The 228,718-nt window shown below is 67.3% G+C and carries 196 protein-coding genes, 1 tRNA gene and 5 pseudogenes (1 of these 202 cut by a window edge); 109 read left to right on the top strand and 93 right to left on the bottom strand.

Going from position 1 to position 228,718, the window contains the following annotated elements:
- The 3 genes from hemE to AC731_RS14825 form a co-directional block, all read left to right on the top strand.
- Positions 1 to 202, top strand: the final stretch of a protein-coding gene (hemE, locus tag AC731_RS14815) for a uroporphyrinogen decarboxylase (RefSeq protein WP_004257537.1). Its footprint begins 869 nt before the window's first position; the window shows 202 of its 1,071 coding nt (coding positions 870–1,071); the start codon falls outside the window, past its left edge; the stop codon is at positions 200 to 202.
- 387 nt (positions 203 to 589) lie between these two features.
- Positions 590 to 2,767, top strand: a complete 2,178-nt coding sequence (locus AC731_RS14820) for a primosomal protein N' (protein WP_004257542.1) — start codon at positions 590 to 592, stop codon at positions 2,765 to 2,767.
- Between the two features lie 173 nt (positions 2,768 to 2,940).
- Entirely contained in the window at positions 2,941 to 5,949 is a 3,009-nt protein-coding gene (locus tag AC731_RS14825; protein WP_048707199.1) for an HD domain-containing phosphohydrolase, read from the top strand.
- Here the strand turns inward: AC731_RS14825 and AC731_RS14830 are convergent.
- The 6 genes from AC731_RS14830 to AC731_RS14855 all read right to left on the bottom strand — a co-directional run bounded on the left by AC731_RS14830 (position 5,946) and on the right by AC731_RS14855 (position 10,988).
- Positions 5,946 to 6,869, bottom strand: a complete 924-nt coding sequence (locus AC731_RS14830; RefSeq protein WP_048707200.1) for an ROK family protein — start codon at positions 6,867 to 6,869, stop codon at positions 5,946 to 5,948. The two genes, AC731_RS14825 and AC731_RS14830, sit on opposite strands and share 4 nt — an antisense overlap.
- A gap of 20 nt (positions 6,870 to 6,889) precedes the next feature.
- The gene (gene can, locus AC731_RS14835) at positions 6,890 to 7,537 is read right to left on the bottom strand and encodes a carbonate dehydratase (protein ID WP_048707202.1); all 648 of its coding nucleotides are present in this window, start codon (positions 7,535 to 7,537) and stop codon (positions 6,890 to 6,892) included.
- A gap of 98 nt (positions 7,538 to 7,635) precedes the next feature.
- The gene (locus tag AC731_RS14840; RefSeq protein WP_048707203.1) at positions 7,636 to 8,388 is read right to left on the bottom strand and encodes a uracil-DNA glycosylase family protein; all 753 of its coding nucleotides are present in this window, start codon (positions 8,386 to 8,388) and stop codon (positions 7,636 to 7,638) included.
- A gap of 22 nt (positions 8,389 to 8,410) precedes the next feature.
- A complete protein-coding gene (locus AC731_RS14845; RefSeq protein WP_048707204.1) occupies positions 8,411 to 8,734 on the bottom strand; it encodes an AzlD domain-containing protein in 324 nt (107 codons plus the stop codon).
- Complete coding sequence (locus AC731_RS14850; RefSeq protein ID WP_156480726.1) at positions 8,731 to 9,459, bottom strand: AzlC family ABC transporter permease; 729 nt, start codon at positions 9,457 to 9,459, stop codon at positions 8,731 to 8,733. The genes AC731_RS14845 and AC731_RS14850 overlap by 4 nt, the downstream gene beginning before the upstream one ends.
- Entirely contained in the window at positions 9,459 to 10,988 is a 1,530-nt protein-coding gene (locus AC731_RS14855) for an AmpG family muropeptide MFS transporter (RefSeq protein ID WP_004257567.1), read from the bottom strand. Before AC731_RS14855 ends, AC731_RS14850 begins: the two co-directional genes overlap by 1 nt.
- A 167-nt stretch (positions 10,989 to 11,155) precedes the next feature.
- Between AC731_RS14855 and AC731_RS14860 the strand changes: the two genes are divergently transcribed.
- Positions 11,156 to 11,473, top strand: a complete 318-nt coding sequence (locus AC731_RS14860; RefSeq protein ID WP_048707206.1) for a hypothetical protein — start codon at positions 11,156 to 11,158, stop codon at positions 11,471 to 11,473.
- Positions 11,474 to 11,528: 55 nt separating this feature from the next.
- Here AC731_RS14860 and metW read toward each other — a convergent pair whose 3' ends face one another.
- Entirely contained in the window at positions 11,529 to 12,116 is a 588-nt protein-coding gene (gene metW / locus AC731_RS14865; protein ID WP_004257573.1) for a methionine biosynthesis protein MetW, read from the bottom strand.
- 82 nt (positions 12,117 to 12,198) lie between these two features.
- Complete coding sequence (gene metX, locus AC731_RS14870; protein WP_004257576.1) at positions 12,199 to 13,326, bottom strand: homoserine O-succinyltransferase MetX; 1,128 nt, start codon at positions 13,324 to 13,326, stop codon at positions 12,199 to 12,201.
- A gap of 198 nt (positions 13,327 to 13,524) precedes the next feature.
- On the opposite strand from metX, the gene thiS reads away from it, so the two are divergent.
- The 5 genes from thiS to AC731_RS14895 all read left to right on the top strand — a co-directional run bounded on the left by thiS (position 13,525) and on the right by AC731_RS14895 (position 17,898).
- The gene (gene thiS / locus AC731_RS14875; protein ID WP_004257580.1) at positions 13,525 to 13,728 is read left to right on the top strand and encodes a sulfur carrier protein ThiS; all 204 of its coding nucleotides are present in this window, start codon (positions 13,525 to 13,527) and stop codon (positions 13,726 to 13,728) included.
- A 101-nt stretch (positions 13,729 to 13,829) separates the two neighbouring features.
- On the top strand, positions 13,830 to 14,615 hold the full coding sequence (locus AC731_RS14880; protein ID WP_048707208.1) for a thiazole synthase: 786 nt from the start codon (positions 13,830 to 13,832) through the stop codon (positions 14,613 to 14,615).
- Positions 14,612 to 15,370, top strand: a complete 759-nt coding sequence (gene trmB / locus AC731_RS14885; RefSeq protein ID WP_048707209.1) for a tRNA (guanosine(46)-N7)-methyltransferase TrmB — start codon at positions 14,612 to 14,614, stop codon at positions 15,368 to 15,370. Before AC731_RS14880 ends, trmB begins: the two co-directional genes overlap by 4 nt.
- Before the next feature lie 13 nt (positions 15,371 to 15,383).
- A complete protein-coding gene (gene sppA, locus AC731_RS14890) occupies positions 15,384 to 17,222 on the top strand; it encodes a signal peptide peptidase SppA (RefSeq protein ID WP_048707211.1) in 1,839 nt (612 codons plus the stop codon).
- A gap of 49 nt (positions 17,223 to 17,271) precedes the next feature.
- Positions 17,272 to 17,898, top strand: a complete 627-nt coding sequence (locus tag AC731_RS14895) for a YbhB/YbcL family Raf kinase inhibitor-like protein (protein WP_048707213.1) — start codon at positions 17,272 to 17,274, stop codon at positions 17,896 to 17,898.
- A 62-nt stretch (positions 17,899 to 17,960) separates the two neighbouring features.
- Here the strand turns inward: AC731_RS14895 and hemW are convergent, their stop codons facing one another.
- The 5 genes from hemW to AC731_RS14920 form a co-directional block, all read right to left on the bottom strand.
- Positions 17,961 to 19,181, bottom strand: a complete 1,221-nt coding sequence (gene hemW, locus AC731_RS14900) for a radical SAM family heme chaperone HemW (protein ID WP_048707214.1) — start codon at positions 19,179 to 19,181, stop codon at positions 17,961 to 17,963.
- A 71-nt stretch (positions 19,182 to 19,252) separates the two neighbouring features.
- Positions 19,253 to 19,858, bottom strand: a complete 606-nt coding sequence (gene rdgB, locus AC731_RS14905; protein ID WP_048707216.1) for an RdgB/HAM1 family non-canonical purine NTP pyrophosphatase — start codon at positions 19,856 to 19,858, stop codon at positions 19,253 to 19,255.
- Between the two features lie 2 nt (positions 19,859 to 19,860).
- The gene (rph, locus tag AC731_RS14910) at positions 19,861 to 20,580 is read right to left on the bottom strand and encodes a ribonuclease PH (RefSeq protein ID WP_048707219.1); all 720 of its coding nucleotides are present in this window, start codon (positions 20,578 to 20,580) and stop codon (positions 19,861 to 19,863) included.
- Between the two features lie 9 nt (positions 20,581 to 20,589).
- Positions 20,590 to 21,504 carry a PP2C family protein-serine/threonine phosphatase gene (locus AC731_RS14915; RefSeq protein ID WP_048707221.1) on the bottom strand — a complete coding sequence of 305 codons (915 nt, stop codon included), beginning with the start codon at positions 21,502 to 21,504 and terminating at the stop codon, positions 20,590 to 20,592.
- Between the two features lie 11 nt (positions 21,505 to 21,515).
- A complete protein-coding gene (locus AC731_RS14920) occupies positions 21,516 to 22,466 on the bottom strand; it encodes a serine/threonine protein kinase (protein WP_004257624.1) in 951 nt (316 codons plus the stop codon).
- Between the two features lie 91 nt (positions 22,467 to 22,557).
- Between AC731_RS14920 and AC731_RS14925 the strand changes: the two genes are divergently transcribed.
- Genes AC731_RS14925 through AC731_RS14940 form a run of 4 tightly spaced genes read left to right on the top strand, consistent with a single transcriptional unit; the run spans position 22,558 to position 26,499 of the window.
- Positions 22,558 to 23,424: a YicC/YloC family endoribonuclease gene (locus AC731_RS14925; protein WP_048707223.1), complete on the top strand. Its 867-nt coding sequence runs from the start codon at positions 22,558 to 22,560 to the stop codon at positions 23,422 to 23,424.
- Positions 23,425 to 23,436: 12 nt separating this feature from the next.
- Positions 23,437 to 24,051: a guanylate kinase gene (gene gmk / locus AC731_RS14930; protein ID WP_048707225.1), complete on the top strand. Its 615-nt coding sequence runs from the start codon at positions 23,437 to 23,439 to the stop codon at positions 24,049 to 24,051.
- Positions 24,052 to 24,053: 2 nt separating this feature from the next.
- On the top strand, positions 24,054 to 24,269 hold the full coding sequence (gene rpoZ / locus AC731_RS14935) for a DNA-directed RNA polymerase subunit omega (RefSeq protein WP_004257633.1): 216 nt from the start codon (positions 24,054 to 24,056) through the stop codon (positions 24,267 to 24,269).
- Positions 24,270 to 24,291: 22 nt separating this feature from the next.
- On the top strand, positions 24,292 to 26,499 hold the full coding sequence (locus AC731_RS14940) for a RelA/SpoT family protein (protein ID WP_004257637.1): 2,208 nt from the start codon (positions 24,292 to 24,294) through the stop codon (positions 26,497 to 26,499).
- 19 nt (positions 26,500 to 26,518) lie between these two features.
- Here AC731_RS14940 and AC731_RS14945 read toward each other — a convergent pair whose 3' ends face one another.
- Positions 26,519 to 28,210 carry a sensor domain-containing diguanylate cyclase gene (locus tag AC731_RS14945; protein WP_048707229.1) on the bottom strand — a complete coding sequence of 564 codons (1,692 nt, stop codon included), beginning with the start codon at positions 28,208 to 28,210 and terminating at the stop codon, positions 26,519 to 26,521.
- Between the two features lie 178 nt (positions 28,211 to 28,388).
- Between AC731_RS14945 and AC731_RS14950 the strand changes: the two genes are divergently transcribed.
- Both AC731_RS14950 and AC731_RS14955 read left to right on the top strand, forming a co-directional pair.
- Entirely contained in the window at positions 28,389 to 28,577 is a 189-nt protein-coding gene (locus AC731_RS14950; RefSeq protein ID WP_004257645.1) for a DUF3460 family protein, read from the top strand.
- Positions 28,578 to 28,620: 43 nt separating this feature from the next.
- A complete protein-coding gene (locus AC731_RS14955; protein ID WP_048707230.1) occupies positions 28,621 to 30,042 on the top strand; it encodes an exonuclease domain-containing protein in 1,422 nt (473 codons plus the stop codon).
- 27 nt (positions 30,043 to 30,069) lie between these two features.
- Here the strand turns inward: AC731_RS14955 and AC731_RS14960 are convergent, their stop codons facing one another.
- Positions 30,070 to 30,762, bottom strand: a complete 693-nt coding sequence (locus AC731_RS14960; protein ID WP_048707232.1) for a Crp/Fnr family transcriptional regulator — start codon at positions 30,760 to 30,762, stop codon at positions 30,070 to 30,072.
- 245 nt (positions 30,763 to 31,007) lie between these two features.
- On the opposite strand from AC731_RS14960, the gene AC731_RS14965 reads away from it, so the two are divergent.
- From AC731_RS14965 to ccmI, 18 genes are all read left to right on the top strand, one after another.
- Positions 31,008 to 32,918: an ATP-binding protein gene (locus AC731_RS14965; RefSeq protein WP_048707234.1), complete on the top strand. Its 1,911-nt coding sequence runs from the start codon at positions 31,008 to 31,010 to the stop codon at positions 32,916 to 32,918.
- Positions 32,918 to 33,568 carry a two-component system response regulator NarL gene (narL, locus tag AC731_RS14970; protein ID WP_048707236.1) on the top strand — a complete coding sequence of 217 codons (651 nt, stop codon included), beginning with the start codon at positions 32,918 to 32,920 and terminating at the stop codon, positions 33,566 to 33,568. Before AC731_RS14965 ends, narL begins: the two co-directional genes overlap by 1 nt.
- A gap of 138 nt (positions 33,569 to 33,706) precedes the next feature.
- On the top strand, positions 33,707 to 34,252 hold the full coding sequence (gene napF, locus AC731_RS14975; RefSeq protein WP_169800066.1) for a ferredoxin-type protein NapF: 546 nt from the start codon (positions 33,707 to 33,709) through the stop codon (positions 34,250 to 34,252).
- A complete protein-coding gene (locus AC731_RS14980) occupies positions 34,249 to 34,503 on the top strand; it encodes a chaperone NapD (protein ID WP_004257677.1) in 255 nt (84 codons plus the stop codon). The genes napF and AC731_RS14980 overlap by 4 nt, the downstream gene beginning before the upstream one ends.
- A 1-nt stretch (position 34,504) precedes the next feature.
- Entirely contained in the window at positions 34,505 to 37,057 is a 2,553-nt protein-coding gene (gene napA / locus AC731_RS14985) for a nitrate reductase catalytic subunit NapA (protein WP_048707238.1), read from the top strand.
- Between the two features lie 70 nt (positions 37,058 to 37,127).
- Positions 37,128 to 38,006, top strand: a complete 879-nt coding sequence (napG, locus tag AC731_RS14990; RefSeq protein ID WP_048707240.1) for a ferredoxin-type protein NapG — start codon at positions 37,128 to 37,130, stop codon at positions 38,004 to 38,006.
- Positions 38,003 to 38,941, top strand: a complete 939-nt coding sequence (gene napH / locus AC731_RS14995) for a quinol dehydrogenase ferredoxin subunit NapH (RefSeq protein WP_048707243.1) — start codon at positions 38,003 to 38,005, stop codon at positions 38,939 to 38,941. The genes napG and napH overlap by 4 nt, the downstream gene beginning before the upstream one ends.
- Positions 38,938 to 39,390 (top strand): nitrate reductase cytochrome c-type subunit, encoded by a 453-nt coding sequence (locus AC731_RS15000; RefSeq protein ID WP_048707244.1) that lies wholly within the window; start codon positions 38,938 to 38,940, stop codon positions 39,388 to 39,390. Before napH ends, AC731_RS15000 begins: the two co-directional genes overlap by 4 nt.
- 23 nt (positions 39,391 to 39,413) lie before the next feature.
- The gene (locus AC731_RS15005; protein WP_004257698.1) at positions 39,414 to 40,034 is read left to right on the top strand and encodes a NapC/NirT family cytochrome c; all 621 of its coding nucleotides are present in this window, start codon (positions 39,414 to 39,416) and stop codon (positions 40,032 to 40,034) included.
- 134 nt (positions 40,035 to 40,168) lie between these two features.
- Positions 40,169 to 40,795, top strand: coding sequence for a cytochrome c biogenesis heme-transporting ATPase CcmA (gene ccmA, locus AC731_RS15010; RefSeq protein ID WP_004257702.1), 627 nt, complete (start codon positions 40,169 to 40,171; stop codon positions 40,793 to 40,795).
- The gene (gene ccmB, locus AC731_RS15015) at positions 40,789 to 41,457 is read left to right on the top strand and encodes a heme exporter protein CcmB (protein ID WP_004257705.1); all 669 of its coding nucleotides are present in this window, start codon (positions 40,789 to 40,791) and stop codon (positions 41,455 to 41,457) included. Before ccmA ends, ccmB begins: the two co-directional genes overlap by 7 nt.
- A gap of 64 nt (positions 41,458 to 41,521) precedes the next feature.
- Positions 41,522 to 42,298 (top strand): heme ABC transporter permease CcmC, encoded by a 777-nt coding sequence (gene ccmC, locus AC731_RS15020; RefSeq protein ID WP_004257709.1) that lies wholly within the window; start codon positions 41,522 to 41,524, stop codon positions 42,296 to 42,298.
- A complete protein-coding gene (gene ccmD / locus AC731_RS15025; protein WP_004257713.1) occupies positions 42,298 to 42,525 on the top strand; it encodes a heme exporter protein CcmD in 228 nt (75 codons plus the stop codon). Before ccmC ends, ccmD begins: the two co-directional genes overlap by 1 nt.
- A complete protein-coding gene (gene ccmE, locus AC731_RS15030; protein ID WP_048707246.1) occupies positions 42,522 to 42,968 on the top strand; it encodes a cytochrome c maturation protein CcmE in 447 nt (148 codons plus the stop codon). Before ccmD ends, ccmE begins: the two co-directional genes overlap by 4 nt.
- 1 nt (position 42,969) lies before the next feature.
- Positions 42,970 to 44,943, top strand: a complete 1,974-nt coding sequence (locus tag AC731_RS15035) for a heme lyase CcmF/NrfE family subunit (protein ID WP_048707247.1) — start codon at positions 42,970 to 42,972, stop codon at positions 44,941 to 44,943.
- A gap of 18 nt (positions 44,944 to 44,961) precedes the next feature.
- Positions 44,962 to 45,555, top strand: a complete 594-nt coding sequence (locus AC731_RS15040) for a DsbE family thiol:disulfide interchange protein (RefSeq protein WP_004257726.1) — start codon at positions 44,962 to 44,964, stop codon at positions 45,553 to 45,555.
- Entirely contained in the window at positions 45,545 to 46,084 is a 540-nt protein-coding gene (locus AC731_RS15045) for a cytochrome c-type biogenesis protein (protein WP_004257728.1), read from the top strand. The genes AC731_RS15040 and AC731_RS15045 overlap by 11 nt, the downstream gene beginning before the upstream one ends.
- Positions 46,081 to 47,301, top strand: coding sequence for a c-type cytochrome biogenesis protein CcmI (gene ccmI / locus AC731_RS15050; protein WP_004257731.1), 1,221 nt, complete (start codon positions 46,081 to 46,083; stop codon positions 47,299 to 47,301). Before AC731_RS15045 ends, ccmI begins: the two co-directional genes overlap by 4 nt.
- A gap of 51 nt (positions 47,302 to 47,352) precedes the next feature.
- Here the strand turns inward: ccmI and alr are convergent, their stop codons facing one another.
- Positions 47,353 to 48,414 (bottom strand): alanine racemase, encoded by a 1,062-nt coding sequence (gene alr, locus AC731_RS15055; protein WP_004257734.1) that lies wholly within the window; start codon positions 48,412 to 48,414, stop codon positions 47,353 to 47,355.
- A gap of 126 nt (positions 48,415 to 48,540) precedes the next feature.
- Entirely contained in the window at positions 48,541 to 49,851 is a 1,311-nt protein-coding gene (locus AC731_RS15060) for a D-amino acid dehydrogenase (RefSeq protein ID WP_048707249.1), read from the bottom strand.
- A gap of 132 nt (positions 49,852 to 49,983) precedes the next feature.
- Between AC731_RS15060 and AC731_RS15065 the strand changes: the two genes are divergently transcribed.
- Complete coding sequence (locus AC731_RS15065) at positions 49,984 to 50,451, top strand: winged helix-turn-helix transcriptional regulator (RefSeq protein ID WP_004257739.1); 468 nt, start codon at positions 49,984 to 49,986, stop codon at positions 50,449 to 50,451.
- Between the two features lie 195 nt (positions 50,452 to 50,646).
- On the opposite strand, the gene ltrA is transcribed toward AC731_RS15065, so the two are convergent.
- The 5 genes from ltrA to AC731_RS15090 form a co-directional block, all read right to left on the bottom strand.
- Positions 50,647 to 52,317: a group II intron reverse transcriptase/maturase gene (gene ltrA / locus AC731_RS15070; RefSeq protein ID WP_048707250.1), complete on the bottom strand. Its 1,671-nt coding sequence runs from the start codon at positions 52,315 to 52,317 to the stop codon at positions 50,647 to 50,649.
- A gap of 18 nt (positions 52,318 to 52,335) precedes the next feature.
- Positions 52,336 to 52,410, bottom strand: a tRNA-Gly gene (locus AC731_RS15075).
- 944 nt (positions 52,411 to 53,354) lie between these two features.
- On the bottom strand, positions 53,355 to 55,085 hold the full coding sequence (ptsP, locus tag AC731_RS15080) for a phosphoenolpyruvate--protein phosphotransferase (protein ID WP_004257830.1): 1,731 nt from the start codon (positions 55,083 to 55,085) through the stop codon (positions 53,355 to 53,357).
- Positions 55,086 to 55,087: 2 nt separating this feature from the next.
- Positions 55,088 to 55,357 carry an HPr family phosphocarrier protein gene (locus AC731_RS15085; protein ID WP_004257833.1) on the bottom strand — a complete coding sequence of 90 codons (270 nt, stop codon included), beginning with the start codon at positions 55,355 to 55,357 and terminating at the stop codon, positions 55,088 to 55,090.
- A gap of 42 nt (positions 55,358 to 55,399) precedes the next feature.
- A complete protein-coding gene (locus AC731_RS15090) occupies positions 55,400 to 55,789 on the bottom strand; it encodes a PTS sugar transporter subunit IIA (protein WP_048707251.1) in 390 nt (129 codons plus the stop codon).
- A gap of 245 nt (positions 55,790 to 56,034) precedes the next feature.
- On the opposite strand from AC731_RS15090, the gene AC731_RS15095 reads away from it, so the two are divergent.
- From AC731_RS15095 to AC731_RS15115, 4 genes and pseudogenes are all read left to right on the top strand, one after another.
- Positions 56,035 to 57,666, top strand: coding sequence for a BCCT family transporter (locus AC731_RS15095; protein WP_048707252.1), 1,632 nt, complete (start codon positions 56,035 to 56,037; stop codon positions 57,664 to 57,666).
- 109 nt (positions 57,667 to 57,775) lie between these two features.
- Positions 57,776 to 59,653, top strand: a complete 1,878-nt coding sequence (locus AC731_RS15100) for a DUF294 nucleotidyltransferase-like domain-containing protein (RefSeq protein ID WP_004257849.1) — start codon at positions 57,776 to 57,778, stop codon at positions 59,651 to 59,653.
- 10 nt (positions 59,654 to 59,663) lie between these two features.
- Positions 59,664 to 60,431, top strand: coding sequence for a 3'-5' exonuclease (locus tag AC731_RS15105; RefSeq protein WP_004257853.1), 768 nt, complete (start codon positions 59,664 to 59,666; stop codon positions 60,429 to 60,431).
- A 303-nt stretch (positions 60,432 to 60,734) separates the two neighbouring features.
- Positions 60,735 to 61,968, top strand: a pseudogene (locus tag AC731_RS15115) (IS3 family transposase).
- Between the two features lie 35 nt (positions 61,969 to 62,003).
- Here AC731_RS15115 and AC731_RS19945 read toward each other — a convergent pair.
- The 5 genes from AC731_RS19945 to AC731_RS20445 form a co-directional block, all read right to left on the bottom strand.
- Positions 62,004 to 62,300 carry a hypothetical protein gene (locus AC731_RS19945; RefSeq protein WP_156480727.1) on the bottom strand — a complete coding sequence of 99 codons (297 nt, stop codon included), beginning with the start codon at positions 62,298 to 62,300 and terminating at the stop codon, positions 62,004 to 62,006.
- Positions 62,301 to 62,385: 85 nt separating this feature from the next.
- The gene (locus tag AC731_RS19950; protein ID WP_156480728.1) at positions 62,386 to 63,573 is read right to left on the bottom strand and encodes a site-specific integrase; all 1,188 of its coding nucleotides are present in this window, start codon (positions 63,571 to 63,573) and stop codon (positions 62,386 to 62,388) included.
- An 859-nt stretch (positions 63,574 to 64,432) separates the two neighbouring features.
- Positions 64,433 to 66,160, bottom strand: a complete 1,728-nt coding sequence (locus AC731_RS19955) for a site-specific integrase (protein WP_156480729.1) — start codon at positions 66,158 to 66,160, stop codon at positions 64,433 to 64,435.
- A gap of 1 nt (position 66,161) precedes the next feature.
- On the bottom strand, positions 66,162 to 67,415 hold the full coding sequence (locus AC731_RS19655) for a tyrosine-type recombinase/integrase (protein ID WP_082794343.1): 1,254 nt from the start codon (positions 67,413 to 67,415) through the stop codon (positions 66,162 to 66,164).
- Between the two features lie 30 nt (positions 67,416 to 67,445).
- A complete protein-coding gene (locus AC731_RS20445) occupies positions 67,446 to 67,673 on the bottom strand; it encodes a helix-turn-helix domain-containing protein (RefSeq protein WP_082794344.1) in 228 nt (75 codons plus the stop codon).
- 30 nt (positions 67,674 to 67,703) lie between these two features.
- On the opposite strand from AC731_RS20445, the gene AC731_RS15120 reads away from it, so the two are divergent.
- The 3 genes from AC731_RS15120 to AC731_RS15130 all read left to right on the top strand — a co-directional run bounded on the left by AC731_RS15120 (position 67,704) and on the right by AC731_RS15130 (position 69,309).
- A complete protein-coding gene (locus tag AC731_RS15120) occupies positions 67,704 to 68,135 on the top strand; it encodes a helix-turn-helix domain-containing protein (RefSeq protein ID WP_053085830.1) in 432 nt (143 codons plus the stop codon).
- A gap of 16 nt (positions 68,136 to 68,151) precedes the next feature.
- Complete coding sequence (locus tag AC731_RS15125) at positions 68,152 to 68,469, top strand: hypothetical protein (protein ID WP_156480730.1); 318 nt, start codon at positions 68,152 to 68,154, stop codon at positions 68,467 to 68,469.
- A gap of 165 nt (positions 68,470 to 68,634) precedes the next feature.
- Complete coding sequence (locus AC731_RS15130; protein WP_237266542.1) at positions 68,635 to 69,309, top strand: tetratricopeptide repeat protein; 675 nt, start codon at positions 68,635 to 68,637, stop codon at positions 69,307 to 69,309.
- A gap of 17 nt (positions 69,310 to 69,326) precedes the next feature.
- Here AC731_RS15130 and AC731_RS15135 read toward each other — a convergent pair whose 3' ends face one another.
- Positions 69,327 to 69,632, bottom strand: coding sequence for an ATP-binding protein (locus AC731_RS15135; RefSeq protein WP_269465505.1), 306 nt, complete (start codon positions 69,630 to 69,632; stop codon positions 69,327 to 69,329).
- Between the two features lie 83 nt (positions 69,633 to 69,715).
- On the opposite strand from AC731_RS15135, the gene AC731_RS15140 reads away from it, so the two are divergent.
- The 3 genes from AC731_RS15140 (at position 69,716) to AC731_RS15150 (ending at position 70,885) form a co-directional block, all read left to right on the top strand.
- Positions 69,716 to 69,991: a hypothetical protein gene (locus AC731_RS15140; protein WP_205626694.1), complete on the top strand. Its 276-nt coding sequence runs from the start codon at positions 69,716 to 69,718 to the stop codon at positions 69,989 to 69,991.
- Positions 69,988 to 70,317, top strand: coding sequence for an IS66 family insertion sequence element accessory protein TnpB (tnpB, locus tag AC731_RS15145; protein WP_048707257.1), 330 nt, complete (start codon positions 69,988 to 69,990; stop codon positions 70,315 to 70,317). Before AC731_RS15140 ends, tnpB begins: the two co-directional genes overlap by 4 nt.
- A 61-nt stretch (positions 70,318 to 70,378) precedes the next feature.
- Positions 70,379 to 70,885: an IS66 family transposase gene (locus tag AC731_RS15150; protein WP_053085832.1), complete on the top strand. Its 507-nt coding sequence runs from the start codon at positions 70,379 to 70,381 to the stop codon at positions 70,883 to 70,885.
- 907 nt (positions 70,886 to 71,792) lie between these two features.
- Here AC731_RS15150 and AC731_RS15155 read toward each other — a convergent pair.
- The gene (locus AC731_RS15155; protein WP_156480731.1) at positions 71,793 to 72,506 is read right to left on the bottom strand and encodes a DUF2726 domain-containing protein; all 714 of its coding nucleotides are present in this window, start codon (positions 72,504 to 72,506) and stop codon (positions 71,793 to 71,795) included.
- Between the two features lie 326 nt (positions 72,507 to 72,832).
- On the opposite strand from AC731_RS15155, the gene AC731_RS15160 reads away from it, so the two are divergent.
- Positions 72,833 to 73,072, top strand: coding sequence for a helix-turn-helix domain-containing protein (locus AC731_RS15160; protein WP_048707261.1), 240 nt, complete (start codon positions 72,833 to 72,835; stop codon positions 73,070 to 73,072).
- Between the two features lie 531 nt (positions 73,073 to 73,603).
- Here the strand turns inward: AC731_RS15160 and AC731_RS19960 are convergent.
- The 3 genes and pseudogenes from AC731_RS19960 to AC731_RS15175 form a co-directional block, all read right to left on the bottom strand.
- Positions 73,604 to 75,235: a hypothetical protein gene (locus AC731_RS19960; protein WP_156480732.1), complete on the bottom strand. Its 1,632-nt coding sequence runs from the start codon at positions 75,233 to 75,235 to the stop codon at positions 73,604 to 73,606.
- A 215-nt stretch (positions 75,236 to 75,450) separates the two neighbouring features.
- Positions 75,451 to 76,230, bottom strand: a complete 780-nt coding sequence (locus tag AC731_RS15170; RefSeq protein ID WP_156480733.1) for a hypothetical protein — start codon at positions 76,228 to 76,230, stop codon at positions 75,451 to 75,453.
- A gap of 671 nt (positions 76,231 to 76,901) precedes the next feature.
- Positions 76,902 to 77,573: pseudogene (locus tag AC731_RS15175) on the bottom strand (SOS response-associated peptidase).
- A gap of 94 nt (positions 77,574 to 77,667) precedes the next feature.
- Here AC731_RS15175 and AC731_RS15180 point away from each other — a divergent pair.
- Genes AC731_RS15180 through AC731_RS15190 form a run of 3 tightly spaced genes read left to right on the top strand, consistent with a single transcriptional unit; the run spans position 77,668 to position 78,707 of the window.
- Entirely contained in the window at positions 77,668 to 77,988 is a 321-nt protein-coding gene (locus tag AC731_RS15180; protein WP_048707270.1) for a hypothetical protein, read from the top strand.
- A gap of 30 nt (positions 77,989 to 78,018) precedes the next feature.
- Positions 78,019 to 78,285, top strand: coding sequence for a helix-turn-helix domain-containing protein (locus tag AC731_RS15185; protein WP_048707272.1), 267 nt, complete (start codon positions 78,019 to 78,021; stop codon positions 78,283 to 78,285).
- A complete protein-coding gene (locus tag AC731_RS15190; protein ID WP_048707274.1) occupies positions 78,285 to 78,707 on the top strand; it encodes a thermonuclease family protein in 423 nt (140 codons plus the stop codon). Before AC731_RS15185 ends, AC731_RS15190 begins: the two co-directional genes overlap by 1 nt.
- Positions 78,708 to 78,827: 120 nt before the next feature.
- Here the strand turns inward: AC731_RS15190 and AC731_RS19665 are convergent.
- Positions 78,828 to 79,147: pseudogene (locus tag AC731_RS19665) on the bottom strand (ISAs1 family transposase); the annotation flags it as partial.
- Positions 79,148 to 79,609: 462 nt separating this feature from the next.
- Here AC731_RS19665 and AC731_RS15195 point away from each other — a divergent pair.
- From AC731_RS15195 to AC731_RS15205, 3 genes are all read left to right on the top strand, one after another.
- Positions 79,610 to 79,864, top strand: a complete 255-nt coding sequence (locus AC731_RS15195) for a hypothetical protein (protein WP_048707276.1) — start codon at positions 79,610 to 79,612, stop codon at positions 79,862 to 79,864.
- Positions 79,865 to 79,981: 117 nt separating this feature from the next.
- On the top strand, positions 79,982 to 80,434 hold the full coding sequence (locus AC731_RS15200; protein WP_048707278.1) for an H-NS histone family protein: 453 nt from the start codon (positions 79,982 to 79,984) through the stop codon (positions 80,432 to 80,434).
- Positions 80,435 to 80,538: 104 nt separating this feature from the next.
- Complete coding sequence (locus AC731_RS15205) at positions 80,539 to 81,228, top strand: SOS response-associated peptidase (RefSeq protein WP_048707280.1); 690 nt, start codon at positions 80,539 to 80,541, stop codon at positions 81,226 to 81,228.
- Between the two features lie 413 nt (positions 81,229 to 81,641).
- Here the strand turns inward: AC731_RS15205 and AC731_RS19670 are convergent, their stop codons facing one another.
- From AC731_RS19670 to AC731_RS15215, 3 genes are all read right to left on the bottom strand, one after another.
- Positions 81,642 to 82,202 carry a hypothetical protein gene (locus AC731_RS19670; RefSeq protein WP_082794347.1) on the bottom strand — a complete coding sequence of 187 codons (561 nt, stop codon included), beginning with the start codon at positions 82,200 to 82,202 and terminating at the stop codon, positions 81,642 to 81,644.
- Between the two features lie 393 nt (positions 82,203 to 82,595).
- Positions 82,596 to 83,780, bottom strand: coding sequence for an IS91 family transposase (locus AC731_RS15210; protein WP_048707283.1), 1,185 nt, complete (start codon positions 83,778 to 83,780; stop codon positions 82,596 to 82,598).
- 12 nt (positions 83,781 to 83,792) lie between these two features.
- A complete protein-coding gene (locus AC731_RS15215; RefSeq protein ID WP_048707287.1) occupies positions 83,793 to 84,641 on the bottom strand; it encodes a tyrosine-type recombinase/integrase in 849 nt (282 codons plus the stop codon).
- 170 nt (positions 84,642 to 84,811) lie between these two features.
- On the opposite strand from AC731_RS15215, the gene AC731_RS15220 reads away from it, so the two are divergent.
- Positions 84,812 to 85,120, top strand: coding sequence for a P-II family nitrogen regulator (locus tag AC731_RS15220; protein ID WP_002931382.1), 309 nt, complete (start codon positions 84,812 to 84,814; stop codon positions 85,118 to 85,120).
- 70 nt (positions 85,121 to 85,190) lie between these two features.
- Positions 85,191 to 86,066, top strand: a complete 876-nt coding sequence (locus tag AC731_RS15225) for a universal stress protein (RefSeq protein ID WP_031347445.1) — start codon at positions 85,191 to 85,193, stop codon at positions 86,064 to 86,066.
- Here the strand turns inward: AC731_RS15225 and AC731_RS15230 are convergent.
- From AC731_RS15230 to AC731_RS15255, 6 genes and pseudogenes are all read right to left on the bottom strand, one after another.
- Positions 86,063 to 86,953, bottom strand: a complete 891-nt coding sequence (locus tag AC731_RS15230; protein ID WP_002937768.1) for a mechanosensitive ion channel family protein — start codon at positions 86,951 to 86,953, stop codon at positions 86,063 to 86,065. The genes AC731_RS15225 and AC731_RS15230 overlap by 4 nt on opposite strands.
- 3 nt (positions 86,954 to 86,956) lie before the next feature.
- A complete protein-coding gene (locus tag AC731_RS15235; protein ID WP_002931390.1) occupies positions 86,957 to 87,442 on the bottom strand; it encodes a phosphate-starvation-inducible PsiE family protein in 486 nt (161 codons plus the stop codon).
- A gap of 75 nt (positions 87,443 to 87,517) precedes the next feature.
- A complete protein-coding gene (locus AC731_RS15240; RefSeq protein ID WP_031347444.1) occupies positions 87,518 to 90,226 on the bottom strand; it encodes a cation-transporting P-type ATPase in 2,709 nt (902 codons plus the stop codon).
- Between the two features lie 212 nt (positions 90,227 to 90,438).
- Positions 90,439 to 90,813: a hypothetical protein gene (locus AC731_RS15245; RefSeq protein WP_002937770.1), complete on the bottom strand. Its 375-nt coding sequence runs from the start codon at positions 90,811 to 90,813 to the stop codon at positions 90,439 to 90,441.
- A gap of 78 nt (positions 90,814 to 90,891) precedes the next feature.
- Positions 90,892 to 92,346 (bottom strand): annotated as a pseudogene (locus AC731_RS15250) (efflux RND transporter permease subunit); the annotation flags it as partial.
- A 436-nt stretch (positions 92,347 to 92,782) separates the two neighbouring features.
- On the bottom strand, positions 92,783 to 93,418 hold the full coding sequence (locus AC731_RS15255) for a cation efflux transmembrane domain-containing protein (protein WP_002924842.1): 636 nt from the start codon (positions 93,416 to 93,418) through the stop codon (positions 92,783 to 92,785).
- Between the two features lie 103 nt (positions 93,419 to 93,521).
- Here AC731_RS15255 and cadR point away from each other — a divergent pair, with 103 nt between their 5' ends.
- A complete protein-coding gene (gene cadR, locus AC731_RS15260) occupies positions 93,522 to 93,956 on the top strand; it encodes a Cd(II)/Pb(II)-responsive transcriptional regulator (RefSeq protein WP_002940122.1) in 435 nt (144 codons plus the stop codon).
- A gap of 94 nt (positions 93,957 to 94,050) precedes the next feature.
- On the opposite strand, the gene AC731_RS20165 is transcribed toward cadR, so the two are convergent.
- The gene (locus tag AC731_RS20165; protein ID WP_198291793.1) at positions 94,051 to 94,473 is read right to left on the bottom strand and encodes a hypothetical protein; all 423 of its coding nucleotides are present in this window, start codon (positions 94,471 to 94,473) and stop codon (positions 94,051 to 94,053) included.
- Positions 94,474 to 94,546: 73 nt separating this feature from the next.
- Between AC731_RS20165 and AC731_RS15270 the strand changes: the two genes are divergently transcribed.
- Genes AC731_RS15270 through AC731_RS15280 form a run of 3 tightly spaced genes read left to right on the top strand, consistent with a single transcriptional unit; the run spans position 94,547 to position 95,960 of the window.
- A complete protein-coding gene (locus AC731_RS15270) occupies positions 94,547 to 94,972 on the top strand; it encodes a disulfide bond formation protein B (RefSeq protein WP_225433332.1) in 426 nt (141 codons plus the stop codon).
- Complete coding sequence (locus AC731_RS15275) at positions 94,969 to 95,625, top strand: DsbA family protein (protein WP_002940125.1); 657 nt, start codon at positions 94,969 to 94,971, stop codon at positions 95,623 to 95,625. The genes AC731_RS15270 and AC731_RS15275 overlap by 4 nt, the downstream gene beginning before the upstream one ends.
- Entirely contained in the window at positions 95,622 to 95,960 is a 339-nt protein-coding gene (locus AC731_RS15280) for a YnfA family protein (RefSeq protein ID WP_002940142.1), read from the top strand. The genes AC731_RS15275 and AC731_RS15280 overlap by 4 nt, the downstream gene beginning before the upstream one ends.
- A gap of 48 nt (positions 95,961 to 96,008) precedes the next feature.
- On the opposite strand, the gene AC731_RS15285 is transcribed toward AC731_RS15280, so the two are convergent.
- From AC731_RS15285 to AC731_RS15320, 8 genes are all read right to left on the bottom strand, one after another.
- Positions 96,009 to 96,506 (bottom strand): hypothetical protein, encoded by a 498-nt coding sequence (locus tag AC731_RS15285; protein WP_002940144.1) that lies wholly within the window; start codon positions 96,504 to 96,506, stop codon positions 96,009 to 96,011.
- 122 nt (positions 96,507 to 96,628) lie between these two features.
- Positions 96,629 to 97,030 (bottom strand): ArsR/SmtB family transcription factor, encoded by a 402-nt coding sequence (locus AC731_RS15290; protein WP_004367291.1) that lies wholly within the window; start codon positions 97,028 to 97,030, stop codon positions 96,629 to 96,631.
- A gap of 164 nt (positions 97,031 to 97,194) precedes the next feature.
- Complete coding sequence (locus AC731_RS15295) at positions 97,195 to 97,581, bottom strand: hypothetical protein (RefSeq protein WP_037983370.1); 387 nt, start codon at positions 97,579 to 97,581, stop codon at positions 97,195 to 97,197.
- A 41-nt stretch (positions 97,582 to 97,622) separates the two neighbouring features.
- Entirely contained in the window at positions 97,623 to 100,742 is a 3,120-nt protein-coding gene (locus AC731_RS15300) for an efflux RND transporter permease subunit (protein ID WP_004248730.1), read from the bottom strand.
- Positions 100,743 to 100,757: 15 nt separating this feature from the next.
- Positions 100,758 to 101,870: an efflux RND transporter periplasmic adaptor subunit gene (locus tag AC731_RS15305; protein ID WP_002924861.1), complete on the bottom strand. Its 1,113-nt coding sequence runs from the start codon at positions 101,868 to 101,870 to the stop codon at positions 100,758 to 100,760.
- Entirely contained in the window at positions 101,867 to 102,430 is a 564-nt protein-coding gene (locus tag AC731_RS15310) for a hypothetical protein (RefSeq protein ID WP_002924863.1), read from the bottom strand. The genes AC731_RS15305 and AC731_RS15310 overlap by 4 nt, the downstream gene beginning before the upstream one ends.
- A gap of 17 nt (positions 102,431 to 102,447) precedes the next feature.
- Complete coding sequence (locus AC731_RS15315; RefSeq protein WP_039921668.1) at positions 102,448 to 103,716, bottom strand: TolC family protein; 1,269 nt, start codon at positions 103,714 to 103,716, stop codon at positions 102,448 to 102,450.
- Between the two features lie 614 nt (positions 103,717 to 104,330).
- Entirely contained in the window at positions 104,331 to 104,669 is a 339-nt protein-coding gene (locus tag AC731_RS15320; RefSeq protein WP_004248732.1) for a DUF4148 domain-containing protein, read from the bottom strand.
- Between the two features lie 169 nt (positions 104,670 to 104,838).
- Here AC731_RS15320 and AC731_RS15325 point away from each other — a divergent pair, with 169 nt between their 5' ends.
- Together AC731_RS15325 and AC731_RS15330 are read left to right on the top strand one after the other, a co-directional pair.
- On the top strand, positions 104,839 to 105,525 hold the full coding sequence (locus AC731_RS15325) for a heavy metal response regulator transcription factor (protein WP_002924878.1): 687 nt from the start codon (positions 104,839 to 104,841) through the stop codon (positions 105,523 to 105,525).
- Between the two features lie 2 nt (positions 105,526 to 105,527).
- Positions 105,528 to 106,865: a heavy metal sensor histidine kinase gene (locus AC731_RS15330; RefSeq protein WP_048707302.1), complete on the top strand. Its 1,338-nt coding sequence runs from the start codon at positions 105,528 to 105,530 to the stop codon at positions 106,863 to 106,865.
- A gap of 207 nt (positions 106,866 to 107,072) precedes the next feature.
- On the opposite strand, the gene AC731_RS15335 is transcribed toward AC731_RS15330, so the two are convergent.
- The 6 genes from AC731_RS15335 to AC731_RS15355 form a co-directional block, all read right to left on the bottom strand.
- On the bottom strand, positions 107,073 to 107,609 hold the full coding sequence (locus tag AC731_RS15335) for a hypothetical protein (RefSeq protein WP_048707304.1): 537 nt from the start codon (positions 107,607 to 107,609) through the stop codon (positions 107,073 to 107,075).
- Between the two features lie 104 nt (positions 107,610 to 107,713).
- Positions 107,714 to 108,031 carry a membrane protein insertion efficiency factor YidD gene (yidD, locus tag AC731_RS20450; protein WP_082794349.1) on the bottom strand — a complete coding sequence of 106 codons (318 nt, stop codon included), beginning with the start codon at positions 108,029 to 108,031 and terminating at the stop codon, positions 107,714 to 107,716.
- A gap of 350 nt (positions 108,032 to 108,381) precedes the next feature.
- On the bottom strand, positions 108,382 to 109,566 hold the full coding sequence (locus AC731_RS15340) for an IS91 family transposase (RefSeq protein WP_048707283.1): 1,185 nt from the start codon (positions 109,564 to 109,566) through the stop codon (positions 108,382 to 108,384).
- A 12-nt stretch (positions 109,567 to 109,578) separates the two neighbouring features.
- Complete coding sequence (locus tag AC731_RS15345; protein ID WP_048707287.1) at positions 109,579 to 110,427, bottom strand: tyrosine-type recombinase/integrase; 849 nt, start codon at positions 110,425 to 110,427, stop codon at positions 109,579 to 109,581.
- 109 nt (positions 110,428 to 110,536) lie between these two features.
- A complete protein-coding gene (locus AC731_RS15350) occupies positions 110,537 to 112,162 on the bottom strand; it encodes an ABC-F family ATPase (protein ID WP_048707306.1) in 1,626 nt (541 codons plus the stop codon).
- 74 nt (positions 112,163 to 112,236) lie between these two features.
- Entirely contained in the window at positions 112,237 to 113,643 is a 1,407-nt protein-coding gene (locus AC731_RS15355; RefSeq protein WP_048707308.1) for a diguanylate cyclase, read from the bottom strand.
- A gap of 268 nt (positions 113,644 to 113,911) precedes the next feature.
- Between AC731_RS15355 and AC731_RS19685 the strand changes: the two genes are divergently transcribed.
- From AC731_RS19685 to AC731_RS15365, 3 genes are all read left to right on the top strand, one after another.
- Complete coding sequence (locus AC731_RS19685) at positions 113,912 to 114,076, top strand: DUF1328 domain-containing protein (protein WP_004257863.1); 165 nt, start codon at positions 113,912 to 113,914, stop codon at positions 114,074 to 114,076.
- A gap of 126 nt (positions 114,077 to 114,202) precedes the next feature.
- A complete protein-coding gene (locus tag AC731_RS15360) occupies positions 114,203 to 114,838 on the top strand; it encodes a response regulator (protein WP_048707310.1) in 636 nt (211 codons plus the stop codon).
- A 14-nt stretch (positions 114,839 to 114,852) separates the two neighbouring features.
- Positions 114,853 to 115,251 (top strand): response regulator, encoded by a 399-nt coding sequence (locus AC731_RS15365; RefSeq protein ID WP_004257870.1) that lies wholly within the window; start codon positions 114,853 to 114,855, stop codon positions 115,249 to 115,251.
- 25 nt (positions 115,252 to 115,276) lie between these two features.
- Here AC731_RS15365 and AC731_RS15370 read toward each other — a convergent pair whose 3' ends face one another.
- On the bottom strand, positions 115,277 to 116,647 hold the full coding sequence (locus AC731_RS15370) for a CHASE3 domain-containing protein (protein WP_048707311.1): 1,371 nt from the start codon (positions 116,645 to 116,647) through the stop codon (positions 115,277 to 115,279).
- A 148-nt stretch (positions 116,648 to 116,795) separates the two neighbouring features.
- Complete coding sequence (locus AC731_RS15375) at positions 116,796 to 117,107, bottom strand: BON domain-containing protein (protein ID WP_004257878.1); 312 nt, start codon at positions 117,105 to 117,107, stop codon at positions 116,796 to 116,798.
- Between the two features lie 226 nt (positions 117,108 to 117,333).
- On the opposite strand from AC731_RS15375, the gene AC731_RS15380 reads away from it, so the two are divergent.
- Positions 117,334 to 118,497, top strand: a complete 1,164-nt coding sequence (locus AC731_RS15380; RefSeq protein WP_048707313.1) for an exonuclease SbcCD subunit D — start codon at positions 117,334 to 117,336, stop codon at positions 118,495 to 118,497.
- Positions 118,494 to 121,694 (top strand): AAA family ATPase, encoded by a 3,201-nt coding sequence (locus tag AC731_RS15385; protein WP_048707316.1) that lies wholly within the window; start codon positions 118,494 to 118,496, stop codon positions 121,692 to 121,694. The genes AC731_RS15380 and AC731_RS15385 overlap by 4 nt, the downstream gene beginning before the upstream one ends.
- On the opposite strand, the gene fghA is transcribed toward AC731_RS15385, so the two are convergent.
- Both fghA and AC731_RS15395 read right to left on the bottom strand, forming a co-directional pair.
- Entirely contained in the window at positions 121,670 to 122,518 is an 849-nt protein-coding gene (fghA, locus tag AC731_RS15390; RefSeq protein ID WP_048707318.1) for an S-formylglutathione hydrolase, read from the bottom strand. The two genes, AC731_RS15385 and fghA, sit on opposite strands and share 25 nt — an antisense overlap.
- Positions 122,519 to 122,605: 87 nt before the next feature.
- On the bottom strand, positions 122,606 to 123,721 hold the full coding sequence (locus tag AC731_RS15395) for an S-(hydroxymethyl)glutathione dehydrogenase/class III alcohol dehydrogenase (protein ID WP_048707321.1): 1,116 nt from the start codon (positions 123,719 to 123,721) through the stop codon (positions 122,606 to 122,608).
- Between the two features lie 145 nt (positions 123,722 to 123,866).
- Here AC731_RS15395 and AC731_RS15400 point away from each other — a divergent pair, with 145 nt between their 5' ends.
- From AC731_RS15400 to AC731_RS15435, 8 genes are all read left to right on the top strand, one after another.
- A complete protein-coding gene (locus tag AC731_RS15400; RefSeq protein WP_004264167.1) occupies positions 123,867 to 124,772 on the top strand; it encodes a LysR family transcriptional regulator in 906 nt (301 codons plus the stop codon).
- Between the two features lie 183 nt (positions 124,773 to 124,955).
- Positions 124,956 to 126,560, top strand: a complete 1,605-nt coding sequence (locus AC731_RS15405) for a bifunctional aminoglycoside phosphotransferase/ATP-binding protein (RefSeq protein WP_048707323.1) — start codon at positions 124,956 to 124,958, stop codon at positions 126,558 to 126,560.
- A 23-nt stretch (positions 126,561 to 126,583) separates the two neighbouring features.
- Positions 126,584 to 127,666: a metal-dependent hydrolase gene (locus AC731_RS15410; RefSeq protein WP_048707324.1), complete on the top strand. Its 1,083-nt coding sequence runs from the start codon at positions 126,584 to 126,586 to the stop codon at positions 127,664 to 127,666.
- A 39-nt stretch (positions 127,667 to 127,705) separates the two neighbouring features.
- Positions 127,706 to 128,254 (top strand): redoxin domain-containing protein, encoded by a 549-nt coding sequence (locus AC731_RS15415; protein WP_048707327.1) that lies wholly within the window; start codon positions 127,706 to 127,708, stop codon positions 128,252 to 128,254.
- An 18-nt stretch (positions 128,255 to 128,272) separates the two neighbouring features.
- A complete protein-coding gene (locus tag AC731_RS15420) occupies positions 128,273 to 129,163 on the top strand; it encodes an alpha/beta hydrolase (RefSeq protein WP_048707330.1) in 891 nt (296 codons plus the stop codon).
- A gap of 130 nt (positions 129,164 to 129,293) precedes the next feature.
- On the top strand, positions 129,294 to 130,325 hold the full coding sequence (locus AC731_RS15425; RefSeq protein ID WP_004264175.1) for a DctP family TRAP transporter solute-binding subunit: 1,032 nt from the start codon (positions 129,294 to 129,296) through the stop codon (positions 130,323 to 130,325).
- Positions 130,326 to 130,530: 205 nt separating this feature from the next.
- Positions 130,531 to 131,013, top strand: coding sequence for a TRAP transporter small permease (locus tag AC731_RS15430; RefSeq protein ID WP_048707333.1), 483 nt, complete (start codon positions 130,531 to 130,533; stop codon positions 131,011 to 131,013).
- Positions 131,010 to 132,293, top strand: coding sequence for a TRAP transporter large permease (locus AC731_RS15435; protein WP_048707335.1), 1,284 nt, complete (start codon positions 131,010 to 131,012; stop codon positions 132,291 to 132,293). Before AC731_RS15430 ends, AC731_RS15435 begins: the two co-directional genes overlap by 4 nt.
- Before the next feature lie 23 nt (positions 132,294 to 132,316).
- On the opposite strand, the gene AC731_RS15440 is transcribed toward AC731_RS15435, so the two are convergent.
- Complete coding sequence (locus tag AC731_RS15440; protein ID WP_004264180.1) at positions 132,317 to 132,940, bottom strand: TetR/AcrR family transcriptional regulator; 624 nt, start codon at positions 132,938 to 132,940, stop codon at positions 132,317 to 132,319.
- A gap of 200 nt (positions 132,941 to 133,140) precedes the next feature.
- On the opposite strand from AC731_RS15440, the gene AC731_RS15445 reads away from it, so the two are divergent.
- From AC731_RS15445 to AC731_RS15460, 4 genes are read left to right on the top strand one after another with little or no spacing between them, the layout of a single operon-like run.
- Positions 133,141 to 134,340: an efflux RND transporter periplasmic adaptor subunit gene (locus tag AC731_RS15445; protein ID WP_048707336.1), complete on the top strand. Its 1,200-nt coding sequence runs from the start codon at positions 133,141 to 133,143 to the stop codon at positions 134,338 to 134,340.
- 11 nt (positions 134,341 to 134,351) lie between these two features.
- Positions 134,352 to 137,516: an efflux RND transporter permease subunit gene (locus tag AC731_RS15450; RefSeq protein WP_048707337.1), complete on the top strand. Its 3,165-nt coding sequence runs from the start codon at positions 134,352 to 134,354 to the stop codon at positions 137,514 to 137,516.
- 13 nt (positions 137,517 to 137,529) lie between these two features.
- On the top strand, positions 137,530 to 138,948 hold the full coding sequence (gene adeC / locus AC731_RS15455) for an AdeC/AdeK/OprM family multidrug efflux complex outer membrane factor (RefSeq protein ID WP_156480734.1): 1,419 nt from the start codon (positions 137,530 to 137,532) through the stop codon (positions 138,946 to 138,948).
- A complete protein-coding gene (locus tag AC731_RS15460) occupies positions 138,945 to 140,066 on the top strand; it encodes a CobW family GTP-binding protein (protein WP_053085834.1) in 1,122 nt (373 codons plus the stop codon). The genes adeC and AC731_RS15460 overlap by 4 nt, the downstream gene beginning before the upstream one ends.
- Positions 140,067 to 140,093: 27 nt before the next feature.
- Here AC731_RS15460 and AC731_RS15465 read toward each other — a convergent pair whose 3' ends face one another.
- A complete protein-coding gene (locus tag AC731_RS15465; RefSeq protein ID WP_048707341.1) occupies positions 140,094 to 140,570 on the bottom strand; it encodes a hypothetical protein in 477 nt (158 codons plus the stop codon).
- Between the two features lie 49 nt (positions 140,571 to 140,619).
- Positions 140,620 to 141,096, bottom strand: a complete 477-nt coding sequence (locus tag AC731_RS15470) for a bacteriohemerythrin (protein ID WP_004264202.1) — start codon at positions 141,094 to 141,096, stop codon at positions 140,620 to 140,622.
- A gap of 259 nt (positions 141,097 to 141,355) precedes the next feature.
- Here AC731_RS15470 and AC731_RS15475 point away from each other — a divergent pair, with 259 nt between their 5' ends.
- The 4 genes from AC731_RS15475 (at position 141,356) to AC731_RS15490 (ending at position 146,073) form a co-directional block, all read left to right on the top strand.
- Positions 141,356 to 142,780, top strand: coding sequence for a DUF2868 domain-containing protein (locus tag AC731_RS15475; protein WP_048707343.1), 1,425 nt, complete (start codon positions 141,356 to 141,358; stop codon positions 142,778 to 142,780).
- Positions 142,780 to 144,201, top strand: a complete 1,422-nt coding sequence (locus tag AC731_RS15480; protein ID WP_048707345.1) for a GTPase/DUF3482 domain-containing protein — start codon at positions 142,780 to 142,782, stop codon at positions 144,199 to 144,201. Before AC731_RS15475 ends, AC731_RS15480 begins: the two co-directional genes overlap by 1 nt.
- Positions 144,202 to 144,295: 94 nt before the next feature.
- Positions 144,296 to 145,342, top strand: a complete 1,047-nt coding sequence (locus tag AC731_RS15485) for a hypothetical protein (protein ID WP_048707348.1) — start codon at positions 144,296 to 144,298, stop codon at positions 145,340 to 145,342.
- Between the two features lie 119 nt (positions 145,343 to 145,461).
- On the top strand, positions 145,462 to 146,073 hold the full coding sequence (locus AC731_RS15490; RefSeq protein WP_004264211.1) for a hypothetical protein: 612 nt from the start codon (positions 145,462 to 145,464) through the stop codon (positions 146,071 to 146,073).
- 21 nt (positions 146,074 to 146,094) lie between these two features.
- Here the strand turns inward: AC731_RS15490 and AC731_RS15495 are convergent, their stop codons facing one another.
- Both AC731_RS15495 and AC731_RS15500 read right to left on the bottom strand, forming a co-directional pair.
- Positions 146,095 to 146,379 carry a type II toxin-antitoxin system HicA family toxin gene (locus AC731_RS15495; protein ID WP_004264213.1) on the bottom strand — a complete coding sequence of 95 codons (285 nt, stop codon included), beginning with the start codon at positions 146,377 to 146,379 and terminating at the stop codon, positions 146,095 to 146,097.
- Positions 146,380 to 146,436: 57 nt separating this feature from the next.
- Entirely contained in the window at positions 146,437 to 148,098 is a 1,662-nt protein-coding gene (locus tag AC731_RS15500) for an ATP-binding domain-containing protein (RefSeq protein WP_048707350.1), read from the bottom strand.
- 129 nt (positions 148,099 to 148,227) lie between these two features.
- On the opposite strand from AC731_RS15500, the gene AC731_RS15505 reads away from it, so the two are divergent.
- From AC731_RS15505 to AC731_RS15530, 6 genes are all read left to right on the top strand, one after another.
- Positions 148,228 to 148,848 carry a MarC family protein gene (locus tag AC731_RS15505; RefSeq protein ID WP_048707353.1) on the top strand — a complete coding sequence of 207 codons (621 nt, stop codon included), beginning with the start codon at positions 148,228 to 148,230 and terminating at the stop codon, positions 148,846 to 148,848.
- Positions 148,849 to 148,964: 116 nt separating this feature from the next.
- Entirely contained in the window at positions 148,965 to 151,031 is a 2,067-nt protein-coding gene (locus AC731_RS15510; protein ID WP_237266543.1) for a TonB-dependent receptor plug domain-containing protein, read from the top strand.
- A gap of 8 nt (positions 151,032 to 151,039) precedes the next feature.
- Positions 151,040 to 151,966 (top strand): ABC transporter substrate-binding protein, encoded by a 927-nt coding sequence (locus AC731_RS15515; RefSeq protein WP_048707355.1) that lies wholly within the window; start codon positions 151,040 to 151,042, stop codon positions 151,964 to 151,966.
- Positions 151,963 to 153,279 (top strand): sensor domain-containing diguanylate cyclase, encoded by a 1,317-nt coding sequence (locus tag AC731_RS15520; protein WP_048707357.1) that lies wholly within the window; start codon positions 151,963 to 151,965, stop codon positions 153,277 to 153,279. Before AC731_RS15515 ends, AC731_RS15520 begins: the two co-directional genes overlap by 4 nt.
- Positions 153,280 to 153,385: 106 nt before the next feature.
- A complete protein-coding gene (recC, locus tag AC731_RS15525) occupies positions 153,386 to 156,778 on the top strand; it encodes an exodeoxyribonuclease V subunit gamma (protein WP_048707359.1) in 3,393 nt (1,130 codons plus the stop codon).
- 10 nt (positions 156,779 to 156,788) lie between these two features.
- Complete coding sequence (locus tag AC731_RS15530) at positions 156,789 to 157,397, top strand: IMPACT family protein (RefSeq protein ID WP_048707362.1); 609 nt, start codon at positions 156,789 to 156,791, stop codon at positions 157,395 to 157,397.
- 9 nt (positions 157,398 to 157,406) lie between these two features.
- Here AC731_RS15530 and AC731_RS15535 read toward each other — a convergent pair whose 3' ends face one another.
- Both AC731_RS15535 and AC731_RS15540 read right to left on the bottom strand, forming a co-directional pair.
- On the bottom strand, positions 157,407 to 157,901 hold the full coding sequence (locus AC731_RS15535; RefSeq protein ID WP_048707365.1) for a Dps family protein: 495 nt from the start codon (positions 157,899 to 157,901) through the stop codon (positions 157,407 to 157,409).
- Positions 157,902 to 158,086: 185 nt separating this feature from the next.
- On the bottom strand, positions 158,087 to 159,625 hold the full coding sequence (locus AC731_RS15540; protein ID WP_048707369.1) for a cryptochrome/photolyase family protein: 1,539 nt from the start codon (positions 159,623 to 159,625) through the stop codon (positions 158,087 to 158,089).
- A 221-nt stretch (positions 159,626 to 159,846) separates the two neighbouring features.
- Here AC731_RS15540 and AC731_RS15545 point away from each other — a divergent pair, with 221 nt between their 5' ends.
- Complete coding sequence (locus AC731_RS15545; protein ID WP_048707371.1) at positions 159,847 to 161,979, top strand: putative bifunctional diguanylate cyclase/phosphodiesterase; 2,133 nt, start codon at positions 159,847 to 159,849, stop codon at positions 161,977 to 161,979.
- Between the two features lie 15 nt (positions 161,980 to 161,994).
- Here AC731_RS15545 and AC731_RS15550 read toward each other — a convergent pair whose 3' ends face one another.
- Entirely contained in the window at positions 161,995 to 162,717 is a 723-nt protein-coding gene (locus AC731_RS15550) for an SIMPL domain-containing protein (RefSeq protein WP_048707373.1), read from the bottom strand.
- A gap of 161 nt (positions 162,718 to 162,878) precedes the next feature.
- Here AC731_RS15550 and recB point away from each other — a divergent pair, with 161 nt between their 5' ends.
- The 4 genes from recB (at position 162,879) to AC731_RS15570 (ending at position 171,017) form a co-directional block, all read left to right on the top strand.
- Complete coding sequence (recB, locus tag AC731_RS15555) at positions 162,879 to 166,712, top strand: exodeoxyribonuclease V subunit beta (RefSeq protein WP_048707377.1); 3,834 nt, start codon at positions 162,879 to 162,881, stop codon at positions 166,710 to 166,712.
- On the top strand, positions 166,709 to 168,697 hold the full coding sequence (gene recD / locus AC731_RS15560; protein ID WP_053085837.1) for an exodeoxyribonuclease V subunit alpha: 1,989 nt from the start codon (positions 166,709 to 166,711) through the stop codon (positions 168,695 to 168,697). The genes recB and recD overlap by 4 nt, the downstream gene beginning before the upstream one ends.
- 211 nt (positions 168,698 to 168,908) lie before the next feature.
- Positions 168,909 to 170,042 carry a molybdenum ABC transporter ATP-binding protein gene (gene modC / locus AC731_RS15565; protein ID WP_198291558.1) on the top strand — a complete coding sequence of 378 codons (1,134 nt, stop codon included), beginning with the start codon at positions 168,909 to 168,911 and terminating at the stop codon, positions 170,040 to 170,042.
- Positions 170,043 to 170,117: 75 nt separating this feature from the next.
- Positions 170,118 to 171,017, top strand: a complete 900-nt coding sequence (locus AC731_RS15570) for an LOG family protein (RefSeq protein WP_048707378.1) — start codon at positions 170,118 to 170,120, stop codon at positions 171,015 to 171,017.
- A 3-nt stretch (positions 171,018 to 171,020) separates the two neighbouring features.
- Here the strand turns inward: AC731_RS15570 and AC731_RS15575 are convergent, their stop codons facing one another.
- On the bottom strand, positions 171,021 to 171,815 hold the full coding sequence (locus AC731_RS15575) for a caspase family protein (protein WP_048710231.1): 795 nt from the start codon (positions 171,813 to 171,815) through the stop codon (positions 171,021 to 171,023).
- Positions 171,816 to 172,024: 209 nt separating this feature from the next.
- Between AC731_RS15575 and AC731_RS15580 the strand changes: the two genes are divergently transcribed.
- Positions 172,025 to 173,806 (top strand): sensor domain-containing diguanylate cyclase, encoded by a 1,782-nt coding sequence (locus AC731_RS15580; protein ID WP_082794351.1) that lies wholly within the window; start codon positions 172,025 to 172,027, stop codon positions 173,804 to 173,806.
- Positions 173,807 to 173,831: 25 nt separating this feature from the next.
- Here AC731_RS15580 and AC731_RS15585 read toward each other — a convergent pair whose 3' ends face one another.
- Entirely contained in the window at positions 173,832 to 174,788 is a 957-nt protein-coding gene (locus AC731_RS15585; RefSeq protein ID WP_082794352.1) for an AraC family transcriptional regulator, read from the bottom strand.
- A gap of 165 nt (positions 174,789 to 174,953) precedes the next feature.
- Here AC731_RS15585 and AC731_RS15590 point away from each other — a divergent pair, with 165 nt between their 5' ends.
- The 5 genes and pseudogenes from AC731_RS15590 to AC731_RS15610 all read left to right on the top strand — a co-directional run bounded on the left by AC731_RS15590 (position 174,954) and on the right by AC731_RS15610 (position 183,772).
- On the top strand, positions 174,954 to 176,267 hold the full coding sequence (locus AC731_RS15590) for a tetratricopeptide repeat protein (protein WP_205626600.1): 1,314 nt from the start codon (positions 174,954 to 174,956) through the stop codon (positions 176,265 to 176,267).
- 76 nt (positions 176,268 to 176,343) lie between these two features.
- On the top strand, positions 176,344 to 178,449 hold the full coding sequence (locus AC731_RS15595; protein WP_048707380.1) for an ATP-dependent helicase: 2,106 nt from the start codon (positions 176,344 to 176,346) through the stop codon (positions 178,447 to 178,449).
- A gap of 85 nt (positions 178,450 to 178,534) precedes the next feature.
- A complete protein-coding gene (locus AC731_RS15600) occupies positions 178,535 to 180,043 on the top strand; it encodes a sigma-54 interaction domain-containing protein (RefSeq protein ID WP_048707383.1) in 1,509 nt (502 codons plus the stop codon).
- A gap of 312 nt (positions 180,044 to 180,355) precedes the next feature.
- A complete protein-coding gene (locus AC731_RS15605) occupies positions 180,356 to 181,747 on the top strand; it encodes a GntP family permease (protein ID WP_004291242.1) in 1,392 nt (463 codons plus the stop codon).
- Between the two features lie 20 nt (positions 181,748 to 181,767).
- Positions 181,768 to 183,772, top strand: a pseudogene (locus tag AC731_RS15610) (acyl CoA:acetate/3-ketoacid CoA transferase).
- 26 nt (positions 183,773 to 183,798) lie between these two features.
- On the opposite strand, the gene AC731_RS15615 reads toward AC731_RS15610, so the two are convergent.
- From AC731_RS15615 to AC731_RS15625, 3 genes are all read right to left on the bottom strand, one after another.
- Entirely contained in the window at positions 183,799 to 184,173 is a 375-nt protein-coding gene (locus AC731_RS15615) for a DUF488 domain-containing protein (protein ID WP_048707385.1), read from the bottom strand.
- Positions 184,174 to 184,721: 548 nt separating this feature from the next.
- Complete coding sequence (gene cysK, locus AC731_RS15620) at positions 184,722 to 185,699, bottom strand: cysteine synthase A (protein WP_048707387.1); 978 nt, start codon at positions 185,697 to 185,699, stop codon at positions 184,722 to 184,724.
- A 148-nt stretch (positions 185,700 to 185,847) separates the two neighbouring features.
- A complete protein-coding gene (locus AC731_RS15625) occupies positions 185,848 to 188,691 on the bottom strand; it encodes an AMP-binding protein (protein ID WP_048710239.1) in 2,844 nt (947 codons plus the stop codon).
- 177 nt (positions 188,692 to 188,868) lie between these two features.
- Between AC731_RS15625 and AC731_RS15630 the strand changes: the two genes are divergently transcribed.
- The gene (locus AC731_RS15630; protein ID WP_205626685.1) at positions 188,869 to 190,101 is read left to right on the top strand and encodes an Eco57I restriction-modification methylase domain-containing protein; all 1,233 of its coding nucleotides are present in this window, start codon (positions 188,869 to 188,871) and stop codon (positions 190,099 to 190,101) included.
- Positions 190,102 to 190,104: 3 nt separating this feature from the next.
- Here AC731_RS15630 and AC731_RS15635 read toward each other — a convergent pair whose 3' ends face one another.
- Genes AC731_RS15635 through AC731_RS15645 form a run of 3 tightly spaced genes read right to left on the bottom strand, consistent with a single transcriptional unit; the run spans position 190,105 to position 196,645 of the window.
- Complete coding sequence (locus AC731_RS15635; protein WP_048707393.1) at positions 190,105 to 191,190, bottom strand: response regulator; 1,086 nt, start codon at positions 191,188 to 191,190, stop codon at positions 190,105 to 190,107.
- Between the two features lie 26 nt (positions 191,191 to 191,216).
- A complete protein-coding gene (locus AC731_RS15640; RefSeq protein ID WP_053085838.1) occupies positions 191,217 to 194,516 on the bottom strand; it encodes a response regulator in 3,300 nt (1,099 codons plus the stop codon).
- Between the two features lie 8 nt (positions 194,517 to 194,524).
- On the bottom strand, positions 194,525 to 196,645 hold the full coding sequence (locus AC731_RS15645; protein WP_062450120.1) for a DctP family TRAP transporter solute-binding subunit: 2,121 nt from the start codon (positions 196,643 to 196,645) through the stop codon (positions 194,525 to 194,527).
- Positions 196,646 to 196,949: 304 nt separating this feature from the next.
- Between AC731_RS15645 and AC731_RS15650 the strand changes: the two genes are divergently transcribed.
- Positions 196,950 to 199,091 carry a putative bifunctional diguanylate cyclase/phosphodiesterase gene (locus AC731_RS15650; RefSeq protein ID WP_048707398.1) on the top strand — a complete coding sequence of 714 codons (2,142 nt, stop codon included), beginning with the start codon at positions 196,950 to 196,952 and terminating at the stop codon, positions 199,089 to 199,091.
- A gap of 11 nt (positions 199,092 to 199,102) precedes the next feature.
- On the opposite strand, the gene AC731_RS15655 is transcribed toward AC731_RS15650, so the two are convergent.
- The 4 genes from AC731_RS15655 to AC731_RS15665 all read right to left on the bottom strand — a co-directional run bounded on the left by AC731_RS15655 (position 199,103) and on the right by AC731_RS15665 (position 202,700).
- A complete protein-coding gene (locus AC731_RS15655) occupies positions 199,103 to 200,152 on the bottom strand; it encodes a patatin-like phospholipase family protein (protein WP_048707401.1) in 1,050 nt (349 codons plus the stop codon).
- 174 nt (positions 200,153 to 200,326) lie between these two features.
- Positions 200,327 to 200,494 (bottom strand): hypothetical protein, encoded by a 168-nt coding sequence (locus tag AC731_RS20090; protein WP_004291264.1) that lies wholly within the window; start codon positions 200,492 to 200,494, stop codon positions 200,327 to 200,329.
- Positions 200,495 to 200,503: 9 nt separating this feature from the next.
- Entirely contained in the window at positions 200,504 to 201,688 is a 1,185-nt protein-coding gene (locus AC731_RS15660) for a YeeE/YedE family protein (protein ID WP_004291267.1), read from the bottom strand.
- Positions 201,689 to 201,710: 22 nt separating this feature from the next.
- Positions 201,711 to 202,700: a sulfurtransferase gene (locus AC731_RS15665; protein ID WP_048707405.1), complete on the bottom strand. Its 990-nt coding sequence runs from the start codon at positions 202,698 to 202,700 to the stop codon at positions 201,711 to 201,713.
- Positions 202,701 to 202,936: 236 nt separating this feature from the next.
- On the opposite strand from AC731_RS15665, the gene AC731_RS15670 reads away from it, so the two are divergent.
- Positions 202,937 to 203,710: a DUF3750 domain-containing protein gene (locus AC731_RS15670; RefSeq protein ID WP_048707409.1), complete on the top strand. Its 774-nt coding sequence runs from the start codon at positions 202,937 to 202,939 to the stop codon at positions 203,708 to 203,710.
- Between the two features lie 45 nt (positions 203,711 to 203,755).
- Positions 203,756 to 204,388 (top strand): arylesterase, encoded by a 633-nt coding sequence (locus AC731_RS15675; RefSeq protein ID WP_048707413.1) that lies wholly within the window; start codon positions 203,756 to 203,758, stop codon positions 204,386 to 204,388.
- 63 nt (positions 204,389 to 204,451) lie between these two features.
- Here AC731_RS15675 and AC731_RS15680 read toward each other — a convergent pair whose 3' ends face one another.
- From AC731_RS15680 to putA, 7 genes are all read right to left on the bottom strand, one after another.
- Entirely contained in the window at positions 204,452 to 205,354 is a 903-nt protein-coding gene (locus AC731_RS15680; protein ID WP_038012251.1) for a DMT family transporter, read from the bottom strand.
- A 94-nt stretch (positions 205,355 to 205,448) separates the two neighbouring features.
- A complete protein-coding gene (locus AC731_RS15685; protein WP_004291276.1) occupies positions 205,449 to 206,162 on the bottom strand; it encodes an ABC transporter ATP-binding protein in 714 nt (237 codons plus the stop codon).
- Complete coding sequence (locus tag AC731_RS15690) at positions 206,162 to 206,992, bottom strand: ABC transporter ATP-binding protein (protein WP_048707416.1); 831 nt, start codon at positions 206,990 to 206,992, stop codon at positions 206,162 to 206,164. Before AC731_RS15690 ends, AC731_RS15685 begins: the two co-directional genes overlap by 1 nt.
- A complete protein-coding gene (gene livM, locus AC731_RS15695) occupies positions 206,989 to 208,320 on the bottom strand; it encodes a high-affinity branched-chain amino acid ABC transporter permease LivM (protein WP_048707419.1) in 1,332 nt (443 codons plus the stop codon). Before livM ends, AC731_RS15690 begins: the two co-directional genes overlap by 4 nt.
- Complete coding sequence (locus AC731_RS15700) at positions 208,320 to 209,234, bottom strand: ABC transporter permease subunit (RefSeq protein ID WP_048707421.1); 915 nt, start codon at positions 209,232 to 209,234, stop codon at positions 208,320 to 208,322. The genes livM and AC731_RS15700 overlap by 1 nt, the downstream gene beginning before the upstream one ends.
- 162 nt (positions 209,235 to 209,396) lie before the next feature.
- A complete protein-coding gene (locus AC731_RS15705; RefSeq protein ID WP_048707425.1) occupies positions 209,397 to 210,491 on the bottom strand; it encodes a branched-chain amino acid ABC transporter substrate-binding protein in 1,095 nt (364 codons plus the stop codon).
- Between the two features lie 176 nt (positions 210,492 to 210,667).
- Positions 210,668 to 214,378, bottom strand: a complete 3,711-nt coding sequence (putA, locus tag AC731_RS15710) for a trifunctional transcriptional regulator/proline dehydrogenase/L-glutamate gamma-semialdehyde dehydrogenase (protein WP_048707428.1) — start codon at positions 214,376 to 214,378, stop codon at positions 210,668 to 210,670.
- Positions 214,379 to 214,546: 168 nt separating this feature from the next.
- Between putA and AC731_RS15715 the strand changes: the two genes are divergently transcribed.
- From AC731_RS15715 to AC731_RS15750, 8 genes are all read left to right on the top strand, one after another.
- Entirely contained in the window at positions 214,547 to 215,014 is a 468-nt protein-coding gene (locus AC731_RS15715; protein WP_004291512.1) for an Lrp/AsnC ligand binding domain-containing protein, read from the top strand.
- 143 nt (positions 215,015 to 215,157) lie between these two features.
- A complete protein-coding gene (gshA, locus tag AC731_RS15720; RefSeq protein WP_048707432.1) occupies positions 215,158 to 216,456 on the top strand; it encodes a glutamate--cysteine ligase in 1,299 nt (432 codons plus the stop codon).
- Positions 216,453 to 217,409 carry a glutathione synthase gene (gshB, locus tag AC731_RS15725; protein ID WP_048707435.1) on the top strand — a complete coding sequence of 319 codons (957 nt, stop codon included), beginning with the start codon at positions 216,453 to 216,455 and terminating at the stop codon, positions 217,407 to 217,409. The genes gshA and gshB overlap by 4 nt, the downstream gene beginning before the upstream one ends.
- A complete protein-coding gene (locus AC731_RS15730) occupies positions 217,409 to 218,476 on the top strand; it encodes an FAD:protein FMN transferase (RefSeq protein ID WP_048707439.1) in 1,068 nt (355 codons plus the stop codon). Before gshB ends, AC731_RS15730 begins: the two co-directional genes overlap by 1 nt.
- 258 nt (positions 218,477 to 218,734) lie before the next feature.
- Entirely contained in the window at positions 218,735 to 219,607 is an 873-nt protein-coding gene (locus AC731_RS15735; protein WP_048707443.1) for a DUF6279 family lipoprotein, read from the top strand.
- 110 nt (positions 219,608 to 219,717) lie between these two features.
- Positions 219,718 to 220,353, top strand: a complete 636-nt coding sequence (locus tag AC731_RS15740) for a LysE family translocator (RefSeq protein WP_048707447.1) — start codon at positions 219,718 to 219,720, stop codon at positions 220,351 to 220,353.
- 74 nt (positions 220,354 to 220,427) lie between these two features.
- Positions 220,428 to 221,582, top strand: a complete 1,155-nt coding sequence (locus AC731_RS15745) for a benzoate/H(+) symporter BenE family transporter (protein WP_048707449.1) — start codon at positions 220,428 to 220,430, stop codon at positions 221,580 to 221,582.
- Positions 221,583 to 221,673: 91 nt separating this feature from the next.
- Entirely contained in the window at positions 221,674 to 222,555 is an 882-nt protein-coding gene (locus AC731_RS15750; RefSeq protein WP_004291502.1) for a DMT family transporter, read from the top strand.
- Between the two features lie 7 nt (positions 222,556 to 222,562).
- Here AC731_RS15750 and AC731_RS15755 read toward each other — a convergent pair whose 3' ends face one another.
- From AC731_RS15755 to AC731_RS15775, 5 genes are read right to left on the bottom strand one after another with little or no spacing between them, the layout of a single operon-like run.
- Positions 222,563 to 222,808, bottom strand: coding sequence for a formate dehydrogenase subunit delta (locus AC731_RS15755; protein ID WP_048707453.1), 246 nt, complete (start codon positions 222,806 to 222,808; stop codon positions 222,563 to 222,565).
- Between the two features lie 8 nt (positions 222,809 to 222,816).
- The gene (fdhD, locus tag AC731_RS15760; RefSeq protein ID WP_048707456.1) at positions 222,817 to 223,692 is read right to left on the bottom strand and encodes a formate dehydrogenase accessory sulfurtransferase FdhD; all 876 of its coding nucleotides are present in this window, start codon (positions 223,690 to 223,692) and stop codon (positions 222,817 to 222,819) included.
- Complete coding sequence (gene fdhF, locus AC731_RS15765) at positions 223,685 to 226,561, bottom strand: formate dehydrogenase subunit alpha (RefSeq protein ID WP_048707460.1); 2,877 nt, start codon at positions 226,559 to 226,561, stop codon at positions 223,685 to 223,687. Before fdhF ends, fdhD begins: the two co-directional genes overlap by 8 nt.
- 30 nt (positions 226,562 to 226,591) lie before the next feature.
- Complete coding sequence (locus AC731_RS15770) at positions 226,592 to 228,142, bottom strand: formate dehydrogenase beta subunit (RefSeq protein WP_048707462.1); 1,551 nt, start codon at positions 228,140 to 228,142, stop codon at positions 226,592 to 226,594.
- Positions 228,139 to 228,633, bottom strand: a complete 495-nt coding sequence (locus tag AC731_RS15775; protein WP_048707466.1) for a formate dehydrogenase subunit gamma — start codon at positions 228,631 to 228,633, stop codon at positions 228,139 to 228,141. The genes AC731_RS15770 and AC731_RS15775 overlap by 4 nt, the downstream gene beginning before the upstream one ends.
- Positions 228,634 to 228,718 lie beyond the last annotated feature (85 nt).

Raw genomic sequence — 228,718 nt, forward strand, 5'->3', positions numbered from 1 at the left:
CAATATCGACCCCAATGTGCTGTTCGCCCCGCCCGAGACCGTGGCGACGGAGGCCCGTCGTGTGCTCGACGCCTTCGGCAACCATCCTGGCCATGTCTTCAACCTCGGCCATGGCATCTCGCAATTCACGCCCCCGGAGAACGTCTCGGTGCTGGTCGACACCGTTCACGCGCACAGCCGCAAGCTGCGCGCCCAGGGCTGAGGCGTGGCAGGCCGTCGCCCGGGAGGCGCGAGCGGCGGCCTGTCAAGCACGATATTTGTATTTCAAGGCTTGACTTATGCACAACTGCGCGTTCCTGAGCCTGGGCGCGCAGTGCACCGGCGGGTTATGCGGCTGATCGATTAAGCTATTGAAAAATAAGAATAAAAATTTCGCACAATGTTAAGGCAATGTGACGAAAAGCCTGATGTGGCGCCGGTTTGCGCCTGATGTTCCCACTTTCCCCACAAACTTATCCACAGGTTTTGTGGACAAGCGCCGGGTCGGTTTTCCTGCCAAAGACTTGCCCTACGTTTTCTCGGCTGGTTCTCACGAAACGCCCGCAAGTTACTGACGTTCAACGTCTTTTCAGATTGTCTCCGTTTACGCATGCCCATCGTCCGTGTCGCATTGCCCGTGCCCCTGCCGCAAGTGTTTGATTACCTTGCGTCAGATGCGTCCGCAGAGGACGTCGGGCGTTGCGTCAAGGTGCCTTTCGGGCGCGGTGAGCGCAATGGCCTGATCGTGGCGGTGGCGTCCGAGGCGGACGTCGAGGTCGCCCGCCTCAAGCCCGTGCATCACATCCAGCGTGACGTGCCGCCCCTGCCGGGCGACTGGCTGGCGCTGGTCAGTTTCGTGTCCCGCTACTATCACGCGCCGCTCGGCGAAGTCGTCGCGCTGGCGTTGCCGCCGGGTCTGCGCCGAGCCGATGGCGTCAGCGGCGATGACGCGGACCCGCTGCTGGCGCTTGGCGCAGCGGGTAGCGAGGCCTTGCGCGCGGCGCGCCGGCCGAGCAAGGCGCTGGCCTTGCTGCAGGCGCTGGCGCAGGACACGCCGCCCTGGCGCCGCAGTGCGGTACGCGAACGCGAAGGCGGGGAGGCCGTCGGCGACCTGCTGCGTCGCGGCTGGCTGGTCGAGGCGGCCATCGGCGATCTGCGCCGCGACGCGACCGGCCCCCAGCCCGAACTGACGGCGGAGCAGGGTGAGGCGGTGAACGCCATCCTGGACGCCGGCCCGGGCTTTCGTGCGTGGCTTCTGCACGGCGTGACCGGCAGTGGCAAGACCGAGGTCTACCTGCGTCTCGCCGCCAACGCGCTGGCCCAGGGCAAGCAGGTGTTGATGCTGGTGCCCGAGATTGCGCTGACCCCACAGCTCGAGCGCCGCGTTGCGCAGCGCTTCGCTGCGGCGAACGTCGTCAGCCTGCATTCCGGACTGGCCGATGGGGCGCGTTCACGTGGCTTCGTGCAGGCGCTCAGCGGCCACGCCGATATCGTGCTCGGCACCCGGCTTGCGGTGTTCGCGCCCCTGCCGCGTCTGGGCCTGATCCTGGTCGACGAGGAGCACGACGCCTCCTACAAGCAGCAGGAAGGGGTGCGCTATTCGGCACGTGACGTCGCGGTGTGGCGCGCCCGCCAGGGCGATGTACCGGTGGTGCTCGGCTCGGCCACGCCCTCGCTCGAGACCTGGTATCACGCCCGCAACGACCGCTATGCGCTCCAGGTGCTGAACCAGCGTGCGGTGGCCGCGACCATGCCTGCCGTGCGCTGCATCGATGTGCGCCGCCTGAAGCTGGACGAGGGCCTCAGCCCCGGCCTGAAGGCAGCGATCGAGCAGCGCCTGGCGCGCGGTGAGCAGAGCCTGGTGTTTCTCAACCGGCGCGGCTATGCACCGGTGCTGTCCTGTCCGTCCTGCGGCTGGGTCAGCCGCTGTCCGCACTGTTCGGCCAACCTGGTCGTTCATCTGGTCGACCGCCGCCTGCGCTGCCACCACTGCGGTTGCGACGGCGGTATCCCGCACGCCTGCCCGAGCTGCGGCAACCAGGACATCCAGCCCTTCGGTCGCGGTACGCAGCGCATCGAGGCGCGCCTGGCCGAGCTGTTTCCGCAGGCACGGGTGCTGCGCGTCGACCGCGATGCCGCACGCACCCGCAAGCAGTGGGAGAGTCTGCTGGCGACGATCGCCGACGGCGGGGCCGACATCCTGGTCGGTACCCAGATGATGGCCAAGGGACACGACTTCCCGAAGCTGACACTGGTCGGCGTGATCGGGGCGGATGCCTCGCTGCATGCGGCCGATTTCCGTGCGCCCGAACGCCTGTTCCAGCAGCTGATGCAGGTGGGCGGTCGCGCGGGGCGGGGCACGCTGCCCGGCGAGGTGCTGATCCAGACCGAGTACCCCGCGCATCCGCTGTACCTGCACCTCGCACGCCACGACTTCGATGCCTTCGCGCGCATGGAGCTGGCCGAGCGGCGCAGCGCGGGTTTTCCGCCCTTCACCTACCAGGCCATGCTGCGTGCGGATGCGCCCGCGCTGGATGATGCCGTCGAGTTCCTGCGCCACGCGCGGCGGCTGGCCGAGGAGCGCGCGCCCGAAGGCCTGCGCATCTACGACCCGGTGCCCATGCGCATGACCCGCCTGGCCCGCCGCGAGCGCGCGCAACTGCTGCTCGAAGCCGACCAGCGCGGCGTGCTGCAGGGTTTTCTCGCCGATTGGGTGGCGCTGCTGTACCGCCAGCGCACCGCGCGCGAGTTGCGCTGGCAGCTGGACGTGGATCCTCTCGAGGTCTGAGCGAGGCGGTCGGGCTGCTCCCGGTCGCTCGGGGGGCGGCTTGTCGTGACATCGCGCTACCCAAGCTGGGTGATGATGCGTCATGATCGACGACGACCCGCTGCTGTGCGTCCGGCATACCTCCATGCCGTCGCGCGCGGTTTCGATCGATCGTCGCGAAGGGAGCCGCTGGCATGGCGCGAACGTTTCCGCTTCATACGCATGTCCTGGCGCTGGCGCTGGGTCTTGTCCTGCTGGTCGGCGGGCTGCTGGCCTTCATCGGCCAGCAGCTTGCCGGCAACATGCTGTCGGCGGTGGCCGAGGACCAGTCGCTGCGCATCAACCGCGAGGTGCGGGGCAGCCTGTATCACCTGGTGCAGCCCGCCGACATGGCGCTCAGGCTGTTGAGCGAGGACGCCCTCGCGGACGCTGCCACGCTCGACGAGCGCCTGCGGCGGCTGCCCGCGGCGCGTGCGGCGCTGGCGGGTTCGGCGGCGCTGTCCTCGCTCTACGTCGGCTATGGCGACGGCCAGTTCTTCTTCGTGCGCAGACTGGCCGGCGAGGCGGAGCGGGCGCGGTTCGAGGCGCCGCCGCAGACGGCCTACCTGGTGCAGAGCATAGACCGCGACGCGGGCGGCGCGCTGCGCGGGCGCTACCTGTTCCTCGATGCCGCCCTCGGCGTGCTGGCGCAGCGCGAGCGGACGCAGTATCCGGACGCGTTCGATCCGCGCCGGCGCGACTGGTACCGCGACGCCCCGCAGAACGGTGAACTGTTGGTGACCCCGCCCTATCCCTTCTTCTCCGACCAGCAGGTGGGCATCACCCTGGCACGGCGTGCCGGCAACGGTAGCGCCGTGATCGGCGCCGACATCCGCCTGCACACCCTGGGCGCAGTCCTCGCGCGGCAGAAGGTGACGCCCGGTGCGCGCCTCGTGCTGGCTGACGGGGACGGACGGATCGTGGCCCTGGACGATGCCAGCCTGCCGGTCGCAGCGCCCGACGCGCGCGGTGTGCAGCGCCTGCAGCACCTGCAGGATCTGGCGCATCCAGCCTTCCGCGACCAGGGCGGCCTCATTGCCGAAGCCCGGGCCGCGCCCGGTGGCACGCTCGCGCGCAAGCGCGTGGTCGATGGCGAGGCGTGGTTGCTCAGCGCCACGGCCCTGCAGATGGAACACGTCGACGCCAGCTTCGTGGTCATGGCCATCCCGGAGCAGGAGTTGATGGCGGGAGCGCTGCACCAGCGCAACGTCGCGCTCGTCATCACCGTCCTCGTGCTCTGCATCGCCGCGCCGCTCACCTGGCTGCTCGCGCGCCAGATCGCCCGTCCCATGCGGGCGCTCGCAGCCGAGGCGGAGGCGATCCGCCGCTTCAACTTTGCGCCGGTCGGCGCGCCGCGCTCGCGCATTCGCGAGGTGGAGGTGCTGGGCGAGACCATGGACGGGATGCGACAGACGATCCGCCGCTTCCTGGAACTCAACACTGCGGTCGCCGGCGAACCCGATTTCGACAGCCTGCTGCCGCGTCTGCTCGGGGAGACCTTGTCGGCGACGCGGGCGCAGGGCGGGGTGCTCTACCTCGCGACCGACGGACACCTGGCGCCGGTCGCGACGCTGGACGGCGAGGGTCATCCCTTGCCCGACACTGCGTCCTGGGCTGCAACAGACGCGGAGGCGGGGGAGTGGATGCATGCCCGTCCGCCCGGGCAGATTGCCCAGGCCGCCCGTGCGCTCGACGCACTCGGGCCGCTGCTGGGCGAGGCGCTCGCCGCGCGCGCCGTGCGCTCCGCGGCGCTGACCGATGCCGATCTCGTCGCCCTCGGCCTGCAGGCGCAGGCGAACGCGCTGGGCGTGTCGCAGGCGATCGCGGTGCCGCTGATCAACCGCCAGGGCGAACTCGTCGGCGCCCTGCTGTTGCTGCTGGACGCACCGGCTGACGATGACCGTCTCGCCTTCATCAGCGCGCTGTCTGGCCTCGCGGCAGTCACGCTCGAAGCGAGGGCCCTCATCGCCGCGCAGAAGGCCTTGTTCGAGGCCCTGATCCGCATGATCGCCGGTGCGATCGACGCCAAGAGCGAGCACACCGGTGGTCATTGCGCGCGCGTCCCCGAGCTCGCCCGCCTGCTGGCCCAGGCCGCGTGCGAGGCGAAGCAGGGCCCGTATGCGGACTTCAAGCTCGACGACAATGGCTGGGAGATCCTGCGCATCGCAGCCTGGATGCACGACTGCGGCAAGATCACCACGCCCGAGTACGTTGTCGACAAGGCGACCAAGCTGCAGACCCTGTACGACCGCATCCACGAGGTCCGGATGCGGTTCGAGGTGCTCAAGCGCGAGGCCGAACTGCGCTGCCTGCAGGACATCCTGGACGGCGCGGACGCCGATGCGCGCAAGCGCCTGCGCGACGAGGAACTGGTCGCACTCGACGACGACTTCGCCTTCGTCGCGCGCTGCAACCAGGGGAGCGAGTCGATGGCCGACGCCGACGTGGAACGCCTGCACCGCATTGCCAGCCGCACCTGGACGCGTACGCTGGACGACCGTCTCGGGCTCTCGCACGAGGAGGCCGCGCGCAGGCAGGCGGCGCCGGCTGCGCTCCTGCCGCACCCCGAGCCGCTGCTCGCCGATCGTCCGGAGCACCTCGTTCCGCGCCGCACGGACGAGTGCTTCGCGGCAGACAACCGATGGGGTTTCCGCATGCAGCCGCCGCGCTGGCGGCAGAACCTGGGCGAACTGCACAACCTCGGGGTGCGCTATGGCACGCTGACCGAGGAGGAGCGCTACCTGATCAATGCCCACATCATCCAGACCGAGATCATGCTCCGCAGCCTGCCGTTTCCTCGCCACCTCGCGGGCGTGCCGGAAGTGGCCGTCTCGCACCACGAGAAGATGGATGGCAGCGGCTACCCCAAGGGTTTGCGGGCCGAGCAGATGAGCCCGCTGGCGCGGATGATGGCGATCGCCGACATCTACGAGGCGCTCACCGCGCGCGACCGCCCCTACAAGCGCGGCAAGACCTTGTCGGAGGCCTTGTCGATCATGGCGCGCATGGCCCGCGAGGGGCACATCGATCCGGCCCTGTTCGCCCTGTTCCTGCGTTCCGGGGCCTACCTCGCGTATGCGCAGCGCTTCGTCGAACCCGGGCAGATCGATGCAGTCGAGGTCGACGCCCTGCTGGACGGGCAGGAAATCGGCCAGCCGGCCTAGCGGGCCGGCGCCGGGCCGTCGCTGCAGGCCGGCCACAGCCAGGCCGCGCCGCGCACGCCGGACGCGTCGCCGTGGCGCGCCGGCAGCAGGCGGGTGGCGACGTGGTCCGAGAACACGGCGTACTTCCACAGCCGCGGCACATTGGCGTACAGGCGCTCGATGTGCGACAGCCCGCCACCGAGCACGATCACGTCCGGGTCGAGCAGGTTGATGACGCTGGCCAGCGCGCGCGCGAGGCGCTGTTCATAACGTTGCAGCGTGGTTTCGCAGGCGATGTCGCCCCGCGCCGCGCCCGCGACGATTGCCGCCGCGTCGAGCCGATCGCCGTAGCGCCGCTGGTGCTCGGCCGCCATGCCCGGCCCGGACAGGTAGGTCTCGATGCAGCCGGCACGGCCGCAATAGCAGGCGGGCAGGGGCAGGTCGTCCTGACCGGGCAGCGGCAGCGGGTTGTGGCCCCATTCGCCGGCGATGGCGTTGGCACCGCTGACCAGCCCGCCGCGCACGACGAGGCCGCCACCGACGCCGGTGCCGAGGATCACGGCGAACACCACCTCCGCGCCCGTGCCGGCGCCATCCGTGGCTTCGGACATCGCGAGGCAGTTGGCGTCGTTCGCCAGGCGCAGCGGCCGCTGCAGCAGCGCCTCCAGATCCTGCTGCAGCGGCTGGCCGTTGAGGCAGGTGGAGTTGGCGTTGCGGATCAGGCCGGTGACCGGCGACAGCGAGCCGGGCGTGCCGATGCCGACGCTGGCCCTGCGGCCGATGGCGCGCTCGGCGTCCTGAACCAGGCCCACGATCGCCCGCAGCGTGGCCTGGTAGTCACCTTGCGGCGTCGGCACGCGGCGGCGGAAGCGCTCGCCACCGTCCTCGTCGAGCGCGACCAGCTCGATCTTGGTGCCACCCAGGTCGACGCCGATGCGCATGTCGCGACCGCGATGAACCGTCAGGCGATGCGCTCGACCGCGCCGCGATAGAGCTCCATCGCCTCCTCGCGGCTGCGGGCGCTGACCCCGAGGTTGCGGACCAGCCCGTCGTCGAGGCTGTAGCACCAGGCGTGCACCGTGACGCCCTGGCCGCGCTGCCAGGCTTCGCGCAACACCGAGGTCTGGCACACATTGACCACCTGATGGATGGCGTTGAGTTCGCACATCCGGTCCAGGCGGGCATTGGGGTCGTCGATCTGCGCGAGGCGCTCCTCGTGGCGGTCGCGCACGTCCTGCACGTGGCGCAGCCAGTTGTCGGTGAGGCCGGTGCGGTTGTCGTTGAGGGCGGCCTTGACCCCGCCGCAGCCGTAATGGCCCACGACCAGGATGTGTTTCACGCGCAGCATCTCGACCGCGTAGTGGATCACCGACAGCGCGTTGAGGTCGGTATGCACGACGACGTTGGCGATGTTGCGATGGACGAAGACTTCGCCCGGCGCCAGGCCGATGATCTGGTTGGCCGGCACGCGGCTGTCCGAGCAGCCGATCCACAGGTACTCGGGCGACTGCTGCTTGACCAGGCGGGCGAAGAACTCGGGGTCCTCGGCATGCATGCGTTCGGACCAGGCCTTGTTGTTGGCGAAGAGGTGTTCGATGGTCTGGGCCATGGCCGTTTCTCTGTCTGGAATCGCGTAAAGGCGAAATTATGAATAATTCGTGCGACGGGCGTAAGCGTGCGGGCGGCCGGTGTCGCGATGGCGCGCTTTCAGGCGCCGGCGGACACCTCGGGCCAGATGCCCAGCCCGACCAGCTGCCGTGTCGCCGCCTCTGCCCAACCGCGGTTGGCGGCCGGGCTGGCCGGACTGGGATGCAGGATGCGACCGAACCTCACTTGGGCGGTGTCGCCCAGGGCCTCCGTCGCGCGCTTTTCGGCCCAGTTGCCGATGCCGACCACCCAGTCGGGTTGCAGGGTGGCGATCAGGGTGCGCAGGTGGGCGTCGCAGGCTTCAAGCAACGGGCGCTGCTCGATCGCCGGCAGCTTGTCCGGCGTGAGGTTGCGGCCGCCCTCGAAGAAGGCGAGCGGGCAGTAGTTGGCGACGAAGTGCTCGGCGAAGAAGGCCGCTGGCGTACCGAATCGCGCGCGGAACAAGCCCCACAGGCGCTGGCCGCTGACCTCGGAGCGGGGGCAGGCGAAGCCTTCGACGGGGCGCTTGGGGTTGGTTTCGCGCGGTTGGCCGACCGGTCCTTCCAGCCCGAGCCAGTCGCGCGCACTGGCGATCTCGCCGAAGGGCACGCCGATCTGCGCCATGCCGAAGGGGCCGGGATTCATGCCGACGAAGACCACGCGCTTGCGCCCTGCGCCGAAGCGCTCGAGATAGCGACGATGCACGTCCCAGGCGTAGTCGAGCGGGTTGTACACGTGGGTGACCGGCGGCGCGAAACGCATCGCATCGACCGCATCGGAAAGCGTACGGGCGGCGTCGATCAGGGTGGTGGCGGTCGGGTGGGTGTCGGTCATCGGGCGTGCGGGGTGAGGGGGGTCAGAACAGGCGCTTCAGCAGGTACAGCGCCGCCATGCCGGCGCCAATGGTTGCCAGCACGTTGCGCGTGCGCCAGGCGACGGTCACGGCGACCAGCGCCGCCCATGGGCGAGGGGTGTCGAAGGCAAACTGCACTTCTCCAGCGCTGACGAACAAGGCACTGGCGGTCAGCGCGGCGAAGCTGGCGGGGGCGATGTGGCGGCACAGCGCATGCAGCCAGCCGGGCAGGCTGCGGCTGGCGAAGACGCCGATCATCGCGTAGCGGTAGAGGAAGGTCAGCACGCCGACGAACACCAGCAGCAGGACCAGGGTGGTGGCGCTCATCGTGCGCGCTCCAGGCGGCGTACCGTCCATACGCCGGCCAGCAGCCCGAGCAGGATCGCCGCGACCAGCCCGAGCTTGTAGGGCAGGGCGGCGAAGGCCAGGGCGCCGAGGCCGGCGACCAGCGCCGCAGCCTGGCCCGCACGCTCGCGCAGCAGCAGGGTCAGGAGCGCGATGAAGGTCAGCGGCACGGCGAAATCGAGCTCCCATGCGGCCGGGATCGTCGCGCCGAACAGCAGGCCGGCCGCGGTGGACAGCTGCCAGCCCGCCCACAGCGTGAAGCCCGCGCCCAAGAAGTACCAGTGGCGCAGGTCCGACGCGGGGGCAGGGGGTTCGCTGTGGTCGCGCCGCTGATAACGCAGCACGGCAACCGCGTAGGCCTCGTCGGTCAGCAGGTAGGCCAGCAGCAGGCGCCAGCGTCGTGGCAGGTGGCGCACGTATTCGGCCATCGACGCGCTGTACAGCACGTGGCGCAGATTGAGCAGGCCGGAGGTGAGTGCGATCGGCAGGGCGCCTGCGCCCGCGGCCAGCATCTGCACGATGACCAGCTGCGCGGCTCCGGCGAAGACCACGGCAGAGGCCAGTTGCGCCAGCCAGGCCGGCACGCCGGCAGATAGCGCGGCGATGCCGTAGATCATGCCGAAGGGGGCCACGCCGAGGAGCAGCGGTGCCTCGTCGCGGCAGCCGGCGAGGAACTCGCCGCCCGCGCTCATGCCGGCCCCGGCCATCAGTCGTCCACCGCGCCGTCGGTCTGCGGCCGGCCCAGGCGGCCGAGCGCCTCGCGCAGCCACCACACCATGACCACGCCGGGTATCGCGACGATGATCGAGAAGATGAAGAATGCCGGCCAGCCGATGCTCTGCGACAGCACGCCCGACAGCGGGCTGACGTAGATCCGCCCCACCGCGGCGAAGGCCGAGAGCATGGCGTAGTGGGTGGCGGTGAAGTGCTGGTTGCACAGCCCCATCAGCAGTGCAACGAAGGCCACCGTGCCCATGCCGCCGCTGATGTTCTCGCCGGCGATCACGGTGAGCAGCAGCAGGTCGAGCGCCGCCGGCGCATCCAGCGACACGAAGCCCCAGTCGAAGGCCGGCATCATCACCGCGCCCCAGGCACCCTTGCCGAGCTGGGCGAGCAGGTAGAAGCCGAAGTTCGACACCAGCTGCAGCACGCCGAACAGCAGCAGCGAGCGGTACAGCGCCAGCCGCGTCATGATCAGCCCGCCGATGAAGGCGCCGAGGATGGTGAGCCAGATGCCGATGACCTTGTTGGCGATGCCGACCTCTTCCTGCGAAAAACCCATGCCCTTGATCAGGAAGGGCGTGGTCAGGCTGCCGGCGAAGGCGTCACCGAGCTTGTAGAGGATGATCAGCGCGAGGAAGGCGGCCGCGCCCTGCTGCGCGAAGTAGCTCGACAGCGAGCGGTTGAGCGTCTCGAAGCCGGCGCGCCGCGCCGCCCACCACGCCAGCGGCAGGGCGAGCGCGATCTCGGCGAGGACGAACAGCAGCTGGATCCAGCGATTCGTGTCGTCGGGGTTCAGCCCGATCAGGATCAGCGCCTGGCGCGCGATCCAGTAGCCGGCGGCCACGCCGGCGAGCATCGCGGCAAAACCGACCAGCTCGCGCTTCGGGTCGGAATCGAGCGGCTTCAACGCGGCCGACACGCGCGGCAGCGCCAGCAGCGAGGCCACGCCGCAGGCGAGCATGATCAGCGCCATCGTTTCGTAAACCCGCGGCCACGATGCCCATTGCCCGGCCCAGATCAGCGCGATGCCGCCGGACAGGATCATCGCCAGGCGGTAGGCGAAGACGTGCACCGAGGCGCCCAGGCCGCGCTCGGCTTCGGGCAGCAGGTCGGTGCGGTAGGCGTCGACCACCACGTCCTGCGAGGCCGACAGGAAGGCCACCAGCACCGCGGCGGCGGCGAACAGGCCCGGCGTCGCGGTGGGCGACAGGCTCGCCATCCACCATAGCAGCACCGCCAGCGCCAGCTGGGTCAGCGCCAGCCAGCCGCGGCGACGACCGAGCCAGGGCGGCTCGAAGCGGTCCATCAGCGGCGCCCACAGGAACTTGAAGGTGTAGGGCACGCCGACGAGGCCGAAGAAGCCGATGGTCGCCAGATCCACGCCGTCCACCGTCAGCCACGCCTGCATCGCCTGGCCGGTCAGCGCCAGCGGCAGGCCGGAGGCGAAGCCGAGCACCAGAATGGCGGACAGGCGCCAGGCGCGCGCAAGGGCGGGAGACAGGGAGGCAGGCAAGGGGGTGGGGTGCAAGGGACGAGGCGGGAGGCGCTGCGGAGCGGCGCATTATCGCAGATCGGGGGAGGGCGCCGGTTTACACAATTCGATACGTTGCTTGCGTCCGGCGCCATCTGCCTCAACAATGCGCGCATTCCGCGTTTCCAGCTTCGAGGAGGGAGTCCTTCATGTCCTACACAGTGACCGTGGTGTTCGGTGGCAACCGCGAGTACGAGTTTGCGTTGCACGAATCCGAAGTGGCGGGAACGACCAAGGACCAGGCGCGCAGCTGGCTGGCGAAGGAATTCGAGGAACTCGAGTGCACGCCCTCCAACCCGATGGGTAAGGTGCTGGTGCTGGACATGATCCTCAACGTCGCCAAGTACGGTGGCGAAAGCCGCTTCGAGCAGGCGTCCGACTGGGCGAAGAAGTTCGCGGTGGTGACGGCAGCCGCGCTCGATCGTCCCGCCGTGCGCGTGGACGTGTCGGCCTTCGTCGTCGGCTGATCTCCGCGTTACCTGACCGGGGCGCCCTGCATCGGCAGCGCGCCCCGGTCTGCGTTCAGCCGCGTCCCAGGCGGTACACCGCCACGCTGGCGAGAAAGTTCGGCTCCTCGAGCACCAGCTTGCCCTCGTCGAAAGCCAGGCGCTCTCGCACCGCGATGCCGTTCATCTCGCACAGTGCGTCGAAGTCGGCGATGGTGAAGAAGCGCACGTTGGGGGTGTTGAACCACTGGTGCGGCAGGCTTTCCGACACCGGCATGCGGCCGTTGAGGATGCTCTGGCGGTGGCGCCAGTAACCGAAGTTCGGGAAGCTCACCACGGCCTCGCGGCCCACGCGCAGCATCTCGTGCAGGATGCCCTGGGTGTTGTGCATGGCCTGCAGCGACAGGCTCATGATGACGTGGTCGAAGAAGCCGTCCTCCAGCCCCACCAGGCCCTTTTCCAGGTCCATCTGGATCACGTTGACGCCGTTCTTCACGCTTGCCAGCAGCTTGTCGGGGTCGTTCTCGACGCCGTAGCCGTGCACCTGGCGTACCTGCATCAGGTGCTTGAGCAGGTCGCCATCGCCGCAGCCGAGGTCGAGCACCTTCTCGCCGGGCTCGATCCACTGGGTGATCACTTCATAGTCGTAGCGGTAGGAGGTCATATCAGTATGCGCCGAACCGTCTCAAGCGTACTGACACCCCCTTGGGGGGCAGCGAACGCAGTGAGCGTGGGGGTTGTGTCATTCATGCCTCGATGCGGTCGAACCAGGCCGACAGCAGCGCGTGGTAGCGCGTTTCGTCGAGCAGGAAGGAGTCGTGGCCGGCCGGACAGTCGATCTCGGCGTAGCTGACCCTGCGCTTGTTGTGTAGCAGCGCATAGACGATCTCGCGCGAACGCTCGGGCGAGAAGCGCCAGTCGGTGGTGAAGGACACCACCAGGAAGTCGGCGCTGGCGCGGGCGAGCGCGGCGGGCAGGTTGCCGCCGTATTCGAAGGCAGGGTCGAAGTAGTCCAGTGCCTTGGTCGTCAGCAGGTAGGTGTTGGCGTCGAAGTAGCCGGCGAACTTGTCGCCCTGGTAGCGCAGGTAGGACTCGATCTCGAACTCGACGTCATAGCTGTAGGTGTTGCGGCCGTGGCGCAGGCTGCGGCCGAATTTCTCCGCCATCGCGTCGTCGGACAGGTAGGTGATGTGGCCCACCATGCGCGCCAGCTTGAGCCCGCGCGCCGGAACCACGCCGTGCTCGTAGAAGTGTCCGCCGTGGAATTCGGGGTCGGTCAGGATGGCCTGTCGCGCCACTTCGTTGAAGGCGATGTTCTGTGCGGTGAGCTTGGGCGCCGCGGCGATCACCGCGACGTGGCCGACGCGCTCGGGAAACTGCAGCGCCCATGACAGTGCCTGCATGCCGCCCAGGCTGCCGCCGACCACGGCGGCGAAGCGCCGGATGCCGAGCTGGTCCGCGAGGCGGGCCTGCGATTCGACCCAGTCCTCGACGGTGACGAAGGGAAAGTCTGCGCCCCATAGCCTGCCGGTGGCCGGGTTCATCTGGTTGGGACCGGACGAACCGTAGCAGCCGCCGAGGTTGTTGACGCCGATGACGAAGAACTTGCGCGTATCCAGCGGCTTGCCCGGACCGACCAGGTTGTCCCACCAGCCGACGTTGTGCGGCGCGTCGGCATAGGTGCCGGCAACGTGGTGCGAGCCCGACAGCGCGTGACACACCAGCACCGCATTGCTGCGATCGGCGTTGAGCGTGCCGTAGGTCTCGTAGACGAGGTGGTAGTGGTCCAGCGTGCCGCCGCCGCGCAGGGCCAGCGGCTCGGTGAACTCGGCGCGTTGCGGGGTGACCACACCGACCGATTGGGGTTGGATCATTTTCGTCATCTGCAAAACAAAAAACCCAGTCGGCTGAAGACGCGGACTGGGTGCCCTCGCTTTAGCCGTATTTGTTGAGCGCCCGCAAGCTGTTGATCAAATCGGCGCTAGGTCGGGCGAACTTAGCGCTCGTGGCGGGAAAAGTCAAACGTCGGCGCCGTGATAAGATTTTCGCCCGCAACGTCCATCCGCATCGCCATGATCCAGGTCATCGTCAACGGCCAGCCCGAATCGCTGGCGCCCGGTATCACCGTTTTCGGACTGCTCGAGGCCCGCGGCCTCGTCGGCAAGCGTCTGGCGGTCGAGCGTAACGGCGAGATCGTGCCGAAGGCGCGTCACGCCGAGGTCGCGCTGACCGACGGCGACCGGCTCGAGATCGTCGTCGCCGTCGGCGGCGGCTGAGCTCCGGCGCCGAGAATGCGCGACCCGGCAACGCAGCGGCGAACTTTCCGCGCGCAGCCGGTCTTCACCACAGTCACTCAAGAACAGCACAGGCTCACACCATGAACGACCCCCTGGTCATTGCCGGTAAGTCCTACAACTCGCGACTGCTCGTCGGCACCGGCAAGTACAAGGATTTCGCCGAGACGCGCGAAGCGATCGACGCCAGCGGCGCCGAGATCGTCACCGTCGCCATCCGCCGCACCAACATCGGCCAGAACCCGGACGAGCCCAACCTGCTCGACGTGCTGCCGCCGGAAAAATTCACCATCCTGCCCAACACCGCCGGCTGCTACACCGCCGACGACGCGGTGCGCACGCTGCGCCTGGCGCGCGAGCTGCTGGACGGGCATGCGCTGGTCAAGCTGGAAGTGCTGGGCGACCCCAAGAACCTGTTCCCCAACATGCCCGAGACGCTCAAGGCGGCCGAGACTCTGGTCAGGGACGGCTTCGACGTCATGGTCTACTGCGCCGACGATCCCATCCAGGCGAAGATGCTCGAGGACATCGGCTGCTGCGCGATCATGCCGCTGGCCTCGCTGATCGGCTCCGGCATGGGCATCCTGAACCCGTGGAACCTGCGCCTCATCATCGACAACGCCAAGGTGCCGGTGCTGGTCGACGCCGGCGTGGGCACCGCGTCGGATGCCGCGATCGCGATGGAGCTGGGTTGCGACGGCGTGCTGATGAACACCGCGATCGCCGCCGCCGGCAAGCCGGTGCTGATGGCGAGCGCGATGCGCAAGGCCGTCGAGGCCGGCCGTGAGGCCTTCCTCGCCGGGCGCATGCCGCGCAAGTTCTATTCGGCCGATCCGAGTTCGCCGACCCAGGGGCTGATCGGTTCATGAGCCACGCCAACGACACGCAGCGCGTGCAGGAACCCGTCGCCGGGGTCGAGATCATCGGCCGCGACAGCCCGGAACACCGCTTCTCCAGCCGCAGCATCCGCAGCTTCGTGCTGCGCCAGGGCCGCATGTCCGAGGCGCAGCAGCGTTACCTGGACGACATGTTGCCGAAGGTCGGCATCGACTACCGTGTGGCGCCGCTCGACCTCGACGCAGCCTTCGGCCGCAAGGCGCCGAAGATCCTCGAGATCGGCTTCGGCATGGGCGAGACGACGGCGAGGATCGCCGCCGCGATGCCCGACCACGACTTCCTCGGCATCGAGGTCCACACGCCGGGTGTCGGCGCGCTGTGCAAGCTCATCGCCGAGGGCGATCTCGGCAACCTGCGGATCATGCAGCACGACGCGGTCGAGGTGATGCGCGACATGATCGCCGACGCTGCGCTGGCCGGCGTGCATGTCTTCTTCCCCGACCCCTGGCGCAAGAAGCGCCACTTCAAGCGTCGCATCATCCAGTCCGATTTCGTCGCGCTGATCGCGCAGAAACTCGCCCCCGGCGGCTACCTGCACTGCGCCACCGACTGGGAGGACTACGCGCACTGGATGCTCGAGGTCATCTCCGCCGAACCGCTGCTGCAGAACACCGCGGACGGTTTCGCGCCGCGCCCCGACTACCGGCCGCTGACCAAGTTCGAGAGCCGCGGCCTGAAGCTGGGCCACGGCGTGTGGGACCTGGTGTTCCGTCGTCGCGCGGACTGAGGGGAGAGGGCGCTTGATCCGGGGTCTGTTCCGCTTCCTCTTCGCCACGCTGCGCCTGTTCGTGCGTACGCTGGACTTCGTCGTGCGCGGCCTGTTCTATGCCATGCTGATCTTCAGCGTCGGCATGCTCGTGGCCTTCTTCTTCCGCCCTGCGCCGGACATTCCAGAGGGGGCGGCGCTCTTGCTGCGCCCGACCGGCAGCCTTGTCGAACAGCCGGTGTTCGAGCGGCCGCTCGATCTGCTGGCGGCCGGCGGTGCGCCGGCGGGGCAGGCTTCGCTCGGCGACCTGCTCGAGGCGATCCGCGTGGCGAAGGACGATGCGCGCATCAAGGCCCTGGTCATCGAGACCGACGAGTTGATGGCTGGCGGCCTCTCCAAGCTCGCCGAACTGCGTCAGGCGATTGTCGACTTCAAGGCCTCCGGCAAGCCGGTGCTCGCGCGCGGCGAGCGCTTCACCCAGGGGCAGTACTACCTCGCCACGGTGGCGGACGAACTGCATCTGTCGCCGGACGGCTTCGTGCTGCTGCACGGCCTGTCGCGCTACGGCGCCTACTTCAAGGAGGCGCTCGACGCGCTGGGCGTGAAGGTGCATGTGTTCCGCGTCGGCGAATACAAGTCCTTCTCCGAGCCCTTCACCCGCAACGACATGTCGGAGGAGGACCGCGAGGCCTCGCGCGACCTGCTCGACGGACTATGGACGATGCTGCGCGACGACATCGCGGTCGCGCGCAAGCTTGCGCCGGAAGCGGTCGAAGCCCACGTGCAGAACTATCGCGACGCGCTTGCCGCGGCGGGCGGCGACGCCGCGCTGGCGGCACGCAGCGCCGGTCTGGTTGACCGCTTCAGCACCCGCGACGAGTGGCGGGCGCGGCTGGTCGAGCGCGTGGGCGCCCACGCGGGCAGCGGCGACGCGCGCATGGTCGAGATCGGCGAGTACCTGGCGGTGGTCCGCGGCGCACGCCACGCACCGGCGGAGAAGGTGGCCGTGCTGGTGGCGCAGGGTGCGATCGTCGACGGGCGCGAGCCGGCTGGCGTGGTGGGCGGCGACACCTTTGCCGAGCTGATCCGCGCGGCGCGCGAGGACGAGCAGGTCAAGGCGGTGGTGGTGCGCATCGACAGCCCGGGCGGCAGCGCCTGGGCGTCGGAAGTCGTCCGTCGCGAACTCGAGCTGACCCGCCAGGCGGGCAAGCCGGTGATCGCGTCGATGAGTTCGGTGGCGGCCTCGGGCGGTTACTGGATCGCGGCGGGCGCCGACGAGATCTGGGCCGCGCCCTCGACGCTGACCGGCTCGATCGGCATCTTCGCGATGTTCCCCGAGTTCTCGGAGCCGTTGCGCCGCCTGGGCATCGGCGTCGACGGCGTGGCGACCGCGCCGCTGGCCGGTGCGCTCGACCCGCGTCGTCCGCTCAGTCCGGCGGCGGCCGATGCGATGCAGCTCGGCATCGAGCACGGCTATCGCCGCTTCCTCGACGTCGTCGGCAAGGCGCGCGACATGAGCGCGGCCGAGGTCGATGCCGTCGCCCGCGGCCGGGTGTGGACCGGCAAGGCCGCGCACGAGCTCGGTCTGGTCGACCAGCTTGGCGGTCTCGAGGCCGCGGTCGCTGCGGCCGCCGGGCGTGCGGGCCTCAGCGACTACGAGGTCGTGTGGCCGACGGCGGACGAGTCGCTGCAGCAGCGCCTGCTACGCAAGCTGACGGGTTTTGCCGAGGATTTGGGCATCGATGCCGGTTTCGCCGCCAGGCCCTCACCGCTCGCCCGCCTGCTTGCAGAGGTGCAGGCACCGGCCGCCGACCTGCTGCGCTGGAACGATCCGCAGCACCTGTACATGCATTGCCTGTGCGAGGCGCCGTGAGGCCAGGCGCCGCGCACGCGATCCACCCGACCGTGACGAAGGAGACAGCATGAAACTCACCAGCCAGAGCTTCAACGACGGTGCGCCGATTCCCGGCGAGTTCGCCTTCTGCATCCCCGCCGAGGAGGGACACGCCCGCCTCGGTGCCAATCGCAACCCGCAGCTGTCGTGGTCCGACGTGCCGGCGGGCACGCAGTCCTTTGCGCTGATCTGCCACGACCCGGACGTGCCGAGCAGGGGCGATGACGTGAACCAGGAAGGCCGCACGGTGCCGGCCAGCCTGCCGCGGGTGGATTTCTTCCACTGGGTGGTGGTGGATCTGCCGGCCGACCTGCGCGCCATCGATGCCGGCCACTTCTCCGGTGAAGTCACGCCCGGCGGCAAGCCCGGCCCCGAGACCGCGCTGGGCGCGCGTCACGGCGTCAATGACTACACGGCGTGGTTCGCCGGCGACGACGCGATGAAGGGCGACTACCACGGCTACGACGGCCCTTGCCCGCCGTGGAACGACGAGATCGTGCATCGCTACGTGTTCACGCTGTACGCGCTCGATGTGCCGCGCTGCGCGGTGGAAGGGCGCTTCACCGGTCCCGAGGTGCGTGCGGCGATTGCCGGGCACGTGCTGGCCGAGGCGAAGCTCACCGGCACTTACGCACTGAACCCGGCCCTGCGCTGAATCGGCGCGTGCGCGCCGGCCCGGCTGGGCCCGGTGCGCACGGTTACCGCGGGCGGGCGCAGTCAGTCGTCCAGGAAAACCTGCAGCAGATCGTTGAGGAAGCGTCGCCCCTGCGGGCTCGGTCGGATCTGCCCGTCGCGCATCTCCAGCAGCCCGCGTTCGCGCGCTGCCTCGATGCGTTCGCCGATGGCCTCGAGTGGCAGGCCGGTGCGCGCCGCAAACAGCTTGGCCGGCGCGCCCTCGGTCAGGCGCAGCGCGTTCATCATGAACTCGAAGGGCAGTTCGGTCACCGACACCTCGCGCGCTTCCTGGATGAAATCGCCGCGCGCCGCGCCTTCGAGGTAGCGCGCCGGGTGCTTGTGCCGCATCTCGCGGCGGATGCCTTCATGGCTGGACAGCTTGCCGTGCGCCCCGGGGCCGATCCCGAGGTAGTCGCCGAAGGTCCAGTAGTTGAGGTTGTGCCGGCTCTGGCCGTGCGGGCGGGCGAAGGCCGAGGTCTCGTAGTGCTCGAAGCCGGCTGCGGCGAGGCGCGACTCGATCGCCTCCTGCATGTCGGCGGCGACGTCGTCGTCGGGCAGGGACGGGGGATCGTGGGCGAAGGGCGTGTTCGGCTCGAGCGTCAGGTGGTAGCAGGACAGGTGCTCGGTGCCGAAGCCGAGCGCGGTCTCCAGGTCGCCGAGCGCCATTTCCAGGCGCTGCTCCGGCAGGGCGTACATCAGGTCGAGATTCACCCGTTCGAAATGCGTGGTGGCGGCCTCGATCGCCCGCCGTGCCTCGTCGCCGCCGCGGATGCGGCCGATCCTCGCCAGCATCGCGTCGTCGAAGCTCTGGATGCCGAGCGAGAGGCGATTGACGCCGGCGGCGCGGTAGTCGCGGAAGCGCTCGGCTTCGACCGTGCCCGGGTTGGCCTCGAGCGTGATCTCGGCCAGCGGGTCGAGCGGCAGCAGCATGCGGATGCCGGTGAGCAGCGCGTCCAGCGTCTGCGCCGACATCAGGCTCGGCGTGCCGCCACCGATGAAGACGCTGTGCACCCGGCGGCCCCACACCTGCGGCAGGGCGTGCTGCAGGTCGGCGAGCACGGCATCGAGCCAGGCCCGTTCCGGGATGCCGCCTTCGCGCGGTGCGTGCGAGTTGAAGTCGCAGTAGGGGCACTTGCGCACGCACCAGGGGAAATGCACGTACAGGGACAGGGGCGGCGGCGCCTCGAGCTGCGGGCGTTCGGGCAGGGGCAGCGTGCGCGCCGGCGACGCGGCAGGGGTCAGCGGGATGATGCGGCGTGTCACGGCGTGTGTCTTGAGGGGGCAGGAGGCGCCGGGCCGCAGCGTGTGTTCTGCGGCCGGCCTTGCCTGCGGTTTTACAGGGGGTGGTGCTCGAGGCGGGCGAGGAGGTGCCGCATGGCCGCGCCGCGGTGGCTGAGCGCGTTCTTCAGTGCCGCGTCGAGTTCGGCGGCGGTCTGACCCAGCTCGGGCAGCCAGAACAGCGGGTCGTAGCCGAAGCCGCCTTCGCCGCGTGCAGCGGTAAGGATCTGGCCGTGCCACTCACCGTCGGCGATCAGCGGGCGTGGATCGTCGGCATGGCGCACCAGAACGACGACCGAGCAGAAATAGGCGCGGCGCTGTCCGGGCTCGGGGAAGGCGGCGAGTTTTTCCAGCAGCAGGGCATTGTTGCGCGCGTCGGACTTGGGCTCGCCGGCGAAGCGCGCCGACTGTACGCCCGGCTCGCCACCCAGCGCCTCGACGCACAGGCCCGAGTCGTCGGCGATGGCCGGCAGGCCGGTCGCGGCTGCGGCGTGACGGGCCTTGGCCAGCGCGTTCTCGACAAAGGTGGGGTGGGGTTCCTCCGCTTCGCTCACGCCGAGCGCGCTCTGCGGGATCACCTCGATGCCCAGCGGTGCGAGCAGGGCTTGCATCTCGGCCGCCTTCTTGGCGTTGTTGCTCGCCAGTACCAGTCGCTTGCTCATCTTCAACCTCCGTGAACCGCGGCGCGCTGCAGCGCGAACAGGCGACGAATGCCGCTGTCGGCGAGATCGAGCAGGGTGTTGAGCTCGGCGCGCGAGAAGGCCGCGCCCTCGGCCGTGCCCTGCACCTCGATCAGGCCGCCGCCTTCGGTCATGACCACGTTCATGTCGGTGTCGCAGTCCGAGTCCTCAGCGTAGTCCAGGTCGAGCACCGGTGCGCCCTTGTGGATGCCGACCGAAACCGCGGCGACGAACTCGCGCATCGGGTTGCGCGGCAGCGTGCCGCTGGTGACGAGCCCCATCAGCGCGTCGTGCACCGCGACACAGGCGCCGGTGATCGAGGCCGTGCGCGTGCCGCCGTCCGCCTGCAGCACGTCGCAGTCGATGATGACCTGGCGTTCGCCCAGTGCTTCCAGATCGACCACCGCGCGCAGGCTGCGGCCGATGAGGCGCTGGATCTCCTGCGTGCGGCCGCTCTGCTTGCCCTTGGCGGCCTCGCGCGCGCTGCGCGTGTGGGTGGCACGCGGCAGCATGCCGTACTCGGCGGTGAGCCAGCCCTGGCCCTTGCCGCGCAGGAAGGGGGGCACGCTTTCCTCGACGCTGGCGGTGCACAGCACGCGGGTGGCGCCGAACTCGACCAGCACCGAACCTTCGGCATGGCAGGTGAAATTGCGGGTGAGGCGGACGGCGCGGAGTTCGTCGGGTTTGCGCTCGCTGGGTCGCATGGGGGAGTCCTATTGCTTGTCGAACTTGTGGATGGCGGCGTTGATCTCGCGGATGGCGCGTTCGATCTCGTCCTCGTCGAGGTCGACGAGCTGGCCGATGCTGCGGCTGCTCAGGTCGATCTCGGTGGTGAAGTGGTTGAGTGCCATGGTCTGCGTCGAGATGACGTCCGGCCCCGGGGTGGACAGGTCGTCGTGCCAGGTCATCGCGACCATGGACAGGTTGTCGGCCGTCTCGCCGGCGCGGGCCTCGGCCTGCCCCATCAGGCGCGGCACGGCCTGGTGCAGCGGGCTGTCGACGAGGCCGAGCAGCAGGGCTTCGTCGCCGAGCGGACCCCACACACCGTCGCTGCACAGCACGAAGGTGTCGCCATCGAGCAGGTCCATGCGCGGTGAATACTCGATCTGCGGCGAGTGCGTGCCGCCCAGGCAGGAATAGATGCGGTTGCGTCCCGGGTGGTTCGTGGCGTCGCGGGCGCTCAGCAGGCCCTGGTCGATCAGCATCTGCACGCGCGAATGGTCGCGGGTGCGGGTGTGGATGCGCCCGCGGCGCAACAGGTAGAGGCGCGAATCGCCCGCGTGCGCCCACCAGGCGCTGCCGTCCTGCACGACGCAGGCGACGATGGTGGTGCGCGGCGCCTCCTGCAGGTGGCGGTCGAGGGTGTCGTCGAGGATTGCGTGATGGGCGCCGGTGAGCGCGCGCGACAGGAACAGCGCGGGGTCGTGCAGCGCGGGCTGGGCGTCGCGCTGGAAGGCATGCGTGATGTACTGTGCCGCGATGTGCGCGGCCAGTTCGCCGTGCTGGTGGCCGCCCATGCCGTCGGCCACCAGCATCAGCAGCGAGTCGCGCGAGTAGCAGTAGGCGATGCGGTCCTGGTTCGACTGGCGCTGGCCGATGCGGCTTTCCTGGTAGATCGTGAATCGCATGTCGAATTCCTTCAGCCGCGGCCGATGAAGGCCTTGAGCTTGCTGCCGAGATCGGTGAACCAGGGGGTGTGCGGCACGGTCTCCACCTCGCTCTTGCGGACCAGCGCCTTCTGCAGCGTATACACGCTTTGCGGCCGCGCAAAGGGGTCGAGCTTGAGGCACCAGTCGATCAATTCGAGGAGTTGCGGCGAGAAACGGTCGGACTGCGTCTTCGCCAGTGGCTGCAGCGTGTCCTGTTTGACACGCTCGTCGGCACGCGGCGGCGCGCTGCCGACGACGCTGGTGTAGAGGCTCGCCCCCACGCTGTAGATATCGCTCCACGGGCCCAACTGGTCGCGGCGGTCGTACTGCTCGGGTGAGGCGAAGCCCGGGGTGTACATGGGCTTGAGGATTGGCTGGTCGTTCATCAGGGTCTGGCGCGAGGCCCCGAAGTCGAGCAGCACGGGCGTGCCGTCGGTGCGCAGGTAGATGTTCGACGGCTTGATGTCGAGGTGCAGCAGCTTGTGGGCATGGACCTCGCGCAGGCCGTTCAGCATGCGTGCAAACACGGTGCGGATGAAGGCTTCGCGGATCTCGCCGCGGTGTTTCTGGATGAAGTCGTGCAAGGTGCGGCCGCGTTCGAACTGCATGACCATGTACACCGTGCCGTTGGCGCGGAAGAAGTTGAGCACCCGCACCACGTTCGGGTGCATCAGCTTGGCCAGCGAGCGGCCTTCCTCGAAGAAGCACTTCATGCCGTAGCGGAAGGCGGCCTGGTGCTCTTCGGTCACCTGCGGCACGATCTCGCCGTCCTTGCGCAGGGCGAGCGAGTTCGGCAGGTACTCCTTGATGGCGACCGGCGTTCCGGCTTCGTCATGCGCCAGGTAGACAATCGAGAACCCGCCGAGCGAAAGCTGGCGGTCGATGCGGTACTGGTCGAGCAGGAAGCCTGCGGGCAGCGCGCAGTTGGCTTGAGGCGGCATCTTCGAGGGCGCTAGAATCCGGGCTTTCCCAGCCTCTTTCCTGAGTGGGACCCGCAGTGTAATCGATCGCGCCGGGTTCCCGGAGACCCCAATGATCCAGAGCATGACAGGTTTCGCGGTCCAGACCCGCGACCTGGGTGGCGTCAGCGTTCACCTGGAACTGCGCAGCGTGAATTCGCGCTACCTCGACCTCGGTTTCCGCATCGTGGACGACCTGCGCCAGGCCGAGCCCGCCATCCGCGAACGCGTCACCGCCAAGCTCGGCCGCGGCAAGGTGGAATGCCGCCTCAACCTGCAGGCCGGGCATGGCGCGCCGCGCAGCCTGTCCCTGAACGGGGCGCTGGTCGACCAGCTCGCCGAAGCGCAGGACACGCTGCGCGCCCGCTTTCCGGACGCCCCGCCGCTGTCCGTCAATGAGCTGCTGCGCTGGCCCGGCATGCTCGCCGACGACAGCCTCGGCTTCGACGAACTGCTGCCGCACATCTGCGCACTGGTGGATGCCGCGCTGGTGGAGCTGGTCGCCACCCGCCGCCGTGAGGGCGAGAAGCTGGCCGACGCCATTCGCGAGCGCGTCACGCGCATGCGCGAACTCGTCGCCACGGCCACGCCGCGCATGCCGGCGGTCGTCGCCGAATATCAGGAGCGCCTGACCGCCAAGTTGCGCGATGCGGTCGCCAGCCTGGACGAAGACCGCATCCGCCAGGAGGTCGCGCTGTACGCGCAGCGCATCGATGTGGCCGAGGAGCTCACGCGCCTGAGCACCCACCTCGACGAGGTCGAGCGCATCCTCAAGGCTGGCGGCGCGGCCGGCAAGCGCCTCGACTTCCTGATGCAGGAGCTCAATCGCGAAGCCAACACCCTCGCCTCCAAGTCGCCCGCCACCGACATCACCGGCATCGCCATGGAAATGAAGGTGCTGATCGAGCAGATGCGCGAACAAGTGCAGAACATCGAGTAAGGAACGTCGTCCATGCCCGGAACCCTCTTCATCGTCACCGCGCCCTCGGGCGCCGGCAAGACGACCCTGGTGCGTGGCCTGCTGCAGCGCGACCCGCGCGTGCAGCTCTCCATCTCCTACACCACGCGCGCGCCCCGCCCCGGCGAGCAGGATGGCCGCGAATACCACTTCGTCGACGTGCCCACCTTCCGTGCCCTGCGCGACCGCGGCGAATTTCTCGAGTGGGCTGAGGTCCACGGTAACTACTACGCCACCTCCAAGGTGTGGCTGCGGGACCAGATCGCGGCCGGTCGCGATACCCTGCTCGAGATCGACTGGCAGGGTGCCCAGCAGGTGCGCAAGTCCTTCCCGGAGGCGGTCGGCGTCTTCATCATGCCGCCGTCGATGGAAGAGCTCGAGGCGCGACTGCGCGGTCGCGGCACCGACAGCGACGAGGTGATCAGCCGCCGCCTGCTTGGCGCACGCGGGGAAATGCGCCATGTGGCCGAATTTGACTACGTTATAATCAATAACGAAATCGACGTTGCGCTGGACGATCTGGTCGCAGTGGTGCGTGCCGCCCGCCTGCGCTACCCGAACCAGCATCAGCGTCATCCCGATTTTTTTGATTTTCTCGAACAGGATTGAACATGGCCCGCATCACCGTCGAAGACTGCCTGAAGAAGATTCCGAACCGCTTCCAGCTCACGCTGGCCGCGACCTATCGCGCCCGTCAGCTGACCATCGGCAGCACGCCGCAGATCGACATCGATCCGCACGACAAGGACAAGCCCACCGTCATCGCGCTGCGTGAAGTCGCCGCCGGCAAGGTCGGGCTCGAGATGCTGAACCGCGGCCAGGCCTGAGCCTGGTCATGAGGGGCGACACATGGAAGCGAGCGACATAGGCGCCCCTCGTCCGGTCTTCAGCCCGCCGGTGTCGAGCGTGCTCTCGCTCGACTTCCAGCAGCTGAAGGCGAAGATCCAGACCTACCTGCGTCCCGAGGACGTGGGGCGGGTCGAAGCGGCCTATCACTTCTCGGCCGATGCGCACGCCGGCCAGTTCCGCGTCAGCGGCGAGCCCTACGTCAGCCATCCGGTCGCGGTCGCCTCGCTGGTGGCCGACTGGCATCTCGACGCGCAGGCCCTGATCGCCGCGCTCCTCCATGACGTCATGGAGGACACGCACATCTCGAAGGCGGAGCTCACCGAGCGCTTCGGCAAGGTGTCTGCCGAACTGGTCGATGGCCTGTCCAAGCTCGACAAGATCGAGTTCCGCTCGCACGAGGAAGCGCAGGCCGAGAACTTCCGCAAGATGCTGCTGGCGATGGCGAGCGACTTGCGCGTCATCCTGATCAAGCTCGCCGACCGCCTGCACAACATGCGCACGCTGGACCACATGCGTCCGGCCAAACGCCGCCGCATCGCCAACGAGACGCTCGAGATCTATGCGCCGATCGCCAACCGGCTCGGCCTCAACGACCTGTTCCGCGAACTCCAGGAGCTGTCGTTCAGCAACAAGTACCCGCTGCGCTACCAGGTGCTGGCGCGCGCCATCCGTGCTGCCCGCGGCAACCGGCGCGAGGTGGTGGGCAAGGTGCGCGAGGCGATCGAGGCCCGCCTGCCGCAATGGGGCATCGCCGCCGAGGTGCAGGGGCGCGAGAAGCATCTCTACGGCATCTACCGCAAGATGGTGGAAAAGCGCCTGTCCTTCTCCCAGGTGCTGGATATCTACGGCTTCCGCGTCATCGTGCGCGACGTGCCGGGCTGCTACCTGGCGCTGGGTGCGCTGCACTCGATGTACAAGCCGGTGCCGGGCAAGTTCAAGGACTACATCGCCATCCCCAAGGCGAATGGCTACCAGAGCCTGCACACCACGCTGATCGGGCCGTTCGGGACGCCGGTCGAGGTGCAGATCCGCACGCGCGAGATGCATCACATCGCCGATTCCGGCGTGGCCTCGCACTGGCTGTACAAGGAAGACGAGAAGACGCTGACCGAGCTGCAGCAGAAGACGCATTCCTGGCTGCAGTCGCTGCTCGAGCTGCAATCGACTTCGGGCGAGGCCACCGAGTTTCTCGAGCACGTCAAGATCGACCTGTTCCCGGGCGAGGTCTACGTGTTCTCGCCCAAGGGTACGATCTTCTCGCTGCCCAAGGGCTCGACGCCGGTGGACTTCGCCTATGCGGTGCACACCGACGTCGGCAACCGCTGCGTTGCCTGCCGCATCAACGGCGACCTGATGCCGCTGCGCAGCGAGCTCAAGAACGGCGACCAGGTCGAAATCATCACCGCCACCCACGCCAACCCCAACCCGGCCTGGCTGTCGTATGCGCGCACCGGCAAGGCGCGCGCGCAGATCCGCCACTTCATGAAGAACGCCCAGCAGGACGAGTCCGTGGCGCTGGGCGAACGTCTGCTCAACCAGGCCTTGCGCCCGCATGGCCTCACGCTGGGGCAGATCTCCACCTTCGCCTGGGACCGTTTCCTGCGCGACCGCGGCGTGCGCCACAAGAAAGAGGTCTTCGCCGACCTCGGCCTCGGCAAGCGCCTGCCGGCCATCGTCGCGCGTCGTCTGGCGCAGGCGCAGGACATGGAGTCGGGGCGGCCCGATGTGGTCAAGCCCAAGCCGGCCGGCGCGATCACGATCCGCGGCTCCGAGGGCATCGCGGTGCAGCTGGCGCGCTGCTGCCATCCGATCCCGGGCGACCCCATCATCGGCACGCTGCGCAAGGGCCAGGGGCTGGAAGTGCACACCCACGACTGCCCGAGCGTGGCCAAGCTGCGCGGCGATCGCGGGCGCTGGGTCGATGTCGAATGGGAACCCGGCCACGACGATCGCCTGTTCGACGTCGGCATCCGCGTGCTGACGCGCAATGCGCGCGGCGTCCTCGCCCGGGTGGCGAGCGCGATTGCCGAGGAAGACTGCAACATCCAGAGCGTGCACATGGACAACGAGCAGGGCGCCTACACCGCGCTCAACTTCACCCTGCAGGTGCGCGATCGCATGCATCTGGCCCGGGTGATGCGTGCCGTGCGCCGGGTGCAGGAGGTGGTGCGCATCGGCCGCGTGAAGGGCGACGGGCGGGCGGCCTGAGGGCAGCCCTGACGGTGTCTCAGGCGTTCAGGCGCACGGTGTTGCGGCCGCCGTTCTTCGCCTCGTAGAGTGCCTCGTCGGCCTTCTGCAGTGCCAGTTCGACCGTCTCGCCCGGCTTCACCAGGCGCGCACCGATGCTCACCGTCAGCGCGCGGCCGCCGGGCAGGGGGCGGGCCGCCTCGGCCTCCGCACGGATGCGTTCGCTCAGGCTGGCGAGGGTGTGCGCATCGCACGGTGTCAGCAACACCAGGAATTCATCGCCGCCCCAGCGCGCGGCGCTGTCATAGGGGCGGATGTGGTTGCGCAGCAGCGCGGCGACCGTCACCAGTGCGCGGTCGCCTTCGGCATGGCCGAGTTCGTCGTTGATTTCCTTGAAGTGATCCACGTCGATCCAGATGATGCCGAAGGGCTGGCGTTCGCGGGCACCGCGGCTGACCGCGTCGTCGATCAGCTCGCTCATGCCGCGGCGGTTGATCAGCCCGGTGAGGTCATCGATCCGTGCTAGGCGGTTCAGGGCCTCGGTGCGCTCCTGCACACGGCTTTCGAGTTCCACCGTGGTGTTGCGCACCGCGCCGGCCATGGCCTCGAAGTGCTTGATCAGGCGCCCGATCTCGCCCTTGCCCTCAGGCAGGTCGGCCGGGGCGAGATCGCCGTCGCGCACGCGCAGGATGGCGCGCTCGAGCGCGCTGACGGGGCGGAACACGAGGCGCTCCAAGGCCAGGTGCACGATCAGCAGTGTCAGCAGCAGGGCGGCGGCGAATACCAGCGCCGCCATGCCGAATCGGTTGACCGGCATCACCACGTCGAGGTCGAGCAGGGTGATCTCGTACCAGTCGAGCTCTGGCAGGTAGGCAATGCCGGCGAGGTGGCGCTTGCCGTTGACCTGGACGAAACGGCTCAGCACGGTTGTCCCGGGCGTGGTGGTCGCGGCCAGTTCGCGCATCATGTCGCGCAGGTGGGCGCGATCCTCCGCGGTCTCCAGCAGGAGGTCCACGGTCTTCTTGTTCCATTCCGGCTTGGTGAGGCTGGCGTAGTCGATCAGGTTGCGGTCCCGGAACAGCTGGATGGCGCCGTTGTGGTCGACGAAGAGTGTGGTGATGCCGGGCGGGGCCACATCGATGACGTCGCGGATGAAGCCGTCCAGCTCGAGACCGGTGCCGACCACGCCGAGGATGCGCTCGCCGTCGCGCAGCAGCACGTCGATCCACAGCTTGGTCACGCCGAGCGGGATGTCCGGATTGACGTTGAGGTGGAAGTCGCGGCCTTCGCGGATGATGGTGTAGAACCATGCGTCCGGCGGGTTGTCTGGGCGCAGGTGGTAGCGCAGCGGGTTGGCGGCGAATTCGTTGCGGGCGTTGTTGTGGAAGTAGGCGCCGGAATCGAGCAGGGCGACGAAATAGCTGCGGTCCTGGAAGTTGCTGCGGAAGCTCTCCATCTCGGCGATTGCCTCGACGCGCATGCCGGCGTCCTCGGGCGTCTTCGCCCAGCGTCGCAGAACCTGCGAATCGGCCATCTGGCGGGCGAGGGCGATCTCGCGGGCGATCGGCTGCAGCAGCTTGGCGCTGTCGTAACGCACCTGTACTTCGGCGAGCCGTACGCCCCACTGTTCGATGATGGTCTCGGCAATACGCTGGAAAACCGACCAGGCCGCCGCCGAGGCGGTCAGGACCAGCAGGGTGGCCAGGAGCAGGAAGCGCGTCTTGAGGTTCATGCGCAGGGCGAGTCGACGGAGTGGGTGGGGGCGGCCGCAGTATTAATGCAGCCTAACATGCGGCCAGCGTGCCGCATGCGTTCTGCGTCACGGACTCCATGAGGCGGTTGCGCGCTGCCGCAGCGGCGCAGGTCGGCGCCTGCTGCTAGAATTGCGGCCACTTTCCGGGGACCCGATCATGGCCATGTACGAATCCGAACACACCAAGTTCATGCGTGAATGGATGGAGAAGCATCCGCAGGAGCGCGCCGAGCAGCAGAAGGGCCGTGCCCTGTGGTGGGACAAGCCGCAGTCGCTCGAGCAGCAGCAGCGTCACCGCGAGGCGAGCGTGCCGGTGAAGCCCTACTACTACGACGCCAACCACTGAGCCTTGCGTCACGACCCGTCGCGCGGCGCCGTGCGCTGACCGCATGAGCCTGCCGCGCCGTCTCGCCTTCATCGATGTCGAGAGCACCGGGGCCCATCCGGTGCGCGACCGCATCACCGAGATCGCCATCCTCCGCGTGGAGGACGGCGTGCTCGTCGAGCGCTGGGAGAGCCTGGTCGATCCCGGGATTCCCATTCCGCCGCTGATCCAGCAGGTGACGGGCATCACCGACGACATGGTGGCCGGCGCGCCCGGCTTCGAGGCGCTGGCCGACCGGGTCCAGACCTTGCTGGCCGACTGCGTGTTCGTCGCTCACAACGCGCGCTTCGATTTCGGCTTCATCAAGAACGCCTTCGAGCGCATCGGCCGCGCGTTCGACGCGCGCGTGCTGTGCACGGTCAAGCTGTCACGGGCGCTGTTTCCCGAGCACCACCGCCATGGGCTGGATGCGCTGATCGAACGTCACGGTCTGCACTGCGGCGCACGCCACCGGGCCATGGGCGATACCGAGGCACTGTGGCAGTTCGTGCAGATGGCGCAAGCGCAGTTCGCGCCCGATGTGGTCGGTCGCGCCGCCGAACGTGCGATGAAGGCGCCAGCACGGGCCCCGGGTCTTCCCGAGGGGCTGCTGGAAGCGATTCCCGACGTGCCCGGCCTCTATCTTTTTCATGCCGAGCCGGAGGCGCCTCCGCCCGGGCGCAGCGACCGCCCGCTGTTCGCCGCCCGGGCCGTCAGTTTGCGCGCACGGGTCAAGGAGCATTTTGCGGCCAGCGTGCGCAAGGGCAAGGATGCCGAGCTGCGCGAGCAGGTGCGCCGGGTCGAGTGGATCGAGACCGCCGGCGAGCTCGACGCGATCCTGCGCGAAGCCGAACTCGTGAAGCGCCTGCGCCCGCCCTTCAATCGCGTGCCCGAAAGCGTTGACGAGGCCTTCGCGCTGCGGCTGCTGGACAACCGCCGTCGTCCGCCGATCTATGAACGCGTGCCGATTGCCGGTACCGATCCGACCGGCTGGCAGGGCTTGTACGGCGTGTTCCGCAACCGCCGCGAGGCGGAGAACCTGCTGCGCGAGCTGGCCCTGCTGTATCGCCTGTGTCCGCGCCGCCTCGGTCTGGAGTCAGGCACCCTTGGCGCATGCTCGGCGTTCCACCTGAAGCGGTGTGCGGGGGTTTGCGCGCGGCGGGAGAGCGCCGCCGACCATGATGCCCGCCTGCTCGGCGGGCTGGCCTCGGCGGGCATCAAGCCCTGGCCGTGGCCGGGCGCGATCGTCGTCGCCGAGCGTCATGCCCATTCGGGACGGGAGGCCTATCACGCGTTCGACCAGTGGTGCCATCTCGGCAGCGTCGAACGCCGCGAAGAGCTTGTCGCCCTCGACCGCACGCGGCGGTTCGATGCCGATACCTGGCGCCTGCTTGGGCGCTGGTTCGCCGTGCCCGCCAATCTGGCGGCCGTCGAGCCGCTGGTTTAGCGCGAAAGTCGCTGACGCGCCCTGTGCCTAGTGGGCCGCTGCGCGTCGTAGCTGGCTGAGGTTGTCCAGCATCAGGCCACGACGCCCCTGGGGGCGTACCAGGCCGTCGCGCACGAAGCGCGACAGCACGCGCGAGAAGGTCTCCGGTGTGAGGTTGAGCTGGGCCGCGATCGTCTGCTTGTCGGATGCCAGGCGGACTTCGGCATGCTCGGCGCCCTGCGGCGCGAGCTGCGCCAGATACTGCGCGACGCGCTGGGTGCTGCTCAGCTGGATACAGAGCTGCATGTGCAGCATCATCTCGTAGCTGGCGGCCGCGAGCCGGGTGGTCATGGCCTCGCCGAAGCTGGGCACGGCGACCATCGCCTCGCGCACCAGCGCGATGGGCACGTGCAGCAGGCGGGTGTTGCGTGCAGCCTGGGCCATCGCCATTGCGGGGCGGCCGAGCAGGGCGGCCTCCTCGCCGAAGGTGTCACCGGGGCCGGCGATGCGGATCAGCTTTTCGCTGCCCGACGGTGCGAGCAGCAGGCATTTCACTTCGCCGTCGAGCACCACGTGCATGCAGGTGGCCGTATCCTGGGCCTGGATGAGAATCTCGCCACGCTCGGCACGCACCAGACGGGACGCTGCGACCAGGCGATGCAGGCGTGGGTCGTCGAGCAGATCGAAGGGAGCGATCTGGCTCAGGCTCGGGATGCTGGGAGGGGTTTTTTCTCGTTTCATCGTTCGCTCCTGCGTGCTGCGCTGGTTGTCAGCGTGGCCGAACTGGAGTCTAGACAGGGCGGAGGCGGGGTCAAAGGCGTCGCGCGCGTGCAAGGTGGCGTTGGCATACCTCTAAGGAGGTATTCAGGCTTCTTGCAAGTGCTTGTAAACAATCGGTAATGCGATGAGGGGCCGTGTCGATCGGGCCGTTGCAGGTATAAAGGAGTAGGCCGACAGCGACCCCCGCCGGCCGCTGGAGACCACGGATGAAGTTCGCGATGCCGCGCCTGCTCGTCAGGCATTCGATCCTGCTGCTGGTTGCGCTCGCCATGCTCGCGCTCGCGCTGATCAGTCTGGTCGGCATGAGCGCATCGGTGATGGTTGCCGAGAGCGTGCAGGGCAGTGCCAGTGCGATCAACCATGCCGGCGGCCTGCGCCGGCTGACCTATCGCGTGGCCGGATTGGTGGCGGCCGACGCGCTCAGCGGGCCGCTGTCGCCGCGACGGGTCGAGGCCGCGATCGAGGATTTCGAGCGTGCGCTGGGACATCCCGAACTGCAGCGCATCGTGCAGCGCAACCCCGGCGGACTGTTCGCCGCCACTTACCGCGGTGTCGAGTCGTCGTGGAGTCAGAGCCTGAAACCGAGCCTGAAGCGCATGGTGCGCGACGCGCCATCGACGTCGCCCGCGCAGATCGAGGACTTGCTCACCAATGTGGACCGTTTCGTGGATCAGCTCGACACGCTGGTCTTCGTGCTCGAGCAGGATACCGAGGCCCGCATCGAGGACCTGCGAGAGATCCTCGCCGGGGCGATCGTCGCCACGCTGGTGGTGATCTTCCTGGCCCTCGTGGTCCTGCGTCATACGCTGCTCAAGCCGCTGAGCCGGCTGCTTGCGGCGACGCGGGCGATTGCCCGCGGCGACTATTCGGCCCGGGTCGCGCACGTCGGCCATGACGAACTCGGCCGTGTCGGCGCCACCTTCAACCTGATGGCGGGGGAGATCTCGCGCCAGTACCAGACCCTCGAGCAGCGCGTGGCCGAGAAGACCGCGGAGCTGCAGCGCAGCAACCGCTCGCTGGAGCTGCTGTACCACGCCATCGCCCGCTTGTATCAGACGCCGACCGAGCCGGCTGTGTACGAAGCGACCCTGCGCGACATCGACCGCGTCGCCGGCCTGCAAGGCAGTTTCGCCTGCATCGAGCCGCGTCAGGAGGGGCCGGCGACGGTCATTGCGTCGACCCTCGGTCCGTGTGTCGATCGTGTTGCGCGCGGCGACGAGGCCTGTGTGGAATGCAGGTCGGTTTCCGTGGCCGGGGCAGAGCACCGTGGCGGCCAGCAGTTGCTGCGCTTCCCGTTGCGCGATCGCGAGCACCACTACGGCATGCTGCGCCTCGCCCTGCCCGCCGGCGAAGCGCTCGAGGACTGGCAGCGCCAGCTGGTCGAAGCCCTGTCGCGCCACATCGGCATGGCGCTCGGTGCGGCCCGGCGTAGCGAGCAGGAACGCCTGCTGGCCTTGCAGGAAGAACGCTCCGTGATCGCGCGCGAGCTGCATGATTCGCTGGCGCAGGCGCTGTCCTACATGAAGATCCAGATGAGCCTGCTGCAGCGCGCCCTGGCGGATCCGGCGCGCCTCGCCGAAGCGGGCACGATCCTGGCCGATCTGCGCACCGGGGTGAACGACGCCTATCGCCAGTTGCGCGAACTCCTGGTCTCCTTCCGTCTCGAGTTGTCGGGCGACCTGGGCGCGCTGCTGCGTACCGCCGTGGCGGAGTACCGCGAGCGCGGTGGTGTCGACATCACGCTCGAGATCCGGCTGGCCGATTGCAGCCTGACGCCGAACCAGGAAGTCCACGTGCTGCAGATCGTGCGCGAGGCGCTGTCGAACATGCTGCGTCACGCGATGGCGCGTCACGCGCGTGTGGTCCTGACGTGTGACGAGGCCTGGCGGGTGACGATCACGGTCGAGGACGATGGCGTGGGCATCGATGACGGGCCGGTGGATGGCCGCGACCATCACGGCTTGTCGATCATGCGCGAACGGACCCGCAGTCTCGGGGGCGAGATCGAGATCACCCGTCGCGGTGAGGGGGGCACCCGTGTCAGCGTGAGCTTCCAGGCCGTTCACACCCTGCCGGCGCTCGCGGTCGACGCATTCACTGAAGAAGGACGCCATTGATGAACGACACGCCGCTCGAGTCCGTACTGATCGTCGATGACCATCCGCTGTTCCGCAAGGGATTGGCGCAGCTGCTGCAGACCGTTCCGGCCTTCCGTCTCGTCGGCGAGGCGACCGGCGGCGCCGAGGGCGTCGAGATGGCGCGCTCGCTGCAGCCCGACCTGGTGCTGCTGGACCTCAACATGCGTGACATGAGCGGGCTCGAGGTGCTGCGCCAGCTGCGTCAGATGCGGCCGGAGCCGCGGGTGGTGATGATCACGGTGTCGGACCAGGGCGAGGATGTGGTCGCGGCGTTGCGCGGCGGCGTCGACGGCTACCTGCTCAAGGACATGGAGCCCGAGGCGATGGTGGCGGCGCTCGCGGACGTCGCGGCGGGGCGGGTGGTGATCCCGCCCGAGCTCAACCTGCTGCTCGCCGCGGCCCTGCGCAGCGAAGTCCGGCCGCAGTCCGCGGACGCCGCAGGCCTGACCGAGCAGGAGCAGCGCATCCTCGACAAGATCGCCGCCGGCCTGTCGAACAAGATGATCGGACGCGAGCTCAACATCGCCGAGGGCACGGTCAAGGTCCACGTCAAGCACATCCTGCGCAAGCTCAACCTGCGTTCGCGGGTCGAGGCTGCCGTATGGGCGGTGGAACGCCCGCGCGGCTGACCCGGGCAGTTTTCCGCACGGCTTCGTCAGTCCGCGCAAGGCCTCGCCAGCTGCCTTGGCGCGCCAGCGTGCCGCTTCCGTCCTTGATCGCGGTCAATGACCGGGTTGGGGGCATGGGATTCAATGGGCGGCGTATAGATGGGTTCAGGGGCTCTTGTGGAATCGGCATCACCTTCTCGTCGGGGCTTTCTGCGCGGCAGGGTCCGTGCGGTAGCGCCCGCCCCGCGTCCGCCTTGGGCGCGGGAGGAGCGCGATTTCATCTCGTCCTGCACCCGCTGCGATGCCTGTATCGACGCCTGTCCGACCGCCATCCTGGTCCGGGCCGACGGCGGGTTCCCCGCGGTCGACTTCTCGCGCGGTGAATGCACCTTCTGTGGCGACTGTGTGACGCATTGCGCGCCGCGCGCCCTGCTGCGCCCTGCGGAAGGCGATGCACCCTGGTCCTTGAAGGCGAGCATCGGTCAGGCCTGCCTCGCGGCGGCGGGCGTGGAGTGCCGTGTCTGCGGCGAGAACTGCCCCGTGGGCGCGATCCGCTTCCGCCCGCGCATCGGCGGTGTGGCGCTGCCGCAACTTGAGGCCGAAGCCTGCACCGGCTGCGGCGCCTGCTTTGCGCCCTGCCCGACGCGGGCCATCGTGGTGCAGGCGCCGGTTGAATGCGATGTTCCGACGGAGAGCGAACAATGAAGATTGCAAGTCTGGTTCTGCGGGCCCTGCCTGCGGATTTCCCGGAGATCAAGGAAGCGCTGGCGCGCATCCCGGGGGTCGAGATTCATGGCTCCTCGGACGAAGTGGGTCGCATCGTGGTCACCGTGGAGGATGGCGAGGGCTGGTCGGTCACCGACTCGATCCTCGCGGTCAACCTCGCGCCCAAGGTGCAGGCGGTGACGCTGGCTTACGAATACACCGATGACGGTCTCGAATTGACGGAGGCATGAAATGAGCATGAATCGACGCGAATTCATCAAGAACAATGCGGTCGCCGCAGCCGCTGCAACGGCCGGCATCGGCATTCCCGTGGTCACGCAGGCACAAGGCAACGGCGCGGCCAGCGCCGGCACCAAGGTGCGCTGGGACAAGGCGGCCTGTCGTTTCTGCGGCACCGGCTGCTCGGTGCTGGTCGGCGTGCAGAACGGCCGCATCGTCGCCACCCAGGGCGATCCGGACTCGCCGGTGAACCGCGGCCTGAACTGCATCAAGGGCTACTTCCTGTCCAAGATCATGTACGGCGAGGACCGCCTGACCAAGCCGCTGCTGCGGATGAAGAACGGCAAGTACGACAAGAACGGCGAGTTCACGCCGATCTCGTGGGACCAGGCCTTCGACATCATGGAAGAGAAGTGGAAGAAGGCGTTCAAGGAGCACGGCCCCGACTCCATCGCCATGTTCGGCTCCGGCCAGTGGACGATCTGGGAAGGCTATGCCGCCTCCAAGCTCTACAAGGCCGGCTTCCGCACCAACAACATCGACCCGAACGCGCGCCACTGCATGGCCTCGGCCGTGGCCGGCTTCATGCGCACCTTCGGCATCGACGAGCCGATGGGCTGCTACGACGACATCGAGAACGCCGACACCTTCGTGCTGTGGGGCTCGAACATGGCGGAGATGCACCCCATCCTGTGGAGCCGCATCACCGACCGTCGCCTGTCCAAGGAAGGCTGCCAGGTCCACGTGCTGTCGACCTTCGAGCATCGTTCGTACGAGCTCGCCGACAACCCGATGATCTTCGTGCCGAACACCGATCTCGCGATCCTGAACTACATCTGCAACTACATCATCCAGACCAAGCGCGTTAACACCGACTTCGTCAATCGCAACGTCAAGTTCAAGATGGGCGAGACGGACATCGGTTTCGGCCTGCGTCCGAACCACGTGCTCGAAGCCAAGGCCACCAGCAACGGCTATCCCGGCGCCGACGGCAAGCCCAAGGGCGATACCGGCGCGGCCAAGGACATCAGCTTCGACGAGTTCGCCAAGTTCGTATCCGAGTACACGGTCGAGAAGGTGTCCAAGCTGTCGGGCGTGCCCGAGGACCGCCTGACGAAGATGGCCGAGCAGTACGCCGATCCGAGCCGCAAGGTCGTGTCGTTCTGGACCATGGGCTTCAACCAGCACACCCGTGGCACCTGGGTGAACAACATGATCTACAACGTCCACCTGCTGGTGGGCAAGATCTCCGAGCCCGGCAACAGCCCGTTCTCGCTGACCGGCCAGCCGTCCGCATGCGGCACGGCGCGCGAGGTGGGCACCTTCGCCCACCGCCTGCCGGCCGACATGGTCGTCACCAACCCGATGCACCGTGCCCTGACCGAGCAGATCTGGCAACTGCCGGAAGGCACGATTCCGGCCAAGATCGGCCTGCACGCCGTGGCGCAGAGCCGCGCGCTGAAGGACGGCAAGGTCAAGTGCTACTGGACCACGACCACCAACAACATGCAGGCGGGACCGAACGTCAATGACGAGATCTACCCGGGCTGGCGCAATCCGGAAGCCTTCGTCGTGGTGTCCGACGTCTATCCGACCGTGTCGGCCCTGTCGGCCGACCTGATCCTGCCGTCGGCGATGTGGGCCGAGAAGGAAGGCGCCTTCGGCAACGCCGAGCGCCGCACCCAGTTCTGGCGCCAGCAGGTGGCCGCACCGGGCGAGGCCAAGTCCGACCTGTGGCAGTACATCCAGTTCGCCAAGCGCTTCAAGGTCGAGGACGTGTGGCCGGCCGAGCTGATCGCGAAGAAGCCGGAGTACAAGGGCAAGACCCTGTACGACGTGCTTTACGCCAACGGCCAGGTGAACAAGTACCCGCTCGCCGACGTGGAGACGGCCAACGCCCACGCCTGGAAGGGTTACATGAACGACGAGTCGAAGGAACTCGGCTACTACCTGCAGAAGGGGCTGTTCGAGGAGTACGCCGCCTTCGGTCGTGACCACGGCCACGATCTGGCGAACTTCGACGTCTATCACAAGGCGCGCGGCCTGCGCTGGCCGGTGGTCGACAACAAGGAAACCCTGTGGCGCTTCCGCGAGGGCTACGACCCGTACGTGAAGGCGGGCGAGGGCGTGAAGTTCTACGGTCACAAGGACAACAAGGCGGTCGTGTTCGCGCTGCCCTACCAGGATCCGCCCGAGATGCCGGATGCCGAGTTCGACATGTGGCTGTGCACCGGTCGCGTGCTGGAGCACTGGCACACCGGCTCGATGACGCGCCGCGTGCCCGAGCTGCACCGCTCGGTGCCCGAAGCCCAGGTCTTCATGCACCCGGACGACGCGCAGAAGCGCGGCCTGCAGCGCGGCATGGCGGTCAAGGTGTCGTCGCGGCGCGGCGAGATCGTTGCCCGTCTCGAGACTCGCGGCCGCAACAAGCCGCCGGTCGGCCTGATCTTCGTGCCCTTCTTCGACGAAGGCCGGCTGGTGAACAAGCTCACGCTCGACGCCACCTGCCCGATCTCGAAAGAGACCGACTACAAGAAGTGCGCGGTCAAGGTGGTCAAGGCCTGATCGACAGGAGGCGTGAGCCCGACGCCCCGCCGACCGGGGGGACGGCCCCGGGCGCAGGCTCACGACGAACATGAACGACATCGCGAAACCGACCGGACGTACCGCAGCCAGCGCACCGTCGCCGCGTCGCCGCTTCCTGAAGGATGCGGCGGGCGTCGCCGGCGGCGCGGGCCTGCTCGCGCTCGGAGCCGGGATGTACGCGAAGCAGGCGTCGGCGCTGCCGGCCACTGCCATCCGTCCGCCCGGCGCGCTCCCCGAACACGACTTCCTGGCGGCCTGCGTGCGCTGCGGCTTGTGCGTGCGCGACTGCCCCTACGACACGCTGAAGCTGGCCGAACTCGGCGACAGCGTGGCGACGGGCACGCCGTACTTCGAAGCGCGCAAGATCCCCTGTGAAATGTGCGAGGACATCCCCTGCGTGGTCGCCTGTCCGACCGGTGCGCTCGATCGCGGGCTCACCGACATCGGCAAGGCGAAGATGGGGCTGGCCGTGCTCATCGACCAGGAGAACTGCCTCAACTTCCTCGGTCTGCGTTGCGACGTGTGCTACCGCGTGTGCCCGGTCATCGACAAGGCGATCACGCTCGAACGCATGCACAACCCGCGCTCCGACCGCCATGCCATGCTGCTGCCGACGGTGCATTCGGAGCACTGCACCGGCTGCGGCAAGTGCGAGAAGGCCTGCGTGCTGCCCGGCGAGTCGGCGATCAAGGTGCTGCCGATCAAGCTGGCGCAAGGCTCCAAGGCCGAGCACTACCTGCGCGGCTGGGAAGAGAAGGAGGCGGCCGGCGGCTCGCTGATCGGCGACCAGGTCGAACTGCCCGTTCGCGGCCTCGAGGACAAGGCCTACGGCGACACTCGCGTCAAGCCGGGTGACGGTCCGCAGGGTCCGGACACCAGGCCGGCCCAGCCCGCCGGCAGCGGTCTGGATTCGGGGTGGAAGCCATGAGCGCGCAGACGACGACCGGCGGCGTGCCGGAGCGCAAGGTTCCGCCTACCAGCGTGCGCGGCGCCGCGATGCGCGGCGTGGTGGCGCGCCCCGGGCAGGAAGCGATCGAGGCCAAGGGCTGGCTGCGGGCGCACAAGTGGCTGCTGCTGCGGCGCGCCTCGCAACTGGGCATCCTGGCGCTGTTCCTCGTCGGGCCGTGGCTCGGGTGGTGGATCGTGAAGGGCAACCTGTCGTCCAGCCTGACGCTGGGTGTGCTGCCCCTGACCGATCCCTTCCTGATCGCACAGCAGCTTGCGGCGGGGCGGTGGCCCTACCGCGAGGCCTTGCTGGGTGGCGGCATCGTGCTGGCCTTCTATCTCCTGCTCGGCGGGCGGCTGTTCTGCTCGTGGGTATGCCCGGTGAACCTCGTCACCGACGCCGCCGCCTGGCTGCGCCGGCGTCTGGGCTTGAAGGGCGGCAAGGCGCCTGCGGGCAACACGCGCTACTGGCTGCTGGGCTTCGTGCTGGTGACTGCAGCGGCGACCGGTTCGTTGGCATGGGAGTGGGTTAACCCGGTGTCGATGTTCCACCGCGGGCTGATCTTCGGCTTCGGCCTCGCCTGGGGCCTCGTCGGTGGCATCTTCTTCTACGACCTGCTGATCGCACCGCGCGGCTGGTGTGGCCACCTGTGTCCGCAGGGTGCTTTCTACGCGTTGCTCGGCCGCGCTTCGGTGGTCAAGGTGTCGGCGGACAGGCGGAGCGCCTGCAACGACTGCATGGACTGCTTCGCGGTGTGCCCCGAGCCCCAGGTCATCCGACCTGCACTGAAGGGCGTGGGGCAGGACCACCCCCTCATTCTGGATGCCGACTGCACCACCTGCGGACGCTGCGTGGATGTGTGCGGCAAGGACGTTTTCCGTATTACGACCCGATTCAACAGGAGCGAGTCAAAATGAAAAAACAGACACGAAATCTGGTGCTCGCGCTCGTCGCCGCAATCGGCTTCGGCGCCGTGGTACCGTCGTCGGCGATGGCCCAGGCCGTCAAGAGCATCCGTGGCGCCGACGTCGCAGAGCAGGAGCTGCAGGTCGGCAACTACAAGCCGATTCCGGACCAGGCGCCGATCGAGCGCGACTACGTGCAGCAGCCGCCGCTGATTCCGCACAAGGTCGAAGGCTATGAAGTCACGATGAACTTCAACAAGTGCATGGATTGTCACGCCTGGAGCCGCTACAAGGAGTCGGGCGCGACCAAGGTCAGCCTGACGCACTTCAAGGACCGCGATGGTGGGGAGTTGTCGAACATCTCGCCGCGCCGCTATTTCTGCATGCAGTGCCACGTGCCGCAGACCGACGCCAAGCCGCTGGTGGAAAACAAGTTCCAGCGCGCGGAAGGCCTGCGCTGAGGCTTCAATAAACGGGGATCGTCATGACCGACAACAACAAGAGCCTGATTCAGCGCATACGCGGCGCAGGCTGGGGCGCCATCGTGCTGCTCGTCGCTTTGGGCGTGATCTTCTGGGGTGGCTTCAACTGGGCCCTGGAGATGACCAACACCGAGAAGTTCTGCATTTCCTGCCACGAGATGGAGGAAAACGTCTTCAAGGAGTACCGCAACACCATCCATTACCAGAACCGCACCGGTGTGCGCGCGACCTGCCCGGACTGCCACGTACCCAAGGAGTGGGGGCCGAAGATGATCCGCAAGATCAAGGCCTCGCGGGAGCTCTACGGCAAGGTGATGGGCACCATCAGCACGCCGGAGAAGTTCGCCCAGGAGCGTCCGCGCCTCGCGCAGAACGAATGGAACCGCATGAAGGCGAACAACTCGCAGGAGTGCCGCAACTGCCACAACTACGAGTATTTCGACTACTCGGTGCAGGGCCGTCGCTCGAACCAGATGCACCAGGCCGGCTTCGCCGAAGGCAAGACCTGCATCGATTGCCACAAGGGCATCGCGCACTCGCTGCCGCCGGTCAAGCAGGACATCGGCGTCGATCGCGGCGGTGTCGCCCCCGAGGTGATGCACCCGCCGGTGCAGAAGCAGTAAGGACGCCGGCCGGACGGCTGACCGTCCCGGTTCGCGCAACCGGCCCCGCCATCTGCCCACGGGTGGAGCGGGGCCGGTGTCGTTCCGCGCGTCCGGGATGGCGCCGGCCTGACCCCTGTGGTTCAATCGCGCCCATGCTCGAAGTTGAAGATCTCGCCTGCCTGAAGGGCGATCGCCTGTTGTTCCGCGACCTCGCCCTCCGCCTGCAGGCGGGAGAGCTGCTGCGCATCGCCGGCCCCAATGGCGTCGGCAAGACGAGCCTGCTGCGCCTGGTCACCGGCCTGGCGCTGCCCGAGGCCGGCGAGATCCGCTGGCGCGGCGAGTCGATCCGGCGCGAGCGCGAGGCCTTTCATCGCGAACTGCTCTATCTCGGCCACGCACCGGCCATCAACGATCTGCTGAGCCCGCTCGAGAACCTGCGCTTCGCCTGTGCCGCCGCAGGCGACGAGGTCGATGCCGAAACCTGCATGCAGGCGCTGGTGCGCATCGGTCTCGAGAACCAGCTCGATCTGCCGGCGCGCGTGTTGTCGCAGGGCCAGCGCCGCCGTGTGAGCCTCGCCCGCTTGTTCCTGTCCGGGCGACGGGCGCTGTGGGTGCTGGACGAACCCTTCACCGCACTCGACGTGAAGGCCGTCGCCGACTTGGCGCAGGCCTTGTCCGACCACTGCGCCGCGGGTGGCATGGTGATGCTGACCACCCATCAGGACGCGCCCTTCGCGCTCACGCCGCGGGTGCTCGACGTCGGAGCCTATGCATGCTGAGCACCTTCCTCGCCGTGTTGCGTCGCGACCTGCTGCTGGCCTGGCGCGGGCGCGCCGACGTGCTGGTCACGCTGGCCTTCTTCGTCATCGTCGTCTGCCTGTTCCCCTTCGGCGTTGGCGCCGAGCCCAACCAGTTGCGCGCGATCGCGCCCGGCGTGCTGTGGGTCGCGGCGCTGCTCGCCTGCCTGCTGTCGCTGCACAGACTGTTCGCCCAGGACTACGCCGACGGAACCCTGGAGCAGCTTCTCCTGTCTAGCGAACCGGCTGCACTGTGGGTGACGGCCAAGGTGCTGGCCTTCTGGCTCAGTACCGGGCTGCCCGTGGTGGCGGTTGCGCCTGGCCTGGCGCTGCTGCTTGACCTTGAACAAGGCGCCTTGCCGGTGCTGGTTTTAAGTTTGGCGCTGGGTACGCCGATCCTCGGCTTGCTGGGGGCGGTGGGCGCGGCGCTGACGCTGGGCCTGCGTGGCGGCGGCATGTTGCTGGCATTGCTTGTGCTGCCGCTGTTCGTGCCGGTGCTGATCTTCGGGGCAGGTGCGGTCGAGGCCGAGATGTCGGGCGCCGGCGCTGCAGCGCACCTGCTGCTGCTGGGCGGTGGTCTGGCTGGTGCGCTGGCGCTGGCACCGTGGGCGTGTGCTGCAGCCTTGCGCATCACGACTGATTGAAGAATGAACCCTTGGCCGGCGCGAGTGCAGCCGGCCCAATGTAGAGACGACGAGTAGCCCACGCATGAATGCTCCCGAGCGCAGCCGCAGCCTTTTCCGCTTCGCCGCCCCGAACAACTTCTATCCGCTGGCAGGTCGCCTTGCGCCCTGGTTTGCCGCCGCAGCGCTGGTCCTGACGCTGGCCGGCCTGTGGCTCGGCTTCTTCGTTGCGCCGACCGATGCCACGCAGGGCCAGGTCTATCGCGTCATCTTCATCCACGTGCCGGCGGCCTGGATGTCGATGTTCATCTACCTGGTCATGGCCTTCTGGTCGGCGGTCGGTCTGGTCATGAACACCCGCCTGTCCTTCGTCATGAGCCAGGCGCTGGCACCGACTGGCGCGATGTTCTGCTTCGTCGCGCTGTGGACCGGCGCGCTGTGGGGCAAGCCCACCTGGGGGGCCTACTGGGTGTGGGACGCGCGCCTGACCTCGCAACTGTTGCTGCTCTTCCTCTATTTCGGCTTCATCGCGCTCACGCGTGCGATCGAGGATCCGCGCCGCGCCGATCGGGCCGGTGCCATCATCGCCCTGGTGGGTGCGGTCAATGTGCCGATCATCTATTTTTCGGTGCAATGGTGGAACACCCTGCACCAGGGCGCCTCGGTCAGCCTGACCAAGGCGCCGTCGATGGCGACGACCATGCTCGCCGGCATGCTGGTGATGGCGATTGCGGCATGGATGTACACGATTGCGGTGGTGCTGTGGCGCGCGCGGTCGATGATTCTCGAGCGCGAGCGGCACACCGAGTGGGTTGGCGCGGTGCTCGAGCATGAGGCGCAGCTCAAGGGAGGACGTGCCTGATGGCGCAGTGGGAAAGCTGGTCCGCATTCTGGGACATGGGCGGCGCGGCCTTTTTCGTGTGGGGCAGCTACGGCGTGACCTTCGCGCTGATGGCGCTGGAACTCGTGCTGGTGTTGCGGCGTCGGAAGGACACGGTCACGCGGCTGCTGCGCTGGCGGCGTGCGGTTGGCAAGGATTCAGCAAGGAAGACCGGCGCGTCCGTGCCGGTCATGGAGTCGGAAACATGAAAGCCCGTAGCAAACGTCTGATGCTCGTCGGCGGCGGGGTGGCCCTGCTCGTCGCGGCGGTCGCCCTAGTGCTGAGCGCCTTCCAGCAGAACCTGGTGTTCTTCCACACGCCCAGCGAGGTCGCCGAAGGCAAGGCGCCGACCGGCAAGACCTTCCGCGTCGGCGGCATGGTCGAGGAGGGCTCGATCAAGCGCGAGGCCGACGGTCTGACCGTCAGCTTCGCCATCACGGACACGGCCAGGGTGATCCCGGTGAGCTATCGTGGCACGCTGCCCGACCTGTTCAAGGAGGGCAAGGGCGCGGTGGTGCAGGGCAAGCTCGAGGCCGACGGCACCTTCCGTGCCACCGAGGTGCTGGCCAAGCACGACGAGAACTACATGCCGCCGGAAGCGGCGCATGCGGTGGAACAGGCCAGCAAGGCCGCAGCAACCGTGAGCCAGTGACATGATCCCCGAACTCGGACATTTCGCCCTCGTCCTCGCGCTGGTGCTTGCCCTGGTGCAGGCCGTGGTGCCGATGGTGGGCGCCAGCCGCAACCGCTTCGCTCTGATGGCCGTCGGTCGCCCGGCGGCGCAGGGGCAGTTCTTCTTCATCCTGGTCAGCTACGTCTGCCTGACCTGGGCCTTCATCCAGAGCGATTTCTCGGTGCAGCTCGCGGCCAGCAACTCGCACAGCGCCACGCCGCTGATGTACAAGATCACCGGCGTGTGGGGCAACCACGAAGGCTCCCTGCTGCTGTGGGCGATGTCGCTGTCGTTGTGGACAGTGGCCGTCACCGTGTTTTCGCGCCACCTGCCCGAGGCCTTCGTCGCCCGCGTGCTGGGCGTGCTGGGCTGGGTCAGCGTCGGTTTCCTGTCCTTCCTGCTCGTCACCTCTAACCCCTTCGACCGCCTGCTGCCGGCGGTGGGCGAGGGCCGAGACCTGAACCCGCTGCTGCAGGACCCGGGCATGATCATCCACCCGCCGCTGCTGTACATGGGCTACGTGGGCTTCTCTGTCGCCTTTGCCTTCGCCATCGCGGCGCTGCTCACCGGTCGCCTCGACGCCGCCTGGGCGCGCTGGTCGCGTCCCTGGACCACGGTGGCCTGGGTGTTCCTCACTGCCGGCATTGCGGTCGGTTCGGGCTGGGCCTACTACGAGCTGGGCTGGGGCGGCTGGTGGTTCTGGGACCCGGTCGAGAACGCTTCCTTCATGCCCTGGCTGCTCGGCACCGCGCTGATGCACTCGCTCGCCGTCACCGAGAAGCGCGGCGCCTTCCGCAGCTGGACGGTGCTGCTGGCGATCTCGGCCTTCTCGCTGTCGCTGCTCGGCACCTTCATTGTGCGCTCGGGCGTCATCACCAGCGTGCATGCCTTCGCCACCGATCCCAAGCGCGGCCTGTTCATCCTGGCGCTGCTGGTCATCGTGATCGGCGTGTCGCTGCTGCTGTATGCGTGGCGCGCGCCCAAGCTCGGCGGTGGCGGCAGCTTCAGCCTGGTGTCGCGCGAGACCTCGCTGCTGGGCAACAACGTGCTGCTGTCGGTGGCCTCGGCCTCGGTGCTGCTGGGCACGATGTATCCGCTGTTCCTCGACGCGCTGGGCATGGGCAAGATCTCCGTCGGCCCGCCGTACTTCGAGGCGGTGTTCATCCCGCTGATGACGCCGGTCGTGGTGCTGATGATGTTCGGTCCCTTCCTGCGCTGGAAGGATGACGACCTCACCGCCGCGGTGAGCAAGGTCGCGCCCGCCTTCATCGCCAGCGTGCTGATCGGCCTGGGGACGGCCTATGCTGTCGATCACGTCACCTGGCGCACGGTGCTGGGCCTGGCGCTGGCCGCCTGGGTGGTGCTGGCCAGCATCCAGCTGCTGGCCGGTCGTATCACCGAGCGCGCGGGCGCCGGCATGGGGGCGCGCCTGCGCGCGATCACCGCGTCGTGGTGGGGCATGTGGCTGGCCCACCTTGGGGTGGGCGTCTTCATCATCGGCGTGACGCTGGTGGGCAGCCTGGATGCCAACCTCGACGTGAAGATGCAGAACGGCCAGCGCGCCGAACTGGCCGGCTACACCTTCACCTTCCGCGGCGTGCAGGATGCCGACGGTCCCAACTACGACGCCGCGCGCGCCACCATCGACGTGACCCGCGACGGCCGCGCCATCGCCACGCTGACGCCCGAGAAGCGCATGTATCTTGCACAGGGCATGCCGATGACCGAAGCCTCGATCGACATCGGTGCGTTCCGCGACGTGTATGTGTCGCTCGGCGAGCAGATCGAGGACGGCACCTGGATCGTCAGCCTGTACTACAGACCCTTCATCAGCTGGATCTGGCTGGGCTGCACCCTGATGGGCCTGGGTGGCGTGTTCGCTGCTGCCGATCGTCGTTACCGTCGTCTGGCCGCGCGCGACGCGACGGTGGCGGCCAACCAGCGCGTCGCCTGAGCGCGCGAAAGTCCTCACATGAAAGCGAAATTCCTCGTTCCCCTGCTCCTCTTCATCGGCCTGGCGGGCTTCCTAGCCTTCGGCCTCACCCTCAACCCGCGCGAGGTGCCTTCGCCGCTGATCGACAAGCCCGCGCCCAACTTCAGCCTCGCCCGGCTCGATGATCCCGCCAGACCGTTCGCGCTGGAGGAGATGAAAGGCCAGGTCTGGCTGCTCAACGTGTGGGCGTCGTGGTGCGTGGCCTGCCGCCAGGAGCATCCGCTGCTGGTGCAGATGGCCCGCCAGAAGATCGTGCCGGTGGTCGGCCTCAACTACAAGGAAGTGCGCGGTGACGGCGCGATCAACGCGCGCGGCATGGCGCTGGAGGCCGAGACGGCGATGGCCATCGAGCGTGCCCGCCGCTGGCTCACCGATCATGGCGACCCCTACGTGCTGTCGGTGCTCGACATCGATGGCCGCGTCGGCATCGATTTCGGCGTGTATGGCGTGCCCGAGACCTTCCTGATCGATGCCGAGGGCCGCATCCGCTACAAGCACATCGGCCCGATCACGCCGGAAAGCCTGCAGCAGGTGATCCTGCCCAAGATCGAGGAGGTCCGCCGTGCCGGTTGAGCGTTTCCCCAGGGCGCTGCGCGCACTGGCGCTGGCGGCGCTGCTCGGCGCCGCACTGCCGGCGATGGCACAGCAGCCGGCAGCCGATCCCGGCATGGCGCCGGCGGTGGCACCCGACCCGCAGCTCGAGGCCGACGTGATGGAGCTGTCGCACAAGCTGCGCTGCCTGGTGTGCCAGAACCAGTCCATCGCCGAATCCAATGCACCGCTGGCCCTCGACCTGCGCGACCAGGTGCGCGAGCAGCTCGCCAGCGGCCGCAGCAAGGACGACGTGGTCGATTACCTCGTTGCCCGTTACGGCGACTTCGTGCTCTACGAGCCGCCCTTCAAGGCCACCACCCTGCTGCTGTGGGGCGGACCGGTGCTGCTGCTGGTGGGCGGTGCGGGCTGGCTGGCCTACCGCCTGCGCCGCCGTGCGAGCGAACTCGCCGCCGCAGGCCACCTGAGCGAGGCCGAGCGCCAGCGCGCGCGCGAACTGCTCGCCGGTGCCGCCCAGCCTTCTTCTGAATCTCCGGAGTCCCGTTCGTGACCGCCTTCATCTTCTTTGCCGGCCTGCTGCTGGCCGGTGCCCTGCTTTGGATCCTGCCGCCGCTGTTCGGCGCTGCCGGGCGTGCGCAGCGCGAACAGGCGGCGCAGAGCAGCATGGCGCTGACCGTGTTGCGCGAGCAGCTGGCTGAACTGGACGCCGAGCTGGCCGCGGGTCGCATCGACGCCGCCAGTCATGCCCAGAGCCGGGAGGAACTCGAGCGCCGCGCGCTGGAGGAAGGCGAGGCGGCGGCCGAGCGCGCCCAAACGGCCGATGCGCGCCCCGAGCGGCGCTGGGCGCTCGGCCTCGGGCTGAGCGTGCCGGTGCTGGCGGTTGCGGGCTATCTGGTGTTCGGCACGCCGGCGGGGCTCGACCCCGCCAATGTCGCTGGCCAGCAGGGCTTCTCGCCGGAAGAGATCGCCGACATGGTGGGCAAGCTCGAAGCGCGCCTGCAGCAGGAGCCCGACAACGTCGAAGGCTGGATGATGCTGGCACGCTCCTATCTGGTGCTGGAGGACTACCCGAAGGCGGCGGCGACCTACGAGAAGCTGGCTAAGCTCGCGCCCGAGGAGCCCGACGTCTATGCCGACTGGGCCGACGTGGTGGCTGCCATGAAGGGCACCGTGGTCGGCGAAGCCGAGGAGCTGCTGCAGAAGGCCCTGGCGATTGCGCCCGAACATCCCAAGGCGCTCGCGCTGGCCGGCACCGCCGCCTACCAGCGTGAGGACTACGCTGCCGCGGCCGCGCACTGGGAGAAGATCCTTGCGCGTATCCCGCCGGGCGAGGACGTGGCGCGCGGCATCCGCGCCAGCATCAACGACGCCCGCGCCAAGGCGGGCATGGCGCCGCTGGACGAAGCCGCGGCCGCACCGGCGGCGACCGCAACCCTGAAGCTGTCCGGCCGTCTGGAGGTCGATCCGGCCCTGGTCGAGCGGCTGTCCCCCGACGATGCGGTGTTCGTGTTCGCCCGCGGCGAGGCAGGCGGCCCGCCGCTGGCGGCGCTGCGCTTCAAGGGCAGCGAGCTGCCACGCGATTTCAGCTTCGAGGGCGCAAGCCTGATGATGGGCGACGCCGTGTTGCCCGAGCGTGTCATCGTTGGCGCCCGGGTGTCCAAGGGCGGCGATGCCATGGCGCGCAGCGGCGACCTGGAAGGCCTGAGCGGACCCGTTGCCACCGACGCCAGCGGCGTCAGCCTGCGTATCGACCGCGTGCGCGAATAAGGCGCAGGCGCGTCGCGAGGATCCGGCGGGCCGCGATGCACGCCCGGTTCGTCAGCCGATATAGTTGAAGCGCACCCGCTTCACGTTGCACAACAGTTCGTAGGCGATCGTGCCCGCCGCTGTCGCGATGTGGTTGACGGGCACCTGCCGTCCCCACAGTTCCACCCGGCTGCCGAGGCCGGCGTCCGGATGCCCGGTGAGGTCGATGGTCAGCATGTCCATCGACACGCGCCCGATGAGACGTCCCGGCCGGCCGTCGATCGCCACCGGCGTGCCGTCCGGGACGACGCGCGGATAACCATCGGCGTAGCCCATTGCGACCAGGCCCACGCGCGTGCGGCGCTCGGCGACGAAGCGTGCGCCATAGCCGAGCGGTTCGCCGGCGTCGATCTCGCGCACTGCCATCACCGCGCTCTCCAGCGTCATCACCGGCTGCAGGCCATTGCCTTCGCCCGGCATCGGGTCGGCGCCGTAAAGCAGGATGCCGGGACGCGCCCAGTCGCCGCGTGCCTGCGGCCAGCCGAGGATGGCGCCCGAATTGGCCAGGCTGCGGCTGCCGGGCAGCCCGGCGGTGGCGGCCTTGAACCGTTCCACCTGGGCGGGCGTGGCGATGACCTCCGGCTCGTCGGCACGGGCGAAGTGCGTCATCAGCGTGATGTCGGCGACCTTTCCGCTTGCCTGAAGACGCCGCCAGGCTTCGGCGACCGCATCGCCGACGAAGCCGGCGCGGTTCATGCCGCTGTTGACCTTCAGCCACACGTTCAGTGGCCGCGCGAGCGGCGTCGTCTCGATCATGCGCAGCTGCGCCTCGTGATGCACGACGATCCACAGCGCGTGGCGAACCACCGCGTCCAGCTCCGTGGCATCGAACACCCCTTCGAGCAGCAGGATCGGATGGGTGATGCCGGCTTCGCGCAGTTCCAGCGCTTCCCCGAGGAAGGCGACGGCGAAACCGTCGGCTTCGTCGGCCAGCGCCTGGGCGCAGCGCACGGCGCCGTGGCCATAGGCATTGGCCTTGACCACGGCGAGGGCGCGGGCGCCATGGCGGGCGCGCGCGAGATGGTAGTTGTGCCGCAGCGCGGCAAGATCGATCAGGGCGCGGGCAGGACGCATCGTGAGGTTCCGGCAGGGGCGAGGCGCAACATGGTGCGCCGAAGCGGGCGGCGCTGCAACGCACCCACCGGGTGCGGCAGCCGGAGCCGTCGCGCCCGATGGGTGCGTTGCGCGCCTGCCTCGGGTTCAGGCGGGCGACAGGCTCAGCCCGGTCGCACGGCGCGTCGCCTCGCGGCCATAGCGGCTCAGGGCCAGGTCGTCGTGGCGGATTGCCGGCTGACGGCCGGTGACGAGGTCGGCGACGAGTGCGCCGGCACCGCAGGACATCGTCCAGCCCAGCGTGCCGTGACCGGTGTTGATGAAGAGCTCGGGGTAGGGCGTGGCGCCGACGATCGGAGTCGAGTCCGGCGTCATCGGCCGCAGCCCGGTCCAGAACTCGGCGCGCGGCAGGTTGCCGCCGGTCGGGAACAGGTCACCGACCACCCTCTCGAGGGTCTCGCGCCGACGCGGGTTCAGGCGCAGATCGTAGCCGCCCAGCTCGGCCATGCCGCCAACGCGGATGCGATCGTCGAAGCGCGTCACCGCGACCTTGTAGGTCTCGTCCAGCACCGTCGACTGCGGTGCGCCGTCGGCGTCGACCAGCGGCACCGTCAGCGAATAGCCCTTCACCGGATAGACCGGCAGGTCCAGGCCGAGGCCGGCCGCCATCTGGCGCGAGTAGCTGCCGAGCGCCAGCACGTAGCGGTCCGCGGCCAGCACCTCGCTGTGTTCGCCGTCGCCGACGCGCACGCCGATCACGCCACCGCCACCGGTCAGGATCTCGCGGATATCCACGCCGAAGCGGAATTCGACGCCGGCCTGGCGGGCAAGCTCGGTGAGCCGGGTGGTGAACAGGTGGCAGTCGCCGGTCTCGTCGTTGGGCAGGCGCAGGCCACCGGCCAGCGGGCTGCGGCTGCGGGCGAGTGCAGGTTCGACCTGCGGCAGTTCGTCAGCGCCGAGCAGTTCGTAGGGCACGCCGCACTCCTGCAGCACCGCGATGTCGCGCTGCGCCGCCTCGAGCTGGGCCTGGGTGCGGAACAACTGCAGCGTGCCGCGGCTGCGTTCCTCGTAGGCGATGCCGGTATCGGCGCGCAGCGTGCGCAGGCAGTCTCGCGCGTACTCGGACAGCCGCATCATGCGTTCCTTGTTCACCGTGTAGCGCTCGGCGCTGCAGTTGGCGAGCATCTGCATCATCCAGCGTAGCTGGAACAGGCTGCCGTCGGCGCGGATGGCGAGCGGGGCATGGCGCTGGAACAGCCATTTCAGCGCCTTCAGCGGAATCCCAGGCGCTGCCCAGGGCGTGGAGTAGCCGGGCGAGACCTGGCCGGCGTTGGCGAAGCTGGTCTCCAGGGCGGGGCCGGGCTGGCGCTCCAGCACGGTTACGCGCGCGCCGCGTTGGGCGAGATACCACGCCGTGGTGGTGCCGATGACGCCGCTTCCGAGTACGATCACATGCATGGCTGCCTCTCGCCTGAATGACGTTGGATGTACGCAGTTTAGGCAAGCGTGTGCAGTGAGTTTCACTTATAAACGGCAGTCATGCAGTGGAAAATAGGGTCTGCAGTGCCGTTTTCTCGCCGGAACAGCGAAATGCGCGAACTCGACCGAATCGACCGCAAGATCCTCGACCTGTTGCAGAAGGAAGGCCGTCTGTCGATGACGGAGCTGGCGCAGCGCGTCGGCCTGTCGGCGACACCGTGTACCGAACGTGTGCGCCGTCTCGAGCGCGAGGGGATCATCACCGGCTATCACGCCCGCGTCGACCCGCGTGCGCTCGGACGGCCGCTGCTGGTGTTCGTCGAGCTGAAGCTGTCGGCCAAGTCCAACGACACCTTCGACCGGGTGAAGAAGGAGCTGGCCTACGTTCCGGAAGTGATGGAGTGCCATCTCGTGTCGGGCGACTTCGACTACCTGATCAAGGCCCGCATCGCTGAGATGAGCGACTACCGCCGCCTGCTCGGCAACATCCTGCTCAAGCTGCCGTCCGCGACCGAATCGCGCAGCTATGTGGTGATGGAGGAGGTGAAGGAGAGCCTGTACCTGCCACCAGAGCCTTGACGCACATTGCGGGGCGGAAAGCAGAAGGGCCAACCTTTCGGGTTGGCCCTTCTGCTTGAATTCAGGTGGAGCGGGTGAAGGGAATCGAACCCTCGTCATGAGTCGGGTAAGGAGGCGGCCTCACGGCCACCCCCTCCCCTAAGAACCGTACGTGCAAGTTTCCCCGCATACGGCTCAAGCAACCCGGAAACGCCTCTACTTAAAGCAGGAGACGCCGGCAGGGCCGTACAACTTTTCCAGTACGTGGTGCTGCATATGGCAGTTCGGATGTAGCAGAACCAGATTGGTCAGCTTGTCCGTTCCTCGGTTGGATCGCTTCACGATGTGGTGTAGGTGCCACCCCGTTTCCTGCGTGATCCTCTGGTCGCAGATCGGGCAGATACCGCTTTGCCATCCCCACAACCACCGGAGTTTGTGGCGACCCTCGAGCGTCTTTTCCATCTTCCGGCTGAGGCGTTTGGAAAAATACTCGTCATACCTTGGGTCGTACGGGTTCGCTTCCCCCTTCACCTTGGTGTGCGGCCGTTTTCGGTAATCGCACAAGTTGGGGAGTTGCTTATCCATGACCGCAAACCGCCAGTCGCGCCCCTTGAGACACTTGAAATAGCGCAGTTTGATCCACCGTTTTCCCTTGTTAGGGTGACGGCGGCACGCCCAACGCCATAACGCTTCCCAGATGCGATGGTCGCATTTTGCAAACGCCTGGGATGACATCTGACTTCGATGATAGTTCGCCCAACCCCGTATGACCGGAGAGAGTGCGTCGATCACGTCGATCTGATGTGCAGCCTTCCGTTCGTGCAGCAAGCCGCGGATCTTGCTGAGAAACGCTTTGATATTCTTCTTCGACGGCTGTGTTACCAGCATGCCGTTGTAGAACCGTACGTTCCATCCCAAGAAATCGAATCCCTCGGTCACGTGTGTGATCTTGGTTTTCGTCTCCGAGAGCGCAAGACCCCTGGAAGCCAGAAACTTCTCAACCAGTGGCTTGACCGTCCGCTCCAGCAACTCGCGAGAGCTGCCAGTGATGACGAAGTCGTCGGCATACCGCACCAGGTTGATCTTGGCCGCTTGTCGGTCGCGCCGTGTAAACGGCAACGATTCGAGTTCGCGCTCAAGACCGTCTAGGGCGATGTTGGCCAGTACGGGCGAAATAATGCCGCCCTGCGGTGTACCCGCTTTCGTCGGGAAAAGCTGTCCCGTCTCGATGAACCCTGCCTTCAGCCACTTCCGGAGGATGCCTTTGTCCATGCAGACGTTGGCGATCAACCAGTCATGACTGATGTTGTCGAAACACCCTTTGATATCTCCCTCGAGTACCCATTTTGCCGAGTTGCCTCTGCCAAGTACGTTCCGTACCTGTTCGATCGCGTCAGCAGTGGAGCGCTCACGGCGGAAGCCGTAGGAGTTGTGATCGCCGATTGTTTCTGCAACAGGATCCAGCGCCAAGAGATGCAGCGCTTGCATGGCCCGGTCGCGCATGGTCGGGATGCCCAGTGGTCGGGTTCCGCCACTTGCTTTCGGGATATTTATGCGACGCAGCGGGAGCGGTTTGTATTTCTTGTTGCCGAGTTCGGCAACCGCTCGCCACTTGTCTTCTGGAGTGCCCCAGGTTTGCTTATCCACTCCTGGAGTTTTCCGACCGCGGTTCTCAGTGACCCTTCTCACAGCCAGCGCTTTCGCGCTAGAGGAGTTGGTGAGCAACCGCTGCAGGGTGCGAACCTTCCGCCATTCACCTGCTTGTACTGCCTTCGCAATTCGTTTCTGTAGCCCCGCGACAACTTTGCATGCCTTGACCCAGTGAATCTCGTGCCAAGAGCGCCAAGCTGCGAAGGCGACATCACAATCGTGCTGACTTGCGTCCATATCAACCTCCGGTTGAAATGGAGCGGGCGATGGGAGTCGAACCCACGTCTCTTGCTTGGGAAGCAAGGGTAATAGCCGTTATACGACGCCCGCTCTGTCCCTAGTGGGATAGACGCACTTCTCCCCTGGCGGGGATAGTACATCATCCCCGTCGGGTGCGATTTTACAGATCTGTCTTGCGACAGGTCACCAGATGGAAGTCTGCACGCTTTCGCGTCGGGGCGATCGTTTCATCCCCTATCCACGCCATTACAGCGAGGCATTTGCTTTTTCCATCCTCCTCTACCCACTGTGACACCGGTTGGTCTCACGACCGCCCTTGTCTGGCTTGACTGGCCAGACGCCACGTCGGGCTTACCTCGTTCCGTACAAGTAACAGAGTTGGGAAGGTCCTGCCTTTCCGCCGGTGATGCTATGTCAGCGTGTCCGCACCAAGCAAGCGGACATCCGATCACGTGCCATTTTGGCAGAGCCCGATACAACAAGTTGCGTTTGGCTCACCGAGCTTGACGACGTTTAGCGGCAGTTCACTTGTGTTGACCATCCAACTCAGTCTAGCGCCTCATTCGGGTGCAACTCCCGAAATCACACCGAACCCCTCACGGGATATGGCGTACCCCGTAAGGTGGCTACATTGTCAGAGCGCTTAGCACCCCACCGTTACCAGTGACGCACTGCTCCTAGACTACCGGGGGCTGAACCCCGGGTTCTGTCACCCCCTTTCGAGGGGCAGAACCATTACTCATACGGCCTTCGCCGTTTCGTGCCTTACGGCACTCTTTGAAAGGCTGAGTTTCTGTGCGCCCACCGCAATGGTGGTGATCCCGCAATGGGATCGCGTGGCACAGAGGCTACAGCTAGCCTTCGACTCGGCTCGAGTCGCACGCTTGGGAAGCTCAGGTAATAGCCATTATACGACACCCGCTGGGTCGACCAGCCCTGAGGCCGGCACGAGCAAGGTCGCCATTCTAATGGCCGGCTGCCCGTTGTGGCAATGCCGGCCTGGGCCGATGTCGGCCAGGCTCAGCTGTCCAGGGTCAGGTGGCCAAGCGCTCGACTGCCTCGCGGACCCGGGCGGGCTCGTCCATCTTCAGGATACGTTGCACCTTGGGTGCCAGGTCGCTGAGGTCCGAGCGCAGGATCTGCTGCTTGATCTCGAGGATGTTGCCCGGGTGCATCGAGAAGTTGCGCAGGCCCATGCCGAGCAGCAACAGGGTGTAGCTGGGATCGCCGGCCATCTCGCCGCACACGGAGACGGGCACGCCATAGCGGGCGCCTGTCGCGATCGTGCCGCCGATCAGCTTCAGCACCGCGGGGTGCAGCGGGTCGTAGAGATGGACGACCGCCTCGTCCGACCGGTCGATGGCCAGCGTGTACTGGATCAGGTCGTTGGTACCGATCGACAGGAAGGACAGGCGGCGGATGAACATGCCCAGCGACAGCGCCGCCGCGGGAATCTCGATCATGCCGCCGATCTGCACGGCTTCGTCGAACTTCTGCTTCTCCGCACGCAGTTCGGTCTTGGCCTTGTCGATCAGGGCCAGGCACTGGTCGATCTCCTGTGCATGGGCCAGCATCGGGATCATGATCTGCAGCTTGCCGTGTGCCGAGGCGCGAAGCAGGGCGCGCAACTGGGTCAGGAACATCTTCGGTTCGGCCAGCGAGTAGCGCACCGCACGCAGCCCCAGGGCGGGGTTGGGCTCGACGCGCGCCGGGGCGCCGGCCAGCGCCTTGTCGGCGCCGACGTCGAAGGTGCGGATCGTGACGGGTTTGGTCGGCAGCGCCTTGAGAACGGAGCGATAGGCTTCGTACTGCTCGTCCTCGTCGGGCAGCGTGTCGCGGCCGATGAAGAGGAACTCGGTACGGTACAGGCCGATGCCGTCGGCGTTGGCGGTCTTGACTGCGGGCAGATCCTTGGGGCCCTCGATGTTGGCGAGGAGATTGATCGTCTCGCCGTCGAGGGTGGAGGCGTGGGTGTCGCGCAGGCGGTTGAGCTTGGAGCGTTCGATCTCCAGTTCGCTGCGGCGCAGGCGGTACTCCTCGACGATCCGTTCGTCCGGGCCGACGATGATCACGCCGCGGGTGCCATCGACGATGACGAGCTCGTCGGCCTGGAGGAGGTCGCGTACGTGGTGCAGGCCGACGACTGCCGGGATCTTCAGGCTGCGGGCGACGATGGCCGTGTGGCTGGTGGGGCCGCCCACATCGGTGACGAAGCCGGCGATATTGTGGTCGCGAAAGCCGATGGTGTCTGCGGGCGACAGGTCGTGGGCGACGATGATGGTGCCCAGCCCGTCGCGGCGCTTGGGCGGCAGGTGGCCGGGGTGGCCGAGCAGTACCTTGACCAGGCGCTCGACCACCTGCACCACGTCGGCCTGGCGTTCGCGCAGGTAGGGGTCCTCGATCTGGCGGAACTGCTCGACCAGGTGATTCATCTGCTGCACCAGCGCCCATTCGGCGTTGCAGCGTCGCGTCTCGATCAGGTTGCGCGCCGAGTCGATCAGCAGCGGGTCGGCCAGCATCATCAGCTGCAGGTCGACGAAGGCGCCGACCTCGCTGTGCGTCTGACCCGAGGTGGCGGCCGCCTTCAGGCCGACCAGCTCGCCCTGCACGGTGGCGACGGCGTCGTCCAGACGAGCCAGTTCGTCTGGCAGGTGCCTGGGCTGGACGAGGTAGTGGTTAACCTCGAGTAGGGCATGCGAGATCAGGTGCACATGGCCGATCGCGATGCCCTGGGAAACAGGCAGGCCGTGGAGGGCGAAGGTCATGTTTATTCTCCCTCGCCGAACCTGTCCGCGATCAGGTCCTGGATGGCCTGCAACGCCTTGTCGGCGTCTTCGCCTGCGGTGTCGATGGTGATCGTGCTGCCGCGGGCGGCCGCCAGCATCATCACGCCCATGATGCTCTTGGCGTTGACCCGCCGGCCGTTGCGCTCGAGCCAGACCTCGCAGGGGAAGCTGCTGGCGAGTTGCGTCAGCTTGGCGGACGCGCGGGCGTGCAGCCCCAGTTTGTTGATGATCTCGGCGTCGGCCTTCGGCATGGTGTGCTCCCCCGCAGTGTTCTCGTGCGCGCTCTCAGGCGCCTAGGTTGATTCGATGTGCAGCACGCCGTCACAGCCACCGGACACGGCGCGCTTGAGCAGCGTGTTCATGTCGCGCTCGCGGTAGGTGAGCACCCGCAGCAGCATCGGCAGGTTGACGCCGGCGACCGCCTCGACGCGACCGGGCTCGATCAGCTTGGCGGCGACGTTGCACGGCGTGGCGCCGTAGATGTCGGTCATTACCAGCACGCCATACCCGCTGTCGGCCCAGCCGAGCATCTGCCGCGCCTGCGGCAGGATGTCGAGCGGGTCGTCCTGCGCTGACAGCCCGAGTTGAACAATCTGTAGGGGGCGTTTGTTGAGCACGTGGCAGGCGCACTGGATCAGCGATTCGCCGAGCGTGCCGTGGGTTATGAGGAAGATTCCGATCATGTCGTCTCGCTTTTCTCCGCTGGCGATTCTAGCCGATGGGGCGCAGCTCGGCTGGGACGTTAACGGGGTTTCAGGGCTCAATCTCGCAGTGGCCTGAAAATGGCAAATGAGAGGCGTGGGCGCCAAGTCCATGATCTGAATGGAAGATTGCGCTTTGTGGGTAGAGGTGCATTTGTTAGAATGCATTTGCTCAAATATTCCACAAACAACAACTGCCCCTGATCGGGCAATCAGCAGGAGAGCCAATGACTGACAAGAAGGATCCAATGATCCCTGACGGGGCCGTCAACCCCATCGATACCGATTACCAGGTCGGGCAGGACAACATCATCGTCAACGTCGGCCCCTTCGGTCTTGACATCCACAACCGCGTGTTCGCCATCTCCGGCCTGCTGGTGGTGGCCTTCGTCGTGCTGACGCTGGCTTTCCAGAACCAGGTCGAGCCGATGTTCAGCGGCATGCGAAGCTGGCTGACGTCCAATCTGGACGGGTTCTTCCTCGCCGCCGGCAATGTCTTCGTGCTGGTGTGCTTCGTGGTGGCGTTCTCGCCGCTGGGCAGGGTGCGTCTGGGCGGCACCGAGGCGACGCCGGACTATTCTTACCTTGGCTGGTTCTCGATGCTGTTTGCAGCGGGCATGGGCATCGGCCTGATGTTCTTCGGCGTGTCCGAGCCGCTGTCGCATTTCGGTAGCGCGTTGGGCGGCACGGCGGTCGAGAACGGCGTGCGTACGGACTGGGCTCCGCTCGGCGGCGCGGCCGGTGATGCCGCGGCCGCCACCCGCCTCGGCATGGCCGCCACGATCTTCCACTGGGCGCTGCACCCGTGGGCAATCTATGCGGTGCTCGCGCTGGGCCTGGCGCTGTTCTCGTTCAACAAGGGGCTGCCGCTGACGATCCGCTCGGTGTTCTATCCCTTGCTGGGCGAGCGTGTGTGGGGCTGGCCCGGCCACTTCATCGACATCCTCGCCGTGCTGGCGACACTGTTCGGCCTGGCGACCTCGCTCGGCTACGGTGCGGCACAGGCCAGTTCGGGCTTGAACTTCCTGTTCGGCGTGCCGCTCGGCAATACCACCCAGGTGCTGCTGGTGATGGGGATTTCCGCGATTGCCCTGGCGTCGGTCGTCGCCGGGCTGGATGCGGGCGTGAAGCGCCTGTCCGAGATCAACATGCTGCTGGCGCTGCTGCTGATGCTGTTCGTGATCACGGTCGGCCCGACGCTGGACATCGTCACCGGCTTCTTCGCCAATCTCGGCGCCTACCTCGAATACCTGCCCGCGCTGGCGAACCCTGTCGGGCGCGAGGACGTGAACTACTCGCAGGGCTGGACGGCCTTCTACTGGGCGTGGTGGATCTCGTGGTCGCCCTTCGTCGGCATGTTCATTGCCCGCGTGTCGCGCGGCCGCACGGTGCGCGAGTTCATCGTGTCGGTGCTGATCGTGCCCTCGCTGGCCTGCGTGCTGTGGATGACGGTGTTCGGCGAGACGGCGATCACCCAGCTCGTGCGCGACGGCTACGAGGCGGCGAGTCAGGCCGAACTGCCGCTGCAACTCTTCACCATGCTCGACGCGCTTCCGCTGGCGCAGATCACCTCCTTCATCGCCATCGTGCTGGTGGTGGTGTTCTTCGTCACCTCGTCCGACTCGGGCTCGCTGGTCATCGACGTGATCTCGGCCGGCGGCAAGGTCGACGCGCCGGTGCCGCAGCGCGTGTTCTGGGCGGTCTTCCAGGGTCTGGTGGCGATTGCGCTGATCCTGGGCGGCGGCCTGGTGGCGCTGCAGGCGATGGCGGTGTCGACCGGTCTGCCTTTCGCCATCGTGCTGCTGGTCGCGAGCGTGTCGATCATCAAGGGGCTTGCGTCCGAACCACGGTCGTCCTGAACCTCGCATGACGGCCCGGTCCCGCCTGCACGGTGTATGTTCGCACCGTGCCGGCGGGACTGCTCCTTTTCGCCCCGCTTCACAGACGCCCTTTCCACGGATCGAACCCATGCAGGTCGAACAGCTCGAGATCCTCGATTTCCTTCGCGCGCACCCGCCGTTCGGCGACCTGCCGGACGACGTGCTGGAGCGCGTGGCCGCTGCGGTCGACGTCCGCTACTACAAGGCCGGCGAGCAGATCGTGGCCTTCGGCCAGCCGGCCGAGTTCTGGCATGTCGTGCGCAGTGGCGCGGTGGAGGTCTTCCGTCGCAACGGCACGCTCTACAACCGCCTGACGGCAGGTGGCTACTTCGGCGAGTTCGGCCTGCTGCGCCACGGGCGCGTGCGCTTCCCGGTGACGGCGCTGGAGGACACGCTGCTGTACCTGATTCCGCAGCCGGTGTTCCTCGAGCTGTTCGAGAACAACGAGGCCTTTGCCGACCACGTCGAGATCGAGGACCGCACGCGGCTGCGCCAGGTCATGTCGCGCCGCGAGGACGCCAACGACCTGATGTCGGCCACCGTCGACACCCTGGTCGGCCGCGCGGCGGTCACCCTCGGCAGCACGGCGACCGCGCACGAGGCGGCACGGCGCATGACCGAAGAGGGCGTGTCCTCGCTGCTGATCGTCGATGACAACCCGGACGTGCCGGAACTGCCCCTGCTGTCGGGCATCCTCACCGACCGCGACCTGCGCACCCGTCTGCTCGCGCCCGGCCTCGGCTACGACACCCCGGTGGCCGACATCATGACTGCCGGCGTGGTCACCGTGGCCCACAACCAACTCGTGTTCGAGGCCATGCTGGCGATGCTGCGTCACAACGTGCATCACTTGCCGGTGATGAAGAACCAGCGCCCGCTGGGCATCATTGCCCTGTCGGACATCATCCGCTACGAGTCGCGCAACAGCCTGTTCGTGGTCGGCAGTATCTTCCGTGCGCAATCCATGGACGAACTCGCCGCGCTGGTGCCCGATGTGCGCGCGTGCTTCGTGCGCATGCTGGGCGAAGACGCGAGCTCGCACATGGTGGGCAGCGCGATGGCCGCGATCGGGCGCAGCTTCAAGCAACGCCTGCTGGAGCTGGCCGAGGCCGAACTCGGCCCGCCGCCCGTGCCCTATTGCTTCCTCGCGCTCGGGTCGATGGCGCGGCAGGAGCAGCTCATCGTCACCGACCAGGACAATGCGCTGGTGCTGGACAACCGCTTCGACCGCGCGCAGCACGATGCCTACTTCGCGGCGCTCGCCGCCTTCGTCAGCGACGGCCTGGCGCGCTGCGGCTACAGCTACTGCAGCGGCGGGGTGATGGCGACCAACGAGAGATGGCGCCAGCCCCTGCGCGTGTGGGAGCGCACCTTCAGCGACTGGATCGAGCGGCCGACGCCGGAGTCCCTGCTCAACGCCGGCATCTTCTTCGACCTCGACGGGGTGTGGGGGCGGGTGGAGTGGGCGGCGCGCCTGCGCGAGCTGATCGCGCGCAAGGCGAAGGGCAACGCGCGCTTCCTCGCCTGCATGGCGCGCAACGCGCTGCTGCGCACGCCGCCGCTGGGCTTCTTCAAGGACTTCGTGGTCGAATCCGACGGCCGCCACACCCGCGTCATCAACATCAAGCGCCGCGGCACCGCGCCGCTGGCCGACCTGATCCGGGTGCATGCGCTGGCGATCGGCTCGGCCTCGCTGAACTCCTTCGAGCGCCTGAAGGACATCATCGACGCCGCCATCCTGCCGCTGGGCCGCGGGCAGGATCTGTACGATGCGCTCGAGTTCATCGCCATGGTGCGCGCCCGCCACCAGGCGGAATCCCTGGCGGCGGGCGAGGCGCCGGACAACAGCATCGATCCGGAAAAGCTGTCCGAGTTCGAGCGCAAGAGCCTGCGCGACGCCTTCCTGATCCTTGGCAACGCGCAGAAATTCCTCAAGTACCGCTACCAGCCCGGGCGGGCCAACTGAGGACGGCCCGATGCTGCATCTGGGGGATCTGAAAGGTACGCAAGGGCACGCTCCGCGCAGGCGAGGCGACCCGCCGGGCGCGCTCGACTGGCCGCGGCGTTTCATCGATCTGGCCGCCGGTGCGGACGACCCGCGGCTGCGGGCCTTCTACGCGCGTGGGGTGCCTGCAGGCGATACCGTGCTGCAGGACGTGCCGATGGTCGCGCTCGACGTCGAGACCACCGGTCTCGACCCGGCGCATGACGAGATCGTCAGCATCGGCGTGGTGCCGATGACGCTCGGCCGCATCGCCTCCAGTGCCTCGCGCTACTGGGTGCTGCGGCCCCGCAGCGAACTCAAGCCCGACTCGGTCACCCTCCATGCGATCACGCACGCGCAGATCGATGCGGCACCCGATCTCGGCGCGATCGTCGATGAGCTGCTCGCGACGCTTGCCGGCCGCGTGGTCGTCGTGCATTGCCGGGAGATCGAGCGGACGTTCCTCGATCTGGCGCTGAAGGCGCGGATTGGCGAAGGGCTGGAATTCCCGGTCATCGACACCATGGCGCTGGAGGCACGACTGCACCGCCAGCCGGCGCCCGGCCTGTTCGCCCGCCTGTTCGGGCGCAAGCCGGAGCCGGTGTCGATCCGTCTTGCCGACAGCCGCGCGCGCTACCGCCTGCCGCGCTACCGCGCCCATCACGCGCTGACCGATGCGCTCGCCACCGCCGAGCTGCTGCAGGCGCAGGTGGCGCACCGGTTCTCGCCGGATACGCCGCTGCGCGCGCTCTGGCTGTGATTACTCCAGCCCTTGCGAGTGCTCCTATGTGCGTGGTTGCGGCCCGTGGACAGTCCCCAAATGCCTTATAAACGCTGCTCTTTGGCCCATTCTCGCAGATGTCCACGGAAGGCACCATTTTCCGGCTGAACTCGAACAGGGATGTCCACACCGTTTATGCCAAGTAAGATACGGTGAGCATCGTGTGCATCCACAGGTCTGACTGCGCATGGAAAGTAGGCTAACGATGAGTTTGAGTTGCCCCACTAATTTCGTCCTCCAACGTAGTCGTCGCAGGATCGACACAACGAGAGGAAGAGCGACGTGAAGCGCGTCTCGAAGCAGGAACACACGGCTGAGTTCAAGGAGCAGGCCGTCAAGCGGGCCGACGAGGTCGGTAGCATCGGCCGTGTTGCCGACGAGCTGGGGTTAGTTGAGCAGACGCTGCGCAACTGAGTCAAGGCGGCGAAGGCGGGCAAGCTGAATCCAGCCGGGGCAAGCAGATCATTGTCCAGCAGATGGAGCTGTCCCGGTTGCGCACTCAGGTGGCGCGGCTCGAGATGGATCTGGAGGTCAAAAGAGAAGCGGCGGCCTATTTCGCGATGGATCTGCTGTGAAATATGCCTTGATCGGGACGTAGCGCAGATCCTTTCCGTTGCCTGTCCTGCGCGACGCCTTATCGGTGCGCCGGCGCGACTTTGGGGCTTGGTGGGGCGGCGGAACGCCGGACCGCAAGCGACTGACTGTTGTGCAGGCCCCGGGTGCTGATTCGCACGGGTCATTAGGTGGTCCGACAGGCATGCGAGGCACGACTCATCCACGCTGAGTTGCGTGGGCGTGGCTACCGGATTGCCTTGGCGCGCATTGACCAGTTGATGCGCGAGAATGGCATCCGGGTACAGCACAAGCGGCGCTACAAGGCGACGACCGACTCCGGGCATCACCTGCCCGTGGCAAAGAATGTGCTCGAGCGCCAATTCGCGCCTGAGGCGCGCAATCTCGTCTGGACGAGCGACATCACCGACATCGCCACCGACGAGGGAGCATTGTACCTGGCGGTCGTGATCGATCTGTTCGATCACGAAGTGATCGGATGGTCAATGAAGCCAATGCTGACGACCTGCCTGGTGATCGACGCGCTGTCGATGGCATGGTTTCCCCTGCGGCCGGGACCGGGCATGCTATTCCGCTCCGACAAGAAAAGTTGGTATGCCAGCCAGGCTTACCAGGCCCGGCATGGCCGCCATGCGTCATGCGCGGGTCGATGTCGCGCAAGGGCAACTGCTGGGACAGCGCACCGACTAAGGGCTTCTCCAACAGCCACAAGAATGAGCGGGTGCATGGCGTGAGCTACCCGACCCGAAAAGAGGCCACGAGCGATGTGCTCCAAGACCTCGTCGCGTCCTACAACCGGCGCCTCCGCCGCGCCAGCTTGGGATGTCTGGCGCCGACTGCGTTCTTGCAGAACTGGATCGAACAACAGCATCAGCAAGAAGTGGCAGCCTTAGCGCGGCCAGTTAAACGGCGGAAAACGTTGGGTGCCTCATCAGCGCAATAAAAAACATCTCGGCAGTGATTGTCCTGCACCTCGTCTCAGCGTCGACTTATCCCCGCATCTTCCAAAGCATCAAGTAGTTCAATAATCTGCAGGTCGGCATCGACTAATAGCCCCGCAACGATGTCCCGCTGAGTTCGCGCATCCACAAACCTCTCATTGATGCCCCTATTCCTGCCCCGCATTTTAAAAAGTCTTTGACGTTCGGAAGTCGACTGATCTTCGCTATGAGTCTTAACCCATTCTTGGATCTCGATCACCAGCAATGGAAAACGAGACTTGCGCAGCGCACTTGGGTCGCAATCCGCCTCACGCGCCACATTGTTCTGCGTCACTCGCGTACCACGCGGTAGTAGTTCAGGTACCCCGTGTTTTAAGCGCTCAAAGGCGTCCCGAAACCTGCCCTCTGCATTGTCGGATCTATTCTCTGTTGATGTGAACAAAGTAGTTCTCCAGTCCTCGACGCTCCTGTTCCAGATGGCGATATCGAGGTGTGTCAGGTGCAGTCATCGCCAACTCCTCGACAATGCCTTCTAGGCGAAGCTTATTAGCTTCTGCTTGATTACGATCAAACAAAACATTAATACAGCATGACTTTCCGTTTCCCCCAGCGCAGTCGCCAATCGATGAAATGCAGTCCCCTTCACAAGGACTATTCTTCATGCACGCACCCAATACCGTTCGACGAAAGTTGATCTGTTTATTTCTTGCAGCCCGCTCGTAGTGCTGCGCGTCATTCTCCGAAATTAACACAATTTCACTTTGATCATGAGCTGTTGCCCCAAGCAACCTCGCCTTTTGCTCATCACCATATGGACTGATAAACCGATTGCTCTGAACATCAATAAGCGCCCGACCCATCGTCTCATACTGTGTTGAAACTAAAAGCTCCCGTGCTTTATCGCTAAGTTGTAGTGAAGAACTTCCTCTTCCATAATATAAAGCCATCATTCGACTTAGGTGCTTTAACTCAAATTGAAGTGACGAGTCGCTCACGTCGCCTGACGCTAGAACATTAACTGCGCCAGTCCTTCTTAGTTGGTGCCAAGTAAAACGCCAAGGCTTTCCTGATTGAAAGGTACTTACATCCAGTGTTGGAGTCACCGCTCGTGCGAGGCGTAAATCATCATCGGTCACTGTAATCTGCCCTAAGTCGAGAAGGCGTGGATTTGCTGCTATCACCATGTTGAGCGTTAGAATACGTGGTCGAATAGACGAATTCCCATTTTCAGGTCTACTCCACGGCTCAAAAGCGCGATTCAATAAATAATGGGGATCCACTGATTTGGGCTGTGACAAGCAGTTTAGACGTAGTCTTGCAATAGACCTTAGCGCATCGATCGATGGTGCCACTGAGGGGCTTGTGATCCAAAGGGCATTGGGATCGGGGTCTGTCTTTGTCGTTTCACCTTTGATCAGTGGGACCCGCCCGAAGATCTCATCTTCGTGCCAGATGAGGCAGTCCGATCGCAAGCTTCCACCTTCAGTGCAGCGCATTAGGGTAAAGCTTAGGATGTCACCCAGTGCTGCATACTGAACCGTATTTAAATACGTGGTGAAGGAATGGATGCCGAGAATCGAGGGGCTTCCAATCCATCTTTCAAGCACGTCTGCAATTCCGAACTTGATTGCTGTCTCACGAAACGGGCCGTAGTATGTAGCGCCTATCCGTCTACCTGTTTTTCCGTTAAGTGCGGACTGAAACGGGTGGCGAAACTTAAGTCGCCGCTCATTCGGTGAGTTCCGGGACCAGGCGCCGTTATCCTCATAGGCATCAACAGCGAATTTGAAGCAGCTCTCGATCTGATGCTGATATTTAATATAGTCGGCAACGCAACTTGAAAAGCGGTTTACGAGGTATGTCCATATCCGCGGTGGAATATACTCCGTTTGCTGGCAAGTGTGCTCGGGCTGCGCTGCTTTTAGACGCCTAAGGCTAGATCTGTCTAAAAGTTCAAAGCCTAACGTATCCCGTGCGCCGCGCAGTCGCTCTAGTTCGGATAATATGTTTTCAAATTGGCTGGCGGAAATTGCCTTAGCAACTTCATCAATGATTCGGGGGTGGCGCGAAAGATCGGATGCGATAATTTTATGCGAACTGCAAACGGCAATAATTTTTCTAAACTGCTTAGCAATATTTAGTAAAGTTGCGGGACTCTTTACGCCGCGTGGCCCCCATCCTCGCCATGTTATTATTAGCCGCAGGATATCGGCGTTTCTCTGGTCGATGACAGGTGATCGAGAGTTTAACTTTGGTCCATCACCAAAGTTTATTGACGCTTGCGTGCCAGTCCAGGGCCAGAGAGGCCATATCGAGTCTCCCCATCGCGCAACGACTGTCCCTTTTGCATCTGTTATACAGGGCCAATCTCGAGGTGGTGGCCAACTTGGGGGGCGAAATGTGCAATCAGTGCCTTCGCTGCTTGGAGCGTCCAACTGAAGACCCCACTCACTCATAATTGACATTTCAGAGTCCTTCTGCGCTTTTTATTACGTAACGCCAATGAGGATGAAACTCCCCCTCTTCAACGCGATTGGCTGCCTCTTCAGTCCAGGCAAGACGTTTCGCGTTCGAAGAACGGAACCACGCCAACTTGGTCGTGAGCGCCTGAAGAGTAAATTCGACATGACGTACCGGATCTATACCCCTATTGGCAGGAAGTGATCCCTTTAATAGCAACACATTGAGGTGCCGCATACTTGTCAGAGACCAAACATAGTCCAAGGTATCTATATCCCGATGCTGGTTGCAGAAGAGGCATCCCGCGGGGTGAGTACAATCGGGCTTGGGCGTTCCATCCGGCAAATCGGGTATTGCAGTTGCAACGCCACTGCATATACCCGGACCAACGGATGGTAGGGGCGCGGCGATCAGTCTTGGATCATTTTTTCTCCAGAAAAGCGTGAACTCCGATAGTGCCAACTGGAGGCTCGGTTTCTCGTAGTGTCGAAGGAGAGTCTCTCTTGTATGCTGAGCCTGCTCAGCCGTTAAAGCGGAATCGTTCGAGTAACGCAATAACCAGTTTATTCTTGTTTTGCGCAGCTCGCGCGGGGCGATGAAACGAATGTTCGTTAGCCTGCAATATTTGTATCGGATTCTATCGAAGCCAGGCGTTGTGGTGTCGCTCGATCCATGCGGACGTATGAACGGGAAAAGAAGTTGGGGACGTTCGCTCAAGAATATCTTATCGCACCAATTGAGATAGCGTTCGAAATGCGGTTTGTAGCTGGAAAAAATTTCAAAAAGAACGCTGCCTTGGCGTCGATGCTTGTAATCTTTAACCTCATATCCGTCGGTCGTGCTCTTATAGCTAAATTGAGAGCGCTTCAATCTGCTCGCCTGACTGAGATTCATGCCGGTTTGAGCGATAAAAACGAGTAGCTCGAGTGCTATACGAAGATTGATTGCCGGAAATCGAGTGCGAGTGCTACGCTCGGCTTCCCAAGCGGCCCTTAGTTTCAAGACAGTTGCGGTAGATGCTTTGTGCTCATATCCGTCCTTTAAGCAGGCTACTTTTTCTGGGTTGGCAAGCCAACACCACTCATCAGCGATTTTCCCGTCTGGCAGTGGAATTCTTATTGGAAGGGATCCGTAGATGGCGTCAACATCGAGGTGTTCTATTAGTTGCACGCAAAGTTGGCCAAAGGCGAACGTTTCAGCGAGAATTTTTTTGTCCGCTGCGATTGAATCTGTGTGGCGGTGCTTCTTTGGAAAAGATATACATGACGTGAGAATCAATGGTTGTGCGAGTTCAAGGGCGGCGGTCAGGATGCTTGATACAACCAATGCCTCTGTGTAAACGGTGCTTTCGGAGTACTTGAGTTTGCGAACCTGAAGTTTCTTGGATTCGCACCATTGTCGATATTTGTCCTCGACAGTTTCTATGTCAAATACCCCTCCGGTGCTCTCGATCCAAGTAATGAAATGGCGAAGCCTTCTTATCGTATCCTCTGCTGTCCTTAAGGATCTGCCGCCTTGGATGCGCGCGAGAATTTCGTCGTGTATTTTTGTTAATAGCGGAATCCGTTCAGGTAGGGGTGGACCGAGTTGGTTATTGGCTATGGCTCGAATTGCAGCTTTTGGATGGGCTCGTGCGGCCCCGAGGTAGAACAGTGTGCTGAGGTTCCAGGGGGATTTATTTTTACTGAAATTTACTGACGGGAAAGTGAGATCTGGTAAGTCGGGATCTAGCATCCTACTTTCCTTGGATTTTTTCTTTCAAACAGAGAAAGGTTTCTGTGAATGCGTTTGCTACCTGTATTTTTGCTTCTGTGTGCTCGATAAATTGAATGTAGCGAAATGTAGTGCTAGCATTCTTGTGCAGCATTGCTTGTCGAACGAACTCTAGCGCTGCTTTGTGGTTGGCCACTTTTAGACATAGTGACATCAGCCATGTCCCAAACGTTGCTCTGGTCTGATGGAAATGGAATTTTTGGAGGAATTTCAAGCCGTTTTCTCGGCCCTTGCGGCGAAGATCAACCATCTCTCGACCGATGGAGGAGGGTTTGTATGGACGATTGAATCTGGTAAGGAACAAGAGTCTCTTATATTGGTGTTCGGATTTTATGGCGCGGTCTAGTCGGCGGCGTGATGTTGCGTATTGACGCAGGAGTGACATGAGTTCATTTGGGATCATGAGTTCACCGCTGACATCAAATTTTGTCGCAATTTGAGTTCCAGGGCCGACAGGAAGGACCCACATTCCAGGGGTATGGGGATCTTGTATTGCGCTCTCAAGTGCAGTGGTCGTGAATGATAGGATTGTTCCGAGTCGGGCTCCGGTGTAGAACCCGATTAATAGGATTAGGTACAGTTCGGATGATGTATTTTCACGGGCGAAAGAGATTAATGCGGACATATGTTCTTCCGTAAGGGGAAGGAGTCCGTCCTCTAGGATCAGCCCCGGCCGAGGACGATTTGGAATTGATATGTCCGTTGTAACGCGCTGAATTGTCCTTTCAAAGCCGACGCTATCGTAGTAGTGAACGATGATTGAGCGGTCTTGCCACAACGGGGTGCTGGATCCGATGAAGCCGCGTGCGGCAGCGTATCGGTAGAATCGGATAACCGCCCTCATCCGTGCCGTGGTGGTGGATGGAGCCAAAGTGCCCTGATCGCGCTGTTCGACTAAAGCGCCGCGATAGCGGACTATGACTCGGCTTGCTTTGAGTTTTGGAAAGTGGCGCCAGTCTGCTTCGGTTGATTCCAGCCAATCAGCGTATTTGTGAAGGTGCTCGAAGAGGTTCCGGATCGTAGCTAGTTTTTGGTCTTTGGTTCGCGCCATTTCTAGTGACCAAAGGTTTGCTTCGCGCCAGGGTCTTCCATCCCGCCAGTAGATCTGTGGGAGTCGGTCAACGACCTTAATGGTTGTATCAAGGACCCAAGTGACCTTGCGATCGATTACTTCTACGCGGTGAGGAACGTAGTGGATGTATTCGAGGTTCGCCATTGCGTAATTACTTTTGAGCTGATTCGTGGTTCAGTGTCGCTGGGTGGATTTGTGGCGGAGGGCTATTGCGATCAGGCGGGCCTCGCCTCGCTTTCCGAATGGGCGTCCTCTAAGGAGCGCATCAACTACATGAGGGGGGAAACCGTGTGCTTTCGCCCAGGCCGCGATTGTCCGTCCCGTTTCGTTAAAACCGGGCTGATTGCATCGGTTCAAGCATCCGCCACGCGGCACCCCGTCTCGAGTACGCATGAGATACATTGAAGCTACGTTTGTCGGAAAAGTCAACAAATGGAACAAAGCAATCCAAAACGAAACACCAAAGGGCTCGGCTACGGGGACAGGATCAGGGAGGAGAGGGCAAGGTTGCGGATGACCCAAGCGCAGTTCGCCAGTTTGGCGGGGGTATCGAGGGCTGCTCAGGTGCACTATGAACTTGGGCAGCGGGTTCCAGATCTGAACTACCTCGCTGCGCTTGATTCGTATGCGGATGTGTCATACATCATCACTGGCGAGTCGACGCTGCAGCAGTGCTCCAAGGCCCTCGATTTGAGAATTTGTGAGGTGATCTTTGCTGCAATCGACGCTTGGGCAGATGAGTCAAACAGATCGGTGAGTGCGAAACTCAGGGCTGAGTTGTTTCTCTTGTTCTATCAGCAGTTCTCGGCGACTGGTAGGGTGGAGCCTGGATGGATTAAGACGACGCTGAGTCTTGTGAAGTGATGTTGGGGTGTTAGTCGTGAATGCTGAAGAGACGAAGATGTTTGACGCAGTGCGCCGTGTTCTCAGACTCGCTGACCAAGCCAATGAGCTTGCCGCCGATCGTAAATGCGAGTGGCAGTGTACGCATTCTTCCGAGGCAGGCAGGTACGATGCTGCTATCGCCGAAATCTGCTTCGGGCTAGGGATGCTGGCTATCGCGCTATTTGCGGCGCTCATAGCTGCCGTGATGATTGATGTCGTGAACAAAGTGTTGTTTTCCGCCTTTTCGTTGGTATCTCTGATCGGCTCAGTCATTCGGCTCGACCGGATAGGGCGGGCGTTCAGAGCGAAATAGGAGTTCGGATGCCAGCGGACCTTGGAGCTGACGTTCCATAGAGACGTATGCTTTCGGTGGCGGCGGTAGGTCAGAGAGTAGATCGAGATCGGCATGCGAGCGGGTGCGAGTTGATGGGGTGCCGTGTGCGACAATCCCGCCCGAACTCAACCGCTCGAACACCCGATGACCACCCGCCAAGCCCCCGAAATCTTCCAGATCCCGCTCGACGAGCTCGACCCGGTGGGCCTGCCGCCACGCGGCACGGCCGAGTTCGAGCAGGCGGTGATCGGGCGCTACGCGCTCGACTACGCGGCGCGCGGTTGGCAGGCCGTGGTGGCGGTCGATGACGCGTTCGTGCGCGTGGTCGCGGTCCCCGAGCGCGGGGTCGAGCCGAAGGCCTACGTGCTGGGGCTGCTGCAAAACGGCTTCCTGGAGGATGCGCTGCCGGTGCTCGAGGCGCTCGACGGCATGCTCGACGACGCTGAACTCGCCTACAGCCACGGGTTGTGTTTGTCCGAACTGGGGCGACCGGCAGAGGCGGTCGCCCCGCTGCAGCGGGCGGTCGAACTCGACCCCACGCACGCGAACGCGTTCATCGCGCTCGGGGTAGCGTTCGCGCGCACCGGGCGCGCCGACGAGGCGGCCAACGCGCTGCGCGACGCGGTCAAGCTCGAGCCCGAGAACGCCTTCGCCAAGCGCAACCTGGCGGCGGTGCTGATGCGGTCCGGCCGGGCGGCCGAGGCGCTGCCGTTCTTCCGCCAGGCGGCGAGCCTCGCGCCGGCCGATCCGGGTGTCACTGACCGCCACAATAGAGCCACCGATGATCGGCATATAGAAGCCACTCGAACCGGGCTCTGACGGACGTCGTTGGGGGGTCAAGAATCGATGTTTTTCGGGGTGGTGGCAAGGGCGCTTTTCGCCCGATTCGGTCCCTGTCGGGGCGCACGGTAGGAGGCCCCGTCGAGGGTGAGGCAGTAGGCGTTGTGGCGCAGGCGGTCGACGGTGGCCGAGGCCAGCAGCCGGTTACCGGGGAAGGCCTGGTCCCACTCGGTGAAGTCGAGGTTGCTGGTGACGAGGGTGGCAGCACGCTCGTAGCGCTCGGCGATGAGGTCGTGCAGATCCTCGTCGGCGGGGGCGCGAAGGGGTTTGAGGCCGAAGTCGTCGATGATGAGCACCGGCACGCGGGCCAGTTGCTGCAGCTTGCGCTCACAGCGAAGCTTTCAAGCGGTCGGTGGTCTCGGCGTGTTGTGAGCCAGGCGTCTCGGTGGCTGGGATTGCCTTGGCCAACGGTCTGAACGCCAATCAGGTCCATCGCTGGATGCGCGAGCGCGGCATCGAGCCGCCGAGCCGGCGCAAGGCTGACAGCGCAGCGCTCACCGCTTTGGCTGAGCCGGGCTTTGTCCCCGTGCAGGTCGCTCCCGCAGTCGAGGCGCGGGTGATCCGCCTCGAGGCGCAGCGTGGCAACGCCCGCGTCAAGCTCGAGTGGCCGCTCGAGGCCGCCGAGGCGTGTGGTGTATGGCTGCGCGAGTGGCTCGCATGATCCGCATCGAGGCGCTGTGGCTGTCGGCCGCGCCACTGGACATGCGCGCAGGCATGGACACGCTGCTCGCGCAGGTGGTGCGCGTGTTCGGCGAGGCGCAGCCGCATCACGCGTATCTCTTCAGCAATCGGCGCGGCACCCGCTTGAAGGTGCTGGTCCATGACGGTTTCGGGGTGTGGCTCGCGTGCCGGCGCCTGAACCAGGGCCGGTTTCACTGGAGGGAGGGCCAGGACGGTGTCGCACTCACCCGGGCGCAGTTCGACGCGCTGGTGCTCGGGCTGCCATGGCAGCGGCTGGGCGACGGCGGTGTGATCCGGACACTCTGAACACGCGCTATCGGCGGATGCCCCGATGGTGGCGGATGCGTGCAGCGGACATGATCGATCCATGCCGCTGCCCGCCGACCTCGATCAACTGGATGCCGACGCCTTGCGTCGCCTGCTCATCGAGCAGGAGCGCGAACTCGTATGGCGCCAGACCAAGATCGAGCGGCTCACGCATGAGCTGGCGCTGCACAAGCGTCATCGCTTCGGCGTGAAGGCCGAGCGCCTGTCCACCGAGCAGGTGCAGCTCTTCGAGGAGACCGCCGAGGCCGATCTGGCGGCGATGAGCGAAGAGCTCGAGCAATTGCAACCGGATACCAGCAAGAGCCAGCAGCCCAAGGGGCAGGCCCGGCGCAAGCCGTTGCCGCCCGAGCTGCCGCGCACCGAGATCCGTCACGAACCCGACTCGACCACCTGCGCCTGCGGCTGCCAGATGCGCCGCATCGGCGAGGACGTGGCCGAGAAGCTCAACTGCGGCCGAAGCTTGTTCGGGCGCCGCTGCGAATGGTTGGATCTACTGGGGTCTCAAGAAACAATCCCCGAGATCATCCGGAGCGGCCTCAGGGGTTGATCGGCAAAAGAAGCGCAGCCGGTAGAAATAACGGCAAGTTGTTATATATTCGATTCAAAGAAGTCGGCTAGTATTTTTGCGTCTTTTTCGAGCACGGTTGACTGCACTATTTTTCTGCTTGGTGTTATTTCTTGAATCTTTATTTCCTGGTGCCTGGGGCCCCAAAAAATATAAAATAATTTGCAATTCAGCTTACTGCTCAGCTTCAGCAAGACATCCAGTCGCCTCCAATCCTCTGATTGATAGTTCTCGCACGATTCGCTGTCTATGGGGGATGGTAGGTTGTGGGTTTTGAATTCGCCAATTAAACGCGCGACACCATCTCTAATAAGAATAAAATCTAGGTCTCCTGGAAAAGGATCTGCGCTACCACTCTCTATAAATTCATTTGCGAGAAAACATTCGATCGCCGACGTTGCCACAGTGATGGGTTTAGGGTTTGAAAATGACCGGCCTCGATAAAACCTAATGTGCTCAGCAAGCCCGTGATAATCAACATACCGCCGTCTCGCTCTCCCAGAGTGGCGGCATGCTGCACCCATCCGGCAACTGCACCTATCGGATCAACTACCTCATCGGTGACAGAAGGGAGCCGGTGCCGCATGCCACCAACCCTGCGCCTTACGACCAGGGGCGTCGAGCATTTCGGGAGCGGTTCGTCACGGCCTGATCGAAGATCGAGTGACTGGGGACGGACGCAGGTAAAATTCCGGTAAACGGGAATCAACTGGCGTACTGTCTGATGCACTCGGCTGGCGACCACGGGGCTGGGCGCAACTGGCACGATCGTCTCCCGTGGCTGAATTCTGAGGGTTAGTGGGGCGCTTACGGCCCAAGGGGAAACTTGGTCGATGCGCGGCCAGCCTGCTCTTAGATTACTTCGCGTCTGGTGGCGTGAGTCCGGGATTCACGCCGAGAAAGCCGTGGAACGTAGAGGTGGCCCTGGATTGAGATGGGGCACAACCTCCTCCGTCAAGAGCGCATACCACTCATCACTCCGCATTGAGCCTGGAGACTCGACCCGCAGTCGGAAGAAGGGCATGCCAAGTAGGCGAAAAATCGCATTCTTCATCTCATCGCGAACGCGAACCTTTGGCTGGTCGTGGTAGGCGCTGTCAAGCTCAAAGGCGGCAACCGGTCGACCATCATCGGGGACCACCAGGACTGCATCAAGGCGACACTGCCGACCATATGCCCAGACTTTTTCGCCAAGCAGGTGCTTCATCTTTGAGACGTCCGCCACTTGGTCCAACGGATAGTTGGGTAGTGCCATGAAGGCTGGAAAGCGAAGGGTCAACGCATGAAGGAAGGTGCGCTCCTGCTCACTCCGAAAGACCGATCTGCGTCTACCTGCGGTTTCGGCGGCGGAGAGGGGCCCAAATTCCATGAAGGTGCTCTGCACGAAGCGGCGGACCTCGATAACAGGTCCCACCAGATCCTGGTTGCGCGCTCGAGGCGACGGCTGGCGACTCTGTGCGCGAGAGAGCCGATTCTCAAGCAGCCGGTTTCGCTCCCCCAACAACTGCAAGGTCTTGGACTTGAGGCGTGCGGCGAGTTCCAGAATGACGTCGTGCGGCGCGAGCAGCGTTCCGGCAAGCAGAAAGGTCTCGTAGGCTCTCATGAGGGGCTTTGGGGGATGTGCGCAATCCTCAATGAGAAGACACAGTGCCTCCCCGCCGAGCGCCTTGACATAGTCATCGACCTTCGCCAGAGCCTGCAACGGAGGGGAACGGAAAGCTGTCAGAAAGGCCTCGTGCTCCCTCTGGTGCAGATGGGCACGCAACTGCCTTAGTAGTGCGATTCCGCTCGGGTTCTGGACCACAGTCTTTCAGCTAGGGGGGGATGGCGTGGGATAGTACGGCGCGCCGCGCGCATTGTCACTCATAGCGCGTGGCCTCATAGAGTGCCAGTTCATAGCATCGGCCGAAATCGACTTTACGGCCACAAGTGCACTCCCTCGATCCCAGAATCCAGTTCGGCAAACATCTGGCAAGGCTGCGTCGCCAGCGCGGGTGGTCTCAGGAGCACCTTGCGCTTGAGAGCGGTCTGGCGCGGAGCTACCTGGGCGGTGTCGAACGCGGACAGCGGAACATCGCTCTCCTCAACATCTGCCGATTGGCTGAAACGCTGGGGCTACCCCCCTCGGAGTTGCTGAACTTTCCCTCGTCGGAAGAGCAATCCTCCTAAAACCCTAGGCTGGCAGCCGTGGGCAGTTCGCGATGCACAATCACCCACGCTGCGGGGCGCACGTACGCGAGTCTCCGTTCGCCCACAAGCGCGCGTTGCGTGCTACACACAAGAGGCAATCTAAAGATAGTTGCCGTCGCGTGCGAAGTGTCAAAGCTGGCATGACGAGGGCATGGTATGGGCCGATGCTCGCCATCCGGTCCGGCTGTTGAGTCGCCCCGCAGGAGTCACAGCGCTCGTATTTCACGCGCCATCCGAGACGTCAGTCGGCCTCATCCAGACCGGAACAATTTGCACGTGAACGCCCGGTTGCGATTGCCGTGATCGAAATGGCGGCTGGTGACACGACTGCTTGATCTACCCCTAGAAACCGCAGTTGTGACCCGCTTGCCGCTCCAAGCCGGCGTCGCGCAGGGACCTTCCGGCGTTCGCGACTTCTCTGAACTGCCGCTTTTAGGATCAAGGAACCCCCAGAGCGAGAGATCGGGCAGCAACACAATCACTTGCGCTGGCAGGTCGGAGTCGGTCGTCCTACTCCCGCCGCAGCACAACAAAAGCAGGAGGCGATCGTACGAGGGCATACTGCCAGAGTACGTCTACCTCGAATGGCAGACTGATACTTTCTGGCGCGAGTCCCCCTTTGTGATGGCCTTGCACCTGGAACTGGTAGCAAGTCTCTTTACCCGTGCGAACAGTGTGGCAAACAGCATACTCGCCGACACCGTTCGTGTTCTCATTGCATGAGCGGGAATGCTTCATATGCAGGCTCTTCAGCGAGAACCCAGAGCCGACTAGGGCGTAGTTCGGTGGGGACTCTCCGCTACATATCGAGTAAGGCGGTTCGTTTGATCTCCAGCCGTGACCGCTGCGCCAGCCCTCGCTGCTGCGGTATCGGACGTCGACGCGATCGGCGGAGTGGGCGCTATAGACGAAACTTAATGAGGCTACGGTCTCTCCGTTGGCTACGACAGTCAACGTTGGGGGAAGCACACTCTTCTCCGTACCCTCGGTTGACACCCTGATCGGTGGAATCTCCACCGCGATCTCCTGCAGACCCGCGGGAGGAAGCACGAAAACGTGGCGCGGTAACTGGCGAGTGTCGATGCCCATTCGCTCGCGGCGTGTGCGGATCGACTCTTCATCGAGGGTCATCCCCTCGACGAAGATGGCAACAGCCATCGAAGCGGCGTACCTAGATTGCATCAGGAAGGTCACCCGGGCCGCCTCTCCGACTACACGGGGACCGAGGTCAACTATCCCTACGCTTCCCTCTAGCCGGTTGCCTACACGCGTCAGGTGCAGTTCTAGCCTGGGTTGATTGTCAGACGAGTCCACCGGCGGCATCACAACCTTCCTTCGAAGGTCAGCGCCGGTCGACGTTTCTCCTTCGAACTGCAGGCGTGGAGACGCGTCCGATTCGCTCGCATCGAACTCTAGGCAAACACCGATGCACGGGAATTTATGTGGCCGTTTGCTACTTGGAGTTTCAAGGCTGCGCCATGATGCACCAGGAAGGGGTGCAACAGACTCCATTTGTTTCCGCAATGACTGCTGGTAACGTGACGCACGCTCTTGCTCGGCAACCGACACTGCACTCACCCTGGCGTTGTGCTCGTTCTCCATGGCACGCCGTATAACTGACGACCCGACAAAACTGCGCTCCAAGTCCGCGGCCGCTTGGTATATATCCTTGATGATGCGGCCGATGGCCCCTCGTTGCCCCCTAAGAATCTCTTCTTGAAGCCGCGCCGGCGCATCGGTACGCATTAAAGGACGGCGGCTGGTTACCCATCGATCGATTACCTCGTCTTTACGGGCATCCGGCAAAAGGGGAGGGTTGCAGACCAGCTTGCTCTGATTTCGAAGCAAGAGCTCGCGAAGGTACGCGTCAGGAAAAACTTGCTTCCAAGGCGGCGTATCGAGTCCGGCAATGCGCGCTAGCCGATCGACGAATCCGACACAATTTACGGCCAAAGCCGAATAGTCTGGAGGATTGAGACGCCAATTCTCGATCTCGGTAATCATCCGGTCGAACGTGTCGTCATCGATGAACGTAGTTAGCGTTAGATTTGCTGGGTTGTGAACGTAACGATGCGGTTCGTATCGAAGGGTTCCGGGCACCTCGGTGGTCACAGCCTTAGCCAGAACCACGTAGTACTTCATCGTTCCCTCTGAAGCCGTCTCCAAGTAGGAAAAGCCAAAAGCCCGGCGTGCAAGTGGCTGCCCCCTGTAGACCCCTTGAAACTCAACGAATGCGTGTGGGCTCTCTTTTGGCGACCAACTTTCTGGCTTTGCGTGGAAGATAACTTGCACCAGGGTTTCAGCCCTCGCTTGGCACACGAAGGCCAGAAGGAGCACGGCCGCTACTACTACTGCTCTCATTGCAACCCCGCCAGCAACGAATTCACCAACACGGCGCCAGTTGCGTCGGGCGTCGGCGTGCTTGTAACCGCGTAGTAAAGCTTCCAGTTCTCGAACTCTAGAACGAAAGGTAAGAAGTCGAAGCCAGTCCATGATGTGGATGCGCTGGCGGGGACGAAGGTTTTCGCTACAAAAGCGCTAATTGGGTAACCAGCGGCCTCAAGATCGGACGCTTGGGCCACGTAAACAGTTTTGGCAACTTTTCCCCCGTCGATGATAGCGAAAGGAAATCTCGACGGACCACCCCACAACCCCAAGGGCAGAAAGCTGTCGGAGTGATCGGAGGCGCTCCTAGATAATGTCTCCGTATGGCTGGTCAGCAAGTCTCGTACCAGGCGAATCGCTTTGGAGTTGTCGATCGGAATCGCTGAGTCGATGTGGACCGCCGTAACGCAAGCCGATTCGTAGACGACCGAACTCGGTGCGCGAACTACTGTATCTATCTCGATTGCCGTCACATCCATACTGTGGCCGAGTTTGACGCGAACGTGGTTCCTGTCTTCTGCGCCGCACGCAGTTCCTGCTAGCATCTTCCGCAGATCGGCACCGAGAACCTGATAGCCAAGGCGTGTTGTCGCTTTGCCGCCAGACACGATGGCGTCGACAACCAAGGCATACCGCGGTGGCTCCAACTTGAGACGCGGGCGCGGGTACTTGTCACGGATGGGCCCAAGGACGTCGGCAAAAGGGGCGACCATAAACTCGCAGACCGAGTGGCGAACCATGTCCATGTTCAATGGGCAAATCCGCCGCGGCGGCACAGAGTCTACGTCTTCGACCGAATCCCATCTTGCCATAGGCCCGGCTTGGGACTGCAGCCCGGCACTCGCCAAAACTGCAGCGAGCGTGCATCGCAATAAGATCTGCATGACGCCTCCAGACTGTAGTAAGCAAATGCCCGCGTTAGCTGACTCTGATCAGTTCAATATAGATACTGGCGTGATTGGACGAAAGTGTGTTTGCCAGGGTGGTCTCCTCAAGTGGGACCACCACTGCAGTGGGACCGTCACTGCACAAGACGGCAGAAACTATGTCCAGATGCGCGTTGGCCAGCCGGACCTGATGCCACGCTGGCTCTCAATCAACCAAGCACTACTCATCAAACCTGCGCATAGGGGTCGGCTTGACGGTGGCGGGCGTTGGCCGAGGCTGTGTAAGAACGCGCACACGGGTTGTCGCTGTGGGAAGCCGTGGCTGAAGCGCCGGCGTAGGATCGGTTGCGGTGGGAGCCCTTAGTCCTCCAGAGGAGCGATAGCAGCCATCGGTGGGAAAACTCTCAACCGACTTGCCGACTATTCACGTTTTTTACACAGCCTCGGCCGAGGCACTACGAAGGGCGGAGTTTCCCTCAGTCAGGTCAGGAGCCGACACGATTCAGCACGAATTCACTGCATAGGGTTGTTCCGTCTCAGGGCAATGGCAGTCTTTCGACCAAGCTCGAACCCTGCGTCCGCGGATTCCCCACCGCTAGCCCCACCGGATAGGCCTCCATTTCCGCTGACGGGTAGTCGCCGACGAGCTCGAGCACCATTTTCGCGTCGGTAACACCAGGATCCAGCCAAGCGGCGTAGTCCTCGGGCCGGATGAGGAGCGGCATCCGATCATGGATAGGCCGCATCAATTCATTCGCCGCAGTCGTCAGAATCGCGAAGGTGAGGACCGACCCCGTAGGGCCCTCCCAGTGCTCGAGGAGCCCACCGAAGCCGAACAGCGCCTCACCACCGACGGGCCGGATGAATTACGGCTGCTTGTACCCGGCAACCGGTACCCACTCGTAGAACCCCGACGCCGGCGCGAGCACGCGCGACCGCTTGAAAGCGTGCCTGAACATCGGCTTCTCGCCCGCGGTCTCGACCTTCGCGTTGATGGGCAGGGCGAGCTTGCCAGGTTCCTTCACCCAGGACGGCAGCAATCCCCAGCGTGCGGAGATCAGCTCGCGCTCTCCGTCGACGCCGCAGCGGACGATCTGCGCATCCTGCGACGGGGCGATGTTGTAGCGCTCCTCGAGGTTAGCCGGCTCGACGCCAAACTGCTCTCGTAGACGCGATTGAGGGCCATACAGGGCATAGCGACCGCACATCACAGTCTCCGGTCAGTACGTTGTAGCGACACCCTACACCGCTCGAACAAGCCCGGCATAAACTGTAGATGTTTACAGCAAATAACGCGCCACCATGTTCGTTCGCATCCGCCGCCTGCGCCAAGGCGGTCGCCGCATTCCAGACCACGAAGCCGGTCGGCCCGAGCACCAGGCGGTCGGTGATTTGCAGTCGAAGGGCCGCAAGTTCGAGCTGCACCAGCCACTGGCGAACGCCGGCCCGAGATATTTGCTCCACGACGCTCGCGTGGTAGCCGTTCAGCCGGGCGTCGGCGGCATGCTCATTCGTGGGTTCGAGGAGTACCGCGGCGGCGCCGTGCTGCAGGAGTGGGAGGTCACGCCCCTCGACCAGGTACTCGGCGACGACGGACTGAAGCACTGGAACTGGCCGCGCTAGAATATGCCTTTGGAAAATCGAAAGCCCGCCATGAAGCTCAAGATCTACACCGGCGCCGAGGTCCGCGAACTGCGGCGCAAGCTACGCCTCAACCAGCTGGAGTTTTGGACGCCCTTCCAGACGACTCAGAGCGGCGGCAGCCGATACGAGTCCGGTCGCGAGATCCCCAACCCCGTCCAGGTGCTGCTGAACATCGCCTTCGGTACCGATGCGAAGGCCGCGGCGATCTTCGACGAGCTGCGCGCGCACGGGAGACCAAAGAGGAAGGCCAAGACCACTAATGCCGAGGCCAAGTAGTGCCGGGCACCGCAGCGCTCATCGTCGGCCTCGTAGTGGCGATCGCCGACGGCGACACGCTGACCGTGCTGAACGAGGACTTTCAGCAGGTCAAGATCCGGCTGGCGGAGATCGCCGCCCCCGAGAAGAAGCAGGCTTTTGGCACCCGCTCCAGGCAGTCCCTCGGCGAGTTGTGCCACGAGAAGCGCGCCGAGGTGAGGGTAGAGGACGTCGACCGCTATAAGCGCATCGTCGGCCGGGTCACCTGCGCGGGCGTGGATGCGAACGCCGCACAGGTGCGCCGCGGCATGGCGTGGGTGTATGACCGCTACGCGAAGGACAAGACCCTGTACCGGGCGCAGGACGAGGCGCGCAGTGCTGGGCGCGGACTCTGGGCAGATAGAGACCCCGTGGCGCCATGGGAATGGCGGAAACGCTCATGACAACGATTATTTCCCGCAACGTCGTGGCCTGATTCAAGGCCGCGGCGGACAGCACTCGGCCAGTGGCCAGCCAGGGCAATAGCACCCTAAAGTCACATTTCCAAGCAGCTCGGCGCGAAATTAAGCAATGGTCGCAGCCATCATGCGCTTCGACTTGAAGCTCGCCTTGCGAGTCGCTGTGTCGTGTTGAGTTGCAGCAGGTTCATTACGATGTGGCGAACGATGGCCAGGTTGTTGGCGGCATAGCCGCTGCGCACCCGTGACTGATCCTCGTGGAACTGCACATCCACACACCCGTGAAGCTGATTCTTGATTTCCCAGTGGCTGCGTGCGGCCCGAGCGACGAGCTTTGCGTTGGCTCGCGAGCTGCTGATATAAAAGACGCGCTCGGTGTTGGTGTGATCGCCCACGGTGCGAATGCGCTCGACGACCGCGAATGTAGGTTCACAGAAAAACTGAGAAAACTAACAAATAGTTGCTCAGCTACGGGCGGAAGACAAGATCACGATCGAGAAGGGGCGACGGCGACACCGCGGACGCCTCGTCGGCGAGTGTGGCCGCAACCCGGTCGAACACGTATTCTCATTCGACTTCATTACGCGAAAGGGCGAGCGGCTCTGTGGGGAGACTCAAAGGGGAATCGCTCGGCGCAAGATGAACGACCGATTGGGGCGTGGCCTCGCTATACCCGGCTGAGGCAGCCCTGTAAGCGTTGCAGCATACGAGGAACGAATCGCACTCGGGACACACGAAACCCTCGACTCCCTCGCCAGCCACACGCTCATAGCGCTCAAGCGCCACAGGGGCGTGACACGCCGGACAGGTGAGGTGGGTCGGATGTTTCATCGCATACGCTCCTGCTAAACTGTATTTTCGTACAGCCTTCAGCGAGAAGCAAGGACGTGACCTGCCGCACTGTGGACATCGCGCTTGTCGAACTCGACGAAGCCGCGCTGCTTGCATCGGGCGCGGCGTTGCGGCGCAGCCTGCCCTGGCTCGGTGCCCAGCCGTCCGTCCAGCCGAGCCATGGCCTGCTCAATGCGTTGACGGCGAAAGCCTATCTGCATCGAGACAACCACCTCGAACTGCGTATCGAGGGCACATTCGGCAGCGAACTGGTACTGGTCGTCCCGGACGGCCAATGGTCATGGCGATGAATGCTGATCACGCCGTCCATCACCGATTTCTCTACGACCAAAGACGTAGTTACGAAATGACGCGGGTACCATACGGGCGTGGCACACAGGTGCCGATCCTTCGAACGAGCCCTCTTCATGACCAACCTTGCCGACTACAGTCTCCCCCAGCTCAAGCAACTCCAGACGCGCATCACCAAGGAGATCGAGAAGCGCGAAAGTGACACTAAGGCATCCCTGCTGAAGCGTCTGCGCAAGCTTGCCCAGGAGGAAGGCATCAGCCTGGAAGATCTGCTGGGCCGTGACGCTGGCACGATCGCCCCGGCCGCAAAGCGGGGACGTCCCACCGCAAAGTCCGTTTCGGCGAAGAAGGAACCATTGCCAGCCAAGTACTGCAACCCCAACAATCTCGAACAATCCTGGTCGGGCCGGGGACGCAAACCGGGATGGTTCGAAGCTTGGGTGGCCAATGGCGGCAGCATTACTGCTCTGGAGAACGCCGCGACCGTGGCGAACAAGGGACGCCGTGGTGCGCTGGCCATCACCCCCGCCGCGGCCGAACCGGTGCCCGAGGCCCCCGCTGCGGCGTAAGTCACCGTCACGCGCAAACGCGCCACACTGCCTGTCCGGAAGCGGGAAATCAGTTCATTCTTCCGAAGGCCTGCGCCCTTCTCAGGTGTTCGGAGACAACCCTCATGTGCGGCAGATACGCACTCTACGGCCCCGTATCACGGCTGCGTGAACGGTTCTCAGCCAACATCGATGAACTGGCGGCCGACTTCGGCCCACGCTACAACGCAGCCCCGATGCAACTGCTGCCCGTCGTCCGCCAGCGCCCCAGCGGCGAACGCGTCGTGCACCTGCTGCGCTGGGGCCTGATCCCCGGCTGGGCGAAGGACGAGACCATCGCCACCCGGCTCAGCAATGCACGTGGCGAAACGCTGGCCGAGAAGCCCGCCTTCCGCACCGCCTACAGATCGCGCCGGTGCATCGTGCCAGCCTCCGGCTTTTACGAGTGGAAGGCGATCCCCGGCGGCAAGCAGCCCTACTACATACAGCCAGCCAACGACGAGCTATTCGGCTTCGCCGGGCTGTGGGAGCGATGGACCAGCCCCGCAGGCACCCCGATCGACACCTTCACCGTCGTCACCACCGAGGCGAACGAATCCATGCGCGCGCTGCACGAGCGCATGCCGGTGATCCTGCAGCCCGGGGATGACAACCTGTGGCTCAGCCGGGACACCACCCCCGAGCGCTTCGGCCAACTCATCGCGCCCTGCCCGGACGCCATGCTGCGCATGCATCCAGTGTCGAAGGCGGTCGGCAACGTGCGCAACGAGGGGCCGCAACTGATCGACGCATCGTCAGATCCACAGTCGCAATGACGCGGCTCAGTTATCCAGCCTTCCTGTGGATAAGACTGGGGATAGCGACTGGGAAGGTGCGCCAAGCCGTTGTGCGAAAGGAAACTCTGTCGGCTGCTTCAGGAATGGGCGACAGTGGCAGCATGCACCTTGAGCGAGTCCTAGGTTTTCCTGGGCAGCAATTCGGCCTCAGCTGCCGGTGGCTTGATGGCGCAGTCAGGCAGCAATGTGCTGGTCACCTGCCGTTTAAGCGTGAGGCGACGGTGGACGGCGGCTTCTCCACCCTTCCAACTGGAACTACCGACCCAGAGCAGCCGTAGAGCTTTTGGGAAAGCTGTCGTTCAACGTTGGAATTCAGCGGCTGCCGTAGGCAGTCCGCTGGAATGACTTGTTGGGCGATAGTTCCACTGTTTAGATACAGGGGGACAGTGGATTTACTTGGGCTGGTACTCAAGTGATGAGTGGTGAAGGTTGATACGCAGATTTCCCGCATCATCTCTGACGTAACCCCACGTTTTGTCAACGGTAGTTACTTTCCCATTCTTGTCGGTGAAGTGAACTTTCCCCATCGTAATTGCGCTATTACCATCAATAAAAATAGCAGAGTTCACAGGCTCGCATTTTCTCCAGCCTTTTAGAGCAAAGCCTGTGTCACTGGGGAAGGCGGTATCGCCACCCACGAAATAAGACAACGCACCAGCACGTGTTGGGCGAAACGTTTGGGGATTCACAGTAAGCGTTGGCTTAAAGAGGACTGCGCCCATCTGGTAGGCGTAAGCGGAATCAATGACTTTCCCAGCTAGCGCTTTCGCCGCCGCTTGCCCTTCCTTTTCGTACAAAGCGTTGATATCAAGCAGGGCACTACACCAAGCTCGCTGAGCCGCCACTGCTTCCTTCTCAGTGATTGCCTGATTTACAACGATAGGCTCATTTGCGGTTGCAATACTCGAAGTAAATGCGGCTACTGCTGTTAATGCTATGAATTTGACTTTCATGGTTGAGACTCCTTTGGGTTGAGAAATGGGTTTCTGCAAATCTTTACTGCGCCTAACGAATAGGGTTTATCCCTCGCGCCGCAAGCGCCGTTCGGTGCGCAGGCGCCTGCCGCGAGGGATAAGCCTTGTTGAACTGAACCGCCGCTCAGGCGGTGATACTGGGGATTCTACGCGCGGGTCATCCACATCGGATAGCGCGCGGCAGGGTCGGGTCAGCAACGAGTATCCGACGCCGCTGAGCCGCTCGCGACCATCGCCGTAATGGGCCGCGATCGGGTGCCGGCCGTGCATCCGGCGTGCGGTGTCGGTCGCGTTCAGCAGACGGGGGACGTGCCACGGCCTGCCGGTGCGGACGTTGCATCGGCAAGGGCCGAGACGGGGGAGCGTGAGTGTTCATGGCGGCCCATCCCGACAGCGCGGTGCAGGCGCGGGCGGATCGTACCGGCGAGCCATGACGATCTCGACCGTGTGCCAACGCCCGACCCCACAGTGCGGGCAGCATCGCGGGTCCTCACCGCTCACGCGGGCGAGGAAGTCTGCGGCCGCTTCGATCACCGCCGGCTGCGGTGCCGGCGTCTGGAGTGCCACACGGGCGGCGGCGAGCCGGGCCCGCTTGTGGCCGCAGGCGAGCAGCCCGTAGTGGCGCAGGCGCTTGAAGCCGGCCGGCAGCACGTGGCGCAGGAAGCGTCCGATGAAGGTGTCGGTCGGCAGGCTGACCGTACGTTTGCCACCGGTCTGGTTGTCGCGCACCCGAAGGCGCACCTGGCCCGCATCGCAGCCAAGCAGGCGGTCGTTCGAGAGCGCCACGCGGTGCGTGTAGCGGGCAAGGTAGTCGAGCACCTGGGCGGGTCCGCCGGGCGGCGGCTTGGCGTAGACCACCCAGTCGTGCGCGAGCAGCGCACGACGTCGGGCTTGCCATGCACCCGGCGCAGCGCTCGGATCGTCGGCCAGCTCGCCGCTGCGGTGGGCCGCGTCGAGCCGCGTGAGGAGCTTGCCGCGAAACACCTTCGAGGCGGCCTGGACGGGAAACAGGAAGCGCGTACCGCGCGCCGGTGTGCGCCATCTGCCCTCGGCGTCGAGCCCGCCACAGGTGATCAGGGCGTGCACATGCAGGTGCATGCGCAGGTCCTGGCTCCAGGTGTGGAGCACGAGGCTGAAACCGGGCACGGCGCCCAGCCAGCGCGGGTTGGCGGCGAGCTCGAGCAAGGTGGCCGCCGCACTATCGAACAACGCACCGTAGAGCCAGCGCGGGTGCCGGATCGCCAGTGGATTGAGCGCGTGGGGCAGCGTGAACACCCAGTGTGCGTAGGGCACCGGCAGCACCTCGCGCAGGCGCGCCGCACGCCAGGCCTCCTTGGCCCGCGTCTGGCACTGCGGGCAATGGCGGTTGCGACACGAGCGCCAGACATGGCGCTCGGCGCCGCAGTTTGCGCAACGCTCGCGTACGCCGCCGAGCGCGGCGGTGCGGCAGTCGACGATGGCACGCCAGGCCCGCGCCTGGGTGGGCGACAGCGCATGGCTGCTGCGGTAGCTGCTGCCGTGCGTGCGCAGGATGCCGGCCAGCGTGGGCCGGTCCATGGCCGCTCGGCCTCAGAGCCGGCGCAGCAGATCGAGCGGGCTGTCGTGGGGGATTGAACCCGGACGCGCCAGATGCAGGTAGCGCTGCGTGGTCGACAGGTGGCCGTGGCCCAGGAGCTTCGCGAGCGTGGCAAGATCGACGCCGGCCTCCAGCAGATGGGTGGCGAAGGCGTGGCGTAGCGTGTGGATGCCGCCCGTCTTGGTGATGCCGGCCCGATCGCGGGCACGGTAGTACGCACGTTGCGCACTGCTGACGTCGAATGGCCGGGCGGCGTCGGTGGTGCGAGGGAACAGCCAGTCGCGGGGTTTGCAGATGCGCCAATAGACGCGCAGCGCTTCGAGCAGGCTCGGACTGAGCAGCGTGTAGCGATCCTTGCCACCCTTGCCCGCCACCACCCTGATGCACATGCGATCCGGCGCGCTGTCGATGTCGGCGACGCGCAGCGCGCACACCTCGGACACCCGCAGTCCGGCCGCGTAAGCCGTCATCAACAGCGTGCGCGTGCGCAGATTGGCGGCCGCCTCGAACAGGCGCGCCAGTTCCTCGCGCGAGAGGATCTCCGGCTGACGCTGCGGCGTGTGCGCGTAGGGAATCGTGATGGCCTCGGCCGTGCGGCCCAGCACGATGTCGAAGAAGAACTTCAGGGCGCACACGGCTTGGTTCACGGTGGTGTAGGCCAGGTGCCGCTCGGTGATCCGGTGCAGCAGCCAGGCCTTCACCTGTGCGGCATCGAGGCGGTCGGGACTGCAGTGGTAGTGCGCGGCCAACTGCGCCACCACCGACAGGTAGGCCTGCTGCGTGCGCCGTGCCAATCCGCGCAGCACCATCGCGTCGATCATCTGCTGACGTAAGGGGCTCATGACACTTCTCCTTGAACGCGGGGACATCCCCGGTTTCAAGGTAGGTCGTCGTCGCAGACGTCATGAAAAACGCGGTGGCGCTTGGGTTCGCGGCCACCGCGTCAGCGGTTTAGTTCAACGTGCTTTATTTTCCGTTTTCTGAGACGACCCCAACCAGATGGAGCTAACCTGTGATTCTGGCAACCGAAAAACGCGTTCTGTTTACCGTGATCACCGAAGCGACGCTTGAACAGCCCTTGCTGCGCGAGCTAGATCGCTTGGGCGTTCGTGGCTACACCATTTCTGACGCCCGCGGCAAAGGCAACCGCGGCGTGCGTGATGCTGCTTGGGGGGAGACCGCGAACATCCGAATCGAAGTCATTTGCACTCGCGAACTTGCCGAACGCGTGCTCGAGTTCCTGCACAAACACTATTATGCCAACTACGCGATGGTCGCATTCGTGCAGGACGTAGAGGTCATTCGCCTCGACAAGTTCTGACCATGCCCCATCGGCACCGAATGTTCGGAGACGGGGTTGTCCAGACAACAGCATTCATGGGGGGGGGATCATGATGAGTGCGATAAAACGGATCCACGCAGCAACCGATTTTTCTGAGCTGGGTAACGAAGCAGTGCGTCGAGCAGCGATCATCGCAGCACGCGAGGATGCGGAATTGCTGGTGACCCACGCGTTCCCCCGGCAGAGTGCGTTTGACGCCGTCTTTGCCGGCGAACACGACCTTCAGGATCGGATGCGTGCCCTAGCCGAGGAAAATCTCGCTGCGCAGATCAAAGCGGCGCAAAGTTGCGGTGCGACTCGTGCTCGCGGTGAGATCTTGACCGGCTCCGCGCGTCGTGTGCTGGCGGAGACTTCTGACATCTTTCGCCCAGACCTTTGGGTGATCGGAGCGCACGGCAGCGGTCTGTTACAACAGTTCCTGCTCGGCGGTACAGCAGCGCACATTCTGAACAAGGCCTCGTGTCCGGTACTGGTCACGCGCAGGGCGGTCGAAGGAGACTATCGTCGTGCATTGGCTGCGGTGGACCTGGGCCCACGCTCAGAGGCGGTGTTGCGCGCGGCCTTGATCGTGGCGAAGCACGCCGGGGTCAAGTTGCTTCATGCCTACGCTGCGCCATTCGAGGCCAAGTTGCGGAACAAGCGCTTCCCAGAAACCGAAATCAAGCGTCTGGCGGAAAGGGAGTTCCTTGTTGCCCAGCGCAACCTCGATGCCCTCCTTGCTGACCCGGAGCTGGTCGGGATCGACATTGAGAGCGAACTCTCACACGGAAAACCCAATACGGTCGTGCCAGATGCGGCTCGCGCACTCGGCGCGGACGTGATCGTTGTTGGCAGACACGGGGGAGGCCGTATTCGCGAGTCCTTGATCGGGAGCGTTCCGCGCTTTCTTGCCTATTACGCCCCCTGCGACGTGCTGGTGGTCTAGTTATCAGTCATCAAGCTCGGCGCAGCCCATCCAGTTGCCCCTAAATCAGAACGTTGCCGACTGACTTCGAGCCAGATCGCTCTGAACACCGACTGTTCGACCTTCAGTCGCATTGCGACCGGGCAGGTTATACGGATGATGAGCATGAGATGCTCAGGATCAACAAAATCCCAGAGCACCTTGATCCGGCCTGACGAGTAGGAGATGAAGTCCTCGTTCGCGAGTTTACGGAAGTGCGCTTCAGCCTGCTCCTGCCATTCACGGGTCGCAAGTTCTGCAGCCGTTCTAGCGGTGTCTTCGATGCTGACAAGGTCGCACACCATCGCAGCCGGAACGGGAACCCTCATCAGGTGCAGCACGTATTCGCCGGTGGGCGATACATTCTTGACCGGTGTGGTCAGCAGCAGGCCGTTGGGAAACTCGACAACCTTCCCCGTGACTTGCCCTGCATGGCCATACTCGGCCAAGGTGGTCGCGAACATGTCGATATCGACGACTCGGCCGCTGAACAGGCTGGATTCAATAAGGTCTCCTACCTTGAAAGGCCGGACCAGTGTCAGATAGAGGTAGCCGAGCACACACATCAGCAGTTCCTTGCTGACGATCAGCATAGCACCCGCGACCGCAGCGAGTGACAAGGCAAAGCCCGCGATCGTTGACGCCCAGACCGAAATGATCACGAACAATACGACAAACCAGATGGTGTTGCGGACCCACACCAGGTGAACCCGACGCTTCTCGTTGGAGATGACCTCTCCGCGCGCCAGGTAGCGAGCCCAAAGATGTGTCAGCGTGGCGCCCACCAAAACCATAAGGACGGTTGCGATCGCCCTCTCCCATTGACCAGGAATGGCAATGAAGAGGCGCTCGAGGCTATCGATTGGCATGCGTCACCCTTCTCCGCAGACTACTTTGTGCTTTCTCGGTCTGATCACGATCAGGTAGTAGCCAACTGCGAGGGCGAATGTGATCGCCGCGGTACCGTAGAGATAGCTGGGTTCGACGTCGTTGAAGTCGAGAATGATCACCTTGCGTGAGATCGCCATCAGCGCAGTTCCAAGCACGATCTCCACCGCAAGGTGGTGGCTTTTGTCACTCTCGGCGTAAAGGATGATGTTGTGATAGATCTCTATCGCTATCAGAACCGCCATGAAGGCCCCGAAGGTCGCCAGTATGTCCTTGATCTCGAGCAGCATGAATGGCGGCGACATCAACCTCTGATACAAGACATAAAGAACGTCGGCGACTCCCCAGATGATCACCAGAACCATGATTACCGCCAGCACGCGGGCAACCCGCCCGATGATCCAGTTCAGTAAAGGGATCGTGCCCCCCATGGTCTCTTGCTTAACGCCCTTCTCGTTGCTTGTATTCATCTACGCCTGCGTGAAATAACTTGATTCCAAGGGGGTGCGCACCGTTACTCGGCCGGCCCGCGCGAGCCGCCGGTTTCAGTGCGTTACCGTGCTGCTTGCGCCACGTCTTCTCCAAGCCTTCTCGCCTTCGATCACCAGATAAATGGCGAGGCCGACGGCAACGATCAGCCCCCAGTCGATCCAGCCGATCGGCGCCGTGTGGAAAAGCTTGTTCATCAGCGGAATATAGGTGAACAGCAACTGCACAGCCATCATCGCCCCGATGCCTGCCCAGATCCAAGGATTACTGAACAGCCCGAGACGGAACATGGAGTACCGCAGCGAACGGCAGTTGAGCAGATAGAATGATTGCCCGACCGCGAAGACGTTCACTGCGATCGTCCTCGCCTCCTGCTCGCTGCGCCCGCTATACAACGCCCATTCGAACAGGCCGAAGCTACCCACGAGAAGCAGCAGGCCGACCAGCAGGATGCGTTTGATCAATTCGCCGTTGAGGATCGGTGCCGCGGACAACCTTGGCGGGCGACTCATTATGTCCCGCTCCCGTGGCTCGAAAGCCAGGGTGAGGCCAAGTAGCACGGCCGTGGTCATGTTGATCCACAGCGCCTGAACCGGCAGCACCGGCAGCGGCTGCGCCGCCATCACCGCAGCGATGATCACCAGTCCCTGACCGGCGTTGGTCGGCAAGATCCAGGTGATGAACTTGATCAGGTTGTCGAATACGCCGCGGCCCTCTTCTACAGCAGCTTCGATGGTGGCGAAATTGTCATCGGTGAGCACCATGTCCGCGGCCTCCTTCGAGACATCCGTGCCGGTGATGCCCATCGCGACACCAATGTCGGCCCTTCGCAGCGCCGGCGCGTCGTTTACGCCATCGCCGGTCATCGCGACCACCTCCCCGCGTGCCTGCAAGGCCTCGACCAAGCGCAGCTTCTGTTCGGGCGTCACGCGTGCAAACACCGCCGTGTGCGCGGCAACGTCGATCAAGTCGGCATCAGGGATCTCTTCGAGCGCGCGCCCAGTGAGTACCCCCGCATGTCCCGAGGTGTGCAACAAGCCTATCTGGCCGGCAATGGCAGCGGCGGTCGCGGCGTGATCGCCCGTGATCATCTTGACCTTGATCCCCGCTTCCTGGCAGGCTCGCACTGCGTGGATCGCCTCCTCGCGTGGCGGATCGATCATGCCCTGCAGACCCAGAAAGGTGAGGCCGTCGCAGACATCCTGATGATCGATGTCGGTAGTCCCGCGCGCTACGGCCATCCGGGCAAACGCCAGCACCCGTAGTCCGTGACCGGCCATTGCATTGACCTGACGAAGGACCTCATCAGCGTCGAGCGCGCCCACCGAACCGTCTACTCCGAGCATGACCGTGCAACGCTCGAGGATCTTTTCAACCGACCCCTTGAGATAGACGACCGGGTTGTCGCCGCCGTGCAGGGTGACCATGTATTGATGTTGCGATTCGAACGGAATCGTCTCCAGCCTGGCGGCACGAGCGTTTTCGGTCCTAGCATCGAGACCGGCCTTGCTGGCCGCGACCAGCAGCGCCCCCTCGGTGGGGTCACCCTCGATTCGCCAGGCATCACCGTCACGCTTGAGCACCGCGTCATTACAGAGGAGGCCGGCACGCAGCAACTCGCGCACAACCCCGTGCTCGGCGGCTGAGTGACGCTCGCCATCAAGTCGCAACTCGCCCTCCGGCGCGTAGCCGATGCCGCTGAGCTCGAACGACTGTCCGTCGACCCAGAGTCGCTGGACCGTCATCTCATTGCGAGTAATTGTTCCTGTCTTGTCCGAGCACACCACGGTAGTGCTGCCGAGCGTCTCGACCGCAGGCAGGCGACGGATGATCGCGTTGCGTTTTGCCATGCGCGCTACGCCAATGGCAAGTGTGATGGTGAGCACTGCGGGCAGCCCCTCCGGGATCATCGCAACCGACAAGGCAACGGCGGCCATGAAGAGGTCCACCCAATACTGCCCATGCCACAGGCCCACGGCAAAGGTCAGGCCAGCCAGCCCCAGGATCGCGTAGAGTAGCAGCCTGCTGAAGTGGGCGATCTTGCGCGTCAGCGGTGTGGCGATTACCTCGGCGCTGGCTATGAGCTCCGAAATGCGGCCGATCTCGGTGCTGTCCCCGGTGGCGACAACGACGCCGACCCCTGTACCGTAAGTGACCAGGGTTGAGGAATATGCCAGGTTCGTGCGGTCGGCGAGTGGCGTCTCGAGTTCCAGAATGCCAGGGAACTTGTCCACCGGCACTGATTCACCAGTCAGAGCCGACTCATCGATTTGCAGGCTGCGGCTGCGCAACAGAAACAGGTCTGCGGGCACCTTATCGCCGGAGGCGAGAAGGACGATGTCACCTGGTACGAGCCCGGCTGCGTCGATGCGCTGCTTTTCTCCGGCCCGCAATACGGTGGTCTCCATCTTCAAGGTGCGCGACAGCGCCTCGAGCGCATTGAGCGCCTTACCCTCCTGCACGAATCCGATGATCGAGTTGAGCAGCACCACGCCGAAGATCACCGCTGCATCGACGAAGGCCCCCAAAGAGAGCTTGATGATCACTGCAATAAGCAGAATGTAGACCAGCGCCTGATTGAACTGCAGCAGAAACCTCAACAAGGGTCCATCGCCAACTCGCCTGGCCAGCGAGTTTGGTCCATGTTGATGTTGTCGCTCTTCTACCGCAACCCGATCCAGGCCTGTCTGCCCATTCGTGGCAAGCAGTCTCAGCACCTGTTCGCCGGTCAGATGGTGCCAGTGCTTCTGCTTCGGGTCGCTCACTTGTGATCCTTCATTCGAATTGCGGCCGCAGGCAGATGGATGAGTGGGATTTTACCGCGTCACTCTGCGGGCCGGTCAAACTCATGCACTGGCCTGCGCTTGACGCGCCGCCAGCCCGTTGGCCGGCAAGGCGTCTGGGCGCTGCGCGACTCCCCAGCGGTGGGGGTGTCGCCGCCGCCCCCCTCCGCTGCGACTGCCGGCGCGCTGAGCGCTCAGCGCACGGTGAAACGCACGGTAATGGCCTTCTGGTCGGCGGTGTTGATTGCGGCCACCACCTTTGCCCCCTTGGCGATCGTGACGCCCCTGGCTTCGAGCTTGTCGCCGCTCACGACCAGCGGGGCTTCCGATTTCTCGGTGCCGTTGAGCACAGTCAGCTTGCCGCTCATGCCGGTCGGGACCATGGGCTTGCCGTGATCCTCGACATACAGCATGGCAGCCCCCTCGCCGGCAACGAGTTCGAACGACAGGTCGCTTGCGGTCTGCACGACGCCGCCGTGCTTGGGGGCGGCACCGCCATGCGCGAGTGCCGGGGCGGATGCAAGGGTGGAGCAGGCCAGGATGGCAGCTGCGAGGAACTTGGTGATCATGGGTGATCTCTCCTTGGAAACGCGGTGCGCTTGGCGCAGGCGGCACCGCGAGTGCCTGGTTCTTTAACGAGCGCGTGCTCAGAAAGCCTCGCGCGCGTCGGCCACTGCCGGCGTTTGCGCATCCTCGCCGAGCAGCCGCTCGGTCGGCTTGCGACCGAACATCCAATACATGACCGGGGTAAGCAGGGTATCGAGCAGCGTCGAGCTGACCAAGCCACCGAAGATCACGACCGCGACCGGGTGCAGGATCTCCTTGCCCGGGGCATCGGCGGCCAGCAGCAGCGGCGTCAGTGCGAAGGCTGCAACCAGGGCCGTCATCAGCACCGGCGTCAGCCGCTCGAGCGAGCCGCGCACGATCATGGCCTGGCTGAAAGTCTCGCCTTCGAACTTGCACAGGTTGATGTAGTGACTGATCTTGAGGATGCCGTTGCGCGTGGAGATACCCGCCAGCGTGATGAAGCCCACCATCGACGCCACCGACAGTTGTACCCCGGCGATCCACATCGCCAGCACAGAGCCGATCAGGGCCAGCGGGATGTTCGCCATCACGATGCCGGCCAGCACCGCCGACTGGTAGCGCGAGTACAGCACCAGAAAGATCATCACCAGCGACACCACCGACAGGCCCGCGATCAGGCGCGTGGCCTGCTCCTGGGCCTGGAACTGACCTTCCAGACTGATGAAGTAGCCGGTGGGCAACGCCTGCCCGGCGATCACGCCGCGCACGGCAGCGATCACCTCGCTCATGTTGCTGCCATCGGTGTTGCCATAGACGACGATGCGGCGACGACCGTTCTCGCGTCCGACCTGGTTGGGCCCATCGGTCTCCTCGACGCTGGCGATGGCCGACACCGGCACGCGGCCGGCAGGGGTGTCGATCAGCATCCGCGCCAGATCCTGCGGGCCGCGCCGCTCATCGGGCAGACGCAGCACCAGCTCGTAGCGGCGCGGACCGTCCACGATCTGCGCGCCGTGAGCGCCATCGGTCAGCGCCTGCAGCACGCGGATCGCCTCGCCGGGCGACAGCCCGAGCTGGGCGGCCTTGCGATGGTCCAGCCGCACGGTGATCTGCGGAATCAGCACCTGCTTTTCGACCGTCAGGTCGACCAGGCCGGGCACCCCGCTCAGCCCGGATCGCATCTGTTCGGCCAGGCCGCGCAGCGTGTCGATGTCGTCGCCGAATATCTTCACGGCCACCTGGGCGCGCACGCCCGACAGCAGGTGATCGAGGCGGTGGCTGATCGGTTGGCCGATGGCCACCTGCGCCGGCAGCACCGAGAGCCGGTCCCGGATGTCGGCCATGATGGCCTCGCGGTCGCGCCCGCTGCGCTTGAGGTCCACGTCGATCTCGGCCGAGTGCACGCCTTCGGCATGCTCGTCGAGCTCGGCACGGCCGGTGCGGCGGCCGACCTGGGTCACCTCGGGAACCTGGCCGATCAGCAGTTCGGCCTCACGCCCCATCCGGTTGGCTTCGGCCAGCGAGGTGCCGGGCTGCATCACCAGGCCCAGTACCAGCGAACCCTCGTTGAGGGGTAGATCAAGCAGTCGTGTCACCAGCCGCCATTTCGATCACGGCAATGGCAGCCGGGCGTTCACGTTCAAATTGTTCCGGTCTGGATGAGGCCGACTGACGTCTCGGATGGCGCGTGACATACGAGCGCTGTGACTCCTGCAGGGGCGACTCAACAGCCTGACCGGACGGCGAGCATCGGCCCTTCTCACGTATTCGTCATGTCAGCTTTGACGCTGCGCACGCGACGGCACCCGACCCCGAGCGGTCGTTGCGACTTCCGCAAAGCTGCCGGTCAGGTACCCAGGGATTCCACGAGTTTCGCTGCTCCGAAGCTGCCGTTCGTGACCTCACGCACCCGGCCATCAGCTGCCCGTCCTCCTCTCCACAATCCTGCCATCCTGATGGCCGCTGGGCCTCGAAACCTGTCATTGCCTCAAGCACGTCGCTCCGCTGTCCTCATCCCTTCTGATGGACTTGTCGTGCGTCGCCGATGTCGCGCCGGGCGTGAGCGACGATGACAAGCCCCGACCACAGCGCGAGCCCGGACATCACCAGTGCAACGACAAGGTCCGGCAATGCGCTTCCGGTACCGAAGACGCCTGCCGCCGCCAGGATCACCGCGAGATTGCCGATCGCATCGTTGCGGCTGCACAGCCACACCGAACGCATGTTCGCGTCGCCCGCGCGAAATCGATACAACATCATCGCCACCCCTGCGTTGGCGAGCAGTGCGAGGATGCCGACCACGCCCATCGTAATCGGCTCAGGCGTCACGCCGTGCTGGAAGGCCCACAGGGCGCGTGCCATTACAACGGCGCCGAAAAGCACCATCGCCACGCCCTTGAGCAAGGCCGCGCGTGCCCGCCATATCAATCCCCACGACAGCACCGTCAGCGACAGCGCATAGTTGGCGGCATCTCCTGCGAAATCGAGGGCGTCGGCCCATAGGGCGACCGAACCGACTGCAAGGCCGGCGACGAATTCGACCAAGAACATCGCCGCATTCACGATCAATGCAATCCACAGTGCTTGGCGGAAGCGCGGGCTCGCTGCGCTGGCATCGCAGGTGGAGTGGGAACAACAGCCGGCCATGGTTTTCTCCTTTACGTGGGCGAGGGGTGCATCACACACCCTGTAGCCACTACAGGGTCAAGCGGTTAAGCTGTTGGGCGGTTGCAATGAGGAGATGCAGGCGATGAAGATCGGTGAATTGGCCAAGGCCGCGCACGTCGAGGTCGAAACCATCCGCTACTACGAACGGATCGGTCTGCTCCCGGCGCCTTCCCGCAGCCCCAATGGATATCGGGCCTACGCGGGTGGGCACCTTGAGCGCCTCGCGTTCATCCGCCACTGCCGGGCACTGGACATTGCCTTGGTCGACGTCGCGCAACTGCTGCGCTTCGTGGACGACCCCACAACCGACTGTGCTGAGGTCGACGCGTTGATCGACTCCCAACTCACCCGTGTCCGCGCGCGTCTCGACACCCTGCAAATGCTCGAGCGCCAACTCGTCGCCCTGCGCAACCAGTGCGGTGCCCCCGATCGTGCGGCGCAATGCGGCATCCTGCATGAGCTCGAGGCGCCGACGCGGGGGGATGTCTGTGTGTGCCACGATGAGCATGCGCAATGATCTGCGGTTCGGTGGCGGCGTGACCACAATGTGGGGTGCCAGCGCTCCGGTACGTTCATGGTCGCGATATGAGCCGTCAGCCAACGGGCCGGAGTTAAAATCGTCGCCCATGCACCGTTGGCTTGCCATCTTCTTCCTGCTGCTCGTTCCACTTCAGTTCGCTTCGGCGGGCCTGGAGGCGTACTGCTTGGAATCGGCCGGTTTCGCGACCAGCCACGGCGACCACCATCCACATACCTGTCAGGTGGATGAAGGCGATGAAGGGATGAAAGGGCAGCTTCACGCCGACTGCGGTTTCTGCCAGATCCTGGCGAGCGCGGCACTGCTCGATGCGGGTCGTCTGCCATTGACAGGACTGGGCCATGTCCTCGTCGACGCCGGGCGGGACTTCAACGCGTCTGCGCTGGTCACCGAGCCTGAACGCCCCAAGTGGCGCCTCGCTGCCTGAGCGGCAGCCCACCCCTGTCTTCCCCTCGTCTTCGAGCGCGCGCCGCACGGTAGCGGCGGTGTGCTCCATTGCGGACGTCCGGGCACTGCCTATGGCGTCCGCCCCTCCCGAAGCCTGGGAACCAACCCTCGAGATCGACTCGATGCACGACAAACGAACCCAATGGTGGTGGCTGATGGCCGCCTGGGCCGTGGCTCTGGTATCCACGCTGGGCGCGCTCTTCATCGGTGAAGTGATGGGCATGACGCCCTGCGTGCTGTGCTGGTACCAGCGGATCGCCATGTTCCCGCTCGCCCTCATTCTGGGCATGGCCGTGTTCGCCGAGGACCGGCGCGGTGCGGTGTATGCGCTGCCATTCGCGCTCGCTGGTCTCGCGCTGGCCGCCTATCACAGCGCACTGATCGCAGGCTGGGTGCCACAGTGGTGGGTGCCGTGCGGCACCGGCCCCTCGTGCAGCCAGCAAGCCCTGGTCATCCTTGGCGACATCCAGATTCCCTGGCTATCGCTGGCGGCCTTCCTCGCCATCGCCGCCGCCCTGACGATTTATCTGATAAGGACCCGTAAATGAACACACGAAAACTCCTGGCACTCGCCGTGTTGCTGATCCTCGGCCTGGCCTTTTACTTCGGCATGGATGCCTATCGCGACCGCACACAGGCCGAGCAGGACACGCGCGTCGCTGTGGAAGGAAGCCGCCTCGTGCGGATGCATACCCCGATCATCGGGCCGCAGAACGCGCCGGTCACCATCGTCGAGTTCTTCGATCCCGCCTGCGAGACCTGCCGCGCCTTCTATCCGATCGTCAAGCAGATCATGGCCCAGCATCCGGACAAGGTCCGGCTTGCGCTGCGCTATGCGCCCTTCCATCACGGCTCGGACCAGGTGGTGAAACTGATCGAGGCTGCGCGCAAGCAGGGACTCTACACCCCGGTGCTCGAGGCGCTGCTGGCCACGCAACCGGAGTGGGCCGACCACGCGGCGCCCAACATCGGCATCGCCTTCGAAGCAGCCGCCCGCGCCGGCCTGGACATGGGACGCGCCCGGCAGGACATGGAGACGCCCGAGATCCAGGCCGTGCTCGCGCAGGACATCGAGGATCTGACCGCGTTGCAGGTCAGCAAGACACCAACCTTCTTCGTCAATGGACGCAGCCTGCCGAGCTTCGGCCCCGAGCAGTTGGCACGCCTGGTAGCGGAGGAAGTGGGTAAAGTGCAGCCGTGATCGGTTTGTTCAAGCTCGCCGGCCTGTTCGCCTTGACGGCCGTGGCCGAGATCGTCGGCTGCTATCTGCCCTGGCTCGTGTTGAAGCAGGGCCGGAGTGCCTGGCTGCTCGTGCCCGCAGCGCTGTCGCTCGCCGCCTTCGCCTGGCTGCTGACACTGCATCCGACTGCAGCCGGGCGAACCTATGCCGGTTACGGCGGCATGTACATCGCGGTCGCGTTGGTGTGGCTTCGCGTCGTGGATGGCGTTGCGCTGACCCGCTGGGATGTCGCGGGCGCCGGCGTCGCGCTGGTCGGCATGGCCATCATTGCGCTGCAACCGGCCGCCTCTCCCTGAAAGTATCATTGTTGCTTCTCGGGGCGCTCTGGCGACCGCAAACACCGCTCACCTCATCCACATGTACTGCTGGTGTCGCATCATGTGGTCCATCATCATCTGCTGCATCGGCATGTATTGATCCATCATGTACTGGCGCTGCCTTTGTTGTTCGGGCGTAAGCGTCGAGTAGTAGCCGCCCATATGGCCCCATCCCATCATTGGGCCCATCGTCATTCCGGGCCCCATCCCCGGGCCGCCCATGCAGCAGCCCATGCCGCCGCCCGGCCCCCACATGCCGTGCATCAGCTGCATGTTGTTCTGCATCGTGGCCCAGTGCTCCTGGAGTAGTTTTTGCCGCGCTTCGGGATCCTGAGTCTGGTTGATCTTGTCCATCTGCTCTTGCATCTTCTTCATGTTCTCCTGCGCCTGCGCCATCCGCTTGTCGAACTCCTGCACGTTGGGCGGCTCGAGGTTCGCTTGGGCACCAGACGCCGGCTGGGCGAGAGCGGGCATGGACGAAAGTACAACGGCGGACAACGCGGCTGCCAGGATCGTGTTCTTCATCTCGATTCTCCTATGTCACAAGCGGAGGCCATGACGGTCTTGTTACGACGGACCGATGACCACTGGGGATTGCGCCCGGGGACGGGCAGCGGGGGGAAACGGCGCGCATCGGCGATTGATGTTCATCTGGCCCCCGTCGCTAAGTCAGAAGTCTGGATGCCCACCCGGCAACGGCCGTCTTCGCGCAAGCAGATGCGCTCGCGGAATCGTCCAAGATCACCCGAGAAGACATCATCCTCATCGGGTACCGAGCGAATCAGATCGGACAGGGGCCCCATCGTCGGCGAGCCGGTTACCAGCCGATGGTAGAGCCAGCGGCCATCCTTGATGGCGCTCAGCAGGCCAGCCTGACGCAGCGTTTTCAGGTGGCGAGAGAGCTTGTATTGCAGCTCTTGGAGGCTGTCCACCAATTCGCATAGACAGATCTCTTCGCCGGTGTCTACGAGCAGACGCATGATGCGAATGCGGGTGCGGTCGGCCAAGGCTTGGAAGACTTCTTCGGGTTTGACGGTGATGAGATGCATAGTTGCATCATAGTGCAAGCGTGCAGAACCGCTGAGCCGTCTGCGCCGCGAACAACATCTGCGGGGCAGGCCGCTGGTTAACTCACAACAGTGCTTTCAACTTGCTACCGCCGAGCGCCTGAGGTGACCGCCTGCGCGCCGTTGCCGCAGGCGGTCGGGCGGAGTCACTTCAGTGTGAAGCGTGCCGTGGTGGAAGGCTTGCCCGGAAGGGTGACAACCGCGACCAGCTTGGTGCCGGCGCCGACCTTGAAGCTACCCTTGGCTTCGAGTCGATCACCTGCAGGCTTGAGTTCGACATCTTGCTTGTTTGCGCCAGACAGCAGCGTGAGCTTGGCACTGCCGTTTGCCACATCAACAGGCTTGCCGTGATCGCGAAGATGCAACTGGATCACCTCGGGCTTGGCAACGAGTTCGAGATCGAGATCCTTGACCTCGACCACCACGCCTCCATGCATCGATTCATGCTCGTGAGCATGGTCATGCTCGTCGGCTGCAAAGGCGGGGCCCACAGACACGAGAGCAGCGAGGGCGACGACTTTTGAGAACTTCATGGTTTTTCCTTTCTGGTTTGCATGAGGCGGGTTAAGCAGCGTCAGAATGCTTCGGCGTTTCGATCGTCGAGCAGACTCTCTGCATCGCGGCGGCCGAAGAGCCAGAACATTGCAGGGGTAAGGAAGGTATCCAGCAGGGTCGAACTGATGAGGCCCGAGAAGATCACCACGGCCACCGGATGCAGAATCTCGGTACCCGGGCGCTCGGCCTCGAACAGCAGCGGTGCAAGCGCAAACGCGGTTACCAGTGCGGTCATCAGCACCGGCGACAGGCGCTCGATCGAGCCCCGCAGGATCATCGTGTGGTCGAAGCTCTCGCCCTCGATACGCATCAGGTTGAGGTAATGACTCACCTTGAGGATGCCGTTTCGCACCGAAATACCTGCAAGCGTGATGAAGCCGACGAGTGCCGCCACCGACAGCGGCTGACCGGAGATCCACAGTCCAATCACCGCCCCGACCAGTGCGAGCGGAATGTTCGCCATGATGAGCGCCGAGAGTCGAACCGACTTGTAGCGGCTGTAGAGCACGACGAACATCAGCACGAGTGAGACGATCGAAAGCAACCCGACCAAACGGGATGCCTCTTCCTGAGCTTGGAACTGCCCGCCGAGGGTGATGAAGTAGCCCTCGGGCAACTTAAGGTCGGCCACGACGGTGCGGATGTCCTCGACGACCTCCGATAGCGGACGCTGCTGCGCATTGGCCGAGAGCACGATGCGGCGCTTACCGTCGTCCCGGCTCACTTGGTTCGGACCGTCACCATCCTCGATCGACGCCAGCTTCGACAAGGGCACATGTCCGGTCGGCGTTTCGATCAGGATCTGAGCCAGCCCGTCGACCGAGCGCGCCGTTTCCGGTAGGCGAACGACCAATGCGAACCGTCGACCACCCTCGACGATCTGGGTGACCTTCTCGCCCTCGACGAGGTTTTGCAGCGCGGCCAGAATCTGCGGTGCCGGCACCCCGTAACGGGCAGCGGCCGCATAGTCGATCCGCACCTTGATCTGCGGCGCGAGCACTTGCTTCTCGATCTCCAGGTCAGCGAGCCCCGGAATGGCGGCAAGCCGCGTTCGCAATACGTCAGCCTGACCGCGCAGGGTGTCGAGATCCTCGCCGAAGATCTTGATCGCGATCTGCGAGCGCACGCCCGACAGCATGTGGTCGATGCGGTGTGAGATCGGTTGCCCGATCGCGATCGCAGCTGGCAGATTGACCAGTCGCGACCGGATGTCTGCGGTGATCTCACCCATTGAGCGGCTCAGCTCACCGGCGGGTTTCAGCCCCACATCGAGCTCGCTGACGTGGACACCTTCCGCATGCTCGTCAAGCTCGGCCCGCCCGCTTCGGCGCCCGACGTGCGTCACTTCGGGAACCTGTTTCACGAGCACTTCCGCTTGCTGCGCGAGCACGGTCGACTCCGCCAGGGTAACGCCCGGGTTGAGCCGCATGCCGATCAGCAAGGTGCCTTCGTTGAACGGCGGCAGAAAGGTCGTGGGGAAGAACGGTACCGCAGCGGCAGCAATTGCCACCGCAACCGCACCCGCGGTGACGGCCGCCCTGGGGTGCTCGAGCACCCCCTGCAACGCCCCGCGATAACGTGCCTTGAGCCAGGCGAGCAAGCGCGTGTCACCGTGATCGAGGGACTTCATCCGGGGAAGCAGGTAAAAGGACAGCACCGGCGTCACGGTCACCGAAACGACCAACGAGGCGAGCGTGGAGACGATGAACGCCACGCCGAGCGGCACGAACAGCCGCCCCTCCATGCCAGGCAGCGCGAACAGCGGCAAGAACACCAGCACGATGATGATCGTCGCGTAAAGGATGGCCGAGCGCACTTCCATCGTTGCGCGCGCCACGAGTTCGATCGGGTGAAGCCGATGGTCGTGATGCTTTGCGCGGTCCTCCTTCAATCGGCGCAGCACGTTCTCTACGCCCACAACCGCATCGTCGACCAAGCCGCCAATCGCAATCGCGAGACCACCAAGGGTCATCGTGTTGATCGACTGCCCGAAATACTTGAAGACCAACGCCGTCATGAAGATGGACACCGGAATCGCGGTGAGCGCGATGATCGTCGGGCGCAGGGTGCCGAGAAAAAAGAAGAGGATTGCCGCAACGAACACCGATGCGCCAATCAGCTTACCCTTGAGCGTGCTGATCGATGCCTCGATGAAAGTCGCCTGCCGGAAGGTCACCTCCGGCGCATCCATCCCGGCCGGGAGCGATATCTTCATCTCTTCGAGCGCGGTTTCGATCGAGCGAGTCAGGTGAATGGTGTCCGCCGTAGGCTGCTTCTGAATGCCGAGGATGACGGCCGGCTTGCCCTCGAAGCCCGCATCCCCCCGTTTGGGCGCCGCTGCGAAGGTCACGGATGCGATCTGACGCAGCAGGATCGGCTGGCCATCTCGCGCAGTGATCGCGAGGTTCTTCAGATCCTCCAGGCTCGAGGTCCGACCGAGATGGCGGATGAGATACTCGCGCCCGTTCAGTTCGAGAAAGCCCCCCGAGGTGTTCGACGAGAAGCCTCGAATCGCCCCTTCCAACTGCTCCAACGAAACACCGAGCTCAGCCATACGGCGGGTGTCGGGCTGAACCTGGAACTGCCGCACCTCTCCGCCAATCGGGATGACTTGCGCGATGCCGGGGATCGCCATCAGGCGCGGACGAAGAACCCAGTCCGCATACTCTCGGACCTGCATCGGCGAGATCTTCGCCGTGTCGATCGGGATCGCGATCTGCATGATCTCGCCCATGACCGAGCTGATCGGCCCCATGCGCGGAATCACGTCTTCAGGCAACCCTTCCTCCATGGCTGAGAGGCGTTCCGACACCATCTGCCGGGCGCGGAAAATCTCGGTACTCCAGTCGAAGGTCACGTAGATGAAGGACAGCCCCGAGCTCGAGGTAGAGCGCACTGACTCCACGCCGGGCAAACCATTCATGGTGGTCTCGAGCGGAAAGGTGATGAGTTGCTCGACCTCCTCCGCCGCCATGCCGCCGGCTTCGGTCATGATCGTGACCGTCGGCTTGTTGAGATCCGGAAATACGTCCACGGGTGTTCGCGAAAGCGTGAACGCACCGTAGGCCATCAGTACCAGGCTGGCGATAATCACCAGCAGCCGGTTACCAAGGCTGTTGTCGAGTAGCCACTTGAACATCGGATAGACTCCCGGTCAGCGGATCTGGTTGATCAGCGTGGCGGCACGGGAGGCGACCCGCTCGCCGGCTTCGAGGCCGGACGTCACCGCAATGTTCACGCCGTCCAGCGGCGCGATCGTGACGGTCCGGGACTCGAAACGTTCGGGCGCCGTCTTTACCCAGACGATGGTTTGGTTTGCCGAATTCTTCAGCACCGATGCTGCGGGAACGCTTACACCCTGCTGCGTGCTGCGCGACTGGACGAAGACCTCGACCGGCTGCCCCACGGCAAGAAAGGCCAGCGCTTCCCCTTCGGCTGCAAAGGTGAGCGGCAAGGCCTGCTCGCGCAGGCTGCGGGCGGCGCCGATGAAGGTGAGCGGGATCCGCTGGTCGCCGACCGCAAGACTTGCAGAGGCGACATCCGCCGCTATTTCTGGATCATAGGAGAGCGCCTCGACACGCAGCCGCTTCGGGTCGACGATCTCGAACACGAGCTCGCGCGCATCGACCACTTGGCCTGACACGGCGTTAGTCGATGCGATCACACCGCTGACGGGTGCGGTCAGGACATCACGGGCATTGAGGCCACCACCGATCGCTTTCGATCTGGCCCTCAGGCTGGCAAGCTCGCTTTCGGCCGCCTCGATCTCCTTGCGCGGTACCGTGTCGGCGAGTTCCTTCAGACGCGCAAGGCGCTTTTCCACAAGGGCCCTGGCCGCGTGCAGCTCGGCCAATTGCGCCATCTGGTTAGACCGCTCGATCTGGTCCGTCGAAGGACTAACGTAAGCCAGCACGTCCCCCTTCTTCACGGCCTGACCGACGCTTGGCAACCCCTGCGGGCCCGCCTCCAGGCGCCCAGCCACCATGGCCTGCACCTTTCCGCCGGCATTCGGGTCCATGACCACCTTGCCGGCCAGCGCGGTGGTACGCGGCAATTCGCCGGCTTCCGTAACCAACGTGCGAACACCGATCTGGCGTTGTGCCGGCTTTGGCAGAAAGACACTGCCATCGGCTTGCCGTTGTGGCCCATTGCCTCCTGCCACAACTGGACCTTCATCGCCATGATCATGGCCTTCGCCAGCAAAGGCATTCCACGAGGCACTGGCCGATACCAGCGCCAGCGCAGCAAACAGTACGCTCAGCTTCACGCGGCACCTCCAGTCGAGCGATTACGCGAATTCCCCTTGCGAAGCACAACCCAGCCGATGAGGCCTAGCACAAGCCCCCCCGCGCCTGCCCCAATTGCGTAGGGTTTCATGTCCAATTCGGCAACCTCTTCGTGCGCCTCGGCGGCGGTCTCATGCAAGTCGAGCTCACCAGCGAGCAAATCGGCGTCCTGACCGGCAATCACCGTTGCCGTGACAGAGACGACACCCGGCTTGAGCGTCTCCTCGAGCGTGGCCTCGAACTCACCGTCGGCATGGGGCGTGAGCGCAACGGCCTTCCCATCGAGTTCCAGATCGACCTTTGCGTCCTTGACCGGACTGTTGTCAGCGAAGTGGTCAAGATAGACGGTGACGTTCTTGCCATTCACTACGCCGACCAGCTCGAAGAGTTCCGAGACGGCGGTAAATCGCGGCAATGCCGGGCCCGCTGTGGTCGCGGGCGCTTCTCCATGGTCGTGTCCGTCACCGGCCAGCGTTTGCGGGGCAAGCCCGGCAAGCACGGCAGCGAGGCTCCATGCCGCGAGGGTATGAGTGGATTTCATTTTGGGGATCCTGTTATTCATTCGGGAAGCAGGCCCAACGCTTGGCGCTGGGCCGAGATGGCGGCTGCCAGATCAATACGCGCGCGCGCGCGCTCGCGTTCGGCCTCGGCCGCCTCGAATTCGATGCGCAGACGGGTCGGCAGATCGGCCTCACCGAGGCGGAACGCCTTCTCGAAGAAGCCGCGTGACGCCTGTGCGAGGTCGGAGCGCCGTTCAGCAGCGGCGACCTGCTGCCGTCTCAATTCGACGCGCTGGTGCGCCATCTCTGTTTCGGCCAGCAGACGTTCGAGTTCGATCTGGAGTTGCGCCTCGGCCTCGATGGCCTCTGCATTGGCGCTTGCAACGCGGGACCGGCTGCGCGAACCGGAACCAAGCGGAATGCGCAAGCCCAGCGTGACTGTCTGTTCCCAGGATTCACCCGATGCGCCGCGTTCGCGGGTGGTCGTGACACTCAACTCCGGATTCGCGCGGCCCTGAACGCTGGCAAGGGTCATCGTGCGCCGCGCAACGTCGACCCGATCACGCAGCTCGGCCACTGCAGGGTGCGCCGTCTCAAGAATCTGTGTCGGTGTCGCAGCGGACGGGACGGGCTCCGGCGCAGACACCCCGCCGGATGAGCGTTCTGGCCCGATTCCAGTGAGCGTGCGCAACTGCTGTGCAGCATCTGCAAGGGCGCTTTCTGCCTCGGCGACGGCGGCTTCAGCTGTAGCTTGCACACCGTCGGCCTGATGCTGATCTGCGCGCGCCAGATCACCCGCCTTGATGCGCTTGGCCACGTCGGCGGCCAGTTCGCGGGCGTTCTCGAGACCCGCCCTCGCCAGCGTCACATCTACGCGCGCGCGTTGCCAATCCCAATATGCTGTGCGTACCGCTGCAGCGGTGCGCAACTGCGCGCCGCGAGCCCGGCTCGCCGTGGCAGCTATTTCGGCAGTGGCGAGGGCTGCAGTGCTCGAACGTTCGCCCGACAGCCAGATCGGAACCGCGATGCCGACCTCGTACTCACGGCTCCCGCGATTGCTGTCCAACTGATCGGTTTTTCCGGCTACCTCTAGGGCGGGCGGTTCGACAAACCAACTGTCGGCACTGTCGCGGCGCGCTTGCGCCGCTTCCTGTTGAGTCGTGAGCGACAGCGCTTCAGGCTGGCGTGCCCATGCTGCCTCGAAAGCGTGCTTGAGGGATAGGGCGGTACTTGGAGCCGGGGGGGCGGGCTGCTGCGCCCAGGCACCATTGACGGCAAGGCCGAGCATTAGCCCAGGCAGCCATTTGAGACGAAGTTGCTGAAACATCCAATTCTCCGTTGATGTAAAGACACGGGGAATCGGCAGAGGGCGATCGGACCGATCGCAATGGACGCGTGACGCTACCGCTCAAAGCGGTAGGAACATCAAGAGGGAATGAAGGCGACCGCCCTGCCGATCAGGCTGGGCGGGCCCATTTAGGGCGTTCGGGCTCTGCGGGATGCTCCGCAAGTGAGCACCCAGGTGTGACGCCGATGGGGAGGGATGCCTGATGCTGTGTGAATAGCGCGCTGGACTCACTCGTTACTGCTGAAGAGCCCACCACCTGGCACGATGCGCAGTCTGTGTGTGCGCCCTTCGTGAAGCCCCCTTTTTCCTTGCCTTTTGCATCTTCGGTGTGACGATGCGCGTGATGACCAAAATGATTGGCTGCGGCACCGGATTCGTGCGCGCAGTAATCGCCCACCGCCGCCCAACTCAGTTGGGCAGGCAGCAGGATCAAGAGGAAAATCGCAAGCCAACGACGCATGGCGCGGATTCTATCAATAAGGATTTGCTATCGTCGACAGCGACGGTACCAATGGGCAGACCAAACGGCGCTTTACGAGAACCTGCTGGGCGAAACGCCTGGACGGCCCGACGTCTCGCGCCGATAGGTGGCTTCAGGAGCCACTGTACAGTTCATTCATGTACGCGCGCTCTGTCGGGGTCATGTCGACCAGCTCCTTGAGGACTTCTGCACGGGTCTTGCCGGGTCCGGAAGCACGCGAGGGCACCGCGAGGCCACGCTGCAGGTAGAAATAGCTGCCATCGGCCTTTGCCTGTTCGAGCTCGCGCAACACCTCGGCGCGGGTTTTCGTGCTCGTGGAGTGATCCGGATGGAACGTGAACCCCTGCTCGCCGGGAGCGGGATGCCACAGCGAGCTGGCTTGCGCAGCCGCAGGAACGACAAGGACGGCAGCAAGAAGCGAAAAAAGGGCAGTGGTGCGAGTTTTCGACATGACGAGACTCCTTCGTTCAACGTGAGAGGTGGCGTTCGGCATAAGCCGCTTGGCGTCGCCTTGCACCGAACACGTCGCGGACTTTAAGGGTCCATCCTCGTCGAATCGCGAACTGCCAGATTACGATTTCGTAATGTGATGGTTTCGGCATCTCCGCGATAATCGCTGCATGAAGATTCTGGTTGTGGAAGACGAGCCCAAGCTCGCCGAATACCTACGCAGGGCGCTCACCGAAAGCAATTACATCGTGGATGTCGCGCACAGCGGCACGGATGGCCGCTATCTCGCGACCGAAGGGCATTACGACCTCGTCCTCCTCGACGTCATGCTTCCGGGGCTGGATGGCTATGCCGTCTTGCAAGAACTGCGTCGGGGCAAACACGTACCCGTCCTGATGCTGACCGCGCGGGACGAGGTCGAGGATCGGGTCAGAGGCCTGCAGGCGGGTGCCGACGATTACCTGGTGAAGCCGTTTGCTCTGTCCGAGTTGCTCGCTCGCGTGCAGGCCTTGTTGCGGCGCGGTGCCTTGCGCTCGGATAGCCAGGATTCAACGGTGCTCCGTTTGGCGGACCTCGAACTCGACCTGGTTCGGCGCAAGGCGTCACGATCCGGGCAGCGCCTCGACCTGACCGCCAAGGAGTTCACGTTGCTGACGTTGCTGCTGCGCCGGCAAGGGCAGGTCCTTTCCCGTACCGCGCTCGCAGCGCAGGTGTGGGACATGAATTTCGACAGCAATACGAACGTGGTCGAAGTTGCGGTGCGCCGGTTGCGCGGCAAGATCGACGACGCTTTCGAGAAGAAGTTGTTGCATACCGTGCGCGGCATGGGATACGTCCTTGAGGACCGGAAGCCCTGAGAATGCGCAATCCGCGTTCGCTTAGCCGCTGGTTATCGTGGTGGCTCGCCGTGCTGGCCTCGCTGGGGCTCGGCTTGGTCTGCTCGATCGTTTACGTGGGCGCGAGTCTAAATCTCTCCAACAAGCAGACGGACGAACTGCGGCACAAGCGGGACATAGTGCGCCATCTCGTCGGCGAGATCGCAACGCGGGACGCGTTGCCGAGCCTGCGTCACAAGCTCGACGACTTCTTTGTGGGCCATGCCAACCTCGAGTTACGGCTGATCCAGGGATCTGACGCTCTTCTGTACGCAACTCCGGCGCGTTCAAGCCCCGGCGCAATCCTGCGGCGGGATGAGTTCGAAATCTCCGTGCCATGGTCGCCCACAACCATGCTGCGCGCCGAATTGATACTCGACAGCAGCGCCGACGCGCTGCTTTTGGAGCAGTTGGCCTGGACGCTACTCGCGAGCGCCCTTGGTGGAGCGGCGGCCATCTCAGTGGGCGGCGCATGGCTCGTTCGTAGAGCGCTCTTGCCTGTTCGCGACCTGGCTCGACAAGCAGCGGCCCTAAGCCCGGAAAGCGTTGGACAGCCGCTTGACGGCTCCGCCCAGGCACAGGAGCTTCAGCCGTTGGTCACACAATTCAACGCGCTCCTGGTTCGATTGAACCGCGCATATCAACAACTGGAAGGGTTCAACGCCGATGTCGCTCACGAGCTGCGCACACCGCTGGCGACCTTGATTGGTGAGACCGAGCTAGCTCTGAGTCGTCAGCGCGATGTCGCCGAACTGCGCGATGTGCTCGGATCGAACCTCGAGGATCTTCAACTTTTAGCGGGGCTGGTCAATGACATGTTGTTCTTGTCCCGGGCCGATCGCGGGGAGCGCGCCCGTCGCCACCGTGTGGATAGCCTGGCCGAACTGGTGTCCGAGGTCATCGAATTCCACGAAGCGTCAATGCAGGAGGCCGGCGTGACTGCGCGCTTACGCGGTGACGGCATGGGCACAGTCGATGCTGGGTTGGTTAGGCGTGCGCTCTCGAACCTGCTCGCCAATGCGACCCGTTTTGCAGAGCGCGGATCGGTGATCGAGGTCGATATCAAGCAGGACGCAGATGGCCGCATTTGCCTGTCTGTCAGCAACACGGGCCCTGTCATCCCCCCGGAGCATTTGCCTCGTCTATTCGACCGCTTTTATCGGGTTGATGGGGCCCGCGAACATCGCGACCATAACCACGGGCTCGGCTTGGCGATCGTAGCTGCGATCGCGCGAATGCATGGCGGCGCCACCTTTGTGCGGTCAGCTGCCGGAACGACGAGCGTTGGCCTTACCATGACCGTTATGGATAGCTGTTCATAACGGCCAGTAGCGGCCCGTGGCCTATGTGCGTTGGGCTGCCTGCTTCACGCAGAGACCTGCCACAGGACCAGCTACGCCATGAGTGTCTCTTGTGGGTCGGGACGCGACGAGCAACCTTCTTAGTTCGGCGCCGGAAACCGGCCGCTCAAGTTTCGCATCCCGAAAGCTGCCGGACGCCATCGAGTGCAGCCGACCCGATGCTGCCGTTCAGCTTTGATGGAAGCTGCCAGTCAACGTGTTAGGCCGCTTACGGTTGGAAAGATGACTGAGTAGCAAGCCGGCGAGGCCGCCAACGAGCAGCGCAAGAATGCCGCCTGGCGACAAAACTATGACGAGCCCAAAAGCCGCGAAATAGGAGTTGAGCGGACCAGGAGCGAAGAAGACAGCGAACAGCGTAGATGTGCTGAGAGCCGTAAGAATTGTGATGGTAACGCCCGTAATGCTTGCAACGACTTTGGAGCGGCCGACCAGAAAACGATGACTGGCCGCTGCGATTAACGCAGCAATCACGGCTGCGGGGATACCCAAGAAGAGGCCAATAGCAGGAGAGTATTCAGGCCCGGTGCCTCGGAATACCCACAGCACAGCCAGCAAGGCGGCCACTGCGAACACAAACGCGCAGAAACGCCGACTGACGGGATGGTGGTCGAAAAGGTTGCGTTCCACCTCAGTCGCCTTGACGGTGAGAAAGACGATGCCAAGAGGAATCGAGATCGCTAGCAGAAGCACAATCAGTCCAAGCATGGGGTGTGTGGCCTAACGTGTAGGTGACCGGCCTCGCGCGGCCTTGTCGCGCGAGGTCCAGCGACCGAAGGGAGCGAGGTCGACCGGAAGGTTAGAGGTTTCGTTCACGACAACCATGAGAATAGAGAGCATCCAAGACACGCCCCCTCCGCGCAGTAATCGGCCTTTCTTCCGGATGCGTCCTTCCCAGACTTAGACTGGCGAATCTCTTCTGCGGCCTGGGCACACAAGACGAAACGACGTCGCATTTGCCGCCAACCAACAACGAGCCCATGTTGTTGGAAGGCGACCTTGGCATGAGCTGAACATGATTGGCCACCGTGGTGTACCCGGAAAGCACACACGAAGCCCTTGTGAGGAGAAATGAAGCGTTGATATGCCGTGATAAGTGAGGCAACGACAGTGGCGGCGCACGACGTCATTGATAACCTCTAACGAATAGGGTTTATCCCTCGCGCCGCAAGCGCCGTTCGGTGCGCAGGCGCCTGCCGCGAGGGATAAGCCTTGTTGAACTGAACCGCCGCTCAGGCGGTGATACTGGGGATTCTACGCGCGGGTCATCCACATCGGATAGCGCGCGGCAGGGTCGGGTCAGCAACGAGTATCCGACGCCGCTGAGCCGCTCGCGACCATCGCCGTAATGGGCCGCGATCGGGTGCCGGCCGTGCATCCGGCGTGCGGTGTCGGTCGCGTTCAGCAGACGGGGGACGTGCCACGGCCTGCCGGTGCGGACGTTGCATCGGCAAGGGCCGAGACGGGGGAGCGTGAGTGTTCATGGCGGCCCATCCCGACAGCGCGGTGCAGGCGCGGGCGGATCGTACCGGCGAGCCATGACGATCTCGACCGTGTGCCAACGCCCGACCCCACAGTGCGGGCAGCATCGCGGGTCCTCACCGCTCACGCGGGCGAGGAAGTCTGCGGCCGCTTCGATCACCGCCGGCTGCGGTGCCGGCGTCTGGAGTGCCACACGGGCGGCGGCGAGCCGGGCCCGCTTGTGGCCGCAGGCGAGCAGCCCGTAGTGGCGCAGGCGCTTGAAGCCGGCCGGCAGCACGTGGCGCAGGAAGCGTCCGATGAAGGTGTCGGTCGGCAGGCTGACCGTACGTTTGCCACCGGTCTGGTTGTCGCGCACCCGAAGGCGCACCTGGCCCGCATCGCAGCCAAGCAGGCGGTCGTTCGAGAGCGCCACGCGGTGCGTGTAGCGGGCAAGGTAGTCGAGCACCTGGGCGGGTCCGCCGGGCGGCGGCTTGGCGTAGACCACCCAGTCGTGCGCGAGCAGCGCACGACGTCGGGCTTGCCATGCACCCGGCGCAGCGCTCGGATCGTCGGCCAGCTCGCCGCTGCGGTGGGCCGCGTCGAGCCGCGTGAGGAGCTTGCCGCGAAACACCTTCGAGGCGGCCTGGACGGGAAACAGGAAGCGCGTACCGCGCGCCGGTGTGCGCCATCTGCCCTCGGCGTCGAGCCCGCCACAGGTGATCAGGGCGTGCACATGCAGGTGCATGCGCAGGTCCTGGCTCCAGGTGTGGAGCACGAGGCTGAAACCGGGCACGGCGCCCAGCCAGCGCGGGTTGGCGGCGAGCTCGAGCAAGGTGGCCGCCGCACTATCGAACAACGCACCGTAGAGCCAGCGCGGGTGCCGGATCGCCAGTGGATTGAGCGCGTGGGGCAGCGTGAACACCCAGTGTGCGTAGGGCACCGGCAGCACCTCGCGCAGGCGCGCCGCACGCCAGGCCTCCTTGGCCCGCGTCTGGCACTGCGGGCAATGGCGGTTGCGACACGAGCGCCAGACATGGCGCTCGGCGCCGCAGTTTGCGCAACGCTCGCGTACGCCGCCGAGCGCGGCGGTGCGGCAGTCGACGATGGCACGCCAGGCCCGCGCCTGGGTGGGCGACAGCGCATGGCTGCTGCGGTAGCTGCTGCCGTGCGTGCGCAGGATGCCGGCCAGCGTGGGCCGGTCCATGGCCGCTCGGCCTCAGAGCCGGCGCAGCAGATCGAGCGGGCTGTCGTGGGGGATTGAACCCGGACGCGCCAGATGCAGGTAGCGCTGCGTGGTCGACAGGTGGCCGTGGCCCAGGAGCTTCGCGAGCGTGGCAAGATCGACGCCGGCCTCCAGCAGATGGGTGGCGAAGGCGTGGCGTAGCGTGTGGATGCCGCCCGTCTTGGTGATGCCGGCCCGATCGCGGGCACGGTAGTACGCACGTTGCGCACTGCTGACGTCGAATGGCCGGGCGGCGTCGGTGGTGCGAGGGAACAGCCAGTCGCGGGGTTTGCAGATGCGCCAATAGACGCGCAGCGCTTCGAGCAGGCTCGGACTGAGCAGCGTGTAGCGATCCTTGCCACCCTTGCCCGCCACCACCCTGATGCACATGCGATCCGGCGCGCTGTCGATGTCGGCGACGCGCAGCGCGCACACCTCGGACACCCGCAGTCCGGCCGCGTAAGCCGTCATCAACAGCGTGCGCGTGCGCAGATTGGCGGCCGCCTCGAACAGGCGCGCCAGTTCCTCGCGCGAGAGGATCTCCGGCTGACGCTGCGGCGTGTGCGCGTAGGGAATCGTGATGGCCTCGGCCGTGCGGCCCAGCACGATGTCGAAGAAGAACTTCAGGGCGCACACGGCTTGGTTCACGGTGGTGTAGGCCAGGTGCCGCTCGGTGATCCGGTGCAGCAGCCAGGCCTTCACCTGTGCGGCATCGAGGCGGTCGGGACTGCAGTGGTAGTGCGCGGCCAACTGCGCCACCACCGACAGGTAGGCCTGCTGCGTGCGCCGTGCCAATCCGCGCAGCACCATCGCGTCGATCATCTGCTGACGTAAGGGGCTCATGACACTTCTCCTTGAACGCGGGGACATCCCCGGTTTCAAGGTAGGTCGTCGTCGCAGACGTCATGAAAAACGCGGTGGCGCTTGGGTTCGCGGCCACCGCGTCAGCGGTTTAGTTCAACACGTACTTAGACAGGTATTCCTCGTAGGTGCCGCGATAATCCACGATCTGGCCGTCGAGCTTGATCTCGATGATGCGCGTCGCCAGCGAGCTGACGAACTCGCGGTCGTGGGAGATGAAGACCAGCGTGCCGCTGAACTTGTCCAGGCCGGTGTTCAGCGACTCGATGGATTCCATGTCGAGGTGGTTGGTCGGCTCGTCCATCAGCAGCACGTTGGGACGCGACAGCATCAGCTTGCCGAACAGCATGCGGCCCTGCTCGCCGCCGGAGATCACCTTCACCGACTTCTTCACCTCGTCACCCGAGAACAGCAGGCGGCCGAGCGTGCCGCGCAGCAGGGTCTCGTTGTCCTCGCCGGTGGCAGCGGCGGTGATGCGGGAGTAGGGGGCGATCCAGTCGGTCAGGCTGACGTCCTCGGCGAAGTCGGCCGAGTGGTCCTGCGCGTAGTAGCCCGGCTTGGCCTTCTCAGCCCACTTGATGGCGCCCTTCTGCGGCTGCAGCTCGCCCACCAGCAGCTTCATCAGCGTGGTCTTGCCGACGCCGTTCTCGCCGATGATCGCCACTTTCTCGCCTGCTTCGATGGCGATCGAGAAGCGGTTGATGAGCGGCTTCTCCATGCCCTCGTAGGCGAAGGAGATGTTGTCGACCTCGCAGGCCAGGCGGTGCAGCTTGTCCTTCTCGTCGTAGTCGAAGCGGATCCAGGGGTACTGGCGGCTGGACGGCTTCACGTCCTCGGGCTTCAGCTTGTCGATCAGCTTCAGGCGGCTGGTGGCCTGCTTGGCCTTGGACTTGTTGGCCGAGAAGCGGCGCACGAAGGCCTGCAGCTCCTGGATCTTGTCCTTGGCGCGGGCGTTGGCGGACGACTGGCGTTCGCGCGCCATGGTCGACGCTTCCATGTAGTCGTCGTAGTTGCCCGGGTAGATCGTGATCGTGCCGTAGTCCAGGTCGGCCATGTGGGTGCAGACCTGGTTCAGGAAGTGGCGGTCGTGCGAGATGATGACCATCGTGCAGTCGCGGTTGTTGAGCACGTCCTCGAGCCAGCGGATGGTGTTGATGTCGAGGTTGTTGGTCGGCTCGTCGAGCAGCAGGATGTCAGGGTTGGCGAACAGCGCCTGGCACAGCAGCACGCGCAGCTTCCAGCCGGGGGCGACTTCGCTCATCGGGCCGTTGTGCAGCGCGGTATCGATGCCGACGCCCAGCAGCAGCTCGCCGGCGCGCGCCTCCGCCGTGTAGCCGTCGTATTCGCCGACCTTGCCCTCGAGCTCGGCGGCGTGCATGTAGTCGTCTTCGGTGGCGTCCGGGTTGGCGTAGATCGCGTCGCGCTCCTTGATCGCCGCCCACAGTTCTTCGTGACCCATCATCACCACGTCGAGCACGCGCATGTCCTCGTAGGCGAACTGGTCCTGGCGCAGGTAGGCCATCCGTTCATGAACGTCCTTGGAGACGTTGCCGGCAGAGGCTTCGAGCGCACCGCACAGGATCTTCATGAAGGTCGACTTGCCGGCACCGTTGGCCCCGATCAGGCCGTAGCGGTTGCCGTCGCCGAACTTGACGGAGACATTCTCGAACAGGGGCTTGGCCCCGAACTGCATGGTGATGTTGGCTGCGACGAGCACGGAAAATCCTGTTTTTCAGATAAAACAAAGCCTTGCATTATAGCGCAGGCAAAGGCGCTGGTGCCGCGCGGCCTTCAGGCGTTCGCGTCGGGGAGATCGGGTTCGCAGCGATTGCGCCCGCCCTGCTTGGCGCGATACAGGGCGCCGTCCGCGCGATTGACCAGGCGCTGGTAGTCGGGATGGCCGTCGTGCATGGCCACGCCGATGCTGACGGTGACGTTGAGCTGTCCGCCGTTCGAGATCAGCAACGGTTCGGCCGCGATGCGCGTGCGGATCTTCTCGGCCACCCGCATCGCGCGGGTGTGGTCCATCTCGACCAGCACGATCAGGAACTCCTCGCCGCCATAGCGGAACACGAAGTCGCCCGAGCGCACGCTGTTCTGCAGGATCGCGGCGACTTGTTGCAGCACGCGGTCGCCCGCCTGGTGGCCGTGCGCGTCGTTGATGTGCTTGAAGTGGTCGACATCGACCAGCAGCAGCGCAAAGGGTTTCCCCTCGCTGCGGGTGATCTCGCATTCGCGCGCCAGGATGGCGGGCAGGAAGCGGCGGTTGAGCAGCTGCGTCAGGGCGTCCTTGCCGGACTCGAGGTCGACGAGGTGCTCGAACATGCTCTCGATGAGGAACTTGAGTTCGCCGACCTCGGCCTGGACCTGCTTGAGCAGGTGGCGTACCTCGCTCAGGTTGCCCGCGCCGAGCTGCTGCGCGCACAGCGGCAGCAGGGTCTCGTCGATCGAGCGCATCAGCTTGCGCACCGTCGCGTGTTCCGACGCGCCACGGAACAGGGCCGAGGCCTTGTGCTGCATCCACAGGCCGAAGGACGAGCCGCTGACGCTGGGCAGGTCGTCGCCGGGCTGGCCGGTCATCACCGTCTGCAGGAGGCGGTTCTCCCAGTCCAGCAGGGCCGAGCGCTGGCGCTCGCGTTCGAGCGACATGTTCTGCCCGGAGGAGAACGAGCGGTAGGCCTCGTCGATGCGTGCGGTGCGCTCGTGCGAGGCGACGAAGGCGGAGCTCATGACCTCGAAGGCAAGGTCGATGAGGCTGTCCACGTAGATCACCGCCTCGACCAGTTCGTCGCGTCCGAGCGGGCTGCGCGCAAGGTAGCCGCCGATGCGGTTCTTCAGCACGCGGGCGCCGCGCGCGACGATGTTGACCGGCACATCCACGCGCGAATGCACTTCGCCCACATGCCGCTGCATCGCCATCGCGGTGAGGAACTGCTCGCGTGTCTCGCACGAGAACAGCGTCGTCAGCCAGCGCTGCATGGACGCATGCAGGCGCTCATGGACGACCTCGCTGCTGAGGAAGGCGCGTGCCTCCGGGTCCTGCATCATGCGTTCGTAGAAGGCGTCGGCCATCGCCTCGCGATGGGTCGCGATGATGTCGCGTACCGCGGCGCGCGCGCCCAGCGGGGCCTGATCGAACAGGGCGAGCCAGTCGTTCTCGATGGTCTCGGTGGTCTGGGCGGGCAGTGATTTGTGCATCTTTCTGCTGGATTCGGACTAAAACAGCATTTTGCCACGCAACATCAGCGCATTCTGTTTGATGAAGGGGGCGATGTCGGAATCGTCCGACGCGGGTTTCGGAGCGGGCTGATGGGGCGGGCAGGGGGGCCTGCCTACAGTGGAGTCGGGCGCCGGACAACGGCACGCACCGCGCACCGCGCAGCGCGCCGTCGCCGAGGCGGCCCACCCGCCGCCGGGAGGCCGCTGCGGCTGGCGTCCGGCGGGTCTTCCGACAAAGGAGAGCAACATGCTGCACTATGCCGTCGTTTTCTTCGTCATCGCCCTGATCGCCGCCGTGTTTGGTTTCAGCGGCATCGCCGCCGGTGCCGCGGGCATCGCCAAGATCCTGTTCGTCGTGTTCCTGGTGATGGCCGTTGCCAGCTTCCTCATCAACCTCGCCAAGGGACGATGACGCCGGATACCGCCCCCGTGCTGGCCCAAGTCCGCCGCGGGGTGATCGCCGAGGGCCGGCGCCTGGATGGGCGACCGGCCGCTCGACTATCCTTCAACCGCTGGATCATGAATCGGACTACCGGCCATGTTGCGTATCGCCATCGTCGATGATCACCAGATCGTGCGCGCGGGCTTCCGCGAGATGCTTGCCGACGAACTGGGTTTCGAGTTCCCGTTCGAGGCCGCTTCCGGGGAGGAGGCGCTGCAGGGCCTGCGCCAGCATGAGACCGACGTGCTGCTGCTCGACCTCTCGTTGCCCGGTCAGAGTGGCGTCGATGTGCTGCGCGCCGCGCGCCAGCGCTACGACGCGCTCCGCATCCTGGTGCTGTCCGGCTTCCCGGAGGACCGCTATGCGCTGGCGATGATCCGCAACGGTGCCGACGGCTACCTGTGCAAGGACTGCACGCGCGAGGAGCTGATCAATGCGATCCGCACCGTGGCCCAGGGGCGCCGCTACCTGTCGCCGCGCACCGCCGAACTGCTGGCGCAGGAACTGACCGGCGGCGGCGCCAGCGCGCCGCACGAGAAGCTGTCCGACCGCGAGCTGCAGGTCTTCCTGCGGCTCGCGCGCGGCGAATCGGTGTCGGACATCGCCGCGGTCCTCAACCTGAGCGTCAAGACCGTCAGCACCTACCGCTCGCGGCTGCTCGAGAAGCTCGACGTGTCGAGCAACGCCGAACTGGCGACCTATGCCCTGCGTCACGGGCTCATCCTCGAATGACCGGTGCCCCTGCCATGGCCGAGTCCGACCCCCGTCCCCTCCGCGTCGTCCTCATCGAGGATTCGCCCATCCTCTGTGCGATGCTGCGCGACATGCTCGCCGAGCTCGATGGCGTCGAGGTCGTTGCCGCCGCCGGCGACGAGCAGGGGGCGCTGGCCGAGCTCGAGCAGCACCGGGCCGATGTCGCCATCGTCGACCTGGAGTTGCGCCAGGGCAGCGGGCTGGGCGTGCTCAGCCGCCTGAAGGCCGAGCCCGATCGTTTCGGGCGGCCGCGTGCGGTGGTGTTCTCCAACTACGGCCACAGCACGGTGCGTGCGCGCTGCAGTGCGCTCGGCGCGGAGCACTTCTTCGACAAGTCCTTCCAGATGGACGAGCTGCTCGACTTCATCCAGGCCGCCGTGCCGCGCTGCTGACCCCCGCACGCGACGGCGCGAGCACTTACGCTGCGGCGGCGTTCAGCGGGACGCGGGCTTCGATGCGGGTTCCGTGCCCCGGGCGGCTGGCGACCTCGAGACGGCCGGCCAGCATCTGCACGCGGTGGGCGATGCCGGTCAGGCCGTGGCGATTCAGGCGCTGCACCGACGGGTCGAAGCCGGTGCCGTCGTCTTCCACCTGCAACACGATCTCCTGCGGTTCGACCGTGAGGCTCAGGCGTACCCGCTTTGCCTGCGCATGGCGCCGAACGTTGGTGAGCGCCTCCTGCGCGATGCGGAAGAGCGCCAGCGATACGCTCGCCGGCAGCTCGGGAAGCGTTTCGGGCAGCTCCAGTTCGATCCGGCCCTCGTTCTCGCCCACCATCCCCGACTGTGCCAGCGAGCGCAGCGCCTCGATCAGGCCGAGCTCGGCCAGCAGGGGCGGGCGCAGGTCGGCGACGACGCGGCGCTTGATGGAGATCACCTGGCTCAGCGTGTCGAGCAGGCGGTCGAAGCGGTCGCGCAGCGGCGCCATCGCCTCGGCCGGCAGCTTGCGCGCGATCCAGCCCGCGTCCAGCTTGGCGGCCGTCAGCAGGGCGCCGAGTTCGTCGTGCAGCTCGCGTGCGATGCGTTCCTGTTCGGCCTCGCGCGTGTTCGTCAGGTAGGTGGCGAGGTTGCTGAGATCGGCGGTGCGTGCCGCGACCTCGGCCTGCAGGCGCGCGTTTTCCGACTGCAGCAGCGCGGCCAGCCGGTCGCGCAGCCGTTCCTGACGGTACAGCAGCACGATGATCGCCAGCAGCAACACCAGGACGCCCAGGCCGAGGACCGTATTCGTGCGGCGCGCCTCGGCGAAACGGTCGAACGAAGCCACGATCGTCGCGTTCATCTGCGCCACCGTCTGCGCCCGCAGCCCGAGGATGAGGCTGCGGATGTCGTCGGTGAGCTCCTTGCCGATCCCGCCGGTGGGGCCATCCGTCTTCGGCAATGCACTTTGCTCGAGCGCCTGCGTCATCACCTTCCAGCGTGCCTCGATCAGCAGCGCCAGCTGGTCGAGGCTGCTGCGCTGGGCGGCGTTCTCCCATTCGCCGGCCTTCAGCGCGGCCAGGGTCTTGTCGACAACGGCACGGCCATCCTGATACGGCGTCAGGAACACCGGGTTGTTGCTGTTGATGAAGCCCCGCACGCCCGATTCGGCATCGAGCACGTTCACCAGCAAGGTGTCCAGCTGGGCGATGCGGCTGGACCGTGCCTGCAGTTGCTGCAGCGCCTCGCGGCTGGTTGCGGACTGTCGCTGTGCGCTCAGCAGCCACACCACCCCGAGCGTGAAGCCGAGCGCCAGCACCATCAGGAGCAACAAGGTGGTGGTGCGGGGCAGAAGGGACGACGGACGGGACAAGGGGCTTCTCCGTGACGCGATCGGGACCGGAAGGGACCTTATAGCGGATGTTGCGCGACGACGGGCGGCCTGCGAGGAATCGAACCCGGGCCCCCCGGAATGCGAAAAAGGGGGATCGCTCCCCCTTCGTCTGTTTCCTTCGCCGTGCTTACGGACGGACGGCGATGTCGTTCTTGACCGCCTTCACGCCCGGGGTGCCGCGGGCGATCTCGGCGGCGCGGTTGCGTTCGGCGGTGCTCTTGGCGAAGCCGGACAGCTGTACGGTGCCCTTCAGCGTCTCGACGCTGATCGACATCGCGCTGACCGTCGGGTCCTCGGCGAACTTGGCCTTGACGCGGGTGGTGACGGTCGCGTCATCGACGTATTCGCCCACGGTGGATTGGTCGCGCGTGACGGCGCAGCCGACGGCGGTGAAGGCGAGCAGGCCCGACAGGGCGAGCGTGGCAGCGGTGTGCTTCATGATGGACTCCTGATGGGTGGCGGGTCTCCCCGCGAGCGGGATGCAAGTCAAATATAGACAAGGCCGGCCCGACCGGCTGTCCGACGAAACGGATCGCGCTGTAGGACGATTCTGTCGGCGCTGCGCACGCGCGTCCGCCAAGCCTGCGGGCGGCCGATGTGCCGTATCCTTCCGCTCGCGCCGGTGCGGACGGCCGCACGACTGCAAACCAACCCAGCGAGGCAAGATGCGATTCCTCCACTCCGCCGACTGGCATCTCGGCCGTGTCTATCACGGCGTTTCCCTGCTCGAGGACCAGGCCCACGTGCTCGGCGAATTCGTCCGCCTGGCCGCGGACACGCGACCCGACGCCATCCTGCTCGCCGGCGACATCTACGACCGTTCGGTGCCACCGGCCGAGGCCGTGCGCCTGCTCGACATGGTGCTGACCGAGCTGGTGCGCGGGCTGCGCATTCCGGTGGTGATGATCGCCGGCAATCACGATGGTCCCGATCGCCTCGCCTTCGGTGCGGACCTGCTCGGCGGCGCGGGGCTGACGGTGCGGGGCCCGGTGGAGGCCGACCCACAGCCGCTGGTGCTGCACGACGCTTACGGCGCGGTGGCGATCCACGCGCTGCCCTATGCCGAGCCGGCGGTGGTGCGTGCGGCGATGCCTGCATCTGACGATGAGAACGCCGCGGCGATCGACTCGCACCATGCCGCGCTGGCCGCGCAACTGCGGGCCGCGCGCGCAGCACAGCCGGCCGGCGCGCGCAGCGTGGTGGTGGCGCACGCCTTCGTGCTCGGCGGCAGCGAGAGCGAGTCGGAGCGGCCGCTGTCGGTGGGGGCCAGCGGCGCGGTGGGGGCGGCGCTGTTCGACGGTTTCGACTACGTCGCGCTGGGCCACCTGCACCGGCCACAACAGGTCGGTGAGGCGCGCATCCAGTATTCCGGCTCGCTGCTGAAGTACGCGTTCTCGGAAGCGGACCACGCCAAGTCGGTGAACCTGGTCGAGCTCGACGCCGCCGGCGCCTGCCGCATCGAGCGCCTGGCGCTGACGCCGCGCCGCGACCTGCGCATTGTCGAGGGCGAACTCGACGCTCTCCTCGCCGCCGCGGCGACCGATCCGCGCCGCGACGATTATATCCTCGCCCGCCTGGCCGATACCGGCGCGCTGCTCGACGCCATGGGCAAGCTGCGCACCGCCTATCCCAATGCGCTGGCCATCGAGCGTCCCGCGCTGGTCGGCGACGGCCCGGGCCGGGCCGCTGCGGACCATCGCCGCATCCGCGTGCAGGATCTGTTCGCCAGCTTCCACCTTGAAACCACCGGCAGGGCGCTGGACGAGGCCGGCCGCGACGTGCTCGACCGCCTCGTGGCGCGCATGGAACGCGAGGCGCGTCACGCATGAAGCCGCTCAAGCTCAGCCTGCAGGCCTTCGGCCCCTTCGCCACCCGCGAGGAGGTGGACTTCACCCGTCTGCCGCCCGGCGCGCTTTTCCTCATCGCCGGCCCCACTGGCGCGGGCAAGACCTCCATCCTCGACGGCATCACCTACGCGCTCTACGGCGACACCTCGGGCGGCGAGCGCAGCGCGCGCGAGATGCGCAGCCACCATGCCGACGCGGCACTGCAGACCGAGGTCGAGCTGGCGTTCGCGCTCGGCGCGCAGCGCTACCGCGTGCGCCGCGTGCCCGAGCAGACCCGCGCCGCGCAGCGTGGCGGCGGCGTGGTCAATGCACCGGCGAAGGCGGAACTGTTCCGCCTCGATGCCAATGGTGTGGACTGGATTCCGCTCGCCCAGCGCACCACCGAAGTCACCGCGCTGGTCGAGGACCTGCTCGGCTTCAAGGCCGATCAGTTCCGCCAGGTCGTGCTGCTGCCGCAAGGCCAGTTCCGCAAGCTGCTGGCGGCCAGTTCGGCCGAGCGCGAGAAGATCCTCGAAACCTTGTTCGGCACGGCCACCTACAAGCACCTGCAGGACGCCCTCAAGGCCGAGGCGGCCGCGCTGCGCGAACGCGGCGAGAAGGCCGCGCTGCAGCGCCAGACCCTGCTCGGCCAGGCGGGCGTCGACACGATGGACGCGCTCGTCGCCCGGCGTGACGCGCTGCAGGGCCAACTGGTGACGCTCGGCGACGCCGAGCAGCAGGCGCGGGCCGAAGACACCGCGGCGCGGGCCGCGCTGCAGCACGGTCAGGCGGTCGAGGCCCAGTTCGCCGAAGCGGCCGCCGCCGCCGCGGCGCTGCAGGCACTCGAGGCCGGCAAGGCCGAACTCGACGCCCAGCGCCTGCGGCTGGAACAGGCACGCCGCGCGATGCAGGTGCAGCCGGCCGATACCGCCCTGGCGTCCGCGCGCCGCAGTGCCGACGAGGTGGTGCAGCGCGAAGCCCAGGCCGCGCGCGACGCCACCGAAGCCGCCCAGCGCCTGGGCCAGGCCGAAGCCACGCTGCAGGCTGAGATCGCCCGCGCGCCGGCGCGCGAGGCGGCGCAGCGCGAGCTGCTGCGTCTCGAAGGGCTGGCCGAGGCTGTCGCCCGGTTGGCCCAGGCCGAGATCGAGGCTTGCCGCTGCGAGGCGGCGCGCATCGCGGCAGACAAGGCGCTCGCCGCCGCCACGGCCACGCAGCAGACGGTCGCCACCCGACGCACCACGCTCGCCGCACGCATCGACGCCCTGCAGCCGCTCGCGGCTGAGCGCGCCGCGCTCGAGCTGCGCCTGCAGCAGGCCGAGCAGCGCGCCCGGGCGCTCGCTGCACTGGCCGCGGCGCGCAAGCAGCTTGCCGGCCGCGAGGCGGAGGAGGCCAAGGCGATGACCCGCCATGAGGCCGCGCAGCGTGCTGCAGGCGAAGCCCGCGCCAAGGCTGCGGCGCTGGATGCGGACTGGCGCCAGGCCCAGGCCGCCATCCTGGCCGCTCACCTGCATGCCGGCGAGGCGTGCCCGGTGTGCGGCAGTGCGGCGCACCCGGCACCTGCCCGGCACGAGGGCGAGCTGCCGACCGAGCAGGCGCTGCAGGCCGCAGCCGAGCGTGCACGCGAGGCGGAGGCGGTGCTCGATGCCGCCCGCCAAGCGCTCAACCTGGCCGAGCTGGCGCGCGCCACGGCCGCGGCCGAGGTCGCCACGCGCGTGGCCGACTTGCAGCCCGCCGACTTACAGCCCGCCGAGGGCGCTGCGCCCGAACACCCGCTATCGATCGTGGAGGAGGGCGCGCCCGCGACCGATGCCGCCGAACTGCGACGGCAGCTCGACGCCGCCCGCGCGGCCGCGCTCGAGCTCGAACCCCTGCGCGTGCAACTGCAGGCTGCCGATGCCGAGCTCGGCAAGGCCGCAATCGCTGGCGAACAGGCCCGCACCCAGGCGGCGGAGGCGGCCAGCGCCGCGCGCGCCGCGCAGCACGTGGCCGACGAGCGTCGCGCAGGCGTGCCCGAAGCCCTGCGTACCCCTGACGCGCTGCAGGCCGGCATTGCCCAGGCGCAGGACACGCGCCAGCGTCTGGAACGTGCGCTGCAGCAGGCCCAGTCTACCCAGGGCGAAGCGGCCAGCCGGGCGGCCGCGCTGCGCGCGCAGCACGCCACGCTGGCCGAGGGCGTGCAGGCCGCACAGGCGCGTGTCGTCGAGGCGCATCGGCAGTTCGTCGCGGCCTTGCAGACGGCAGGCTTCTGGCCGGACGGCACCAGCGAGGGGGACGAGGGGGCCGCGGACCACGCGGAAGCTGCCTGGCGCGCGGCGCTACTGCCGGCCGAGCGCATTGCGATGCTCGAGTCCGCCGTCCGTGATGCCGACGACCGCCGCGCCGCGGCCCTCGAGCGTGCCGGACGCGCCGCGCAGGCGGTGGCCGGCCTGGTCCGTCCCGATCTCGCCACACTCGACGCCCGCGCCACGGCGTCGCGCGCGCGGGTCGAAGCGGTGGTCGACCGCATCGGTCAGACTCGCAGCGAGCTGCGCACCGTCACCGACACGCTCGCCCGCCTCGACGAGATCGCGCGCGAATCCGGCGCCATCGAGGCCGAATACCGCGTCGTCGGTCATCTCGCCGACATCGCCAACGGCAACAACGGCCGCAACCTCACCTTCCAGCGCTATGTGCTGGCCGCGCTGCTCGACGACGTGCTGCGCGCGGCCTCGCTGCGCCTGTCGACCATGAGCCGCGGCCGCTACCAGCTGCAGCGGCGCGAGGACGTGGCCGATGCCCGCCGCGCCGCGGGCCTCGATCTCGAGGTCTTCGACGAATACACCGGCCGTACGCGCCCGGCCAGCACCCTGTCCGGCGGGGAAGGCTTCATGGCCTCGCTGTCGCTCGCGCTCGGCCTGTCCGACGTGGTCCAGGCCTACGCCGGGGGCGTGCAGCTCGACACCCTGTTCATCGACGAAGGCTTCGGCAGCCTCGACCCGGAATCGCTCGACATGGCGATGAAGGCGCTGATCGACCTGCAACAGCGTGGCCGCACGGTGGGCGTGATCTCGCACGTCGAGGAGATGAAGCAGCAGATCGACGTGACGATCGAGGTGGTGCAGGGGGTGAGGGGGAGCCGGGTGAAGGTGCAAGCGCGATCCACCGGCTGCGGCACCGAAGGCCGCAGCCGTCGTGCTTACCCCGCCAGTGCCCGCGCGTGATGCCGCAGGTGATCCTCGATGAAGCTGGCGATGAAGTAGTAGCTGTGGTCGTAGCCCGGCTGCAGGCGTAGCGTCAGCGGGTGGCCGGCTGCGGTGGCGGCGGCCTGCAGGGCCTCGGGCTTGAGCTGCTCGGCGAGGAAGCCGTCGGCCTCGCCCTGGTCGACCAGCAGCGGCAGGCGTTCCGCAGCCTGCGCAATCAGCGCGCAGGCGTCCCATTCGCGCCATTGCGTGCGCTCGTCGCCCAGGTAGCGCGAGAAGGCCTTTTCACCCCACGGGCATTGCATCGGGTTCGTGATCGGTGCGAAGGCCGACACCGACCGGTAGCGCCCCGGGTTGCGCAGCGCGCACACCAGCGCGCCGTGCCCGCCCATGGAGTGGCCGCTGATGCCGCGCCGGTCGGAGGCGGGCAAGTTCGCCTCGATCAGCGCGGGCAGCTCCTCCACCACGTAGTCGTGCATGCGGTAGTGGCGCGACCACGGTGCCTGCGTGGCGTTTAAGTAGAAGCCGGCGCCGTGGCCGAAGTCCCACGCGCCGTCCGGGTCGCCCGGCACCTCGGCGCCGCGCGGGCTGGTGTCGGGGGCCACGATGATGAGGCCCAGCTCGGCGGCCACACGCTGCGCACCCGCCTTCTGCATGAAGTTCTCGTCGGTGCAGGTGAGTCCCGACAGCCAGTACAGCACCGGCAGGCGGGCGCCCGGCTGCTCGGCCTGCGGTGGCAGGTAGACCGCGAACACCATGTCGCAGGCCAGTGCCTGCGAGTGGTGACGGACGCGCTTGTGCCAGCCGCCGAAGCTTTTCTGGGTGCTGAGGATTTCCAGACTCATGGCCATGTCTCCGGGCAAGGTGGGGTCAGGATGGGGCAGCGCAGCCGGGCTCGCTGGGAGCGTGGGCGCGCTGCGGCTGCAGCTTGATCAGAAGTGAATCACCGTGCGGATGCTCTTGCCCTCGTGCATCAGGTCGAAGGCCTTGTTGATGTCCTCGAGCGGCATGGTGTGGGTGATGAAGTCGTCGAGCGGAATCTCGCCCTTCTGTGCTTTCTGCACGTAGCTCGGCAGCTCGGTGCGGCCCTTCACGCCGCCGAAGGCGCTGCCGCGCCATACGCGGCCGGTGACGAGCTGGAACGGACGGGTGCTGATCTCCTGCCCGGCGCCGGCCACGCCGATGATGGTCGATTCGCCCCAGCCCTTGTGGCAGCACTCGAGTGCGGCACGCATCAGCTTGACGTTGCCGACGCACTCGAAGGAGTAATCCACGCCGCCGTCGGTCAGGTCGACGATCACGTCCTGGATCGGCTTGTCGTGGTCCTTCGGGTTGACGAAGTCGGTCGCGCCAAGCTTTCTCGCGATGTCGAACTTGGCCGGGTTGATGTCAACGGCGATGATGCGGCCGGCCTTGGCCATCTTCGCGCCGATGATCGCTGCCAGGCCGATGCCGCCCAGGCCGAAGATGGCGACGCTGGCGCCTTCTTCCACCTTGGCGGTGTTGAGCACCGCGCCGATGCCGGTGGTGACGCCGCAACCGAGCAGGCAGACCTTGTCCAGCGGCGCGTCCTTGTCGATCTTGGCGAGCGAGATCTCGGGCACCACGGTGTATTCCGAGAAGGTCGAGGTGCCCATGTAGTGGTAGATCGGCTGGCCCTGGTAGGAGAAGCGCGTGGTGCCGTCGGGCATCAGGCCCTTGCCCTGGGTGGCGCGCACGGCCTGGCACAGATTGGTCTTGCCCGACTTGCAGAACTTGCACTCGCGGCATTCGGCCGTGTACAGCGGGATCACGTGGTCGCCGACCGCGAGCGAGGTCACGCCTTCGCCCACCGCCTCGACGATGCCGCCGCCCTCGTGACCGAGAATGGACGGGAAGATGCCTTCGGGGTCGTCGCCCGACAGCGTGAAGGCGTCGGTGTGACACACACCGGTGGCGACGATGCGCACCAGCACTTCGCCTTTCTTCGGCGGTTCGACATCCACTTCGACGATCTGCAGGGGCTGGTTGGGGCCGAAGGCCACGGCGGCGCGCGATTTGATGCTCATGGCTGGAATCCTGAAGGCAAGCGGGCGCACTGCCCGCGACGCTGAAAGTATCCGTATGCGGCTAAATCCGATAAATGGATAATTTGAGATTTCACGATTCCAGATTCTGGAATAATCCGGCCCTCAATCCGACTGGACGACGAGCATGCTGAACCGCCTGGAAATGCTGCGCATCTTCTGCACCGCCGCGGAGTCGCGCAACTTCAAGGAAGCCGCCACCCGCCTCGGCGTGTCGCCGCAGGCGGTCACGCGCGCGGTGAAGGAGCTGGAGGGCCATGTCGGGGAGCTGCTCTTCCATCGCAACACCCGTCACAACCGCATCACCGAAGTCGGCGAACAGCTTGCGGCGCGGGCGCGGCTGAGCCTGCAGGGCGTGGATGCGATCTTCCAGGGCGCCGACCAGGCGCGCGCCAGCGAGCTGGCCGGTCTGGTGCGCATCACCGCGCCGCGGGCACTCGGCCGCCACGGGCTGATGCGGGTGCTGGGCGAGCTGTGCGCGCAGCATCCGGGGCTGCAGCTCGACCTGCGCTTCTCCGACCAGTTCGCCGACGTGGTCGATGAGCAGATCGACATCGGCATCCGCGTCGGCGTGCTGCGCGACAGTCGCTTCGTCGCACGGGCCGTGTCGAGCGTGTCCTTCCACATCGTCGCCGCGCCCGAGCTGCTCTCGCGCTGCGGCGCACCGAAGACACTGCAGGAGCTGGCCGAGCGTCCGACCACGGTCGCCATCGACCCCAACACCGGGCGGCCCTGGGCGTGGTTCCTGGCCGGCGGCCAGCAGTGGCTGCCGCGCGCGCCCACTTTCGCCACCGACGACACCGGCGCCGAGGCCGAGGCGGTGCTCGCCGGCGTCGGCTTCGGCCAGCTCACCGCCTACCTGGCCGCGCCGCATCTGCGCTCGGGGCGGCTGGTCGAGGTGCTGCCCGAACTGGCGCCCGAGCCGTGGAGCCTCTCGGTGTACCGCCCCCAGCGCGGCCCGGTGGCGGCGCGCATCCGCCTCGTGTTCGACCGGCTGGTGGCGTTCTTCAGCGAGGGCAGCCGCTTTCCGTAGTCGGGGTTCCGGGCGTCAGGTGCCCGCGGGGCGCGACGATTTCCGGCGCGCATGCGACTTCCTTGTCGATCTGCCTTGAATCGCCCGCATCATTGCCCCCTGCGCCGCGCCTGTCCATGATGCGGGATTCGGGCTTGAAGAACGGTATCCGCCGGCGTGCGGATTGCGAGGGAGGGTCTGGAAATGCGAGAGGAAAACTGCGGCGAGCGCGGATTGCTGCGCCAGTTGATGCAGCCGGGCGTGCTGCCCGGCTCGGACGGCGGCGTGGGCCTGATCGAGACCCACATCTCCTGGGTGCTGCTGGCCGGCGACTACGCCTGGAAGCTGAAGAAGCCGCTCGATCTGGGTTTCCTGGATTTCAGCACGGTCGGCCGCCGCCGCGAGGCCTGCGAGGCCGAACTGCGACTGAACCGGCGTACGGCGCCTGAGCTTTACGAAGCGGTGGTGCCGGTGTGGCGTGCCGGGGAGGGTGTGCGCGTGGGCGGCGAGGCGCCAGCCGCGGGTGCCGTGGCAGACGACTACCTGGTGCGCATGCGCCGCTTCGAGCAGTCCGCGCTGCTGGCCCATCGGCTGGCGGCGGGAGCCTTGGCGCCCGAACTGTTCGACCGTCTCGCGCGCCATGTCGCGGATTTCCATGCCGTTGCGGCGGTGGCCAAGCCGGGCGAGGGTTTTGGCGATGCGGCGGCGGTGCTGGCGCCGGTGCGGCAGAACTTCGCGCAGGTGCGGGAGCGGATCGAGGATCCGGCGCTGCGGGCCGAGCTGGCGCGGGTGGAGGCCTGGGTCGAAGCGCAGGCGGTGACGCTGGCGTCGGTGTTCGATGCCCGCCTGGCGGAAGGCCGGGTGCGCGAATGCCACGGCGACCTGCACCTGGGCAACCTGATCGTGCTCGAAGGCGAGCCGCGTCTGTTCGATGCGATCGAGTTCAGCGCCGAACTGCGGTGGACGGACGTCGTCGCCGACATCGCCTTCCTGGTCATGGACTTGCAGCTGCGCGGGCAGGACGTGCTGGCCAATCGCTTCCTCAATGCCTGGCTTGAGCGCAGTGGCGACTACGGCGGCCTGCGACTGCTGCCCTGGTATGTGAGCTACCGCGCGATGGTACGGGCCAAGATCGCGGCGATCCGCGCCAGCCAGGTCGACGGCGAGGCGCGCAGCGAGAGCCTGGCGGAGTGTGCACGTTACCTCGCGCTGGTGGCGGCCCAGGCGCGGCCGACGGCGCCGGCGCTGCTGATCGCCAGCGGCGTGTCCGGTTCCGGCAAGAGCAGTCAGTCGCAGCCGCTGGTGGAACAGGGCGGCGTGATCCGGGTGCGCGCCGACGTCGAGCGCAAGCGCCTGTTCGGCCTCGACGCCATGGCGGCGAGCGGGTCGGCGCTCGGCGGTGGGCTGTATTCCGCCGAGGCGACCGCGCGCACCTACGCGCGGCTCGCCGAGCTGGCACGAACGGTGGTGGCGGCGGGCTATCCGGTTCTGCTCGATGCGACCTTCCTCAGGCGCGCGCAGCGGCGCAGCCTGGCGGAGCTGGCGGGCGTGCTCGGCGTGCCCTTCGTCATCCTCGCTTTCGATGCGCCGCCCGAGGTGCTGCGCGAGCGGGTGCGCCGACGTGCGGCGGCGGGCAAGGACGCCTCGGAAGCCGATCTCGCGGTGCTCGAGGCGCAACTTCGGACGCGCGAACCGCTCGAAGAGGAGGAACTCGAGCGCGCGCTGCCGATCGATACCCGCTCGGCGCCGGACTGGCGCGCGCTGATGCCCGCGCTCCGCCAGCTGTGGCCGGGGGCGGCATACCCTTAGAACGCAACGACTTCCGGAATTCGATGGACACCTTGACCCATGCCCTTTCGGGCGCCCTTGTCGGCCGCGTGCTTGCCGGCCGCCGGGCGCCGCCCGCCACGGCGCCGATGGCACGGCCGCCGGTGTGGCAGATGGTGGTCGCCGGCACCGTGGCCGCGACCTTTCCCGATCTCGACTTCGTGCTCGGCTGGGTGTCCGAGCTCACCTACCTGCGCGGCCATCGCGGCGTGACCCATTCGCTCGTGCTGTTGCCCCTGTGGGGGCTGCTGATCGCCTGGCTGCTGGCGCGCTTCTGGCAGCGCGGCGGGCGGACCGGGGCGGGGTGGCGGTCCTTCTACCTCGTTGTCTGCAGCGCGATCTTCGTGCACATCCTGGGCGACCTCATCACCCAGTTCGGTACGATGATCCTGTCGCCGTTCTCGGACCGGCGCTTCGGCTGGGGCACGACCTTCATCATCGATCTGCCCTTCACCGGCATCATCCTCGCCGGCCTGCTGGCGAGCGCGCTGTGGCGCAGCAGCCGGGTGCCGGCGGCGAGCGCGCTGGTTCTGCTGGCGGGCTGGGTGGGGGTGCAGGCGGTCGGTCGCGGGGAGGCGATCGAGGCCGCGCGCGATTACGCCGCCCGCGAGGGTATCCAGGCGGTGCTGGTCGATGCCGCGCCGCGGCCGGCGTCACCCTTCAACTGGACCGCGATCGTGTTCGACGGCGAGCGCTACCACTACGCCCACATCAATACCCGGCGCAGCGAGCCCCTGGTGGCGGGCGCCGACGACAACTTCATCCGCCGTTTCTCGGCGCCCTACCAGCCGGTGGCGATGGCGAAGTGGGAGGTGCGCGAGCGCTTCGGCGACAACGGTACGCGTGAACTCGCGCAGAAGGTGTGGCAGGCGGAGGATTTCGCCTTCTATCGCTGGTTCGCGATGTTCCCGGTGCTCGACCATGTCGAGAACGGACCCTCGGGCCTGCTATGCGCGAATTTCGTGGACCTGCGCTTCATGACGCCGGGGCGCGACAACACGCCGTTCCGCTACGGCCTGTGCAGTGGCGAGGGCGGCTGGCGCCTGTTCGAGCGCGAACTGGGCGGTTTGCGCTGGGTGATGGATTGAAGACGCGATGCCCTTGCAGCGCACGATACGGACTGTGCCATGACCGAACCTGATCCGGCCGCGACGCCGGTTTCCGTCAAGCCCTCGCGCTGGCGGCGTTTCTCGCGCGACCTGGCGTTCGTCGTCGCCATCGTGCTCGGCATGCACTGGGTGCAGACGCGCCACGTGCCCGACGGCGAGGCGCCGCCGTTCGCCGCGCCGGCGGCGGCAGGCGGGGAACTCAGCCTGGGGGCGTGGCGCTCGGCCCATGCGGACGGGCCGGTCGGGCTCTACTTCTGGGCCGACTGGTGCGGCATCTGCACCGCGCAGCAGGGCAGCATGGACGACGTGCAGGCCGACTGGCCGGTGCTGACGGTGGCGATGCAGTCCGGCGACGCCGCGGCCGTGGCGCAGGTGCTGGCCGCGCGCGGGCTGGACTGGACGACGGCCGTGGATGCCGACGGACGCATCGCCGGCCGCTACGGCCTGCGGGGCGTGCCGGCCTTCGTCGTGCTCGACCGCGAGGGCCGGATCCGTTCGGTGAGCGTCGGCTACACCACCGAGTGGGGCATCCGCGCCCGCCTGTGGTGGGCCGGGCTGACGGGCTGAGGGCGGAGACTAGGGGCCATGGCGACGACGACCGGACTGTTCGCAGCCTTTGCTGCCGGGGCAGCAGCCCTGGCCGGCGGTCGCGCCGCCGTGCACTGGGGGATCCGCAAGGGGTTGGCGGCGCCGCGCGTGCCGCATGACACCGACCCTGCGGCGCTCGGCCTGGGCTTCGACACGGTGCGCATCGCCACCGCCAACGACAAGACCCTGCATGGCTGGTTCATTCCCGTGCCGGGCAGTTCTGCCGCGCCTGCGGTGGTGGTGCTGCATGGCTGGGGCGGCAATGCGGCGCTGATGCTGCCGCTGGCGCGGCCGCTGCACGCGGCCGGCTTCGCCACGCTGTTCGTCGATGCGCGCTGCCACGGCGCGAGCGATGAGGACAGTTTCGCCTCGCTGCCACGCTTCGCCGAGGACGTCGAGCACGCCTTCGACTGGCTCGCCACGCGTGCGGGCGTCGACCCGCGGCGCATCGCGCTGCTGGGCCATTCGGTGGGGGCGGGCGCCGTGCTGCTGGCGGCCTCGCGCAGGCCGCAGGTGGCGGCAGTGGTCAGCGTGGCCGCCTTTTCCCATCCTGCGGCGATGATGCGGCGCTGGCTGGCGGCCAAGCGCCTGCCCGAGCGCCCGGTCGGCCGCTACATCCTCGACTATGTGCAGCGCACCATCGGCCATCGCTTCGACGACATCGCGCCGGTCGCCACCGTCTCGCGCATCCGCAGGCCGGTGCTGCTGGTGCATGGCGAGGACGACGAGGTGGTGCCGATCGACGAGGCGCACCAGATCTTCGCGGCGCGCGGCGAGACGCCGGTCGAGCTGATCACGGTGTCGGGCGACCACGAATCCTTCGCCGATCTCGAGCACCATCTCGGCAGTCTCACCGACTTCCTGCGGCGGGTGTTGGCACCGCGTTGAGCAGCTCGCTGGCGGCATCGGGCGATTTTGCGCTGGCCCGCAGGCCCCCCGGTTTGTAGAATCGGCCCTCCCCTTGCGCTGCGTCCGCCGCCGCGCGTCTCGACTCAAAACCAAGAAACGGAGACGTCTCATGCAAAAACGCCGCTTCAACGCCCTCATCGCCGGTCTGTTCGCTTCCGCGGCGCTCGGCCTGTCGATGCCGGTCTCGGCTCAGCAGTACAAGGACGAATACAAGCTGTCGACCGTGCTCGGCGAAGCCTTCCCGTGGGGCTGGGGCGCCAAGCGCTGGGCCGACCTGGTGGCCGAAAAGACCGAAGGCCGGATCAAGATCAAGGTCTATCCGGGCACTTCGCTGGTGTCGGGCGACCAGACCAAGGAATTCACCGCGCTGCGCCAGGGCATCATCGACATGGCGGTGGGCTCGACCATCAACTGGTCGCCGCAGGTGAAGGAGCTGAACCTGTTCGCGCTGCCCTTCCTGATGCCGGACCACAAGGCGATCGATGCGCTGACGCAGGGCCGCGTCGGCAAGAAGATGTTCGACACCCTGGCAGAGCGCGACGTGGTGCCGCTGGCCTGGGGCGAGAATGGTTTCCGCGAGGTGTCGAACTCGAAGAAGCCGATCCGCACGCCGGACGACGTGAAGGGCATGAAGATGCGCGTGGTGGGGTCGCCGTTGTTCCTCGCCACCTTCAATGCGCTGGGTGCCAACCCGACGCAGATGAGCTGGGCCGATGCCCAGCCGGCGATGGCGACCGGTGCGGTGGATGGCCAGGAGAACCCGCTGGCCGTGTTCAATGCGGCCAAGCTGCACACGGTGGGGCAGAAGCACCTGACCTTGTGGGGCTATGTGGCCGATCCGCTGATCTTCGTGGTCAACAAGAACGTGTGGAACTCGTGGTCCGAGGCGGATCGCAAGGCGGTGTCCGAGGCCGCGCAGCAGGCGGCGAAGGAAGAGATTGCCCGTGCCCGCGCCGGCATCTCGGAGAGTGACGACGCGCTGCTGAAGGAGATCGAGGCCAACGGCGTGGCGGTGGTGCGCCTCTCCGATGCCGAGCGCGACGCCTTCCGCAAGGCCACGGCCGGTGTGTACAAGGAATGGGCCGAGAAGATCGGTTCGGACCTGGTCAAGCAGGCCGAGGAAGACATCGCCAAGCGTTGATTGCCCTCGTTCTGCCCGCCGTGGCTGTGCCGGACATTCCTTCTGCGGGCTGTGGAACTCGCCCTTCGGGTTCAGACAGTCCTCGCCCGCACCAGGAATATCCGGCACATCCCCGGCTACGCGGGCGACCGCGATCCCGATTTGCGCCCCGCCTGCCCTCGGTCGCCGCTGGCCGGGGCTGTTTCCATTTTCCTTGGCAGTTCTGATGAGCATCGAATCGCAGCACGAAGACGCGAGCACTGCGCCCTACACCGTCGAACAAATCCTCTCCGGCATCGTCATGGGGCTGATAGTACTGATCACCTTCGGCAACGTACTGGCGCGCTATTTCACCTCGCAGTCCTTCGCCGCGACCGAGGAGTTCTCGATCGCGCTGCTGATCGTGTTGTCTTTTGTCGGCTCCTCGGCGGCCTTTGCCTTTGACCGCCACATCCGGGTCGATTTCTTCGTACGCAAGTTGCCGCCGGGGGGCCGTGTCGTGGCCGACTGGCTCTCGTTCGCGGTCACGGCCAGCCTGTTCGCCTTCATCGCCTTCTATGCCGGGCGCCTGACCTGGGACCAGTACCGGTTTGAAGAGACTTCGCCCGCGCTGGGCGTGCCGCAGTGGTGGTACACGGTGTGGATGCCGGTGCTGGCGGTCGCGCTGGTGTTGCGTCTGGTGCTGACCCGCATGCGGAGGCGCGCATGATCGGCACCGTCCTGATCGGTCTGTTCCTGCTCGCGCTGGTGGCGGGTATGCCGCTGGCCACCGGGCTGGGCGTTGCCAGTGTCGCGGTGCTGGCGATGGCGGGGTTCGACCAGCTTGCGGTGCCGACCAACATCTACGCAGGCATCGCCAAGTACCCTTTGCTGGCGATCCCGATGTTCATCCTCGCCGGCATGATCTTCGAGCGCTCCGGGGTGGCGGTGCGCCTGGTGCGCTTCGTCACCGCAATGGTGGGCGAATGGACCGGCTCGCTGGCGGTCGTTGCCGTGCTGGTGTCGATGCTGCTGGGCGGCATCTCCGGCTCCGGCCCGGCCGACGCCGCGGCCGTGGCGGCGGTGATGTTGCCGTCGATGATCGCGCGCGGTTATCCGAAGGGCTTCTCGGCCGGCCTGATCGCCGCCTCGGGTTCGACTGCGATCATCATCCCGCCCTCGGTCGCCTTCATCGTCTACAGCGTGATGGTGCCTGCAGCGACGGTGCCGGCGCTGTTCGCCGCCGGCCTCTTCCCGGGCATGATTGCCGCGCTCTGCCTGCTGGTGCCGGCCATCATCATCAGCCGCAAGCATGGGTTCGGCCGCGACTACAAGGCCGAGCGTCCGCCGCTGGGCAAGAGCTTCATCGATGCGATCTGGGGCCTGCTGGCGCCGGTGATCATCCTCGGCGGCTTGCGCACCGGCGTCTTCACCCCGACCGAGGCCGCGGTGGTGGCGGTGGCTTACGGCATCTTCGTCGGCATGGTCATCTACCGCAGCATCAGCCTGAAGGGCCTGTTCCGTATCCTGGTCGATGCCGGCGAGCTGTCGGCCGTGGTGCTGATGATCATCGGCATTGCCTCGGTGTTCGCATGGGCGGGCAATACGCTGGGTATCTTCGATGTTGCGGCGAAGGCGCTGGTCGGGCTGCACTCCAGCGAATGGATGATGCTGCTGTCGATCAACCTGCTGCTGCTCGTCGCGGGCATGTTTCTCGACGCGATCTCGATCTTCCTGATCCTGCTGCCATTGCTGGTGCCGATCGCGGTGGCGATGGGCTGGGACCTGGTGTGGTTCGGGGTGATGATGACGATCAATCTCGCCATCGGCCAGTTCACGCCGCCGATGGCGATCTCGCTGATGATCACCTCGCGCATTGCCGGCATCGGCATGGAAGAGACCTTCCGCTGGGTGATCTGGCTGGTCCTGGCCATGGGCGCCGGACTGACGCTGATGATCGTGTTCCCGCAGCTTGCGCTGTGGCTGCCAGGGAAGCTGGGCTACCTGTAACCGCAAGCGGTCCTGCGTGACCGTTAGCCGCCCGGCTGGTCCAGCAGGTCGTTGATCGCGATCTGGATGCGCCGGGCGACGCGCTGCCGATCGAGGTCGGGATTGCGGATCGAACGCAGCAGCAGGCCTTCGAACAGGCAGGCCAGCACTTCTCCCATGTCGGCAACGGCCTCGGGCGAATCCTCGTGACCCGCGACGCGGCGGATGGCGCGGATGGTGACCGCAAGCTCGCGCCGACAGGCGGCATCGGCGTCGCGCACGATCTGGGCGACGCGCGGATTGCGTGCGGCTTCGGCCACGATCTCGAGCTTGAGTGCCGCGCTGTCCGTGTCGAGCTGGTCGGCAACGCCTTCGGCGGCGCGCTCGATCAGGGCTTCGCGCACGTTGCAGGCGGCGCGTAGCTCGGCGGTCAGGGTGAGCAGGCTCTCGAGATCCTGCGCGACGATGGCCGCAATGATCGCTTCCTTGTTTTCGAAGTAGTGATAGATGTGGCCTGGGCTCATCCCCGCCGCGATCGAGATCTTGGCAATGCTTGCAGCATGGAATCCGTGGTCGCGGAAACACTGCGCCGCAGCAATCAGGATCTGCTGGCGGCGGGCGGCGGCGCGTGAGGCGTCGGTGCTGGAGGTCGTATCCGTGCGTTGCATGCGTGAGGTTCGCTTTTCGTGTCGTGCGCATGTGCCTGGGGTGGCAAGTGCGCCAGAATGCAGCGTCAATTTTCTTGCGATGCAGCAAAGGCTAACATAGAATGAGCGTTCATTCTAGAATAACCGTTCTAAAGGGCGGGGTTAAAGCGCAGGCCAAGAGCCTGGCGAAAATCCCCGTTCCCCGCGTTCACGAGGCTCCAATGAAGACCACGAACAATGCCTTCCTCAAGCCCGCCGTGGTGGCGGCGCTCAGCGCGCTGTTCCTTGCATCCTGCAGTGGCGGCAAGGAACAGGGGGGCGCACCGGCCCCTGGGGCCCCGCAGGCACCGGCCGTTACCGTGCAGACCGTCAAGGTCGAGGAACTGGCGATGGTGGCCGAGCTGCCCGGCCGCACCAGCCCCTACCTGATCGCCGAGCTGCGACCGCAGGTCACGGGCATCCTGACCCAGCGCGCCTTCACCGAGGGCAGCGAGGTCAAGGCGGGACAGGTCTTGTACCGCATCGATGCCGGGCCCTATCAGGCGGCTTTCGACAGCGCGAAGGCGAGCCTCGCCCGTGCCGAGGCCAACCTGCAGGTCGCGCGGCTGAAGGCCCTGCGCCATGCCGATCTGGTGAAGATCGAGGCGGTCAGCAAGCAGGCCAATGACGATGCCCAGGCCGTGCTCAAGCAGGCCGAGGCCGACCTCGCCGCCGCCCGGGCTGCGCTTGACAAGGCGAAGATCGACCTCGACTACACTCAGCTCAAGTCGCCGATCAGCGGGCGTATCGGTCGCTCGGCGGTGACTGCCGGGGCGCTCGTCACCGCGAACCAGGCGCAGTCTCTGGCGACGGTGCAGCAGCTCGACCCGATCTATGTCGACCTGACCCAGTCCAGTGCCGAACTGCTGCGCATGCGTCGCGAGATCGAGGCGGGGCGGCTCACGGCGAGTGCGAAGGGTGACGTGGCGGTCAAGCTGCTGCTCGAGGACGGCAGCGAGTACTCCGCCGAAGGCAGGCTCGCGCTGTCGGAGGTCACGGTGGACGAAGGCACGGGCAGCGTGACCTTGCGTGCCCAGTTCCCGAATGCCAAGGGCGTGCTTCTGCCAGGCATGTACGTGCGTGCTCGCTTGCCGCAGGGCACGCGCAGCGAGGCGATCCGGGTGCCCCACAGGGCGTTGTCGCGCGATACGCGCGGCAATGCGCAGGTGATGGTGGTGAACGCGGAGAACAAGGTCGAGGCGCGTCCGGTCCAGGTGGCGCAGTCGCTCGGTTCGAACTGGGTGGTCACCGGTGGCCTGGCGGCCGGGGAGCGCATCATCGTTGATGGCCTGCAGAAGGTCCGCCCCGGCGCGCCCGTGCAGGCGCAGGAAGCGGCTGCCGAGCGCGAGGCCGGCGCTTCCGCCGCCGTCGCGCCGAAGTGAGGTAGCGCACCATGGCCCGCTTCTTCATCGACCGACCCATCTTCGCCTGGGTCATCGCCATCGTCGTCATGCTCGCCGGCGCGCTGTCCATCCAGCAGCTGCCGGTGTCCCAATATCCGTCAATCGCGCCGCCGGCCGTCGTCATCAATGCCCGCTACCCGGGCGCCTCCGCCAAGGCGGTGGAAGACTCGGTGACCCAGATCATCGAGCAGAAGATGACCGGTCTCGACGGCCTGCTGTACATGAAGTCCACCAGCGACTCGTACGGCTCTGCCGCGGTCACGCTGACGTTTTCTGCTGATACCGACCCCGACATCGCCCAGGTCCAGGTGCAGAACAAGATGCAGACTGCGCTGCCGCTGCTGCCGCAGGCGGTGCAGCAGCAGGGCGTGACGGTTGCCAAGTCCGCTGCGAACTTCCTGATGGTGGTCGGCTTCGTGTCCACCGACGACCGCCTGGAGGGGGACGACCTGTCCGACTTCCTGGTGGCGTCGATCCAGGATCCGCTGTCGCGCGTGGATGGCGTCGGCGAGGTCCAGGTGTTCGGCGCGCAGTACGCCATGCGGATCTGGCTCGATCCGGCCAAGCTCACCAACTTCCATCTCACTCCGGGGGACGTGCGTGCCGCGCTGCTGGCGCAGAATGCCGAGGTATCGGCCGGCCAGCTCGGCGGCACGCCGGCCGTGCCCGGCCAGGGGTTCTCGGCGACCATCACGGCGCAGAGCCGTCTGCAGACGGTCGAGCAGTTCGAGGACGTCCTGCTGCGCAGCAACACACAGGGGGGCGAGGTACGCCTGAAGGATGTCGCACGCGTCGAGATCGGTGCCGAGAACTATGGCTTTTCGGCGCGCTTCAACGGCAAGCCGGCTTCCGGGATTGGTATCCGCCTGGCTTCGGGCGCCAACGCGCTCGAGACAGCGGATGCGGTGCGCGCGCGTCTCGACGAGCTGCGTCCGTACTTCCCGGCCGGCGTTGACTACGTGGTGCCCTACGACACGACACCGTTCGTGAAGATCTCGATCGAGTCGGTGGTGATGACCCTGATCGAGGCGGTGGTGCTGGTCTTCCTGGTGATGTACCTGTTCCTGCAGAACCTGCGTGCCACCCTGATCCCGACCATGGCGATTCCGGTGGTCCTGCTCGGCACCTTCGGCCTGATGGCCGCCTTCGGTTTCTCGATCAACACGCTCACCATGTTCGGCATGGTGCTGGCGATCGGTCTGCTGGTGGATGATGCCATTGTCGTGGTCGAGAACGTCGAGCGCGTGATGAGCGAGGAAGGGCTGCCGCCCAAGGAGGCCACCCGACGTTCGATGGACCAGATCACCAGCGCGCTGGTCGGCATCGGCTTGGTCCTGTCGGCGGTGTTCGTGCCGATGGCCTTCTTCGGTGGCTCGACCGGCGTGATCTATCGCCAGTTCTCGATCACCATCGTGTCGGCGATGGCGCTGTCGGTGCTGGTGGCGATCGTATTCACTCCGGCCCTGTGCGCGACCATCCTGAAGCCGGTGGAGAAGGGCCACGAGCATGGCGAAGGCGGCCTGTTCGGCAGGTTCTTCCACTGGTTCAACCTCAAGTTCGACCGCAGCACCAAGGGCTACGAGACGGCTGTCGGTGGCATCCTCAAGCGCAGCGTGCGCTTCCTCGCCATCTACGTCGCCATCGTCGCGGTGCTCGGCCTGCTCTTCGTGCGCATGCCGACCTCCTTCTTGCCCGAGGAAGACCAGGGCGTGATCTTCAACCAGATCATGCTGCCGGCTGGCGCCACCAAGGAGCGCACGCTCGGTGTCATCGAGAAGGTGGAACAGCACTTCCTCGAGAACGAGAAGGACACGGTCAAGGCAGTGTTCACCGTCGCCGGCTTCAGCTTTGGCGGCACTGGCCAGAACATGGGCATTGCCTTCGTGAACATGCGCCACTGGGACGAACGCCAGGCGCCAGGCATGGACGTGAAGTCCGTCGCCGCCCGCGCGATGGGCGCCTACCAGCAGATCCGCGAGGCGATGGTGTTTGCCTTCGTGCCACCGGCGGTGATCGAGCTCGGCACCTCGGGCGGCTTCACCGTGCAGATGCAGGACCGCTCCGGCCTCGGCCACGATGCCTTGCTCGCCGCGCGCAACCAGTTCCTCGGCATGGCGGCGCAGGACAAACGCCTGGTCGGCGTGCGGCCAAATGGTCAGGAGGACACGCCCGAGCTCAAGCTCGACATCGACCACGCCAAGGCTGGTGCGCTGGGCGTGTCGATCGCCGACATCAACGAGACCCTGTCCACCGCCTGGGGGGGCAGCTACATCAACGACTTCCTCGACCGCGGCCGCATCAAGAAGGTGTATCTGCAGGGCGACGCCCCCGCACGCATGACGCCCGAGGACCTCGACAAATGGTACGTGCGCAACAAGGCCGGTGACATGGTGCCGTTCTCGGCCTTCGCCACCTCGTACTGGGCCTTCGGCTCGCCGCGCCTGGAGCGCTTCAACGGCCAGCCGTCGATGGAGATCCTCGGTCAGGCTGCACCGGGCTTGTCGTCGGGCGAGGCGATGCAGGCCGTGGAGGACATCATGGGCAGGATGCCGCCGGGCATCGGCTACGACTGGTCCGGTACTTCGTACGAGGAACGCCGCTCCGGCTCGCAGGCGCCGGCGCTCTACGCCCTGTCCCTGCTGGTGGTCTTCCTGTGCCTGGCGGCACTGTATGAGAGCTGGTCGGTGCCCTTCGCGGTGATGCTGGTGGTGCCGCTCGGCGTGCTCGGTGCGCTGCTTGCCGCCACTGGTCGCGGCATGTCCAACGACATCTACTTCCAGGTCGGCCTGCTCGCCACCATCGGCCTGTCGTCGAAGAACGCGATCCTGATCGTGGAGTTCGCCAAGGCGCAGATGGAGGAGGGCAAGGACCTGATCGCTGCCACGCTGACGGCGGTGCGCATGCGACTGCGCCCGATCATCATGACTTCGCTCGCATTCGGTTTCGGTGTGCTGCCGCTGGCGACGGCCACCGGCGCCGGTGCCGGCAGTCAGAACGCGATCGGCACCGGCGTGCTGGGCGGCACCATCGCCGCCACCCTGCTCGGCCTCTTCTTCGTGCCGCTGTTCTACGTCGTGATCAAGCGCATCTTCCCGGACAAGCCGCGCGAGGGTGCGGATGCTGTGTCCGTTCCGGCCGCTCAGGAGGGCCGCTGACATGAGAGTTCCGATGACTCCGCTTTCGGTTCGCGTTCGCAGCCTCGTGGTGGCGCTGTCCGCCGCCACGCTCGGTGCGTGCTCGATGATCCCCGCGTATGAGCGGCCGGCCGCGCCGGTACCCGCCAGCTTCCCGCAGGCGGCCCCGGCCGAGGCTTCGGCCGCCACGCAGCAGGCCGAGGCCATCGCCTGGCGTGACTACTTCGCCGATGCCCGCCTGCGCGAGGTGATCGCCCTGGCGCTGCAGAACAACCGCGACCTGCGCGTCGCCGCGCTCAACATCGAGCGCGCGCGGGCGCAGTACGGCATCCAGCGTGCCGACCTGTTTCCGACCATCACCGCCGGCGGCGGGCAGAGCGCGCAGCGCGTGCCGGGCGACCTGAACAGCTCGGGCGAGTCTGTCGTCAGCCGTCAGTACAGCGCCAACCTCGGCTTCGCCGCCTACGAACTCGACTTCTTCGGCCGCGTCCGCAGCCTGGAGGAACAGGCGCTGCAGGTCTATCTCGGCACCGAGGAGGCACGCCGCAGCGCCCAGATCAGCCTGGTGGCCGAAGTCGCCAACGCCTGGCTGCGCCTGGCGGCCGACCGCGAGCGCCTCGCGCTGGCGCGCAGTACCTTTGAGACCCGGCAGAAGTCCTTCGAGCTGACGCAGCGCAGCTTCGACGCCGGCGCAGTTTCGGCGCTGGACCTGCGCCAGGCCGAGACCCTGCTGCAAACCGCGCGCGCCGATGCCGCCCGTTACGCCGCGCTGGTGGCGCAGGACGAGAACGCCCTGGCGTTGGTCGTCGGCGCGGGCGTGTCGGCGGAACTGCTGCCGCAGGGGCTCGATGCGGCGATCGCCAGCGTGGCCGTGCTGCCCGCCGGCGTGCCGTCCGAAGTGCTGACCCGCCGTCCCGACGTCGTCCAGGCCGAATATGCCTTGCGCGCGGCGAATGCCAGCATCGGCGCGGCGCGCGCGGCCTTCTTCCCGTCGATCACGCTCACCGCTACGGTTGGCACCGCTAGCGCCTCGCTCGACGGCCTGTTCGAGAGCGGATCGCGTGCGTGGAGCTTCATGCCGCAGATCCGCATCCCGATCTTCGAGGCTGGCCGCCTGCAGGCCAGCCTGGACGTGGCCGAGATCCAGCGCGACATCACTATCGCGCAGTACGAGAAGGCGATCCAGTCGGCCTTCCGCGAGGTCGCCGACGCGCTGGCCGATCGCGCCACGCTGGCCGAGCAGCTCGACGCGCGGCGCAAGCTGGTCGAGGCCACGCAGAAGAGCTTCGAGCTGTCCGAGGCGCGCTACAAGGGCGGGGTCGACAGCTACCTGAACCTGCTCGACGCGCAGCGCAGCCTCTATGCCGCCGAGCTCGAGCTGATCTCGGTCCGCCTGTCCGATGCCACCAACCGGGTTGCGCTATACAAGGCGCTGGGTGGAGGCTGGCAGTGAGCACCACACCCGCCGCCGAGGACCATCGCATCCCGGTGACGGTCCTCACCGGCTTCCTCGGCGCCGGCAAGACGACGCTGCTGAACCACCTGCTGCGCCAGCCCGAGATGGACGGCTGCGCGGTGCTGATCAACGAGTTCGGCGAGGTCGGGGTCGACCACCATTTGGTCGAGAAGGTGGACGAGACCCTCGTCGTGCTCGATTCGGGCTGCATCTGCTGCAGCGTGCAGGGCGATCTGGTGCGGGCGCTGAAGAGCCTTTTCATGCGCGCATTGCGACGCGAGCTGAAGGGCCTGAAGCGCGTGCTGATCGAGACGACCGGGCTCGCCGATCCGGCGCCGGTGATCCACACGCTGATGTCCGATCCCTTCCTCGGCGAGCGTTATCGCATCGACGGCGTGGTGACGGCGGTCGATGTCACGCATGCCGTGGATCAGCTCGCCACGCACGCCGAGGCCGTGCGACAGGTGGCGATGGCGGATCGCCTGCTGCTGACCAAGTGCGATCTGGCCGACGAGGCCGGGCGCGGGGCGCTGGCGGAACGGCTGGCGGCGCTGAATCCGGGTGCGCGCCAGATCGAGGTGGCGCAGGGCGTTGTGGCGCCGCATGCGCTGTTCGAGTGCGGGCTGTACGACGCGGCCGGCAAGCACCCGGACGTCGCCGCCTGGCTGGGCGAGGAAGCCGCGCGTGCCGCCCGCCAGCGCGCAGTGCGCGCGGCGCCGGTGTGGCGCAAGGCTGGGGCGCAGGCGGCGGTGCCCACGCACGACGCTGGCCCGCCGCGGCACGATGCGGGCGTCCGCAGCTTCGTGCTGACTTTCGATCAGCCCTTGTCGTGGTACGAGTTCTCGGATGGACTGGGCTTGTTGCTGCAGGTCTACGGCGCACGCATCCTGCGCCTCAAAGGGCTGCTCAATGTCGTGGGTGACCCGCTGCCGCGGGTGCTGCAGTGCGTGCAGCACAGCCTGTATCCGACGACCAGCCTGCCGGCCTGGCCCGGCACGCCGCCCTACGATGACCGCCGCAGCCGGCTCGTCTTCATCGTGCGCGACCTGTCCGAGGACGAAGTCGTCGCCATTCTGGGCAGCTTCACCGGCCAGCAGCCGCTGCGCGCCGACTGACGACCGCCGCGCCGCGCGCGCGGCCGCTCATTCGCAGGCGGCGCGGCATTCGCCGCTGGTGCAGTCTTCCACTTCGATCTTGCACGCGGCCTTGGTGCGATGCACCAGGCGGTGGTCGTTGTCGTAGTCGCACATCAGCCGTGTCAGGCTGCCCTTGCGTTCGACATGCATGCGCTTCGCGGGCGATGCGCGGATCGCGTCCGGGGCCATGTTGCACGACAGGTAGCCGTCGAAGCGGCCGTCGGCCGATTCCCACCGCGCTGTGTTTTTGACTTCGCGATAGTTCTCGAAGGTGGCGCAGGTCATGACGTCACGGCCGTATAGCCGGGCGTTGTCGCTGCAGAACCCCAGGTAGGTGTAGCGCAACTCCTCGTCTGTCGGGCACGCGGCGACCTGCGTTGCCGCAGACAGATCGGGGCAGCCCAAGGACTCGGCGCTGGCGGGAGCGCTCACGAGCAGGGCACCGAGCACGAGGGCAAGCAGGGAAGCAGTCGTAATCTTCATGGGGCCGGTTGCGGAGGGAAGTTGAAGGTGTCCTGCGAACCGGCCTTTTTTACCAGAACTTCCACCACCACTTGCGCTTTTTCATGGCGCTCTCGACGTGGTCGGACCATTGGGTCTCGCCGCCGTGGGCCATGAAGTGCACGCCGAAGCGCTTGTCGGCCTCGTTGATGTGCCGCATCAGCCAGACCTTGAGGAAGTGCAGCAGTTCGAAGGTGATCGCGGCCTGGCCGTTGTCGAGCTTCTCCTGCAGCGCCTGGACCTGGCCGATCAGATCCTCGTGGTTCTGCTTGTGCATCTCGAAGTCGGGATAGTTCGACACCCGCATCAGGCTTTCCTCGACGGCGAAGTGCGTGCGCGTGTAGTCGGCAAGCTTGTCGAGGATCTTGCGCGAGGTTTCCGAGCCATGATGCTCCTGGATCGCCGTGTGCAACTGGTTGAGCAGGTCGACGAGTTCCTTGTGCTGCTCGTCGATCTCCTGGATGCCGACACCGAATTCGTCGGTCCAGTGGAACAGTTCGGTTGTCATGGACGTCTCCGCAAATCAACAATGCCCGCAGGCTAGCCCGCACAGGCCGCCCTGGTTTGATCCTTGTCAAAGCCGGCGCTTTTTCGGCTGCTCTTGAGGGGCAAAACGGCGTCGTGCGAGGAATATGTCACGGTCGTGGCGCGGTGCCCGCGTGCGTTGCGCCGCAGGGCGGTCACGTGGTCGATGGCGTGGTCGGCAGCGCTGCGGATTGGCGGCGAGGTTGTTATCCTGTCATGGACTCACACGCCACCGACTCCTCTTGCTCCCATCCCGCTCGCTTACTCCCTTCGAATCCCGCTGGCTCGCCGAGGTGGTGCGCCGGCATGAGGAACGGCATGGGCCGCTGGACGACAGGGCTCAATGCCTCGCCGCGCGCGCGGCAGCGGCGGATCTCGAAACCCGTATCCTGCATCGGGCCGATGCGATCGGCGTGCGCGAAGGCTGGCGCGACGCCATCCTGCACTGGCACGGCCGTGCGCGGCTGGTGCTCGCGGTGGCGGCGGTGCTCGCACTGGTGTTCGGTTTCGGCGCGGCCGCCGGCGTGCTGGGGGACGGCAGCCGGCCGGTCAATGTGGTGTGGACGCTGGGCGGGCTGCTCGGCGTCAATCTCTTCAGCCTGCTGCTGTGGCTGGTGGCGACCGCGCTGCCCGTACGCGGCGGCATGTCCCTGCGGGGCGGTGCGTTGGGCGGGGTATGGCTGCGCGTGGTGGCGGTGCTGGATCGTTCGCCTGTCGCGGCCGCCGTGCTGCAGGCGCTCGTCGGTCTCACGGCTCGCACGCGTATCGCCCAATGGGGGCTGGGCTGCATCACGCATGCGCTATGGGCGCTGGCGCTGGCAGGGGCGGTGGCCGGCGTGCTCGCGCTGCTGGCCACGCGGCGCTATGGCTTCGTGTGGGAGACGACGATCCTGCCCGGCGAGCTTTTCGTCGGACTGACGACGGCGCTCGGCGCCTTGCCGTCCCTGGCCGGCTTCCCGGTGCCCGATCCGGCGACGATCGTTGCCAGTGGGGACGCCCCGATGCTGGACGAGGCGGGCCGGCGTGCGTGGGCCGGCTGGCTGATCGGTGCGCTACTGGCGTATGGGCTGTTGCCCCGGCTGCTGCTGGCCCTGGCCTGTGGCGGACTGTGGCTTGCGGCGCTGCGCCGGCTGAGGCTGGATCTGGCGCGGCCCGGCTATGCGCGGCTGCGGGCGGTGCTGATGCCGGACAGCGAACGCATCGGTGTGAGCGATCCCGAGCCTGCGATCATGCCGCGCCCGCTGCGCCATGCCGCTCATGCCGGCGCCAGCGGTACCGCCGCGCTGGTGGCGCTGGAGCTGGGGTCGGATGTGGCCTGGCCGCCGGCGCAGTTGCCCGCCACGCTGGATGCAGGACGCCTGGACAGCCGCGAACAGCGCCGCGCCGCGCTGAGCCGCTTTGCCGCCGACGCGCCGGGCCGCCTGCTCGTGGCGATTGATCCGCGCCGCACGCCCGACCGCGGCACGCTCGGGCTCATTGCCGAACTGGCCGAGCACGCCGCGGACACGCGCGTCTGGGCGCTTGGTGGCGATACCGCCCGTCTCGCGCTGTGGCGTGAGGGGCTCGCCCGGCTCGGTTTCGCGCCCGAGGCGCTGATCCTCGACGCTGCCGCGGCGCAGTGCTGGCTCGGCGGGCATGATGCGAGCGCAACGGAGGAGGCGAGGTGATGAGCGGCATCCTGCGCGTGGCCGTCGTCGGCCATACCAACACCGGCAAGACTTCGCTGCTGCGTACCCTGGCGCGCGACGTGGACTTCGGCGAGGTGTCGGATGCGGCGGGGACGACGCGCCACGTCGAGGGCCTGCGCCTGATGGCTGACGGCCGGCCGGCGGTCGAACTGTTCGACACGCCGGGCATGGAGGATGCGATCGCGCTGCTCGAGTTCGTCGATGCCCTGGCTGCCCCGGGCGAGCGGCTCGACGGTCCGGCGCGCATCGAACGCTTCCTCGCCACGCCCGATGCACACGGCCGCTTCGAGCAGGAGGCCAAGGTGCTGCGCCAGATGCTCGCCAGCGATGCAGCGTTGTACGTGGTCGATGCGCGCGACCCGGTGCTGCCCAAGCATCGCGACGAACTCGGTTTGCTGGCGGGCTGCGCGCGGCCCTTGCTGCCGGTGCTCAACTTCGTGGCCTCGCCCGAGGCGCGCGCGACCGACTGGCGCACAGCGCTGGCGCGGCTCAACCTGCATGCGGTGGTCAGCTTCGACACCGTGGCGCCCGCGCTCGACGGCGAGCGTGAGCTGTTCGAGACGCTGGCCACGCTGATGCACGACCACCGCCCGGCACTGCAGCGGCTGATGGACGCCCGTGTGCGCGAGGCCGAAGAGCGCCGCCGGGCGGCGCGGCAGCTGGTTGCGGCGCTGCTGCTCGAACTGGCTGCCTGCCGCGACCGTGTCGGCGACGCCTCCGACGCCGCACTGGCTGCGGCCGTCGCGCGCCTGCGCGATGCGGTGCGCCAGCGCGAGCAGGCCTGCGTCGATGCCTTGCTCCGCCTTTACCGTTTCCGCCCCGGCGACGCGCGCGCGAGCGAACTGCCGCTTACCGACGGGCGCTGGGACGACGACCTGTTCAATCCCGAGACCCTGCGCCAGATGGGCATCCGCCTGTCCACCGGCGTGGCCGCGGGCGCGGCGGCCGGAGTCGGCATCGACCTGATGACCGGTGGCCTCACGCTCGGCGCGGCCGCTGCGCTCGGCGCGGTGGCAGGCGGACTGTGGCAGACCTTTGGGCACTACGGCGAGCGCATCGCCGCCCGCCTGCGCGGCCACCGCGAACTGACGGTGGACGACGCCATCCTGCGTCTTGTGGCGCTGCGTCAGCACCAGCTGCTCGGCGCGCTCGAGGGGCGCGGCCATGCGGCGCTCGCGCCGATCGAGCTGAAGGGCGAGGCGGCGGTGGGCGACGATGTGTTCGACGAGGTCGCCGAAGCCTGGCGGGACGGGCCACTGCCTTATGCGCTGGAAAGGGCGCGTGCCCATCCCGAGTGGGCGCCGGGTGGTGGAGGCATGGCGCGTGACCGGGGGGGCGAAGGCGAGGGCGACGATGCGCGCGAGACCGCACTCGCCGAGCTGGCCGAGCGCTTGCGTTGAGCGCGGTGCCGCGCGGATTCGTCGTGCCGCGCTCAAGTCTTTGATCCGCCGGCCGTTAATACCCCAGCGTCGTTCTGCGCCTGAGGTGCCTGCTGTGAAAATCGCGTCATTCAATTTCGAGTTGCAATCGTCCCGCCAGTTCAGCCAGTCCTTCGAGACGAGCGAGCGGCTTGAGGTGTGGCGTGGCGATGCCGCCCTGTCCGAGGTCCGCCAGGACGGCGTGAACATCTCCGCCGCCGGCCGCGCCGCCCAGCTTGCGGATGCGGCCACTGCCGATACCCGGGCGGCGGATTCGGCCAGCCTGGACGATGCGGCCGAGCACGATCCGAAGCTGTCGATGCTGATCCGCATGATCGAGTTTCTCACCGGCAAGCCGGTGCAACGCTTCAGCGCGCGCGACCTGGAGCGCCTGCAGGCAGCCGACGCCGAGCTGTCGCCGGGTGGCGGCGGCCGTGCCGCGGGCGGTCAGGGCGTCGGCTTCGGCATGGCCTACGACTTCAGCGCCACCTACGCCGAGGCAGAGACCACCTCGTTCGCGGCCTCCGGGGTGGTGCGCACCGCGGACGGCGCGGAGATCCGCTTCGAACTGGGCTTCACGATGTCGCGCAGCTACAGCGAGTCGGTGTCGGCCAGCCTGCGCGTGGGCGAACCGCGCGTGAAGGACCCGCTGGTGCTCGATTTCGGCGGACCCGCGTCGGCCCTGTCCGACCTGCGCTTCGACTTCGATCTCGACGGCGACGGCACCAGGGAGAAGTTGCCGATGGTGGGGGGCACGGGCTTCCTCGCCTTCGACCGCAACGCCAACGGGCGCATCGACGACGGGCGAGAGCTCTTCGGTCCGGCGAGCGGCGACGGTTTTGCCGAACTCGCCGCGCTCGACGACGATGGCAATGGCTGGATCGACGAATCCGACGCGGCGTGGTCGCAACTGCGCGTCTGGCAGCCCGACGCCGAAGGTCGCGGCCGGGTGCAGACGCTGAAGGAGGCGGGCGTGGGCGCCTTCTACCTTGGCCGTGTCGACACGCCGTTCAGCCTGCGCAACGCCGCCAATGAAACGCTGGGCGAGATGCGGGCGAGCAGCATTTACCTGCGCGAGGACGGCCGCGCCGGCACCGTAAGCCAGATCGACCTCGCGGTCTGAGCACCCCGCCAGCGCGGCATGTGCCGCCGACCGCCGGCGGACCTGAGCCGTATCAAGGCGGGGGGCGGCAGGCTGAGGACAATGCAGGCTTCGTCCTCAATTGTGCCCGGAGCGTGCCTGTGAAATTCCCCGCCTTCTTCGACCAGGTTCCCACGCTGCGCGTGCGCGATGCGCTGGCGGCCTTTCTCGGCGCGGCCGATGATGGCCTGCTGGAGTACGGCTATGCCGACGCGGTCAAGCTCGCCGGTCATTCGTGCCCCACGGTCGCGTCCGCCTACGTGCTCGGCTGCCGCGCGCTGACCGCGCTGTATCCGGACAGCCTGCCCGAGCGCGGGGGCGTTCGCCTCGCCTTCGCCAGCCGCCTGGAGGAGGGGGTCACCGGGGTGACCGCCAGCGTACTCACCTTGCTCACCGGCGCTGCCCAGGACGGCGGCTTCAAGGGGATCGGCGGTCGGTTCGCGCGGCGCGGGCTGCAGGATTTCGGCCACGAACTGCCGTTGTCGGTCCGCGTCACCCGCACCGACACCGGCGCGGCGGTCGACGTCGCGTCCGACCTGTCGCACGTGCCGGCCCACCCGGACACCATGCTGCTGCTCGGCCGCTGCGTGCGCGGCGAAGCCGACGAGGCCGAGCGCCAACGCTTTGCCGCGCTGTGGCAGGACCGCGTTGCCCGCGTGCTGCTGCAGCACTGGGACGACGATGCCGTCTTCAGCGTGCGCGCCGCGGACTGAGCGACGCGCACTCGCGAGTCGCTACTCGCCGCGCGCCTGCTCGTCGTACAGCGAAGGCGTCACGCCCGCGCCGGCGAGGAACTCGCGCAACTGCTTGACCGCCTGCTTCGGAAAATCGCCGCCGTGGTGCGGATGGTGCAGGAAGAACTCGTGGCGGTTCAGCACCACCCGAAAGCGCGCGCCGTGGGCGGATTCGACGGTCGCGCCCAGATGGGTCAACAACGATTCGACCTCGCGCCAGTGCAGGTTGCCGCTGGGCGGCTCATGAAAGATCGCCTGCAGGATGCTGCGGTGCTTGTGGCTCATGCTGGCCTCCGTCTGAGGGCTGCGGTGTCCTCATCTTAGTCCCGCGCAGCCGGCGCATCACCCCGGCGCGAGGTGGGCAGCCGCCCGTTCCGACGCCACCAGGATCAGCTTCATCGTCGCCCGCGTCGCGCCGACGAAAAGCTTGCGCATGATCAGTTCGTCCATGGCCCCGTTCGTTGTCTCAAAGTCGATCTCGGTGAAGATGATGCAGGGCGCCGACTGGCCCTTGAAGCGATAGACCGAGTCGATCAGCAATTCGCCCTGCGAATGCTCGGGTTCGCCGAGCAGATCGTAGCGGCCGGTGAAGGCGCGCAGGCGGTGCGGGCCGAGGTGCTCCAGCGGGGTGAAGCGCGAGTGCTCGCGGCCGCGGAAGGTGAGCAGCACGATCATCTCGCGCCGGAAGCCCAGGCCCAGCGCGCGCGTGATGGCGCGCTTGGTCGCGTCCAGCAGGCTGGCGTCGTCGTGCCAGGCCAGCACCTCGGGCTCGCTGTCGGTTACCGGGCTGCCGGCGCGGATCGGAGCGGGCAGGGGCAGGCGGGCATTGAGCAGGGCGAGGACGTCGGCCGGCGTGCGGTAGTTGGTGTCGGCGGTGAGCCGCACCCAGCCGGGCAGCGCGACGGCGGGACGGTCGTACAGGTTCTGCAGCGGGTCTTCCAGCCACCACGCGCGGCCGCCGGGCTTGAGCAGGGCAAGCAGCGCGTCGCACCAGGGCTCCATGAAGTCCTGGCCTTCATCGATGATCAGCTCGTCGAACTGCCAGGCCGGCTCCGGTTGCGTCGTAACCAGCGCGGCGAAATCGGCCTCCATGCGGCGGAAGGCTCCCGGCGCGCCGAAGCGGGGCGGCCGGCCAGCATCGCGCAGGCGGCGGTCGCACAGCTGGTGGAAGGTGGCGACCTCGCCGCCAGCGGGGGCGATACGGGCGAAGTGGTCGGCCAGCGGACGGTTGTAGCAGACGTACAGCGGCCGGCGACCGGCGGTGAGCGCGTCGGTGTAGGCGGCCAGCGCGAGCTGGGTCTTGCCGCTGCCGGCGGTGGCGACGACGCGCAGGCGGTGCGGTGTCATGTCGATGCGGCGCGCCCATTCGGTCAGGCCGCCCGACAGCCGCGTGGTGAGGTCGTCGGCCTGGCCGGCATGGGCCTGCACGTCGGGCACCAGCTCCAGCACGTCGGCGAAGAAGCGGTGCAGCGCCTGCAGCCGGGCGGGCTCCGGTGGCGGGGCGCCGTCGTGGTGGGTCAGGCCTTGCACGGTGGCGAAGAAGGCCTCGCGCCGGCTCGCGTCGACGATGCGGGCCGGGTCAAGGCCGGCGCTGCCGGGCTGGCGCACCGTGTAGTCGGGGCAGTAGAGCAGGATCTCGAGTTGCGGTTCGGCCCCGTCGAGCAGCGGACGCAGCCGGGCGCGCAAGGCGTCGGCGCTGCGCGCAAGTTCGTGGCTGACAAGCTGGGGGCGACGACGACCGGGGCGCATCAGCCCCTGCGCGGTCTCGTCGAGGAAGCCAGCGTGTTGTTCGATCAGCAGCACGCGGCCGGTCGGGCCCATGACGACGAAGGCAATGTCGCCGAACACCAGGTGCGCGCCTTCGGCGCGTGTCCAGTGCAGGCCGTGGTAGATGGTCCAGTCGCGCGGCAACGTCGCGGCAAGCTGCTCGAGGGTGGCCCTCTCGCGACCACGGGCGCCGGTGGCGGGGAGCTGCTGCCAGCCTTCGGGGTGCGTGCGGGCCATGGCGCCTTCGGTCCTGGAAGCCCCGGAACACGGGGCGGGTTACTGAGTGCCGCAAGTTTAACAAGCTTGCGCTATCCTCCACGCCCAGCACCGGCCGCGCATCGGCGGCGTGCACCGGAGCCGGAATCCATGGAAACGCTGAAGGTCTTCATCACCCTGCTGGCCCTGATCAACCCCTTCGGCGCGATCCCGATGTTCCTCAGCCTGACGGCGGGCCAGTCGGCGCACGAGCGGCGGAGCACGATCAACACGGCGGCGATCGCCACCGCCATCGTCATCGGCGTGGCGGCACTGTTCGGCCAGGGACTGCTCGGGGTGTTCGGCATCTCGATTCCCTCGCTGCAGGTGGGCGGTGGCATCCTGCTGTTCATCCTTGCGCTGAACATGTTCAATGCCGAGCCGGGACGCATCCGCTCCACGCCCGAGGAGCAGCACGAGGCGGCCGAGCGCTCCAGCATCGCGGTGGTGCCCCTGACCATTCCGCTGCTGACCGGCCCCGGAACGGTCAGCACGGTGATCATCCATTCCGAGCGTGTCGAGCATTGGTGGGACATGCTGGCCTTGCTGGTGATCGGTGCGATGATTGGCGCGGTCGTCTGGGTGTGCTTCCGCATGGCCGGGCGCATCAGCCGCTTCGCCGGTCAGACGGGGCTGAACATCATGACCCGCCTGATGGGTCTGGTGCTGGCCGCGCTGGCAGTGGAGTTCGTCGCCGACGGCGTGCGTGCGCTGGCGGCCAGCGGTACCTGATGGTCGCGTCCCAGTGTGAGGATTGTCGCGCCCGGCCGTGTGCCGGGGTGGACGCCGCGGGCAGGCGCCTGCAAAGTTGCGACGCTGGAAAAAATCTTGTACCGAATGGAGTTAACGTGCCTGTCCGCAGTCCCTTTCGCTTTGCCACCCTGGGTATCAGCGCGCTCGCTGTGTCTGCCGCCATGCCCGGCGCGCTGGCGGCGGATGCGTTTTTCGACGACATCCCGATCGTGCTCACTGCCTCGCGCATGGCGCAGTCGCCGGTGGATGCGCCGGTTGCGGTGACGATCATCGACCGCGAGATGATCAATGCCTCGGGCTTCACCGAGATCCACGACCTGATGCGGCTGGTGCCCGGGTTCCTGGTCGCAGACTGGGCGGAGGGGTCACCCACGGTGGCCAACCACGGCCTCGGCGACGCGTACGACCGTCGCATCAAGGTCATGATCGACGGGCGCACCGTCAACAGCCCGCTGTGGGGCAATACCAACTGGCAGGACCTGCCCCTGCGCGTGGATGATCTGGAGCGGGTCGAGGTGGTGCGGGGGCCGAATGGCGCCGCGTATGGCGTGAATGCCTTCCAGGCGGTGATCAACCTCATCACGCGCTCACCCTCGACCGAAAGCGGGGCGCGGGTGATATCCCGCCTGGGCAAGGATGGCTTCTACGACCACGGTTTCCGGGCCAACGGCAGTGCCGAGTCCCCGATCGACTGGCGCCTGTCGGGTTCGCATCGGCGTGCGGACAACTTCCGCAATTACCTCGACGACGGCGGCGACGTGAATCCGCGCGAGACCATTGCCCGCTCCGTGCTCAACTTCAGTGCGACTGCGCAGTTGTCGACGCGTGACGAATTGGGGCTCATGCTGGGACTCAGTGACGGGACGAGCGATCGCGGCATTCCCGGCGACCTCGAGGAGCCGCTGCGCGAGGACGATGCACGCTCGAACTTCCTGCATCTGAGCTGGCGCCGGAGCTTCGCCGTCGATTCCGAGCTGACGGTCCAGTACTACCATCAGGACGAACGGATGCGCGCGTCCTGGCTCAATACCCGCTACCCGCCGCTGGTGATTCCGCTCGACATGAACAGCGACGTTCGCCGTGACGACCTCGAGGTGCAGTACAGCGCGACGCTGTCGCCGGCGTGGCGCTTCATGGTGGGGGCAGGCGTGCGGCGCGAGGCGGCGCGTGCGCAGTCGATGTTCAACACTCGTGGCACGCTCAGCGGCACCAGCAGCCAGCTCTTCGGCAGCGTCGTGTGGTCGCCGGTCGAGCGCCTGAAGCTCGACCTCGGTGGCACGCTCGAGAACCATCATTACAGCGGCTCGCTGTTTTCGCCGCGATTCGCGCTCAATTACGCGCTCACGCCCGAGTCGGCGCTGCGCCTGTCGGGCGGGGTGTCGTACCGGACGCCGTCCCTGGTCGAGTCCTATGCCGAGCAGGTGGTGCGCATCGGCTCGCAGATCAAGCAGCTCTTCCTGCGGGCCGGCGACGATGTTCAGCCCGAGCGCGTGAAGCACATCGAGATCGGCTATGCGGCGATCTTCCGCGAGATCGGCGTGGGGCTCGACGTGCGGGCCTTCCACAAGCGCTATACGGATTACATCGACGACCAGCGCTGCTTCTATCCGCGGCAACCGTGGGAGCGGCCGCTGCCCAGCGGCGAGCGCTTGTGTCCTCCCGCGCCATCGGGTTACGCGCCGTTCGAATACGATCTGAGAGAGCGGCGTGGGCCCCGCTCCTTCCTGATCCAGAACGCCGGCAGCTTCACGATGACGGGGGGCGAGTTCAGCGTTGACTGGCACCGGTCGGGTTGGGGACGGGTCGTGCTGTCGCAGGCGGTGATCGACATCGATGCCGGGCGCGACATCCTCGATCCGGACTTCGAGACCAGCGCGCCGACCTCGATCACCTCGCTGTTGCTGGTCAAGGAGCTGCCCGATCGCTGGCGCGCGAGCCTTGGCTACTACCGGCACGCGGTCATGAACTGGCTCAACGATGGCGACAGGGTGCCCGAGCAGGATCGCTTCGACCTCAAGCTGGCTCGCAGCTTCGGTGCACCCGGTTCGGGCAGCGAGGTGGCGATCGTCGCGCAGAGTCTCGGCGGGCGTTACGTGGATTTCCACGAAGGGCGCTATCGCCATGAGCCCCGGCTGTTCGCAAGCCTCAACCTGAGCTGGTAAGCCCGCCGATGCATCGAGGGTGGGGGCTCCGCGTTCGCATCTGGCTGCTGGCCGGGTTGCTGCTCGGCCTTGCCGCACCCGTCCGCGCCGCGCTGGACGTCGCCGTTGTCGTATCGCAGCGGGACGGGCCGCATGCCGCTTTCGCGCAGGCGTTCATTCGCGCCGCGGCGGGTCTGGGCCATCGCGTATTCGATGCCGGGTCGCCGGCCGAGGGGCTCGACGACGTGGCGCTTGCCCGCGCCGACCTCGTCGTGACGAGCGGCGATGCGGCCCTCGCCGCCGCGCTGCGTCTGCATGCGCGCCCGACGCTGGCCGTGATGATCGGCCAGTCGCGCTTCGAGAGCCTGCGCCAGGCACACCCGGAGCGGCCCTTGTCGGCATTCGTGCTTGATCAGCCCCTGGAGCGCCAGTTCCGCCTGCTGAAGGCGGTGCAGCCCGACGCTCGGCGCGCGGGGCTCCTGCTCGGTCCGGAACGGGGGGACCTGGCCGCCTTCGAACAGGCGGCGACACGGGCGGGCCTCGGCCTGGTCGCCCAGGTGGTTGGCGATGAAGGCGCGTTGATCCGTGCGCTGGAGACGGTGCTGCGCGACAGCGACAGCTTCGTCGCGGTACCGGACGCCCTGTTGTCGACCCCCTCCGCGGCACGCTCCATCCTGCTGACCAGCTACCGCTTCCAGAAGCCGATCGTCGCGTTCTCGCGCGCCTACGTCAGCGCGGGGGCGCTGGCGGCCATCTTCACTACACCGGAACAGGTCGCCGCCGACCTGATCGCGTGGCTGCGCACGCAGAAGGACGACGATGTCCAGCTGCCGCCGCCGCGCGGACCGGCCTCCTTCGATATCGCCGTCAACCGTCAGGTTGCCCGTGCGCTCGGCTTGAGCGTGGCGGACGACGCTGAACTGCTGCGCCTCATCGCTACGGGTGACCAGCCATGAATCCTGCAAGATTGCCCTTGCGCCAGCGCCTGCTGCTGACTGTCCTGCTGCCTGTGACCTTGCTTGTGGTCGCAATGGCAGGACTGTTCCTGCAGCGCGGCGAGCGCATGACCCAGGACGCGATCATCGAGCGCGGTGTCGCCATCGTCAGTTTCTTCGCGCCGGCCGCGGAGTATGGCGTGATTTCCGGCAATGCAGGCATCCTCGATGGCCTGCTGCAAGCCTTGGTCGCGCAGCCCGACGTCGCCGCGGTGGCGCTCTACGAACGCGGCGGCGAACTCATCGCCTCCCACGGCGAGGCGCGACTGCTCGATCCGGCGCGCGTCAAGGCGGTGCGCCAGCCCTCCCGGCTCGAGCAGCGCGACGGTCGCAAGGGCTTCGCCGCGCCGGTCATCTCGGTGCCGCTGGTGGTCGACGAGATCGGGGGGCAGGAGACGGCTGGAGTGCCGCTGCCGGTCGGCTGGGTGTACGTGGAACTCGACACGAGCGAACTCGACGCCGAGTGGCAGGCGACGATGCTGAGCACCCTCGGCCTCGCCTTCGTGACCCTGGTGTTTGCCGCACTGCTTGCCACGCGGCTTGCCAACCAGGTCGGGCATCCGGTGGCGCGCCTGGTCGATGCCGTGCGGCACATGGCGGCGGGCGATCTGGACGTGCAGGTGCCCGACCAGGCCGCCAGCGAGGAGTTGCGCGAACTGCAGCAGGGCTTCAACTCGATGGCACGCGCCATTGGCAGCGCCCACAAGCTGATGCAGGCGAAGATCGACGAAGCGACTGCGCGCCTCGCCCATCAGGCGCTGCATGACCCGCTGACGGCCTTGCCCAACCGCCGCGCCTTCGAGCAGGCGCTCGAAGAAATGGTCGTCGCCTCGCGCCGTGCGGACGATCGTGGCGCGCTGTGCTTCATCGACCTCGACCGTTTCAAGGTGGTCAACGATACCGCTGGCCATGCCGCCGGCGACGCGCTGCTGCGCAAGGTCGCGGACCTGATCCGCCAGCGCCTGCGCGCCGAGGACATCGTGTGCCGCATCGGTGGCGACGAGTTCGCCATGATCCTGCGCGGCTGCACGAGCGCGGATGCCTACCGCATCGCCAACGGCCTGTGCGAGGCGGTGCACGAACTGCGCTTCGTGTGGGAGGGCAGCGAATTCCGCATCGGCGCCAGCATCGGCTTCGCCATCATCGACGGCACGATGGAGAGCGTTGCCGAGGTGCTGCATGCGGCCGACCATGCCTGCTACGTCGTCAAGCGCCAGGGGCGGGGCCGCGTCATGGAGTACCAGCCCGAACTGCCGGCGTCGTCCGCGGGCTAGGCGGACGCGTGCCGGGCCGCGCCGGGCGCTGCCCGTATAATCGGGGCCCGACCCGACAGCCCGCCGCCGGTGCCGCGTCCCCCATGCGCAGCCCGGCGGCCCGATCATGTTCCATCTAAGTTTCTCGAACCGCTTCGAAATCCTGCTCGACGCCCTGCTCGAAGGCCTTGCGGCGGAGCAGCCGGGGCCGTTCGGCCAGCGCCAGGTGGTGATTCCGAGCAGCGCGCTGCGGCGCAAGGCGGAGTTGGCCGTCGCCGACCGCGAAGGTGTCTGCGCCAACCTGCGCTTCGACTATCTCGCGCAATGGCTGTGGCAGCAGATCGGCCGCGTCGTGCCGGTGCCCGAGCGCTCGCCCTTTTCGCCAGCCCTGCTCGCGTGGCGGGTGTATGTCCTGCTCGATCCGGCCGACGCGCGCGGTGCATGGGTGGCGGCGCATCCGCGGCTGGGGCGCTACCTCGAGGGGGCCGATGCACGCATGCGCCTCGAGCTGGCGACCCGCATCGCCCGCGTGTTCGACCATTACCTGACCTACCGGCCGCGCTGGCTTGAGCAGTGGGCCGGCGGGCAGGGCTCGGTGCTGGAGGGGGGCGCCAGCGCGCTCGAGCGCGAGGACGAGGCCTGGCAGGCGGAACTGTGGCGTCGCATCCGCGAGGGCCTGGCGCTGCGCCAGGAACATCCGGCCCAGGCCTTCCTGCGCCGCGTCACCGCGATGTCGCGCGACGAGCTTGCCGCGGTCGGCTTGCCGGCCTCGGTGCATGTGTTCGGCCTGCCGGCGCTGCCGCCGCTCTACCTCGACATGCTGCGCGAACTGTCGCGCGTGGTGGAGGTGCGCCTGTACGTGCTCAACCCCTGCCGCGAATTCTGGTTCGACATCGTCGATGCCCGCCGCCTGTCGTGGCTGGCGGTGCAGCAGAAGGACATGTTCTTCGAGACCGGCAACAGCCTGCTCGCGGCCTGGGGCAAGCAGACGCGCGCCCACATCGGCCTGCTGTTCGAGGGCGAGCACGCGGTGGAGGAGGACGCGGCCTTCGCACCCCATCCCGGCCGCCACCTGCTGGCCCAGCTGCAGAACGCGATCCTCGACCTGCAGGAGCTGGCGCCGGCCAGCGTGCGACTGGCGGCCAGCGACCGCAGCATCGAAGTGCATGTCTGCCACTCGCGCACGCGTGAGCTGGAGGTGCTGCACGACCGGCTGCTCGGGCTGTTCAGGACGCATGCGAACACGCCCGAGGCGCTGCGCCCGTCCGACGTCGTGGTGCTGATGCCCGACCTCGAAGGCGCCGCGCCGCTGATCGAGGCGGTGTTCGGCACCGCGCCTCCGGCGCGCCGCATCCCGTGGCGCATCACCGGCCTGGGCGGCACGCGCGAGAACCCGGTGGCGAAGGTGCTGGACCAGGCGCTGCAGCTGGCGGCGGGACGTTTCCCCGCGAGCCGCGTTTTCGACCTGCTGCAGCAGGCGCCGGTGGCGGCGCGCTTCGGGCTGGACGAGAGCGGGCTCGAGACGGTCCACGACTGGATGCAGGCGGCCGGCGTGCGCTGGGGGCTGGGCGGCCAGGAGGGCGAAGGCGCGCCGACCGCGCAGCATTCGCTGGACGAAGGCCTGCATCGCCTGTTCCTCGCCTGGGCGGCGGGCGGGGCCGCCCAGCAGGCGAGCTTCGCCGGCCGCATTGGCGCCGCGGCGCCCGAGGGGCAGGCAGCGCTCGCACTCGGCGCCTTCTGGCGCTACGCCGAGACCCTGCGCTGGCTGCGCGACGCGCTCCGGCAGCCGCGCACGGGGGGCGCCTGGCGCGAGCTGCTCAACGCCGCGCTCGACCGTCTCGTCGGCGACAGCGCGATGTATGCCGATGACCTGCGCGAAGTGCGGGCCGCCCTTGCCGCGCTGGCCGACAACCTTGCCGCGGCCGAGGTCGATGCCGCGCTGCCGTTCGAGGTGATCCACCCGGCGCTGGTCGCGCTGCTCGACGATCCCGCGCGCGGCGGCGTGCCCGGGGGAACGGTCACCTTTTCGGCGCTGTCGGCGCTGCGCGGCCTGCCCTACCGCATCGTGTGCCTGATCGGCATGGATCAGGGCGCCTTCCCCGGCAGCGACCGGCCGGCCGAGTTCGACCTGATGGCCGCCCGGCCGCAGGCCGGCGATCGCCAGCGCCGGCTCGACGACCGCAACCTGTTCCTCGATCTCGTGCTGTCGGCGCGCGAAGTGCTGCACTTGTCCTACGTCGGTCGCAGCGTGCGCGATGGTTCGGCCTTGCCGCCGTCCGTGCTGGTCGACGAGCTGCTCGACGCGCTCGCCGCAGCCTGTGCCGAGATGCCGGACGAGCCCGATGCCCTGCAGGCCGCGCGCAAGCGTCTGCTGGTGGAACATCCCCTGCAGCCCTTCGCGGCGGACTACTTCATCACCCGCGAGCGCGGCGACCCACGCCTGACGAGCTTCAACGAGGATTACGCCGAGGCGCTTGCCAGCCGTCTGCGCGCCGCGCCCCTGAGCGATGCGGGCATTGAGGTCCTGGATCGTGACGAAGAAGGCGAGGATGGCGCGCCGTCTGGCGGGCCGGATGAGGCGCCACCGTTCTTCGCGTCGCCGCTGCCGCCGCCCGATGCCGGCTGGCGGACGGTCGAGCTGTTCCAGCTCGTGCGCTTCTTCGCCAACCCCTGCCGCTACCTGCTGCGTGAGCGCGTCGGGCTGGACCTGCCCGACGCGGAGGAGGAACTCGACGACGTCGAGCCGATGCTGCCCGACTGGCCGGCCCGGCAGGCTCTGGCGCAGCGCCTGCTGCCGGTGCTGCTCGACGCGCCGCAGGCGGCGGGCGGCGATCCCGAGCCCGCCGCGCTTACCGGACTGGCGCGCGCCGGCGGCGAATATCCGGCCGGCACGCTGGGCGAACTGGCACTGGCGCGCGAGCTCGCCCACCTGCGCGCCTTCGCCGTGCGCCAGCGGGCGCTGGCGGCGGGCGAGCCCCTGCCGCCGCACGTGGCGCGAACCGAGGGCGTGCTGCAAGGCGAAGACTGGTCGCTGGTCGCGGCATTCACCGACCTGCGCCCGCACGGCCTGCTGCGTGCGCGTTACGACGACACGCGGCCGGCGGACTACCTCGGCGCCTGGATCGCGCACCTCGCGCTGTGTGCCGATCCGCCCGCTGGTGTGGCCTGCGAGACGCATGGCCTGTCGCGCGACGGCGAGTTCCGTTTCCATGCCGTGCCTGCCGCGCAGGCCCGCGAGGCCTTGCTGGCGCTGCTCGCGCTGTACCGCCAGGGTGTGTCGCAGCCGCTGCATTTCTTCCCGAAGTCGGCCTGGGCCTACATGCGCAACGGCGAGGACCCGGCCAAGGCCATGGGCAAATGGACGGGCGGCAATCACCCCGAGTTCGGCGAAGCCCGCGATCCGGCCTATCGTCTCGCCCTGCGCGGCGAGGCCGGCCTGCCCGACGAGCGCTTCTTCGCGCTTGCGCGGGACGTGCTGCGCCCCCTGCTCGACCACCTCGACGACCCGCGCCTGCACTGATCCGAACACGATGCCGCTCACCCTTGCCGCCCCCGTCCACAGCGAACTGATCATCAAGAAGAGCCGTTTCATCGGCTGCGTGCAGCCGATGACCGACCGTGCCGGCGCGCAGAAGGTGGTGGCGGAACTGTGGGCCCAGCATCCGGGCGCGCGCCACGTGTGCTGGGCGCTGCTCGCCGGCGGCCAGTCGGCGGCGGTGGATGACGGCGAACCCAGCGGCACGGCGGGCCGACCGATGCTCGACGTGTTGCGGCATCAGGACCTGGAAGGCGTGCTCGCTACCGTGGTGCGCTACTTCGGCGGCGTCAAGCTGGGGGCGGGGGGGCTGGTGCGAGCCTATACCGACGCGGTGGCGCAGGCGCTACTGACGGCCACCAAGGTGCCGATCGTGCGCCTGCGCGCGCTCGGCTGCATCGTGCCGTATGCGATGGAAGGCCTGCTGCGGCGCGAACTGGACGCCGCCGGCGCCAGCCTGCTGCACGTGGCGCATGGCGATGCGGTGACGCTGCACTTCAGCTTGGCAGAGGATGCCGCCGCCGCGCTGGTCACGCGTCTCAACGAGGCCGGCCAGGGGCGGCTGGTGTGGCTCGACGACGCCGAGGCGGCGCCGCCGGCCTGAGGGGGTGGCTTACTCTTCGAGCAGGCTGCGCAGCATCCAGGCGGTCTTCTCGTGGACGTCGATGCGCTGCGTCAGCACGTCGGCGGTGGGCTGGTCATTGGCCTCATCGACGAGGTCGAACAGCTTGCGCGCGGTACGGGCCGTGGCTTCCTGCGCAGCGACCAGGTGGCGGACCATGTCGGTCGCCTTGGGCACGCCCTCGACTTCCTTGATCGACGCTAGCTTGACGAATTCCTTGTAGGTGCCCGGGGCCGGGAAGCCCAGCGCGCGGATGCGCTCGGCGATGATGTCGAGCGCGTTCCACTGCTCGGTGTACTGATCCATGAACATGGTGTGCAGGCTGTTGAACTGCGGCCCGGTCACGTTCCAGTGGAAGTTGTGCGTCATCAGGTACAGCGTGTAGCTGTCCGCCAGCAGCGCCGACAGGCCGGCGGCGATCTTCTTGCGCTGGTCCTCGGGGATGCCGATGTCGATGGCGATGGACTTGGTCTTCTTGGTTGCCATGGTGCGTTCTCCTGTATTCGGGCGCCGATGCGCCGGGCGGAATCGAGCGTGTCGCGTCGCACCCCGTGTCCGGCAAGGCGGATGCCGTCATGCCGGCGGTGCGCTGGGGATGCCTGAAGCCAGAGGATAACCCCGAAAGCGGCGCTGCTGCTTGATCTGCCGCAGATCGGGCAGACGCATGCGCGTCATAGCGTGTCCAGCCGTTCCAGATACCGCGCCGCCTGGGCGAGCGTCGCCGCGCGTTCGGCGGGCGCCATCTTCGCCCATGCCTTGTAGGGCATTGCCATGCGCGGGTTGCGCGCGAAGCGGGCCTCGTGGCGCAGCAGGAAGTCCCAGTACAGGCTGTTGAGCGGGCAGGCGGGCTTGCCGCCGTCGGCGCCATGGCGGCGCCTGGGGTCGTAGGCGCAGGCCTTGCAGTAGTCGGACTGCTTGCCGATGTAGCTCGCTGCGCCTGCGTAGGGCTTGCTGGCGATCACGCCGCCGTCGGCGAACTGGCTCATGCCGCGGGTGTTGGGCATCTCCACCCACTCGAAGGCGTCGATGTAGATGCCGAGGTACCAGGCATCGACCGCCTCCGGGTCGCAGCCGGCGAGCAGCGCGAAGTTGCCGGTGACCATCAGGCGCTGGATGTGGTGAGCGTAGGCGGTGTCGAGCGACTGCGCGATCGCGTGGCGCAGGCAGGCCATCCGGGTGTCGCCGCTCCAGTACCAGGCCGGCAGCGGGCGCCGGGCGTCGAGCGCGTTGCCGGTCGCGTAGCCCGGCATGCGTGCCCAGTACACGCCGCGCACGAACTCGCGCCAGCCCAGGATCTGGCGCACGAAGCCTTCGCAGCTCGCCAGTTCGACCTTGCCCGCCTGCCACGCGGCGACGGCGGCATCGATGACCTCGCGCGGGTGCAGCAGCTTGAGGTTGAGCGCGAACGACAGCCCTGAATGGAACAGCGTCGTCGAGCGCGTGCTCATCGCGTCCTGATAGCGGCCGAAGTGGGGCAGGGCATGCTCGATGAAATGCGCCAGCCCCGCGCGCGCCTCGCGCCGGCTGGTCGGCCAGCACAGGGCGTCTGCATGCGGTGCGCCGAGCGTGCGTACGCCGGCGGCGACGATCTCGTCCCACAGCGCGGAGCGATCGTGCCCGCGCCACGGCCAGTCCGGCGCGGGCGGGTCGCCCGGCCACTTCTCGCGGTTGTGCGCATCGAAGTTCCACGCCGCGCCCACCGGGCCGCCGTCCGCATCGAGCAGGATGCGATGGCGGCGGCGCATGTCGCGGTAGAAGAACTCCATGCGCGGCACCTTGGTGGCGAAGCGCTGGGCGAGCTCGGCACGGTCGGCGAGGAAGTGTTCGCTGCCGACCACCTCCCACGGCAGGCCGAGCGCCTGCGCGGCTTCGTCCAGCAGGCGCTCCACCCGCCACTCGTCGGCCTCCATGCGCTCGAAGCGGGTCGCGCCGCACTCGGCCGCCACCTGCGCCAGGTTGGCGGCGAAGGACTGGCGGTTGTCGGCGTCGCCGATCCGCAGGTAGCGCACGCGGTGTCCGGCGGCCTGCAGTGCGGTGGCGAAGGCGCGCATCGCGGCGAAGATCGCCAGCACCTTCTGGGCGTGGTGGCGCACGTAGTCGGTCTCGCTGCGCACCTCCATCATCACGTGGAGTACATCGGCGCGTGGGGTGCGGAACCAGCTGTGCGCGGCGTTGAGCTGGTCGCCGAGGACGAGGCGTAGGGTGGTCATGACGCAGGCGCGGGAAGAAGTCCGCGTCTGATGTCGGGCGCCCCGATTGGTTCGCGCGTGCGTGGCGATCTGGCCCTGGCGGGCCGGTGCCGCGGAGTGTTACGGGATTATTGCAAGTGTGACGTGCTTCATGGGCGAAGTGCCCCGGCTGGCGCAGACTGCGCGCGCGAAGAAATTCACCCCCTGGAATCAATGCGCTGCGCGCAAGGCCGGAAACACCGATGACCGACGAGAACCGCCGTCTACGGGCGACCTGCGACATCGACGCGCGCAAGCGTCACGAGCAACAGGTGGTGGGCTTGAGGGACGAACTCGCGACCATCCTCCATGCGCTACCCGATCCGGTGTTCGAGCTGGACATGGATGGGCGCTGCCTGTCGTACTACGCCCGCAGCGAGGACCTGCTCGCGAGTTCGCCATCGATCCTCCTCGGCAAGACGGTGCGCGAGGTGCTGGCGCTGGACGAGGCCGAGAGCGTGCTGCAGGCGCTGCACGAGGCGCGGGACACCGGCCGCTCGGTCGGCCGCCAGTTCAAGATCGAGGGCGAACACGGACCGCAATGGTTCGAGATGTCGGTCGCGCCGAAGCCGTCGATTGCCGACGAGACGCCTCGCTTCATCGTGCTTTCGCGCAAGATCACCGCGCGCAAGCAGGCGGAGCAGGTGCTGCGCGAGCGCGAGTCGCTGTTGCGCGCGGTGGTGGACAACATCCCCGCGGAGTTCTGGGCGCGTGACCTGGAAGGTCGCTGCATCATGGAGAACGCGGCAACCGTGGCGCACTGGGGCAGCCTGCTGGGTAGCCGGATCGACGACGCCAGGGTGAGCCCCGAGGCGCATGCCGACTGGCTCGCCAGCAACCAGCGGGCCTATGCCGGCGAGACGGTGCGCAAGGAGTTCGCGAGCGACATCGATGGCGAGCGCCGGGTGTTCCAGTGCATCGTCGCTCCCATCCGCGTCGGGGGCGAGATCGTGGGTATCTGCGGCTTCAACCAGGACATCACCGAGCGCAAGCGTCACGAGGAGCAGATCCACCAGCTCGCGTTCTTCGATCCGCTGACGCGGCTGCCCAACCGGCGGCTGATGCTCGACCGGCTCGAGCATGCGCTGATCGGCAGCGCCCGCCGCCATCAGGAAGGCGCGCTGCTGCTGATCGATCTCGACCACTTCAAGGATCTCAACGACACCCACGGCCACGAGGCCGGCGACGAACTGCTGATGAAGGTGGCGGCGCGGCTGCGGCTCTGCATCCGCCAGGGCGACACCGCGGCGCGCCTCGGTGGCGACGAGTTCGTCGTCGTCCTCGAGGACATCGATGGCGTGGTCGAAGGGCTGGTGCAGGCCAATGCCATTGCCGGCAAGATCCGCGACGAACTCAATCGCCCTTTCCATCTGATGCGCGGTGGCGGCGGCGAGGCGATCACGTACCACTGCTCGGCCAGCATCGGCATCACCCTGTTCGGCAGCCAGGACATCAGCGCCAGCGAGCTGCTGCGCCGTGCCGACACCGCGATGTACCAGGCCAAGGCCGCCGGGCGCAACGCGCTGTGCTTCTTCGATCCGGCCATGCAGGCAGCCGCCACCGAACGTGCGGCACTGCACGCGGATCTCCACCGCGCGCTGCGCGACAGCCAGTTCGAGCTGCACTATCAGGTACAGGTGGACGAAACGCGTCGTCCCATCGGTGCAGAAGCCCTGCTGCGCTGGCGCCATCCGGCGCGCGGGCTGATTTTCCCCGGGAGCTTCATTGGCCTGGCCGAAGAGACGGGACTGATCGTGCCGATCGGCACCTGGGTGCTGCGCACCGCCTGCCTTCAGCTCGCGGCCTGGGCCGCGCGGCCGGAAACGGCGCACCTGCGTCTGGCGGTCAATGTCAGTGCGCGCCAGTTCCGCCAGGCCGGCTTCACCGACCAGCTGCGCGAGCTGATCGTGCTGACCGGGGCGCCGGCCAGCCGACTCGAACTGGAGCTGACGGAAAGCACGCTGATCGAGGACGCGGAGGCGGTCGTCGAGCGCATGGAGGAGCTGCGCGCGCTCGGCATCCGCTTCTCACTGGACGATTTCGGTACCGGCTACTCATCGCTGGCCTACCTCAAGCGCCTGCCGCTGTCGCAGCTCAAGGTTGACCAGTCCTTCGTGCGTGACGTGATGAGCGATGCCAACGATGCCACCATCGTCGAGACGATCCTCGGCCTGGGAGGCAGCCTGGGCCTGAGCGTGATCGCCGAAGGCGTGGAGAGCGAGGACCAGTTCGCCTTCCTGGCGGCGCGGGGTTGCCGCGAGCACCAAGGCTACCTGTTCGGCCGGCCCATGGGGCTGCGCGACTTCGAGGCGCTGCTGGCCGTGCATCACGCGTGACGGCGCCGGCGACGCCTACTGCAGGCTGAACTCGAAGGTGCTGACCACGCGCAGGCGCTTGCCGATGGTGCGCGAGCTGTCCATGTCGCTGCCGTCGTCGTCGAGGATGCGGATCGCGCCCTGGTTGGCGCTCTTCACCGGGCCGAGCGTGGCGCCAGCGTCGGCGGCGAACTTGCGCGCCTGCTCGCGTGCGCTCAGGGTGGCTTCCTCCAGCAGCTGTGGCTTGATGTCGTTGAAGCCGCGCAACTGGTAGCGCGGCCAGCCGCCCTCGCCGTCGCCGCCGAGCTGCACGCCGGCCTTGATCAGCGGGTCGATGCGGTTCGACGCCGCGGCCACCGCATCGACGCGGGCGGATTTCACCGTCACCTGGCCCTGGCCGTTGAAGCGCAGCGCCACGCGGTCCGGGCCGTACTCGCGCGCCAGCAGGTCCTGCACCTGCAGCGGCCGCACCTCGATCTCGTCGTCGGTGAAGCCCTGCCCATGCAGGAAGCTCACCACCTGGTCACGGTCCGCCGCCAGCGCCTGCTGCACGGCGGAAAACTCGTCCGCCGCTCGGCGAAAGCTCAGCGTCCACACCGCGAAGTCGCTCTTCACGTCGCGCTCGGCCAGCCCCTTCACCACGATGCTGCGGTCCGCCATGCGGAAGCGCTCGATGCCCTCGCCGACCTTCAGTCCCGCAAACGCCACCCCGCCTGCCAGCAGCAGGGCCGGGATCAATCCGATTCTCGCTTCCGCCACGATTCACCTCCATTCGGCATGTCGATTCAAAACGCCATCATAGCCAGTCGCCCGCGTGCCGGCGGCATCGGGGTATCGCGCACCCGTTCGGGATCGCCGGCCGACCGTGCTATGGTGCGCCTGCCGCCGCGCGTCGGCCCGATCCGCCTCTGCTTCCCGCCATGTCCGCCGCTCCCGAACTCGACGTCTTCCATTGCCCGCTCGACGGCATCCGCCTGGTCGAGGCCTCGGCCGGCACCGGCAAGACCTGGAACATCTGCGGCCTCTACCTGCGCCTGCTGCTCGAACGCGAGCTGCCGGTCGAGGCGCTGCTGGTCGTCACCTTCACCAAGGCGGCGACCGCCGAGTTGTCCGGGCGCATCCGCGAGCGCATCGCCGAGACCCTGCGCGTGCTCGAAGGCGCGGCGCCGGGCGCGGACCCCTTCGTGCCGCAGCTGATCGAGACCGTGCAGGCGCGCGGCATCGACGCCGAGCGCATGACGCACCGCCTGCGCCATGCGCTGCAGACCTTCGACGAGGCGGCGATCTTCACCATCCACGGCTTCTGCCAGCGCGCACTGGCCGACACGCCCTTCGCCGCCGGCCTGCCCTACGAACTCGAACTGGTCGAGGACGACAGCGCGCTGCGGCTGGAAGTGGTGCAGGACTTCTGGCGGCGCGAGGTGGCCGGCGGCGCGCTGTCGCCCTTGCTGGCGGAAGCGCTGCTGCAGGCAAAGGACAGCCCCGAGACCTGGGCCGGCATCCTTTCGCGGCACATGGCCCGGCCCTGTGCGCGTGTCCTGTGGGACGAGAGCACGAGCCGGGGTGGCGACGAGGGCGCGGACGTCGGCGCCGGACTGGCGCAGGCCGAGGCGAACCTGACCCGGGCCTATGCCGCCGCCTGCGGGCTGGCCGGGGCGTTGCAGGCGGCGATCGGCTGCGTCAACGATGCCCTCGGTGGGCTCAACGCCAGCAGCTACAAGCCCGATTCGGTGGCGAAGGCAGCACGCCAGTGGGCCGACTGGCTGGCCGCCGCCAACCCGCTCCATCCCCTGCGGGGCGGCACCGACAACAAGCTCGCGCTGTTCACCACCGCAATGCTGGAGAAGCGCAGCACCGCGGCCGGGCGCAAGGGCGGCATCGCGCCGCCGCGCCACGACTTCTTCGATTTCGCCGAGGCCTTGCTGGCGGCGCGGGGCGAGGTCGAGGGCCTGCTGTCCGCCGCGCGCCTGCGCCTGCTGCGCCGCTGCGTCGAGGACTGCAGCGGCGAGCTGCGCCGGCGCAAGGCCGAACGGCGCCAGATCTCCTTCGACGACATCCTCTGGAACGCGCACCAGGCGCTGCATTCGGGTGCCCAGCCCTGGCTCGCGGCCGCCCTGCACGCGCGCTACCCGGTGGCCCTGATCGACGAGTTCCAGGACACCGACCCGCTGCAGTTCGGCATCTTCGACCGCATCTACCGCGCCGAAGGGCGCCACGGCAGCCTGTTCCTGGTCGGCGACCCCAAGCAGGCGATCTACAGCTTCCGCAGCGCCGACCTGTTCACCTACTTCGCGGCGCGCGACCGCACCGACGCGCGCTACACGCTGCGCCACAACCAGCGTTCCTCGCCGGCGCTGATCGAAGCCTGCAACCGTCTGTTCGGCGCCAACCCGGCGGTGTTCATGATGGACCGGCTGGACTACGTGCGCGTGGGCGCCGGCAGCCGCCCGCGCAAGCCGCTGGTCGATGAGACGGCGGACGATGCGGTGCCGCCGCTGCAGCTGTGGCGCATCCCGCGCGACGAGACGCTGGCCGAGGACGACGAGGGCGGCGGCGCCCGCCTGCCGCGCGCGGCGGCCCTGCATCGCGCGGCGCACGCCAGCGCCGCCGAGATCGCGCGCCTGCTGGCGGCCGGAGCGCAGGGCAGGGTGCGCATCGGCGAGCGGTCGCTGGCGCCGTCCGACATCGCGGTGCTGCTGCGCAGCCACGGCCAGGGCGCGCGCATGCGCCGCGCGCTGGCGGCCTTCGGCGTCGGCAGCGTCGAGCTGTCGCAGGCCAGCGTGTTCCATACCGACGATGCCGAGGAACTCGAGCGCGTGCTGCTGGCGATTGCCGAGCCGCTGCGCGAGCGCCGTGTCAAGGCGGCGCTCGCCACTGCGGCGATGGGCCGCGATGCCGCGGCGCTGGCCCGCCTGGCCGGCGACGAGGCCGCGCTGCTCGGCACGCTGGACGCCTTCGTGCGTTGGCGCGAGCTGTGGCTGTCGCGCGGCTTCGGCGTGATGCTGCGCCAATGGATGAGCGACGAGGGCGTCGCCGCCCGCCTGCTCGCGCGGCCGGACGGCGAACGCCGCCTCACCAACCTCATGCACCTGGCCGAGCTGCTGCAGCAGGACGCCGGCACCGCCACGCCGGAGGTGCTGCTGCGCATGCTGGCCACCCGCCGGCGTGATGCGGCCGGCGGCGAGGCCACCCAGTTGCGGCTCGAATCCGACCGCAACCTGGTGCAGATCGTCACCATCCACCGCTCGAAGGGGCTGGAGTACGGCGTCGTGTTCTGCCCCTTCCTGTTCGACGGCTACGCCCGCAGCGGTGGCGAGGGGCCGATGCGCGCCTGGCACGACGACGACGGCGAACTGGTGCTCGATTACCGCGAAGCGGCGGCGAAGGACGAGGCGGTCAAGGCCCGCCTGCGCCGCGAGCGCCAGGCCGAGGACCTGCGCCTGATCTACGTCGCGCTGACGCGTGCGGTGCATCGTTGCTACCTCGTCGTCGGCAGCTACGCCACGCTGAGCTTCGGTCGTGTGAGCCACACCGAGGCCGGCCGCAGCCTGCTCAACTGGATGGCGGCCGGCGCCGGCATGGATGCCGAGGCCTGGGCCGAGCACAAGCCCAATCCGCTCGGCACCGATGCCTGCTGGCGTGCGCTGGTCGCGTCGAGCGCGCTCGACGGCCGGCCGACGATGCAGCTCACCGACCTGCCTGATGGCCAGGGCGACGCGCTGGCGCCCCCCGACTCCGCGGGCCAGCGCCCGCGGGCCCAGCGTCCGCCAGCACTGCCGGCGGGCTGGCGCATCGGCAGCTTCAGCGCGCTGATCTCGGGCGCGGCGCACGAACAGGCCGCGCTGGACCATGACGCGAACGCACTCGACGCCGGTGAGCTGGCCGTGCTGAGCGGACTCGCGGGAGAGGCAGACGGCGCCGCGCCCGCGACCCCGGCGGACGACGACATCCTGCGCTTCCCGCGCGGTCCGGTGGCGGGCGATTGCATGCACGCGGTGTTCGAGGCCGTCGACTTCACCGATCCGGCCGGCTGGGATGCCGCCGTCGCCGCCGCGCTGGCGGCCCATCCGCAACGCCTGTCCGCCGACCGCCGGCCGCGCGGACGCCCGGCGGCTGTCGCGCCACAGGACGAGACCGCACTTCTGTCGCGCATGCTGCGCACGCTGCTGGCGGACGTCGTGGCCACGCCGCTGCTGGCGGATGCCGGCGGTACAGGGCTGCGGCTCGATACCGTGCCGCCCGCGCGCCGCCTGGTCGAACTGGGCTTTCACCTGCCGGCGCCACGCCTCACCGCGCCGCAGCTCAACGCCTGGCTTGCGGCGCAGGGCTACCGCATGCCGCGGCTCGCCTTCCACGAGCTCGACGGCTACCTGAAGGGTTTCATCGACCTCGTGTTCGAGCACGACGGCCGCTTCTGGGTGCTGGACTGGAAGTCCAACCATCTCGGCGACCGGCCGCAGGACTACGCGCCGGCGCGCCTCGAAGCCGCGATGCAGGCGCACGGCTACCACCTGCAGCACCTGATCTACAGCGTGGCGCTGCATCGCCATCTCGGCCGCAGCCTGCCGGGCTACGACTTCGACCGCCACTTCGGCGGCGTGCTCTACCTGTTCGTGCGCGGCGTGCGGCCGGGCTGGCAGGTCGACGGCCGGCCGGCCGGTGTCTATCACCACCGCTGCCCGCGTGCCACGCTCGAGGCGCTCGACGCGCTGCTCGCCGGTACCGCCGACGCGTCCGCGCTGGAGTCCGCATGAACGATCTCGCCGACGGCTTCGCCCGCCACCTGCTCGCCTGGGCCGATGCGCTGCAGGCCCCGGCCGCCAGCCGCGCGGTGCTGGCCAGTGCGGCGCGCCGGCTTGCGCTGGCGACCAGCGCGGGCCATGTCTGCATTCCGCTGGCGGCGCTTATCGAAGGCGGTGGCGCGGGGGAGACCGCGCACGAGATGCCGACCGCGCTCGCGGCAGAGATGGACGGGGACCTCGCGCCAGCGGACGAGCAGTCCGACGCCGACTGGACGCTCCTGCCGTGGGCTGGCGAAGCGTCGGCTCCGCAGTTCGCGGACGAGCTCCGCCACCGCCTGCTGGCGAGCGGTGTGGTGGTCGAAGCCGCGCAGGCCATCGCGGGCGCGTCGGCGCATCCGCTGGTGCTCGACAGCAGCGACCGGCTCTACCTGCGCCGCCATTTCGACCAGGAGCGGGCACTGGCGCGGGCGCTGGTGGCGCGCGCGCCACGCGCCGCTGCGCCGGTGAAGCCGCCGCCGCTGCTCGAGACCTTGTTCCCGCCCCGTGCCGCGTCCACCCCCGACTGGCAGAAGCTCGCCGTCGCGCTGGCGCTGCAGGGGCGGCTCACCGTCATCAGCGGCGGGCCGGGCACGGGCAAGACCACCACCGTTGCGGCCCTGCTCGCCTGCCTGCTCGAAAGCCAGCCGGCGCTGCGCGTCGCGCTGGCCGCGCCCACCGGCAAGGCCGCGGCACGCATGCTCGAGGCGCTGCGCCAGCGCGCGCAGACCCTGCCCGCGGCCCTCGTCGCCCGCCTGCCGACCGAGGCCTTCACCGTGCACCGCCTGCTCGGCGTCACGCCCGATCCGGGTCGTTTCCGCCACCATGCCGGCAATCCGCTGGCGGTCGATGTGCTGGTGGTGGACGAGGCCTCGATGCTGGACCTCGCGCTCGCCACCCGTCTGGTCGATGCCCTGCCGCCCGAGGCGCGGCTCGTGCTGCTGGGCGACAAGGACCAGCTCGCCGCGGTCGAGGCTGGTGCGGTGTTCGCCGAGCTGTCGGCGCAGTGCGTCTATTCCATGCCGATGCGTACGCATCTCGCGCAGCTCGATCCGGCTGCCGGCGCGGCGCTGGAGGGCCCGCAGGACACCGGGGTGGCGAGCGGGGATGCCGTTGCGCCGCTGGCCGACGCGGTGGTGTGGCTGACGGAGAGCCACCGCTTCCGCGCCGATTCCGGCATCGGCCGGCTGGCGGCCGACATCCGTGCCGGGCGGGGCGATGCGGCGCTGGCCTGGCTGCGGACAGGCGAGGACGTCTCGGCCTGCTGGATCGAGGATCCCGGTACGCAGCTGGGGACCGTGGCGCGGGCGCGCGTCGAGGCCGGGTTCACGCCCTATGTCGCCCTGCTGCGCGAAGGCCTGGGTGCCCGCACGGCCGGAAGCGCTCCGGGAACGGTTGACGTGGCCGCGGCCACCCGCGCCTTCGAACGCTTCCGCGTGCTGGTGGCGGTGCGCGAGGGCGGGCGCGGGCTGGCCGCGCTGAATGCCCATCTCGAAGCCCACCTGCGGGCGGCGCTCGGCCTGCCGCCGGAGCGCAGCGCGGTGGCGCGCTGGTATCCGGGACGGCCGGTCATCGTGCTCGCCAATGACTATCGCCTCGGCCTGTTCAACGGCGACATCGGCCTGTGCCTGCCGGATGGGCAGGGCGAGTTGCGGGTGTTCTTCGCCGCCGCGGACGGCGGCTTCCGCGCCATCCCGCCCCTGCGCCTGCCGGCGCACGACACGGCGTTTGCGCTGACGGTGCACAAGAGCCAGGGCTCGGAGTTCGACGAGGTGCTGCTGGTGCTGCCGGCCGAGCCGGTGCGCGTGCTGACGCGCGAGCTGATCTACACCGGCGTTACCCGTGCCGCGAAACGGGTGACGGTGGCCGGGGCGGGCGATGTCTTCGCCGCCGGCTGTGCGGCCCGCACGCTGCGGGCCTCGGGCCTGCGCGACCGCATGCGCGAGGCGGCGCGGGCATGACTCGCCGCGTCCGTCCATCGCCGCTCGCCCGCGCCCGACGCCCGGCGCTTGGTGTGGCGTCTCCTGGCGGCGCAGTCGAAACTGCGCTTCGCCGAAGCCTTGAACGAGGGAGCCGGATGAAGATGAGGAAACCAGGGCGGGGATGCACCGCGCGTGTGCCGTGCGGTGCTGCCAGCATGCATTGCGGAGGGCCGCGCTGATGGCGAACGACATGCTGCAGGATGGAATGGTGCTGCCGACGGATGCGATGCGAGAGGATGCAGCGGACACGGGCATCCGCATTCGCTTCGAGGTGGCCTATCCGGGCTTTGGCCTCGACGTCGACCTGAATCTGCCGGGGCGCGGCGTCACCGCGCTGTTCGGCCATTCCGGCTCGGGCAAGACCACCTTGCTGCGCTGTGTCGCCGGGCTGGAGCCCGCGGCCCGCGGCGTGCTGACCGTCAATGGCGCGTGCTGGCAGGATTCGGCGCGTGGCGTCTTCGTGCCGCCGCACCGGCGCGAACTCGGCTACGTGTTCCAGGAAGCGAGCCTGTTCGCCCACCTGTCGGTACGACGCAACCTGGCGTTCGGCCTGCGCCGCATTCCGCCGGCGGCGCGCAAGGTTTCGATGGACCACGCGATCGCGCTGCTGGGGCTCGAGCATCTGCTCGAACGCATGCCCGACCGCCTCTCCGGCGGCGAGCGCCAGCGCGTCGGCATGGCGCGCGCGCTGCTCACCAGCCCGCACATCCTGCTGATGGACGAGCCGCTGGCCGCGCTCGACCACAAGCGCAAGCAGGAGATCCTGCCCTACCTCGAGCGCCTGCACGACGAGCTCGATATCCCGGTGCTCTACGTCAGCCATGCCGCGGAGGAGGTGGTGCGCCTGGCCGACCACATCGTGATGCTGGGCGAGGGGCGGGTGATGGCCGCCGGCGAACTGCGGGCGACGATGGCACGGCTGGACCTGCCGACCGCCTTCACCGAGGACGCCGGCGTGGTCGTCGAAGGCCGGGTGGCCGAGCACGACGACCACTACCACCTCACCCGGCTGGACTTTCCGGGCGGTGCGGTGTGGGTGTCGCGGCAGGCGGCCGAGCTTGGCCGCACGCTGCGCTTCCGCATCCACGCGCGCGACGTCAGCCTCGCGGACCATCAGGTCGAGGGCTCGAGCATCGTGAACCTGTTGCCGGTCGTCATCGAGGACATCGTCGGCGCCGACACGCCGGCACACGTGCTGGTGCGGATGGACGCGGGCGGCACGCCGCTGGTGGCGCGCATCACGCGGCGTTCGAGCGAGCAGCTGGTGCTGCGCCCCGGGCGCCGGATGTGGGCGCAGATCAAGTCGGTGGCGCTGCTGGCATAGGGCGTTCATCGCCCGGCTCGCGCACCGTGGCGTCGGGATGCGATCATGGCGCCCCCGCAAGCATGGACAGCCCGCATGACCGACACTTCCCCCATCCGCGCCCGCAACTTCCCCTCCGCCCAGGACGAGGCCAAGGCCGTTCAGCCGCACGGCCGCTACGACGGCCCGGGCAGTTCCTTCCGCATGGCCTTCACCGACACCGACTTCCTGCTGCGCGAGGAGCTGCGCCCGGTGCGCCTGCAGCTCGAACTGCTGAAGCCGGAGCTGATCCAGCAGGAGCAGGGCGTGGACTCCACCGTGGTGGTGTTCGGCAGCGCGCGCTTCAAGGCGCCGGATGTCGCGGCGAAGATGCTGGAGGAGGCGGTGGCCAGCGGCGAGGCGGCCGCGATCCGCAGCGCCGAGCGCATGGTCAAGAACGCGCAGTGGTACGAGGAGGCGCGCCGCTTCGGCGAACTGGTGACGCGCGAACCGGACGCGCTCGGCGAGCCGGTCATCGTCGCCACCGGCGGCGGGCCCGGCATCATGGAGGCCGGCAACCGCGGCGCCTACGAGGCCGGCGGACGCAGCATGGGCATGAGCATCTTCCTGCCCTTCGAGGAAGCGCCCAATCCCTACATCACGCCCGAGCTGTGCTTCCGGTTCCACTACTTCGCCATCCGCAAGATGCACTTCCTGATGCGCGCGGTGGCGCTGGTGAGCTTTCCCGGCGGGCTGGGCACGCTTGACGAGCTGTTCGAGGTGCTGACGCTGACGCAGACGCGCAAGATCCGCCGCCGGCCGATCGTGCTGATCGGGCGTGACTTCTGGGAACGCCTGATCAATTTCGACGTGCTCGTCGAGCACGGCGTGATCAGCCCGGAGGACAAGAACCTGTTCCACTACGCCGAGACGGCCGAGGAGGCGTGGGGCGTCATCAAGGCCGCCTACCAGGGCGACAACCCGGCGCTGGTGGCGCGCCAGATGCGCGGCAACTGAGCGCTAGTCGAAGATCCGCATCTTGCGCGCGCTGCGGGTGCCAAAGATCTGCGGCTCCTGCGGCAGGCGGTTGGTGGGCAGGTACTTGCGGATCGCGGCGTGCCACTGCTCGTAGGTCTGCGGCTTCTTCTCGCGCAGGGTCTTCAGCGCGTAGAAGGTGAAGGCGCCGTTGGGCCGTCCGCCGAAGGACGTGTCCCAGCTGTACTCTTCGTCGCGGCAGCCGGCCAGCAGCAGGTCGCCGCCGGCGCGGCGCATGCCGCCGACCAGCGTCAGCGCGCTTGCGCGTGGTGCGTCGGGCAGTTCGCCGGCCTTCATCCAGGCTTCGGGCGGCAGGAAGCGGGCGCGCGGGCCGCCGGGGTCGAGGTCGCTGTCGTCGCCGCGCGTCACCGAGCCCGAGTGACAGCTGTCCGAGATCAGCAGCAGGCGTACGCCGGCGCCACGGCTGTCGAACAGGGGGCGGATCTCGTCGTCCAGCAGCGGCCCCTTGCGGTGGATGTCCCACGGGCACAGGGCCTCGTCGCGGCCGTCGGGCTCGTCGCCGTCCTTGTCCACCACCCAGGTGCCGTGGCCGGAATAGGTGAACACCAGGGTGTCGTTCTTCTGCGCGCCGGCGATCAGTGCCTCGATCGCGGCGATCATCGCGGCGCGGGTGGCCTGGGCGTCGAGCAGCGTCGTGACCTCGAAGCCGCGCCCCTGCAACTCGGCGCTCCAGTCGCGGGCATCGTTGACACAGCCGCTGAGGTCGCTGTCGGTGCCGGGGTAGTCGTTGATGCCGATGCAGAGTGCACGTCTGGCCATGATGGTCTCCTGGAGCGCCCCGCCGGCAGCGCGCGGTGCGTTTCCAGCATAGTTCCGCGGCATGCGGTTTTCCATGGCCAGTGCAGGCGGGTGCGCGCTCGCCTAGAATTCGACAACACGCCCGCCACCGGTTGTCGCGGAGGCGCGGCCGGGTTGCGAACGAAGCGGACTGGGCGGCTGGCATGACGAGAAGCGAGCGGAATCCGACGATGGGGGCTTGCAGGCGCACCGTGCGCGCCATCGCACGGGATGCGGCGCCGTCCCATGCACGTGCGCCCGGCGCCGGCACGCCGTATCGCCTGCTGCTGCTTGGGTTCTTCCTGGTGCTGGCCGCGCTGGTGCAGGCTGGGTTAGCCGATGCCGCCGACCCCCGTGCGCCCAGGCTTGCCATGCTGCTGGAGGACGGCGGCCCCGCGCTCGGCGCGGAGCAGGCGCTCGCCCTGCAGCGCGAAGGGCGGTTCCGCGACCTGCCTGCCGGTGTGCCCAAGTTCGGCATCGGCGCGCCCCCGGTGTGGTTCCATTTCGCGGTCGATCATGCAGGTTCGGGCCCCCTCCTGCGCCAGCTGCTTGCCGGTGTGCCCTGGATCGAGCGGCTCGAGGTATTCGTGCTGCAGGACGGGCAGCTCCGCGCGGTGCAGCGGGCGGGCGATGGCGAGGCCGGGCTGCGCGGGCCGATGGGTAGCCTCGGCTTCGCCTTCGACCTCGCCTTCGCCCCGGGCCACAGCGACGTGCTGATCCGTGCCCAGACGGCCGACCCACTGGTGATGCCGCTGCGCCTGCTGCCCGCGGACGAGGCGATCGAACTCCAGCGTCGGCACGACTACGGCTTCGGGCTGCTGTATGGCTTCCTGCTGGCGCTGATCGCCTACAACGCGATGATCTTCATCGGCCTGCGTCACCGCAGCCACCTGGACTACGTGCTCTATGTGGGCACCTTCCTGCTGCTCAGCCTCGCCTACTCGGGGCATGGCGTCGCGCGACTGTGGCCTGGGCAGGCTGGCTTCCAGCAGTACGTCATCCTCATGCTGATGGTGCTGCTTGCCGCCATGGGCCTGCGTTTTGCCAGCGGGTTCCTGCATCTGGAGAAGATCGCACCACGTGCGCATCGCGGCGTACGGGGGTTCTACCTGGCCGCGCTGCTGGCGATCGGCGCCTGCACGCTGTTCGGGCTGCAGTCGGTGGCGGTGTTCACGGCTTTCTTCGTCGTGCAGGTGTTCTCGGTGCTGATGTGCCTGCTCGGCGTCGTCGGCCTGCGCGCGCGCCAGGACGGCGCGCCCTATTTCATGGCCGGTGCGGTGTCGGGCATGCTCGGGGCCGCGGTGACCGCGATGGCCGTGTGGCGAGGGATGCCCTTCACCGAGCTCACCTTCCGCGCGGCCGAGCTCGGGTTTGCGGTCGATGGCACGATCCTCGCGCTTGCGCTCGCCGACCGCATGCGCCGCATCCGGGAGCAGCAGTTGCGGGCGGAGCATCTGGCGGCGTTCGATCCGCTCACCGGCCTGCGCAACCGGCGCGCCTTTGCCGAGCATGCCGCGCCGGTGTGGAGCACGGCGCGCCGCCACGGGCGTCCGCTGTCGGTCATCGTGCTCGACCTCGATCACTTCAAGCGCATCAACGACAGCCACGGCCATGCGATCGGCGACACGGTGCTGGTGGCGGCGGCGCGGGCGATCGAGCGCGACTGCCGTGCGGGGGACATCGCCGCGCGCTGGGGCGGCGAGGAGTTCATCGTTCTGATGCCCGAGACCACGGGCCAGCAGGCCTGGGCGATGGCCGAGCGCCTGCTCGCCAGCGTGCGTTCGATCGACATCCCGCTCGGGGGCGAGCGCCTTGGGGTGTCGGCCAGCGTCGGCGTCGCCGAATGGCGTGGACACGACGACCTCGAGGCGCTGATCCGCGAGGCCGATGCATGGATGTACGCATCGAAGCGCGCCGGGCGCGACCGGGTGTCGGGCAGTCCGCCGGCCGCGGACCGGGCCTACGCGGGCTGAACCGCAGCCGGGCTGGGGGCGGTCGTCAGGCGCGACGGTGCTGGTGCCGCCAGGCGGCCGGCGTCATGCCGAAGCTGCGCTTGAAGGCGCGGCTGAAGGCGGCGTCGGATTCATAGCCCACCTCGAAGGCGATCTGCGCGGTCGCGGCCGGGCTGTCGCGCAGGCGCTGGGCGGCGACCTGCAGGCGCCAGTTCGCCAGATAGTGCATGGGCGGCGTGCCGAGCACGGTGGTGAAGCGTTCGGCGAAGGCCGAGCGCGACAGTCCCACTTCGCGCGCGAGTTCCTCCGTGGTCCAGCGGTGGGCGACACGGCGATGCAGCAGCGCCAGCGCACGGCCGACCATGCGATCCTGCAGGCCGGCGAGCCAGCCGGTCTGGTCGGCGGGCAGGCTGGCGAGATAGCGCCGCACCGCCTCGACGAACAGCAGTTCGGCCAGCTTGCCGAGCACGGCGGCCGAGCCCACCCCGCCCGCGGCGAACTCTTCCGCCGCCCGGCGGAAGGCGCTTTCGATCCAGGCGCCGCCCGTGCTGTCGCGGACCTCGAGCCGCAGGACGGACGGCAGCGTGGCGACGAGCGGATTGTGCGGCGCCTCGCAGCCGAGATAGCCGCACACGATGCGTGTCGCGTCGCCGCCACCGCCCAGCCGCAGCAGGGCGGGCGTCGCCGCCCCGGGGGCTTCGATGCGGTCGTCGATCGGCGTGGGCGGCAGGCCCGGCGCGCTGCACACCCGGTGCGTGTCGTTGCGCGGCAGCAGCACGATCTCGCCGGCGCCCACCCGGACTGCCGGATCGCCGTGCTGCTGCACGAACATCTGCCCGGCAACGACGTAGTGGTAGGCGATGAGATGGGCCGGTACCTCGCCGTCGGGAAACTCCTCCGGCCCGACCTTCGAATCGACGCACCACGGCGCGGTGAACTCGGCGTCCAGAAAGACGCCGCCTGACAGCCTCACCGCGGCGAAGACGTCGGAAAGCGCATCCATGATCCTTCCTTCTCGAGCGATGTCCGGCGCCACGGGCAAGACTTCCGGCGTCCCGGACATATCGCGCGGGTGCTCGTGGACTTAACTTAGCACCGCGCGCTCCTCCCGGCCGGGCTTCTTCGGGCGGGACACAAGAGGCGCCCCCAACCCCGAAGGAGACGAGAGATGAGCATCCATGACGAACTGGGCCTTGCCTGCACCGGTGCCGATGCCGAGAGCCTGGGTCACTACCGCCGCGCGCTGCGGGAGTTCCAGTGCTATGTCGGCGACCCCGTGGCCGACACCGACGCGGCGATCGCGCTGCGCCCCGATTTCGTGATGGCTCGCGTGCTGCGGGCCTACCTGCATCTGCTCGGCACCGAGCCCGCCGGCCTCGCCGTCGCCCGTGCCGAGGTGGACGCCGCGCGCCGCTTGCCCGCCACTGCGCGTGAGCGGGCGCATGTGGCGGCGGTCGAGGCCATCGCGAGCGCTCACTGGCATCGTGCCGGCCGCATGCTGGAGGATGTCGCCATCGACTATCCGCACGACCTGCTCGCGCTGCAGGCCGGCCATCTGGTGGATTTCTACGTTGGCAACGCGCGCATGCTGCGCGACCGCATCGCGCGGGCGCTGCCCGAGTGGTCGCGGGACATGCCGGGCTGCCACGTGCTGCTCGGCATGCACGCCTTTGGCCTGGAAGAGTGCGCCGACTACGCGCGCGCCGAGGCCGAGGGCAAGGCGGCGGTCGAACTCGAGCGCCGCGACGGCTGGGCCTGGCATGCGGTCGCCCACGTGATGGAGATGCAGGGCCGCGAGCGCGATGGCATCACCTGGCTGCGGCAGGATACCGAGGCGTGGTCGGCCGACAGTTTCTTCCGTGTGCACAACTGGTGGCACCTGGCGCTGTATCACCTCGAACTCGGCGAGATCGATGAAGTGCTGCAGCGCTACGATGGCCCGATTCGCGGCGGGCGCTCGACCGAGGTGCTCAATCTGATCGACGCGTCGGCCATGCTGTGGCGGCTGCATCTGCGCGGCATCGACATCGGTGCACGCTGGGAAAGCCTCGCCGACGACTGGTGGCCGCTGGCGACGGCGGGCAGCTATGCCTTCAACGATGTGCATGCGGTGATGGCCTTCGTCGGCGCGCGGCGCTTCGATGCGGTGGAAGCGGTGATCGAGGCCCAGCGTGGCGCGATGGCCGGGCAGGGCGACAACGTCGCCTTCACGCGCGAGGTCGGCCATCCGCTGACGCTGGCGCTGCGCGAGTTCGGCGAAGGACGCTACGTCGATTGCGTGCGTCGCATCCGTGACGTGCGCGAGATCGCGCATCGCTTCGGCGGCAGCAACGCGCAGCGTGCTGGACCTCACCCTGCTCGAGGCCGCACTGCGTGGCGAGCGGACCGCGCTGGCCCGTGCGCTGTGTGCCGAGCGCCTGGGCACGCGGCCGCACAGCCCGCTGACGCGGCAGTACGTGGCGCGCACCGTGCCGCTGCTTGAGGCGGCCTGAGCACGCCGGGCGGCCGGTCGGTAACGGCGCTATCGTGGCGCCGTCAGGCTGAATATAATTACAGCCATGCCGACCGCCCATGCCCCTGATGCCACCGCCGCCGCGGCCGCCGCGGCCGATCCGCTCGCGCAGCTCAACCCTGCGCAGCGCACGGCGGTGGTGCAGGGCGTGGGCGACCGCGCGACGCCGGGCGCGCCGCTGCTGGTGATCGCGGGCGCCGGATCGGGCAAGACCAACACGCTGGCGCACCGCGTCGCGCACCTGATCGCCCACGGCGCCGATCCCGGCCGCATCCTGCTGCTCACCTTCTCGCGCCGTGCGGCCGACGAGATGGGGCGCCGGGTGCGGCGCATCCTGACGCAGGCGTCGGCCGGCCGGCCCGGTCTGGCGCAGGCCGAGCTGCACTGGTCCGGCACCTTCCACGCCATCGGCGCGCGCCTGCTGCGCGATTACGCCGGCCGCATCGGGCTCGACCCCGGCTTCACCATCCACGACCGCGAGGACGCCGGCGACCTGATGAACCTGGTGCGCCACGAGCTGGGCCTGTCGGCGACCAAACAGCGTTTTCCGCAGAAGGGCAGCTGCCTTGCGATCTACTCGGCGGCGGTCAACACACAGGCGCCGCTGGCGGAGGTGCTGCAGGCGAGCTTCCCCTGGTGCGCGGAGTGGGAGGACGCGCTCAAGCGCCTGTTCCGCGCCTACGTCGAGGCCAAGCAGGCGCAGCAGGTGCTCGACTACGACGACCTGCTGCTGTACTGGGCGCAGATGGTGGCCGAGCCTGCATTGGGTGAGGAGATCGGCGGCCTGTTCGACCATGTGCTGGTCGACGAATACCAGGACACCAACCTCCTGCAGGCGTCGATCCTGCTCGCGATGAAACCCGATGGCCGCGGCCTGACCGTGGTCGGCGACGATGCGCAGTCGATCTACGCCTTCCGCGGCGCCACCGTGCGCAACATCCTCGACTTCCCGGCCGCCTTCGAGCCGCCCGCGCAGGTGGTGACGCTGGAGCAGAACTACCGCTCCACCAGGCCGATCCTGGCGGCCGCCAACGCGGTGATCGCGCTCGCCGCCGAGCGCTTCACCAAGAACCTGTGGTCCGAGCGCGAGTCGGCCCAGCGTCCGCGCCTGGTGTCGGTCAAGGACGACGCCGACCAGGCCGCCTTCGTCGTCGACACCGTGCTGGCGCGGCGCGAGGAGGGGCTCAGGCTCAAGCAGCAGGCGGTGCTGTTCCGCGCTTCGGCGCACAGCGCGCGCCTCGAGATGGAGCTCACCCGGCGCAACATCCCCTTCGTGAAGTTCGGCGGGCTCAAGTTCCTCGAGGCCGCCCACGTCAAGGATGTGCTCGCCGTGCTGCGCTGGGCCGAGAATCCGCGTGACCGCATCTCGGGTTTTCGCGCCATCCAGCTGCTCGCCGGCGTCGGCCCCAAGACCGCCGGCCGCGTGCTCGACAACGTCTGCGCCGCGCCCGAGGGCTGCGCGCTGCTCGCCGAGCAGCCGGTGCCGGACGCCGCGCGCGCGGGCTGGCAGGAATTCGCCGCGCTGGTCGAGCGCCTGGCCGAACGTCCGCAGTGGCCGGCGGATTTCGAGCTCGCCTGCCGCTGGTACGAGGCGCAGATGCCGCGCCTGTACGACGACTTCGCGGTGCGCGTGCTCGACGTCCAGCAGCTCGCCCGCATCGCCGCCACCAGCCCGAGCCGGCAGCGCTTCCTCACCGAGCTCACCCTCGACCCGCCCAGCGCCACCAGTGGCGAGGCCGGCATGCCGCTGCTCGACGAGGACTACCTGATCCTGTCGACGATGCACTCGGCCAAGGGCCAGGAGTGGAACGCGGTGAGCGTGCTCAACGTGGTCGACGGCTGCATCCCGTCCGACGTCGCCACCCGCAACAGCGCCGAGGTCGAGGAGGAGCGCCGCCTGCTGTACGTGGCGATGACGCGCGCCAAGGACAGCCTCGACCTGATCGTGCCGCAGCGTTTCTACGTCACCCAGCAGATGGGCATGGGCGACCGCCACGTGTATGCCGGACGCACCCGCTTCATCCCCAACCGCCTGCTCGGGCACTTCGAGCAGATCAGCTGGCCGCCTCCGCCGCCCGAACTGCAGGGCTCGCCCGCCTCACGCCAGGCGGCGATCGATCTCGCGGCGAAGATGCGCGACATGTGGCGCTGAGCATCGCCACGGCGTCCCGCGAGCGTTGCCGCCCGCCAGGGGCGGCGCCATAATCGGTCGCCCTTTCCTTCCTGTAAGCCTGCCCATGGGTCTTTCCGCCGCCGACCTTGACGAGAACGGCCTCAAGATCGGCATCTCGCCCGAGCATTTCCGTTCGGTGGCGATGCCGCTGCTGTTCGACCACCTCAACGCCCAGTGCGAAGGCACGGTGGCGGTCAACCGCGAGGCGCGCATCGTGTGGATGAGCGACAAGTACGCGAGCAAGATCGGATTGGCCGACGGGCGCAGCGCGCTCGGGCGCGAGATCGAGGCGGTGTTGCCGTCCAGCCGGCTGCGCGAGGTGGTCGACAGCGGCCAGCCCAGCCTGCTCGACCTGATGCCCTTCGGCGACGAGCACTTCGTCGTCACCCGCATCCCCTTGCGCGCCGATGACGGCCAGGTGGTGGGGGCGCTCGGCTTCGTGCTGTTCGACCGCGCGCGCCACCTGAAGCCGCTGATGGAGAAGTTCGGCCGGCTGCAGGCGCGTCTAGCCGAGACCGAACGTGCGCTGTTGCAGGCCCGGCGTGCGCGGTACACGATCGCCAACTTCATCGGCACCAGTGCGGTCGCGACCGAGATCAAGCGCCAGGCGCGCCGCGCTGCCCAGCTCGACGCCACCGTGCTGCTGCACGGCGAGACTGGCACCGGCAAGGAGCTGCTCGCGCAAGGCATCCACAACCTGTCGGCGCGCGCCGACGGCCCCTTCGTCGCGGTAAACATGGCGGCCGTGCCGGACAACCTGGTCGAGGCCGAACTGTTCGGCACGGCGCCGGGGGCCTTCACCGGCGCCGATCGCAAGGCACGGCTGGGCAAGTTCGAACTCGCCAATGGCGGCACCCTGTTCCTCGACGAGATCGGCGACCTGTCGCTGCCACTGCAGGTCAAGCTGCTGCGCGTGCTGCAGGAGCAGCAGGTCGAGCCGCTCGGCTCCAACCAGGTGCGCCCGCTCGATGTGCGCGTGATCGCGGCCACCCATGTGGATCTCGAGGCGCGGGTGGCCGAGGGCGGCTTCCGCGCCGACCTGTTCTACCGCCTGAACGTGCTGAGCCTCCGCGTACCGGCGCTGCGCGAGCGTCGCGAGGACGTCCGCGCCCTGGTTGAGGCCTTGCTCGACGACATCGCCGCGCGCTCCGGCCAGCGTCCACTGGAGCTTGCCGACGACGCACTGGCGCTGCTCGCAGAGCAGGCCTGGCCGGGCAACGTGCGCCAGTTGCGCAACCTGCTCGAGCGCGCCCAGCTCAGCGCCGAGCGCGGTCCGCTCGATGGCGCGGCGCTGGCGGCCCTGCTCGGCACTGCCGAGCCGGCGCTGGCCGTGCCCGCCGCGGTCGCGAGCCCGCGCGCCGTGGCGCCGGTCGCGTCATCGGAGGCGACGCCGGACACGCTGCCCGGCGAGCGCGTCGTACCGCTCGCCGACAGCCTCGCGCGCGCCGAGCGCACCGCGCTGCTGGCGGCGTTGCGGGCCTGCGGTGGCAATCGCCGCCTGGCGGCGAGCCGGCTCGGCATTTCGCGCGCAGGCCTCTACGCCAAGCTGCAGCAGCACGGCATCGCGCGCTGAACCGCGTGGCGTGCCGGAGTTGTCCAGAAATCTGGACTGACTCTCCGGAAGTGTCCGTATTTCTGGACATGTCTTGAATTCTGGAGCCTTCCGGGCGCCCATCGTGCGCCGTCTCCAGCAATGACGAACGGCAATAAGTCGCTTCGATAAGTCAATCAGCGCATGCGATCCGGGCTCGCGTGCACCCGCTCGGGACCCGTTCCGGCCGCAGCGCGCCTGAGCTGGCACGGATGCTGCTGTCTATGCCGGGAACCGCGGCAGCGTCCGTGGCTGAAAGAAAACCCAAAAAATCATCGAGGAGGAGAAAACCCCATGGGCACTCTAGGCATTCTGTTGTCTCTCGCGCTGCTGATGTATCTCGCCTACCGCGGCATCAGCGTCCTGCTGCTCGCGCCGCTGCTGGCGCTGCTGGCCGTGTTGATGTCCGGCGAGGCGGCGCTGCTGCTGCCGACCTACACCCAGGTCTTCATGAAGGCCATGGGCGGCTACGTGATCCAGTTCTTTCCGCTGTTCCTGCTCGGCGCCCTGTTCGGCAAGCTGATGGACGACTCGGGCTCAGCGCGCGCCATCGCCCATGCCATCGTGAACAAGGTGGGCAGCCAGCGCGCGGTGCTGGCGATCGTGCTGGCCTGCGGCATCCTGACCTACGGTGGGGTGTCGCTGTTCGTGGTCGCCTTCGCCGTGTATCCGATCGGCGCCGCGCTGTTCCGCGAGGCCGGCATTCCGAAGCGCCTGATTCCCGCTGCGATCGCGCTCGGCTCCTTCACCTTCACGATGACCGCGCTGCCCGGCACGCCGGCGATCCAGAACGCCATCCCCAGCCCCTTCTTCGGCACCGACGCCTTCGCCGCGCCCGGCCTGGGCCTGATCGGCGGCCTGATCATGTTCGGCCTCGGCACCTGGTGGCTGAGCGCCCAGCAGCGCAAGCTGATGGCCGCCGGCGAAGGCTACGGCCACCACAGCGGCGAGCCCGACAGCGAGCCGGCCGATGCGCCGCGCCCGGGCTTCTGGATCGCGCTGCTGCCAATCCTGGTGGTGATCGGCCTCAACTTCGTGATGGCCAAGCAGGTGCTGCCCGCCATCGATACCAGCTACCTCGCCAAGCCCGAGTTCGGCGGCCTGCAGGACGCGCGCTCGCTGATCGGCATCTGGTCGATCATCGTAGCACTGTCGGCGGCGGTGCTGCTGCTGGTGGTACTGCACTGGGCGCGCTGGGCCGACCTGATGAAGACGATCAACGAGGGCTCCTTCGGCTCGATGCTGCCGATCCTCAACACCGCGACCGAAGTCGGCTACGGCACCGTGATCGCCTCGCTCGCCGGTTTCGTGGTGATCCGCGACCTGGTGCTGGGCATCGCGCCGGGCAACCCGCTGATCTCGGAGGCGGTGGCGGTGAACGTGCTCGCCGGCATCACCGGCTCGGCTTCAGGCGGCATGTCGATCGCGCTCAAGACGCTGGGCGCGGAATACCTCGCCATGGCCACCGCCGCCGGCATCAGCCCCGAGCTGCTGCACCGCGTCGCCGCGATGGCCTCGGGCTGCATGGACACGCTGCCGCACAACGGCGCGGTGATCTCGTTGCTGGCGATCTGCCGCCTGACGCACCGTGAGTCCTACGGCTTCATCGCGATGAACACGGTGGTGTTCCCCCTCGTGGCGCTGGTGGTGGTGATCACCCTCGGCACGCTGTTCGGCAACTTCTGAGCACAGACGGGAGATCGGCGATGAGCACGAGCACACATCCGATTGCCGCCTCGCTGCGCGCGTCCGACACCGGCAAGGTGGTGTCGGCGCGCGAGGCGGTGCGCCTGATCCGCAGCGGCGACACGGTCGCCACCGGCGGTTTCGTCGGCATCGGTTTCCCGGAGAGCATCGCGATCGCGCTCGAGGAGCGCTTCCTCGAGGGCAGCGAAGCCGGTGCCGAGGGCGGCGGGGCGCCGCGCGACCTGACCCTGGTCTATGCCGCCGGCCAGGGCGACGGCAAGGACCGCGGTCTCAACCATCTCGGCCACGACGGCCTGGTGGCGCGCGTGATCGGCGGCCACTGGGGCCTGGTGCCCAAGCTGCAGGCGCTGGCGGTGGACAACCGCATCGAGGCCTGGAACCTGCCGCAGGGCGTGATCTCGCACCTGTTCCGCGACATCGCCGCCGGCAAGCCGGGCACGCTGACCCGCGTCGGCCTGGGCACCTTCGTCGATCCGCGCTTCGGTGGCGGCAAGCTCAATGCGCGCACCACCGCCGAGCTGGTGCGGCTGATGCCGATCGACGGCGAGGACTACCTGTTCTACAAGGCCTTCCCGATCCACGTCGGCATCATCCGCGGCACCACCGCCGATTCCGACGGCAACGTCACCATGGAAAAGGAGGCGCTGACCCTGGAGGCGCGCGCGATCGCGATGGCGGCGCGCAACTCCGGCGGCATCGTCATCGTGCAGGTCGAGCGCATCGCCGAGCGCGGCTCGCTGAACCCGCGCCAGGTGCAGATTCCCGGCGTGCTGGTGGATTGCGTGGTGGTGGCGGACCGGCCCGAGCACCACATGCAGACCTACAGCGAGCAGTACAACCCGGCCTTCGCCGGCGAGATCCGCGTGCCGCTGTCGGCGATCGCCGCGCTGCCGATGAGCGAGCGCAAGATCATCGCCCGCCGTGCGGCGATGGAACTGCGGCCCGACGCGGTGGTGAACCTGGGCATCGGCATGCCCGAGGGCGTGGCCACCGTCGCCGCCGAGGAGAAGGTCATCGACCTGCTGACCCTGACCGCCGAGCCGGGCGTGATCGGCGGCATTCCGGCCGGCGGCCTGTCCTTCGGCGCGGCGGTGAACACCCAGGCGATCATCGACCAGCCCAGCCAGTTCGACTTCTACGACGGCGGCGGGCTGGACATCGCCTTCCTCGGCCTTGCCCAGGCCGACCGCGAGGGCAACCTCAACGTCTCCAAGTTCGGCCCCCGGCTGGCCGGCGCCGGTGGCTTCATCAACATCTCGCAGAACGCGAAGAAGGTGGTCTTCGTGGGCACCTTCACCGCCGGCGCGCTGCAGGTGGCGGTGGAGCAGGGCAGTCTGCGGATCGTGCACGAAGGGCAGGCACGGAAGTTCGTCGACGCGGTCGAGCACCGTACCTTCAGCGGACCGCAGGCGGTGAAGTGGAACCAGGACGTGCTCTACGTGACCGAGCGTTGCGTGTTCCGCCTGTGTGCCGAGGGCCTGGAACTGATCGAGATCGCGCCGGGCGTCGACCTGCAGCGCGACATCCTCGACCAGATGGATTTCGCTCCGGTGATCAAGCATCCGCCGGCGCGGATGGACGCGCGCATCTTCGCCGACGAGCCGATGGGCCTGCGCCACGACCTGCTCGGCGTGCCGCTGGCGCAGCGGGTGGCCTACGACGCGCAGCAGGGCGTGCTGTTCCTCGATTTCGAGGGCGTGCGCCGTACGCACGCCGCAGGACATCGCCGCGATCCGCGACGCGGTGCGCGCGACGCTGGCCCCGCTCGGGCGCAAGGTCGACGCGGTGGTCAATTACGACCGTTTCTCGATCGTGCCGGAGCTGGTGGATGACTACGTGGAGATGGTGAGGGGGCTCATGGACGCGCATTACCGCACGGTGACGCGCTACACCACCAACGGCTTCCTGCGCATGAAGCTCGGCGAGGAGCTGGAGAAGCGCCGCATCCCGGCGCGCTTCTACGAGAGCGCCAGCGCGGCGCGGCAGGGGCTGGCCGGGGCTTGATGGGGGCAGCCGTTGCCGGGGCGTTTTCAGGTCCCGCCCGGGCCGGCCTCCACATCCAGCCACAGGCGCAGCGCCTCGGCGTTGTTGCAGGTGGTGTCGCGCGCGGCGTAGAGCAGGGTGAGGACCGGATGCGCGGTGATCAGGCCGCGCAGTTCGGCGAGCGCCGGGGCGGCGGCGGGGGTCTGCAGTTCGTCGGCGTAGCGCTGGCGGAATTCATCCCAGCGTGCGGGGTCGTGGCCGAACCACTTGCGCAGTTCGTTCGACGGCGCGAGCTCGCGCAGCCAGTGGTCGACGCCCGCGGTGTCGCGCTTGAGGCCGCGTGGCCACAGGCGGTCGACGAGCACGCGGCAGCCGTCGTCGGGGGTGGGTGGGTCGTAGGCGCGGCGGGTGCGTATGGGCATGGTCGGGGACTCCTGTCTTTTGAACGGCCGAGATCAGGGTGGCGTAACCACTTGTCGTTTGGCTCGAGCGCCTTGAATGCAGGTCGGCTGTTCTGCGCTTGAGATCCGCCGGGGACGCGCGGGGTATTCCTTCCGGGGCTGCGGAACTCGCTCGATTCCTCGCTCGGACAGTCCTCGCCCCTTCACGAATACCCCGCACATCCCCGGCTACCGAGGTTTCCGCTCGACTGCCCAAGAACCATCAACTCTCGACACGTTGCTCTCTTGCGGGGAGCTCCTGCGTAGATTCAGCGCTCAACGTCTTGCTTTCCATTGAGCTGCACCCGCGATTCCAGGATGCGTGCGGGGTGTTCCTGAAGGGGCGAGGACTGTCCGAGCCGAGCGAAGCGAAGGTGAGTTCCGCAGCCCCGGAAGGAACACCCCGTGCGCGTCCTTTTCCGCAAACCGTCGAGCGGCGGCGGTTGGAAAACAACGCCCGCCTCAAGCACAAGCGCTTGAACGACCACCCTGCGCCACAGCCTCGGTTCAGCAGGCCCGCACGCAGGCGCTCAAATCGCCAGCCCCTTGTCGTCGAACATCCCCTCGAACAGGATCGAACTCAGGTAGCGCTCGCCCGAGTCCGGCAGGATCACCACGATCGTCTTGCCGGCATTATCCGGCCGCTGCGCCAAGCGCACTGCGACCGCGGTGGCCGCGCCGCAGGAGATGCCGGCGAGGATGCCTTCCTCGCGCGCCAGACGGCGGGCGTAGAGCACTGCGTCCTCGTTGCTCACCTGCTCAACGGCATCGACCAGCGACAGGTCCAGCACCTTGGGCACGAAGCCCGCGCCGATGCCCTGGATCTTGTGCGGCGCCGGGGCGAGCGGCTGGCCGGCGAGGTGCTGGGTCAGGACCGGGCTGGCGGCGGGCTCCACTGCCACCGACTGGATGTCCTTGCCGCGCACGCGCTTGATGTAGCGCGAGACGCCGGTGATGGTGCCGCCGGTGCCGACCCCGGAGACCAGGATGTCGATGCCGCCATCGGTGTCGTTCCAGATCTCGGGGCCCGTGGTGGTCTCGTGGATAGACGGGTTGGCGGGGTTCTCGAACTGCTGCAGCAGGACGTAGCGGCCAGGATCGCTGTCGGCGATCTCCTTCGCCTTGGCGATCGCGCCGTTCATGCCCTTGGCGCCCTCGGTCAGCACCAGCTTCGCGCCGTAGGCGACCAGCAGCTTGCGGCGCTCGATGCTCATGGTCTCGGGCATGGTCAGCGTCAGCGGGATGCCGCGCGCGGCGCAGACGAAGGCGAGCGCGATGCCGGTGTTGCCGCTGGTGGGCTCGACGATCTCCTTGCCCGGTCCGAGACGGCCGTGCGCCTCGGCGTCCTTCACCATCGAGGTGCCGATGCGGCACTTGACCGAGAAGGCCGGGTTGCGGCCTTCGATCTTGGCGAGCACGGTCGCCGGTGCGCCGTCGAGCACGCGGTTGAGACGGACGAGCGGGGTGTGGCCGATGGATTCGGCGTTGTCGGGGTACCAGTGGGACATGCGGATTTCCTCGTGTGTAAGACGGACGGGCGGACGTCACCCATGGCCGCAGTATAGGCAGGGGCGAGGCGCCCCCGCCATGCTGCGCGGCAGCGTCCGGGGTGCGACCGGGCAGGTTCAGGCTTCGCGGGTGGTGCCTCAGGCCAGCTCAGCGCCGGGTCGCATCGTCCTCGCCGCAGTGCGCGAGGATGTCGGCCCGCACCGCGTCGCGCAGGGCGAGCAGGTCGTGCCAGTCCTCGCCATCGGGTTGGAGGGGCGCACAGACCGTCACCGCGAGCGCGCCGGGCCGCGGTCGCCAGCTGCCGTCGGGCAGCACCGCACGGGTGCCGGCGAGCGCGACCGGCACCACGGGCAGGTGCTGGCGCGCGGCCGCCTGGAAGGCGCCGAGGCGGAAGGCCTGCAGGCCGGGGCGGGCGCTGAAGGTGCCCTCGGCGAAGAACAGCAGTGGCGCACCTGTGCCGGCTCCGGCGGCGAGCGTGTCGGCGTCTTCGACACCATGTGCGGCGTCGAAACGACGTACGAAATGCGTGCCCATGCGCTCGAACAGCGGCCGCAACAGGCGGTTGTCGCGCAGCTCGGCCTTGGCCACGAAACGCACCGGCTGCGGCAGCGCGGCGGCGAGCACGAGGCCGTCGATGTAGCTGGCGTGGTTGGCGACGAGCACGCAGCCCTTGGCTGGCAGGTGGTCGACGCCCTCGACCCGCAGCGTGCAGCCGCATAGCCACGCATGCAGGCGGGCGATGCGGTGGCAGGCCGTCCAGCGCTGCTCGAGGCGTGGCAGAACGAGAATGGCCAGCGTGGCGATCGGCGCGAGCAGCATGAAGGCGAACCACGCCCACGCCGCCCGGAGCTGGTGTGGGACCGTCTCCGCGGCCCGGCGCGCGCGGCCGGCGAGACTCGCCCGCTGCAGCCGCAGCACCTGCAGCCAGGTGGCGCGGCTGGGGGCGCCGAGGGTGCCGGCGAGGTAGGCGTCGCGGACGGCGGCGCGGCGGATCTTGCCGCTGGAGGTCTTGAGCACCGCGTGCGGCGGCGCGAGCACGACCGCGTCGGGCGCGAGGCCGAACTGTTCCATCGCGGCGGCGGTGATGCGGGCCTCGAGCGCCGCCCGCGTCTGCGGATCGCTGGTGCGCGTCTCGGCCACCACGACCAGGCGCTCGTCCACCTCGCCCGGCACGAGGGTGCCGAACACCGCGACACAGCCCTTGCGCACGCCGGGCAGTTCGCCCGCCGCTTGCTCGAGGTCGTAGGGGTAGAGGTTGCGGCCGGCGCGGATGATCATCTCCTTTGCCCGGCCGGTGAGGTAGAGCTCGCCGTCGGCCAGGTAGCCGTGGTCGCCGGTGGCGAGCCAGCCGTCGCGGATCAGCGCGGCCGTGGCCGCCGGATTGCGGTAGTAGCCGGCGGTGGCCGAGGGGCCGCGGAATTCGACTGCGCCGACGCAGCGCTCGGGCAGGGGGTGGCCGTCGGCGTCGACGATGCGTAGTGCGTGGCCGGGCAGGGCCGGGCCGCAGGACACGAGACGCAGCGTGTCGCTGTCGTTCGTCGCGGGCCTGACCTGGGTGCCGAGGCGCACGCTGGATCGCTGCACGTGATCGATCACCACACCGCGCCCCGGCGGGGGCACGCACAGGCCCACGGCGCATTCGGCCAGGCCGTACACGGGCATCAGGCTGTGCGCATCCAGGCCGTAGCGGCTGAAGGCCGCAGCGAAGCGCGCCAGGGTGTCGGGGTTGACCGGTTCGGCGCCATTCGCTGCCAGTCGCCAGGACGACAGGTCGAGCCCGTCCAGCTCGGTGTCGGCCAGACGCCTTACGCACAGCTCGAAGGCGAAGTTGGGCGCCGCGGTGACCGTGCCGCGGTAGTGGTGGATCGCCCACAGCCAGCGCTCGGGCCGGGCGAGGAAGTCGAGCGGCGACATCAGCACCAGGGGGAGGCCGTGGTACAGGCTGCCGAGCCAGGTGCCGATCAGGCCCATGTCGTGATACAGCGGCAGCCAGCTCACGCACACATCCTGCGGCCCAAGCGCGGCGGCGCGGCCCCAGGCGCGGATGTTGGCGAGCAGGTTGGCGTGGCTCAGGGCGACGCCCTTGGGGTCGCCGGTGGAGCCGGAGGTGTACTGGATCAGGCCGAGCGCGGCGCTGCGTAGCGGCTGCGGCGGCAGGGGTGCGCGTCCGCTTGCGGCCAGCGCGTCCGGCGTGCTGACATGGGCGAGGGTGGGAACCAGCCCGGCGAGCATGCGGGCCAGCGGGCGCACGCGGTCGAAGGTGATCAGCACCCACGCTTCGCAGTTGTGCAGGATCCCGGCCTGTCGGCGCAGGTGCTCCTCGATCTGGTTGGGGCGCGCCGGCGGATACATCGGTACCGGCACTGCGCCGGCGAACAGGATGCCGAAGAAGCAGCGGAAGAAGTCCAGGCCCGAGGGCAGCATCAGCGCCACGCAGTCGCCGGGGCGCACGCCGAGTGCGACGAGCGCGCCGGCAAAGCGCGTGGCCGCCTCGTGCAGTTGCGCGCAGGTGAGCGTCTCCGCATGCGCGTCATCGACCAGGAAGCGGACGTGGACGCGCTCCGGATGGCGTGCGACGTGCCATTCGAGGACCTCGACCAGGGTTGCGGCGGACGCCGGGAGCGGCGGCGTGGCGCCGGCCGTTGCCGGCTCGGGGGCGGAGGGTTGCGGCGGCGGCATGCCGCCCTCCATGTCGGCGCTGCGGGGCGATGGTGTGGGGGCGCGGGCGGCCTGCGCCAGGGCGTGCAGCAGGTCGCGCGGCGTCTCGGCGTCGGCGAGCACCTCGGTCGGCAGGCGTAGGACGAAGCGGCGCTCGATGCGGGCGAGCAGTTCGACGCGGCTCAGGCTGTCGAGGCCGAGTTCCCGGTCGAGAGGACTGTCGAGGCTGGCGCGCCGCGTCGTGCCGGGTTGCAGTTCGCGAACGACCTCGTCGATCAGGCGCAACAGCGCTTCGGCGTCGGGCGGGTGGGCGTGGGCAGAGGGGGCAGGCATCGGCGACATCCGGTGTGCGCCTTCGGGTGGCTCGAGGCCGGGGAAGGGCGGCCGCGTCGCACACCGGACCGCCCCGGCGGGCAGCAGCCTTGGTAACATCGCCGCCCATGTCAACCTGCCTTGATTCCCGCACCCCCCGGGTGGTTCCCTGCCGAGGAGCGCGCCGTGTCTGAGCAAATGGGGCTTGGCCTGCGCGACGTCGCCGCGCTCGGCCAGGTCTTCACCCCCGAGCCGGTCGTGCGCGCGATGCTGGCCCTGCGCCGCAACTGCGGCCGCGTGCTCGAGCCCTCCTGCGGCGACGGGGCCTTCCTGCGCCACCTGCCCGGTGCGGTGGGGCTCGAGCTGGATGCCGACCACTGCCCGCCGGGGGCCCTGGCGCTCGATTTCTTTGCCTACCCGGAGCGCGAGCAGTTCGACACCATCATCGGCAACCCGCCCTATGTCCGATTCCAGGACATCCCGGCGGCGACGCGCGAACTGATCGCCCAAGGCCGCCACGGCCGCTGCCTCGACGGACGCTCGAACCTGTACCTGTTCTTCATCGAGAAATGCCTGCGCCACCTTGGGCCGGGTGGCGAGCTGATCTTCATCACGCCGCGCGACTTCCTCAAGGCGACCTCGGCGGTCAGGCTCAACCGCCTGCTGGCCGAGACGGGCAGCATCACCGACGCGATCGAGCTGGGCGACGCGCGCGTGTTTCCCGACGCCGTGCCCAACTGCCTGATCTGGCGCTTCGAGAAGGGTCGCAGTGAACGCGCGATGCGCTACTGCGAGATCGGCGTCGAGGACGCGCTCGCTACCGCGCTGGCCGTCCCCGCGTGGGTGTCCCGTCACTTCCTCGAATGCGCCGGCCACCTGATGTTCGCGCGCGGCGACTATCCGCTGCGCCTGTCGGACGTGGCCTTCGTGAAGGTCGGCGCGGTGTCCGGTGCGGACGACCTGTACGCCGACGCCGCGCACGGCAACCGCGATTTCGTGTGCTCGTCAACCGTCAGCACCGGCCAGGCCCGGCGCATGATCTGGCCCGAGCCGGGCGAGGCGCCGCCAGCGGTGCTGCAGCCGCACAAGGCGCGCCTCCTGCAGCGCAAGGTGGCGCGCTTCGACGAATCGAACTGGTGGATGTGGGGCCGCATGCACTACCGCAGCGCGCAGCCGCGGGTGTATGTGAACGGCAAGACGCGCGCGACGCGCCCCTTCTTCGTCCACGACTGCACCGACTACGACGGCTCCGTCATGGCGGTGTTCCCGCGCCGGCTCGATGTGGATGTCGAGGCCTTCCGCGACGCGCTCAATGCGGTCGACTGGGCCGATCTCGGCTTCGTCTGCGACGGCCGCTTCCTGTTCACCCAGCGCAGCCTGGAGAACGCGCCGCTGCCGGCCGCGTTCGCGGCTTTCCTGCCCCCGGGCTGAGGTTCAGGAAGGGGGCAGGAGGCGGTCCGAGTAGGTGTGGGCGATCGCCTGGAACTGCTCGGTGAGCGCGACGAAGGCGTCGACGACGACCGGATCGAACTGCGCGCCGCGCTCATCGAGGATGATCTTCGCGGCCTCGGCGTGGCTGAAGGCTTCCTTGTAAACCCGCGTGCAGATCAGCGCATCGTAGACGTCGACCAGCGCCATCAGCCGCCCGGCCAGGGGGATGTCCTCCCCGGCGAGCCCGTTGGGGTAGCCCCTGCCATCCCAGCGCTCGTGATGACCGAGGATCAGCTCGCGGGCCAGGCGCAGGAAGTGGCTGCTGCCGAGCTGGCCCTTGGCGACGTCGAGGGCATTCGCACCGTACTCGACGTGCCGCTTCATCTGCTCGAACTCCTCCGCGGTGAGCTTGCCGGGCTTGAGGAGGATGCTGTCGGGCACCGCGACCTTGCCGATGTCGTGCAGGGGGGCGCAACGGAACAGCAGCTCGATGGTCTGGGGGTCGAGCTGCGCGCGGTAGGGGCCGTGCTGGCCGAGGTGGGTGGCCAGCGCCCGCATGTAGTGCTGCGTGCGCTTGATGTGACCGCCGGTTTCGCTGTCGCGGTATTCGGCCAGCGAGGCGAGGGCTTCGATGGTGACCTGCTGGGTCAGGGCCAGCTCCGCGGTGCGCTCCTGCACCAGTGCTTCGAGCGCCTGCTCGTAGCGCTTGAGCCGCAGGTGGTTGTGCACCCGCGCCTTCACCACCAGCGGCTCGAAGGGTTTGCGGATGTAGTCCACCGCGCCCAGCTCGAGACCCGTGGTCTCGTGGCCGGTCTGGTCGAGCGCGGTGATGAACACCACCGGGATGTGCTCGGTCGCGGGCAGGCCCTTGAGCCGGCGGCAGACTTCGTAGCCGTCCATCTCCGGCATCATGATGTCGAGCAGGATGATGTCGGGCTGCGGCTGGGCCTGGGCGATGTCGAGGCCCTTCTTCCCGTTGATCGCGGCCTGAACGACGTAGTCCCCACGCAGCAGCTGGCGCAGCACCTCGATGTTCTCGGGGGTGTCGTCGATGATGAGGACGCGTTGTCGGGTGTCTTGCGTGGCCATGTCTGCGTGAACCGGGAGGGGATTGCTCAGGCGGGGGTGCCCGAGTCGATCCGAAGTGTCTCGGCGATGTCCTTTAGTTCGCCGAGCGCCTGGTCGAAGTCGTAGTGAGCGATCGAGTGCGCCAGCCGTCTGATTTTGTCTGCAGGGAGCTGGCCGCGCAATGACTCCCGCAGCGCCTCGAACAGCTCGACGGCTTCGGTGTCGCCGGTTTGCAGCAGCGTGCGCAGCCTCGCCAGCCCCTCGGCCAAGGCGCCGGGGTCGACGGCGGTGGCGGACCGGCTTGCCGGCGCGCTTGCGGGCATGCCCGCGAGTCCGTCGAGGACCGGCGCCAGAGCCTCGATGACGGTGCCGAGTGTGGCGTCGATCTCCGCGTCCGGGGCGCTGCGGCGACAGGCTTGCTCCAGTTCTCTCGCCGCTGCGGAAAGGGGGAGGGCGCCGATGGTCGCCGCCACGCCCTTGAGGGTATGGGCGTGGCGGGTCGCGGCGGCGTGGTCGCCCTCCTGCCGCGCGCGCGCGAAGCGTGCGGCGAAGTCCGCTTCGCCTTGCGCGAACAGGCGCAGCAGCGTGAGGTAGATCTGGGGTTCGCCGTCGCAGCCCTCCAGGCCGCGCTGCAGGTCTATGCCAGGCAGCGTGGCGGGCAGTCCGGGCGGCAGCGCTTGGGTCGCGGGCGGGCGATCCGGCTGCGGGGCCGCGCCGCGCGGCTTGATCCACTGCGCCAGGGTCTGGAACATGCGGGCGACGTCGAGCGGCTTGCCGATATGGTCGTCGAGTCCGGCGGCGAGTGCCTTCTCGCGGTCGCCGGCCATCACGTTCGCCGTCATCGCGATCACCGGCAGCCCGCGCCAGCGCGGGTCGAGACGGATCGCGCGGGTCGCGGCATAGCCGTCCATGACCGGCATCTGCAGATCCATCAGGACGCCGTCGAAGCGCTCGCGCTCGAGCCAGTCCAGGGCTTCGCGACCGTTGGCAGCCACCCGCAGGCTGATGCCCGCGTTGCGCAGCAGGTCGACGGCAAGCTCCTGGTTGAGCTCGTTGTCCTCGACCAGCAGCAGGTGGGCGCCGCGCAGCTGGTCATAGACCGCGCGGCTTTCCTCCGCACGCAGCGCGCGCCGGCTGTGCGTCGGGCCGCTGTGGCCAAGGGCACGCAGGATGGCGTCGAGCAGCGAGGATGGTGTGACCGGCTTGCCGATGGCGCCGAACACGGCCGCATCGGCCGGCAGGTCGCCGGGGTCGCGTGCGGTCACGATGATGACCTTGGGCAGGTGTTCCGGCCTCAGGCGGCGGGCGATTTCACGGGCACAGCTCAGGCCGTCCATGTCGGGCATCATCCAGTCCATCAGGACCAGGTCATAGGCCTGGCCGGCGCGTTCGGCACGCTCGAGCTCGGCCAGGGCCTCCGGGCCGCTGGCCGCGCTGCTGCAGGCGAGCTGGAGGGCGTCGAGCATGTTCTCGCAGACCTTGCGTGCGCTCTCGTTGTCGTCGACGACCAGGATGCGCAGGGCCGCCAGCCCCAGGTCCGCGTGAGGGGCCTCGCCGTGTTCGGCGGGCTGGTCGTGGCAGCGCGCGGGCAGGGTGAAGTGGAAGGCGCTGCCCGCGCCGAGCTGGCTCTCGGCCCAGATGCGCCCGCCCATCATCTCGACCAGGTGGCGCGAGATCGCCAGGCCGAGCCCGGTGCCGCCGTAGCGGCGGGTGGTCGAGCTGTCGGCCTGGCTGAACTGCTGGAACAGGCGCGCCATCTGTTCGGCGGAGATGCCGATGCCGGTGTCGCGCACGGTGAACTGCAGGGTGACGCGATCGACTTCGCGCTCGACCTCCCGGACCGAGACGACGACCTCGCCCCGCTCGGTGAACTTCACCGCGTTGTACCCCAGGTTGGTCAGCACCTGGCCCAGGCGCAGGGGGTCGCCGACGAGGTGGCGCGGCAGCCCGGGCGACAGGTCGAAGAGCAGTTCGAGCCGCTTCTCCTCGGCCTTGAGCCCGATCACGTTGCTGAAGTCGTCGAGGACGTCGTGCAGGTCGAACGCCACCGCGTCCAGGGCGAGCTTGCGGGCCTCGATCTTGGAGAAGTCGAGGATGTCGTTGATCAGCGTGAGCAAGGCCTCGGCGGAGCGGTGCACCTTCACCAGGTAGTTGCGCTGGCGCTCGCCCAGCGCGGTGCCGAGGGTCAGATGCACCATGCCGATGATGACGTTGAGCGGGGTGCGGATCTCGTGGCTCATGTTGGCAAGGAAGTCCGATTTTGCCCGGTTCGCCTCCTCTGCCTCGTGGCGCGCCGCCGACAGCTCGGCGGTGCGCTGTACCACCCGCTGCTCGAGCTCGCCCTGCATCTGGCGCAGCTCGGCGGTGCGACGGGCGAAGGCCGCGGCGAGGTCCTCGAGCTCGTCACCGGTGCCCAGCGGGCGTGCCAGCGCCGCGTCGTCCTCGCCGATGACGCGGCGATAGAGGGTCAGCAAGGGCGCGGCGATGGTGTTGCCGATCCAGGTGCTGAGGAAGACCGCAACCACGGTCAGGGCCAGGCCGACCAGCAGGAAGCTGAGCAAGGCCTCCCACACCGGATCGCGATAGACGGTTTCGGGCAGGCCGATCTCGAGCTCCAGCCCGAGTGCGCCGAGCAGCGGCTCCGAGGCGCCTGGGACGATGCGCTGGGTGATGTAGGTCTCGCCTTCCCTGAAGTTGTGGGCGAAGAGGGGCGTGCCGTCCTTGAAGAAGCGCAGGTAGGCCTGAGGGTGGTGCAGGGGGTTGCGCGCGACGATTGCGCTGAGGTCGAAGGCGACCGCGACCGCGCCCTGGGTGGTGTTGTAGAAGCTGATCGGCGCCGCGACCACCAGTTGCTGCTCGGGCAGGCGGATGTACAGGGTGCGCTGCCCCATCGCGAGCGCGCCGCGCAGGGCCGGTGAGGCGTCGTAGTTGACGATGCGTGGGCCGGTCTGGAATACCGGCCTGCCATCGAAATCGACCAGGGCCAGACGCACCACGTCGCGTTCGGCCGCGAAGTTCTCGGCGAGCTTGGGGAGATAGGATTGTCGCCCCTGTTCGTCGACCAGGCCGTTGATCACCAGCTCGTTGACCGCCAGGCGCTCGGTGTTCTCCACCAGTGCGGCGATCCGCTGCTCGAGCAGGGCCTGGTTGGCGCGACCGACCTCGAGCAGGGAGGTCTGCATCAGCCGGCTCAGGTGGCCGTCCATCTGCACGGCGACCAGCGCGGTGATCAGCACCATCACCGCTGCGACGAAGCCCGAGACCTGGAGCGTCAGGCGGCGCTTGAGGCTGCGGCGATGGGCATGGGGCGACGGCGGCGTGGTGGCGGTTGGAGGCGTGGTGTGCATGGTCGTCGTCAGCGCGGCAGCAGGCGGAGGACGCCGTGTTCATCGAAGCGCGCCATGCGGTAGTCGCTCTCGTCCAGTGCGTCGTGACGGTTGGCGCTGAAGGCCGGGGCGTAGCGTCTGACGGCACCCTCGTGCGGCGGCAGGTGCTGCAGCGCCTCGCGCACGGCCTGGCGTTCGCTGGTGCCGGCCTGGCGCAGTGCCGCGGCGAGCAGGTGGATGAGGTCGTAGGCCTGGGTGACACCCTGGGGGGCGATGACGTCCTGCGGCGACGCGACGTCGTAGCGCTGCAGGTAGCGTTGCGCCAAGGCCTGCGCCTGCGGGCGCGGATTGTCGATTAGGCTTGCGGTCTGGAACACTTCGAGATCGAGCTGGGCGATCGCATGGCGGCTTGCCGCCCACAGGTCGGTGGCGGTGATCCCCCAGTGCGCGACGATCGGCAGCGGATCGGACTGGGCGGCCATCTCGCGCACGACGTAGTGGCCCTCGAGGGGGTTGGCGATCATGAGGAGCACGTCGGCCTCCTTGGCCCTGAACCGCGTCAGCTCGCCGCGGAAATCCGTCGCGCCGCGATTGAACACGGCCTCGCCCGCCAGTTCCAGCCCGGTCTGCGCGATGTGCTCCCGCAGGCGCTGCTGCATGCTGCGCCCCCATTCCGAGTTCTCGACCAGCAGGGCCGGCCGGCCGAAGCGCTTGCGCACGTGCTCGACGAGGAAGGGGGCGACCAGATTGTCGTTTGCCGAGGCGCGGAAGATGTGATTCGGCTTGAAGTCGTGCTGCACCACCGCGGCCGAGGCGCTCCAGGGTACGAGCAGTGGCAGGCCGAGGCGGTGCAGGCTCTCCTGTTCGGCGATGATCACGTGCGAGTGCATGCCGCCGAGCACGGCGACCACATCGGGGGTGGCGGCGAAGTGCTCGATGTTGGCGATGCCCAGGCCCGGCTGACTCCTGTTGTCGCGGGCAATGAGCTTGAGTGGCTTGCCGAGCACGCCGCCAGCGGCATTGATCTCCTCGATCGCGAGTTGTGCGCCGCGCTTGATCGCGAGGCCGCCCAGACGCCCGTCGGTCGAGAGGTCGGCGTCCAGGCCGATCAGGATGTGGCGCCCGGGCACGCCATACTTGTGCTCGAGCAGTTCGTCGCTGCGCGACAGCAGGTCGGGGCCGATGAGCGCCTCGAAGCGCCCGGGAATGTTGGCGGTTGCCTCGGCGAAGCGGCGGCGCTCGTCCTCGCTCAGGGTGTGGATGGTGACGCCGGCGGCACGGATGGTCTCGAGCAGCTGCGCCTCGCGGCGATGGGTTTCCGCGCGCTCCCAAGGCGTGAGCGCGCGTGCCGTGTCGATGAGCAGGGTCCGCTGCTCCGGGCTCAGGGTGTCGAAGACGCGGCTGCTGATCACGAACACGTAGCCCAGATAGCCGTGATTGCTCAGCGTCAGGTGCGGCTGCACTTCGTGGATGCCCATCGCGACGATGGCGATCAGCGGGTTCTCCTGAGCGTCGACCACGCCATCGGCGAGCGCCTGCCGGGTGGCGTGGAAGTCGATCGGGATGGAGTGCGCGCCGAAGGTGCGGAACTGGTCCATCAGCATCCGGCTCTTCATGGTGCGCACCCGCGTGCCGGCGAAGTCTTCCGGGCTGCGCAGCGGCCGGTCACCGGTGAACTGCTTGAAGCCGTTGTCCCAGAAGGTCATGCCGATCAGGTCGATGCTGCGCAGCTTGTCGAGCAGCATCTGCCCGGGCTCGCCATCGAGCATCGCGTAGAGGTCTTCCCGTGTCGGAAAGTAGAAAGGCAGGTCGGCGTACTGCATGGCCGGGACCGCCACGCTGACCTTCGCGGTGGGAATCAGCAGCAGGTCCAGACTGCCCTGGCGGGCCATCTCCAGCATCTGGTCGTCGGTGCCCAGCGCCTGCCCGGGGAAGACCTCGATCTTCAGTGCCCCCCCGCTCCGGGTGCCGACCTCGGCGGCGAAGCGTGCCGCGGCCTCGAACAGGGCGCCGTCGGTGATGTTGTGGCCAAAGCGAAGGGTCCGCACCACCTGCTGTGCCGGCGCTGCGTTGGGCGTGGGTGCGGAGGGCGTGCGATGCAGCAGCGAGGCCGTCAGGCCCAGTGCGATCAGCAGGAGGGCACTGATCACGATGAAGACGGGGTTCCTGTATATGGCCATGGTCCGGGCAGCGATGGAGGGCGGCCTGCGATCGGAGCGATCGCGTCAACGCTTATCGGCATTTAGCATCGGATTGGCTGCGCCAGCAATGGAATCGTGCACACTCCGCCGCCGGCGTGGTGCGGATGCACCAATTTGACGCCGGTGCCCGGTTCGTCCGCCTCGCGCTGGTGCGGCGGCACCCCGGCGCCCGGGCCGTCCGCCCGCTGCTGCGCGTGTCCGCCGGAGGCATGGATATTGCCATTGCCCACGGTCGCCCTTACTCGCCCCGCTCATGCTGTCTGCCCGATCGATCCCGCGCCTGCGCACCAGCCTGCTCGCCAGCACCCGTGTCGACCGTGCCCGCGTGCTCGACACGCTGGTCAACAACCTCGATGGCATGGCCTATCGCTGCCACCTCGACCGCGACTGGACGATGGTCTTCGTCAGCCAGGGCTGCCTCGCTCTGACCGGCTATCCGGCCGACGTGCTGGTGGGGGCGAACGCCTTGTCTTGGGAGGCCGTCACCGACCCGTCCGACCGCCAGCGGGTGCGCGGCGAGATCGAAGCCGCGGTGCGCAGCGCCCGCCGCTTTGCCGTCGAATACCGTATCCGCACGCGCGAGGGCGACACCAAGTGGGTGCTCGAGCGCGGCATCCCGGTGCCGGACGAGCGCGGCTGCATCGTCATCGAGGGCTTCGTGGAGGACATCACCGAGCATCGCGCGATGGTGGCCGCGCTCGAGCATGCCGAGCTGCGCTACCGCCACATCTTCGAACACGCCTCGGAGGGCATCTTCCAGACCACGCCGGAAGGTCGCTACCTCGCCGCCAACCCGGCGCTGGCAAAGCTCTACGGCTATGCGGGTCCGGACGAGCTGATCGCCGACCTGGCCGAGCTCGACCGCCGGCTGTACGTCGAGCCCGGCCGGCGGGCCGCCTTCCGCCGGCTGATGGAGACGCACGGCGAGGTGCGCAACTTCGAGTCCGAGGTCTACCGCCGCGACGGCTCGCGCATCTGGATCTCGGAGAACGCGCACATCGTGCGCGGCAGCGACGGCCGCCTGATCTGCTACGAGGGCACGGTGCAGGACGTCTCCGAGCGTCGCCACTACGAGGCCCAGCTCGAGCGCCAGGCCAACCGCGACCAGCTCACCGGACTGCCCAACCGCAACCTGCTGCGCGACCGCATCGAACAGGGCATCGCCCGCGCGGCGCGGCGCGGCTGCATGCTGGCGCTGGTGTTCATCGACCTCGACGGCTTCAAGTTCATCAACGACAGCCTCGGCCACGCGGCCGGCGACGAGCTGCTGGTCGAGATCGCCGGCCGGCTCAATGCCAGCATCCGCAGCTCGGACACCGTGGGGCGGCTGGGCGGCGACGAATTCGTGCTGGTGCTGAACGACCATGAGCAGCTGGGCAGCGTGATTTCCACTCTCGAGCGCGTGCTGCAGGACATCGGCCGTCCGGCCGCGCTCGCCGGGCGCGAGCTGCAGGTGGGGGCGAGCCTGGGCGTGGCGATGTACCCCGACGACGGCGACGACGCCGACAGCCTGCTCAAGCATGCCGACGTGGCCATGTACGCGGCCAAGAGCCGCGGCCGCAACAACTTCCAGTTCTTCACCCGAGCCCTCAACAGCGTCGCCGAGGAGCGCCTGACGCTGGAGGCAGCGATGCGCGTGGCGATCGAGCGCGACGAGTTCGAGGTGCACTACCAGCCCAAGCTCGACCACCGCCGCCGCATCGTGGGCATGGAGGCGCTGGCGCGCTGGTTCCACCCCGTACTGGGCGACATCCGTCCGGACCGCTTCATCCCGATTGCCGAGGAATGCGGGCTGATTCTGCCGCTGACGACCTGCATCCTACGCCGTGCCTTCGCCGCTGCGCGCCGCTGGAACCAGGGTCGCGACCAGCCGCTGCGCCTGGCGGTGAATCTGTCGCCGCGCCTGTTCCTGAGCCGGGACATCGTCGCTCATGTATCCGGCCTGTTGTGCGATGCGGGGCTGCCGGCCTCGCAGGTCGAGCTGGAGGTGACGGAAACGGTCTTCCTCGGCGACGACGAGCTGGCCGTCGGGATCTTCCGTGCGTTCAAGGCGCTTGGCCTCAGCCTGGCGATGGACGACTTCGGCACGGGCTACTCGTCGCTCAGCTACCTGCGCCGCTTCCCGCTCGACACCATCAAGATCGACCGCTCGCTGGTCGTCGGCATCGAGCAGCAGGACGAGATGGCGATGATCGCGCGCGCAGTGATCTCGCTAGGTCAGAGCCTGCGCAAGACGGTGGTCGCGGAAGGCGTCGAGAACCCGGCGCAGTTCGACTTCCTGCGCTTTCAGGGCTGCGACGAGTTCCAGGGTTACCTGTTCTCGCGCCCGCTGCCCGAGGCCGGCTTCGCGCGTCTGCTGGAAGCAGGCGGCGTCATCGCGGCCCGGGGCGACTGAGCGGCCGGCGGCTACAGGAACAGGCCGGCGACATCGACCGTCTCGCGCCGGCCGATGGCGTTGCGGTGCCGGCCCAGCCAGGCATCGGCCGCGGCGCGGCCGAATGCGTGCAACTGGCCGAGGAAGGCGCTGGTGGCGTTGAGCCTGCTGGCGCCATGGATGTCCTCGAGTTCGCGCGCCTCGATCAGGTGGAAGCGCTGCTGCAGCAGCTTGCGCTCGAAGCGCCCCCGCGGCCAGAACGAGGACGTCTCGCGGATATGGCGCCGGGCGTGCGCGATCATGCGCATCTCGCGCAGGAAGGTGGTGGAGAAGCCCAGCTCCATGCTGCGTGCGGCGATGTCGTCGGCACTGCGTGGTGCGTTCTCGCGCTGCAGCGGGTTCAGCAGCACCAGCAGGATGTCGGGCGTGCTGCACGCGTACAGCAGCGGGTAGATCGCCGGGTTGGCGGTGAAGCCGCCGTCCCAGTAGAACTCGCCGTCGATCTCCACCGCGTGGTGCAGCGTCGGCAGGCAGGCCGACGCCAGCAGCGCGGCCTCGCTGAGTTCGGCAGTGTGGAACAGGCGTACCTTGCCCGTGCGCACTGCGGTGGCGGCGATGAACAGCTTCAGCGGACAGTCATGCCGCAGGCGCTCGAAGTCGAACTGGGCGCGGACGACGTCACGCAGCGGATTGAGCTCGAAGGGATTGAACTGGTAAGGCGAGAACATGCGCGTGAGGCCGACCAGCATGTTCATCGGTGCGGGCAGGGCGCCGTCGTTGGCCGGATTGAGCGTGTGCAGCAGCTCGAGATGGAAGGGCACGCTGTCGCCCACCGCATGCCAGAAGCGGGCCAGGGCTGCGCGCGCGCCTTCGGCGCCGCCCTCGGTCCAGCCCTGGGCGAGGGCAACGGCGTTCATCGCCCCGGCGCTGGTGCCGCTGATGCCCTCGAGGTCCAGCCCGGCCTCGAGCAGGCGATCGAGCACGCCCCAGGTGTAGGCGCCATGCGCGCCACCGCCCTGCAGCGCGAGGCTGAGCAGGGGGCGGGGCGGGCTGACGCGCTTCGGCCATGGCAGTTTCGGCATCGCAGGATCCTCCGCATCGAGGCGCGGCGCAGGGGCGGACGGCACGGGCTGCGCCGGCCGGTTTGTTGCGCCGCACAATGCGAAGTATCACGCGACTTCCATTGCAGCTTCAAGCAGGACCCTGCGTCGGGTGCCGCGTCGGCGAAGCCGGATGGCACACCGACGCAGGCGGGCTCAGCGCCCCGAGCAGTGTCCGCCGGAGGCCGCCTGGCCGCTGCCGAGCGCGATCGGGGGCGGTTCCACGCGCACGCCGCCGGTGCTGGCGGTGTCCATCGCGACCAGGGCCAGCACCAGCAGCCAGAACACGGCGGTGGCGAGGCGGAAGAGCTTCTTGTTGTCCATGTCGTCTCCTCAGCCGCTGACGCGCTGGCGAATGCGCACGCCGAGAACCGAGCCCGCGAATGCGAGCGCGAACCACACCCAGCCATGCAGGCTGGCCGAGGCGATGCCGCCGAGGTAGGCGCCGACGTTGCAGCCGAAGGCCATGCGCGAGCTGTAGCCCATCACCAGGCCGGCGACGCAGGCAGCGATCAGGCGGCGCGAGGACGGGATCTTGAAGTCCGCGGGACCGTTCCAGCGCGAGGCGGCCAGGGCGCCGTAGATCAGGCCGAGGTTGGTCACCGAGGTCACATCGGCCAGCAGCGGTTCCGCCAGGCGCACCGCATGCGGATCGACGCCCCAGAACGGGTCGCCGACGGCGCTCCAGCCCAGCGCGGTGGCGATCTTCGCGCCCCACACGCCGATGCCGTAGACGATGCCCCAGGGCTGCCCGGCGACGATCAGGTGCAGGCCGTACAGGGCCGCCAGCAGCAGCGCGCCCAGCCACCAGCGCCGGGACCAGCCGGTCGCCGTGCGTGGAGTCTCGGCGACCGGGGCGGCAACGAAGCTCGCAGTGGCCGCCCGCGCCGATTGCAAGGCCGCCGCCTGCACCGAGGAGGACACGCGGGAGGACGCGCGCGGCGCGGCGCGGCCAGCCAGCCAGGCGACCAGGCCGCAGGCGAGGACCGTGATCGCCAGCGCGACCGGCCAGCCGAACGCCAGCAGGTCGACCGCCGGCAGGCCGCCGAGGGCGATCCAGCCCGGCTGGTGCGAGGCACCGACGAAGCTGCCCAGGGCGAAGGTCGGCAGCACGGCGAAGGACAGCGGCGCACCGGCGCCGGCCTTGTACAGCGTGCCCGAACCGCAGCCATCGGCCAGCTGCATCGCCGCGCCGAACAGGAAGGCGCCCAGCACCAGGCTGATCGTCAGCGGCGCCACCGCACCGACCAGTTCGCCACCGCTGCCGGCGATCAGCGGCAGGCTGACCGCAGCGGCGAGCACCATCAGCAGCATCTGCGCCCACAGGCCCTGCGGGTCGCGACGCTCGATGAAGTCGCGCCAGCCGGTGGTGAAGCCGAAGCGCGCGCCCTGCAGCACGGCGCCGAAGCCGATGCCGAGCAGCGCCAGCAGGCCCTGGCGCACGCCGGCGGCAAGCATCACCGCCAGCACGCCGGCCAGTCCGCCGACGACGAGGAACAAACGGGTAAACCAGCGCATTGGAACCGTCCCGACCCGTGGCTTACTCGAAAGCGCGCTTGATGTCCTGCACCAGCGCGGACACGCGCGAGGGCTGGTTCTGCATCGGCAGTTCGGCCTTGCTCCACTCCACCATCGACGCCGGGTAGAGCTTCACCGCGGTGTTGCCGGCGATCTCGGACATCACGAACCAGTTGGTGGCAGCCCAGTGGCCGGTGTTGCAGAAGGACACCGCCGGGCCGGCTGCCGCGCCCGACTGCGCGACCAGCGACTTCAGCTCCGCCGCGGGCTTCAGCGTCGTACCGCCCTTGACGAAGAACTGGGCGTTGTCGAAGGACTGTGCGCCGGGCAGGGTGCCGTAGCGGGCGGCCGCATCGGCGCGGGCCTCGCCGGTGTAGAAGCGGGCCGGGCGGGCGTCGACGAGCAGGGGGGCCGAGGACGACTGCACGGCCGCCGCCAGTTCCTGGCTGGACACGATCTGCGTCTCGTCATAGCGATAGGTGAACTGGCTGGGCGCGACCGTGGGTACGGCCTTGTCGAGGGCGCCGCCGCGGGTCTGCCACAGCTTGGTGCCACCGTCGAGGATGGACAGGCGGCTCAGTCCGCCGACCTTCAGCGTCCAGTACACCCGGGCCGCTGCGCCGAAATCGGTGTGGTCGGCGCCGCCATGCACCACGATCACGTGGGTGTTCCGGTCGATGCCTGCCTTGCGCAGCACTTCGGTGAGTGCGGCTTCGGGCACGAGCTGGCCGGCGTTGTCCTTCGGCCCGCGGAACTTGCCGTAGGGCGTGTTGATCGCGCCGGGGATGTGGCCCTCGGCGTAGTCCTTGTCGCTGCGGATGTCGAGGATGCGCACGTCCGGCTGGCCGAGCAGCGGTTTCAGGTCGGCGGGCGTCAGCAGCGGGGCGGGGAGGGCCACGGCGGGTTGCGCCTGGGTGGCACCCGGCGCGGGAAGAGTGTTCGCAGACACCGGCAGGGCCAGGGAAAGACCGCCAGCGGCGATCGTCAGCGAGAGCAGGAGCTTGTTGAGCATGGCGTATTCTCCGTTCGGTCGTGCAGGGGTGCCCCCCGTCCGGGGGCCGCCGGGGCTTGTCGGCGCCCCTTGAAGTCGTGGAGGCGCAGGATACGGTGAGACGCCAACAGGCAGAATAGGGGTTGAGGAAGGTCCATAGATCCATTGGTTATTTGAGCGGCCCGAATGCGTCCTGTGATGAACTCGCTGGCGCAAGTCGGTTCTGACCCGGGTTGCTCACTCTCGCTGGCTGTCCCATGAAACGCTCGAACCTGCTTGCGCTCGGCTTTGCCGCGATGCTGACCCTGTCCTTCGGCCTGAGCCTGGCGGACGACCCGCGCGCGTCGGTTTCCGCCGGCGAGCGCAGCTGGCGCACGGCGCCACGCCATTCGGCAGGCATCGCGCCCGATCCGGTCGCTCACGCGGGACAGGCGATCGTGCAGGTGTATGCGGCGCCGACCTACGGCTGGCGGGGGTATTTCGCCGTGCATCCGTGGATCATCTACAAGCGCAGCGGCGAGACCGCCTACACGCGCTACGAGGTCGTCGGCTGGGGCGGCACGAATGTCGTGCGTCGCAACCACGCGATTGCCGATGGGCTCTGGTACGGCGCGATGCCGGCCGTGCTCGTGGATCACCGCGGCGAGTCCGCGCAGTCCATGATCGACGACATCGAAGCCGCGATCGGGCGCTACCCGTACGTGAACGAGTACCGCAGCTATCCCGGCCCCAACAGCAATACCTTCCTGGCCCATATCGGACGGGAGGTTCCGGCGCTTGCGCTCGACATGCCGGCAAATGCGATCGGCAAGGATTATCGTCCGGTCAGCCAGCCGCTAGGCCTGTCCCCGTCGGGCGCGGGTGTCCAGGTGTCCCTGCTCGGGCTGCTGGGGCTGACGGTCGGACTGGAGGAGGGGGTCGAGTTCAATATCCTCGGTCTCAATTTCGGCATCGACCTGAACCGTCCCGGACTGCGCCTGCCGGCGATCGGACGCCTGGGGATGGACGACGTGTCCGTCTCGGGCGTGTGACCGCTTGAGTGGGCCGCGCTGAATGATCGGGAGACGAGACGGAACATGAAACGACGGGTTTTTCTGAGCGGACTGCTGGGCGCTGCGCTGCTTGCCGGCTGTGGTCGTGATCTGCCGCGCCTGGCCGCGCTGCCGGCCGAGTCGGTCGTGCTGGCGTTCGGCGACAGTGTGACGTACGGAACGGGCGCCTCGGAGGGCGAGGACTGGCCGAGCCTCCTGGCGGACCTGACCGGCTGGGACATCGTCAATGCCGGCATCCCGGGGGATACGGCGCTCGCAGGGCAGCACCGTTTGCCCGCCCTGCTGGAGGAGTATTCGCCTGCGCTGGTGGTCGTCGAGATCGGTGGCAACGATTTCCTGCGCCGTCGCGCGCAGGTCGAGGTCAAGGAAGACCTGCGCAGGATCGTGCGCATGGCCCGGGACAGCGGAGCGCAGGTCGCCCTGGTCGGCGTGCCCGAACTGTCGCTGTTGAGTGCCGTGGCGGGCCGGCCCTCCGATGCGCCGATCTACGCCGAACTCGCCGAGGAAGAAGGCGTGCCGCTGGTGCCGGACGTGTTCTCCGACATCCTCGGCCGGCCGGAGTTGTGCGCCGACAGGATCCATCCGAACGCGGCAGGGTACGCGCGGATGGCTGCCGGCATCCATGCGCGCCTGCGGGAGCTGGGCCTGGCAGGCTGAGGCCCGGCGGTGTGCGTCGGCCGGCGGCTCGGGGCGCCCTCTGCCCCGACGTCCGCCGCGATCTCAGCCTTTCTCGCCTTTCGCCGCCAGGTAGATGCCCACCAGCAGCAGGCTGAAGCCGACGAACTGCAGCGGCGCGAAGCCCTCGCCGAAGATGATGAAGGCCATCAGCGCGCTGCCCACCGGCTCGCCCAGCGTGACCACCGCGACGAAGGTCGCCGACACATAGCGCAGCGACCAGTTGTAGGCGGTGTGGCCGAGCAGTTGCGGGCCGAGCGCCATTGCCAGCAGCACCAGCCAGGCGGTGTTCGACAGGGTGAAGAGTTCCACGCCGCCCGCGCCGCTGGCGGCGAACAGGAACAGCGCTGCCGCGCCGTAGGCCAGCCAGATGTAGGCCGGCAGCCCCAGCCCGGCACGCAGCCGGCGGCCGATCAGCAGGTAGGCGGAGAAGCACCAGCTGCCGATCAGCGCCAGCAGGTTGCCGAGCATCGGGTTGCTGCCTGCGCCGACGGTCTGGCTGTCGCTCCAGAAGATGAACAGGCTGCCGGCGAAGGACAGCGCGATGCCGCCGATCATCATCTTCGTCGGTGTCTCGCGGAAGATCAGGAAGGAGGCCAGCCCGATCCACAGCGGGTTGGTCGTCACCAGCGCGGTGCTGGAGGCGACCGAGGTGTATTCCAGCGAGCTGATCCAGGTGGCGAAATGCAGCGCGAGGAAGAAGCCCGCCGCCAGCGCCATGCCAATCTGCCGCCGGGTGAGGCGGGCAAGTTCGTGGCGCGACTGCAGGAAGGCGACCGGGGTGATGATCAGCGCGGCGAAGCCGAGCCGCCAGGTCGCCACCGCGAGCGAACTGACGCCCTCGGCCTGGGCGAGGCGGGCGAAGATGGCGCCGAAGGAAATCGCGGTGAGACCGATACCGAGGACGACGAAGGGGAGCCAGCGGGCAGGTTGAGTTGTCTGGGACATCAAGCGGGAGTCGATCAGGTTGTTGTCGGTGCGGATTCGGAGGGGCGCGGCTTCGATCCGACCGGGTGGCGCCTTGGCAGTTGCCGATTATCGCTCAGGCGTGGCCGCCCTCGAGATACGCCGCCCGTACTTCCGGGCTCGCCAGCAGTTCGGCGCCGGTGCCGGAGAGCGTGATCTCGCCGTGCTGCAGCACGTAGCCGCGATGTGCCACGCGCAGCGCCTGGTTGGCGTTCTGCTCGACCAGCAGGATGGTCATGCCGTGGTCGCGGTTCAGTTCCTTGACGATCTGGAAGATCTTGCGGATGTAGATCGGCGCCAGGCCGAGCGAAGGCTCGTCGAGCAGCAGCAGCTTGGGCCGGCTCATCAGCGCGCGGCCGATGGCCAGCATCTGCTGCTCGCCGCCCGACAGCGTGCCGGCGCGCTGCGACTGGCGCTCCTGCAGGATCGGGAACATCGCGAACACGCGCGCGATGTCGGCGGCGTAGTTGGCCGGGTCGGCATGCGCCGTGCCCATCTGCAGGTTCTCGATCACCGTCATGCGCGGAAAGATGCGCCGGCCCTCGGGCACCAGCGCGATGCCGCGGCGGGCGATCTCGTGCGTATGCACGCGGGTGATGTCCTCGCCGTCGAACACGATGCGCCCGGCGCTCGCCTTGGGGTTGCCGAACAGGCTCATCATCAGCGTCGACTTGCCGGCGCCGTTGGCGCCGATCAGGGTGACGATCTCGCCGACCTGGACCTCGACGTCGATGCCGCGCAGCGCGTGGATGTGGCCGTAATGGGCGTGCACGCCCTCCATCTTGAGCATCATGCTGCGGCTTCCCCTTCTTCCTCGTCCTCGCCCAGGTAGGCCTTGATGACCTGCGGGTCGTGCTTGACCTGGTCCGGTGTGCCCTCGGCGATCTTGCGCCCGTAGCTGATCACGCCGATGTGGTCGGACACGTTCATCACCACGCTCATGTCGTGCTCGATCAGCAGGATGGCGATGCCCAGTTCGCCGCACAGGTAGAGCAGCAATTCGTTCAGCTCCGCCGATTCTCGCGGGTTGAGACCGGCGGCCGGTTCGTCCAGGCACAGCAGCACCGGATCGACGCACAGCGCGCGTGCGATCTCGATGCGGCGCTGGATGCCGTAGGGCAGGTCGCCGGCCGCGTGGTCGGCGAGGTGGGTGAGCCTGAGGCGCTCGAGCCACATCGCCGCGCGCTCGATGGCCTGCTTCTCGGCCTGGCGGTAGCCGGGCAGGCTGAAGAGGCCGGCGATCGAGAACTTCGAGGCGCGCTGCAGCACGTTGTGCTGGGCGACGATCAGGTTCTCGAGCACCGTCATCTTCGGGAACAGGCGGATGTTCTGGAAGGTGCGCACCACCTGGGCGTCGCGTGCGACGCGGTGGCTGGGCAGCGCTTCCAGGCGCATCTCGCCGTGCCTGGGGTGGGCCAGGCGCAGCGTGCCGGTGGTCGGCTTGTAGAAGCCGGTCAGACAGTTGAACAGCGTCGTCTTGCCGGCGCCGTTGGGGCCGATGATGCCGGTGATGCGGCCGGCCGGCACTTCCAGCGACAGGTCGTCGATGGCGGTGAGGCCGCCGAAGCGCATCGTCAGGTTGCGCACCGACAGCAGGGTGCTGGTGGGGGTCTTGCTCATCGCGCAGCCTCCTTGTTGCCTGCGGCCTTGCCCAGCGGGTTCAGGCGCAGCGTCGGTTCGCGGTGGGCGAGCAGGCCGCCCGGCTTCCACACCATGATCAGCACCATCGCCAGGCCGAACAGCAGCATGCGGTACTCGGCGAAGTTGCGGCCGAACTCGGGGATCAGCACCAGCAGCGTCGCCGCAAGCACCACGCCCATCTGCGAGCCCATGCCGCCGAGCACGACGATGGCGAGGATGATGGCCGACTCGGTGAACACGAAGCTCTCGGGCGAGATGAAGCCCTGGCGTGCGGCGAAGAACACCCCGGCGAAGCCGCCCAGCATCGCGCCGATGGCGAAGGCCGACAGCTTGATGTTGGTGGTGTTCATGCCCATCGCCTTGCACGCGATCTCGTCCTCGCGCAGCGCTTCCCAGGCGCGGCCCACCGGCAGCTTGCGCAGCCGCGACACGAAGGCGTGGGTGAGCAGCGCCAGCACCAGGATCAGGTAGTAGAGGAAGATCAGCCGGTGCATCGGCGAGAACTCGAGGCCGAAGAAGCTGGCGAAGGTCTGTTCGCCTTCGGGCGCGCTGCGGGTGAAGTCCAGGCCGAAGAAGCTCGGCCGCGGGATCGAGCTGATGCCGTTGGGGCCGCCGGAGAACTCGGTCCAGTTCACCAGGATGATGCGGATGATCTCGCCGAAGCCAAGCGTGACGATGGCGAGGTAGTCGCCGCGCAGGCGCAGGATCGGGTAGCCGAGCAGGATGCCGAAGCTCGCGGCGAGTGCGCCCGACACCGGCAGCGCCTCCCAGAAGCTCCAGCCGAACTGGGTCGACAGCAGCGCGTAGGAGTAGGCGCCGACCGCATAGAAGGCGACGTAGCCGAGGTCGAGCAGGCCGGCGAGGCCGACGACCACGTTCAGGCCCCAGCCCAGCATCACGTAGATCAGCACCGTGGTGGCGGTGTCGACCACGTAGCGGTTGTCGGAATAGAAGATCGGCAGTGCGATCGAGGCGCCGAGCGCGACCCAGCCGAGCACGGTCACCACCTTCTGTGCGCCCTGCGCGCGGTCGGCGGCGGTGGCGGTGCTGGCGCGGTCGCGGGCCTGCTTGCGGTTGCGCGCCTGGTCGATCGACCAGCGCAGCAGCAGGCGGCCGGCGAATACCGCGACCACTGCCATCGCAAGCAGGCCGAAGCGGGTTTCGACCCCCAGCCGGCCGCCCATGTCGACGGTGGTGAGGCCGACCAGCGGAACGCCGAGGATGAAGCCGACGAAGGCGACCCAGCCGGCGTCGCGCAGGCGCTCGGCAGGCGTCATCGCGTGACGCGCAAAGACGACGGCGCTCATCAGACTTTCTCCACTTCAGGCCGGCCGAGCAGGCCCGAGGGGCGCAGCATCAGTACCAGGCACAGGATGCCGAAGGTGGCGACGTCCTTGTATTCGGCCCACAGGTAGGCGGCCCAGAAGGATTCGATGAGGCCGATCAAGAGGCCGCCGAGCATCGCCCCGGGCAGCGAGCCGATGCCGCCCAGCACCGCCGCGGTGAAGGCCTTGATGCCGGCGAGAAAGCCGATGAAGAAGTCCACCACGCCGTAGTACACCGTCACCATCACCCCGGCGACCGCAGCCAGCGCCGCGCCGAGCATGAAGGTGTAGGAGATGGTGCGGTCGACGTTGACCCCGAGCAGCGAGGCCATCGTGCGGTCCTGCTCGCAGGCGCGCTGCTGGCGACCGAAGGGGGTCTGCGTGATCATCCAGGTGAAGGCGCTCATCAGGACCACCGTGGTGACGATGATCAGCATCTGGCTCCAGCCGATCTGCACGGTGAAGCCCGGCGCGTCCCACAGTACGATGCCGCCTTCCAGCACCGGCGGGATTGGCTTGACGCGTGCACCCTGGGTGAGCTGAACGGTGTTCTGCAGGAAGATCGACATGCCGATCGCGGAGATCAGCGGCGCCAGCCGGGTCGAGCCGCGCAGCGGACGGTAGGCGGTGCGCTCGACCGCCCAGCCGTAGGCCGAGGTGAAGAAGATCGACACGATCAGCACGAAGGTCAGCGCGAGCGGGATCGAGGTGACGTCGGCGGCGGCCAGGATCGTGAAGGCGGTGACCGCGATGAACGCGCTCACCATGAAGATGTCGCCGTGGGCGAAGTTGATCATGCCGATGATGCCGTACACCATCGTGTAGCCGATGGCGATCAGGCCGTACATGGCGCCGAGCGTGAGCCCGTTGATCAGTTGCTGAAGTGCGTAGGCCACGATGTCTCCCGTGGTGGCACGGTTGTTCCTCGCGTTGCGCAGGCGGGTGGGCGAGAGCAGGGCGCGAGCGTGCCGTCTTGTCGTTGGTTCCGGACTGTGCCGCCCGCTTCGTGGGCGGGCGGACAGGGAGGCCCCGGGCGGGCCGGGGCGGGTGAGGTGTGATTACTTGGCGTAGTCGTACTTGCCGCCTTGCCAGCGGTACACGACGAAGCCCGGCGCCTTCTGGTCGCCCTTGGCGTCGAAGGCCAGGTCGCCGATCACGGTCTTGAAGGTGCCGCCACGCATCGCCTTCTCGAGATCGGCGTACTTGGTGCTCTTGGCCGCGGTGGCGGCCTGTTCGAACAGTTGCATCGCCGCGTAGGCGTACAGCACGTAGCCTTCCGGTTCGACCTTGGCGGCGCGGAACTTCTCGACCACCGGGGCGGCGTCCGGGTTCTTGCGCGGGTCGGGCGAGAACGTGAACATCACGTTGTCGGCGGCGGGGCCGGCGGCGGTGACGAGCTCGGAGTTGGTCATGGTGTCGCCGCCCATCACCGTCAGCTGCAGGCCGGCGGCCTGGGCCTGGCGCAGGATCAGCGCGACTTCGGTGTGGTAGCCGCCGTAGGCCATCACTTCGACGCCGGCCTGCTTGAGCTTGGTGACCAGGCCCGAGTAGTCCTTCTCGCCGGCAGTGATCGCTTCGCGCAGCGTCGGCTTCAGGCCCTTGCCTTCCATCGCCTTGGCCATCTCGTCGGCCAGGCCCTTGCCGTAGGCGCTCTTGTCGTCGACCACGGCGACCTTCTTGCCCTTGAAGTTGTCGGCGATGTAGCTGCCGGCCACCAGGCCCTGCTGGTCGTCGCGACCCATGATGCGGAAGATGTTCTTCAGCCCGCGCTCGGTGACCTGCGGGTTGGTGGAGACGGTGGCCATCGGGATGTCGGCTTCGACATAGACCTCGGAAGCCGGGATCGTCGAGCTCGAGCACCAGTGGCCGTGCATGAACACGATGCCCTTGTTCACCATCGTGTTGGCGACCGAGACGGCCTGCTTCGGATCGCAGGCGTCGTCGCCGACTTCCAGCTTCAGCTTCTCGCCGAGCACGCCGCCGCGGGCGTTGATGTCGGCGATGGCCATCTCCGCACCCTTGCGGATCTGGTCGCCGGCAGAGGCGTACTGGCCGGTCATCGGGCCGGCGATGGCGACCGGCAGGTCGGCCAGGGCGGCGCTGGAGAAGCCGCCAAGCGTGAGCACGGCGGTGGCGAGCAGGGTCTTCTTCATGAAACGTCTCCTTTGTTGCTTGAGTTAGAACGGGCGCAGCCGACCGTGGTGCTGGGACCGGTGGCGATTGCGTTCCGTAAGGTAAGCGAATTTCTCCGCCTTGCCATCCGTGATGCCCCTAGCTGTGGGGCTTGCGCGGGGGAGTGATGCATCTCGAGGGCTCGATTCCGCCACCGTCAGGCGCCCATCGCCATCAGGCTGGCGTTGCCGCCGGCGGCCGCGGTGTTGATGCTGACCGTGCGTTCGTGCACCAGCCGGCAGGTGTCGTATTCCGGCAGCGGCCGCAGCAGCGGCAGGATCGGGCCCGGACGTGCGGCCAGCCTGACCTGCCAGGCATCGGCGTCGTCGTCGCCCGTGTCGACCAGCAGGGCGCCGAAGTCGCGCTCCTGCCAGCGTGCGTCCAGCGCTACCTGTGTCCGCAGCGCCTCCGGCAGCATCTGCTGCAGGCTGCGCAGCAGCGGCGTGTCGTCGAACACGATGCGGTTGCCGGTCGCCAGCGCCACCAGCAGCTGGTGCAGCGCTGCCGGCGTGGAGGTGGCGAGGCCCGCCACCGTGCCGCGGGGCACGAAGCGCAGGCTGTTGTCCTCGCCGGTGGGGCCGGGCAGGGCGAGGCGCAGGCCGCTGAGCTTGCGCGCGCGATAGGCGTCGGCGCGGTCGCGCAGCACGGCGAGCTCGTCGCCTTCGAGCAGCGCGCGGCCGGCGCCGTCCAGCCAGTCGAGCAGGGTGTCCATCGGTACGGGCGAGGCCGCGTCGTCGATGCGCAGCGCGCCGTTGGCCAGGTCCGGGCCGGGGCTGCGCTGCAGCAGGCGGTGCAGGTAGAGCGGGCCGCCGGCCTTGGGGCCGGTGCCCGACAGGCCTTCGCCGCCGAAGGGCTGCACGCCCACGACCGCGCCGATCATGTTGCGATTGACGTACAGGTTGCCGACATGGGCGCGGGCCACGACCTGCTCGACCGTCTCGTCGATGCGGGTATGCACGCCCATCGTCAGGCCGTAGCCGCTGGCGTTGATGGTGTCGATCAGCAGCTCGAGCTTGTCCGCGCTGTAGCGCAGCACGTGCAGGAGGGGGCCGAACTGCTCTCGGCCGAGTTCGGCCAGGGCATCGATCTCGATGATCGTCGGCGCGACGAAGGTGCCGCGCGCGCAGTCGGCCGGCAGGGGCAGGCGGGTGATGCGCGCGCCTTTCGCCTTCATGGCCTGCACGTGGGCTTCGAGCCCGGCCTGGGCCTCGGCGTCGATGACCGGGCCGACGTCGGTGCGCACGTCGGCCGGATCGCCCACGCGCAGCTCGTCCAGCGCGCCGCGCAGCATGTGCAGCACGCGCTCGGCGATGTCTTCCTGCAGGCACAGCACGCGCAGCGCCGAGCAGCGCTGGCCGGCGGAGTCGAAGCTGGAGGCCAGCACGTCGGCAACGACCTGCTCGGCCAGCGCGGTGGAGTCCACGATCATCGCGTTCTGGCCGCCGGTCTCGGCGATCAGTGGCACGTTGCCGCTGCGCGCGGCGAGGCTGCGGTTGATCAGGGCGGCGACCTCGGTGGAGCCGGTGAACATCACGCCGCGGATGCGGGCGTCGGCCACGAGCGCGGCGCCGACCGTCTCGCCGCGGCCCGGCAGCAGTTGCAGCGCCGCGGCCGGCACGCCGGCGGCGTGGAACAGGCGCACCGCGGCCGCGGCGATCAGCGGCGTCTGCTCGGCGGGCTTGGCGATGACCGGGTTGCCGGCGGCCAGCGCGGCGGCGAGCTGGCCGGCGAAGATGGCGAGCGGGAAGTTCCACGGGCTGATGCACAGCACCGGACCCAGCGCCGGATGGCTGCCGTTGTCGAAGCCGCGCGCCTGCTGCGCGTAGTAGCGGCAGAAATCCACCGCCTCGCGCAGTTCGGCCACCGCGTTGCTCCACGACTTGCCGGCTTCGCGCACGGCCAGCGCCAGCAGCGCGTCGGCGTGCTGTTCGAGCAGGTCGGCGGCGCGCTCGAGGCAGGCGGCGCGTTCGGCCGGCGACGTGTGCGCCCAGCTGCCGGCGATGGCTGCCGATGCGGCGAGGGCCGCCTCGACTTCGTGGGGCGCGGCCTCCACGACCTGGCCGACGATGTCGCCCTGGTCGGCCGGGTTGGCGACCGCGCGGGCGCGGCTGGCGTCCGGTGAGGCGATGCCGGGTACGATCGGACCTGCATGGTGTGCCGTGTCGCGGCTGCGTTGCAGGGCAGCGGCGATGCGGGTCCGCACCGGCTCGCTGGCGAGATCGATGCCCGCCGAATTGGCGCGCTGCGCGCCGTACAGCTCGGCCGGCAGGGGGATGCGCGGATGCGGCGTGCCGGCGAGCGCGGCCGCCTGCGCGACCGGATCGGCAATCAGCTCGTCGACCGGCACGTTCTCATCGACGATGCGGTTGACGAAGCTGGTGTTGGCGCCGTTCTCCAGCAGGCGACGCACCAGATAGGCGAGCAGGGTCTCGTGGCTGCCGACCGGCGCGTAGATGCGCACCAGGCGGTGGCGTTCGGCGTGGCCGACGATCTGGTCGTAGAGCGGTTCGCCCATGCCGTGCAGGCACTGGAACTCGTAGTCGCCGGCGCGCCAGGCGGTGCCGTGGGACGTGTTCTCGGCGTGATGATAGATCGCCGCCAGGGTGTGGGCGTTGTGGGTGGCGAACTGCGGGTAGATCGCGTCGCGCGCGGCGAGCAGCTTCTTCGCACAGGCGAGGTAGGCGACGTCGGTATAGACCTTGCGCGTATACACCGGGTAGCCGGCGAGGCCGTCGATCTGCGCGCGCTTGATCTCGGCGTCCCAGTAGGCGCCCTTCACCAGCCGCAGCATCAGGCGCTGGCCACTGCGGCGCGCGAGGTCGATGACGAAATCGAGCACCCAGGGCGCGCGCTTCTGGTAGGCCTGCACGACGAAGCCCAGCCCCGCCCAGCCGGCGAGCGCGTCGTCCAGCGCCAGCGCCTCGAGCAGGTCGAGCGAGATGTCCAGCCGGTCGGCTTCCTCGGCGTCGATGTTGAGGCCGATGTCGTAGCCCTTGGCCTGCAGGCACAGGGTCCTGAGCTTCGGCAGCAGCTCGGCGAACACCCGCTCGCGCTGCGACCAGGTGTAGCGCGGGTGCAGGGCCGAGAGCTTGACCGAGATGCCGTTGCCGTCGACCACGCCGCGCCCGGCCGAGGCCTTGCCGATGGCGTGGATGGCGCGCTCGTAGTCGCGGAAGTAGCGCTCGGCGTCCTCGGCGGTCATCGCCGCCTCGCCCAGCATGTCGAAAGAGTAGCGGTAGCCCTGCTTCTCGTGCGCGCGGCCGCGCTCAAGCGCTTCGTCGATGTCGCGGCCGGTGACGAACTGTTCGCCCAGCATGCGCATCGCCAGGTCCATGCCCTTGCGGATCAGCGGCTCGCCGCCGCGGGCGACAAGGCGGGTGAGCGCGGCGGACAGGCTGGCCTCGCTGCTGGTCGACACCAGCCGGCCGGTGATCAAGAGGCCCCAGGTCGCGGCATTGACGAACAGCGAGGGGCTGTTGCCGACGTGCGAACGCCAGTCGCCATCCGACAGCTTGTCGCGGATCAGGCGGTCGGCGGTGGCCTTGTCCGGCACCCGCAGCAGGGCCTCGGCCAGGCACATCAGGGCAACGCCTTCCTGGCTGGACAGCGAGAATTCCTTCATCAGTGCGTCGACGCCGGACGAGCGGCTGCGCTTGGCGCGCAGGCCGGCGACCAGGCTGTGTGCCAGTTCCTGAATCCGCGCTTGCGTGGCGTCGTCGAAACGCGCGGCCTCGACCAGCGGCGGTACGCACTCCGGCTCGGGGCTGCGCCACGCCGCGTCGATGGCGGCGCGCTGGGGCGGTCGCGGGGTGGCCGGCAGGGCGGCGGCAGCCAGGGTGGAGGCGGTGAGCGAGGCGGGGTGATCCACGGCGTGAGACTCCGGCAGGTGTCGGGTGCGGCAGGCCCCGGGGCGGGGCTGTCCGATCGGCCGAATTCTTCGCTAAAAACAACAGTTAATGGCTCCAAAATTCGAATCTATACAGTCATAATTCCCGCTCTGAAGCCAAAGCGCAGCCCAAATGGCTGTTGCACTGCAATGGATCGCATCGATTTCAAGATTCTGGCCGAACTGCAGGCCGACGCCCGCCTGTCGATCGTGGAGCTGTCGCGCCGCGTCGGCCTCACCAAGACACCCTGTGCCGAACGCCTGCGGCGTCTGGAGAAGAGCGGCGTGATCCGGGGCTATCACGCGGATCTCGATCCCGATGCGATCGGTGCGGGGCACATCGTGGTCGTCCAGGTGCTGCTGACCAGCACCACGGAGCAGGATCTGCGCCGCTTCAACGAGGCGGTGCGGCGCATCCCGGAAATCGAGTCCTGCCACATGATCGCCGGCGACTTCGACTACCTGCTCAAGGTCCGCACGCGGGACATCCATGCGTACCGGCGGGTGATGGGTGACCAGATCTCCGGCCTGCCCTGCGTCAAGCAGACGCATACCTATGTGGTCATGGAGGTGGTGAAGGAGGCGCGCAGCCTGCCGCTCAAGCCGCCGGCGGCCTGACCGGGCGCCGGTCCGTCATTGCCGTGTGCCGTGTTTCAGACGTCGTTCGCAGTCATTGGGCGGCCGCGGCCATGGTGTAACATTCCGGCCAATCCATCCGCCGCCTGCCGGCCGGCAGCGGCTCTTCCAGAGACAGACAATCCATGGTCCCGCACCTCACCACCGCCCTCACCGGGCCGCTGCTCGAACTGGAGCGCCAGTTCCTCGACAACGCGACCGAAATCGAAAAGTGGTTCCGCAGCCAGTGGCAGGACCACATGCCGCCCTTCTACGGTTCCACCGACCTGCGCAACTCGGGCTTCAAGCTTGCGCCGGTCGACCTGAACCTGTTCCCCGGCGGCTTCAACAACCTCAACGACGCCTTCATGCCCTTGTGCGTGCAGGCGGCGCAGGCGGCGATCGAGCGCATCTGCCCCGATGCCAGCAAGCTGCTGCTGATCCCCGAGAACCACACCCGCAACCAGTTCTACCTGCAGAACGTGGCCAAGCTGGTGTCCATCCTCCGCCTCACCGGCCTGGACGTGCGCATCGGCAGCCTGCTGCCCGACATCGCCGAGCCGACCGTGCTGGAACTGGCCAACGGCGCCACGCTGACGCTGGAACCGCTGCGCCGTAGCGGCAGCCGCATCGGCCTGGACAACTTCGACCCCTGCGCGGTGTTGCTGAACAACGACCTGTCCGCCGGCATCCCGCCGGTGCTGACGGGGCTGGACGAACAGTGGCTGATCCCGCCGCTGCACGCCGGCTGGCACTCGCGCCGCAAGTCCAAGCACGCCGAGTGCTACGACCGCGTCGCGCGCGAGTTCGCGACCGCGATCGGCATCGACCCCTGGCGCATCAACCCCGAGTTCGGCGTCTGCGGCCAGATCAACTTCCAGGAGCGTACCGGCGAGGAGTGCCTGGCGGCGCAGGTCGATTCGCTGCTCACCCGCATCCGCGCCAAGTACAAGGAATACGGCGTCACCGACGAGCCCTTCGTGGTGGTCAAGGCCGATGCCGGCACCTACGGCATGGGCGTGATGACGGTGAAGGACGCCTCCGAGGTGGTCGGCCTGAACCGTCGCCAGCGCAACAAGATGGCGGTGGTGAAGGAGGGGCTGGAGGTGCACGAGGTCATCATCCAGGAAGGCGTGCATACCTTCGAGACGGTGGAAGACGGCGTCGCCGAGCCGGTCGTCTACATGATGGATCACTACGTTGTGGGCGGCTTCTACCGGGTCCACACCGAGCGCGGCCGCGATGAGAACCTCAACGCGCCGGGCATGCACTTCAAGCCGCTGGCCTTCGACACCTGCTGCACCCTGCCCGACGTTGCCCAGGGGCCGGACGCGCCGCCCAACCGGTTCTACGCCTATGGCGTGGTCGCGCGTCTCGCGCTGCTGGCGGCCTCGGTCGAGATCGAGGAGACCGAACCGGCCGAGGCCGTGGGAGAGGCGGCATGAGCCGTGCGCTCAAGCTGGCCTTCATCCTCGACCCGCTCGACGGGCTGAAGGCCTACAAGGATTCCAGCATCGCCATGATGCGGGCCGCCGCCGCCCGCGGTCACCAGGTGTGGACCATGCAGCGCGGTGCGCTGACCTGGCGCGACGGCGCGGTCAGCGCACGCGCATTGCCGATCCACCTGCTGGCGGGCGACGCGCCCTGGTACGCCCCGGCCGGACCCGAGCAGGCGCTGTCGCTGGCGGGCTTCGACGCCGTGCTGATGCGCCAGGACCCGCCGTTCGACTTCGAGTACGTTACCGCCACCTGGCTGCTCGAGGATGCCGCGCAGGCCGGCGCGCGCGTGTTCAACAACCCGCGCGCGATCCGCGACCATTCCGAGAAGCTCGCGATCACCGAATTCCCGCAGTTCATGGCGACCTCGCTGGTCGCGCGCGACGCGGTGGACATCCAGGCCTTCATCGACGAGATCGGCGACGTCATCCTCAAGCCGCTCGACGGCATGGGCGGCAGCCAGATCTTCCGCGTCCGGAAGGACGACCCCAACCGCAACGTCATCATCGAGACGCTGACGCAGGAAGGCGCGCGCACGATCATGGCGCAGCGCTACCTGCCGCAGATCGCCGAGGGCGACAAGCGCGTGCTGATCATCGGCGGCGAAGTCGTGCCCTTTTCGCTGGCGCGCATCCCGCAGGCCGGGGAGACGCGCGGCAACCTCGCGGCCGGCGGCCGCGGCGTGGCGATGCCGCTGACCGTGCGCGAACGCGAGATCGCCGAATGCCTGGCGCCGATCCTGTGGGCGCGCGGCCTGCTGATCGTCGGGCTCGACGTCATCGGCGGACACCTCACCGAGATCAACGTCACCAGCCCCACCTGCATGGTCGAGATCGCCACGCAGCAGGGCTTCGACGTCGCCGGGCTGGTCATCGACAAGCTGGAGCAGGCCTGCAACTGATGGCGTCGCCCGCTTCGACGGCGGCCGGCTGGCTGCGCTGGCTCGGCCTTTTCGCCTGCATCCTGCTGCTGGGCGCGTGCTCGCGCGCCGAGGTGTTCCGCCACGAGGCCTTCGTGTTCGGCACCCGCGTCGATGTCGCGGTGTATGCGGCCGACCAGGCCGCCGCGGACGCTGCGGCGGCGGCTGTGCTGCGCGAGTTCGACCGCCTGCATCGGGCCTACCATGCCTGGGAACCTTCCGAACTGACCGCGCTGAACGCGGCGCTCGCGCGCGGCGAGACGGCCACGGTGTCTGACGAGCTGGCCGCGATGCTGAAGGATGCACAGCGCATCGCCGCCACCGGCGACGAGCTGTTCGATCCGGCGCTGGGCGCGCTGGTGGCGCTGTGGGGCTTTCATACCGACACCTTCGTGCCGGTGCGTCCCGACCCCGACAAGCTCGCGGCCCTGCTCGCGGCCAGGCCGCGCATGAGCGACCTCGTCATCGACGGCAATCGCGTCAGCAGCCGCAACCCCGCGGTGCAGCTCGATCTCGGCGGCTACGCCAAGGGCTATGCGCTCGACCGTGCCGCGGCCATCCTGCGCGAGCAGGGCGTGGCCAACGCGCTGATCAACATCGGCGGCAACGTGCTGGCGCTGGGGCGCAAGGGCGACCAGCCCTGGCGCATCGGCATCCAGCATCCGCGCGAGCCCGCGCCGCTGGCCACGCTGCCGCTGTACGACGGCGAGGCGGTCGGCACCTCGGGCGACTACCAGCGCTACTTCATGCTCGACGGCGTGCGCCACGCCCACCTGCTCGACCCGCGCACCGGCCAGCCCGCACGCGGCACGCAGTCGCTCACCATCCTGTTGACGCCCAAGGGCGCCGCGGGCGAGGCGGTCGGCACCCTGTCCGACGCCGCGAGCAAGCCCGCCTACCTCGCCGGCGACGGCTGGCGCGAGCAGACGCGCCGCTTCGGCATCGAGCACGCGCTGCGCGTGAGGGAGGACGGCCGCGTTGAAGTGACCAAGGCGCTGCGCGCGCGGCTGCAGTTCATCGGCGCCATCGAGCCCGTCGTCATCGACTGACGTTATCGACTGACGTCACCGACTCAAGCCACCGACTCAAGCCACCGACTCAAGCCACCGACTCAAGCCACCGACTCAAGCCACCGACTCAAGCCACCGACTCAAGCCACCGACTCAAGCCACCGACTCAAGCCACCGACTCAAGCCACCGACTCAAGCCACCGACTCAAGCCACCGACTCAAGCCATCGATCGATGCGGGCCGGTCTCGCCCCGGTCCGGTGCGAACTTTGTCCGCGGTGCCGCGCTCTGAGCGCTCATGATCGCTCGCGCAAGACTGCTGATCCTGCTGTGTTCCGCGCTGCTGCTCGCCGGCTGCGGCGTACGCTTCGCCTATTCCCAGCTCGACTGGCTGGTGCCCTGGTATCTGCGCGACTACGTCAGTTTCGACGCCGGCCAGCGCAGCCTGCTCGACCAGCGGCTCGCCGCGCGGCTGGACTGGCACTGCCGCGCTCATCTGCCCGACTACGTCGGCCTGCTGCGCGAGGCGCGCGACACCCTGCAGCGCGAGCGCATCGCCGCGCACGAGCTCGAGCCCTTCCTGCGCCAGGGCGAGGCGTGGTGGGACGAGCTGCGCACGGAACTGGTCGACGACGCCGGCGTGCTGCTCGCCGGACTGTCGGACGAGCAGGTGGCCGAACTGGCGGCGGCCTTCGCGCGCCGGGATCGCGACGCGCGCAAGGAGTTCCTCGACGGCAGCGCCGAGGCGCGCCGTGCGGCGCAGGTCGAGCGCATGGAGAAGCGCCTGCGCAACTGGTTCGGCCGCCTCGATGACGGCCAGCGTGCGCTGGTCGCGGCCTGGAGCGACGCCTTGCAGCCCACCACCGAGCAGTGGCTCGAGAATCGCCGCCAATGGCAGCAGGGCATGATCGACGCACTGCGGGTGCGCGACGACCCGAAGCAGTTCGCCGCGCGCATTGCCGCGTTGCGCGCCCCGCCCGACGCCACGGCCCCGGCCGCACATCGCGCGGAGGTGGCGCACAACCGGCAACTGACCCTGCAGTTGCTGGCCGACGTGTTCAATGCCGCCTCTCCGACCCAGCGCAAACGGCTGCTCGCCGAGATCGACGGACTCGCCGCGCAGTTCGACACCCTGGCCTGCGCCGGTCCGCGGGTGGCCGCGGCGGACTGAGCGGCGGCTGCGCCCCTCGCCACTGCCGCATCGCGACCACAGCGCTCACATTCGGCGGATTGGCCGCAGGGCCTTAAACTGCGTGCCGACTTCCCGGAACGAGTGTCCCGATGACGATTGCGCAGAGCCTGTGGGCGTTCACCTTTGCTGCCGCCGTGCTGGCGATGACGCCCGGCGTCGATACCGCGCTGGTGCTGAGGACCTCGGTGGCGGGCGGCGTCGCGCGCGCCGTCCTGGCCGCGCTGGGTGTGGCGGCCGGCTGCCTGGTGTGGGGCGCGGTCGTCGCCGTCGGGCTCGGTGCGCTGCTGGCGACCTCCGGCCTGCTGTTTTCGGCGGTCAAGCTCGCGGGGGCGGCCTATCTGGTGTGGATGGGCACGACGCTGCTGTTCGCCCGGCGGGGCGGCCTGCAGCTGGAGCCGGGCGTGGCGACGGAGGACGGCGAGGGATGGCTGGCGGCCTTCCTGCGGGGGTTCCTGACCAATGTGCTCAATCCGAAGGTGGGCGTTTTCTACCTGACCTTCCTGCCCCAGTTCGTGCCGGCCGGCGTCGATGTCGCGGGCTTCAGCTTCCTTCTCGCGCTGATCCACGTGCTGTTGTCCTTTATCTGGTTTGCACTGATGATTGCGCTCGCCCTGCAGGTGCGGGCCTGGCTTGCCCGGCCCGCCGTCGTGAGGTGGCTCGACCGCCTGACCGGCCTGGTCTTCGTCGGCTTCGGCCTGCGGCTGGCCATGAGCGAGCCGGCCTGAGGCAGGGCCGGCATGCTGTTCGATCGCGGCAGCGCGGGCTCGCCCCGCGCCCGTCCCAACCTTTTCCTCTTGTCATGCGCGCCTACCTCGCTCCGCTTTCCGCCGGTTTCGTCACCGTCCTCGTCGGCTTCACCAGCTCCGCCGCCATCGTCTTCCAGGCAGCGGAAGCGGCGGGCGCGACGCCGGCGCAGATCAGTTCATGGATGTGGGCGCTCGGTATCGCAATGGGCGTGACCTGCATCGGTCTGTCGCTGCGCTATCGCGCGCCGGTGGTCACCGCCTGGTCGACGCCGGGCGCGGCCCTGCTGGTGACGGCGCTGGCCGGCGTGAGCCTCGAGCAGGCGACTGGCGCCTTCATATTCTGTGCCGTGCTGATCCTGCTGGCGGGCGTGACGCGTGGCTTCGAGCGCGTGATGGACCGCATTCCGCCCGGTATCGCGGCCGCGATGCTGGCCGGCGTGCTGGTGCGCTTCGGCATCGAGGTGTTCGTGGCCATGGGCCAGCGCTTCGGGCTGGTGTTCGCCATGTTCGCCGCCTACCTGCTCGCGCGCCGGCTCCTGCCGCGCTACGCGGTGCTGCTCGTGCTGGCCCTGGGCAGCGCGGTCGCGGCGGCGCAGGGCCTGCTGAACTTCGACACGCTGCGGCTGGAGATGGCGACGCCGGTGTTCACGATGCCGGTGTTCGACTGGCAGACGATGATCGGCGTGGGCGTGCCGCTGTTCGTCGTGACGATGACCTCGCAGAACGTGCCCGGCGTGGCGGTGATGCGTGCTGCCGGCTACGGCAAGGTGCCGGTGTCGCCGGTGGTGGGCTGGACCGGGGCGGTGAGCCTGGTGCTGGCGCCCTTCGGCTGCTACGCGATCAACCTCGCGGCGATCACCGCCGCGATCTGCATGGGGCGCGAGGCGCACGAGGATCCGGCGAAGCGCTACCTCGCCAGCGTGTTCGCCGGGGTGTTCTACCTGCTGGTGGGCGTCTTCGGCGCCACGGTGGGCGCGTTGTTCGCTGCCTTTCCGCGCGAACTGGTGCTGGCCGTCGCCGGCCTGGCGTTGTTCGGCACCATCGGCGGCGGGCTGGCGACGGCGATGAAGGACGAGGCCCAGCGCGAACCCGCGCTGGTGACCTTCCTCGTGACCGCGTCGGGGCTGTCGTTGGGCGGCATCGGTTCGGCGTTCTGGGGCGTGGTCGCAGGCGGACTGGCATTGTGGGTGCTCAACTGGCGCCGGTGAGCCGCGCACCATGCCGGTGCCTCCGGCCTCGCCTTGTTGGCTGCGAGCGCCGATAATCCGGCTTTTCATCCCCGGGTGATCCATCTCGAATATGAAGACCGAACTCGACCGTATGGCCATCGGCTTGATGATCCTGTTCTGCATGATCTGGGGCGTGCAGCAGGTGGCGATCAAGCTGGCGAGTACAGGGATTTCGCCGGTGTGGCAGGCCGGCTTGCGCTCGATCGTGGCAACGGTGATCGTCCTCGGCTGGACATTCGTGCGCCGGGTGAACGTGTTCCAGCGTGACGGCACGCTGCTGCCCGGCCTGCTTGCGGGCTTGCTCTTTGCGGCCGAGTTCGCGCTGATCTTCATCGGCCTGCAACACACCAGCGCTTCGCGCGGGGTCATCTTCCTCTACACCGCGCCCTTCTTTGTCGCGCTCGGCGCGGTCTGGCTGCTGCCGCAGGAGCCGATGCGGCGGGCCCAGTGGGCGGGCATGGCATTGGCCTTCGCGGGCGTGCTGATCCTGTTCGGCGAAGGGCTGATCTCGTCGGCCGGCGGAGAGTGGGTCGGCGACCTGCTGATCCTGATCGGCGCGGGCTTCTGGGCGGCGACCACGCTGACCGTCAAGGCAACGGCGCTGATCCGCATCAGTGCCGAGAAGACCCTGCTCTACCAGCTCGGCGTGTCAGCGCTGGTGCTGCCGCTGCTGTCACTGATCCTCGGCGAACCCGGGGTGTTCGCGCCGAGTCCGCTGGTCTGGGCGAGCATGTTGTTCCAGGTCGTCATCGTCGCCGGCGTCAGTTATGTCGGCTGGTTCTGGCTGGTGCGGCATTACCCGGCGACACGCTTGTCGACCTTCTCCTTCCTGACGCCGGTGATGGGCGTGCTGGCAGGCGGCCTGTTCCTCGGCGAGGAGCTGTCGCAGACGGTGTTCCTGGCGCTGGGACTGGTGGGCGCGGGAATCTGGGTGGCGAACCGGCCTGGATGAGCCGGGCTCATCCTTGATCGTGCGTGGCGGCGGGCCGGGCGAGATGTCTCGCGACGGCGTGCGCCACCAGGGGCTGCAAGGCCTGCGTGCGCGCCTCGGTGGTCGCAAGGTCGAGCAGCGCCCGGCGCATCTGCGGCGTCCAGAACATTTCGATGTGCCTTGCGATCGAGACTGCCGCCTCGTTGCGATCCGGGTAGGCGGCGAAGTAGTCGCCGATGCGGTTGGCCATGCGGACGAGATTGTCGATATCCATGTCGGGGCTCAGGCGGTGATCGTGTCGGGAAATGTGTAGGCGGTGCAGCGCTGGCCGCGGGCGAAACCGACCAGGGTGAGGCCGGCGCTTTCCGCCAGTCGCACCGCATGGGCCGTCGGCGCCGACACCGCGGCGAGGCAGCCGATGCCGGCCGCCGCGGTCTTGTGCACCATCTCGTAGCTGGCGCGACTGGTGACGAGGACGAAGCCCGCACGCGGATCGTTGCCCCAGCGCAACTGGGCGCCGATGAGCTTGTCGAGCGCGTTGTGGCGCCCCACGTCCTCGCGCACCAGCTGGACCTGGCCGCTGGCCGACACCCAGGCAGCGGCATGCGCGCCGCCGGTGAGGCGGTGCAGGACCTGCTCCTGCCCCAGTTCGTCGAGCGCCCGCGCCAGCGCAGCACGGGATACGCCAGAACGATGTTCGAGCGTGGCGACCGGACGCAGCGCCGCCGCCAGGCTGTCCACCCCGCACAGGCCGCAGCCGGTGCGCCCGGCCAGCGTGCGCCGGCGGTGCTTGAGCTGGACGAAGTGCTCGGCGGCCAGCTCGATGCGGACCTCGATGCCCTGGCCGACGGACACGATGTCCATGCCGTAGATGTCCTGGCGGCGCGACACGATGCCTTCGGTCAGGCTGAAGCCGTAGGCGAAATCCTCCAGATCGCTCGGCGTCGCCAGCATCACCGCGTGCGAGATGCCGTTGTAGACCAGGGCGACCGGCGTCTCTTCGATCAGGGTCTCGCACGCCTCATGGGCCGACAGCGGGTCCGGCCCCGTCCATGTCGATCGGGTTACGGTGACGTGTTCGTGCGGCAGCATCGCCTCGTCCGCGGCGCAGGCGTTCGCCAGGCGGTGGTCGGGCGAGCGGGCAGGCGGCTCAAGCATCGGCCTGCTCCTTGGCGGCGGCGCGCTGGCCCTTCAGGTAGGCCTGCTGGCGGGCGCTGAAGTCGCGGTGGCGCTGCTGCCAGCCGGAAGGCTGGCTGACCGCGACCACCTGTACCGCCGTGACCTTGTACTCGGGGCAGTTGGTCGCCCAGTCGGAATTGTCGGTGGTGATGACGTTGGCGCCGGACTCGGGGAAGTGGAAGGTGGTGTAGACCACGCCCGGCTGCACGCGCGCGGTGACGGTGGCGCGCAGCACCGTCTCGCCGGCGCGGCTGGCGATGCCGACCCAGTCGCCGTCCTGGATGCCGCGCTCCTCGGCGTCGTGCGGATGGATCTCGAGCCGGTCCTCGGCATGCCACACGATGTTGGCGGTGCGCCGCGTCTGCGCGCCGACGTTGTACTGGCTGAGGATGCGGCCGGTGGTCAGCAGCAGCGGGAAGCGCTTGCTGGCGCGCTCGTCGGTGGGAATGTAGGCGGTGAGCATGAAGCGGCCCTGGCCGCGCACGAAGCGCTCGACGTGCATGATCGGCGTGCCTTCGGGGGCGGCCTCGTTGCACGGCCACTGGATGCTGCCCAGGCGCTCGAGCTTGTCGTAGCTGACGCCGTGGAAGCTGGGGGTGAGGCGCGCGATCTCGTCCATGATCTCGGACGGATGCGTGTAGTCCATCGGATAGCCGAGCGCGCGCGACAGCGCCATCGTCACTTCCCAGTCGGCCATGCCGGCCAGCGGTGGCATCACCTTGCGCACGCGCGAGATTCTGCGCTCGGCGTTGGTGAAGGTGCCGTCCTTCTCCAGGAAGGAGGCGCCGGGCAGGAATACGTGGGCGAACTTGGCGGTCTCGTTGAGGAAGATGTCCTGCACCACCACGCATTCCATCGCCCGCAGCGCGGCTTCGACGTGCTGGGTGTTGGGGTCGGACTGGGCGATGTCCTCGCCTTCGATGTAGAGGCCGCGGAAGCTGCCGTCGAGCGCAGCCTCGAACATGTTGGGGATGCGCAGGCCGGGCTCGGCGTCGAGCGTGACGCCCCAGGCCGATTCGAACAGCGCCCGCGTGGTGGCGTCCGACACATGGCGATAGCCCGGCAGCTCGTGCGGGAAGGAGCCCATGTCGCATGAACCCTGCACGTTGTTCTGGCCACGCAGCGGATTGACGCCCACGCCCATGCGGCCGACGTTGCCGGTGGCCATGGCGAGGTTGGCGATCGCCATCACCATGGTCGAGCCCTGCGAGTGCTCCGTCACGCCCAGGCCGTAGTAGATGGCGGCGTTGCCTTGGGTTGCGTAGAGGCGTGCCGCGCCGCGTACCGTCTCGGCCGGCACGCCGGTGAGGGCGGCGGTGGCTTCCGGCGCGTTTTCCGGCCGGGAGACGAACTCGCACCACCGGCGGAAGGACGCCGCCTCGCAGCGCTCGGCCACATAGGTCGTGTCGACCAGGCCCTCGGTGACGATGACGTGCGCCAGCGCGTTGGCCACGGCGACGTTGGTGCCGGGCATCAGCTTGAGGTGGTAGTCGGCCTGCACGTGCGGCGTCTTCACCAGCTCGATGTCGCGCGGGTCGATCACGATCAGCTTCGCGCCCTCGCGGATGCGGCGCTTGAGCAGCGAGCCGAACACCGGATGGCCTTCGGTGGGGTTGGCGCCGATCACCATCACCACGTCGGCCTGCAGCACCGACTCGAAGGTCTGCGTGCCGGCCGATTCGCCCAGCGTCTGCTTGAGGCCGTAGCCGGTGGGCGAATGGCACACGCGGGCGCAGGTGTCGACGTTGTTGTTGCCGAAGGCCGCGCGCACCAGCTTCTGCACCAGGTAGGTTTCCTCGTTGGTGCAGCGCGAGGACGTGATGCCGCCCACCGCGCTGCGGCCATGTTTGGCCTGGATGCGGCGGAACTCGCTGGCGGCGTGGTTCAGTGCCTCGTCCCAGCTCACGGTGCGCCAGGGCTCGTCGATGGTGTTGCGGATCATCGGCGTGGTGATGCGGTCGGGGTGGGTGGCGTAGCCCCAGGCAAAGCGGCCCTTCACGCAGGAGTGGCCCAGGTTGGCCTTGCCGTCCTTGTGCGGCACCATGCGCACGACCTCGTTGCCCTTGAGCTCGGCCTTGAACGAGCAGCCCACGCCGCAGTAGGCGCAGGTGGTGGTGACGCTCTTCTCCGCCTGGCCCATCCGGATGACGCTCTTTTCCATCAGCGTCGCGGTCGGGCAGGCCTGCACGCAGGCGCCGCAGGACACGCAGTCCGATTCGAGGAAGGACTGCTGGATGCCGGCGGTGACGCGGGACTCGAAGCCGCGGCCGGAAATCGTCAGCGCGAAGGTGCCCTGGATCTCCTGGCAGGCGCGCACGCAGCGGTTGCAGACGATGCACTTGGCCGGGTCGTAGCTGAAGTAGGGGTTGGAGCTGTCGGGCGCGACCGCGCTGGCGGCGTCGAAATGGTTGCGTCCGTCCATGCCGTAGCGCACCTCGCGCAGGCCCACCACGCCGGCCATGTCCTGCAGCTCGCAGTTGCCGTTGGCCGGACAGGTGAGGCAGTCGAGCGGGTGGTCGGAGATGTACAGCTCCATCACGCCGCGGCGCAGTTCGGCCAGGCGCGGGCTCTGCGTGCGCACCACCATGCCGGCTTCGACCGGCGTGGTGCACGACGCCGGCGTGCCGCGGCGGCCTTCGATCTCGACCAGGCACAGCCGGCACGAGCCGAAGGGCTCCAGGCTGTCGGTGGCGCACAGCTTGGGGATGCGGTTGCCGGCCAGCTCGGCCGCGCGCATCACCGAGGTGCCGGCGGGTACGGTGACGGGCTCGCCGTCGATGACGAGCGTCACCATCTCGCTGGAAGTGCGCTGCGGCGTGCCGTAGTCGGGTTCGCGAAAGATCGTCATGGGGTGTCTCCTTGCCGTGCGCGGGGCGGGTCAGGCGGCTGCGGCGGTGTCGATGCCGAAGTCCTGGGGGAAGTGCTTGAGGGCCGACTGCACGGGGTAGGGCGTCATGCCGCCCATGGCGCACAGCGAGCCCGCGAGCATGGTGTCGCACAGCGAATCGAGCAGCGCGAGGTTCCGGCCGCGTTCCTCGCCGGCGATGATGCGGTCGATGACCTCCACGCCGCGCACCGAGCCGATGCGGCAGGGCGTGCATTTGCCGCAGGATTCCGCCACGCAGAAGGCCATCGCGTGGCGCGCCATCTTGGCCATGTCCACCGTGTCGTCGAAGGCGACGATGCCGCCGTGGCCGACCATGGCGCCGATGGCGGCGTACTGCTCGTAGTCCAGCGGCACGTCGAACTGCGTCGCCGGCACGTAGGCGCCGAGCGGGCCGCCGACCTGTGCGGTGCGCAGGGGCCGGCCGCTGGCGCTGCCGCCGCCGAAGTCCTCCAGCAGCTCGCGCAGGGTGACGCCGAAGGCCTTCTCGACCAGGCCGGTGTGACGCAGGTTGCCGGCGAGCTGGAAGGGCAGGGTGCCACGCGAACGCCCGAGGCCGTAGTCGCGGTAGAAAGCGGCGCCGCGGGCAAGGATGAGCGGCACCGCGGCCAGGCTCATGACGTTGTTGATCACCGTGGGCTGGCCGAACAGGCCGGCGATCGCCGGCAGCGGCGGCTTGGCGCGCACCACGCCGCGCTTGCCTTCCAGGCTTTCCAGCATCGCGGTTTCCTCGCCGCAGATGTAGGCGCCGGCGCCCATGCGCACCTCGAGCTCGAAGGCGCGGCCGCAGCCGGCCACGCTCGCGCCGAGCCAGCCGGCGGCGCGGGCGCGCCCAATGGCCGCCTGCAGGGTGCGGAAGGCATGGGGATATTCGGAGCGCACGTAGATGTAGCCCTGCGTCGCCCCCACCGCGAGGCCGGCGATGGTCATCCCTTCGATCAGGCAGTAGGGGTCGCCTTCCATCAGCATGCGGTCGGAGAAGGTGCCGGAGTCGCCCTCGTCGGCGTTGCAGGCGATGTACTTCTGCGCCGCCGGGGTGTCGAGCACCGTCTTCCACTTGATGCCGGTCGGGAAGGCCGCGCCGCCGCGTCCGCGCAGTCCGGAGTCGGTCACCGCCTGCACGACGTCGGCGGGCGCGAGCGCGATCGCGCGCTTCAGGCCCTCGAAGCCGCCGTGGGCGAGGTAGTCGTCCAGGCTCAGCGGATCGGTGAGGCCGACGCGGGCGAAGGTGAGCCGCTCCTGGCGGGCGAGGAAGGGGATCTGCGCGGTGAGGCCGTGGCACAGCGGGTGGGCGGCGCCGTGGTGGAAGCCGGCGTCGAACAGGCCGGGCACGTCTTCGGGCTGCACCGGGCCGTAGGCCACACGACCCTGGGGCGTGACCACCTCGACCAGGGGTTCGAGCCAGAACAGCCCGCGCGAGCCGTTGCGCACGATGTCGACGGCGATGCCGCGTGCATCCGCTTCCCGGCGGATGGCGCGGGCGACCTGCTCGGCGCCGAGCGACAGCGCACCGGAATCGATCGGAACGTAGATGCGGGCGCTCATGCCGTGACTCCTTTGCCGGAGGTGGCTCGAAGTTCGGCCACCAGGGCATCGAAGCGGCGCGGGCTCATCCGGCCGTGGATGTCGTCATCGACGCGGATGGACGGCGAGCAGGCGCAGTTGCCCAGGCAATACACCGGCTCCAGCGTCACTGCGCCATCGGCGCTGGTCTGGTGGACGTCGATGCCCAGCGCGGCCCGGACATGCGCCTCGAGGGCGTCCGCGCCCATCGCCAGACAGGATTCGGCGCGGCACACCTGCACCACGTGGCGGCCCGGCGGCGTGCGGCGGAAGTGGTGATAGAAGCTGACCACGCCCTGCACTTCGGCGCGCGACAGGTTGAGCGCCGTCGCGATGCGCGGCAGGGCCTCGTCGGGTATGTAGCCCCAGGCGTCCTGGATGGCGTGGAGGATGGGCAGGGTGGCGCCCGGGAGAGTGCGGTGGGCCTGGATGAGGGCATCCAGGTCCGCGGTTTTCGGCAAGGGGGTCGTCATCGTCATTGCTCCGCGGCGGCGTTCAACGACGGGACGATAGGCGAGGCGTTAATTCCGACGAAGCGAATTATTCAGAAGATTTGTT

Source organism: Thauera humireducens (assembly GCF_001051995.2).
Classification (GTDB): Bacteria; Pseudomonadota; Gammaproteobacteria; order Burkholderiales; family Rhodocyclaceae; genus Thauera; species Thauera humireducens.

What these genes read in the sequence shown, in the direction of transcription:
- AC731_RS14820 (WP_004257542.1), top strand. Translation starts at nt 590, where the DNA reads ATGCCCATCGTCCGTGTCGCATTGCCCGTGCCCCTGCCGCAAGTGTTT.
- AC731_RS14825 (WP_048707199.1), top strand. Translation starts at nt 2,941, where the DNA reads ATGGCGCGAACGTTTCCGCTTCATACGCATGTCCTGGCGCTGGCGCTG.
- AC731_RS14830 (WP_048707200.1), bottom strand. Translation starts at nt 6,869, where the DNA reads ATGCGCATCGGCGTCGACCTGGGTGGCACCAAGATCGAGCTGGTCGCG.
- can (WP_048707202.1), bottom strand. Translation starts at nt 7,537, where the DNA reads ATGGCCCAGACCATCGAACACCTCTTCGCCAACAACAAGGCCTGGTCC.
- AC731_RS14840 (WP_048707203.1), bottom strand. Translation starts at nt 8,388, where the DNA reads ATGACCGACACCCACCCGACCGCCACCACCCTGATCGACGCCGCCCGT.
- AC731_RS14845 (WP_048707204.1), bottom strand. Translation starts at nt 8,734, where the DNA reads ATGAGCGCCACCACCCTGGTCCTGCTGCTGGTGTTCGTCGGCGTGCTG.
- AC731_RS14850 (WP_156480726.1), bottom strand. Translation starts at nt 9,459, where the DNA reads ATGGCCGGGGCCGGCATGAGCGCGGGCGGCGAGTTCCTCGCCGGCTGC.
- AC731_RS14860 (WP_048707206.1), top strand. Translation starts at nt 11,156, where the DNA reads ATGTCCTACACAGTGACCGTGGTGTTCGGTGGCAACCGCGAGTACGAG.
- metW (WP_004257573.1), bottom strand. Translation starts at nt 12,116, where the DNA reads ATGACCTCCTACCGCTACGACTATGAAGTGATCACCCAGTGGATCGAG.
- metX (WP_004257576.1), bottom strand. Translation starts at nt 13,326, where the DNA reads ATGATCCAACCCCAATCGGTCGGTGTGGTCACCCCGCAACGCGCCGAG.
- thiS (WP_004257580.1), top strand. Translation starts at nt 13,525, where the DNA reads ATGATCCAGGTCATCGTCAACGGCCAGCCCGAATCGCTGGCGCCCGGT.
- AC731_RS14880 (WP_048707208.1), top strand. Translation starts at nt 13,830, where the DNA reads ATGAACGACCCCCTGGTCATTGCCGGTAAGTCCTACAACTCGCGACTG.
- trmB (WP_048707209.1), top strand. Translation starts at nt 14,612, where the DNA reads ATGAGCCACGCCAACGACACGCAGCGCGTGCAGGAACCCGTCGCCGGG.
- AC731_RS14895 (WP_048707213.1), top strand. Translation starts at nt 17,272, where the DNA reads ATGAAACTCACCAGCCAGAGCTTCAACGACGGTGCGCCGATTCCCGGC.
- rdgB (WP_048707216.1), bottom strand. Translation starts at nt 19,858, where the DNA reads ATGAGCAAGCGACTGGTACTGGCGAGCAACAACGCCAAGAAGGCGGCC.
- rph (WP_048707219.1), bottom strand. Translation starts at nt 20,580, where the DNA reads ATGCGACCCAGCGAGCGCAAACCCGACGAACTCCGCGCCGTCCGCCTC.
- AC731_RS14915 (WP_048707221.1), bottom strand. Translation starts at nt 21,504, where the DNA reads ATGCGATTCACGATCTACCAGGAAAGCCGCATCGGCCAGCGCCAGTCG.
- AC731_RS14920 (WP_004257624.1), bottom strand. Translation starts at nt 22,466, where the DNA reads ATGCCGCCTCAAGCCAACTGCGCGCTGCCCGCAGGCTTCCTGCTCGAC.
- AC731_RS14925 (WP_048707223.1), top strand. Translation starts at nt 22,558, where the DNA reads ATGATCCAGAGCATGACAGGTTTCGCGGTCCAGACCCGCGACCTGGGT.
- gmk (WP_048707225.1), top strand. Translation starts at nt 23,437, where the DNA reads ATGCCCGGAACCCTCTTCATCGTCACCGCGCCCTCGGGCGCCGGCAAG.
- rpoZ (WP_004257633.1), top strand. Translation starts at nt 24,054, where the DNA reads ATGGCCCGCATCACCGTCGAAGACTGCCTGAAGAAGATTCCGAACCGC.
- AC731_RS14940 (WP_004257637.1), top strand. Translation starts at nt 24,292, where the DNA reads ATGGAAGCGAGCGACATAGGCGCCCCTCGTCCGGTCTTCAGCCCGCCG.
- AC731_RS14945 (WP_048707229.1), bottom strand. Translation starts at nt 28,210, where the DNA reads ATGAACCTCAAGACGCGCTTCCTGCTCCTGGCCACCCTGCTGGTCCTG.
- AC731_RS14950 (WP_004257645.1), top strand. Translation starts at nt 28,389, where the DNA reads ATGGCCATGTACGAATCCGAACACACCAAGTTCATGCGTGAATGGATG.
- AC731_RS14955 (WP_048707230.1), top strand. Translation starts at nt 28,621, where the DNA reads ATGAGCCTGCCGCGCCGTCTCGCCTTCATCGATGTCGAGAGCACCGGG.
- AC731_RS14960 (WP_048707232.1), bottom strand. Translation starts at nt 30,762, where the DNA reads ATGAAACGAGAAAAAACCCCTCCCAGCATCCCGAGCCTGAGCCAGATC.
- AC731_RS14965 (WP_048707234.1), top strand. Translation starts at nt 31,008, where the DNA reads ATGAAGTTCGCGATGCCGCGCCTGCTCGTCAGGCATTCGATCCTGCTG.
- narL (WP_048707236.1), top strand. Translation starts at nt 32,918, where the DNA reads ATGAACGACACGCCGCTCGAGTCCGTACTGATCGTCGATGACCATCCG.
- napF (WP_169800066.1), top strand. Translation starts at nt 33,707, where the DNA reads ATGGGTTCAGGGGCTCTTGTGGAATCGGCATCACCTTCTCGTCGGGGC.
- AC731_RS14980 (WP_004257677.1), top strand. Translation starts at nt 34,249, where the DNA reads ATGAAGATTGCAAGTCTGGTTCTGCGGGCCCTGCCTGCGGATTTCCCG.
- napA (WP_048707238.1), top strand. Translation starts at nt 34,505, where the DNA reads ATGAGCATGAATCGACGCGAATTCATCAAGAACAATGCGGTCGCCGCA.
- napG (WP_048707240.1), top strand. Translation starts at nt 37,128, where the DNA reads ATGAACGACATCGCGAAACCGACCGGACGTACCGCAGCCAGCGCACCG.
- napH (WP_048707243.1), top strand. Translation starts at nt 38,003, where the DNA reads ATGAGCGCGCAGACGACGACCGGCGGCGTGCCGGAGCGCAAGGTTCCG.
- AC731_RS15000 (WP_048707244.1), top strand. Translation starts at nt 38,938, where the DNA reads ATGAAAAAACAGACACGAAATCTGGTGCTCGCGCTCGTCGCCGCAATC.
- AC731_RS15005 (WP_004257698.1), top strand. Translation starts at nt 39,414, where the DNA reads ATGACCGACAACAACAAGAGCCTGATTCAGCGCATACGCGGCGCAGGC.
- ccmA (WP_004257702.1), top strand. Translation starts at nt 40,169, where the DNA reads ATGCTCGAAGTTGAAGATCTCGCCTGCCTGAAGGGCGATCGCCTGTTG.
- ccmB (WP_004257705.1), top strand. Translation starts at nt 40,789, where the DNA reads ATGCTGAGCACCTTCCTCGCCGTGTTGCGTCGCGACCTGCTGCTGGCC.
- ccmC (WP_004257709.1), top strand. Translation starts at nt 41,522, where the DNA reads ATGAATGCTCCCGAGCGCAGCCGCAGCCTTTTCCGCTTCGCCGCCCCG.
- ccmD (WP_004257713.1), top strand. Translation starts at nt 42,298, where the DNA reads ATGGCGCAGTGGGAAAGCTGGTCCGCATTCTGGGACATGGGCGGCGCG.
- ccmE (WP_048707246.1), top strand. Translation starts at nt 42,522, where the DNA reads ATGAAAGCCCGTAGCAAACGTCTGATGCTCGTCGGCGGCGGGGTGGCC.
- AC731_RS15035 (WP_048707247.1), top strand. Translation starts at nt 42,970, where the DNA reads ATGATCCCCGAACTCGGACATTTCGCCCTCGTCCTCGCGCTGGTGCTT.
- AC731_RS15040 (WP_004257726.1), top strand. Translation starts at nt 44,962, where the DNA reads ATGAAAGCGAAATTCCTCGTTCCCCTGCTCCTCTTCATCGGCCTGGCG.
- alr (WP_004257734.1), bottom strand. Translation starts at nt 48,414, where the DNA reads ATGCGTCCTGCCCGCGCCCTGATCGATCTTGCCGCGCTGCGGCACAAC.
- AC731_RS15060 (WP_048707249.1), bottom strand. Translation starts at nt 49,851, where the DNA reads ATGCATGTGATCGTACTCGGAAGCGGCGTCATCGGCACCACCACGGCG.
- AC731_RS15065 (WP_004257739.1), top strand. Translation starts at nt 49,984, where the DNA reads ATGCGCGAACTCGACCGAATCGACCGCAAGATCCTCGACCTGTTGCAG.
- ltrA (WP_048707250.1), bottom strand. Translation starts at nt 52,317, where the DNA reads ATGGACGCAAGTCAGCACGATTGTGATGTCGCCTTCGCAGCTTGGCGC.
- ptsP (WP_004257830.1), bottom strand. Translation starts at nt 55,085, where the DNA reads ATGACCTTCGCCCTCCACGGCCTGCCTGTTTCCCAGGGCATCGCGATC.
- AC731_RS15085 (WP_004257833.1), bottom strand. Translation starts at nt 55,357, where the DNA reads ATGCCGAAGGCCGACGCCGAGATCATCAACAAACTGGGGCTGCACGCC.
- AC731_RS15090 (WP_048707251.1), bottom strand. Translation starts at nt 55,789, where the DNA reads ATGATCGGAATCTTCCTCATAACCCACGGCACGCTCGGCGAATCGCTG.
- AC731_RS15095 (WP_048707252.1), top strand. Translation starts at nt 56,035, where the DNA reads ATGACTGACAAGAAGGATCCAATGATCCCTGACGGGGCCGTCAACCCC.
- AC731_RS15100 (WP_004257849.1), top strand. Translation starts at nt 57,776, where the DNA reads ATGCAGGTCGAACAGCTCGAGATCCTCGATTTCCTTCGCGCGCACCCG.
- AC731_RS15105 (WP_004257853.1), top strand. Translation starts at nt 59,664, where the DNA reads ATGCTGCATCTGGGGGATCTGAAAGGTACGCAAGGGCACGCTCCGCGC.
- AC731_RS19955 (WP_156480729.1), bottom strand. Translation starts at nt 66,160, where the DNA reads ATGCTAGATCCCGACTTACCAGATCTCACTTTCCCGTCAGTAAATTTC.
- AC731_RS19655 (WP_082794343.1), bottom strand. Translation starts at nt 67,415, where the DNA reads ATGGCGAACCTCGAATACATCCACTACGTTCCTCACCGCGTAGAAGTA.
- AC731_RS20445 (WP_082794344.1), bottom strand. Translation starts at nt 67,673, where the DNA reads ATGTATCTCATGCGTACTCGAGACGGGGTGCCGCGTGGCGGATGCTTG.
- AC731_RS15120 (WP_053085830.1), top strand. Translation starts at nt 67,704, where the DNA reads ATGGAACAAAGCAATCCAAAACGAAACACCAAAGGGCTCGGCTACGGG.
- AC731_RS15130 (WP_237266542.1), top strand. Translation starts at nt 68,635, where the DNA reads ATGACCACCCGCCAAGCCCCCGAAATCTTCCAGATCCCGCTCGACGAG.
- tnpB (WP_048707257.1), top strand. Translation starts at nt 69,988, where the DNA reads ATGATCCGCATCGAGGCGCTGTGGCTGTCGGCCGCGCCACTGGACATG.
- AC731_RS15150 (WP_053085832.1), top strand. Translation starts at nt 70,379, where the DNA reads ATGCCGCTGCCCGCCGACCTCGATCAACTGGATGCCGACGCCTTGCGT.
- AC731_RS15155 (WP_156480731.1), bottom strand. Translation starts at nt 72,506, where the DNA reads ATGAGAGCCTACGAGACCTTTCTGCTTGCCGGAACGCTGCTCGCGCCG.
- AC731_RS19960 (WP_156480732.1), bottom strand. Translation starts at nt 75,235, where the DNA reads ATGAAGTACTACGTGGTTCTGGCTAAGGCTGTGACCACCGAGGTGCCC.
- AC731_RS15180 (WP_048707270.1), top strand. Translation starts at nt 77,668, where the DNA reads ATGTTCGTTCGCATCCGCCGCCTGCGCCAAGGCGGTCGCCGCATTCCA.
- AC731_RS15185 (WP_048707272.1), top strand. Translation starts at nt 78,019, where the DNA reads ATGAAGCTCAAGATCTACACCGGCGCCGAGGTCCGCGAACTGCGGCGC.
- AC731_RS15200 (WP_048707278.1), top strand. Translation starts at nt 79,982, where the DNA reads ATGACCAACCTTGCCGACTACAGTCTCCCCCAGCTCAAGCAACTCCAG.
- AC731_RS15205 (WP_048707280.1), top strand. Translation starts at nt 80,539, where the DNA reads ATGTGCGGCAGATACGCACTCTACGGCCCCGTATCACGGCTGCGTGAA.
- AC731_RS19670 (WP_082794347.1), bottom strand. Translation starts at nt 82,202, where the DNA reads ATGAAAGTCAAATTCATAGCATTAACAGCAGTAGCCGCATTTACTTCG.
- AC731_RS15210 (WP_048707283.1), bottom strand. Translation starts at nt 83,780, where the DNA reads ATGGACCGGCCCACGCTGGCCGGCATCCTGCGCACGCACGGCAGCAGC.
- AC731_RS15215 (WP_048707287.1), bottom strand. Translation starts at nt 84,641, where the DNA reads ATGAGCCCCTTACGTCAGCAGATGATCGACGCGATGGTGCTGCGCGGA.
- AC731_RS15225 (WP_031347445.1), top strand. Translation starts at nt 85,191, where the DNA reads ATGATGAGTGCGATAAAACGGATCCACGCAGCAACCGATTTTTCTGAG.
- AC731_RS15230 (WP_002937768.1), bottom strand. Translation starts at nt 86,953, where the DNA reads ATGCCAATCGATAGCCTCGAGCGCCTCTTCATTGCCATTCCTGGTCAA.
- AC731_RS15235 (WP_002931390.1), bottom strand. Translation starts at nt 87,442, where the DNA reads ATGAATACAAGCAACGAGAAGGGCGTTAAGCAAGAGACCATGGGGGGC.
- AC731_RS15245 (WP_002937770.1), bottom strand. Translation starts at nt 90,813, where the DNA reads ATGATCACCAAGTTCCTCGCAGCTGCCATCCTGGCCTGCTCCACCCTT.
- AC731_RS15255 (WP_002924842.1), bottom strand. Translation starts at nt 93,418, where the DNA reads ATGGCCGGCTGTTGTTCCCACTCCACCTGCGATGCCAGCGCAGCGAGC.
- cadR (WP_002940122.1), top strand. Translation starts at nt 93,522, where the DNA reads ATGAAGATCGGTGAATTGGCCAAGGCCGCGCACGTCGAGGTCGAAACC.
- AC731_RS20165 (WP_198291793.1), bottom strand. Translation starts at nt 94,473, where the DNA reads ATGGAGCACACCGCCGCTACCGTGCGGCGCGCGCTCGAAGACGAGGGG.
- AC731_RS15270 (WP_225433332.1), top strand. Translation starts at nt 94,547, where the DNA reads ATGCACGACAAACGAACCCAATGGTGGTGGCTGATGGCCGCCTGGGCC.
- AC731_RS15275 (WP_002940125.1), top strand. Translation starts at nt 94,969, where the DNA reads ATGAACACACGAAAACTCCTGGCACTCGCCGTGTTGCTGATCCTCGGC.
- AC731_RS15285 (WP_002940144.1), bottom strand. Translation starts at nt 96,506, where the DNA reads ATGAAGAACACGATCCTGGCAGCCGCGTTGTCCGCCGTTGTACTTTCG.
- AC731_RS15290 (WP_004367291.1), bottom strand. Translation starts at nt 97,030, where the DNA reads ATGCATCTCATCACCGTCAAACCCGAAGAAGTCTTCCAAGCCTTGGCC.
- AC731_RS15295 (WP_037983370.1), bottom strand. Translation starts at nt 97,581, where the DNA reads ATGAAGTTCTCAAAAGTCGTCGCCCTCGCTGCTCTCGTGTCTGTGGGC.
- AC731_RS15300 (WP_004248730.1), bottom strand. Translation starts at nt 100,742, where the DNA reads ATGTTCAAGTGGCTACTCGACAACAGCCTTGGTAACCGGCTGCTGGTG.
- AC731_RS15310 (WP_002924863.1), bottom strand. Translation starts at nt 102,430, where the DNA reads ATGAAATCCACTCATACCCTCGCGGCATGGAGCCTCGCTGCCGTGCTT.
- AC731_RS15315 (WP_039921668.1), bottom strand. Translation starts at nt 103,716, where the DNA reads ATGTTTCAGCAACTTCGTCTCAAATGGCTGCCTGGGCTAATGCTCGGC.
- AC731_RS15320 (WP_004248732.1), bottom strand. Translation starts at nt 104,669, where the DNA reads ATGTCGAAAACTCGCACCACTGCCCTTTTTTCGCTTCTTGCTGCCGTC.
- AC731_RS15325 (WP_002924878.1), top strand. Translation starts at nt 104,839, where the DNA reads ATGAAGATTCTGGTTGTGGAAGACGAGCCCAAGCTCGCCGAATACCTA.
- AC731_RS15330 (WP_048707302.1), top strand. Translation starts at nt 105,528, where the DNA reads ATGCGCAATCCGCGTTCGCTTAGCCGCTGGTTATCGTGGTGGCTCGCC.
- AC731_RS15335 (WP_048707304.1), bottom strand. Translation starts at nt 107,609, where the DNA reads ATGCTTGGACTGATTGTGCTTCTGCTAGCGATCTCGATTCCTCTTGGC.
- yidD (WP_082794349.1), bottom strand. Translation starts at nt 108,031, where the DNA reads ATGACGTCGTGCGCCGCCACTGTCGTTGCCTCACTTATCACGGCATAT.
- AC731_RS15340 (WP_048707283.1), bottom strand. Translation starts at nt 109,566, where the DNA reads ATGGACCGGCCCACGCTGGCCGGCATCCTGCGCACGCACGGCAGCAGC.
- AC731_RS15345 (WP_048707287.1), bottom strand. Translation starts at nt 110,427, where the DNA reads ATGAGCCCCTTACGTCAGCAGATGATCGACGCGATGGTGCTGCGCGGA.
- AC731_RS15355 (WP_048707308.1), bottom strand. Translation starts at nt 113,643, where the DNA reads ATGCACAAATCACTGCCCGCCCAGACCACCGAGACCATCGAGAACGAC.
- AC731_RS19685 (WP_004257863.1), top strand. Translation starts at nt 113,912, where the DNA reads ATGCTGCACTATGCCGTCGTTTTCTTCGTCATCGCCCTGATCGCCGCC.
- AC731_RS15360 (WP_048707310.1), top strand. Translation starts at nt 114,203, where the DNA reads ATGTTGCGTATCGCCATCGTCGATGATCACCAGATCGTGCGCGCGGGC.
- AC731_RS15365 (WP_004257870.1), top strand. Translation starts at nt 114,853, where the DNA reads ATGGCCGAGTCCGACCCCCGTCCCCTCCGCGTCGTCCTCATCGAGGAT.
- AC731_RS15375 (WP_004257878.1), bottom strand. Translation starts at nt 117,107, where the DNA reads ATGAAGCACACCGCTGCCACGCTCGCCCTGTCGGGCCTGCTCGCCTTC.
- AC731_RS15380 (WP_048707313.1), top strand. Translation starts at nt 117,334, where the DNA reads ATGCGATTCCTCCACTCCGCCGACTGGCATCTCGGCCGTGTCTATCAC.
- AC731_RS15385 (WP_048707316.1), top strand. Translation starts at nt 118,494, where the DNA reads ATGAAGCCGCTCAAGCTCAGCCTGCAGGCCTTCGGCCCCTTCGCCACC.
- fghA (WP_048707318.1), bottom strand. Translation starts at nt 122,518, where the DNA reads ATGAGTCTGGAAATCCTCAGCACCCAGAAAAGCTTCGGCGGCTGGCAC.
- AC731_RS15395 (WP_048707321.1), bottom strand. Translation starts at nt 123,721, where the DNA reads ATGAGCATCAAATCGCGCGCCGCCGTGGCCTTCGGCCCCAACCAGCCC.
- AC731_RS15400 (WP_004264167.1), top strand. Translation starts at nt 123,867, where the DNA reads ATGCTGAACCGCCTGGAAATGCTGCGCATCTTCTGCACCGCCGCGGAG.
- AC731_RS15405 (WP_048707323.1), top strand. Translation starts at nt 124,956, where the DNA reads ATGCGAGAGGAAAACTGCGGCGAGCGCGGATTGCTGCGCCAGTTGATG.
- AC731_RS15410 (WP_048707324.1), top strand. Translation starts at nt 126,584, where the DNA reads ATGGACACCTTGACCCATGCCCTTTCGGGCGCCCTTGTCGGCCGCGTG.
- AC731_RS15415 (WP_048707327.1), top strand. Translation starts at nt 127,706, where the DNA reads ATGACCGAACCTGATCCGGCCGCGACGCCGGTTTCCGTCAAGCCCTCG.
- AC731_RS15420 (WP_048707330.1), top strand. Translation starts at nt 128,273, where the DNA reads ATGGCGACGACGACCGGACTGTTCGCAGCCTTTGCTGCCGGGGCAGCA.
- AC731_RS15425 (WP_004264175.1), top strand. Translation starts at nt 129,294, where the DNA reads ATGCAAAAACGCCGCTTCAACGCCCTCATCGCCGGTCTGTTCGCTTCC.
- AC731_RS15430 (WP_048707333.1), top strand. Translation starts at nt 130,531, where the DNA reads ATGAGCATCGAATCGCAGCACGAAGACGCGAGCACTGCGCCCTACACC.
- AC731_RS15435 (WP_048707335.1), top strand. Translation starts at nt 131,010, where the DNA reads ATGATCGGCACCGTCCTGATCGGTCTGTTCCTGCTCGCGCTGGTGGCG.
- AC731_RS15440 (WP_004264180.1), bottom strand. Translation starts at nt 132,940, where the DNA reads ATGCAACGCACGGATACGACCTCCAGCACCGACGCCTCACGCGCCGCC.
- AC731_RS15445 (WP_048707336.1), top strand. Translation starts at nt 133,141, where the DNA reads ATGAAGACCACGAACAATGCCTTCCTCAAGCCCGCCGTGGTGGCGGCG.
- AC731_RS15450 (WP_048707337.1), top strand. Translation starts at nt 134,352, where the DNA reads ATGGCCCGCTTCTTCATCGACCGACCCATCTTCGCCTGGGTCATCGCC.
- adeC (WP_156480734.1), top strand. Translation starts at nt 137,530, where the DNA reads ATGACTCCGCTTTCGGTTCGCGTTCGCAGCCTCGTGGTGGCGCTGTCC.
- AC731_RS15465 (WP_048707341.1), bottom strand. Translation starts at nt 140,570, where the DNA reads ATGAAGATTACGACTGCTTCCCTGCTTGCCCTCGTGCTCGGTGCCCTG.
- AC731_RS15470 (WP_004264202.1), bottom strand. Translation starts at nt 141,096, where the DNA reads ATGACAACCGAACTGTTCCACTGGACCGACGAATTCGGTGTCGGCATC.
- AC731_RS15480 (WP_048707345.1), top strand. Translation starts at nt 142,780, where the DNA reads ATGAGCGGCATCCTGCGCGTGGCCGTCGTCGGCCATACCAACACCGGC.
- AC731_RS15495 (WP_004264213.1), bottom strand. Translation starts at nt 146,379, where the DNA reads ATGAGCCACAAGCACCGCAGCATCCTGCAGGCGATCTTTCATGAGCCG.
- AC731_RS15500 (WP_048707350.1), bottom strand. Translation starts at nt 148,098, where the DNA reads ATGGCCCGCACGCACCCCGAAGGCTGGCAGCAGCTCCCCGCCACCGGC.
- AC731_RS15505 (WP_048707353.1), top strand. Translation starts at nt 148,228, where the DNA reads ATGGAAACGCTGAAGGTCTTCATCACCCTGCTGGCCCTGATCAACCCC.
- AC731_RS15515 (WP_048707355.1), top strand. Translation starts at nt 151,040, where the DNA reads ATGCATCGAGGGTGGGGGCTCCGCGTTCGCATCTGGCTGCTGGCCGGG.
- AC731_RS15520 (WP_048707357.1), top strand. Translation starts at nt 151,963, where the DNA reads ATGAATCCTGCAAGATTGCCCTTGCGCCAGCGCCTGCTGCTGACTGTC.
- recC (WP_048707359.1), top strand. Translation starts at nt 153,386, where the DNA reads ATGTTCCATCTAAGTTTCTCGAACCGCTTCGAAATCCTGCTCGACGCC.
- AC731_RS15530 (WP_048707362.1), top strand. Translation starts at nt 156,789, where the DNA reads ATGCCGCTCACCCTTGCCGCCCCCGTCCACAGCGAACTGATCATCAAG.
- AC731_RS15535 (WP_048707365.1), bottom strand. Translation starts at nt 157,901, where the DNA reads ATGGCAACCAAGAAGACCAAGTCCATCGCCATCGACATCGGCATCCCC.
- AC731_RS15540 (WP_048707369.1), bottom strand. Translation starts at nt 159,625, where the DNA reads ATGACCACCCTACGCCTCGTCCTCGGCGACCAGCTCAACGCCGCGCAC.
- AC731_RS15545 (WP_048707371.1), top strand. Translation starts at nt 159,847, where the DNA reads ATGACCGACGAGAACCGCCGTCTACGGGCGACCTGCGACATCGACGCG.
- recB (WP_048707377.1), top strand. Translation starts at nt 162,879, where the DNA reads ATGTCCGCCGCTCCCGAACTCGACGTCTTCCATTGCCCGCTCGACGGC.
- recD (WP_053085837.1), top strand. Translation starts at nt 166,709, where the DNA reads ATGAACGATCTCGCCGACGGCTTCGCCCGCCACCTGCTCGCCTGGGCC.
- modC (WP_198291558.1), top strand. Translation starts at nt 168,909, where the DNA reads ATGCTGCAGGATGGAATGGTGCTGCCGACGGATGCGATGCGAGAGGAT.
- AC731_RS15570 (WP_048707378.1), top strand. Translation starts at nt 170,118, where the DNA reads ATGACCGACACTTCCCCCATCCGCGCCCGCAACTTCCCCTCCGCCCAG.
- AC731_RS15575 (WP_048710231.1), bottom strand. Translation starts at nt 171,815, where the DNA reads ATGGCCAGACGTGCACTCTGCATCGGCATCAACGACTACCCCGGCACC.
- AC731_RS15580 (WP_082794351.1), top strand. Translation starts at nt 172,025, where the DNA reads ATGGGGGCTTGCAGGCGCACCGTGCGCGCCATCGCACGGGATGCGGCG.
- AC731_RS15585 (WP_082794352.1), bottom strand. Translation starts at nt 174,788, where the DNA reads ATGGATGCGCTTTCCGACGTCTTCGCCGCGGTGAGGCTGTCAGGCGGC.
- AC731_RS15590 (WP_205626600.1), top strand. Translation starts at nt 174,954, where the DNA reads ATGAGCATCCATGACGAACTGGGCCTTGCCTGCACCGGTGCCGATGCC.
- AC731_RS15595 (WP_048707380.1), top strand. Translation starts at nt 176,344, where the DNA reads ATGCCGACCGCCCATGCCCCTGATGCCACCGCCGCCGCGGCCGCCGCG.
- AC731_RS15600 (WP_048707383.1), top strand. Translation starts at nt 178,535, where the DNA reads ATGGGTCTTTCCGCCGCCGACCTTGACGAGAACGGCCTCAAGATCGGC.
- AC731_RS15605 (WP_004291242.1), top strand. Translation starts at nt 180,356, where the DNA reads ATGGGCACTCTAGGCATTCTGTTGTCTCTCGCGCTGCTGATGTATCTC.
- AC731_RS15615 (WP_048707385.1), bottom strand. Translation starts at nt 184,173, where the DNA reads ATGCCCATACGCACCCGCCGCGCCTACGACCCACCCACCCCCGACGAC.
- cysK (WP_048707387.1), bottom strand. Translation starts at nt 185,699, where the DNA reads ATGTCCCACTGGTACCCCGACAACGCCGAATCCATCGGCCACACCCCG.
- AC731_RS15625 (WP_048710239.1), bottom strand. Translation starts at nt 188,691, where the DNA reads ATGCCTGCCCCCTCTGCCCACGCCCACCCGCCCGACGCCGAAGCGCTG.
- AC731_RS15630 (WP_205626685.1), top strand. Translation starts at nt 188,869, where the DNA reads ATGGGGCTTGGCCTGCGCGACGTCGCCGCGCTCGGCCAGGTCTTCACC.
- AC731_RS15635 (WP_048707393.1), bottom strand. Translation starts at nt 191,190, where the DNA reads ATGGCCACGCAAGACACCCGACAACGCGTCCTCATCATCGACGACACC.
- AC731_RS15640 (WP_053085838.1), bottom strand. Translation starts at nt 194,516, where the DNA reads ATGCACACCACGCCTCCAACCGCCACCACGCCGCCGTCGCCCCATGCC.
- AC731_RS15650 (WP_048707398.1), top strand. Translation starts at nt 196,950, where the DNA reads ATGCTGTCTGCCCGATCGATCCCGCGCCTGCGCACCAGCCTGCTCGCC.
- AC731_RS15655 (WP_048707401.1), bottom strand. Translation starts at nt 200,152, where the DNA reads ATGCCGAAACTGCCATGGCCGAAGCGCGTCAGCCCGCCCCGCCCCCTG.
- AC731_RS20090 (WP_004291264.1), bottom strand. Translation starts at nt 200,494, where the DNA reads ATGGACAACAAGAAGCTCTTCCGCCTCGCCACCGCCGTGTTCTGGCTG.
- AC731_RS15660 (WP_004291267.1), bottom strand. Translation starts at nt 201,688, where the DNA reads ATGCGCTGGTTTACCCGTTTGTTCCTCGTCGTCGGCGGACTGGCCGGC.
- AC731_RS15665 (WP_048707405.1), bottom strand. Translation starts at nt 202,700, where the DNA reads ATGCTCAACAAGCTCCTGCTCTCGCTGACGATCGCCGCTGGCGGTCTT.
- AC731_RS15670 (WP_048707409.1), top strand. Translation starts at nt 202,937, where the DNA reads ATGAAACGCTCGAACCTGCTTGCGCTCGGCTTTGCCGCGATGCTGACC.
- AC731_RS15675 (WP_048707413.1), top strand. Translation starts at nt 203,756, where the DNA reads ATGAAACGACGGGTTTTTCTGAGCGGACTGCTGGGCGCTGCGCTGCTT.
- AC731_RS15680 (WP_038012251.1), bottom strand. Translation starts at nt 205,354, where the DNA reads ATGTCCCAGACAACTCAACCTGCCCGCTGGCTCCCCTTCGTCGTCCTC.
- AC731_RS15685 (WP_004291276.1), bottom strand. Translation starts at nt 206,162, where the DNA reads ATGCTCAAGATGGAGGGCGTGCACGCCCATTACGGCCACATCCACGCG.
- AC731_RS15690 (WP_048707416.1), bottom strand. Translation starts at nt 206,992, where the DNA reads ATGAGCAAGACCCCCACCAGCACCCTGCTGTCGGTGCGCAACCTGACG.
- livM (WP_048707419.1), bottom strand. Translation starts at nt 208,320, where the DNA reads ATGAGCGCCGTCGTCTTTGCGCGTCACGCGATGACGCCTGCCGAGCGC.
- AC731_RS15705 (WP_048707425.1), bottom strand. Translation starts at nt 210,491, where the DNA reads ATGAAGAAGACCCTGCTCGCCACCGCCGTGCTCACGCTTGGCGGCTTC.
- AC731_RS15715 (WP_004291512.1), top strand. Translation starts at nt 214,547, where the DNA reads ATGGATCGCATCGATTTCAAGATTCTGGCCGAACTGCAGGCCGACGCC.
- gshA (WP_048707432.1), top strand. Translation starts at nt 215,158, where the DNA reads ATGGTCCCGCACCTCACCACCGCCCTCACCGGGCCGCTGCTCGAACTG.
- gshB (WP_048707435.1), top strand. Translation starts at nt 216,453, where the DNA reads ATGAGCCGTGCGCTCAAGCTGGCCTTCATCCTCGACCCGCTCGACGGG.
- AC731_RS15730 (WP_048707439.1), top strand. Translation starts at nt 217,409, where the DNA reads ATGGCGTCGCCCGCTTCGACGGCGGCCGGCTGGCTGCGCTGGCTCGGC.
- AC731_RS15735 (WP_048707443.1), top strand. Translation starts at nt 218,735, where the DNA reads ATGATCGCTCGCGCAAGACTGCTGATCCTGCTGTGTTCCGCGCTGCTG.
- AC731_RS15740 (WP_048707447.1), top strand. Translation starts at nt 219,718, where the DNA reads ATGACGATTGCGCAGAGCCTGTGGGCGTTCACCTTTGCTGCCGCCGTG.
- AC731_RS15745 (WP_048707449.1), top strand. Translation starts at nt 220,428, where the DNA reads ATGCGCGCCTACCTCGCTCCGCTTTCCGCCGGTTTCGTCACCGTCCTC.
- AC731_RS15750 (WP_004291502.1), top strand. Translation starts at nt 221,674, where the DNA reads ATGAAGACCGAACTCGACCGTATGGCCATCGGCTTGATGATCCTGTTC.
- AC731_RS15755 (WP_048707453.1), bottom strand. Translation starts at nt 222,808, where the DNA reads ATGGATATCGACAATCTCGTCCGCATGGCCAACCGCATCGGCGACTAC.
- fdhD (WP_048707456.1), bottom strand. Translation starts at nt 223,692, where the DNA reads ATGCTTGAGCCGCCTGCCCGCTCGCCCGACCACCGCCTGGCGAACGCC.
- fdhF (WP_048707460.1), bottom strand. Translation starts at nt 226,561, where the DNA reads ATGACGATCTTTCGCGAACCCGACTACGGCACGCCGCAGCGCACTTCC.
- AC731_RS15770 (WP_048707462.1), bottom strand. Translation starts at nt 228,142, where the DNA reads ATGAGCGCCCGCATCTACGTTCCGATCGATTCCGGTGCGCTGTCGCTC.
- AC731_RS15775 (WP_048707466.1), bottom strand. Translation starts at nt 228,633, where the DNA reads ATGACGACCCCCTTGCCGAAAACCGCGGACCTGGATGCCCTCATCCAG.